This is a genomic window from Myroides sp. LJL116 (assembly GCF_054871685.1).
The window spans coordinates 1-230686 of sequence record NZ_JBTXLR010000003.1 but is presented as its reverse complement, the minus strand read 5'-3'; the positions used below and the strand labels follow the sequence as shown (position 1 = coordinate 230686).

The window sequence follows — 230686 nt, the reverse complement described above, 5'->3', positions numbered from 1 at the left end:
ATTAACATTTTGTATCCTTATAGGTATTAGCAGTCTTATTTTTTATGTAATAAAACAAGGTCTAGTTTTTCGCACTAAACAAAGTTGTTCCTAAACTAGCAGTAATTACACAGCAAACTGATACCCATTGTAAAAGGGTTAATTGCTCATGTAAAAAGATTAGTCCTGAAAAAGCTGCAAATGCAGGTTGAAGACTTGTTAATATACTGAAGGTCTTTGCAGGTAACCTACTCAAAGCCACTAAGTCTAAGGAGAAAGGTAATGCACTAGATAATACTGCAACTGCTAGTCCTAATAATAATGTATTGGTAGTCAGGTTTTTAAGTTCTCCTGTGTAAATAACCACTGGCAATACAATTAAAGTAGCAATAACCATTCCGACAGCTAAAGCATTTTTAGTATCCATTTCCCTAGATACCTTACTTCCCATAACAATATAACAAGCCCAGAAAATACCAGCTAATAAAGCTAATGCTAACCCCACGATATCTACATTGTTTTGTTGCCAAGGTACAATGAGTAAGATTCCAGCACATGCAAATAAAGCCCAAAGGATATCTAGTGGCTTTTTAGAGAAGTATAAAGCTAAGAATAATGGACCAACAAACTCAATGGTCACTCCTAATCCTAGGGGGATTCTTTGAATAGCTAAATAAAAGATCATATTCATCAAAGCAATAGAACCTCCATAGAAGAAACAGTATTTCCATTCTTTTTTTGTAAAAGTGGAAATTTTTGGTCTAATAATAATATTTAGTAAAATGGCAGATAAGCCAATTCTAAGGGTTGTAGTTCCAGTGGCTCCTAAAACAGGAAATAATTTTTTGGCTACGGATGCTCCTCCTTGCACGCATACCATAGAGGTTAATGCGGCGCTAATGGCAGTTGCATTGCTTTGTTTTTTCATTTTTATTTTTTTGATTTTATAGGTTAATGTTCTGTAATGCAGTGTTTTGTAGGTGAGCTTTTTGTCTTAGGAACAATTTATGATGTTTCTTGTGATAAAAGGGCCTTTTAAAGGGTTAAAACTACATAAAAAAAGCTTACAAATGCCTTTTAAAATAGTTTAGAAAACCCAGTAGATTATTTCTTATTTTACTGCTTTTAACCAGGGACAGGAAAATAATTCTCTTATAGAATAGGAGCAAAAATATTTTTTCAATAATATCCCTCCTTATTACGAAACTTTTTAGTTATATTAATGTAGTTGTTTGATAAACTTGGATAATTGCTGGTGTGTATTTATTAAGATAGGATCTGCTATTTTTTTAAAAAATATCATAGAGTAGGGACTATATGGGCTTGGATGTTTATAAAATAAATAAAAAAAGCAGTTTTTTAGACTTAAAAAACTAGGAGGTATAACTCTTTGAGATGTATTTAGTTAACCTTTTTAAAAACTGAGTAAGAAGAGTTTTGAGTAATATATAAACATTAATATGTAGGTTAAGGTATTTAAATTAGTTAATTTTATAGGAAATTGTTGAAAAGAATGAAAAATATATTTTTACTTATGTTTGTGGGTTTTCCTTTTGCTTTTTACGGGCAAAATAACTTAGAACATAGCCAGGATAGTTTATTAACTAAAATAGAAAAGTATAATCTACAGGGCAAAGAGTATTACATAACTCAGCAAGAAGAAGCGGAGTTTGTACAGAAAACCTTTCATTTTCCTAAAGAATTTTCTAGTATTGAAAAGGATATTTCTCTTATTTCTGAGGTAGATACTCTTTTTGCTTCCTATGTCCAAGTAGAAGGGGATAAGGGGAGCGCTATGAAGCTTTACTATGTGCAGGATTCTCGAGTTAAAGGAATACTTCCTAATATAGATACAGATAACGATAGCCTAGTGAACTACCTTTTATACGATGCTGGTATTCCAATTAAGAAGTATAGTGTTACACCTTTTTATGATATAAACTCATGGATAAAAGAAATGGTATTTCAAGACTTTAGTCGCCCTATTCAAGAACAACCTTTAGATATTGATTCCATAAAGCAGAGCTATGAGATAGAGGATCAATTTGCTAGGCATGGTCAGAGGGTTATTACACCTTGCTATAGTGTAGTGGAACAGAAAAACAGGGATAAGGATACTTCCCAAATAGAGTATGTTTTTTTAAGATCACCTGCAGCTAAGGTAGATAATTGGATTGTTATAGCTAAGAAATCTGGAGTTATTTGGGTATATGATATAGTTAGTGATGCTCAGGATAATAGGTTAATTAGTTTACAAAAGGCCAGAATAAATAATATAGGTTTTGACCAGAAAAGAGTAGTTGTTTTTCAAGAGGATAAACAGTTACTTTGGGGAGCTTATTTTGAACCCACTAGAAATTCTAAGTGGAATAAGACTAACCAATTTGAATTTGATTATAATAGGAAATCAGATAAAAAACCTATTACAGCTAGAGTTGTTGTAGATTATGGCCAAGAAGTAAGCACACCTTTTTTCAAGATTGTTTTAGCCTTAGCTCATAATCCTGAGTACTTTAAAATTACAACTTCTCTAAATGATTTAGACTTTAGCCAAATTTGTAAAACCTTTGATTTTTCTATGAAATCGGATTTTAAAAATTCTTACACTTTAAAAGATAATCTATAAAATAGCAAAAGTAAAAAGGATTTATCGGTATGCTTTAGTATAAAGTATGGCTGTGGTAAAATAAAAGCAGAAATACTTAGCTAAAAGCAATAATAATATTTTTTAAATTTGGCTTAATCCTTACCTTTAGCCAAGAAAATTTATACAAAAACCAAATGACTTATTTAGAAAAACTATCGCAATTACGCTCTGTAATGAAAGAGCAAGGGGTAGATGCTTATATTATTCCCTCTTCCGATCCTCATATTAGTGAGTACTTACCAGAACACTATAAATGTATAGCTTTCACAAGTGGATTTACTGGATCTGCTGGAACATTAGCTGTAACTCAAGATTTCGCAGGTTTATGGACAGATTCAAGATATTTTGTTCAAGCCGACAGTCAATTAAAAGACACTGGGTTTTCTTTAGTTAAAGTTAAAGTTCAATATGCACCAGAGTTTGTAGATTGGATAGCTACAGTATTACATAAAGGGGATACAGTTGCTTTTGACGGTAACTTAGCTTCTTTAGGATTGGCTAACTATGTGAAATCTACTTTATTACCTTTAGGGATAAAAGTAGATGGGCATAAAGATTTACTTGACCCTATCTGGAAAGACAGACCTTCTTTGCCTTTAGAGCCTGTATATACATTAGATCAAAGTCAAACAGGAGAGTCAACTACAAGTAAACTTGCTCGTTTGAAAGATGAATTAAAAAAGCGTTCTATTGAGCACCACTTGGTTTCATCTTTAGATGATTTAGCTTGGTTGTTAAACATAAGAGGTACAGACGTAAAATGTAATCCTGTTACTTTAGGATTTGTGTATGTTAATCAAGACAAGACAATTTTATTTATTGATAATAAGAAAATTAGTCAGGAAGTAGCCAATGAGCTAAGTCAACATGGAGTAGAGTTAAAACCATATGATAAGGTAAAGGAATTCTTAAGTGAATTACCTGCTGGTGATAAAATCCTTTTAGACCCAAAAAGAACTTGTTTCTCAGTTTATGACTCTGTGCCTTCTACTATGCAAATTGTAGAGGATATCAATCCAACAACTCATTTTAAATCAGTGAAAAATCCATTAGAGATTGAAAAAACTAGACAAGCAATGATTAACGATGGTATTGCTATGACTAAGTTTTTTATGTGGATAGAGCAAAATGTAGGTAGTGGAAAACTATCGGAGATGAGTATTGCAGATCATTTAGAATCCTTAAGAGCAGAGCAGCCTGGTTTTAAATCAATTAGTTTTGATACTATTGCTGGATATAAAGCTCATGGAGCTTTGCCACACTATAAAGCAGAATTAGATAGTAATTCTACTTTACAAAGTGATGGATTATTATTAGTAGACTCAGGAGGACAGTACTTAAGTGGTACAACAGATATTACAAGAGTTGTTTCTTTAGGGAATATTACTGCAATGGAAAAACAAGATTATACTATTGTATTAAAAGGTATGATTGAGGGATCTATGGCTATATTCTTAAAAGGAATTAGAGGTTATCAAATTGATGCTATCGTAAGAAGACCAATTTGGGCTACTAAGCGTAACTATTTACATGGGACAGGTCATGGTGTTGGGTTTTTTATGAATGTTCATGAAGGACCTCATACATTTAATGGAGCAGCAGTGGATATTGCAATTCAACCAGGGATGATTTCTTCTATTGAACCAGGACTTTATAGAGAAGGTCAATATGGTATTAGAATTGAGAACCTTGTTTTGGCAAGAGACTTAGAAACTACAGAGTTTGGAGATTTTATGGATTTTGAAACTTTGACAATTTGTTATATTGCTACAGATCTAGTGGATAAAACACTTTTAGCGCAAGAGCATATCGATTGGCTAAATAATTATAACGCTTGGGTTTATACCCAATTAGAAGGGCATTTATCTTCAGAGGAGAAACAATGGCTTAAAGAAAAAACTTCTGCTATTTAATTAGATTATAGAAGTGAAAAATAAGAAAAGGGAATAGTTTAGATAACTATTCCCTTTTTTATTATTAGCAAGTTGGCAATGTATTATACCTTATTAAAGGTAGATTAATTTGCATGTTTTGCGTTAAATACTGGTTTAATTCTTCCCAATTGGTAAAACATAATTCTGTGGCTATTTTTTGTAAGTCCATATCGGAAAATAAAATAAGTTCTAAACCCTTTAGCGCTCTTTCCTTTTGCTGTACAGTTGGAATGTCAAAGCCAAAGTGTGTTTTAAAGTAATCGCTAAGTTGACCAGGGGTTGCTTCCCATTTCTCGCAAAGGCTATCTATGCAAGAGCCATGCTCTAAAGCAATTTGATTTTTAAGCTCCTTTAGATTTTTTGGATCTTTATAGGAGTTAATTACACTGTTTTTGCTATTTAGATGCTGTTGTAGGTTAGTTTGTACACTTACCAAATGAAGGGTAATGTGCTCGTTTTTACTGTTTTGATTAATAAATCCGGTTATTAAGAAACTTTCGGTTTTATTGGGGTTGGTATAACAAGTACAATTAAATAAGGTGTAAGAATCTTGTTGAGAAGTAGCTCTAAAGTTATTTAATTGGCTTTGAATATACTCTAATAAGTGAGTTTGTTGGATAGCACTATGGGCATCTAAACCTATATGACGAACAAGCTGATTGTTTTGATCATAACAAAGTGTTGTAGTAAATATTTGCTTAGGGGTTTTGAAGTGTTCCTTTGCCTTAGCATAATTTAGATCAATGATACAATTCAGTATGGTGTTAGACATGGAACTGAAGTAATTGTGGTAAAAATGGTCCCAGGCTATGCTTTGCTTCGGTATTGGCACTTTTTCAAAATGTGCCATAAAGCTATCCACCTTATTACATAAGGTTTCATAGTGTTGAATATTCATAAAGAGTTTTGTTTGGTTAGTTTTCAAGGGACAATGTATATAAAAATTGTCAACTTAGAAAATATTTTTGTTTTCTAAGGCTTCCTTTTAATGCTAATGTAGTGTCTGATAAGAGCTGAAAATTTGACTTTGTGAAATGCATTAGGCGTTTATATTGGAGTTTTTTGAATAATTCTTAGCTATAAGGGGAGTTTATAGGTAATTATTCATCGTGTCTATCTTATAAAATTTTAGTAAAAACAGGAGTACTACAAGCAAAAGCAATTCTTTTTCTTAATAAAGATAACGCTTTGATTGTATTTGTTTAATTATTAGAAACTAAGTGCTTTACTGCCAGGCAAAGCGACTTTCTTAGAAAATATTTTCCTATATTGCTAATCTACTAAAAAACTAAAAAACTATAATTATGCAACAAGTTACACCATATGTACCTAAAAATAAGGTACGTATAGTTACTGCTGCCGCTTTATTTGATGGACATGACGCGGCTATAAATATCATGAGACGTATTATTCAAGCCACTGGATGTGAAGTAATCCATTTGGGACATGATAAGAGTGTGGAGGAGGTAGTAAATACAGCTATACAAGAAGATGCTAATGCAATTGCAATGACATCTTACCAAGGAGGACACAATGAGTACTTTAAATACATGTATGACCTTTTGCAAGAAAAAGGAGCAGGACATATTAAAATCGTTGGAGGCGGAGGTGGAGTAATTCTACCATCTGAGATTAAGGAGTTGATGGATTACGGAGTGACAAAAATATACTCTCCAGATGATGGCCGTGCCATGGGACTTCAAGGGATGATTAATGATATGATCCAAAAGGCAGATTATGGAACTTTGGATTTAGAATTACCAAAAGGAAAAGATGTATATACTTCTTTAGCCGATAAAGATATAACTACTATTTCTCGCCTTATTTCTTTAGCAGAAAATAAAGAAGAAGAGTTTTTAGAGATTTTTAAATTCGATCCAGAAAAACATAAAAACACACCAGTACTTGGTATTACTGGAACAGGAGGAGCAGGAAAGAGTTCCATGGTGGATGAATTAGTGAGACGATTTTTAATTGATTTCCCTACAAAAACGGTAGCTTTAGTTTCCGTAGACCCTTCTAAAAGGAAAACAGGAGGAGCTTTATTAGGAGATAGAATTCGTATGAACTCTATTGATAATCCTCGTGTGTATATGCGTTCTTTAGCTACTAGACAATCCAATTTAGCTTTATCTCGTTATGTAGAAGAAGCACTTCAAGTTCTTCAAGTAGCCAATTACGATTTGATTATTTTGGAAACCTCCGGTATTGGACAAAGTGATACAGAAATATTGGAGCATTCAGATGTTTCCTTATATATTATGACACCAGAATTTGGAGCAGCTACTCAATTAGAGAAAATCGATATGTTAGATTTCGCTGATATAGTTGCTATCAATAAATTCGATAAGCGCGGGGCTTTGGATGCTATTAGAGATGTGAAAAAACAATTCCAACGCAACCATAATCTATGGGATCAAGATCCAAATACTATGCCTGTATTTGGTACAATTGCTTCACAGTTTAATGACCCAGGAACAAATAAGCTTTATAAGGCTATTATCGATAAAATTAAAGAAAAAACAAAAGCAGATCTGAATTCTAGTTTTGAGATTACAGCTCAAATGAGTGAGAAAATATATGTAATTCCACCAAGTAGAACTAGATATTTGTCAGAAATTGCGGAAAACAACCGTTTGTATGACCAAAATGCGCTAAGTCAAAGTGAAGTGGCACAAAAGTTATATGGTATATATAAAGCAATTGAGGCAGTTTGTGGTAAAGAACCTTTAATTGACAAAACAGGAATTGTAGAGTCTAGTGTTCTTTGTAAAAAAGAGGAAGATCTATTATTAGTTGGACTTTTATTGAAGGAATTTGATAAAGTAAAAATGAATTTAGACCCTTATAACTGGATTACTATTGTAGAATGGCCTAAAAAAATAGCTAAATACAAAGATCCTGTGTATACCTTTAAGGTAAGAGATAAGTCTATTAATATTCAAACGCATTCTAAGAGCTTATCTCATTTAGATATTCCAAAAATTGCTCTTCCTAAATATAAAGCTTGGGGAGACATTTTAGAATGGATTCTTCAAGAGAACGTTCCTGGAGAATTCCCTTTTACAGCGGGATTATATCCTTTTAAACGCGAGGGGGAAGACCCTACAAGAATGTTTGCTGGAGAAGGTGGACCTGAGCGTACCAATAGAAGATTCCACTATGTATCTTTAGGTATGCCTGCAAAACGCTTATCTACTGCTTTTGACTCGGTAACTCTTTATGGGAATGACCCAGGAAGTAGACCTGATATATATGGTAAGATTGGAAACGCAGGAGTGTCTATTTGTTGTTTAGATGATGCTAAAAAGCTATACTCAGGTTTTAACCTTGCACATGCTTTAACTTCTGTGTCTATGACCATTAATGGTCCAGCACCTATGTTATTGGGCTTCTTTATGAATGCAGCTATTGATCAACAATGTGAACTATATATTAAGGAGAATAATTTAGAGGCAGAGGTAGAGCAAAAGATAGCAGCTATTTACAAGGCTAAAAATGTTCCTAGACCTCAATATAATGGAGAACTTCCTCAAGGTAATGATGGTCTTGGATTAATGCTTTTAGGAGTAACAGGAGATCAAGTACTTCCTTTAGAAGTTTACCAAAAGATAAAAAGAGATACCTTATCTCAAGTAAGAGGTACGGTGCAAGCAGATATTCTAAAAGAAGATCAAGCTCAAAATACTTGTATTTTCTCTACAGAATTTGCCCTTCGTTTAATGGGAGACGTACAAGAGTATTTCATCCAAAATAATGTAAGGAATTTCTATTCTGTTTCTATCTCAGGTTATCATATTGCTGAGGCAGGAGCTAATCCAATTACTCAGCTAGCCTTCACTTTAGCAAATGGCTTTACCTATGTAGAGTACTATTTAAGTAGAGGAATGGATATTAATGATTTCGGACCAAACCTATCCTTCTTCTTTAGTAATGGAATTGATCCTGAGTATGCTGTGATTGGTCGAGTAGCTAGAAGAATTTGGGCAAAAGCATTAAAGAATAAATATGGGGCTAATGAGCGTGCTCAAATGCTAAAATACCATATTCAAACCTCTGGTAGATCATTACATGCTCAGGAAATTGACTTTAATGATATACGAACTACATTACAAGCTTTATATGCTATTTATGATAACTGTAATTCTTTGCATACAAATGCTTATGATGAAGCTATTACTACCCCTACGGAGGAATCCGTACGTAGAGCAATGGCTATCCAGTTAATTATCAATAAAGAGTTAGGTTTAGCTAAGAATGAAAATCCAATCCAAGGTTCTTTCATTATTGAAGAGTTAACTCAATTAGTAGAACAGGCTGTATTGGAAGAGTTTGATCGTATTACTGAAAGAGGTGGAGTACTAGGTGCTATGGAAACAATGTATCAGCGCTCTAAAATCCAAGAGGAATCTCTGTATTATGAAACTTTAAAACACAATGGAGAATTCCCTATCATTGGGGTGAATACGTTTTTAAGCTCTAAAGGTTCTCCTACTGTTGTACCTGCAGAGGTTATTCGTGCTACAGAACAAGAAAAGGAGTTCCAAATTTTCACTAAAGAAAATTTAAACAAAGCCAACGCCGCGCAAGTGAGTAAACAATTAAAGGAAATTCAAAATATTGCTATAGAAAATGGAAATATTTTTGAAGCCTTAATGGAAGCTACTAAAGTATGTTCCTTAGGACAAATTACTGAAGCCTTATTTGAAGTAGGTGGACAATATAGAAGGAATATGTAATAAAATCTTAAGATAAGTAAGATTTCAGCCCATAAATAATAGATATTATTATTTATGGGCTATTTTTTTATTCTATTGTTAAGGTGTTTTTGTTAAAATTTTTAGTTTTATCAAATAGACTAGGTAAAGAGGAGGGTTTAATTTAACATTTGTGTTAATGATAATGCAGTAGTGATAAAACTATGAGTAGTAGGGGCTTATAGGCTAGGAATATCATAAAACTTATGTATATTGCTAAGGTATTTCAAAGGCAGTTAAAGCTGTTTAAGAAATTATTTTCACAAAGTGATTTTAACAAAGAAACTAACCCTAACCAAAACTATATAAAAAAGCAACTCTTAACCAAGTTGTTTTTTTGAAAGAGACGGCCTTTTTTGTCTCTTTGAAAAATTTAAGCCAGTAGCCCAAAAGCTACTGGCTTTTTTTATTTCTAAACTATACTATATATTGGGTTTGACTAGTATAAAGTTGTTTTTTATCGTGGAACTATAAGGTTGTTTTTTGATAAAATAGTATTGTTTAAATAGTAAGTTTATACTTCTTGCTACTAAATAATAAGTTTATACTTCGTGCTACTAAATAATTTCTTATTTATTAAATATTTTAAATTTTACTTTTAATAGATAGATTAATTAAGTTAAAATTTGTAAATTAGATAAGTAAAAAAAAATTATAAAGTATGACGAGTTCAGTTATTGAAAACATTAGAAGAAATGTTAACCATTGGTACCTACCTGTTTTAGTAGGGGTGTTTTTTATCGTAGCAGGAGTATACATTTTTATGACTCCAGTGGCTTCCTATTTATCTTTAGCTATTTTATTTAGCGTTCTTTTCCTTTGTTCAGGATTTTTAGAGATCTTTTTTGCACTAGCCAACAGTAAGCAATTACGCGGATGGGGTTGGATGCTAGGAGCAGGTATTGTGGATTTTGTAATAGGATGTTACCTAATTAGTTCGCCACCGTTGGCAGCGGAGGTTTTACCTCTATTTGTAGGAATTGTTTTAATGTTTAGATCATTCCGTGGTTTAGGAATTGCTTTTGATATGAAAGCAATGCATACAAAAGGATATGGAAGCTTAATAGTCTTAGCTATTTTGGGATTAATTTTTGCATTCTTTATGATTTCGAATCTACAATTTGGTGCTTTTACAGTAGTGTACTGGACTAGTTTAACTTTTATTTTCTTAGGAATTTTAAGTATGTATTTTGGTTTTGCATTACGTACTCTAAAGAGAAAAGGTGGACAAATCAGCCAAGAACTAGTAGATAAATACCAAGCAATTCAAGAACAGATTAAAAAAGAGGTAGAATAATAGTATTTTAAAGATTAATTTTATCTTAAATCTATACTAGGAAGTAAAAAAAATAGTATTTTTCAGTTTTAAATTAAAAGACTATGAGAAAATTATTGGGAATTACCTTATTTGTAGCTGCTGCAGCTATATTTGGTTCATGTGAAAAAAAGTATGAATATATTGGTGAAGAAACTAGAGTTGGGCTTATCTATTTGGATAGCTTTACAAAAGAATCTAATTTAGTGGTAAGTACAAAAGGTTATAGACACCCTTGGAGAATTGGCGAAGGAGTATCTATTTTTGTTTACTTCTTAGAAGATACTTATGGTAATGGAAAACCAATTTGGACGCCATTACCTGCTAAATATTTTATTGATGTTCAGCAAGGAAATACCACTTCAATAGCAGAAATAGAATATAGTAATGCTCATTCCTTAGAAGAAGTATTTCTAACGGCAAGAAGTTTTCAAGGATTAGACTTATTTAAAAAGGTAGGAAGTGGAAATGATGCTATAAGCTATACAGATAATTTAACTTTTAAAGTAGTTTATCTTTCAGGACCAAATCCAGTGCCGTTTTCTGTAGCAAGTGAAACAAAAGAAGATGGGACTGTTCCTTATGAGGTTTTAGAAAAACAGTATAACCTGCAAAATGCAAAAGTAGCTAGAATGAATCCTAGTAAGTAATAGTAAAACCAGTAGAAATACTGGTTTTTTTTATGCTATAGTTTAGCAAAAGTAAAAAAAGTACTCTCTATAACTTTAGTCTTACTACTAAAAATATAGGGGGTACTTTTTTTTTAGGCCTGTTTTTTGCTTAAAAACACTCAAAAAAGCATTATTTAATTTTTTTTACAAAAAATACAGGGGGGTGTGTTGGTTTTTTTTAGTTTTTTGCTACATTTGCATCATCAAAAAGAGGGGTACCTTTCAAAAAACTAAAATTATGTCAACATTTCGTTTTCGAGCAATTGAAAAAGCAGCTTCTAGAGAAGTTGTAAAAGTAGAGGAACTGGGTAGAAAATCATTAATTTTTGGAGACCATGTTTTTAATGATAAGGCAATGCGTCAATTTTTAACACCAGAGGCTTATCAATCGGTAAAAAATGCTCAATTAGGTATTAAAATCGATAGAAGGCTTGCAGATTACATCGCCTTAGGTATGAAAGAATGGGCAATGAGTAAAGGTGTAACACATTATACGCATTGGTTTCAGCCTTTAACGGGGATAACTGCTGAAAAGCATGATGCCTTTTTCGAAACCCAATTTGATGGGGATCCAGTGGAGAAATTCAATGGTAGTCAATTAGTACAACAAGAGCCAGATGCTTCAAGTTTCCCAAGTGGAGGAATTAGAAACACATTTGAGGCAAGAGGATATACAGCTTGGGATCCAACCTCTCCAGCTTTTATTTTCGGAAGTACTCTTTGTATACCAACTGTATTTATTTCTTATACAGGAGAAGCATTAGATAACAAAACCCCACTTCTTAAAGCTATTACTGCTGTGGATGAAGCAGCAACAGAGGTAGCTAAGTATTTTGATAAAAACGTAAAGAAAATTACTACTACTTTAGGGTGGGAGCAAGAATATTTCTTAGTAGATACTGCATTAGCTTCTTCAAGACCTGATATTCTAATAACAGGAAGAACGCTTTTAGGACATACTGCAGCTAAAGGACAACAGTTAGATGATCACTATTTTGGATCTATTCCTACTAGAGTTTTGAATTATATGCATGATTTGGAGAATCATTGTATTTTATTGGGAATCCCTGTAAAAACAAGACATAATGAGGCTGCTCCTAATCAGTTTGAATTAGCTCCAATATTTGAGGAGACTAACTTAGCAGTGGACCATAACTCTTTACTTATGGATGTAATGAAAAAAGTTGCTGAAAAGCACTCTTTCAAAGTATTATTCCACGAAAAACCATTCAAAGGTGTTAACGGTTCAGGTAAACATAATAACTGGTCACTAGCTACAGATACAGGAGTTAATTTATTAAGTCCTAGTAAAACACCTAAGAGCAATTTACAATTCTTAACCTTTTTTATCAATACCATCAAAGCGGTAAATGATAATGAAGAGTTATTACGCTCGTATATTGCCTCTGCTAGTAATGATCACCGTTTAGGTGCTAATGAAGCTCCACCGGCTATTATGTCTGTATTTATCGGAAGACAATTAACAAAAGTGTTAATGGAATTAAAGGATGTTACAGATGGAAAATTATCACCGGAGGAAAAAACAGATTTAAAATTAAATGTAGTTGGGAAAATTCCTGATTTACTTTTAGATAATACGGATCGTAACCGTACTTCTCCTTTTGCTTTCACTGGTAATAAGTTCGAGTTTAGAGCTGTTGGTTCTACTCAAAACTGTGCTGGTCCTATGACAGCCTTAAATACTATTGTGGCTAAACAACTTAGAGACTTTAAAGTGGAAGTAGATACTTTAGTTGAAAAAGAAGGACTTAAAAAGGATGAGGCTATTTTCAATGTATTAAGAGAATATATTAAAGATAGTGAAAGAATCCTTTTTGAGGGAGACGGATACAGTCAAGAATGGGAAGAGGAAGCTGCAAAACGTGGGTTAAGTAATAATAAAGCTACTCCAGAGGCTCTACAAGTTAGAATTGCTCCAGCGTCTTTAGATGTGTTTGAAAAAATGGGTGTAATGAGTAAGATCGAAATGGAATCTCGTTACGAAATTGAATTAGAAGAATACATTAAAAAGATTCAAATTGAAGCTAGAGTACTAGGGGATATGGCTAGAAATCACGTTATTCCAACAGCCATTAAATACCAAAACATTGTCATTGAGAATGTGAAAGGTTTAAAAGAAATATTCCAAGGAGATGATTTTAATGATATTGCAGAAGAACAAGTGCAAATTATCAAAAAGATTTCTGAGCATATTTCTCAGATAAATAATAAGGTTACTGAAATGATTAACCAAAGAAAGAAATCGAACTTAATTTCAAATAAATACGATCAAGCTTACAGCTATTGTTATGAAGTTAAGCCTTATTTCGATGTAATTCGCTACCACAGTGACAAATTAGAGTTGCTAGTAGATAACGAGATTTGGACATTAACCAAATACCGTGAATTATTATTTATCAATTAGTTCAAGGATATACACTATCACTATAACAACACACACTTACTTTAAAAAGGTTTCGTCTTTAACAGACGAAACCTTTTTTGCTTTTAGGCTATTGTCTAGCCAAGATGTATTATAGTAGGAAAAAGTTGTTGTACAATTGCTTTGACTCTCTAAGGGGAAGTACCAAAGTATGTACAGCAAACATTTTTACTGCTTTAGGGTTTTATTACAATAGTCTAAACAAAGCACTTTAGCATCTTTAAAAAGCTTTTACCACAATAGTAGTATAGAAGGTTACTTTGGTATTATCTAAAAAAAAAGTGCTAGGACTACTCTTTTATCAAGAGGTCCTAGCACCTAAACCAAACAAATTACTAAAAAAAATATTACTATGCTTTCTTCTTTCTATAGGCTAAATAGAATAAGATAGGTAGAACAGTAAAGGACAGTATCATACAAATGATTAATCCACCTACAATCATAATAGCCAAAGGCTTTTGAATTTCAGAGCCCATACCTGTTGATAGTGCAGCAGGAAGAAGTCCCATAGACCCCATTAAGGCAATCATAATTACTGGTCGTATTCTACTTTTTACCCCTTCTTTAATTGCCTGGGTTAATTCCATTGCGTGTTTTCTATTGTCTTGGATTTGACCAATTAAGACAATTCCATCAATGGTTGCTACTCCAAAGAGTATGATAAAACCAATTCCAGCCGAGATGCCAAATATCGTGCCTGTTACCCAAAGGGAGATAAATCCACCAATAAAAGCAAAGGCTAGAGTGATAGCAGAAATCAAGGTGTCTTTTACATTTCCAAAGTTAAAGTACAGCAGTAATAGGATAAGAACTAAAGAAACAGGTACCACTAAGGTGAGTTGCTTAGCAGCGCGTTCTTTACTCTCGAATTCTCCTGCCCACTGTACTTTATGATTTTTTGGAATAAATACATTTTGAGCAACTTTTTCCTTGGCTTCTTTTATAGTACTTTCTAAATCTCTTCCTTCAATACTAAATCCTACCGCTATATATCTACTGGCATTCTCTCTATAGATGAAAGCAGGTCCACTATGGTAGTCAATAGTAGCAATTTCCTTTAAGGGAACTTGCTTACCATCCAAGGTAGGGATTAGGATCTCACTAATTTTTTCTTGGGAATCTCTGTATTGTTTATCATAGCGAATTACAATGTCAAACATTCTCTCATTCTCATAAAAGGTAGTAGCTGTTTCCCCACCAATAGTCATTGCAATAACTGCCTGAGCATCTGCTGTGGTGACAGCATATTTTGCCATCTTTAATTCATTTAAGGCAATCCTTAGTTCTGGTTGACCGATATTTTTAAATACATTTAAATCGGTAATTCCAGGTACATCTTTAATGCTATTGGCAACTTGGTTGGCATAGTCTTCCAATTCAAATAGATTATCTCCAAATATTTTGACAACCAAAGAACTTTTTACCCCAGCAACATATTCTTCCACATTATCCTGTATAGGTTGACTAAAGCCAAATTTAACTCCAGGATATTTTTCCAGTTTATCTCGCATTTGATCTAACAGCTCTTCTTTAGGAATCTTGTGTTCCCATTGATTCTCTGGTTTTAACTGGGTATGGAACTCAATATTGAAAAAACCTGTTGGATCTGTTCCATCATTTGGACGGCCTGTTTGTGTCAAGACAAATTCTACTTGTTGGAATTCCCTAAGATCTGCTTTCATTTTTTGACTTAGCTCTACCGATTCCGGTAAAGAAACACTACTAGGTAAGGTAGCTCGAATGTAAATGGCTCCTTCGTTTAATTTTGGTAGGAATTCTGCACCATAATAATGGAATTTTACCCCACAGAGCACTAATAGAAGGCTAAAGGCAATTAGAGTTGCTTTTTTTCTCTTGAAACAAAAGTCAAATACCTTATAAATATTACCCCTAAAGAATCTAGATATAAAGTTTTCCCTTTCAGAAATATTCTTTGTCAAAAGTACTTTACACATGGCAGGTACATAGGTCAAACTTAAAATAAGAGAGCCTAGTAAAGCATACCCCAAGGTAAAGGCAAGTGGAGAGAACATTTTTCCTTCTACTTTTTGGAAAGAAAAAATAGGTAAAAGTGCTACAATTAAAATCAGTAAGGCGAAAAAGATATATCCAGCTACGCTTGAGGCGCTTTTTCGAATTGTACCTAACTTACTCATTTTATTAAAGCGTTCCATGCCCACAAGCTTGGCCTTTTTTTCTAAACCGACAAAGACGACTTCTACAATAACTAGGGTACCTTCCAGTAATAGTCCAAAATCCAAAGCTCCCATCGAAATTAAGTTAGCTGGTAATCCTTGGATTCTAAGCATTATAATAGCAAATAAGAATGCTAAGGGGATTACCGAAGCCACTATAAAAGTGGTTCTCCAATTATATAGGAACACAAATACGATAATAGAAACAAGTACAATACCCTCGATAAGGTTTTTGGTTACCGTATGAACTGTATTGTTGACTAAATCTGTACGGTCAATAATAGGCTTAATCTGTACACCTTTTGGTAAGATGCGCTGATTTAAGTCTTCAATTCTTTCTTTTAAATGTGTAATTACCTCACTTGGATTTTCTCCTCTTAGCATGACTACAATTCCTTGGACTACATCCTCTTGGTCTTGGTAGCTTACTTGACCCAATCTTGGTTTTGCGCTAACAATTACTTTAGCTACGTGTTTTACTAATACAGGAGTGGGGCCATTTACTTGGATTAGGATATTTTCAATATCTTCTATATTGTCTAGTAGTCCAACACCGCGAACTACGTAAGCTTGGTCTGCTCTTTGAATGATGTCTCCACCTACATTTATGTTGCTGTTTTCTACTGCCTCAAATACATCTAAAGGGCTAAGATCATAGTTTTGTAGTTCAGTGGGATTAATTTGTATTTCATACATTTTTTGTTCCCCTCCAAAGCTAACTACATCTGCTACTCCAGGCACAGAGAGTAATTCACGCTCAATTACCCAATCCTGTATAGAGGTAACTTCTTTAATAGGTAGATCCGATTCTATAATATATCTAAAGATCTCTCCAGTAGCCCCTGAGGGAGCCTCTATTTCATAATCTGCATCTTTAGGTAAATCTACACCCATCATACGATTATTGGCATATTGTTGGGCGTAAAAATCATCTACATTATCCTCAAATATTACCGATACAACAGAAAGTCCAAAAAGGGAGGTAGAACGCAGTTCGGCTTTTTTTGGAATGGTATTCATTTGTTTGGTAATAGGAAGAGTTATAAACTTTTCCATTTCCTCGGCACTTCTTCCAGGCCATTGTGTGATAATTCTTACCCTAGTATTGGTAACATCAGGGAAAGCCTCAATAGGAGTTTTAATATAGGAGTATATACCTGCAAAGAGTAGAAGTGCGACTCCAAAAAAGATAAATATGGTGTTTTTAAGAGAAAATGCTACTATGTTTTTTACGAATTTCTGCATCGTTTATAGCTTTAAAATGGATTGTTTAATTGCTCATATACCAATAAGGCATTATTGGTTATAATTTGCTCTCCTTGTTCTATACCTGTATTAGTGTAAGTGAATTGGGAATTCCTAGCAATTGGATCAATTCTTCTTACTTCTTGATTACATCTGTCATTGAACACAACTATGTAATTTTGGTTATTGTCAAATACAATAGCGCTATTTGGAATGGCCACCGCCTTTTGTGAAGGGGAATCTAATTCTACAATAATATCTGCAATCATTCCAGGTCGCAATTTAAAGTCTTGATTATCCATGATGATTTGTGCTTTTAAAACGCGCTGTTCACTATCCAATGTTTGGCTAATATTGTCGATTTTTGCTTCAAAGAACTCATTTGGGTATGCAGAGGTATTCACTAGTACTTTTTGCCCTTTTTTTACATGTTGTATATTGGCTGTATAAACATTGGCCATTACCCAGACCTCACTAAGGTCAGCCACTGTAAACAATGGATCCTCGCTACCCGATACACTACTGCCTTTAGTTATAGTATTCTCTACTATATATCCAGAGATAGGAGATTTAATTTCAAAGGCCCCGTGGTTTTTACCACTTGGGTTATGTCTTTGGAGATTTTTTTGTAAAGCTGCAATTTTAGAATCTATAATTTCTAATTCTGCTTGAGCTTCTAAATACTCTGTATTAGAAGCAAGTCCATCTTCAAATAAGCTCTTTGTAGTTTGCAATTGCCTTTGGATGACCTGTTTTTCTGCAGTGGAGCTTTGTAACTCTTGTAGTAAATCGTTTAAGTCAGTACTACTAATAAGAGCTAAGGTTTGATTCTTACTGACAAAGTCACCAAGGGAAAAGTAGGTTTGCTGTATAACTCCTTCAATCAAACTGTGATAAGGTACTGTTTTTTGCTGGTTATACATGATTTGACCAGTTAAAGTAATGCTTTGTACAATGGGAAGCACCTCTACTTTTTGTATTTGTAAATCTTGTTGAATTTCCGGGTCAATACAATAGGTTTTATCTAAAGTATGTGCATTGGTTGGAGTCTTTTGACAGCTTGCCAAAAGGGTAATAAAACATAAACAAGAAAGGGTATATTTCAGCATGATGTAAGAAAATTTCATTTATAATTCAGTTCCTATTGAATATTGTAAAGTTTCAAATTGATCTACAATTTGTTTTTTTGTATCGAGAATTAGTGATTTATTGTCCAAATAAGCCTCTATAAAGTCTAAGTATTGGATTAGACTGACATTTTTGTTTTTAAAATTTTCTTGATACACTACCATTAATCGGTCCAATTCAGGTTCGTAGTCCTTGTCCATTTCAAGGAGTAATTCTAGACTTTTATTGTAGTTCTTATAAGCCTGAACGATATCATTGGCAATAGAATTTTGCACTTGTTGTTTTTGTAGCGTATTCTTTTGTATTTCTAACTTAGCCTCGGCAATATTTCCTTTATTTCTATCAAATACAGGTAGGTCAAAAGAAACTCCAAAACCCACAAAGTTTCTCATTATATTTCCCCCTCTGTCATAATCTACCCCTAAGGTAATATCGGGAGTGTTCTGTGCTTTGAAAATCTCTAATTGCTTTAAAGACTGTAGTTCTTGGTTTTTCTGTATTTGGACATCAGCCCTGTTTTCTTGTGCTTTAATTATCCAGTCTTCTAAAAATAGTTCAGAGACCTGGAAAGTGGGTAGCTCTAATGCATCACTGATATATAAATGAATGTCCTGACCGATGTTTAAAAAGTTTTTTAACTCTTTTAAAGATTCCTGTTCATCACTACAAAGCTCTGTGTATTGTTTTTGAAATTGAAGTTGGGCGGCTTGTAAGCGGATATAATCCACCTGGCTTATATTACCTAAATCAAGTTGCTTTTTGAAGCCTTGTAATAAGGTTTTAGTATATTGAATCTGCTCCTTGTAAAGCTTAATTTGCTCTTGAGTACTTTGAAGCTCGGTTAAAAGTGTTCTAAGGTCCAGTTTACTTTGGGCCAATATGGCACTAAACTCTTGTTCTTTTTGCTCTACAGTTAAACGTTGGAGTTCAATGTTTTTTCTGCGTTTTCCCGCAGTTTGAATTTGCTGTTCTAAGTGCATGGAAATTTGCTGGGCTTGACCCCAATTTCCCCAAATTATAGGTTGGGTTTCAATATCTGTAGTTTTCCACAAATTCACCTCAGAAATTTCAAAGGTTGGATTTGGCCAAAGTTTACTCTGAATAACTTGGGCCTGAGCTTGCGAAATTTCAAGCCTTTGAGCAAGTAAGTCAATATTTTGCTCCATAAACATGGCCTCTATCTGTTGTTTAGATAGGTATTTTGGAGTACTCTCAGCAAAAGTGGTTAAGCAAAATAGCCCACATCCTAAAAACAATAATTGTCTAAGCATAAAACATATTTCTTTTGTTTTACAAACCTACGTTCTTAAGGTTATAACCAGCTTCGAAGTGGATTAACTTTACATTAAAGCTACATTAGAGTTAGATTAGAAACTTAGAGATAAACAGATTTGTTAGTTATTTATACTTTTTAGTGCTAATTAAAATAAGCTACTGTTAATTTACAATTATTAATTGTTATAATGTTCGTATGATATAAGATATTTTTTTTAGTTGACTTGCCTTAAAGGAGAATTCGGTAGGGTAGTGGTAAAAAAAAACGCCTCATTACTAAGTAATGAGGCGTTTTGTAAGATGTAAATCTTATTTAGTTTTTCTTAAAGCGTAGAACAACCATATCATCTGCATTAGATAATACTAATTCACCGTCTACTTCTTTATATTGAGTAACTGCATTTAAATTGCTAGTAAATAAGTTTTCTTCAACACCATCACAGAATCTTCTAGTCATAGCTACTTTATCAAAGCTAAGTTGTCCGTTATCTGCTTTGAACTCTCCATTGAAAACATTACATCCAGTGTTTCCATTGATGTTAGTAGTGTCAAAGTTTAATGTTGGAAGACCCATAGGGAATCTATCCTCAATTGTTTTCATACTTCTATCTAAAGGTTGGATAAAAGATAAAACCCATTGTGTTCCTTCTAAATTAATAATTTTCTCCGTTGGAGCTTGTTTTTCATGTTCGTGTTTAAAACTCATAAGTAAAACATCTCCTGAGAAAAATTGTAATTTATGATCTTGTACTTTAAAACTTGTAATTTCACTTAAAGCTTTTTTAAATGCAAAATCACTCACACCTTGACAAGCCATCATTGTAGATCCTAAATGCTCTCCAATAGATAGTCCGCTTACTCCACTTACTTGGTAAGCTCCGAAGATATTATTACAACCATCGTTACCATTTAAAGTGTTTTTTTCTGTGTCAAAATTTAAAGAAGGAGTTTTTCCAGGAAACAAATCTTTTAATGATTTACCTTCTGTAAAAGAATCACTCATAGATTCTAAAACCCATTTTCCTTGTAGTTCATTGTGAATAGCTAAGTCTTGAGTTTGATTTTCCATAGTGTTAGTAGATGCTGTTTTACAACTAATTACCGATAAAGATAAAAAAGCTGCAAGAAGGATTAAATTTCTTTTCATTTCTTGAATTTTTTATGTTAAGCCAAATATACAGAAAACAAGTGGCATCAATATGTTAATGTTTCCTCAAAAAAGTAGAATTAGGTGCTTATTTTTCCTAAATATATAAGTAATACATTGGTTAGCAATAGATAAGCTTCTGCGTAAATAAGTGCTAGAAATATAGATCTATAATCCTAAATCCTTGTAGATATGCAGAGATAATTGATTAATTTTTACAAAGTGATCATTTTTGTCATTTTCGTATACGTAGTAAAATTAATAAAATATGTTAAATTATGTTATTTATTAGAATTAAATGTATTTTTTATTGGAAAACGCATATATTTGTAGTAATCTAATTGTTTTTCATAAATTCTTTGTAAACACTGAAATACAAAATATTGCTACTTAGTTGAAGTAGCAAGTGAGTTTTGGCACAGAAATACCATTAGACTACAACCTATTATGACTTAAAAACTAATTAGAATGTTAGACACTTCAACAATATTGCAAAAGATCAAAAAGATGGTGGGGGTTAAAACAGATTTAGAACTTTCTAAATTGCTAAATGTTAAGCCTAATACTATTTCATCTTGGAAAAAAAGAAATAGTCTTCAATATGAAACCATTATTGAGTTGTGTGAGAAGTATGATGTTGATTTAAATCAATTATTTAAGGACTCACCTATTAGTAGTTCTACTACTGATCAAAATAAAGGAAAAGTCAAGATGATTGGGGTAGACCAGCATTTGGAGTACTTTATACATCCTGAGGCTGTTTTGCAAGATGCAGCTAGTTATGTGTTTCCAACTACAGAGCAAGTAGATGTAGCTTTTCAAGTTGCCTCCGAGAGTATGTACCCAACTATTAGAACTTCTTGTTATGTTTTGGTAAAGCAGGTGGATTTAGATCAAATTCAACCCCATAAGATTTATTTATATGTGGCTGATGGAAAAGGTATTTTTCTTAGTAGATTCACAAGGCTAACAGAGCACAATGTTTTATTATTTACCAATGACAATGAAAATATGGGTATTAATAAAGTGGATGCTCAAAATATACGCGAAATATACGAAGTCAAAGCCTTATTTTGTCCTAGCTTAAAACATATTGGAGATTTATAAGTTTTAAAGTCCCGAGTTAATCCTTTTTTGTTTTGTATTTTTGTTCTTTATTTTAATATACCTTTTCAATATGCAATGGATTAAACAAAAGTGCTGGGCAAATGTATTAGATAGTCAAAGAGAGCAGCCTTATTTCAAGGATTTACAGAGTTTTGTCAAAGAGCAATATTCCGAGAAATGCGTCTATCCTAAAGAAGAAAATATTTATAATGCATTAGAACTTACTCCTTTTGATAAAGTTAAAGTAGTTATTCTTGGGCAGGATCCTTACCATGGAGAGTTTCAAGCTAATGGACTTAGTTTTTCGGTAAATAAAGGAGTGAAGATTCCACCTAGTTTAGTGAATATTTATAAGGAATTGGAAAGTGACTTAGGTATTAGAAATGTTTTAAATGGGGATCTGAGTTCTTGGGCCTCTCAAGGTGTTTTGTTGTTAAATGCAACACTGACTGTAGAGCAGAAAAAACCAGGATCACACCAAAATAAAGGGTGGGAGATTTTAACCGATTATATAATAGAACAATTATCCTTACAAAAACAAGGTATAGTGTTTGTTCTTTGGGGAAGTTATGCTCAGAAAAAGGGTAGGAATATTGATACAAAGAAACACTTGGTGATCCAAAGTGCACATCCTTCTCCTTTATCGGTATATAGAGGTTTTTATGGTAGTAAGCCTTTTTCTAAAATTAACACCTATTTACAAGAAAATGCACAAACACCTATAGATTGGAGTATACCTTCTAGGTAAATTGTAAAAAATAAACCGCATGAAATACTACATTATGTTTGGTTTGAGATATAAATAAAAAAGAATGCCTGAAATAATTTTCAGGCATTCTTTTTTTATAGAATGGTAGTAAAATCTACTACATTTTTCTTCTTTTCATTTCTTTAGTGATCAAGTCTAACTCTCTGTTGGTTTGACCCTCTACAGATGTGTTCTCTTGAGCTCTACGAATTAAGTAAGGAATAACATCTCTTACAGGACCAAAAGGAAGGTATTTTGCAACGTTGTAATTTAACTTAGCTAAGTTAAAACTAATATTGTCACTCATTCCGTATAATTGTCCGAAGAACAATCTTTTATCTTGGTGAGAAATGTTCTTTTCTTGCATTAAATCCATAATTAAATAAGAACTATCTTCATTATGTGTTCCTGCAAATAAAGCCATTGTATCAATATTGTCAATCATAAAACGGATACCCGAGTCATAGTTAACATCTGTTGCTGGTTTGTCTACACAAATAGGAGATTTGTATCCTTTTTCAGCAGCTCTTTCTCTTTCGATTTCCATGTATGCTCCACGAACAACTTTCATTCCAATATGGAATCCTTCTTCTTTAGCAATTTTGTGAAGATCTTTTAACCATTGTAAACGATCCCAACGGTACATTTGAGCTGTGTTATAGATGATTGCTTTTTCTTTGTTATACTTACGCATCATGTCTAAACATACATCATCAGCAGCATCTTGCATCCAGCTGTGTTCAGCATCGATTAATAAAAGTACATCATTATCATGTGCATACTTACATGCCATGTTGAAACGGTATAAAATACGTTCCCATTCTGCCTGCTCAGTAGCAGTAAACTCTTTGCCTTCTCCTTTTTTCACAAACATGTCAAAACGACCAAACCCAGTAGGTTTGAAAACTGCAAAAGGAATAGCCTCTGGGCGTTCTTTAGCAAATTTAATTGTTTTCAAAGTCATGTTTAAAGCTGCATCAAATTGCTCTTCTGTTTCTTTTCCTTCTACAGAATAATCTAAAACAGATGCAACCTTTCCTTTAGAATACATTGTATCTACTACAGATAAACAATCCTCTTCGCTTACTCCTCCACAAAAGTGGTCAAAAACAGTTGCGCGAATTAAACCTGTAACAGGTAAATGAGTTTTAATAGCAAAATTAGCTAAAGAAGATCCAATCTTTACTAAAGCTGGTTTGCTAATCATTTTGAAAAGAAAGTGAGCTCTTCTTAATTCCTTATTGTTCTTTAAGGCGAAAGCTACCTCGGTGTTGTTAAATAATTTCTCCATTATTATAAGTAAAATCAGGATGCAAATATAATTACTCTTTTTATAATATCTTAAAAGATTTATAGATAATATTAAATTTTGTCTGTAATGCCTAGGTTGGCCTTAAATAAAGGAACAAAGTATTGTATAGTCCTTAGTAATCTCGTTTAAAAAGTAAAAAGACTGCATAAACGTTTTTTATTAAAAGAAGATTTAGCTTTTTTTTTGGTGAAAATTATATTATTTTAAGGAATTAGATGTTATTTGTGAAAAAAATATACTCGGACATCTACTTAGTAGGGCTTAATAAGCTACAAATGGCTAGTGAAATTAATAAAATAAGAGTGTATTTTTAAATTATTATAGCTTACTTTGTTATTGTAAACAATCAAAAAAAGAAATGGACATCATAAAAGCAGACAATTATGATATTGCTATTGGAATAGAGGCGTACTCATTTTTAGGAGAGCATATCAATAAGAAGAATTACACCAAGTTATTTATTTTATGTGATAGCAATTCCAATGAATATTGTATGGGGCATTTTTTAGCCCATCTTCCTGTAGAAGTTGAATTTGAGATAATAGAAATTGAACCTGGAGAAGAAAATAAAATCTTGGAAACTGCCCAAGGAGTTATTCAAAGTATGTTAGAGTTAGGAGGGGATAGAAATAGCGCTATGATAACCTTAGGTGGAGGAGTAATTACCGACATAGGTGGGTTTATTGCCTCTATTTATATGAGAGGAATAGATTGTTATAATATACCAACTACATTATTATCTATGGTTGATGCTTCTGTTGGAGGTAAAACAGGGGTAGATTGTGATGGAGTTAAAAACTGTATTGGTACATTTTCTAATCCTAAAATGGTAGTAGTGGATGTTACTTATCTAGAAACTTTACCAGGTGTAGAAATTCGAAGTGGTTATGCCGAAATGCTAAAGCATGGTTTAATATTAGATCCGCAGTACTATGATTTCTTAAAAGATAGTGGTAATATTGATTTGTCTCTTTTAGAGCCTTTAGTATGTAGATCTATTGAAATTAAAACAAAAGTGGTATTAGAGGACCCAAAGGAGAAGAATCTTAGAAAAGTGTTGAACTATGGTCATACTGTAGGTCATGCAATAGAGAGCTATTTTCTATCCAATGAGCATAAGCAAACTCTGTTACATGGAGAAGCCATTGCTATAGGTATGATAATAGAGGCTTACTTATCTAAAGAGTTATTAGAATTGCCAGAGGAAGATTATTTAGACATAAAGCATTATTTAGAGAAGATTTTTGGCAAAGTAGAAATCACTCAAGAGGATGTCGGTAATATTTTAGAATGGCTTAAATTCGATAAGAAAAATTCTCACGGTAAAATTAGATGCGTTTTATTAGCACAAATAGGTGAGCCAGTCTTTGATGTTGAGGTGGAAAAAGACCTGATTGTCAAAGGCTTTGAAGCCTATAGGGAAGAAATAGGAAAATAATGATCATTTTCTTTTTTCATTTGTTTATTTTATTACATTTGCCACGTGAAAAAGGACGTTTTATATATTCAATTTTGCCCTTACGTATGTGAGGCATTAGAGCCTTTTGCAAAGATGCAGAAAGCTAATTTTGTATATACTATTATTAAATATTTTAAGCAAGCCTTGAACTCCTTTCGCTTTCAACATAGGCTTTCTATAATGTTTGCTAATATTAGAGTTTGAAAAATGGTTTTTTATAGCCTTTTATAACTTATATTTATTAACTATTTTTAAAATTGATATTTCAGATGAACACTAAATATGTCGATTTAATAAATCAAACTTTTTATTTCCCACAAGAAGAATTCAAATTAAACAAAGATCATTTAACTTTTCATAATATAGACCTAATGGGGTTAGTTGAAAAGTATGGAAGTCCTTTGAAGTTTACTTATTTACCTAAGATTTCGGATAATATTGGCAAAGCTAAAGATATGTTCCGCAAAGCGATGGAGAAAAATAAGTATAAGGCTAAGTATTACTACTGTTATTGTACTAAAAGTTCTCATTTTTCTTATGTATTAGATGAGGCTTTTAAAAACGATATACACGTAGAGACTTCTTCTGCTTTTGATATAAACATTGTAGAAAAATTACTGGAGACTGGTAAAATTAACCAGGATACTTATGTAATTTGTAATGGATTTAAGCGTGCAGCTTATATAGATAATATAGCTCGTTTAATCAACGAGAAACACGAAAAAACAGTGCCTATTATTGATAATTACGAGGAGTTAGATTTACTTCAAGAACAAATCGATAAGAAATTTAAAATAGGAATTAGAATTGCTTCGGAAGAGGAACCTAAGTTTGAGTTTTATACTTCAAGATTGGGTATTGGTTATAAAAACATTGTTCCTTTTTATAAAAAGCAGATTGCTGATAATCCAAAAGTAGAACTTAAAATGTTACACTTTTTTATCAACACTGGAATTCGCGATACTTCCTATTACTGGAATGAGCTTTTAAAGTGTTTAAAAGTGTATATAGCTTTGAAAAAAGAATGTCCTACTTTGGATAGCTTAAACATTGGAGGTGGTTTTCCAATTAAAAACTCACTTGCCTTTGAGTTTGATTACCAATACATGATTGATGAGATTATTAATCAAATCAAAATTGCTTGTGATGATGCTGGAGTAGCAGTTCCAAATATTTTTACAGAATTTGGTTCATATACTGTTGGAGAAAGTGGAGGAGCTATTTATGAGATCCTTTATCAAAAACAACAAAACGATAGAGAAAAGTGGAATATGATTGATTCTTCTTTTATTACAACTCTACCAGATTCATGGGCGATAAACAAGAAATTTATCATGTTGCCAATTAATCGTTGGAATGATACTTATGAAAGAATCTTGCTTGGTGGTTTAACCTGTGATAGTGATGATTACTATAACTCAGAACAAAACTTAAACGCAATTTATCTTCCTAAGTATAATAAAGAAAAGCCATTGTATATCGGATTTTTCAATACAGGAGCTTATCAAGATACCATTGGTGGGTTCGGAGGGATACACCATTGTTTAATTCCACAACCTAAACACATTTTAATTGATAAAGATGAAAATGGGTTTATAGCAACAGAACTTTTCTCTGAACAACAAACAGCAGAGGATGTGCTTGATATTTTAGGTTATAACAAAAAGTAGTATTTTAAATAAACAAGAAGAAAAAAGGATCGCAAGATCATTTATTAATATATAAAAATTAAGTAAAATGAATAAAGGGCCAATTAGTCAGTTTTTAGTGCACAATTATAGACACTTTAACGCAGCAGCTTTGGTTGATGCAGCTAAAGGATATGAGGCGCATTTAGAAGATGGTGGAAAAATGTTAATCTCTATGGGAGGAGCAATGAGTACTGCTGAATTAGGTATTTCTCTAGCGGAGATGATTCGTCAAGATAAAGTACACTTTATTTCTTGTACAGGTGCAAACTTAGAGGAAGATGTAATGAATCTAGTTGCACACTCTCACTACAAAAGAGTTCCAAACTACCGTGATTTAACTCCAGAGCAAGAGCGTGAATTATTAGACAACCACTATAACCGTGTTACTGATACTTGTATTCCAGAGGAAGAAGCTTTCCGTCGTTTACAAAAGCACTTAGAGGATGTTTGGCATGCTGCTGAAGAAAAAGGAGAGCGTTATTTTCCACACGAATTCTTATACCAAGTAGTTAATTCTGGAGTTCTAGAACAATACTACGAAATTGACCCTAAAGACTCTTGGATTGTTGCAGCTGCAGAGAAAAATCTTCCAATTGTTTGTCCAGGATGGGAAGATTCAACTTGTGGTAATATCTTTACTTCTAACGTAATTAAAGGTAACTTAAATGTTCATACTGTAAAATCAGGAATTGAATATATGATTTACTTAACAGAATGGTACCGCGCTAACTCAGGTGGAAAAGGAGTTGGATTCTTCCAAATTGCTGGTGGAATCTCTGGAGATTTCCCAATTTGTGTTGTTCCAATGATGTACCAAGATTTAGAGTGGACAGATGTTCCTTTCTGGGCATATTTCTGTCAAATCTCTGACTCAACTACTTCTTATGGATCTTACTCAGGTGCAGTTCCAAATGAGAAAATTACATGGGGTAAGCTAGATGTTGATACGCCAAAATTTGTAATCGAATCAGATGCAACTATCGTAGCTCCTTTGGTGTTTGCGTATGTTCTTGGTAACTAATACAACAGAGAAATAAAGTGAAATTAGTGTTTAATTTTATTTGATTATTCCTAATTTGCTATTACATTTGAAAAGAAATAAAGCAATAAGAGAATGAAAAGAGTAATTGTTGATTACGCAAAATTAACTAACGAAATTTTAGCACTTTTAGTGGATAGATTTCCTGATGGATATGATGATTCTGATATAATTAGATTCAAAAATCAAAAGAATGAAACAATTGAAGCTGTTGAAGTTCGTACAGAGGATACTATATATCTGGTAAAAGTAAGTACTAAATTAGCCGACCGTATCGAGAACTTTGATGATGAAGAAGAAGACTATGCTGATCCAGCAGATGATTCTTTAGACGCATTGAAAGACTTGGAAATCGCCGACGAAGAAGATTAATATAATCTCTATAGAAAAAAACCACTCTTTATGAGTGGTTTTTTTATTAATCTTAATGCGTAAAAGGCTAATTCTAGTTTTATTTTCGATATATTTGCCAACGTTTAAAAAGACTGAAATAATTGAAAATATGAAAGCAGGTATTGTAGGATTACCCAATGTAGGTAAGTCAACCTTATTTAATTGTTTATCTAACGCAAAGGCGCAAAGTGCAAACTTTCCTTTCTGTACAATTGAACCAAATATTGGTGTGGTGAACGTACCAGATCCAAGATTGTTGAAATTAGAGGAGTTAGTTAATCCAGAGCGCGTTTTGCCAGCTACTGTAGATATCGTTGATATTGCAGGGTTAGTAAAAGGAGCAAGTAAAGGAGAAGGACTAGGAAATCAATTTTTAGGGAATATCCGCGAGTGTAATGCAATTATTCATGTGTTACGTTGTTTTGATAATGACAATATTGTTCACGTGGATGGGAATGTAAACCCAATTAGAGATAAGGAGACTATCGATATTGAGTTACAATTAAAGGATTTAGATACGGTTGAAAAACGCCTAGAAAAGGTTAAAAAGGCCGCTAAAACTGGTAATAAGGAAGCTCAAGTGGAAGCAGCTCTTTTAGAGCGTATTCGCGAGACTTTATTACAAGGTAAATCTGCACGTGTTATTGAGCCAAATAATCAAGATGAGGCGGAGCTTTTAGAAGATTTTCAATTAATTACTGCTAAGCCTGTTTTATATGTTTGTAACGTAGATGAATCTGCTGCTGTAAATGGTAATGCATATGTAGAGCAAGTTAGAGAATTAGTTAAGGACGAACATGCTGAGGTAATTGTTTTAGCTGTAGGAACAGAGGCAGACATTACAGAGTTAGAAAGCTATGAAGAGCGTCAAATGTTCTTAGAAGATATAGGTTTGTCAGAACCAGGAGTTTCTAAATTAATTCGTTCTGCTTACAAATTATTAAACCTACAAACTTATTTCACAGCAGGTGTGAAAGAAGTTAGAGCTTGGACTATTAAAGTTGGAGATACTGCTCCACAAGCAGCTGGTGTAATTCACTCAGATTTCGAGAAAGGATTTATTCGTGCAGAGGTTATCGCTTACCAAGATTTCGTGGACTATGGTTCAGAATCTAAAGTAAAAGAAGCTGGAAAATTAAGAGTGGAAGGAAAAGAATATATTGTAAAAGATGGGGATGTAATGCACTTCCGTTTTAACGTATAAGTCTTTTTACTTGTAGATATATACAAAACGACTCCTCAATAATTAATGATATTATTGGGGAGTTTTTTTTTAGGTATTTGTTTTTAATATTCCATAGATACTACTTTAACTAGTCTTAGGTAGTTTGGTTTTATTGAAAACATTATTGTATTTTAGTCCTTAGAGCCTTGTGTATAAAGAGGGCTAAAGCAAAAGCAAGGCAATGATACTAGCCTTGTAAGCGGGTTGTATTTGAATCTTTAATATTATTTTACTATGTTAGCCAAGAGTGTAGGTATGAAAGTGTTTTTACTTTTCAAGCAGTCCATTATGGACTTTATGTCAGATAATGCAATGAAGTTTAGCGCTGCTTTATCCTATTATACCATCTTTGCTTTTCCACCATTGCTCATTATAATTATTTCGGCAAGTAGTGTCTTTTTTGAACAACAAGAAGTAGCTGATTTTTTTTATGGCCAATTAAGTGACCTAGTTGGAGATAATACCGCTTTTGAGTTAAGGGGAGTAATGGAGAATTTAGCCATTACTAGATCCGGTATCCTGCCTACTATAATAAGTATTGCTATGCTTCTTTTTAGTGCCTCAGGGGTATTTGCTGAGATTCAAAGCTCCATTAATTATATGTGGGGATTTGCGGCTGCACCTCATAAGAGTATGGCTCAATTTATTCGAAATCGCATTATATCTTTTTCTATGATTGCCTCTGTGGGTTTTTTGCTTTTAGTTAGTCTTTTGGTTAATTCATTAATTAGTCTTTTGTCTAATTTTTTAAAGGAGTTTATAGATCACGATATTTTGTTTTTAGTAGAACTATTAAACAACGTGGTGGTCTTTGGTATAATTACCTTTTTATTTGCCCTTATATTCAAAGCTTTACCTAATGGAAGAATTCGTTGGAAGGATACTTTAATTGGTTCGGGTTTTACCGCCATTTTGTTTATGGTGGGTAAATTTGCCATAGGATTTTATTTAGGAAGTAGTGCAACTTCTTCTTTATACGGAGCTGCGGGGTCATTAATTGTAATGCTCATTTGGGTGTATTATTCGGCCATGATTTTATATTTTGGCGCCGAGTTTACAAAGAACTATGCCCTTTTGTTCGGAAAAAAGATAATGCCAGGAGCTGATTCTGTGGAAATTCGCAAAAATGTTATTAAAAATTGATTGAATTACAATCCTTTAGTTTTTATTGTTGATTCCAAGACTTTAACCATTTTTATTTTAAGCTAAATAATAGTAATTTAGCGCAAATTCCTTACTTTTTTATGCAAGATCAAAATCAATATACCGAAGATAATATTCGTTCATTAGATTGGAAAGAACACATTCGTATGCGCCCGGGAATGTATATCGGGAAGCTAGGTGATGGGTCTTCTCCTGATGATGGTATTTATATTTTACTAAAAGAAGTCATCGATAATAGTATTGATGAGTTTGTCATGGGTAGTGGTAAGACTATCGAAGTTACTTTAAAAGATAAAGTTGTGACTGTAAGAGACTACGGTAGGGGAATTCCTTTAGGGAAGGTGGTAGATGTTGTCTCTAAAATGAATACGGGAGGAAAGTACGATTCTCGTGCCTTTAAAAAATCTGTAGGTTTAAATGGGGTTGGTACAAAGGCGGTGAATGCTTTGAGCTCTTTCTTTAAGGTAGAAGCCATTAGAGATAACCAAATTAAGACAGCAGAGTTTTCTACAGGTAATTTAGTTCATGAGCAACCAGTGGAAGAAACCTCAAAGAGAAAAGGAACTAAGGTTTCTTTTATTGCTGATGAAACTATATTTAAAAATTATAAATATAGAAAGGAATACATTGAGCGTATGCTCAAAAACTACTGTTACTTAAATAAGGGACTAACCATTTACTTTAACGGAGAAAAATTTTATTCCGATAATGGATTACAAGACTTATTAAGTGAAAACATTGATCCTAGCGACCAAGTATATCCAATTATACATCTTTTAGGTGCCGATATTGAGATCGCTATGACACATAGTAAAACACAATATTCAGAAGAATATTATTCTTTTGTCAATGGGCAAAACACTACTCAAGGAGGAACGCATTTAGCAGCTTTTAGAGAAGGAGTTGTTCGTACTATCAAAGAGTTTTACAATAAAAATTTCGACGCCTCTGACGTGCGAAAAAGTATAGTAGCTGCTATATCTGTTAAGGTAGAGGAACCAGTATTTGAGTCTCAAACTAAAACAAAGTTGGGTTCAACGGATATGGGACCTGATATGCCAACAGTTAGAACGTATATCAATGATTTTATAAAGACCCAATTAGATAATTACTTACACAAGAATCCTGAGATTGCAGATATTTTACTACGTAAAATACTTCAAGCAGAAAAGGAGAGAAAGGAATTATCTGGTATTCGAAAATTAGCCAAAGAAAGAGCTAAGAAAGCTAGCTTACACAATCGTAAATTAAGGGATTGTAGGGTGCATTTTACCGATATAAAGAACCCTAGATATTTAGAGAGTACTTTGTTTATTACCGAGGGAGACTCGGCCTCCGGATCTATTACTAAAAGTAGGGATGTGAACACACAAGCGGTGTTCTCTCTTAGAGGTAAGCCTTTGAACTCTTTTGGTATGACAAAGAAAATTGTATATGAGAATGAGGAATTTAACCTTCTTCAAGCTGCTTTAAATATAGAGGACGATTTTGAGAATTTAAGATATAATAATATTGTAATTGCAACCGATGCCGATGTGGATGGAATGCACATTCGATTATTATTGATTACCTTTTTCCTACAATTTTTCCCAGAATTAATCAAAGAGGGGCATTTGTATATTTTGCAAACTCCCTTATTTAGAGTAAGAAATAAAAAACAGACTATCTATTGTTATAGTGATCAAGAAAGAGTGGAGGCTATTGAGAAGTTAAAGCCAAAGCCTGAAATTACTCGATTTAAAGGACTTGGGGAGATTTCTCCCGATGAATTTAAATATTTCATTGCCGAGGACATTCGTTTAGATCCTGTAATGTTAGACAAGAGCATTTCTATTGAGAAGATGTTGGAGTTTTACATGGGTAAAAACACCCCTGATAGACAAGAGTTTATCATTGATAATTTGAAAGTTGAACTTGATGTTGTAGAACAATAGATTATGAGCCACCAAGATAATTTAGATCCAGATTTAAATAAAGATAATTCCTTAACACCTGAAGAGTTTATTCAAGAGGAGGTAGAGCTACAACCTGAGGAGACTATAACTAAAGTAACTGGTATGTATAAAGACTGGTTCTTGGATTATGCTTCTTATGTAATTTTAGAGAGAGCTGTACCTGCTATTGAAGACGGATTCAAACCTGTACAGCGCCGAATTATGCACTCTATGCGTGAATTAGATGACGGTAGATACAATAAGGTAGCCAATATTGTTGGACATACCATGCAGTATCACCCTCACGGAGATGCTAGTATTGGAGATGCTATGGTACAGATAGGGCAGAAAGAATTATTAATCGATATGCAGGGGAACTGGGGAAATATTTTAACCGGGGACGGTGCAGCTGCATCTCGTTATATTGAAGCAAGATTAAGTAAATTTGCTTTGGAGGTTTTATATTCTCCAAAGATTACTACTTGGCAGTCCTCTTATGATGGTAGGAGAAATGAGCCAGTAAATTTACCAGTGAAGTTTCCCCTATTATTGGCACAAGGTGGAGAGGGTATCGCAGTTGGATTATCCACTAAGATATTACCTCACAACTTCAATGAGCTTATTGATGCTTCTATTAAAATATTAAAAGGAAAGCCCTTTAGTATATATCCTGACTTCCCAACAGCTGGAATAGCTGATGTTTCTAATTACAATGATGGAGCAAGGGGAGGAAGAGTACGCGTTAGAGCAAGAATAGCACCTTTGGATAAAAACACATTGGTTATTACAGAAATACCATTTTCAACTACTACAACTAGTTTGATTGATAGTATTTTAAAGGCCAATGACAAAGGAAAGATTAAAATTAAAAAGATCGAAGATAATACTGCCGCAGAAGTGGAAATTTTAATCCATTTACCTAGTGGTACTTCTCCTGATAAAACCATTGACGCATTATATGCTTTCACAGCTTGTGAAACCTCTATTGCACCATTGGGATGTGTAATTGAAGACAATAAGCCTTTATTTACAGGAGTAAGCCATATGCTTAAAACTTCTACCCACAGTACAGTAGAGCTTTTGAGAAGGGAATTAGAAATCGAGCTTTTTGAACTAGAAGAAAAATGGCATTTCCTATCCTTAGAAAGAATCTTTATAGAAAATAGAATCTACCGTTTAATAGAAGAGCAAAGCACTTGGGAAGGTGTTTTAAAGGCTATCGAACAGGGACTTCTACCATTTATAGAACATTTAAAAAGAGAAGTTTCTCAAGAAGATATTGTACGATTAACAGAGATTCGTATTAAACGTATCTCTAGATTTGATATAGATAAGGCCGTTGAAAATATCTTAGCTTTAGAAGGTGAGATTGAACAAGTTAAACACCACCTTGCTAATTTAATAGAATTTGCCATCAATTATTTTACAAGCTTAAAACAAAAATATGGCAAAGGAAAAGAAAGACAAACAGAATTAAAGAGTTTTGATACCATTGAAGCTACAAAAGTAGTGCTTAGAAACTCTAAATTATATGTAAATAAAGAAGAAGGTTTCTTTGGAACGGGATTAAGAAGGGATGAGTATGTTTGTGACTGTTCCGATATTGATGATATTATTGTCTTTTTACGTGATGGATCCGTTGTAGTTTCCAAAGTGGAGGATAAGAAATTCGTTGGGAAAGATATTATCCACATTGGTATTTGGGATAAGAACGATAATAGAACCATTTATAACTTAATCTATCGTGATGGTAAATCAGGATCAAGTTATATAAAACGATTTAATGTTAAGGGAGTAACTAGAGATAAGGTATATTCTTTAACCCAAGGAAAACCGGGGTCTCAAGTACTTTACTTCTCGGCTAATCCAAATGGAGAGGCAGAGATAATTACCATTATTTTACGCCAACTTTCCAATGTGAAAAAACTTAAGTTTGATGTAGATTTTGCCCAGTTATTAATTAAAGGTAGAGCAGCTAAAGGTAATTTAGTTACTAAGTATGCCATTAAGAAAATAGAGTTAAAGGAAAAGGGAATTTCTACTTTAAGACCTAGAAAAATATGGTTCGATTCTTCAGTAAGTCGCTTAAACGTGGATGGAAGAGGAGACCTATTAGGAGAGTTTAAACCAGAGGATCGTCTATTGGTTATTACTCAGTCAGGAAAAGTGAAAACTATTATTCCTGAATTAACGACACATTTCGAACAAGACATGATTGTCTTGGAGAAGTTTATAGCCAATAAGCCTATATCGGCAGTATATTTTGACGGTGAAAAACAAAGATATTACGTTAAGCGATTTTTTGTAGAAAACGAAAATAGAGAAGATAGCTTTATTACTGACCATGAAAAGTCTGTATTAGAGGTGGTTTGTACCGATTATAGACCTCACATTGAAGTTGTGTTTTCTAAAGTGAAAGGAGTGCAAAAAGAATCTTTACAAATCAACTTAGAAGAGTTCATTACTGTAAAGGGAATAAAAGCTTTAGGTAATCAATTAACCACTGATAAGATCAAACAGATTAATATCCTGGAGCCTTTTCCTTATGAGCCAGAACCAGAGGCTGTAAGTGAACAAGAACAGGATACAGAGCAAATAGAGGATGTGGATCCAGATGTGAGTATAGACCCAGATGGCCAGGCTAGCTTACTGCTTTAATTCTTATATCCATATAGCATGAGAAAATCTTTAAAAAGAGCTTTGTTTTTACTAGGAATTAGTAGTTGTATTTTCGGTTTAAGGGCTAGCGCTCAAAATACCGCAGATAATCTATTTGATAACCAAGAAAATAAGTATTCTCTATCGGAGCGTTGGGAATTGGGGAAAGATAGTCAAAAAAACACTTTTACAATCACCCCTTATAAGCCTATTTATATTCTTCCAGGTAGATGGAGCAATAGACCTAATGATAAACCAACGAGTCTAAACCCGGAGAACAATAGTAAGACAGCTTTGCCTTATCAGCCTTGGGAGTTAAAGTTTCAGTTGAGTTTTAAAACTAAAGTAGCTCAGGGCTTAATTTTTGGTAAAGGAGACATATGGTTAGCTTTTACGCAGACAGCTAATTGGCAGGCTTATAACGAGCCTATTTCAAGGCCTTTTAGAGAGCTTAATTACGAACCAGAGATTATTTTCAACTATCCTATTAATTGGAGTATTGGAAACTTTAATATTGTTATGGCTGGTGTTGGATTTAATCACCAAAGTAATGGTAAGAGTCTACCAGAGTCTAGAAGTTGGAATAGAGTTATTTTCCAACTTGGAATGGAATATGAGAACTGGAGCTTTGTTGCAAAGCCTTGGTTTAGATTAAAGGAAAAGAAGCAAAATGACGATAATCCTAAAATTTCTGACTATATAGGTAGAGCAGAGCTTTTAAGTGTTTATAGTTTTAAAGGAAATGTGCTTAGTTTGATGATACGTAGTAATATGCGTTTTAATTCACACTATAAAGGTTATATGGAATTTACATGGGCTTATCCTATTAAAGATAATTTGAAACTATATTTCACTGCTAGTAATGGTTATGGGGATGCTCTTATAGATTACAATTGGAGTCAAACTAATTTAGGCATAGGAATCTCTTTAATAGAGTGGTAAAAATACTACACAAGAGATTAATTTGCTGTGATATAAAAAAAAGACCTTGTTTTACTATTTGTAAAACAAGGTCTTTTTTATTTAGGTGTGTTTTTCTTTTCTAAGTCTTGCTTTTTAGCTGCAATCTTTAAACTAATGCCTAGGTAGACTATAAATATAAAAAAACCAATAAAAGAAAGCCAATTAGCCTGTAAGGACCACATGTCTGTAGTGTCGAAGTTGAAAATACCATAGACAAGAATTGTTAGTACTATGTAGGTAATAATTTTTTGAAATTTCATTAGAGTATATTTTAAATAGTCATGGAAAATAGTTGTCTATCTGGTTTTTGTTCCTGTAATCTAAGATCAAAAGCCATACAGATATTACGTATAAAAGGCCTACCTTTTTGGGTTACACTTATTTTATGTCGCTCTACTTTTACAAGGTCATCTTGGATTAATTCTTGTAAGTTTTCTAAAATAGTATTTACCTTAATATGACAGGCGTCTTTTGTTAAATCTGTTTCTAAGTTACACATTAAATTTAATATATGTTCTCGAATAATTAGATCTTCTTGATTTAAAATATGTCCTTTTACCACAGGAAGTACATTGTTTTCTAATAATGCATAGTATTGCTTTAGGTCTTTTGTATTTTGAGCAAATCCAAACCAGCTATCACTTATTGCCGATACACCTAAACCTATCATTAATTGAGTGGATTGAAGGGTATAGCCCATAAAGTTACGGTGTAATTCACCTTTGCACAAAGCTTTGTATAAGGGGTCTGTTTTCAAAGCAAAATGATCCATTCCAATTTCCATATAGCCATTTTTTATTAAAAGTTCTTTCCCTAATTCATATAGCTGTTGCTTTTGCATGCCCTTTGGAATATCTTGAATATCAAAACCTCTTTGCCCATTTCCTTTGACCCAAGGTACATGAGCATAGGAATAAAAAGCTATTCTATCGGGTAAAAGACTATAGGTTTTCTCCACAGTATCCACAACGTTACTCTTTGCTTGTAATGGTAAACCATAGATTAGATCATGAGAGATAGAAGTGTAGCCTATTTCTTTGGCCCACAAAGTCACTTTTGCAACATCGTGAAAGTTTTGTTTTCTGTGTATAGCTGATTGTATCTTAGGATCATAGTCCTGTACTCCAAAACTCACTCTTTTAAAACCAATGTCATAGAGTTTTTGTAAGTGCTCTTTTGTGGTATTCACTGGGTGACCTTCAAAACTAAATTCATAGTCTGTAGCCTTTGTAGCTGTTTTAAAAATCTCTTGTATTAAATATACTAGATGCTCTGCACTAAAAAAGGTTGGGGTACCACCACCTAAATGAATTTCCTTGATAATTGGTTTTTCTGGCAGTATAGCACAGTATAATTGCCATTCTTTTAAGAGTGCATTTATATAAGGGACTTCTTTGTTGTGCTGGGTGGTAATATATTTATGACATCCACAAAAAGTGCACAGGCTTTCACAAAAAGGCAGATGAATATATAAGCTAATACCTAAATTAGTATTACTTTGCTTAAAGCTAGTTTTACAACTTTCAAGCCAACTAGTATAATGAAAAGAATCTGTATCCCAGTAAGGAACACTGGGATAACTGGTGTATCTTGGTCCTGGAATATTGTATTTTTGTATTAAAGACATCTCCTTATTAGTTATATTTACACCAAAAATAACAGAAGATTATCGTAATTTAAATGATAAATATCATCTAACTAATCTATATAAACATGAAAAACAGAATGAAACAAATTTTACTTGCTATAGTATTGGCTAATTTTAACATATTAGTTAGTTTTGCCCAAAGTCCAAAGGAGGAACATTTATTAGATAAAGCTCATTTTCAACATGCTATCGCGCAAAATGATATTCAATTGGTAGATGTGAGAACTTCAGAAGAATTCCAGCAAGGAAGCATTGATGGGGCCCAAAACATAGATTTCTTACAAAAAGACTTTTTAGACAATATTAGTAACTTAGATAAAGATAAGGCGGTATATATCTTTTGTAAGAGTGGTAAAAGAAGCGCAAATGCCAGAGAAAAATTACTAGAAAATGGGTTTACAAAAGTATACGAACTAGATGGGGGTTTTTTACAGTGGCAAGCTAAATAAGTTAATAAGCTAGGAAATACTGTGGAACACTCTTGTTTTTATCAATATTTTAAGATTTTACTATCTGATAAAAACAAAATATTTACTATTTTTGAAAAAAAACAAACGATATGGATACAGCATCTTTTACAGGATTTATAAAAACTCTGTGTATAATTGTTTTAGTGTACTACGGTTTTAAGTTCGCTATGCGTTATCTATTACCACTACTATTAATTAAAGTAGCAAAAAAGGCTGGTGAGAACTTTCAACAAAAGCAACAACAATACTATCAACAAAATAATTCTTATTCAAGCAATACAACTAACCAAAACTCTACTAATGAAACCAAAGAGGTTTTTAGGAGTAAGAAAGTAGTTGGAGAGTATATAGAATTTGAGGAAATTGATACTAAATAACACTAAATAAAAAACAACAAAAGGGTTACAGTGAGCTGTAATCCTTTTTTTTGTACCATAAAGTTCTCTACAAAGGGAGATTTCTTTGTTTAAAAAAGGGGAATCGCTTTTTTAGTGGGAAAAAATCGCAATACTAATTACTCTCTTGATTATAATTACTTATTTTAGCCTATTATAAAATTTAATGCTAAAAAATAAAATGAGCAGTTATAAGAAGTTTTTACCCCACCTACTAGTTTTAGTGGGATTTGTTTTTATTTCTTTGGGTTATTTTTCTCCTGTTTTAAAAGGGAAGGTAATTTACCAATCCGATATTGTACAGTATACTGGAATGGCCAAAGAGCAAATAGAGTTTAGGGCCAATAATCAAAGTGAGCCTTATTGGACCAATAGCGCTTTTGGTGGGATGCCTACTTATCAATTGGGAGCTAAATATCCCTACAATTTTATCAAAGATATAGATAGTGCTCTACGATTTTTACCCCGTCCAGCGGATTATCTTTTTTTATACTTCATAGGATTTTATGTTTTACTTATTAGTTTAAGAGTAAGTGCTTTACGAGCATTTATTGGAGCTTTAGCCTTTGGTTTTTCTACTTACCTGATTATCATCTTGGGAGTAGGGCATAATGCCAAAGCACATGCTATTGCTTATATGCCCATGGTACTTGCTGGGGTTTTACTCATTTGGCAAAAACGCTTTATAGTAGGAGGTATCTTAACAGGATTTGCAGCAGCTTTAGAAATTAGCGCCAATCACTTTCAGATGACCTATTACTTACTGCTTTTACTCTTAGTAGTTTGTATTTACTACACTGTTATTTATATCAAAGAAAAGAACTATAAATCTCTTTTAAGTGTTTATGGTATTTTAGCACTTACTGCTATTTTAAGTATTGGCGCAAATGCTACTAACTTATTAGCAACGGCCGAATATGCTAAGTTCTCTACAAGAGGAAAGAGTGAATTAACTAGTGTAGATGCTCAAAGTGCTACCTCTGGTTCCTCTCTAAGTTATGATTATATCACCGAGTATAGTTATGGGATATTTGAGAGTTTAAACCTATTAGTACCTCGATTAACAGGAGGAGCTAATAATGAATCTTTATCTACAGACTCTAATGTTGGTGAATTTTTAAAAGGTATAGGAGCAAATAGCCAAGAAGTTGCAGGATTTGTTGAAAATGTACCTACATACTGGGGAGATCAGCCTATAGTTGCTGCTCCGGCTTATATTGGTGCTGTGGTGGCATTTCTATTTGTTTTGGCTTGCTTTGTAGAAAAAAGACGAGTTAAATACGTATTTATCATAGGAGCTTTACTTTCTCTATTATTGTCTTGGGGTAAGAACTTTAGCCTTTTAACGGATTTCTTTATCAATTGGGTGCCTTTATATAATAAGTTCAGAGCAGTATCTTCCATTCAAGTTATTTTAGAAATTTGTATGCCAGCTTTGGCTATTTTAGGACTATATAGTTTTACTACAGTCTCTAAAGAAAAACAAATCAAAGCCTTACTTTATAGTGCTTATATCTTTATAGGTATTTTTGTGTTTTTATTTATTGCACAATCTACTTTGCCTTTTGCAGGTTTAAATGATCCTTATTATACGCAAGCTTATGGCGAAATAGGACCTGGCTTAGTTAGGGCTATCACCCAAGACAGAAAGCAAATGTACCAAGCAGACCTTTTTAGAAGTATATTTTTAATAGGGGCTACTTTTGGGGTGTTATTCTTATTTAGTAAAGGTAAATTAAAACAAACTATTGCCCTGGTAGTTCTAGGAGCTTTAATGGTTTTAGATTTAGTATTAGTTGATAAAAAGTATGTCAATGAGAATAATTTTGTAAACAAATCTCAAATGAGTGCTCCTTTTGGGTTAACTGCTGCAGATAAGCAAATCCTAAGTGACCCAAGTATTTTTAGAGTATATGAGATTGATGCCGGTTTGAATAGTGCTAGAAGTAGCTATTTTCATCAAGCGATCAATGGTTACCATGCTGCAAAACCACGAAGAATACAACAATTGATGGATAATAATTTATTGAGTAACAATATACAAGTACTCAATATGTTCAATGTTAAGTATCTTTTAGCAAGCAATGAAGACCGTCAACTTGTTCATATGCAAAATGACCAGGCAAATGGCAATGCATGGTTTGTAGAAAATATTGATTTTGTGCAAGATGCTAATGCTCAAATTGCAGCTTTACATACTCAAAACACCAAAACAACTGCTACAGTGGATCGTTCTGCATTTAAAGATTTAACTTTACAGGATGCCTATAAGGTAGATTCTATTGGAAGTAATATCGTGTTAATGGATTATGCTCCTAATAAATTAACTTATAAAAGTAACAATCCCAATAATGGAGTAGGGGTTTTCTCTGAAATGTATTATCCTAATGGATGGAGAGCTACTATGGATGGGAAGCCTGTGGAGATTTTTAGTGTGAATTATGTATTAAGAGCTTTGGAAATACCTTCTGGAGAGCATGAAATCATTTTCACTTTCGAGCCACAAGTCATTAAAACTGGAAGTTATATTGCTTTAGTAAGTTTTATTGTAATGGTGATTTTAAGTATAGGAGCAATTCTTTATTCCAAAAAACAACAAAAATAAATGAAACAAAAAGTTTTAATTATTTCTTATTATTGGCCTCCAGCAGGTGGCCCAGGAGTACAACGATGGTTAAAATTTGTCAAGTATTTGCCAGATTTTAATTATCATCCAGTGGTATATATTCCTTCGAATCCTACTTATGCTATGGTAGATAACCATATGGAACAAGATCTAGGAAAGGATGTTACTATAATCAAAAATAAAATTTCTGAACCCTATAAATTGGCTAAATTATTTTGGCCTACACAAAGTAGTACCCTTAGTGCTGGTATGATTCCAAGTATTAGGAAACAGACCAAGACAGATAAGTTTTTATTGGCCATAAGAGGAAACTTTTTTATTCCAGATGCAAGGATAGGATGGGTGGATACCTCTGTTGATTTTTTGAAAGAATATCTGTCAAAGAACCCTGATATTACTAAGGTTATTACAACAGGTCCTCCTCATAGTATGCATCTAATCGGCCTGGCACTAAAACAAGAGCTTAACATCAAGTGGATTGCAGACTTTAGAGATCCATGGACCACCATTGGTTATCATAAAGATCTTAAATTGATGTGGTATGCCAAGCATAAGCATATTAAATTGGAAAGGAAAGTCCTTGAGAATGCCGATCATATTTTGGTTACTAGTCAAGGAACAAAAAGGGAGTTTTCTCAAAAAACTAAACGCCCTATAACTGTAATTACCAATGGATATGATACCATTCACACTGGAAAAGTTGAATTAGACAAAAAGTTTACTCTAGCGCATGTGGGATCTTTTTTATCCGACAGAAATCCTAGAGTCCTTTGGAAGGCTCTTGCTGAATTGTGTAAAGAAAACCCAAGCTTTAAAGAGAGCTTTGAATTGAAATTAATAGGTAAAGTATCCCAAGATATATTTGATACCATTAAAGAGTTTGGTTTAGATACCTCTATGAATTATATGGGCTATTTAAGCCATTTACAAGCTTATAAGCAAATGAAGGCTTCCCAGGTTCTTCTTTTAGTAGAAATCGACTCAGAGAACACTAAATGCATCATTCCTGGTAAGATCTTTGAATACATGGCAAGTGAACGTCCTATTTTAGCTATTGGACCAGAGGAGTCTGATTTTTTTGATATTATCCTCTCTACAAATACAGGAAAAGTTTCCTTGTATAGTGAAAAGGACCAAATAAAGGAGATCCTTTTAGATTATTTTGAAAAATACCAAAATAACCAATTGTATTCTCATGCTATGGGACTACAGTATTATAGCAGAAAGAAATTGACTCAGGCTTTAAGTAAAGTTTTAAATAAGCTTTGAAGTAATAAAGTAAGTGTAGACAATAAAAAAGGGAACAAATTAATTTGTTCCCTTTTTCTATTTTAAACTAATTTTTCTTTTAAGTATTTTCCTGTTTGCGAATCTTTGTTTTGTGCAAGCTGCTCAGGAGTACCGAAACCTACTAAATTTCCACCGTTTTCTCCACCCTCTGGACCAATGTCAATAATATAGTCAGCACATTTAATAAGGTCTAAATTATGCTCAATAACTACAATGGAGTGTCCTTTATCGATTAAAGCATTAAAAGACTTTAAAAGTTTACTTATATCGTGAAAATGTAATCCAGTTGTTGGCTCATCAAATACAAAAAGCATCTTTTCTCTGGTAGTACCAGCTAGTAAAAAGGAAGCTAATTTGATTCTTTGAGCTTCTCCACCACTTAAAGTAGAAGAGGACTGACCTAATTGAACATATCCTAATCCTACATCTTGCAGGGCTTGAAGTTTTTGAGCAATCTTAATTTGTTCATGTTTTTTGAAAAACTCCACACCTTGATCGATGGTCATTCGTAAAATGTCATCGATGTTTTTAGACTCAAAGTTAACTTCTAAAATTTCCTTTTTAAAGCGCTTTCCTTGACAAGTTTCACATGGTAGGTGAACATCTGCCATAAACTGCATCTCAACCGTTACGCTTCCTTCTCCTTTACAAGTTTCACATCTACCTCCATCTACGTTGAAAGAGAAGTGCTTAGGTTGGTAATTACGCAACTTAGATAGCTGTTGTTTGGAATATAGGTCTCTAATATCATCGTAGGCTTTAATATACGTAACAGGGTTACTTCTTGAGCTTCTACCAATTGGATTTTGGTCCACATATTCCACTTGTTTTATTACAGAAAAGTCTCCTTTAATTTCAGTGAATTGCCCAGGTTTGTCTCCAGTTGCACTTAATTTTTTCTGAAGTGCAGGAACCAATATCTTTTTAACCAACGTACTTTTACCACTACCCGATACACCGGTAACAACCGTTAGACATTCTAATGGAAAGGTTACATCAATATTTTTTAGGTTGTTTTCTCTAGCCCCGATTACTTCAATACTATGGGAATAACTACGTCTGTGTTTAGGCAGTTCTATGGACAATTTTCCATTTAAATATTGGGCAGTTAAGGATTCTTGCTCTAATATTTCTTGGTAGGTTCCTTGTGCTACTAGTTCACCACCGTGTGTACCAGCTTCAGGACCAATATCAATGATTTGATCTGCTTCACTCATAATGTCCTGGTCATGCTCTACCACAATTACAGTGTTTCCTAAGGCTTTTAACTCCTTTAACACATCAATTAACTTTTCAGTATCCTTAGGGTGAAGTCCAATACTTGGCTCGTCCAATATATACATAGATCCAACTAGGCTACTACCTAAAGAAGTGGCTAAATTAATACGTTGGGATTCTCCACCACTTAGTGTAGAAGAGTTTCTATTGATAGTTAAGTAATCTAATCCAACATTAGTTAAAAACTCCAAACGGCTATTGATCTCAATTAGTAATCGTTTTGCTATTTGCTTTTCGTAACTGTTTAAAGTTAAGGTCTCAAAAAATGTTTTTAAGTGCTTGATAGGTAAATCCACTAGCTCGCTTATTGTTTTACCCCCAATTTTGACATAATTGGCCTCTTGTCTAAGTCGTTTTCCTTTACAAGTAGGACATTTGGTCTTACCTCTATATCGAGACAGTAAGACGCGGTTTTGTATTTTATAGTTTTTTTGCTCTAATTCTGCAAAAAAATCATTTAAACCTGTAAAGTAAGAATTTCCTTCCCAAAGTAAATCTTGTTGCTCTTTGCTAAGCTCAAAAATTGGCTTATGAATAGGGAAATCAAACTTATAAGCTGTATTGACAAGTTGATCTTTGAATTTACTTAAAGACTCTCCTCTCCAAGGGAAAATAGCATTTTCATAGACAGATAAACCTGTATTTGGGATAACTAATTCTTGATCTATACCAATAATACTTCCATAGCCATCACAACTTGGACATGCTCCATAAGGGTTGTTAAAACTAAAAAGGTGTACATTAGGTTCTAAGAAGGTAATGCCATCTAATTCAAATTTATTACTGAATTCAAATGTTTTATTACTACTAATCTCATGTAGTATACAATTTCCCTTTCCTTCAAAAAAAGCAATTTGAACACTATCTCCTAAACGATCATAAAATTCTTTCTCTTTTGAAATAACCAATCTGTCCACAACTAAGAATATTTCTTTACTTGGGATGCCTTGAATTTGCTCAGGGCTGTTTTCTTGTAAGAATTGGTCTAAACGGTGAGCTTTATTATTGACTAATATACGAGCAAAACCTTGTTGAAGTAGAATGTTTAAATGTTGATCTAATGAGCGGTCATCCTGTAAAAGGACAGGAGCTAAAAGCATCCATTTTGACCCTTCTTGTTGCTTTTCAACAAAATCCAGTACATCAGTTACCGTATCTTTCTTTACTAATTGTCCACTAATTGGAGAATAAGTAAGACCTATACGTGCAAATAAAAGCTTAATATAATCATAGATTTCAGTAGAAGTTCCTACAGTACTTCGCGCATTAGTGGTATTTACTTTTTGTTCAATGGCAATAGCTGGAGCAATTCCTTTGATATATTCTACTTTAGGCTTATCAATACGACCTAAGAATTGTCTAGCATAAGCAGATAAACTCTCCACATACCTTCTTTGTCCTTCTGCATAAAGTGTGTCAAAAGCCAAGGAGGATTTACCCGAACCTGATAATCCTGTTATTACAATTAATTGGTTTCTAGGAATTACAACATCTAAATTTTTTAAATTATGTAATTGAGCTCCTTTTATGATAATATTTTTTTTTGGATCTATTTTGGATAAGTCGATTTTGTTCATAGCGATGAAAAAAGTTGAATAAACAAAGATAATGCTTTCTTTCTGTGTTTTATAACTAAGGGGCCAATACTTTTAAGGCTTAAGCCTATAAGATTGGCTTGTTTTAGTAGTAAAAGTACTAAAAGAGCCCCTTGTAGTTTGCTTTGTTAAAATTATTTAACAAATAAAAGGAAATTAATTTGTTTTTTAACATAATTATATGGAGATTGTGTTAGTTTTTAAATATTAAAATAATGAAACGATAGTGTTTTTGGGGATTTGCGGTAAGATGTATAGGTAATTTTGTAAAAATTACAAGTAAAAAAGAGTAGTTGGGATTTTTTGATAATTTTTGTTTTATTTAACAATTAATCCTATATTTGCCTTATAAACCTAAATATACAAGTGCCTATTCAACAAAATTACTTTTAGTTCAAAAAATATTGCTTCTTAAAAGAAATTGTTATGGGATATATTGATACTCCAGACGCCAAGCTTATTAGTTTATATATAGCTGGTGCAGAAAGTGCGTTAGAAATCTTGATCAAAAGACATCAAGCAAAAATATATGGGTTTATCTTTTCAAAGGTTTCCGATGCAGATCTTGCTGACGACATTTTTCAAGATACTTTTATCAAAGTTATTCATACTCTTAAGGGAGGAAGATATAATGAGGAAGGGAAATTTCTTCCTTGGGTAATTCGCATTGCTCATAATTTGGTAATGGACCATTACAGAAAACAAAAACGTACTACCATTTTAAATGATTCTCCAGAAATGCCTCTATTTGCTTTCTTAAGGGATACAGGGGATTCCATGGAAGGTAGATTAATAAAAGAGCAAATTGAGAAAGATTTGCAATTCTTAATCCAAGAATTACCTAACGATCAAAAACAGGTTATTTTTATGCGCATCTACCAAGACTTAAGTTTCAAAGAGATAGCTGAGCAAACAGATGTAAGTATTAATACTGCACTAGGTCGTATGAGATATGCCTTACTGAACTTGAGAAAATTAATTCAAGATAAAAACATTGTATTAACTGAGCAATAAAAGGATACAAGGTGGCGTTATAAAGCAAACACCTTAAATATCCTTGCATGAAAAACATCTACAAAGACCTCCATGTAAAATTTTCTTTGCCAAGAAAAAAGACTATTGAGAATCTTTTGATTTATTCCAAAAACCTTACAGTACTAGGATTAAACGCAGAAAATTTCACAAAAAATGCACTGACGGAAGAAAATTAATTTTCTCCCAGAAGTTATATAAGCTCTAAATGAACTTCATTTAGAGCTTATATTTTTTATTTCTTTTTTGTTTTAGCTTCTAATTTTTTATAGTAGTCATTCAATACCGTTTTTCTGCCTATTACGCTTGTAATGATATCTAACTCTAAATTCCAGGCTCTAGCCGGGCTGTATTGTCTACCGTACCATACCATTTGTAAATGTAGGTCAATCCATTTATCCTCTGGGAATAGTCTTTTGGCATCTTTTTCACTTTGCTCTACGCTTTTACCATTGGATAAATTCCATCTGTATAACAAACGATGTATATGGGTGTCTACTGGAAAGGCAGGTACTGCAAAGGCTTGTGCCATTACTACAGAGGCAGTTTTATGTCCAACACCTGGAAAAGTTTCCAGAGCTTCTAAATCACAAGGAACCTCTCCTTGGTATTTGTCAATTAGGATTTGAGAAAGACCATGTATGCCTTTACTTTTCATTGGGGAAAGACCACAAGGACGTATGATGTCTTGAATTTCCTCTACACTTAATTTTACCATATCATAGGGATTATCTGCTTTAGCAAATAAAATAGGCGTTATTTTATTTACTCTCTCATCGGTGCATTGAGCAGATAATAACACAGCTATAAGTAGGGTATAAGGATCTTTATGATCTAAAGGCACAGGTATTTCAGGATATAAGGCTTCTAAGGTTTCGATTACAAATTGAACTTTTTGTGCTTTTGTCATTATAAGTTTATTTTCAAGCGAAGATACCCAAAATATATAGTAATTAAAATCTATTTACTTACCTTGTGCTTGGCATTGAGCCCTTGTTTAAGCGACTGTTTTTTTACTAAGAAGACAGCTGTTCTTAAATATTGTGGTCCTTTGTGTTAAAAAGGAACGTATATTGCTATAAAGGTAATATTTTTATTAAAAAGTTAAGTCAATATAGAATGAGTAAATGGAGAGTTTTAGCCTTATGTATAGGGCTTTTGATAGGACAAGCTGGTTTTTCAATGCAAAAGCCTGGAGATCCTATGGAAAAATTTTATAGTTATTTTAAGCAAAGCGATTTTTCAGGATTTTATCAAGATTACTCCGATGATTTACAAGCAGATGTAACACAAGTTCAAAGTGAGAAGTTTATAGAAAATCTTCAGGCTACTTTCGGACAAATCACAAGCTATAGTTCTATTGTATGGAATAATTCACCTACTAAAATGTATGAAGTACAATTTAGTGAAGGAGACACTTTTATATTTGGGTTCAGAGAGAATACAAAAGGGCAGGTGGATTACTTTCAAATTTTCACCCTTCCAAGTATGCAGGGACAGCAAAACTTTTTACAAGCTGATCTGTCTAGCATTGTCTCACAAAGTCTAGATTCTTTGAGTGTAAACACAAAGGTTGCCATTGGGCTAATTGACGGGGATCAAATTAAGAGTTTTCAACTTACTAATAAAAAAGGGCAACTTGTTTTTTCTGAGGATAATGCAGAGATTTTTCCAATTCTAAATCTAAGCGATGTATTTACAAATACATTGTTAGCAAAGGATATGCAAAGCAAAAATATAGGTCTTGGAAAAATGGCAAATGATTATTTTGATTTTCCCTTTAAAGACAATTTAGAATTAAACCTTGTTGCTTTAAGTAATCAAATTACAGGCCTACCAGCTTTACCTGATGCTATTTTTAAGCAAAACAGCCAAGATAAAGATAAAGTGGGGCGTTTTTCAAAAGAGGATTTAGAGCGTTATTTAAAAGATTTTGTACATAGTGATACGGCAAACGCTAAAGTTTATTCTTATTTAAATGGGGCTATCATCGCTCAGGTATTACAAAATTACCATCAAAAAGAATATAGTGAATTACTTCAAGAGTCTATTTTAACTCCCTATGGTATGAACCAGACCTTTGTTGGTGTTCCCAAAAAGAAAAAAAAGCTAGTAGGTAACCTAGATGATAGGGCTTTTCTAGCTTTACAAGAAAAGGATGCTTTTATTCCAAGTGTTGGTCTTTACTCTACGGTAGGGGATTTAAGTAAGTTTATCGCCCAGCAATTCAATAAGAATAATGCTGCTTTAGCTTTTAGCCGTAAACCAACTGCTATTATATCCAGTTCTATTTTATCGAGTATTGCTTGGAAGGTAGAACAGACCTATTACAATGAAAATTATATCTATTTCAACACGGGACTATCTTCTTCCTTTGTCAATATGATGGTTTTTGATCCTATTGCTCAAAAAGGAGTTGTTATATTATCCAATGCACATACAGAACCAGAGCAAGAACAGTTGTTTTCACTTGCCAATGCTTTGATGATGAAATTGCTTTATACTTCCTCTTAAGTAGAAGAGTGCATAAAATAGCATTGTATAAATTAAAAAAGGCTTCAAGATAAATATTATCTTGAAGCCTTTTCTAGCTTTATGCTCTTAGCCCTAAGAAGTTTTTTGTTTTCTTGGGCGCTTTACTCCGTAACTTTTATTAATAATTTTACCTCGTCTTGTTTTAAGATCTCCTTTTCCCATAATTGTATGAATTTAAAATTAAACATGTATACTATAGTGAGGGTTCACTACAATCCAAGCCTAAGAGCTCGATAACAGCAATATACAAAAAATAAAATACTAAATCAAAATTGTTAGTTCTCTATCTGGAATATTTTTAAGCTTATTTATGCTAAATAACAACAAAACAACATTCTTTTAGTCTGCAACAAAGCAATAAGACAATAAAAATAAAGTATATTTACACTAATTCAAAAAATCTAAAAGAATGACTACTTTACAAATAGGGGATAAGGCTCCTGATTTTAAAGCCTTAGATCAAAATGGTGTTGTAAGAGAATTAAGCCAATATAAAGGAAAAAAATTGGTGGTGTTTTTCTATCCAAAAGCTAGTACACCAGGATGTACTGCGGAGGTTTGTAATTTAAGAGACAATTATAGCCAATTGGAAAAACAAGGCTATTCACTTCTAGGAGTAAGTGCAGACTCTGCCGAGAGACAGCAAAAATTCATAGATAAAAACAATCTGCCTTTTGATCTAATTGCAGATGAAGATCACCATGTTTTAAACGCCTTTGGAGTATGGGGACCTAAGAAATTTATGGGTAGAACCTATGATGGTATACACCGTACTACTTTTGTAATCGATCAAAATGGCATTATTACTGATATAATCGCAAAGGTAAAAACCAAAGATCACGCAGCTCAAATTCTACAAGAGCTTTAATTGATCCTAAAACATCTAGGTGCACCCATCTAGATGTTTTAACCATAGTTTATACAGTAAATAGCTAGTAAAAATTCTGTTTTAAATACATTCGCTATAAATATTCAAGTAAATGGAAGCAAAAAACACAGTAAGTACACCTGTTAGTGAACTAGACCATAGCCAAATTCCTAGTGTAGAGTCAGCCTCTTTTTTACAGAGGTCTACTTTACAAGATAATAACCGTTGGGAGGCTTTTTTTAATTATTTCCTTTTAGTTAGCTTTGTTGGCTTTTTTTGCTCAGGGGTAGTTTTCTTTTTTGGTTTTAACTGGCAAGAGCTTGCTATTGGTTATAAATATGGCATTATTTTGTTGGCTATATTCACAGGAGTCTATGTTTATGTATTTACAAAACTAAATGATTTAGTGAAGGATTGTAGCCTTTTAAGTAGTAGTATTTTAATAGGGGTACTCTTTGCAGTATTTGGTCAGTATTACCATCTGCAACCCGATAGTTATTTGCTTTTCACTCTGTGGGCTTTAGCTATTTTACCATGGACGCTATTTAGTGGTTTTGCTCTGCAGTGGGTTCTATTGGGAATTTTGACTAATGTTTCTTTATATCTGTTTGCCGATCAACAAAGTTGGGGTATAGGATGGTTAGATACCCTAAATAGTAGTACTATTATGTGTTTGAGTAATTCTTTGTTTTATGGCCTGTACTATTTGCAAAGTAAAGCATTAAAAAATTCAATGTCTTTTTATGTAGATAATTTGTTGTGCGCTATTATTACTTTAGACGCTTTATATACTCTAAATACAGTGATCTTAGAGGGTTTTAGTAATGGACCTAGGGATTTTGTGGAACTTATAATTGGTTTGGCATGGCTTTGCTTTTTATGTATGTCTTCTTTGAAAAATAAGAGTACCATAAAGTATAGTTTATTTGTAATCGGTGGCTTAATTACTGTTTTTTGTATAGTGGTTAAAGTAGTTGACTTAAGTGATTTAAACTATCTGATCTATGGGGTATACTGGATATTGGCGGCCGTATTTAGCCATAAAATTATTTCTAATCGTATAACAAAGTGGCAAAATGGAAAATAATCAGACTAAGGAGGCATCTTACTTGTCCAAAGAGGATGTAGTAAATCAAAATCTTGACACGGGTAATACTACTAGAAAAGCAGCAAATAATTCTATTTTAAGCCAATTGTTTTATGCAATTGCAGGGCTTATTGGATTCTTGTTTTTAGGATTGTTTATAACTGTCTTAGTATTAGAGGTACAGCCAATAGCTGTGTTTTTGGGGATTATTTCAATAGGGTGTTTTGCCTTGACTTTGTATGTAGAAAGTTTACAAGGGAAAGGATTTTTTTCTCAGAATTCCTTTATGCTTTACTTAGGTGGCTTTTTATACGGGGTTGTAAGTTATTGGTTGTTCTTTGAAGTTTCCTCTAATTTGGATATATGGTGTTTTCCTGTTATTATAATATCTATATTAACATGGGTGTTTGTAAAATCAAGGATGGCATTGTATTTTTCCCTTTTTAGCTTTTACTTGGCTGTTTTCTTCTTGATTATGTTTCATCACCATACTTCTTTGGCGGTAATCTTTTTAATGCTATTAGTATCAGTGGTTTTTTCCCTTAGCTTTTATACCCAAACTATTTATAGGTATCTAGGTAACTTGCAGGAATACTTTTCCATCTTTTATAATACAAGTTTATATTTTGCCTTGGCTTGTAGTTTTGTAATTAGTGTAGACTCTTGGGGGATAGGATTTACTATAGCTCCTTGGTTAAACTACCTTTTAGTTGGTTTTTATATAGCAATTAATCTTCTATCGTTAAAGAAAATATATAGTTATACACAAGGCCTTAGTCTTGGTTTTTTCATCTATTTTGCTATTTTAACTTCTGGGTTAATTCTAGGGTTAAACCATTATGGGTTCTACAATTTTTCAATATGCTATTTGTTTATTTTATGTAGTTACAATCTTAAGTTTAAGATGCAATGGATATTTTGTTCTATTGCAATGGCATTGAATTTAGGGGTGTATTACTATAATTTAGATATTACACTACTTCAAAAAAGCATGCTTTTAATGCTTAGTGGAGTTCTGATGTTAGGATGTTATATCGTTTTCAAAAAATTTAAAACAAACAGATATGAAAAGTAAAACAAGAAAAGTCATTATTGTTTGTACTTTACTTTTAATTGTAGGGGTGTTTTTTTGGGTAGTTAATCAAAAACAGTCTATCATTGACAAAGGAGAATTAGTACTTTTAGAATTAGCACCACAGGATCCACGCTCTTTAATGCAAGGAGATTATATGACTTTGTACTATACATTATACAATGAGATTTCTATGGAAAAACTAGATTTGCCACAAGAGGGCTACCTTGTTTTAGAACTAGACTCTTTAAAGAGAGGAAAGCTGGTTAATTCTAGTGCTCTTTTAGAAAAATCTTCCCCAAGCCAAGTCCTAATTAAGTATAATAAAAACAAATGGGACAGAGTAGTACTACCAGTAGACTACTTTTATTTTCAAGAAACTAAGGCGGATTTATACGAAAATGCCCAATATGCAGCCCTTAAAGTTGATAATAAAGGGAACTGCATAATCGTAGGATTATATGACAAAGAGGTGAAACCTATTCTTTAAAGCGAGCAGATAATAAAGTAGAGAACTATATTTTAATTGAATCTAGTTAAAATTAGTATCTTTGTCCTATGCGATTAAAAACTATTCTTACGGAGGTAAAACCATTTGTAAAGCCTTATAAATACTTGGTTTTAGCTACTTTTTTATTAACTATCATCGGTTCTTTTGTAGTGCAAATTAATGCCTTTGTCATTGGATATATGGTGGATAGTTTAACCTTAGTTATTGAAAAAAGTGAGTCTTTACAATGGGGGTTTAAAGTTCTACTCATTGGAAGTATCATACTTTTAGTGAAAGAAGTTATCAATGCCTTTATTCAATTTGGTCAAAGATTTTTTGGAGAAAAATTACGTATTTTCATTTCCAGAGATATCTCCCAAGAAGTTGTAGAGAAGATTTTGTCTTATAAAATGGCTTTTTATAGCGATCCTAGTAATGATAGTGGTAAGCTGCAAACTAGGATAGATCAAGGTATTAGTAGTATAACTAGATTAATACAAAATTTCTTTATTGATATTCTTCCCTTATTTTTAAATGCTTTTGTTGCACTTGTTATTATGTATAATTCCAATTGGAAAATAGGATTAGTTAGTAGCTTAATTATTCCTATTTACTTTTATATTTCACAATTACAAGCTAGTAAACTAAAAGGGTTTAGAAGAAAAATGAGAAGTTATAGGGAGAATAAAAACAATAGCATTATCTCTTTAATTAACTCTATTGGTGTTATAAAAAGCTTTGTGAGAGAGCCTTTAGAGGCCCAAAGACATAAAAAGATCCAATACGATATGACCCAAAACCAATTGCACACTAGAAAAACAAGTTTTCTATTTGATGCAACTAAGGGATTTGTGGAGCAAATCGGACTAGTTGTTATTGTCTTAATGAGTTGCTATTTTGTTTTAGAAGGACAAATGGGAGTAGGAGCAATTATGTTCCAAGTATTGCTTTTTAATAACGTAACAGCCCCAATTAGACAGCTGCACCGTATTTATGATGATGTGAATGATGCCATGATCTACAGTGAAGGCTTCTTTGATATTTTAAAACAAGATAATCAAAAGGAGCAAAGTGGCTCTTATATTGCCAGTGATATAAAAGGTAGAATTCAATTAAAACAAGTCTACTTTGATTATCCTAATAAAACCCAAGCTCTTAAGGATGTTAATATGGAGATTCTTCCAGGTAAGACCACTGCTTTAGTTGGCTTAAGTGGAGCAGGTAAAAGTACAGTACTTAGCCTTTTAGATAAATTTTATCAGCCTAAATCTGGGGAAATTCTTTTAGATGGAGTGGACTTGGCAAAGTACGATACTAAAGAGCTTCGCAAGCACATTGGAATAGTACAGCAGAAAAACCATATCTTCCAAGGAAGTATTCAAGAGAATATTGCCTATGGTAATCCAAAGGCAAGTTTGGAGCAAGTTATACAAGCTGCTAAAAAAGCCTCTATACATCAGCAAATTATGGAGCTAAACGATGGTTATCAAAGTGATGCAAGAATGCTCTCGGGAGGACAGCAACAACGTATTGCTATAGCTAGATTGTTTTTGAAAGACCCTGCAATCTTGTTTTTAGATGAACCAACTGCAAGTCTAGATGCTATTGCAACTCAGAATATTAAAAACAGTTTAGATGCCATTAGAAAGGATAGAACTGTTATTATTGTTTCCCATAGTATATCTCAAATTATTGATGCAGATCAAATTATTGTTATGCAAAAAGGTAGGGTAGTACAAAGCGGTTTACACCAAGATTTAATTAAACAAACCGACCAGGCTTATTTTGAGATATTCTCTGCTATGGCCAATAGCTTAAACATAGAAAAGATAAGCCAAAGTATGTTATTAGAGACTGTCAAATAAGTATATAAAAAAACATCTTTCCAGTGGAAAGATGTTTTTTTATGTAAAGGTGTTATAGTTAAAAAAAAGAGTCTTAGAATCTGTAGCGTACTGCTAATCCTAAATCAAAATGCAAACCATCACGGTAAGAGTCATTTAAATAGATCTCTGGGCGTAAATCTAAAGCAATTTGTAAAGGAAAATCAAAGTTGTATTCAATTCCAACGTCTCCTGTTAAAAGCACGAAAGTTCCGTTGTCTGAATATCTTTTACCTCCATGGGATTTGCTGTAGTTCCAAGTACCAACTGCGGCACCAGGACCAGCATACCATTTAAAACCTTTGTCAATATTCCAAACCCACTGATAAATACCAGTTAATTTAAAAGCATTAACATCGTGTCTGTCTTTCCAACCAAAGCCTAACTCTAACCTGTTATTAGCATGTAGGTTTCTTTGGTAGGAGATTTCCGTACCTAATCCACTATTGGATCCAAAGCGTAACCCTATAGCATTCTTTGCAGATTTCTGTGCCAAAGCTGAACCGCTTATTCCTAAGCATAAAAGTGCAGCAAAAATGTGTGACTTCTTCATTGTTTTTAACTATTTATTATGGGTCAAAGCTAGGAATAATCTGCCCGCATTAAAAGTTAAAGTTTTAGCCAAAATTTAGTTATCTATCCCATAAAGCAGAAATAGGGTTTGTCTATGTGGAAAAAATAGATATCTTTGCCCTATCTATTATCCAGAATTCCCAATGTACCTATGGTGCCAAGGGGGATAGCAACCTGCAACAACAAGCAAGGTGCTACAAAATGATAAGCCAGAAATGGAAACAACGTTGAATCTCTATTAAAAAAGACAATAACTTTGTTTTCACTGTGGCTTTTTAATTAATTTTTAATTTTTAGTACAGATGTCAGAAAACAAATTCTACTCTTTTATTCCATTTTTTATCTTTGTCGCGATTTTTCTAGGGGCTGGAATCCTTCTAGATGATTTTTATAAATTTCCAACACCAGTTGCCATGTGTTTTGGAATCATTGCTGCATTTATAATGTACTACAAAACTAGTACAGAGAATAAAATCGTTGCTCTAATGCAGGGTTGCGGGGATAGTAGAATTATTACCATGTGTATTATCTATTTGTTAGCTGGTGCTTTTGCAGCGGTTACCTCTGCTATAGGTGGAGTGGATATGATGGTAAATATTGGACTTAGTTTTATTCCAGTGGAGTACTTAGCATTGGGAATATTTGTAATTGCTTGCTTTTTATCGCTTTCTATTGGTACCTCTGTGGGTAGTGTGGTTGCTTTAGGGCCTATCGTGGTTGCTTTAGCACAAAAGACCGATATTTCTATGGGGCTTTTATGCGGTTCATTACTAGGAGGATCTATGTTTGGAGATAACTTATCTATTATTTCAGATACCACTATTACGGCTACTCAAACCATTGGATGTAATATGAAAGATAAGTTTAAAGCAAACTTAAAATACGCTTTACCAGCTGCTTTAATCACTCTTGTGATTCTATTTTTCCTAGGAGACTCGAGTAAAGAAATTATTTTAGACTTGGATCCAGTACATAATTACTGGGTTATTTTGCCTTATATAGCTATTATCGTATTGGCTCTTTTGGGAGTGCAGGTATTTATAGCTTTAGTTCTTGGAATTTTAATGGCTGGAATTATAGGTTTAGTGCAATTAAATTTTGATTTCATAGGGCTTGTTAATCATATTTATCAAGGGTTTACTTCTATGACAGAAATCTTTTTGTTATCTATGTTAACAGGTGGTTTAGCTGCTTTAGTAGAGCAACAAGGTGGAATTAAATGGCTATTGGCTTTAATGCATAAGAAAATCAAAAGTGCTAGAAGTGCTGAATATGGTATCGCTCTTTTAGTGGCTAGTATCAATTTATGTATGGCCAATAATACAGTGGCTATTTTAACAGCAGGTGGCTTATCTAGAGATATCACGGATACTTATAAATTAAATCGTCCTGACGTTGCTTCTATTTTGGATATTTTTGCTTGTGTAATCCAAGGGATTATACCCTATGGCGCTCAGGTTTTAATTCTATTGAGCTTTTCTCAAGGACAATTAGATTATTTGGAATTGCTTTCAAATACATATTATGTAGGTATTTTATTTGTAATTACAAGTCTTTATATGTTGTTTATCAAAAAATATCCTCAAACAAAGTAAAATACTATGTAAGGCAAATACAAAATGTTTATATTTGCTTTTGGTTCAAAAAATAAAATTGAATTTTAAGATGAAATTATTAGAAGGTAAAATAGCTATTGTTACAGGTGCAACAAGAGGTATTGGAAGAGGTATAGCATTGACATTTGCTGAACAAGGTGCAGATGTTGCATTTACTTATAGTTCTTCACAAAGTGCAGCTGTGGAGCTAGAACAAGAATTAATTGCTTTAGGAGTAAAAGCAAAAGGATATCAATCTAATGCAGCTGATTTTGATGCAGCCCAAGAATTAGTAGAGCAAATTCTTAAGGAATTTGGGAATATTGATATTCTTGTAAACAATGCTGGAATTACAAAAGATAACTTACTTATGCGTATGAGTGAGGCTGATTTCGACCAAGTAATTCAAGTGAATTTAAAATCTGTGTTTAATATGACAAAAGCAGTACAACGTACTATGTTGAAAAATAGAAAAGGTTCTATTATTAACATGAGTTCTGTTGTAGGTGTTAAAGGAAATGCAGGACAAGCGAATTACGCAGCATCTAAAGCTGGAGTAATTGGTTTTTCAAAAAGTATTGCTCTTGAGTTAGGATCAAGAAACATTCGTTGTAATGTTATTGCTCCTGGGTTTATTGAAACAGAAATGACTGCAAAACTATCTCCAGAGGTAGTAAAAGGATGGACAGATGCAATTCCACTTAAACGTGGAGGTAGTCCAAAAGATATTGCAGATGCTTGTGTATTCTTAGCAAGTGATATGTCTTTATATATTTCAGGCCAGGTACTAAACGTATGTGGTGGAATGTTAACCTAATATAGGATAAACCATACAGATAGATAGTAAATCTTTTATCTAACCATATATTAAGCGCCTTATTAGTAATTTATTTTACTAATAAGGCGCTTTTTTTTGCTTGAATTTCCCCTTAAAAACGTTGTATCTCAAAGCATTAAACGGATAAAATCTGTAGAAAAATGATGTACAGATAAATAAACTAGGCATAGGTCTTTTTTAAAAGGTAAACCTCAGTAAAACTAGGCTGAATCCTGTTATATTAGGTAAAGTATAGTTTTTAGGTAGGTAAAAGTGACTAAAAGTGTTTTTTTAACGTTAATTCCTATTCTAAAGAACAGAGGAATTTAGGGGTATTGATTAGGAGGCTTTTGATTATTTTACTACATTCAAGTTAGTTATAAAATAAGGGTAATACAATATTTTTCCACCTTATAACACGCCCCCCCTTATAGTATAGCGCTAAAGTAAATCCTAACAATAAAAACTCTCTTATTTATGGAACAAGAATTGCTTTACCGCCTAACCAAAGATTTGTCTATTGAAAGGTGTCATTGTATACAAAAAGATACTTCCCTTCATTTAAGAAGTGAACTAATAGCCAATACTGGTAAAAAACTCTATGGGATAGATTACCATTTAGTTTTAGATCCCAACTATAAAGTGTGTTTTTTTCAACTGAGTTATCTATGCGGCTCCATTAGTAAAGAAGTAGTAGGCCATAGGCTTGCAGAGCATTGGGTTATAGATAACCTACCAAATGTAGCTATTCCATATACTATTGTAATAGATGTTGACTTAAGCTGTTTTACTAAAAATTACATCCTTAAGGCTTGTGATTTGCAAATAGGACAAAGTAAAGCCATAGAGGTGTTAACTATTGAGCCTAGGGATGCTAGTTTTTTTCTAAATAAACATACCTATCATAGAACTAGTCCAACTAGCTATTTAATGCAAGTAAGACCCAATGAGCCTTGGGTTACGATAGAGGTGGATGCAGATGGCTTTATCAAGAAATTCGGAGATAAATACGTACAAATACCACAATAAAAAAAACAGCCTTTAAAAAAAAGGCTGTTTTTTATTTTTCTTATTTATTAAGTTGTTTTTTATTGCTATTGATATATTCAATTTCTTGGGCTTGAATATTCTCACCTTGTAAATCATCTAAAGCAGAAGATTCTGATTCAGGTGTTGGTTTTGTCTTCTTTTTATAAAAAGGAATAAAATAGGTGATAGTATAATTGAATCCTACTCCAATATTCCCGCTGTATTTTTGATTAAAGCCAGGAATAAATAAATTTTCAAAATCCTCGGGTTGTTTTTGAGTTAAAAGACCATTTAATCTCAAAGTGAATCCCATGAAAAAGTTATTAAATACTCTAGTTTGAATTCCCGCAACAAATTCTACCCACTGGGCAGATAACCCATTTTGTTTTCTATCTGGGTAAATCTTTTGGCTTGGGAAGTAAGGGTCTGTAGTATATATTTGGTACCAATTTAGAGTTTGCGAAAAATTGCTGACTCCATATCTGAATCCAATAAATATTTCATCCTCTGCATTTAACCAGTTTTCGTATAAATTGTAATTTGCCCCAACCTTAATAAAGCTTCCTTTTGCAGTAAACCCATAAGTGTGCTTATTTCTTTCCATGCGATCATTTCCAATTTCGGCTGCTAAATACCAATTTTTAGTCAAGCGGTAATCTCCCACTAGCTCAAAACCTTTGTAGGATTTATCATACATAGAACGCGTAAGTCTGAATAAATCTGCTCCTATTCTAAGTCCATAGCGTTGAGGAGCTTCAAAACTTTGCTGCTGTTTTGGCTGATCTATTGGAAGGATTTCCTCCTGGGTTTGTATAATAACTTCTTGAGCACTTAAAATGGAACAAGTCAATAATAAAGAAAGACTAATAAAATATCTTAAAGTGTGCTTGTTGTTGATCGGTAATTTCATTGGTTTGTGTTTGATATTGTTTAATCCAATTGCCTTTAGTATTGTTTTGTTTGCCATTTAACAATGGGGAACTTCCATCTTGATTTAAGAAGAAATGAGAAACATACCCACATGCTTTATTTAAGAAGAAGGTCTCTACTCTATAGGAGAAAGTAAGGGTGTCTTTTCTTACTTCTAATGCTTGCGATGTTCTATCTACGGATTCTAATACCCAAGTGGTTTGTTGTTGGTCTAAACGAAACGGCAGGATAATCTTATTGCTAGTACTTTGAATAACATGATCCACCTCACCAATGGCGTAGGCTTTAACGATTCCGTTGTTTGGAATTTCTTGATCTAAATAATCATAAAATTCCACAATTAAATTAGGTGTTGTTGGCTCGTCTTCAGAGCAAATATCATCTTTTTCACAACCACTAAGCACTAGAGTGCTCACCGTTAAGGTAAAAGCGGCGATTAATAATTTTCTCATGTATATTAATTATCTCCCTATTGGATTTAAAGTGTCAAAAATACTAAAACAAATTCGATATGCCTTAAAAATTTACCTAACAAAAGTCTTAATGTTTGATTGTTTACCTAGCTTATTTTGTTTTAGTGTAAATGAGAATATTTAAATTTGATCCCAATGGAAGAAATTTGTTAAAATCAAGGGCTTATAGTCTTAAAATATACTAGTAATGTATATTTATGTTTTACATTAGGGTGAAATATTAGATGATTTAGTATGTTTTTTATAAAAAAATTGTGGCTGTTGTTTGTGCTACTTCCTTTATTGTCTTTGGCCCAGCGTATTGAAATACCCTATGATGATCAAGCAGGGTGGATGCTTATAAAATTAAAGGTAAATGATCAGGATATGAATTTTATCTTCGATACAGGATGGGATGGGATTGCAATAAGAAAGAGCTTATTGCAAGAGTATCAATCTAGTAGTCAGATAAATGCCGTGGATGCCAATAATGTAGTACAAGAGGTAGAGACTCTAAAGGTGAAAAGCATCAAAGTAGGGAATTATACTTTTTTCAACCTACATTTCACCAATTTAGAGGACTTTCCAATGTTAGAGGATCCAATTTTTGATTGCTATAAGATTGATGGTATTCTAGGGAATTCTATCTACAGGGATAGAGTTTTAGAAATAGATCCTATTGCTAAAAAAATTATTTTACAAGATCCTTCAAAGGAACTAATGGATAAGTTGATAGACGATGGGTTTATGGCCATCAATAATGCCAATAGAACCCAGCAAAATAGAATTGTTTTGCCTATGAACTTAGCAGGAGGTAGGGTGGATATGTTGTTTGATACTGGGGATACCGGTTATCTGTCTCTTGGAGTTAATAAAGAAATAGTGTCTTTTTTATCCGATCAAAAATTCAATAAATATTTAAGTGTGGGAAGTGTGGGAGCTTTCGGTATTGATGATAAACTTGCCCAAAGCTTTATTGCCTCAGATTTACAGGTAGGCTTAGGTTCATTGGTTATGGAAAATCAAGAGGTTACCTTTATGGCTAATAATTTTGTTAGCCAAGTGGGAGTTGAGTTTATAAAGCAATTTCACCTGGTGTATCTTCCTTCTATAAATAGAGTGTACTTGAAAAGGTTAACTCATTTACCAAAGTCTGTTTCAACTTTAGAGCGCATTGGGTTTGGTATTGCTTTCTACAATGGTTATTATACCATTGCTGGTATAGGGGAAGGCCAACAAGATTACCAATTAGGAGATATAGTTTTAGCTATTAATGGAATTCCTTTAGCGGAACTTTGTAATTATAGAATGTATCTTCGGTCTTTAAAGCAAAGGCCTGTCATTACCCTTTTTAGAAATGGTCAAGAATTAGAAATCTAGATGGATTAATGCTATAATAAGTAAAGCGCTTATGAACTCAGGTCCATAAGCGCTTTTTTATATTATATATCTTAAAAAGATTATCTCAATTCTAATAATACAACGTTTTCAACGTGGTGAGTTTGTGGGAACATATCCACAGGTCTTACTTTAACCACTTTGTATTTATGATCCATTAAAGCTAAGTCTCTTGCTTGTGTAGCTGAGTTACAGCTTACATAAACTACTTTTTTAGCTCCAATTTTAAGAATCATTTCTACTACATCTTTATGCATACCATCACGTGGAGGGTCTGTAATAATAACATCTGGATGTCCATGTGTTTGGATAAACTCATCGTTGAATACATTTTTCATGTCTCCTACAAAGAATTCACAGTTCTCAATGTTATTGCGCTGCGCATTTAATTTAGCATCTTCAATTGCTTCAGGAACTGCCTCAACACCAATTACTTTTTTAGCTTGTTTAGAAACGAATTGAGCAATTGTACCAGTACCTGTGTACAAGTCATATACTAATTCATTACCAGTTAAACCAGCGTAATCTCTTGTGATTTTGTATAATTCATAAGCCTGATCAGAGTTGGTTTGGTAGAAAGATTTAGCATTAATACTAAATTTAAGACCTTCCATCTCTTCTAAGATATAATCACGGCCATGGTATAAAATAACCTCCTGGTCATAGATAGTATCATTTGCCTTAGCATTAACTACATATTGTAAAGAGGTAATTTCTGGGAATGTTACCTTAAGGTGATCTAATAATAATTCACGCTTTTCTTTGTCATCCTCAAAGAATTGTACTAATACCATTATTTCATTGGTAGAAGTAGTACGAATCATTAAGGTACGTAATAATCCATATTGATCACGTGGATTAAAGAAAGATAAGTCATTTTGGTTAGCAAATTCGCGCACCTCATTTCTTATTTTATTCGAAGGATCTTGTTGTAAATGACATTTATTGATGTCAAGGATTTTATCCCACATACGTGGAATATGGAATCCTAAAGCATTCGCCTTTCCAATTTCCTGTCCACTTTGAATTTCCTCTGGAGTTAACCATCTTTGGTTAGAGAAAGAAAATTCCATTTTATTTCTATAAAAGAAGGTTTTCTCTGAACCTAAAATAGTTTCAAATTCAGGTAATTCTACCTTAGCAATTCTCTTTAAGTTATTAAAAACCTCTTGGTTTTTGTAAAATAATTGCTGGTTGTAATCCATGTTTTGCCATTTACAACCACCACATGCACCAAAATGCTCACACACTGGCTCAATTCTATGTGGAGAAAGTTTGTGGAATTTGATAGCTTTACCTTCATAAAAAGCTTTTCTCTTTTTTAAAGTTTGCACATCAACCACATCTCCCGGAACTACATTGGTAATAAATATTACCTTGCCATCTGGAGCCTTAGCTACCGAAACGCCTTTTGCACCTGCATCAAGGACTTCTACGTTTTGAAATACGATTCTTTCTGTTCTTTTTCTACTCATGTGGCAAAAATAACCCTAATTTTAGTAAAAACAATAGGGCCAATGTAAAATGATATGCAATTATTTCCCCTATACTATGTTGATTTTCAGTTAAATAAACATGTATTGATGTAATTTAGATTGATTCTAATACTTAAGGGTGTCCAAAAATAAACATCCAAGAGAGAAGCTGCTTTTGCTTTGTCCTATTATGGTGTATAAATAAGTTAAGTTAACAACTGTTTTTTAATTAGTCTTATATAGCCTTATCAAAGAAGAAATTTATGTTTTAGAGTTAAAACTCTAGGCTAGCTTTAGAAGAAATTCAGTATTTTTATTTAACTTGCTTTTAATTAATTAAAAAGCAAAAAATAATGTCACAACAGTTAAATTCACAACAGATAATTGATTTAGAAGACAAACACGGAGCCCATAATTACCACCCTTTACCAGTGGTTTTAGCTAAGGGTGAAGGTGTTTATCTATGGGATGTAGAGGGAAAGAAATATTTTGATTTCTTGTCGGCTTACTCTGCTGTTAACCAAGGACATTGTCATCCTGATATTGTTAAGGCAATGTGTGATCAGGCTCATACTCTTACTCTAACCTCTAGAGCATTTTACAATGATAAATTAGGAGTTTATGAAAAGAAGATAACCGAACTTTTCGGATTTGATAAAGTATTACCAATGAACTCTGGTGCTGAAGCAGTAGAAACTGCTCTTAAGATCGCTCGTAAATGGGGGTATGAGAAAAAAGGTATTGCTCCCTCTAGTGCTAATATTGTGGTATGTGAGAACAACTTCCACGGAAGAACAACTACCATCATATCCTTTTCCAATGATCCAGATGCTAAGAAAGATTTTGGACCATATACCCAAGGATTTATAAGTGTTCCATACAATGATATAGATGCCCTAGAAAAGGTATTTAAAGATAACCATGCAACTATCGCAGGATTCTTAGTGGAGCCAATTCAAGGAGAAGCAGGGGTTTTTGTTCCAGATAATGGGTACTTAGCAAAGGCAAAGCAGTTGTGTGAGAAGTACAATATTCTATTTATTGCTGATGAAGTTCAAACAGGTATTGCCAGAACAGGTAAAATGTTAGCCATTGATCATGAAAATGTCACTGCCGATATACTAATTTTAGGAAAAGCCTTATCAGGTGGAGCATATCCAATATCAGCTGTTTTAGCTAATAATCCAATAATGGAAGTAATTCAACCAGGTCAACATGGATCTACTTTTGGAGGTAACCCTATTGCAGCAGCAGTTGCTCAGGCGGCCTTAGAAGTAGTTATAAAAGAAAACCTAGCTCAAAACGCCTATGATTTAGGGGAATTGTTTAGAAATGAACTAAATGAATATATACAAAACAGTACTATTTGTACTAAAGTTAGAGGAAAAGGTCTGTTAAATGCTATTTTAATTAACGATACTCCAACAAGTGATACTGCATGGAATATTTGTTTGCGCTTAAGAGATCATGGTCTTTTAGCAAAGCCAACCCATGGTAATATAATTCGATTTGCACCTCCACTTGTAATTACAAAACAGGAGTTGTTACAGTGTGTAGAAATTATTAAAAATACTTTAAAAGAGTTTGAGAAATAGATAGTTAGGTTTTTTGGCCTTTAAATAATAGATGGTATTACCTGACAAATACAATAAGGAAAGTGTTTTTTTATACATTAAGAAAACACTTTCTTATTACTTCAAATATGTTAATTAAAGCAAGTAAATCGAATATGGAGATTCTTTAATTATACTGAAGTACTATATGGTATAAAAGAAATTAAATGTGTTTTTTCTTTTTTATAAAGTAGATTATCCGTATTTTCGTAATGCTATTCAAGGTTAATTTTTATTATTTAACAGAAAAGATTGGCCAAAAGTGAGCTAAAGTATAAAATGAGTGGAAAAGCTCTTTTAGTTATTAATCCGTAAAGTAGTTTTAAAAGGTAGAACTTTAGAAATAGAAATCTACAACACGCTTTACTTGTTTAAGGAATGCTTGATTATAATTAAGTCCTTACATGTATAAAACCTAAGAATTTTGTTATACAAATTATTAGGGTATAAGAGATGTGAATGGATTATAAGCAATTAAAATAACTAAAAGTTGAGATTCTTACTCATCAAAGAGCAGTTAGAAGTAGATGAAGAAGTACAGTAAGTTTAATTTTTTTAAACATACTTTTTGTGATTGGCAATTAGTTCAAATGCAAAGTATAACGGGGAAACAGCCTGATTATAAAAGTAAAGCAGGGAGTGAATATTATTTTGAAAAAGAAGGCCTTTATAGGTATTCTAATCATTGGGGGAGAGCAGCCAATTGTAGATGGAGACTTAAAATGGAGCATAAGAACAATAATGGCTATTATTTAGGTTATGCTAAATGGGAAGATTTTTACCCTAATAATGAAAAAGATGATCTCTTTGTAATTATATATGATAAACAAAACGCAAGTGTTGATTTTGCACATAAATCTCAACTACCACAGTTTGAAGGAGTAGTGAGAAATGCTTCAGCCACTAGTAAACGAATAGCTAAAATTAGAGAGATATTACAAAAAGATACATGGTATAAATACATTGACAATTATACCTTTGATCAGGCTCAGGAATTCATCATTGATCAGTTAATAAAGACAAATGAGGACTTTCTAGCTATAAAACGTAAGCTCTTACACAAGTAGGGTTTTGCTTTAAAAAAAAGCTGAATCCCTATTTAAAAATTGTATTTAATTTTAATTTAAATAAACTATGAAAAAGATTACATTATTAGCAGCATTATTAGTAGGAGGAGTTTTTACTATGAACGCACAAACAGTTGAAAAACCAAAATTATCTGAAAAAGTAGGTACTTCACCTATTCAAAAAGGTAACTGGATGGTTGGAGGATCTATCGGATCTTTAGGTTATAGCTTTGAGCAAAAGACATTTAATATTAATGTTTTGCCAACAGCTGGATACTTCATCAGTGACGGTGTTGCTGTAGGTATGCAAATTGGAGCAGGATTCCAAACTGTAAAAGACGCAAAAAACATATGGAATTATACTGTAATGCCATTTGCTAGATATTACTTCCCAGAAGGAGCTAGTGAAACAGGACGTTTCTTTGGACAAGGTTCAATTGGAGTTACAGGTTTTGATCAAAAAGGAAGTGGAAGTGAAACTTCTTTCGCTTTTGGAGTAAATGCTGGATACTCTCACTTTGTTAGTAGAAGTGTTGCTTTAGAGGCATTAGTAGGATACAACTACAGTAAAAGTAACTTAGCTTCTGTAGAGAAGCAAAGTGGATTAGGACTTGCTGTAGGATTCCAAATTTTCTTAGGTAAATAACAGAGTTTAATTGCTTTATAAATAAAAGAGCCAGCTAAATTTAGCTGGCTTTTTTTATTCATAAGATTCCATTAGTATTAAATCGCCTTTTTCATGAGTGATTTTAACCATGCCATCCTTTAATACAGCATTGCTAGTTCCATTTTGGTATCCTAAAATTAAGGTGTTATTATTCAAAGGGTACAGCAGATTTTCACTGTATATTCCGCTAACTTGTGTAATGGGAATTAAAGAAAGTATAGTGTTTTTCTGGTAATATTTTTCAAAGTGTTTTTCTAAAACAAAAATAGTAGAGTAATCATCTAATAGGGTAATTTGAAGATGCTTTTTATAGCGAACTATATTTGCTATATTATTAATGGTGTGATCGGCTCTTTTACCTGTGGCCCAGATTACTCTGATTTTTTCAAAACCTTTGTCTTTAAGATAATCAAAGGCCTTTTCTAAGTCAGTAAAATTCTGATCTAACGCCTTTACAATTTCTAAATTTGGGTATTGTTTTAAATAATGCTCACTTTGGAAGTCTCTGTCGAAATCACCCAAGAGAACATCCGCCTTTATACCCATTTGAGCTACTCTGTGCATGGCAGAATCCAAAACCACTACTAGGTGGGCTTTGCTTAATTCTTGCTTTAGAAGCTCTTGGGAACAACTAGCTCCATTGGCTATAATTAAAGCAGTAGATTCCTTAGGAGTTAAATCACAGTATTTAGACATTTGTAAATTGTTTTAACGGCAAATATAAAAAACTTATTTTTTATAATTTTTCTTTCTTGATTTAAGAATAGCGTTATCTTTGAGCTTTAACTAAAAACAAATGATGATGAATTTAACTCAAGAACAATGGTTAGAAGAACTTCAAAAAGATACTAATGCAGTAATTTTAGACGTTCGTACTCAAGAAGAAGTAGAAGAGAGATCTATTCCAAATGCAATAAATATTGATATTTACAAAGGACAAGGTTTTTTAGATGCTTTAGAGCAATTAGATAAAGATAAATCTTACTATGTGTACTGCAAATCTGGAGGAAGAAGTAATCAAGCTTGTCTTTTAATGGGACAATTAGGTTTTGAGAAAACATTCAATTTACTTGGTGGTATTACAGAATGGGAAGGACCAACTGTATAGTAAAGCTTTAGTCTGTTTAAAATAAATTATAGCAAGCTATAATAAACATATAGGCTCTATAAAAGATATTAAGAATTCTTTTATAGAGTCTTGGTGTTTTTACCAAAAGCTCCCATTTTATAAAAAAGGTAACTCTTCGTTTTCGGTTTATAAAAATCCTATTTCATGAAAAAGATCCACTTTATTGTTAATCCTATCTCAGGGAAAGCAAAACATGCCATAACTCAAGAATATATTGAAGGCTTTTTTGATAAAGAAAAATATCAAATAACCCTAAGTCCAACTTTGTATAAAAAACACGCCATTGAACTAACAAGGCAAGCTATATTAGACAAAGCAGATCTTATTGTAGCTTGTGGTGGGGATGGGACTATTCATGAGGTGGCTACTCAAATGGTAGGAAGTAATATTGAATTTGGTATTATTCCTGTAGGTTCAGGAAATGGATTGGCTTCTAATTTAAATATTTCTAAACAAATAGATGAAGCTATGGCTACCCTTGTTAGATCCAAATCTATTCAGATGGATGTTGGGAGTATCAATGGGGAGTATTTCTTTAGTAATATGGGATTTGGTATAGATGCAACTATAATTGATAAATACGAAAAATCCCAGAAAAGGAAGTTAGCGGCCTATATTAAAGCTGCGCTAGATTCTGCTAAAGAATATAAAGCTGCACAAATAAAAGTAAGCTATAAGGGACAAAGTAAAGTAGTTAATCCACTTTTACTGTTTATTTCCAATTCCAATCAAATGGGATATAATATGAGCCTAACTCCCATGGCTAGTTTGCAAGATGGCTTGCTAGATTACCTGATGGTACCAAAAGTTAATTTCTTAAAACAACTTACCTTCGGACTATATGTGCTTTTAGGAAAAACCCATAAATTTAGAAAAACCGACTATCTGCAACTTGACCATCTTTCCGTAGAGGTTTTGGATCAAAGCCAATGTGGACTGCAGTTGGATGGGGAATATTACGTATTTGCAAGCAATAAATTTGAAATAAGCGTATTAAAGGGTGCTTTAAAAGTAATATGTTAAATTTTTAGAGCTTTTAGGACTAAAGTTTAATTGGAATAGCTAACAAAAGTTATAAAAAAGTGTAACTTTGTAGCTTAGATATAACAACATAAAATAAAAAAATAGTATGAATTCATTTGACGTAGTAGTAATTGGTTCAGGACCTGGTGGATATGTATCAGCAATTCGTTGTGCGCAACTAGGATTTAAAACAGCAATTATTGAAAAGTATTCCACTTTAGGGGGAACTTGTCTTAACGTAGGATGTATTCCATCAAAAGCATTATTAGCATCTTCTCATTTTGTAGAGGAAATGGCTCATTTTGCAGACCATGGAATTGAAATTAAAGGAGAGGTTAACGTAGACTTACAAAAGATGATTGCTCGTAAGCAAGCTGTTGTAGATCAAACATGTGGTGGAGTTAAGTTCTTAATGGACAAAAACAAGATTACTGTTTTTGAAGGAGTTGGATCATTTGAAAATGCGACTACTTTAAATGTTACTCAAAAGGATGGTTCAGTAGAGAAAATTGAAGCTAAGCACACAATTATCGCTACAGGAAGTAAACCTTCTACTTTACCTTTTATTAAGCTTGACAAAGAGCGTATCATTACCTCAACAGAAGCTTTAGAATTAAAACAAGTTCCTGAGCACTTAATTATTATTGGTGGTGGAGTAATTGGTTTAGAGTTAGGTCAAGTTTACTTAAGATTAGGAGCTAAAGTATCTGTAGTAGAATATGCAGATAGAGTGTTACCTACAATGGATTCAGCTGTATCTAAAGAATTAACTAAAGTTCTTAAGAAACAAGGTATGAAATTCTATGTTTCTCATAAAGTTCAAGGTGTTGAAAGAGAAGGAGATGTAGTTAAAGTAACAGCAGAGGATAAAAAAGGACAATTAGTTACTTTAGAAGGAGATTACGCTTTAGTAGCAGTTGGACGTCGTCCATTTACAGAGGGATTAAACCTTGAAGCAGCTGGTATTAAATTAACAGAAAGAGGACAAGTTGAAGTGAATGATCACTTACAAACTACTGCTAGCAACGTATACGCTATTGGTGATGTAGTTCGTGGAGCTATGTTAGCACATAAAGCAGAAGAAGAAGGAGTAATGGTAGCTGAGTACTTAGCTGGACAAAAGCCACACATCAATTATAACTTAATTCCTGGAGTAGTTTATACTTGGCCTGAGGTTGCAGCTGTTGGAAAAACAGAAGAGCAATTAAAAGCAGAAGGAGTAGAGTACAAAGTTGGAAGTTTCCCATTCAAAGCATTAGGACGTGCTAGAGCAAGTGCTGATATCAATGGATTAGTGAAAATTTTAGCTGATAAAACAACAGATGAGGTATTAGGAATCCATATGGTTGGAGCTCGTGCTGCAGATTTAATCGCAGAGGCAGTTACAGCAATGGAATTTAGAGCATCTGCTGAGGATATCTCTAGAATGTCTCACGCTCACCCAACTTTTGCAGAAGCAATCAAAGAAGCTGCTTTAGCAGCAACAGATAATAGAGCATTACACGTATAATTAATATACTGTATAAAGTTTTTAAAAAGCCTAAGATTTTTCTTAGGCTTTTTTTATTTAAGCTCTATCTTAGCTCACAAGAGATGCTAACTGGATTAAACAGATTATATTTAAGGTAAAAAAATAGAATCTAACATTCTATTGGCATTTTTATTTTAGTATTATGTGTAGATTTGTTTTAAACAATAAGAATTTTTATGATCACTTTTAACAACCAAACCAAGCAAGTACAAATCAAAGATAATTACAAGGCTAGATTACAAAGTTCTAGAGTTATGTGTGTAGCTATTTTGCTTTTATCCATTGGTAAGCTAACTATTATTGATTACCAAAACATCAAAGAATTAGATTACTTATTTTTTGTGATTACAGCGGTGTTTTTATATTTAAGCTATAAGAATTTTTTAGTAAATACAAGTATAGATACGATTGATAAATTTGAGATCAAATACGTTAAGATGCCTAAGGTGATGGGCACTAGAGCTATCATTAAATTAAACAATGGCAAGGTAAGAGAGGTTTATGGTTTAAAGACCCCACAAAGTCGCTTAGATTTTAAAAAACTGTTTACCGATGCTAAAATACGCGTGATTTAATATGCATTACTGTGATTTTGTAAATTCTTTAGCTGCGGATTCTAAAGATCCTAATAAGTATTACCACGATTGTCAATACGGTTTTACTTTATCTAGTGATCAAGAACTTTTTGAGCGTCTAATTTGGGAAATAAACCAAGCTGGACTGAATTGGACTACTATTTTGAATAAAAAAGAGCATTTTTTTAAGGCCTATGATGGCTTTGATATTCAAAAAGTAGCTAGTTATGATCAGGATAAAATCGATACTCTTTTACAAGATAAGGGAATCATACGCAATAAGCTCAAAATACAAGCTGCCATATACAATGCTAATCAAATTATAGCCCTTCAAAAACAATATGGTTCTTTTGCTAACTTTTTACAACACCACACTGATTTAGATCTTTCACAATGGATTAAGCTTTTTAAAAAGCATTTTAAATTTGTAGGGCACCAAATTGTTTTGGAGTTTTTACAAAGTACTGGTTATATACAAGGTGCTCATAAGACAGAGTGTGGTATTTATCAGAAAATACTTGATCAAAAAAAATAGTCTTTTTCTATTGTTTCTTAAAGGCTTATATACACAAAGTAAAGCCTTTTTAGTTACCTGTGGTTTTGGTTAAAATAACTATCTTAGTGGTAACCACCTAATTAATATAATCCAATTTTGTATTTATGTCTAAACAAATTGATTTAAGAACTGTTAATGTAATCCATTATATTAGTGCTTTAAGAGAGGGGGGGTCTTTACCGGCTTTAGCTCTTGCAGACGATCACTTTAAATATGTTTTAAAGTTCAGAGGCGCAGGACATGGTGTCAAGGCTTTAATTGCCGAGCTATTAGGAGGTCTTATAGCCCAAAAATTAGCTTTAAAAGTACCAGAACTTGTTTTTGCCAATTTAGATCCAGCTTTTGGTCGTACAGAAGCAGATGAAGAAATCCAAGATTTACTTAAGTTTTCACAAGGTTTAAACCTTGGACTTCACTTTTTATCAGGAGCATTTACCTATGATCCATTAGCTTGGAAGGTAGATGGTCAGTTAGCTAGTGAAATTGTATGGTTGGATGCTTTTATAACAAATGTAGATCGTACGTTTCGCAACACAAATATGCTGATTTGGCATAATGAACTTTGGTTAATTGACCATGGTGCTTCTTTTTACTTTCACCATTCCTTTACCAATTGGGAAAAAAGTGCTTTAACTCCATTTGCTTTAATAAAAGACCATGTTTTATTGCCTTTTGTAACCGATATTGATACAGTGGATCAGAAGTTTAAAAAAATACTGACTCCTAGTTTCTTACAAGAAGTAGTTCAAAGCATTCCTTTAGACTGGCTAATGTGGGAAGATAGTGAGTTAGAGCCAGAACAAATCAGACAGGTTTATTATGATTTTCTAAGTTTAAGGCTAGAGAATTCCGATATTTTTGTTAACCAAATAAAAAAAGCAAAGGATGCAAGTATATGAGTATACAGTGATTCGCTTTGTACCTAGAGTAGAGCGAGAAGAGTTTATCAATATTGGTCTTTTGTTATTTTGTAAATCCAAGAAGACTTTATTGGCCAAGTTTCATTTAAATGACCAAAAGATACAATGTTTTTCAAGTGAAGTAGAACCCGGTGCTTTACAGGCTCACGTTGAGGCATTTCACAAAATAGCCACTGGAGCTAAATGCAATAATCCTATTGCTTATTTAGAAGTATCCGAGCGTTTTAGGTGGTTAAGTGCGGTAAAGAGTTCCGTTTTACAAACTTCTAGGCCTCATGTTGGTCTTAGTGAAGACTTACAAAAAACCTTCGATTTATTATTCGAGGATTTAATCTTATAAAAAAAATCACCAAAAAGATGTCTTTTTGGTGATTTTTTATTTTTATTGACTTGTTTATAATGACTTCTACTGTAGAATCGGATATAATTCTAGCTCAAAAAGCTAGTAAAGCTTTTATTACATGGTAATATCTCCAACTGGGTAGTCCCCAAAATGATGGGATAAACTAATTGTTTTATAGGTAAGTTGAGAATACTTATTGCTAAAAAGGATAATACATACATTATCTTTGGCTAAACGAATATAAGAGGAGGTATTACCTCTCCACCAACCATTGTGATAAGTGTAGCTCTCTTGGTTATCCATTTCTATTAAGCGGAATCCTAAGCCGTAATTTTTCTTTCCTTTTCTCTCATAGCTATATCCTTTAAACATTTGTTGTTTTAAATCTTGGCTTAAAAAGGCATCACTATATAGAGCTGTATCTAATTTTAAGAAGTCTCTAGGGGTTAAATAAATGTTTTTATCCCCATAGGTAGCATCCATATAATCCCATCCCATAATAGCATAATTACTCTTATAGCTTTGGGTTACTTGGTCTTTTTTGTCTAAGTCATCAAATACAAAGCTATTGTTCATTTGTAAGGGATCAAATATGAGTTGTTTCACTGCTAAAGGAAAACTTTTCTTTGTTACCTTCTCTACAATACTAGCTAGAACAACATAATTGGTATTACTATAAGTAAAGCGGGTATCTGGAGTAAAGGCCAAAGGTACTTTGTCTGATTTTATCACTTCTATAACATCGTTATTGGTGATAGGGATAGAAAAATTCCAAATATCTTGATAATAACCATAATAACTTAGCCCACTTCGGTGATTAAGTAAGGTTCTCACTGTGATCTTAGGATTACCAAATCCAGGTATAATGCTCTCTACACTTTGATCTAAAGAGATTTTACCTGCATCTACTAAACGTAAAATACTAACAGCTGTAATAACCTTTCCAACCGAGGCCACATGTATTGGGGTATCTTTATCGATCAGCTCTTGGTTTTTCTTATTGGCAAAGCCCGAATAATTCTCATAGATGATTTGTCCGTTTTTTGCCACTAAAAAGCTTCCTGTATAACCGGATTTTTTAATGTTCTTTAAATAAAACTCCTCTACTTCGGTTTGTTTTTTAGCTATATAATCAGAGCTAAGGGGTTCGAATTCGGGAAGATAAGGGTTTTTCTTTTCTTTTTTGCTTTCTTTTAGCTCTACGCTACTTTGCTCATTGAGTTGTACTTCTTTGTCCTTGCACCCCATAAGGCAGATACTCAAAGCTAAGCTAAAAGCAATTAAATAGGTTTTGTTCATAATAATTAAAAACGCAAAATAGCCCAAAATGTTTGAACTACTTTGCGTTTAAGAAAATTTTATTGAATTTTTAAATTAGTTTTAGTTTGTGGTAAAAGACCATCTTTATGTAAAAGCACAGAAATAGACTTTAACTTCAAATAAGCTAAGCTCATGTAAATATATCCTTGGTGACCTACTTTGTCAGGATTGCTTCCCCAAGAGTTTTTTACTTTGTAGTAGATATTTCCTTGTTTATCTTTTACTTTCCCTACAATATGCATTAAGTGATCATCGTTAGTGTCGTAACTATAGAATTCCTCTAGTCGTAGAGTAGGAGTAATTTGTTTTTCTTGGATTATTTGAGTTAATCCTTTTTCGTTATCCTTAGGATCTAGGGCTACAAATGCAACTCCTTCTTTTGATGAGAATCCTTTTTCAGATACGTCACAGTCTAAAGATAGGGTAAAACCATTGTCTAAGGCATAATCAATATTGTCAATATACTCTTGTAAAGGCATATTGTATAGGCTTCCGTTGCTGAAGTTATCAGGAATATTTAAAATAAAAGGAGCGTAGTTCTGTTGATTTGCAAAAGAAGTAATAGTTAAATAATCATTTGGATTAATTCCCGTCATTGCCAAAAAGCTCATTGGCGTGTATTTAGTACCTTCATAAGTGAACTCTGTTGGGTTGTCTCCCATATAGGTATCTAAGATGAATTCAGAGATTGGTTTCCAATTCATTGAGATAGGACCATTATTCTTAGCATATACGTTGATAAGGCCTTGTAGGGCTTTAAAAAGTTCGCTATGGTTATAGGTATCACTTCCTTGGTAGCCTGAATATACATCTTGAGGCACTAAACCGTAATCTCTCACGCTATTGATTACATCATGGGCTAATCCACCTTCTCCAAATTGCGCTTTACTTTGTCTAGTGATATAGTTCTCTATCTTTTTGGGATAAGTGTTTCGCACGTTGTACATTTCCGATAAATCGATTCGCTTATTGGAAATACGCATTATTTCCGATTCTAAAAAAGAAGAGGTACTAAAACTCCAACACGTACCAGTGTTTCCCTGACTAGTAACTGGATAGGCATCCAAATCGATAATAGTCTTAAAGTCATACTTTTGCGCCATAGCCCCGCTAGCCATAAATAGCAAGGATAAGGAGATAATAATTTTTTTCATAATTTAAAAATGTTTTGGTTTTGCAATATAATGCAAAAAATAGGTTATTTTTACCCTAAATTAAAAAAGATTATGAGTAAGATACAATGGGAGACTGCAATAGAGTTTGAAGACATTACCTATAAGAAGTGTAATGGCGTAGCTCGTATTGCTTTTAACAGACCAGAAGTTCGCAATGCCTTTAGACCAAAGACAACAAGCGAATTATATCGTGCTTTTTATGATGCACAAGAGGACACTAGTATTGGAGTAGTTTTACTTTCTGCAGAAGGACCATCGCCTAAAGATGGAGTATATTCCTTTTGTAGTGGAGGAGATCAAAAAGCTAGAGGTCATCAAGGATATGTAGGAGAGGATGGTATGCACCGTTTGAATATTTTAGAGGTGCAGCGTTTAATCCGTTTTATGCCAAAGGTGGTAATAGCTGTAGTTCCAGGTTGGGCTGTTGGTGGAGGACATAGTCTTCACGTGGTTTGTGATATGACTTTAGCTAGTAAAGAACATGCTATTTTTAAACAAACCGATGCAGATGTAACTAGTTTCGATGGAGGTTATGGATCGGCTTATTTGGCTAAAATGGTAGGTCAGAAAAAAGCTAGAGAAATCTTCTTTTTAGGTAGAAATTACTCTGCTCAAGAGGCCTTTGAAATGGGGATGGTTAATGCGGTAATTGACCATGATAAATTAGAAGATACAGCCTATGAATGGGCTCAGGAAGTACTGGCTAAATCACCAACTTCTATCAAGATGTTGAAGTTCGCAATGAACCTAACAGACGATGGAATGGTAGGGCAACAAGTCTTCGCAGGAGAGGCCACAAGATTGGCTTATATGACAGAAGAAGCTATTGAAGGAAGGAATGCTTTCTTAGAGAAAAGAAAGCCTAATTTCCCGAAAAAATGGATTCCTTAATAGAGAGGAAATTGTTTTTAAAATACGAAAAAAAACCACTGTACAAGGATATTGTACAGTGGTTTTTTTTGGCTTTTAGTGATTGCAATAAAGGACTATTAAAACAGTTTAACTGCTGTTCTATACCCAGGATATTAGGTAGGAGTATAGCCTGGTATATAGCTTTTAGAAGGGGTTTTTTATAAGTTTCTTTAAAGCGTTTTTACATTGCTTAATGGCAAATTATTTTTCGCCAGACTTATTAAAAGAGAGTTTTATTTGGTTTTGCAGCAAAGCTCAATTTGGGACTATTTTATTTTTGTTACTAAAAAAACGCTCCATTGTGCAGAAATAAAAAGTAGAATTCTACAAAGTAAAATCCTTCGTTTTTCTCTTGGGTTCTTCAAAGGATTTTACAAAGTTAAATGGGTGTATTTATAGCTTTTTTTTTACCCTATAAAATGGGAAAAAGGCTCTAGGGTAGGACAGTTGATTGTAAGGAGTATTTGCTTTATTACACTTGGGCCCATGGATTATCCAAAGTAAAAGTGTTGGCCTTTAATGGGGGATTATGTAGAGATATTCGGGGGTATAAATAAAAGTTAGATAAAATATAATGGCCTATATTTTATCTTTAGATATAAATATTAATTTCTTTTATGTTTTTTTAACTAAAGTATTACTTCAAAAAACGCAAAAAGTAATACTTTAGGTAGAGGTATATAACTGCTTGGAAAATAGTTAATTGTATTTATAATAATATAGCCATAACTTTAAGTTATAACTGAATAAGTCTTTATTTTAGTATTTTTAAGAATACGTTAACAGTGATTTTATGCATAAAGTAAAGCTTTAAGTAAGGCTAGCTAACTTTTATTTAGGTGTTTTATGTTTTATGCTTTTACCTAATCATAGCTCTGCTTTTTTAGGTTTAGTTAAGTTTGTTTTTAGGCTATTTATAGAGGGAGAAAAATGGATTGTCTTGGTTTTTTTATCCGTTGTTTTTTTGAGCTGTTAGGATTTTACAAAGGCTAAATTAGAGGTGGTTATAAGGTTCAATCCCTAGCTGTATTTATGTTGTGTTCCTTGTTTTTTTACAGCAAATAATTAAGAGAAAATGATTTTTTTATTGGTTTTTTCCTCCTTGTTATTTCTAATAAATATGATGTTTAAGTCAATATTTTCGGTTAATTTTACCCCTTTATTGATAAGATTTCTCCTTTGGTGTTTTGCCCTAGGAGTGTTAATGTATGTATTATGAAAACTATTAAAGCATGGGTGAGTGCTGCTCGCCTGCGTACTTTACCTTTATCTGTTTCTGGTATTATTGTAGGATCGGCTTTGGCTTATCCTTTATATGGACAAAGAGCGGATTTCTTTTGGATTTTTAGCTTTGCTATTTTAACTACTCTATTACTTCAAATTCTCTCCAATTTTGCAAATGATTATGGAGATGGAGTAAAGGGTACAGACAACCATACAAGGGTTGGGCCAATGCGAGCTTTACAAAGTGGAGCCATTAGTGCCCCGCAGATGAAAAAAGGTATAATCATCACCTCAGCTTTATCTCTTATCAGCGCTTTAATTCTAATTTATATTTCCTTTGGTAAGGACAGTTTTTTTACCTCTGTTTTCTTCTTTGTTCTTGGTGGGGCTTGTGTTGGTGCAGCCATTAAATATACGGTCGGAAAAGGGGCGTATGGATATAGGGGATTAGGAGATTTATTTGTATTTATTTTCTTTGGTTTAGTTAGTGTAATGGGAAGCTTTTACCTGTATGGACAAACCTTGGATTTATGGGTAGTCTTATGCGCTGTGGCTATTGGTAATTTATCCATAGCGGTTTTGAATATTAATAATATGCGAGATTTAGAGCAAGACCGTTTAGTTGGAAAAAATACTCTAGCTGTTAAGTTGGGAATGCAAAATGCAAAAAGGTATCATTATGGGATTGTAGTGTTCTCTATGTTGGCTTTGGTGGCCTATGGTATACACAGAGATTTTTCATTGTACCAATATTTCTTTATTTTAGCCTATATTCCACTTATTAAGCATATGGTGTTTGTTAAAAATAATACACAGGCCTATTTGTTGGATTCTCAGATGAAGATAGTAGCTTTATCTACTTTTGTAATTGCCCTGCTTTTTAGCGTGGCTAATATTCTTTAAAAACTTATTTATTATGAAAATCACCTATTATGGACATGCTTGTTTAGGCATTCAAGTGGACAATATTCACATTGTAGTAGATCCTTTTATTAGTGGTAACCCATTACAGGCTGCTAAAGCAATAGATTTAGAAAAGATTAAAGCCGATTATATTTTAATTACTCACGCTCATGAGGATCACGTATTAGACGTTCTTACATTAGCGGAGCTTAATCCAAATGCTGTTATAGTATCCAATGCTGAAATAGCTGGTTATTATGGCGCAAAAGGTCTTAAAACGCATCCTATGAATCACGGAGGAGCTTGGGAATTTGATTTTGGTAGATTACAATATACCTCAGCGGTGCATTCTAGTTCTTTTGCTGATGGAACCTATGGAGGGGAGCCTGGAGGATTTATTCTAACTCACAACCAAAAAAGCATCTATATTGCAGGAGATACTGCTCTTAGTATGGATATGAAGCTAATTCCAATGTTTACAAAGCTGGATTTGGCGATTTTACCTATTGGAGATAACTTCACTATGGGAATTGAGCAAGGTGTTGTAGCGGCGGATTTTTTACAATGTGATAAGATATTAGGTTACCATTATGATACCTTTGGTTTTATAGTAATAGATCACCAAAAAGCAAAACAAGCCTTTTTAGCTAAAGCAAAAGAATTAATTCTTTTGCCAATTGGAGATTCTTTAAGTGTATAATAAACAAATGAAAGCTTCTTATTTTAAATACGTCTTAGATTTTAAAAGACCCTCTGGAACTTCTAGGGGAATTTTAAAGCAAAAAGAGACTTGGTTTATCGTATTGGAATCCAATGGTAAAAAAGGTATTGGAGAATGTGGTATTCTACGTTCTTTAAGTGTAGAGGATACCCCTTTTTACCAGGATAAATTAAAGTGGGCTTGTGACAATATTCACCTGGGCTTGGACCAGCTTTGGCAAGAGTTAATACAATATCCTTCTATTCAATTTGGTTTAGAACAAGCCTTTTTATCTTTGCAAAGTAATGATCCTTTTATTTTATGGGATAACGCTTTTTCTAATGCAAAGGATAGTATTGCTATTAATGGACTAGTTTGGATGGGAGATCCCTTGTTTATGAAACAGCAAATCGATCAAAAGATACAAGAGGGCTTTAATTGTGTAAAACTAAAGATTGGTGCTATTGATTTTGATAAAGAACTAGAGTTACTTGCATATATTCGATCTTTATACTCTAAAGAGCAGATTGAATTAAGAGTAGATGCCAATGGAGGGTTTACCTATCAAACGGCTCTTGATAAACTAAAGGCTTTGTCTGTGTATGATATTCAAAGTATTGAACAGCCTATAGCTACAAGACAATGGGAGCAAATGAGGGATTTAGTGGAGAAAACTCCCATTCCTATTGCTTTAGATGAAGAGCTAATAGGAGTGTTTACTCTTGAGGAAAAAGCAGAATTACTCGATCGTATTAATCCACAGTATATTATTTTAAAACCAAGCTTAATAGGAGGTTTTAAAGGAAGTATGCAGTGGATAGAACTTGCTAAACAAAGAAATATAGGCTATTGGATTACTTCTGCCTTAGAAAGCAATATAGGGCTTAATGCTATTGCTCAATGGACCTATACTTTAGATATTCCTATAGCTCAAGGTTTAGGTACTGGTGGGTTGTACACCAATAATATTTCCTCTGGCTTAAAAGTGGAAAACGGTGCTTTATGGTATGATCCTAAAGTAAAATGGCAATGCCAGTGGATAGAGTAATTTTTACTTATCCTTATTGCAAGAACACCCAATAACCAAGATAGTTGTTGGGTGTTTTTGTTTTATGCTCTTCTGTATTCATCTGGAGAGATTCCTACATATTTTTTAAAAAAACGAGAAAAGTAAGAGTTATCCTTAAAACTTAATTTATAGGCAACTTCACTTGCCGATAGGTTAGTATTAACCAAAAGGCGTTTACTTTCTAGTAATATGCGATTGCGAATAACCTCTCCTGCTGAGATGCCCTTTACCTTTTGGCAAACAGCATTTAAATAATTGGGTGTTACATACAGCATTTGAGCGTATTCTTTAGGAAAGCGATACTCGTAAAAGTGCTTTTCAATATATACCTCAAATTGCTTGACTAAATTACTAGGTTGCAATAGTCTATTGTCATAGGAGCTAGACTGATTAATTTGTTTTTGACACAATAACAATAGCTCTAATAAGTAAACCTTAATTAAATCGTTATTACCTCCACTTGTAAGCTGAGTCTCATAATACACCTTCTCAAATATATTGGTATAGGTAGATAGGTTATGAGAGACATTTAGTACGCTATGTCCGCCATCTATTTTAAAAAATGCCAATTCCTCTAAAAAATTGTTGTCTTTTAAAAAGGAGTTAAAAAATTCTTGGCTAAAATTAATCACAAATCCCTGTGTATTGTTATTCAGTGTCCACTTGTGTATTTGACCAGGAGCGATAAAAAAGATATCTCCTTTTTGTATTTCATGATTCTTATAATCTATAAAATTAGTTCCCGTGCCCGAGGTCACAAAAAATATTTGATAAAATGTGTGTTTATGTCCTTGTGTTGTTAGTGCTTGTCCTGGAATACTCTGGCGTTGAAGATCTATAATAACACACTGCTTGTCCTGATTGTCTTGATCTACTAAGTCACAATAATTATACTTTTGCATATTACTTCCATTCTTTTAATAGTTATTAATAGAGCAAATCCCTGATTTTGTGGGTTTTGTTATCTAAATATACTATTTTTTTTCAAATGATTTGATTTTTATATAACTTTTTTTGAAAAAATCAATATTTATATAATATATAGGTTTAAAATAATAATGAAAAATAATAATTTTAAATATAATTATAATTTAAAAATATAATATTCACTTTTTTAACATAAATGGCCCGTAGTTATAATATGCTTCTTATTGTAAAAGAAGTTGTGGGGTAGAAAGATAGAAAAAGCCAAAAAAAAAGCAGTAACTATTAAGTTACTGCTTCTGTCCTTATAAATAAGGTTCTATTTCGGTTTTGTAGTTGCTATCTTGAACGGCAGATTTAGCAATTGGGATTAGCCATCTTACTCCTGCAAGTACTTGATGTTGGTTGATATCAGCTAGGTTTGCAACTTGCTTTTTATAAGTTGTTAAGTTATAAGTATAAGCGGCAAAAAGTCTGATGTCTTTAAATAAAGGGTCTTTCTTAAAAGGATAGTATTCAAAGGCACCTTGTAGACTTAGTAAACTAAAGGCTGCATCTTGATCTAAGGCATCTCTTTTGTTGTAAATAGCCTTGATATATGGGTTCCAGTTATCAAAGTGGTATTTTACACTAAGAGCTGCTGCGTTTTCTTTTACATAAGTAGGATCATATAAAGGTCCAGTTAGAGTAGAATTAGGATCAAAGTTAATATTTCTAAAACCGTAGATCCAATCTAGTTCAGCAAACCATCTATCAATGCGCAATTGATTTCCTAAAGTAATCCAGTTGTAATATTTAGAAGAATCATGTTGCATTAGTCCATAACCGTAACGCGTGGTGAATTTGTCTTGGAAGAAACTTCCTTGCCATAAAAACATATACGCATACGCCTTATTAACATATTCTGGAGTTGCATATTGGCTAGATGCACTAGTTACTTGTAGATTAAAACGGTGATTTTTAAACATATATGCTAGGTTTACCCCAGGTGCATATACCTCTAGATTATCTAAAAGGGTGGTGTTGTTGTAAATATCTGCTCCGTTGTAATCAATTTCGAAAGTTCCCCAAGCCGTTATCAACTGTCCTGCAGAAATTGCCCAATTATCATTTATATTATATTCTAAAAAAGCAAATTCTAAAGCTTTAGCATCCGCTGCAGCATTTAAATTATAACGCAAAAATACCTGAAACTTATCTTTTATTTTCGTCGTTAAATATATACGTGTTTTATTTACTTGAAATCCTGATGTGTTGTCATAGTGCGGTCCAAACTTTGTATTTAAGTCATAGCGCGTATCCAAATAAAAATTAAAATCACTAACAACAGGGTTGTCTTTAATGGTTAAAAAAGCGTTTTGCTGTTCTTGAGCAAAACCAGTACAAGCCATCAAAAATATGCTACTTGCCGTTAAAAATTTTCTCATCTCTTATTATTTTATACAAAGATACATTTTGCATTTTAAGTTTATGAGTTTTTTAAAGTTGTTTCTCAAGATTAACATATTATATGCATCTAAATGTTTAAAATTTAATGTAAAATTCTTTAAAGTAGTTTATTATTGAGGTTACTGCAATAAACAACGTTAAATATATTGGATTTTCTATTGACATATTTTGACTAATGTGGAATATAAAATAAATTTTAAGTAAATTTTGTTAGTTTAAGAGTGTAGAAAATGCGAATTTGATTAGGGATAACGCAAAAGGCCACCCATGTTTAACAAAACAATGGGTGGCCTTTGCAAATAAACTAAAAAAGTTTTAACGTTTCTTGTTTCTATTTCTAGAATGCGTAATGGTTGCTTTCTACAAGTTTTTTAGCAATTGTTTCACGTAACTCATCTACATTAGGTAATTCAGGGTATTTCGTGAATCTTCTAAGCCCCATTAGCATGATGCGCTGTTCATCATCCTTGGTAAAGCTACTAATGGCTTGTTTTGCCTGTGAAGAAACAATATCTACCGCATGGTATAAATATAGTTTAGCCATAGCAATTTGTTCTTGTATATTTTGCTCCCCTTTTTCTTTAGCTAATTTCTCTGTACGTAATATAGCGCTCTCTGCCATATAAATTTCAATAATGATATCAGAGGCATTTAGTAAAAGACCTTGGTGCTTTTCTAATTCTGGACCAAATTTTTGAACTGCGCTACCACAAACCATTAAAAATGCTTTTTTAAGCTTTTCAATCATTTCTTTTTCTAAAGCAAATAATTCATCATAATCAGGAGTGTCAAAACTAGGGATACTCATTAAGTCATCTGCAACTGCCATAGCAGGTCCTAAAAGATCTACATGGCCTTTCATTGCTTTTTTAATAAGCATACCAATACTTAACATTCGATTGATTTCGTTGGTACCTTCATATATACGTGCAATTCTAGCATCTCTCCAAGCGCTTTCCATTGGTGTGTCTTCTGAGAAGCCCATTCCTCCAAAGATTTGGATTCCTTCATCGGCTGTGTTTTGAACATCTTCCGATACAGCTACCTTTAAAATAGAACATTCAATAGCAAATTCCTCTACTGCTTTTAATTCTGCTTGTTGTTCTGATTCTCCTTGGGCAATTCTTTGTTCGATTCTAGCTTGAATATCACCTGCAGCTCTATAACAAGCTGATTCTCCTACATAGGCATTGGTTGCCATTTCTGCTAATTTAGTTCTTATAGCACCAAAGCTTGAAATAGGGGTGTTGAACTGTATTCTTTCATTGGCATATTGAATACTTTGGTTAATCAGACGTCTTTGGGAATCCAAACAAGCTGCTGCAAGTTTAATTCTTCCCACGTTTAATGCATTCATTGCTATTTTGAATCCATTTCCTCTTTCTGAAAGCATATTATCTACGCTTACTTTTGTATTATTGAAAAATACTTGACGGGTAGAGGAGGCTCTAATACCAAGTTTATGTTCTTCTTCCCCTAATGTAATACCATTGCTAGGATCATTTTCTACAATAAAACCAGTAATATTCTTGTCGTCTTCAATACGTGCAAATACTATAAAAAGATTACAAAATCCTGCATTGGAAATCCACATCTTTTGTCCAGTAATTTCATAGTATTTTCCATCCTCGGATAAAACTGCTTTTGTTTTCCCACTATTTGCATCCGAACCAGCATCTGGCTCAGTTAAACAGTAGGCCCCAAACCACTCTCCTGAGGCAAGCTTAGGAACGTATTTTTCTTTTTGTGCCTGGTTTCCATATAAAGTAATTGGCATAGTTCCAATTCCAGTATGCGCCCCAAAGGCAGTAGAGAAAGATCCAGTTGCTCCAGAGATGTAGTCACATACTAGCATCGTGGATACAAATCCCATGCCTAATCCACCAAATTCTTCTGGAACAGCCACTCCTAAAAGGCCTAATTCCCCTGCCTTTTGCATACATTCTTTGGTAAAGGCATAATCTTTATTTTCAAATCTAGCTTTATTAGGCCAGATTTGCTTGTCGATAAATTCCTTTACCATATCGCGCATCATTAATTGCTCCTCGGTAAATTGCTCTGGTGTGAAAATAGCCTCACTTGGGGTTTGTTTAATTAAAAACTGACCACCTCTTGTTATATCTGTACTCATTTGTTTACGGTTTTTTGGTTAATTAATAGTTGGTTTGGTTAAATGGTTTTGGTTTATAATATTTCGTAGATACCTGCGGCACCTTGGCCCGTACCCACACACATACTAACAAGGCCGTATTTATTGCCTCTTCTTTTCATTTCATCAAATAGTTGTACCGATAGTTTGGCTCCTGTACATCCTAGTGGGTGTCCAAGGGCAATAGCTCCACCATTTACATTTACTATTTCAGGGTTAATATCTAATTCTCTTATCACAGCTAAGCTTTGAGCTGCAAAGGCTTCGTTTAATTCTATAAGCTCGATGTCCTTTAGGTTTAATCCTGCTTGTTGTAATGCCTTAGGAATAGCCTTAACTGGACCGATTCCCATAATACGCGGTTCTACACCACTTGCTGCATAGCTTACCATTCTAGCAATAGGTTCAATATTTAGTTCTTTGACCATTTGCTCCGACATTACCATAACAAAGCTAGCGCCATCGCTCATTTGAGAAGAGTTACCAGCTGTAACACTACCGTTTAAAGCAAATACTGGACGTAATTTTGCTAAAGCCTCTAAGGAAGTTTCTTTTCTCGGTCCTTGATCCAAGGTAACTTGGTAATCTTTGGATTGCTTTTTGCCTTTCTCATTAACAAAGACCTCATGTATATTAATAGGTACAATTTGCTGGTCAAACTTTCCTTCTTTTTGTGCCTTAAGTGCTTTTTGATGCGATTCAAAAGCAAATCTATCTTGGTCTTCTCTAGAAACTTTAAACTCATTGGCAACTGCCTCAGCCGTTAAGCCCATTCCCCAGTAGTAATCCTCATGGCCTTGTTTGGCTACTTTATAATCAGGCGTAGGTTTATACCCTCCCATAGGGATGAAACTCATACTCTCTGCACCTCCAGCGATAATACACTGGGCCATACCAGATTGTATTTTTGCAACTGCCATTGCAATGGTTTCCAATCCTGAGGCGCAATATCTATTTACTGTAACTCCAGGTACATCATCTACCTTTAGCCCCATTAAAGAAACCAATCTTCCCATGTTTAGTCCTTGTTCGGCTTCGGGCATAGCATTTCCAACCATTACATCATCAATTCGCTTTTTGTCAAATTCAGGTAATTGGCTCATTAGGTATTCAATGGTCTCGGCTGCTAATTCATCAGGCCTTTTAAAGCTAAAGACTCCTTTAGGAGCTTTACCAACAGCCGTTCTATATCCTTTTACTATATATGCAGTATTCATGTCTTACAAATTTTAGTGGTTAAATTAATTTCTAAGTGGTTTACCCGTTTTAAGCATATGCTGGATTCTTTCCAAAGTCTTTCTCTCTCCACAAAGCGAAAGAAAAGCTTCTCTTTCTAAATCCAATAGATATTGCTCACTTACATAAGTGGGTTGAGATAAATCTCCACCAGCCATAACATAGGCTAACTTATTGGCAATTTTTCTATCGTGTTCAGAGATATAGTGACCAGCCATCATACTATCGGTACCCACTAAGAACATTCCAAGGGCTTGTTGGCCTAACACTTTAACGTTATTTGTTCTAATAGGTTGGGTGTATCCGCGTTTAGCCATAAGTAAGGCTTCTTCTTTTGCTTGAGTAATAAGAAGGTTTTTATTAACTACCACAATGTCCTTGTTTTTTTGTAATAAATTAAGATCATAAGCTTCATAGGCTGAGGTAGCCACTTTAGCCATAGCGATAGTTAAGAAATTTTCTTGTAAAACGTTTAATTCTACATCGTTCTTGCGGTATAAGTCAGAAGCGCGAAGACTCATCTCTTTTGAACCCCCACCTCCTGGGATTAAACCAACCCCAAATTCTACTAAACCAATATAAGTCTCAGCCGAAGCTACCACTTTATCGGCATGAAGGCTTAATTCACATCCACCACCAAAACTCATCCCAAAAGGAGCAGCCACAGTAGGTATAGCGCTATAGCGCATGCGCATCATAGTATCTTGGAAGGTTTTAATTGCCAAGTTGAGTTCTTCCCAATCTTGCTCTGCAGCCATCATGAAAATCATCATTAAGTTGGCCCCCACAGAGTAGTTACTTCCTTGGTTGGCAACAACTAATCCTTGGTACTGTTCTTCAGCCAAAGTAATAGCCTTATTTAATCCTTGTAAAACTCCACCACCAATGGTATTCATCTTAGAATGGAATTCTAGGTTAATAATACCATCTCCTAAATCTATAATAGAAGCTTCTTTATTAGACCAAATGGTATTTTGTTTTAGATTTTTTAGAATAATAAAATTCTCCTGCCCTGGTATAGCTTTGTACTCTTTAGTGATTTGATCATAAAAAAGCGCTTTACCATTTTCTACCTTATAAAAGCTTTGGTTGCCATTGGCAATCATTTCCTCTATCCAAGGTGCAATTGTGTAGCCGTGTTTTTTAGCCAATTGTGCTCCTTTTTCCACTCCAAGTAAATCCCAAGTTTGGAAAGGTCCATTTGCCCAAGCATAACCTGTGCGTATGGCATTGTCAATGGCATAAAGATTATCGCTAATCTCCGGTACTCTTTGACTTACATAAGCGAAAAGACTCCCTAAGTGTTTTTGGATAAATTCTCCTGCAGAGCTTTGATCCTGTAGTAGAACTCCGATTTTCGCCTTTGTACCAGATACTTGAGAAGCAGCTTGTAAAACACTTAGATTAGCTCTTTCTAAGGGACGGTATTCTAAGGTGTCTAAATCAAGAGCATATCGAAGGGTTTCTCCCTTGTCATTGATGGTCTTATAATAGAAACCTTTTTTAGTTTTATCTCCTAAGAATTTATTTTTCAATAAAAAGTCTAATACCTTACTGTCCTTTAAGTCGGCAATCATGGTATCATTAGGACAGTTTTGTTTAAGCCCTTTAGTTACATTATATGCAGTGTCTAATCCAACTAAGTCGGCAAGTTTAAAGGTTCCTGTTTTGGGTCTACCTAAGATAGAACCCGTTAGACTATCGGCCTGTTCAATAGTCAGGCCAAGTTCTTGGGCTAATTGCATTACCATTGCCATGGAATATACCCCAATTCTATTTCCGATAAAACCAGGAGTATCCTTACATAATACAGGTGTTTTACCTAAATATAAACTAGCATAGTTTTCAAAGAATTCAATTACTTCTTTATTTGTATTAGGCCCAGGAATAATTTCAAATAACTCTAAATACCTTGGAGGATTAAAAAAGTGAGTTCCACAAAAATGAGCTTGGAAATCCTCACTTCTTCCCTGTGCCATTAAATGGATAGGAATACCAGAGGTATTAGAGGTAATTAATGTACCTGGTTTTCTGTATTTTTCTATTTTTTCAAAAACAGATTGTTTTATATCTAGTCGTTCAACAACTACCTCAATAATCCAATCACAATCCTTTATTAACCCAAGGTCATCTTCCATATTCCCGGTAGTGATTCTTTGGGCAAACTTTTGATCGTAAATAGGAGAGGGTTTAGAACGCAAAGCATTTGCTAAGTGAGTTTGAGCAATACTATCTCTAAAGGCTTTGTCTTGTAGAGTAAGTCCCTTTTTTTGCTGTTCTTCGCTTAGGGAATCCCCGACAATGTCTAAGAGCAATACCTGTAATCCAATATTGGCAAAGTGACAAGCAATAGCTGATCCCATAACTCCAGATCCTATTACAGCAACTTTTTTAATAATTCTTTTCATACTTTATGGTTGGTTTGGTTAATAAATTAATAGCTAAATAAAATTATTCGGATTCAAAAATACCCTTGTCGCTAATGAGCGTATTAATAAGCTCGGCTACTTCAAAAAAATGCTTGATTTTTTCAGGTTCAATTTTTTGACGAATCATTTCATTGAAACGCATTACCTTTTGTTTGGATAATTCTCTTTTCTGTACTCCTAAAGGAGTTAGGCGTATAATAACTCCACGTCCATCATTTGGATTTTTGGACTTTGTAATAAGGCCATGCTCTTCCATTTTTTTTAAGGTTCTAGTAAGGCTTGTTGCTTCCATTCCCATGCTAGGACCTAAAGCTGTAGAGGAGGTTCCCTGTTTATCAATACTCAAAAGGGCAAATGCTAAGGACATACTTGCTCCGTATTTAGAAGCTTCCTCATTATACATTCTAGAAACAGCCCCCCAAGTGGCTCTTAATACATAATCTATTGTTTTATCTTTCATATTGGTTATATGGTCTTAATCAAATATAAAAAAAAAATAGTATGCATGCATACTATTTTCTATTTATTTGTAACTATTTTTATTTTAATTGCTTGGATGATAGATTTTTTGGTACAAATCTTTATACATCTCAAGGATTGGTTTTCTCTTTAATTTTAAAGTAGGGGTAAGCTGACCTGCGTCAATACTCCATACATCTGGTGTTAATTCAAAACGCTTTACTTGTTCCCATTTACCGAATTTCGGATTGATTTGTTCAATTTCTTTAGAAATACGATCAATGACTTGTTGGTTGCTAATTAAATCTTGGTTAGTAGGACCAAGGGGGATTTGTTTGCGTCTAGCCCATTCTCGTACAAATTCAAAATTTGGTTGAATTAAAGCTGCAGGCATTTTCTCTCCCTCTCCAATAACCATGATTTGTTCGATAAATCGAGATTGCTTCATGATGTTTTCTATCATCTGAGGAGCTACATACTTTCCACCAGAGGTTTTGAACATTTCTTTCTTACGATCAGTTATATGTAAAAAGCCCTGTGCATCGATTTCTCCAATATCTCCAGTATGGAAATAACCATCTATAATACTTTCTTGGGTTTTCTCAGGGTCTTTGTAATAGCCAATCATCACATTAGGACCTTTACAAAGGATTTCTCCATCAGGAGCAATCTTTACCTCCACATTGTCAATAGGTTTACCTGTGGTGCCAAATTTAAAACCTCTATTGGTGATCTGTTGTACTGCAATAACAGGTGAGGTTTCTGTTAAACCATATCCTTCTAATACAGCAAAACCAGCAGCGTTAAATACCCTAGCTAATCTTTGTTGTAAAGCAGCACTTCCTGATACAATCACTTTCATATGTCCTCCTAGAGCTTGTTGCCATTTTGAGAAAACTAATTTTCTAGCGATTGCTAATTGAAAATTATACCAAAGTCCTCTATCATAAGGTTCGTATTTAAAACCTACTTCTAAAGCCCAAAAGAAAATCTTTTTAGAAATGCCATGTAAAGCGCTTCCTTTAGTGAAAATCTTATCGTAAACTTTTTCAAGTAGCCTTGGAACAACTGTCATTACATTAGGCTGTACCTCTTGTAAGTTTTCTCCCATTTTATCAATGCTTTCGGCAAAGTAAATAGATACCCCAGAATATTGGTATAAATAAATAATCATTCGCTCGAAAACGTGGCAAATAGGTAAAAAGCTTAAACCTCTATAGTGGTCCTCTCTAGTAAAGGGAACCCTAGGATAACTACCAATGGCATTTTGTAAAATATTGTTATGCGATAACATTACTCCCTTGGGTCTACCTGTGGTACCAGAGGTGTATATTAAAGTAGCCAAATGATCCGGTGTTATGGAATCCATAATACTTTTTACCTGGTCTTGGTTAGATTCATCCTGGCCTAAGGCTAGTAATTCATCAAAATTCTTACATCCCTGTATATTGTCAAAACTATAAATCTCTTTTATATTTGGCAATTGGTCTTTCACAGAAATTAACTTATTGTAAATCTCTATATCCGACACAAAACAATAGGTAGAGTCAGAATGATTTAGAATATATTGGTAATCTTCGGCCGATATAGTAGGGTAGATGGGTACGTTTTGTGCACCAATTTGCAATATCCCAATGTCAAGTATATGCCATTTGGTCTGGTTATTGCTAGAAATCACAGCAATTTTCTCGTCCCTTTGTACACCAAGTCTCAGCAATGCTCTTGAAATGCTATTAGCTTGATTGATGTATTGTTGAGTTGAGGTTTTATTCCATATACCATTTACTTTTGTAACTAAAGAGTCTTCCAGGGGGAAATTTTCTAATTGAAAATACGGAATATCAAAAAGTCTTGTAGGATTTGTCATGTTTATGTAATTAGTTTATGCAAAATATGAAAAATAATCTATATAAACTATAGAGCATTAAAAAATGTATTAGTCTAAAGTTTTAACTAAATTTGTACATTCTAAAAAATAAACCAATCTACATTATGTTATCAAATCGTTACCGATTAAATGAAATGCTTGTATTTTTTTACAGGCTGTTTTTAGCATTTTTCTTCTATTTTGTCGCAAGGGTATTATTTTACCTATATAATGCCGACCTTTTACAAGTAGACTCCATAGGGGAGTTTTTAACCTTAGCTTACCATGGAATTACCTTTGATAGAATGGCTATCTTTTATGTGAATAGTTTATTTATCTTACTTTCTATTCTTCCCTTTTTTGTACAAACCAAAAAAGGTTTCCAGAAATTCTTATTTTGGATTTATTTTATTCCTAATCTTTTGGCTTATGCCACTAACTTTATAGACTTTATTTACTACCGTTTTATCTATGCTAGAACCACTATTGCTGTTTTGGATAGCTTAGAGCACGAAACCAATAAAGTTACTTTATTTTGGAATTTTACCACTGCTTATTATGACGTGTTATTGTGGTTTTTAGGATTGTCTGTATTATGGGTTTTCCTCTATAAAAAAGTGCGATTTACACGTGTAATTAAAGTAGAATACAAAAAATCCTATTGGATTAGTAGTCTTGTTATCTTTGTAGGAGTTATGATAGGATTTGTAGCAGGGGTAAGAGGGGATTTGAAAAAAACTACTCGTCCTTTGAATATAATTGATGCAAATAGGCATGTGCAAAAGCCTGAGCATGCGGATATTGTCCTTAATACACCCTTTGCTATATTACGTACCATAGGTAAGACTAGTTTTAAGAAAGTGGATTACCTTGAGCAAGAGGATTTGCAAAAGCATATTAGCTCTTATAAGCAGTATACTACCAATGAACCAAGTACTCCAAATGTTGTTTTATTTATTTTGGAGAGTTTCTCTAGAGAATATATAGGAGCTTTTAATGAAGATCAAAACATTGAAAATTTTGTAAGTTATACTCCTTTTGTGGATTCTTTGGCTCAAAATAGTTTGATATACCCAAATGCATTTGCCAATGGTTATAAGTCTATTCATGGAATGTCGTCTGTTATTGCAGGTATACCTTCTTTTAAAGACGCTTTTACTTCTTCGCCTTTTCCTAAGCAAAAAATAGAATCACTAGTTTCTACATTACAAAGCAAAGGCTATGATACTTCTTTTTTCCATGGAGCACCTAATGGATCTATGGGCTTTTTAGGGTTTTCTAATATTTTAGGCTTTGATCACTACTATGGGCTAAATGAATTTAATAATCCAAGTGAGTTTGATGGAACATGGGGGATTTGGGATGAACCTTTCTTCCAATATATGGCCGATGAATTATCTGAGAAAAAGCAACCATTCTTTGCTACACTATTCTCCGTTTCTTCTCATGAACCTTTTAATATACCACAAAAGTACCAGGGGAAATTCAATAAAGGAAATCAGCAGATTCACCAAACTATTGGGTATACGGACTTTGCACTTCAAGAATTTTTTAGAAAGAATCAAAATGAGCCTTGGTTTAAAAATACTATTTTCATTATAACAGCAGATCATACCAATCAGGTGGATTATCCGGAGTATTTAAAGCCTGTAAATAGAACTGCTGTGCCTATCTTAATTTATAGTCCAAGTCAAGATTTAAAGGGGGTAGACAAACGTCTAGCTCAGCAAATAGACATCTATCCTACTGTATTGGATTTAATAGGGTACCAAGAAACATTTAGAAGTTGGGGTAGGAGCCTTATTAATGATACCATTGTAGAACCATTTACTATTAATTATAGTTTTAATGAGTATACTTTTCAGCAAGGAGATTACATATGTCGTTTTAACGGTAAAGAAGTAACTGGTTTTTACCACATTGATGACAAAGGTTTAGAAAATAATTTAATTGGACAGAAAAATCCTCAAATGCAAGAACTGGAATTAAATACCAAAGCATTTATTCAAGATTATTTCCAGAAAATTATTGATAAACAATTAGATTAAAAAAAAAGCATCGCTATGTTAGTTAAACAAAGCGATGCTTTTTTTTTACTGGAACTTCTAAATATTATTCTCTGATTTTATTATCTATTAAAAGTTGTTCAGCACGCTGAGCATCCTTTTGCTCTACTAGAACATTAACAGCATTATCTGCTGAGACAAAACCTGCTGTAATAGAAGATTCAATATCGTTGCGAATGATATAAGGTATATTGTTTTGCTCTAAAATTTCTTTTACTGCTAAAACCATAATTTCACTACCTGAGTATAATATGACGTGATTCATAATAGATGTTTTTATTTTAATCTAAGATAGATGTTTTTTTTGACTTCCAAAACTTATCTTAAATTAGATGTTAATATTATATACTGTTACTTAGAGCTAGGTTAAATACCCAAGCTAAAGAGTAGACAATAGCAAAATGGGATTAGAACTACTCTAATCCCATTTGTTTTTTTATTCACTATGATTTCTAAAAACTAACTCATTGTTAAAGGCATCTAGTAAGATGATACTGTCGGATTTTACATTCCCAGCTAAAATCTCTTTAGATAATTTATTAAGCACTTCTTTTTGAACTACCCTTTTAACTGGTCTAGCTCCAAATTCAGGCTCATAACCCTTATCGGCTAAGAACTCTTTAGCCTCAATGGTTGCTTCCATAATGATGTTTTGTGACTTTAACATATTTATTACACCTTTTAATTGTAAATCAACTATTTGTAAAATGTTGTCTTTGTTTAAAGGAGTAAACATCACTACCTCATCAATACGGTTTAAGAACTCTGGTCTTACGCTTTGTTTTAAGACATTAAGAACCTCTATTTTAGCTTCTTCTGCAGCTGTTTCAACATCTAGAGTATCTTCGAACTTTTCTTGGATAATATGACTACCTATATTGGAGGTCATAATAATGATAGTGTTTTTAAAATCAGCTAACCTTCCTTTATTATCTGTTAAACGTCCTTCATCTAGTACTTGTAACAGAATATTGAAGGTATCTGGGTGAGCCTTTTCGATCTCATCCAATAGGACCACAGAATATGGTTTTCTTCTTACTGATTCTGTCAATTGTCCACCTTCATCATAACCTACGTATCCCGGAGGCGCTCCAACTAATCTACTTACACTATGGCGCTCGCTATATTCACTCATATCAATACGAGTCATTGCGTTTTCATCGTCAAATAGATAAGAGGCTAGGGCTTTGGCTAATTCGGTTTTCCCCACACCTGTAGTTCCTAAAAATAAGAAGGAACCAATTGGTTTTTTAGGATCTTGTAAACCAGCTCTACTTCTTCGTACCGCATCACTTATGGCTTGAATAGCCTCGTGTTGACCAACTACCTTTTTGTGTAATTCATCCTCTAAATGAAGTAGTTTTTCTCTTTCTCCTTGTAGCATTTTAGTTACAGGAACTCCTGTCCATTTTGCTACAACTTCAGCAATATCCTCACTAGTTACTTCTTCTTTAATTAAAGAGGTACCATTATTACTTTGGTCTAAAGCTTCTTGGGCTTCTACTAGTGCTTCTTGAGAATCTTTGATTTTACCGTAACGCAGCTCGGCTACTTTACCATAATCTCCCTCTCTTTCGGCTTTTTCTGCCTCGGCTTTATACTGTTCAATTTCTTGTTTAATGTTTTGAACGCGGTCTACTACCTCTTTTTCACTTTGCCATTTGGTAAAAAGATCGTTTCTTTCTTCTTTTAAATTAGCAAGTTCTAAGCCAAGAGATTTTAACTTATCTTCATCATCTTCACGCTTAATGGCTTCTATTTCAATTTCCAACTGCATTACCTTTCTGTCTAAAACATCTAGTTCTTCAGGTTTAGAGTTGATTTCCATACGTAATTTAGCTGCAGCCTCATCCATTAAGTCAATGGCTTTGTCTGGTAAATAACGATTGGTAATATATCTTTCCGATAAGTTTACCGCAGCAAGAATCGCCTCATCTTTAATTCTTACTTTATGATGGGCTTCATACTTTTCTTTAATACCTCTTAAAATTGAAATAGCACTCTCTGTATCTGGTTCGTCAACAATTACCTTTTGGAAACGTCTTTCTAGGGCTTTATCTTTTTCAAAATATTTTTGGTATTCATCTAAAGTTGTAGCTCCAATAGAGCGAAGTTCTCCTCTAGCTAAAGCAGGCTTTAAGATATTGGCAGCATCCATTGCTCCATCTCCACCACCAGCACCTACTAGGGTATGTATTTCATCAATAAAAAGAATAATATTTCCCTCTGCTGAGGTAACCTCTTTTACTACTGACTTTAATCTTTCTTCAAATTCACCTTTATATTTAGCCCCAGCAATTAAAGCTCCCATGTCTAAGGCAAAAATCTGTTTGTCTTTTAAGTTTTCTGGAACGTCATGTTGCACAATACGATGTGCTAACCCTTCTGCAATAGCTGTTTTACCAACTCCTGGCTCTCCAATTAACATTGGGTTATTTTTTGTTCTTCTACTTAAGATCTGAAGTACTCGTCTGATTTCTTCATCTCTACCAATAACTGGATCTAACTTTCCTTCATTAGCAAGTTTAGTTAAGTTATTAGCATATTTATTTAATGAATTATAAGTGTCTTCTGCAGAGGCAGAGGTAACTCTTTCTCCATTTCTGATTTCTTGGATGGCTGCTTGTAAATTGCTAAGACTAACTCCTTGATCTTTTAAAATTTGAGCTACTTTACATTTGGATTGGAAAATAGCTAAAATAAGGTGCTCAATAGATACAAATTCATCTTTCATCTCAAGAGCAATAGCTTGAGCTTGATTCATTGTACTGGTAGCTTCCCTAGAAAGAGTAATTTGTCCTCCTGAAACTTTTGGAAAACTTTGTATAGTTGCCTCTAAAACACTTTTAAAGGTTTCTATATTAATGTTTAATTTCTTTAATATAAATGGAGTAACATTCTCATCTACTTCCATTATTGCTTTGAAAATGTGTTCATTCTCAATTTGCTGTTGTCCGAGACCTTGGACAATCACTTGGGCACGTTGTAAGGCCTCTTGTGATTTTATGGTAAAATTATTTAAATTCATTTTCTTGTTTTTTTTGGTTAATAATAGTTATACAAATAATATTCCATAGTTAAATGTAAGACATTTTGTCCATTTTTTATGTTAATTATTTAGTTTAATAAGACATAATGGCTTATTTTAGCTTTTTATTAATGAATTTTATTTAAGAATTGTCATATGAATTGGATTTTTATAAAACACAACCAGCAAATCGATGAGCTTATTTCGTTTTCAGAGCAAAAAGCGGTTATAATCTTTAAAAATTCACCACGTTGCTATATCAGTAAATTTGCTTTAAAAAATTTTGAACGCGTATTTACAAATCCTACCCATACCAATTGTTATATGGTAGATGTAGTGGCTAATAGAGAAGAATCTCAAGGCATAGCTCAAATGTTTGGTATAGAACACGAATCTCCTCAGATTTTAATTATCTATAAAGGAGAAGTAGTATATAATAACTCCCATGAAGGTATAGATCCTGGGCAAGTAGAAAAACTATTACTTAGGATCTAAAAAAAAAACATACAGTAATTGAGTAAGTGCCCAATTACTGTATGTTTTGGTAAGTTATATCTATACTTGAGACAATTCGCTTATTTGTCTTAAAGTCATCGGAGTGTAAAATCTCCATGATTTCATTTGCAAGCAGGGTAGATTTAGACAAATCTTCTTGTACATCACTTTGGTTTGCAGAAATAGTTATTCCATCACAATCTATTTGATTTTTAGCATTAGAACTACTCTCAAAAATCTTGGTTAATCCAACAGCGAAAGAGTTGTCGTTGTAAAACTCTATTTCCTTTATTATAAATTCCTTTTCTTGGGGATTGACCTGCAAAGAAAAGAATACACTTTGAAAATCTTCTTGGTCTTTTTGTTCTAGCACATAGGTAATTAATTCCTTTAGTAAAAGTTCTAATTCTACTTGGCTTTGGGCTGAGGTTAAATCCTTATTACTATAGTGAGCTTTGAGTACTTTACCTTTATTTGTTTGCATTAAGGTAGAGACTTTAGCATCTAGCATTGGTAAATGGGAAAAACTGGGTATTGCACTTAATAGAGTAGCGCATAAAAGTATTTTTTTCATTTTTTTTTGCTTTAAAGGTTGTAGTTACCCTAAATTACAAAAAAAACAAGTATCCTTTACATGTATATAAAAAAAAGAGACTGAAATTAGTCTCTTTTTTTAAAGTTTAAACTAGTAAGTCCATTATTGGAAAACTATATTTTTAAACCTAACAGGTGTTGGCAATTAACGAAGGCTAGTGTTTCTAGCACAACATCCTATCTTTTTAATTTTTTAGATCAGATTGTCTTTATCTAGACTTTCTCCTTTTGTGTTAAGACAAATGTAGGTGGATAAAAGGGTACTTACTGTAACTTAAGTTACATTTCAATACATTATATTAAGTAGTTAATTAGAAATAGTCTAGTATATAGTGCTCATAAGTATACTACTACTACTACTACTACTACTACCTCTTAGAATAGGGAAGTAGTTAGGATATATCCAAATGCACAGGATAAATTAAATATAGCTTTAGTAAGAAAATAAACTTTATGCTAAGTGTAAAAATAATGTCTAGCCAAAGTTAAAACAGAGCTTTATAGTATGGGTTTTTACCCTAAATTAAGAGATCGCAGCTACTTTGGATAGGCAAAGTTTTACAAGCAGTCTTCTTTAAAGGTTTTTATAGATAAGGAATTTGCCAAGGGCAATAGCAACAAATGGACTTTAAAATAATAGTAGCTGATCTTTTTTAAATTAGCTCTATGTAGTTATTATATGTTTAAACACAAAACTAATACAAGGTTTAGGTTTTCTTTAAAGATGATTCTGTTTTTATGATTTTGATTTAAACAATATATATTACTCTTATATATTTGCGAGAATAATGATAAATATATTAATAGTAATTTAAATGTATTTTTTTTTGTTTATATGCTTTAATAAACTATTTTTACTAAGCTATTTAAAAGATTATCTATCATGAAAATTAGATTAAAAAATGTTTTTTTTTCTTTGGGATTAGGTATTATTACATTGAGTTGTAAACAACCTCCTGTTGAGTTAGAGCAGCATATTTTAACTCCCATGTTTGACAAACAAGTCAGTATTGATTCTCTACTTTTACAAACTAAGACAATAATAGATGCGAGTTCCACTAGTGAAACCGATACAATTGCAAAAGCTACTCAGGTAAAATGAGAAGTTTTGAAATTAGTATGTTTATTTTTTGAGAATCTTAAAGATATCGGAATAAAAATAAGCCCCAAAATGTATATTTTATACAGTTTGGGGCTTTTTTTATATAAGTGTTTTAATCTTATTTTTTAAACGGATCACAAGGTAGAAGCATATTGCTTACTTGGCCAAAGCCAACTCTTACTTGATCGTTTTGACAATATCCTTTAAAAGTGATGGTGTCATAATCTTGAATAAAGGTTCTTGTGATTCCACCTTTTAATTCTAAGGGCTTAGTTCCAGCCCAAGTTAATTCTAATAACGAGCCATAACTAGATGGTTCACTCCCTGAAATGGTTCCTGAGCCCATTAAATCTCCAGAATTTATTGGACAACCATTAATGGTATGATGGGCTAATTGCTGGTTCATGGTCCAGTATAAGTATTTGAAATTACTTTGTGCAATTAGGTTATCTTCTTTGTCCTTTGGAGTTAAGTATACTTCTAGGTGAATGTCAAAGGCATTATCTGTACTTTGTTGTAAGTATTCCAAGGGAGTAGGCTCTTGTTTTGGACTAGCTACTCTAAAGGGTTCTAGTGCATCTAAAGTAACTACCCAAGGAGAAATTGCTGTAGCAAAGTTTTTTGATAAGAATGGACCTAAAGGTACATATTCCCATGTTTGAATATCTCTAGCACTCCAATCGTTTAATAAAACCATACCAAAAATATGATCTTGAGCATTATCCACAGTAATGCGTTCTCCAAAATTATTGGCATCAGCAGTAATAAAGGCAGTTTCTAATTCAAAGTCAATTCGCATTGAAGGTCCGAAAACTGGTGTTTTTGCATCTTTGGGTAATGTTTGTCCTATTGGGCGTTTAATATTTACTCCACTTGGAATAACACTTGAACTTCTTCCATGGTATCCCACAGGAATGTGCAACCAATTGGGTAGTAGAGCATTCTCAGGGTCTCTAAACATTCTACCTACGTTAGTGGCGTGTTCTTTACTGGAATAAAAGTCTGTATAATCTCCAATAAACACAGGTAGTTGCATTTCTACTTCATCTATGTTAAAAACAATTGCTTCTCTGTGTTTTGTATTGTTTTGTAAGGTAGGATTGTTAATGTCAAAGATATCTGCAACCGCATTGCGTACTGTTCTCCAAGTTTTTTTTCCACTAGAAATAAAATCGTTCAAAGTGTCTTGTAAAAATACATCATCTGTTAAATCAATGCCTTTAAAGTAACCCAACATCTGTAAGGCACTTAAGTCTATGGCATAATTTCCTATACGAGTACCTATGGTTATTACGTCATCTTTTGTGATAAAAACCCCAAATGGAATATTTTGAATTGAAAAATCACAGTCTTTCGCGTAATTCAACCAAGATTTCCTAGTAGGATCATTTGCGCTAATTATCATAATTTTTTTATTTAGTGTGTTAATACTACCAAATATATAATTAAGCAGGAATATAACAAACGTTTTTTGTACATTTGGTTTTAATTAAAAGAAAAACACATTAAATAATGAGAAAAGACACAGAAATTTTTGAACTTATTCTTGATGAGCAAGATAGACAAATTCATGGTATTGAATTAATCGCATCGGAAAACTTTGTTAGTGATGAGACAATGGAAGCTGCGGGTTCTTGTTTAACTAATAAATATGCTGAGGGGTATCCAAATAAAAGATATTACGGTGGATGTGAAGTAGTAGACGTTGTAGAGCAAATCGCTATTGATCGTGCAAAAGCTTTATTCGGAGCAGAGTACGTAAACGTTCAACCTCACTCAGGTTCACAAGCTAATACAGCTGTTTATGCTACATGCTTAAAACCAGGTGATAAAATTTTAGGTTTTGATTTATCTCACGGAGGACACTTAACACATGGTTCACCAGTAAACTTCTCTGGAAAACTTTACAATCCAGTATTCTACGGAGTAGAGAAAGAAACAGGACTATTAAACTACGATAAAATCCAAGAAATCGCTACTAAAGAGCAACCAAAAATGATTATTGCTGGTGCTTCTGCTTTCTCTAGAGATATCGATTTTAAACGTTTTAGAGAGATTGCTGATAGCGTTGGTGCATTATTAATGGCAGATATTTCTCACCCTGCAGGGCTTATTGCAAAAGGTTTATTAAATGACCCAGTTCCTCACTGTCATATCATTACTACTACTACACATAAAACTTTAAGAGGACCACGTGGAGGAATGATTATGATGGGGAAAGATTTCCCTAACCCATTTGGAATTAAAACTCCTAAAGGAGAAACAAGAATGATGTCTTCTTTATTAGATAGCTCTGTTTTCCCTGGAAACCAAGGAGGACCTTTAATGCATATTATCGCTGCTAAAGCAGTAGCTTTTGGAGAGGCATTAACAGATGAGTTCTTCCATTATACTTTACAAGTTCAAAAGAACGCTAAAGCAATGGCTGAAGCTTTTGTAAAAAGAGGATATGATATTATCTCTGGAGGTACAGATAACCACATGATGTTAATTGACTTAAGAAACAAAGGAATTTCTGGTAAACAAGCAGAAGAGGCTTTAGGACTTGCTGAAATTACAGTGAATAAAAACATGGTTCCTTTTGATGATAAATCTCCATTTGTTACTTCAGGAATCCGTATCGGAACTCCGGCTATTACAACAAGAGGTCTTAAAGAAGAAGATATGGAAGTAATTGTTGAGTTAATCGACAAAGTACTTATGAACAAAGACAATGAAGAAGTTGTAGCTCAAGTAAAAGAACAAATCAACGAAATGATGGCTGAAAAACCAATGTTCGTGATGTAGTATTACACTAGTTTTATACACTTAATAAAATGCAGAAGTAAACTTATTTACTTCTGCATTTTTTATTTCATAAGTTAAGTTGGCCTTAGGTTTAAGCATAGAAATAAAAAAATCATCTAAAAAGGAGTGAAATTGTTATAAATCCTTGGAAAGCCTTGTAAAATGGACGTATAAATTTTAATGGCTTCTCTTTTTTTGATAACTTTACCCTTGTTAATTAGAACAGAAGATGATAAAATATATTTGTTTTTGTATGCTTGTATTGGCTAGTGTTTTTTTTGTGGGCTGTCAGCAAAATAAACTAGAGCAAGAGCAATCTGCTATAGAAACATCCAATAAACCTTCAATTAAGAAGGAGATACCAACCCTTAAAGAGTTTTACTTTGATTCCTATGTAGTTATTGATTACTTTACAATTGAACAAGATAGCATTTTACCCCTTGAGGCATCTGCTGTAGATTTGGATTTTGTAGTAGATCAGTATCTTATAAAAAGCTTGGTCGTAGATCAAAACTATTTAACTATAGTGCGTTCAGACAACCAAAGGGATACCTATATAGTGGAAAGGGTAGGGGATCAGCTATTTATAAGTGATAATGGGCAAAAGAACCTTTTGTGCATTATAAAAGATAATGGGCAGAAAATAGTATTATATACTTCTTTCTTTGATTTGTTTGGACGCCATAAATTAGCAAAGACAAAAGCTTTATTTAGCGAATTCTCTTATGGCATTTTACCAGGAGAGAATTTATTAGAAGAATATAGTTTTTTAGAGCATAAAACAGGAAATCTAACTCATTTTAGCTACCTTTTTATTGCAAAGAAATAAATAGGCATTTTGTAAAACTGATAGTCGGTTAAGTATTATGCTCTTTTATATTATGTAGAGGCCTTATTCAATAATACACTGAAAGTTTACATTGTTTTGACTATCTTGAATCAGATAATGATTAGGATGGTCAAAAGTATTTCTATCAATAGAATAAGGTTCTTTAAACAAGAGCTCCTTATGAAAAATCATATCCACTACTTTAGTGGTATTTAAGGCCATATCATTTTGGTGTAAGGCATTGATGATCCATTCTAGGTATTTAGTGTTAGTAACGTGATCTAACATGTCTAAATCAGAGTACTTTACAGTATCTTTTTGTAGTGATTGTAAATCTTGTTGTTTATTAAATCGGGTAAATTGACCTTCTATGGCTTTTTTATCCGGAAATTTTTCGAAATGTTCATGACCTAATTGCATTACCTCAGGTCTTCTTGTAACTGTATTGATAATCACCCACAACGAACTAGCACTTGCGATAAGTTTATCTTGGGCGTAAACTGCAAAGTTACGAATGGAACGGAAGCCTTCTAAGCGTTCTATCCAGGTATGAATACATATTTGCTCTTGCCAATGAGGTAAGTCTTTGATTTCAAGCCTAAACTTATTTAAAACCCAAGCTTGTTTACTCTTTTGTAAATCCCAATAACTAATTCCCCCCGATACGGCATGATTGGAAGAGGCTATTTGCATTAATCTACAAAGATCAACTAGTTTTATTTGGCCATTAGGTTGACAGTCAAAATAATCAACTGTAAAGTTTTCTATATAAATGGATTCGAAGTTAGCACAAATGGGCATAGTTTTATTTTAGGGATTCTTCAATAGTTGTGAAAATTTGGTTTTTTGGAGTTTGATAATCAAACCAATGTACCTCTGGTGTTCGCTTAAACCAGGTAATTTGACGTTTTGCAAAACGCCTAGTATTGGTTTTAATATCCTCAATTGCTTTATTCAAATCGCATTGTCCCTCAAGAAAATTAAAAATCTCTCTGTATCCCACTGTTTGTAAAGCGTTATTAGACCTGTATTCAAATAAGTCACTGGCTTCTTTTAATAAGCCCTCTTGCATCATTTTATCCACACGTAGATTTATGCGATCATACATAATTTGTCTGTCTGCACTTAAACCAATAATAATAGGGGTGAAGTTTCTCTTACCTTGTTTTTTATTCAAAAAGCTAGAGTAGGGCTGATTAGTCCCCAAACATATCTCTAAAGCGCGTATTACTCTTTGGGGATTATCTAAGGCTACTTTTTGGTAGTGAATAGGATCTAATTGCTTTAGTTTCTCTTGTAAAAAAGGCAAACCTTTGTCTATAAGTTCTTGATTAAGACTTTCTCGGATACTTGGATCTATATCTGGAAAATCATCCAATCCTTCTAGGACAGCATTTACATATAATCCTGATCCTCCAACCATTACTTGAATAGGGTTTTTCTTAAAAAGTACTTCTAAGGTTTCTAAAGCTTCTCTTTCGAAATCACCAACGCTATAGCTTTGATCTATGGATTTGTTTTGAATAAAATGGTGTGGAGCCTGGGATAACTCCTCTGGGCTTGGTACGGCAGTACCAATGCGCATTTCTTTATAAAATTGTCTGCTATCACAGGAAACTATTTCACACTTAAAGTGTTTAGCTATGTCAATTGCTAAAGCAGTTTTACCAATTGCAGTAGGACCAATTACTACAATCAGGTAATTATTATTTTTTGTATACATCTGTTAATTTTTGTCCGCAATTATAGCAATAATTAGCGTCGTCATCATAAATTGTAGTGGTACATGAAGGACAGTTTCTTCTATTTCTTGCATCTAGTCGATTGCGTTTAATATTGGAAAATTCCGCCGTTACTATACCTGTTGGAACAGCAATGATTCCATATCCCATAATCATAATTAAAGAGGCAATCATTTGTCCTTGAATAGTTTGAGGAGCAATATCTCCATACCCAACTGTAGTTAAGGTAACAATACACCAATAGATACTACGAGGAATATTGGTAAAACCATTTTCTTTACCTTCTATTACATACATAAGAGCTCCCAAAATAATAGACATAACAAGTATAAAGTATACAAAAACGATAATTTTTGTTCTACTTGCTTTTATGGCTAGTTTTAAGTGAGACTCTTGTCCTATATAAGGAACAAGATTTAGAATCTGGAATAAACGCAGTAAACGCAACGCTCTTACTACGGTAAGTATTTGTACATCAGCAATGAAAAAGGATAAATACATAGGTAAAATAGAGACAAAGTCTACAATACCGTAAAAACTAAAAATATAATTTAAAGGTTTTTTATTGGAAATAATACGCAAAACATATTCTATGGTAAAAAACACTGTAATTACCCATTCTAGAAACTTCAAAGCGGTGTGATGCTTCATATCCACACTTTGAACCGATTCTAGCATAACTAAGAAAACACTCAAAAGAATAACTCCTAAGAGTGCCACATCAAATAATTTGCCCGCAATAGTATTGGAGCCATAGATGATAATATATATCTTTTGCTTAAGTATATCCCATTTATTTTTCAGTTTCTTTCTCAATCTACCTGGTATTAAAAGCGAATTATTTTGTATCCTATTTTCTTGTTCAAGTAGTTTAGTACGATATTTCTATTGTTTCTATGAAATGAAATTGGCACTAAAATACTTTGTAGTCTTTCCAATGAAGTGATTTGGTAGTTTAAATCGTAGTAGCAATAACCACTTACTTTACCATTTTGTATAATCACGCCACTTTTTTCCTCTAATTTACGACCTTTACTACTAATTAAACAAACTCCTTTATCGATTTGGAAAGGAGCGAGTATTTCTTGGATTTTTTGATTATATTCTACGAAATCCACAGTAAAATCATCGCTGAAATTCTCTGAGGTTACTTTTTTGGATTTCTTTTCATATAAACATTCTGTATAGAAGTCAAATTCTTTCTCAGAAGTTATCTTTTCAATAAATTTCTTAGCCTCTGAACTACTTGTAAATGCCATTACATTTTTCTTTCTTCCATCTGTCTTTTCAATACTAAAATAGAAGTATCCTTTTAAGTTAGTTTTTAAATACAAAGAGTAGGCTAAAACAGTTTTCTTACTATTTTTATTGAAAATGGGCTTATTAATAGCAATTTCTTCTGCTTGTTTTAATAAAGCAATTAATTCATTACCTGTTTTTTCAAAAGTTACGGTGTAAGTAAGTTGTTGGATCTTTTTATCCAAAATAGAGTTATTAGAGAAGTGTTGTTGCACTTTTTTTCTAATGTTTCTACTCTTGCCAATATAGATGATATTACCATTCTCATCGTGTATATAAAAAATACCAACTTGAGTAGGTAGGGTATCAATGATATCTAAAAATTTTGGACTCAATCCACCTTTGATATCCGTTTTTATTAAAGAAGTTAAGATTTGCTTTTGAGCATCTTTAGATAAAAGGAGTTGAAATAACTTTACTGTAGCTAAGGCATCTCCACTTGCTCTATGTCTATCAGCTATAGGAATACCTAAGGAACGCACTAATTTACCTAAAGAATACGAGGGCATATCTGGTAAAAGTTTTTGAGAAAGCTCCACTGTACATAATGTATTTCTTTGGAAATCAAAACCTAAGCGTCTAAACTCTGTTCGAATAACCCTATAGTCAAACTCCGAATTATGTGCTACTATAATACAGCCCTCTGTAATTTCTAGAATTCGCTTAGCTACCTCATAAAACTTAGGAGCCAAACGCAACATAGCATTATTTATTCCCGTTAGTTTCACAACAAAGGGTTGGATGTCGATTTCTGGATTAACCAAGCTAATAAATTGATCAACGACTTTTTCTCCGTCAAATTTATAGATGGCGATTTCTGTAATTCCCTCTTGGTTATATTGACCTCCTGTAGTCTCTATATCTAAAATTGCGTACAATAGTGTAAAATATTAATTAATAATTTCGATTACCAAAAATGCTACTTCCAATGCGTACCATATTGCTACCACATTCTATAGCTAAAGCAAAATCATTACTCATTCCCATAGATAATGTATCTAAACTTATATTGTGTTGGTTAGTATATTGCTCTTTTGTTTGCTCAAAAATGGTATGTAAATTCTCAAATTCTTTGCGCACTTGAGCCGTATCTTGAGTAAAGCTAGCCATACCCATTAACCCTTTAATTTGTATGTTTTCCATTTCTTTGAATTCCTGGGAATCAAGAATTTCAAAAAGCTCTGCTTTATCTAAACCAAATTTAGTGTCTTCACTTGCAATAAACATTTGTAACAAACAAGGTATTACTCTATTGTTTGCCTTGGCTTGTTTGTTGATTTCTTTCAATAAACGAAAGCTATCCACGCCGTGTATCAAACTAACAAAGCTAGCCATGTACTTTACTTTATTTCGCTGCACATGACCAATCATATGCCACTGAATATCTTTGGGTAAGTCCTCGTATTTTTGTGTCATTTCTTGGATTTTATTTTCCCCGAAAATACGTTGACCACCTTGATAAGCTTCTAAAATTAACTCGTTTGGCTTGGTTTTAGAAACTGCAACTAAAGTTACATTTTGTGGTAATTCACTTTTTATTTTATTTAAATTCTCAACAACATTCATCCTTTATATCTTTAAATTTCGTAAATAAATAGACCATTCATGAATTTTGGCTCAATATAGGTACTCTTAGGTGGCATAATCAAATTGTTATCCGCTACTTTTTTGATTTCCTCTACATTGGTAGGGTAAAGCATAAAACCAACTTCATATTCTCCTTGATCAACCACTTCTTTTATTGCAACAATGGATTGATTCCCTGGAACATAATCAATTCTTGCGTCATTTCTTAGATCATCCAAACCTAATATAGGATGAAGTACTTCATCGTATAAGATTTGAGCGTCTAATTGTTGTAGGATATCTTGGGTTTGTTTTACTTCTTTTAAACGCAAAGAATAAAAGTCCCCATCAAGATACATTCCAAATTCCATTTTTTTGGTAGGCTTCCAAAGTTGTTGTTCTTTGTTTACTACAAAAAACTTCTCCTCTAAAAGTGCCAAAAACTCTTCTTTCGTATGATTGTTTAAATCGTGTATAATACGATTAAACTCATAAATTTTTATATTACTTTCTGCAATTAAAAAAGTCATTACAGAGTTTTTTAATCCTTTGCTATTAGTAGGGTCTTGTTGGTGAAGTAAATCAGCCGATGCAAATCGGTGATGTCCATCTGCTATATACATTTGGTTAACTTGTTCGAACTCCTTACATAGCCAGTCAATCTGCTGTTGGTTTTCTACCTTCCAAATAGTATGTCTTTCTCTTGTTACAGTAGTAAAGTCATAAATAGGTAGGTTCTCTTTTTGTTCACTTAGCCAATTATTTACAGATTCTCTATCTGGATACATCATTAATACAGGCTCTGTATTAAATTTTCCAAAGTCTAAATATTCTTTAAATAATTCTACTCTATATTCTAAAGTATCTTCGTGTTTTTTAATGATATCTTCCTTGTAGTCTTCTAAAGAACAACCAGCGATAATTCCCGTAAATTGACAGGATTTTGTTTTTATTTGATATACGTAAAAGATAGGTTTATCTTCTTTTAGTAGAATGCCTTCCTTTTTAAAGTCATTGAGTTTAGCCGAGACCATTTTAAACCTCTTATCACTTGTTACCTTTTGTGGGTTAACATATGCTGGATTTAAAACATGTAAAAAAGAAAAAGGATTAAAATCCAATAGATAGGCTAATTCTACAGCTGAATAATCCTCAAAGGATCTACAGCTAACAAGGCTAACTTTATCTTTTGTAGGGCGTAAACCCTGAAATGGTATTATTTTCGCCATTATTATGGAGTCAAAATCATAAAGACAACTGGCCTAAACCAGTTGTCTTTACTTTATATTATTTTATTTATTACTAAACATTGCTGCAACTTTTTCAGCTTTTTTACTTTCGGAGTAGTCATAAAAACCTTCACCAGATTTAACTCCTAGTTTTCCTGCCATTACCATGTTCACTAATAATGGACAAGGCGCATATTTTGGATTTTTAAATCCATCATACATTACATTTAAAATAGATAGACATACATCTAAACCAATAAAGTCAGCTAATTGTAATGGTCCCATTGGATGAGCCATCCCAAATTTCATTACTGTATCAATTTCTTCTACTCCAGCAACACCATTGTAAAGTGTCTCTATAGCTTCGTTAATCATTGGCATTAAAATGCGGTTGGCTACAAACCCAGGGTAATCGTTTACCTCTGTAGGTGTTTTATCCAAAGCTAATGAAAGATCCATAATAGCTTTAGTTACTTTATCAGAAGTGTTATATCCACGGATAATCTCAACAAGCTTCATAATAGGCACTGGGTTCATAAAATGCATTCCGATTACTCTTTCTGGGTTTTTAACCACAGAAGCGATTTGTGTAATAGAAATAGATGAAGTGTTAGAAGCTAAAATAATATCCTCTGAGCAAACTTGGCTTAATTCCTTAAAAATATTAAGCTTAAGAGCAACATTTTCTGTAGCAGCCTCAATTACTAAGTCAGCGTTAACTACACCGTCTTTAATTTCAGTATAGGTAATAATATTTTCCAAAGTAGCCTTTTTGTCCATTTCTGTGATGGTTCCTTTGGCAATCATACGATCTAGGTTTTTAACTATAGTAGCCATTCCTCTTTCGATCGATTTTTCATTAATATCTATTAATAAAACTGTGTAACCTTTTTGGGCGAAAGTATGAGCGATTCCATTACCCATAGTTCCAGCTCCGATAACTGCAATATTTTTCATTTTTGTTTTTAGTTAGTTAATTTTTTTATTGGTCAAATGCTTCAATTATTTGGTAGGCTAGGCGTAAAGCTTTTGTTCCATCTTGCAAAGTCACTACAGGATCATAGTTTCCTATAATTGCATCGTGGAAAGTTTCTAGCTCGTCTAAAATAGCATTATTTTGTTTTACTTGAGGATTATCGTAATAAATTTGTTTTTTTACCCCTTCTGCATTTTGTAAAATTAAATCAAAGTCTCCAGGTACTTCAGGAGCTTCTTTCATTTTTACAACCTCACAGGTTTTCTCTAAGTAGTCAACAGAGATATAAGCATCTTTTTGGAAAAAGCGTGTTTTTCTCATGTTCTTCATTGAAATACGGGAAGAAGTTACATTAGCCACGCATCCGTTTTCGAATTCAATTCTGGCATTTGCAATATCTGGGGATTCGCTTAAAATAGCTACACCACTAGCGCTCACTTTTTTCACAGGTGATTTTACCACACTTAAGATAGCGTCTAAGTCGTGAATCATTAAATCTAATACCACTGGAACATCTGTTCCTCTTGGATTAAACTCTGCTAGTCTATGTGTCTCAATAAACATTGGATTTTCAATTTTTGACACAATTGCTTGAAAAGCAGGGTTAAACCTTTCTACGTGGCCAACTTGTCCTTTAACGTTGTGCTTTTGGCTAAGAGAAATTAATTCTTCTGCCTCTTCAACTGTAGTAGTAATAGGTTTTTCTAAAAAAACATGTTTTCCAGCCTGAATTGCTTGCTTGGCACAATCAAAGTGGGATAGAGTAGGAGTGACAATGTCCACTACATCTACTGCATTAATTAAGTCTGTAATAGAATCGAACTTTTTATAGCCAAATTCTTGTGCTACTTTATTAGCATTATCTTCAAAAGGGTCATAGAACCCAACTAAATCGTATTTTTCAGATTGGTTAAGCAAACGCAAATGGATCTTACCTAAATGGCCTGCTCCCAATACACCAACTCTAAGCATATAAAATATATTTACAACAAAAATATAACTTATTTATAAATTGGGTTGCTTATAGGGGATAAATATTCAGGCTAAAGTCTTAAAAATGCCAATAAGACCTACATTATAGCCTCTAGGTGGCAAGTTTCTTTTTCTCTTTGAAGTAATTGGATGTTTTAGAGCTGTTGTTTTGTTTTGCAATTGCAACATTTATATATATTACTGTATGGGGCTATGTGTGGTAGTTCGGAACTACAATGCGGGTTTGTATAACATATTATCGCATTTTCTCTAGGAGACCAATAGTGTCCGTAGAGTGGTTTTTATATAGAATTAATTGTGTATTTTTGTGTTTTAACCAATTTTCATGCCAGTGAGGGATACTGTAAAACATCAGGGACTTAGAAATCAATTAGTTCAGCTTCTTGAGCAAAAAGGAATTTATGATCAAGAGGTTTTAAATGCCATAAGAAGGGTGCCACGACATCTTTTTTTAGATTCTAGTTTTGAAAACTTTGCTTATCAAGATAAAGCTTTCCCTATTGGTGCAGATCAAACTATTTCTCAACCCTTTACAGTAGCCTTTCAAAGTCAATTGTTACAAGTTAAGAAGTCGCAGAAAATATTAGAAATTGGCACCGGTAGTGGTTACCAAACTGCTGTATTAGTGGCAATGGGTGCTAATGTATACAGTATTGAGAGGCAACATGAGTTATATCGTAAAACGAGTCAATTATTGCCCTTATTAGGGATTAGACCTAAACTACTTACTTATGCTGATGGGTATAAAGGATTGCCTTCTTATGCGCCTTTTGATTCCATTATTGTCACTGCTGGCGCTCCTAATATACCTCAAGCTCTAATGGGGCAGTTAAAAATAGGAGGTAGGCTTATTATTCCTTTAGGAGAAGATAGTCAAACTATGATTGAATTGGTGCGCAAAAATGAAATAGAGTTTGAAAGATTTGAACACGGGGAGTTCAAATTTGTTCCAATGCTTAAAGATAAAAACTAAAAATTTGCAGTACAGCTGTTGTTTTTCAAGTTCGCAATAGGTAACTATCTATTGCGAATTTTTTTATTGTACTTAAAACAAGAGGTGAGAATCCCCATATAGGTCGTATATAAAAGCAGCCCGCATTTTGCGGGCTGCTTTTATATGAAATGAATCTTTGGATTAAAGAAGGAAGATCTATCTTTAAAAAGCTTTTTTAAGCCTATCTAGATCTCTTTGCGTATCCCTTTCTTTCATCGTTTCTCTCTTGTCGTAGTTTTTCTTTCCTCTACATAAAGCTATTTCAAGTTTAGCTAAACCTCTTTCATTTAAAAAAAGGCGTAAAGGCACAATAGTTAAACCTTTGTTTTGAACGTCTTTTAAAAGCTTCTTTAACTCTTTTTTGTTTAAAAGAAGTTTTCTTTCGGTTTTTGCTTTGTGGTTAAAGTGTCTACTTTGAGCATATTCTTCGATTTGAGTATTGATAGCAAATAATTCGTGTCCTTGAAATTCACAAAAACTCTCTGCTATATTTGCCTTTCCTAAGCGAATAGATTTGATTTCAGTACCTGTTAAAACCATTCCGGCTGTATAGCGATCAATTATTTCGTAATCAAACCTAGCTCTTTTATTTTGTATATTGATGTTCTTCTGCATAAGGTGCAAAATAATTATATTAAAATTCTTTTCTCTAGCAAACAAAAAAAGTTGCTACTACAAAGTAACAACTCTTTTGTTTAATCTTAAAATATATCTTATAAAAAGAAGTACCCTAAAGATACCATCCAAGCATGCGGTTTGGTTTTAGCTTCTTTAGATACGTTTTTAAAGCCTCCATCGTAGCTTACATCCACAGTAAAGCTTAAAATATCTAACCCTAAACCAACTCTATATCCTAAGTTGTCTTTATTGAAATCATCAAATACTCCTGTGATATCTTTTGTCTTAAAGTTGTCCCCAATTGTATTGGTATATACTCCACCTGCAAATCCGCGTAAGTGTAAAGCAGGCAATTTGATAAATCTATATCCAATTAAAAGTGGCACTTCTAGATTCTTCATTGTAGATGTCTCTTGGCTTCTTTCTCCTTGGAATTTAAAATTCTTTTCCGTGTACATTAACTCTGTCTGTAAATAGGTTCTTTTGATATTTACACGCAACATAGCACCAGCTCCCCATCCTGTAGCAGATTTATTATTATAGTCCTTGATAGAAGAGGACATTTCATTAAAGTTGGCACCTGCTTTTATACCAATATGTACTGGAGAAGCGGATTGAGCTAAAATGCTACTTGAGAAAAATAAGGCAACAACTAAAATGAAGCTATAAAGAAAATTCTTTTTCATAATGTGAAAATGTTTAAGTTATAATAATTTTAAAAAGACCATTAGATAACAGTAGAGTAAAAATAATCTAAAAAATAATACAATCTTCTTTTTTAGAAGTATACTTCTGTGGACTTATTGGTGTTTTTTACTTTTGGATTCTTGGATAGATTAGATGCAAAAAGCATACCTGTTTTTAATAAAATAAAAAATAATGCTTAAAAAAAAAGCTTCCTAATAAAATTAGAAAGCTTTTTGTGGGGAGAGCAGGATTCGAACCTGCGAAGGTTTCCCAACGGATTTACAGTCCGTCCTCGTTGGCCGCTTGAGTATCTCCCCAGTACGGCTACCTTTTAAAGTGTATTGTTGTTCTATAAAAAACTAAGTGGGGAGAGCAGGATTCGAACCTGCGAAGGTTTCCCAACGGATTTACAGTCCGTCCTCGTTGGCCGCTTGAGTATCTCCCCATATTGGTTTTTTTATTATACTTAAATTAAACTTCTAAACAATTAGTGGGGAGAGCAGGATTCGAACCTGCGAAGGTTTCCCAACGGATTTACAGTCCGTCCTCGTTGGCCGCTTGAGTATCTCCCCATAGGTATTGTTTAAAATAAAATGCCCTCTTATTAAAAAGAGTAGTGGGGAGAGCAGGATTCGAACCTGCGAAGGTTTCCCAACGGATTTACAGTCCGTCCTCGTTGGCCGCTTGAGTATCTCCCCATGTGGCATTTTATTTAAGTATTGTCAGAATTTTATAGAACATTTTTTGTGGGGAGAGCAGGATTCGAACCTGCGAAGGTTTCCCAACGGATTTACAGTCCGTCCTCGTTGGCCGCTTGAGTATCTCCCCTGAAGCACTCGGCTTGTTTGTTGATTTCAACGGTGCAAATATAGCGCTGTTTATCTAATGTGCAAGGGTTATCTTGATTTTTTTTTAACTTTATTTTCTCCCGTAACACTAACTGTTTGGTTATAATTGCGGTACGGGAGAAATTTTTTTTTAAAATTTATTGATCGTTTGACGGATTGCAACTAAATTCTTCATTAAATCTTCAAAATGGTCTAAGTGTAGCATGTTGGCTCCATCACTTTTTGCATTGGCTGGATCGAAATGTGTCTCTAAGAATAGACCATCTACTCCAACAGCTATACCAGCTTTGGCAATTGTTCCAATTAAATCAGGTCTTCCACCAGTAACTCCTGAACTTTGGTTAGGTTGTTGTAAAGAGTGAGTAATATCTAAAACAGTAGTAGCAAATTCTTGCATCTCTGGAATTCCACGATAGTCTACAATCATATCTTGGTATCCAAACATAGTTCCTCTATCGGTTACCATTACATTTTGGTTATTGCAATCTAGTACTTTTTGCACAGCATGCTTCATACTAGCAGGGCTCATAAATTGTCCTTTTTTAAGGTTTACAATTTTACCTGTATTAGCAGCAGCTACAACTAAATCCGTTTGACGAACTAAAAAGGCTGGAATTTGTAAGATATCTACATATTGTGCTGCCATTTGAGCATCGCTATTCTCGTGTATGTCTGTCACGGTAGGTACGCCGAACTCCTTTCCTACTTTTTGTAGAATTTTAAGTGCTTTCTCATCTCCAATACCAGTGAAGCTGTCAATTCTAGAGCGGTTAGCTTTTTTAAAGGAACCTTTAAAAATAAAAGGGATTTTTAAGTCATCGGTTACTTGTACCAATTTTTCACAAATACGCATTGCCATTTCTTCTGATTCTATGGCACATGGTCCAGCTAATAAGAAAAAATTATCTGCCTCTGTATTTTTTATTAAGGGAATGTTATTAATATTCATATGTCAATCTATTTTTTGTTTCTTTTTTTGTTCTTTTTTACTTTAACTACTTCTGGTTTTTTAGAAGCAGAGTTTTGAAGGCTTGCCGAATCCTTTGTTTGGATGAAGTAAGAAATAATAGCAACAATAACTACACCAAAAGATAAATTATTGGTTACTCCATTTCTTAAGAATAAATCAAAGGAAGAGTTTTTTATGGTTTCCTCTAAAGGCATGTTAGTTTGACTTTGTAAAGCCGTACGTAAAGTCGACATAAAATCAGGGGTCACCTGATTAAATGTAATGTATTGTATGATTGGAAAGAAGAATGTAATCATTATACACATTACAAGCCCACTAAAGAATGCTTTTTGCCAAGTAATTACTCCTTGATAGTACTCGTATTTCTTTTGTCGGATACCTAAATAATAAATTAGGATCAAGACTAGATTAAATAATACATCAAAACCAACCACGTAACGTATCTTATCTTCGTGGTGAAAGCCCATGTATTTCACTATAAACATCCATATTAAAGCCGATAGAGTTGCTATGGCTGCCCATTTGAATTCAATAGAGTATTTCCTCATTATATTGTATTATAAATAATAGTCAAAAGTAAAGGTTTTATTTTAGAAGTTAAAATATACTTTATTTTGATTTTTTTTCTTAAATTTAGTTCTACAGATATATTCTGTGCAAAAAATTCAACCTAAAATTCAGTAATTTTTAAAACTCACACTCAAAAATTATTTATTATGAAAAAATTAGTTTTGATAAGGCATGCTAAATCTTCTTGGGATACCATTATGATTGACAAAGAGCGCCCATTATCTAAAAGGGGAATTATGGATGCTCATAAAGTCTCAACTATTTTAAACGATCAATTACCTGATAAATATATTATTTGGTCTAGTATTGCAAAAAGAGCTACAGAAACAGCCGTGATTTTCGGACAAAACATGGACTTAAATTTAGAATGTATTATTTTAAAGCCGGAAATATATACTTTTGAGTCTAAGGTCTTGGAAAAAGCAATCAAAAGTTGCCCAAATAGCCATGATACGCTAATTCTTTTCGGACATAATAACGCTATAACGAAATTTGTTAATAAATTTGGTAACCTATTTTATAATAATATTCCAACTTGTGGTGTTGTAATTATAGATTTCGATACCGATAACTGGGAAGACATAGAAAATGGGACTATAGAATTAACCATATTTCCAAGAGATATAAATAATAATGAGCAACAAAACACCTAAGTTTACATATATAGATAGAGAAAAAAGCTGGCTGTCTTTCAATGAAAGGGTTCTGCAGGAAGCTGCCGATTCTACGGTTCCTTTATTAGAACGTTTGCGTTTTATTGGTATTTTTTCCAATAATTTAGATGAATTTTTTAGGGTTCGTTATGCCACCATTCGTCGAATGACATTAAGTGGGGAAAGCAATAGACGTTTAGGTAGTGGTATGGTGGTTATTGACCTATTATCCGATATCACTAAAAGGGTAATCGAATTGCAAAATGAGAGCTTGCGTATTTTACATGAAGTAGAATCAAAATTAGAGCAGGAAAACATCTTCATTGTCAATGAGAAAGAAATAAATGAGGAACAACAGGCATTTGTCAAGGATTTCTTCTTGCATGTGGTGTCTCCTGATTTAGTGACAATTATACTGAGTAACCTAGCTGAATTCCCTCTTTTAAGGGATACACACGGTTATTTAGTGGTTAAATTACTTTTAGATAAGAATTTGGTAAAAAAGCATGCTACAGGTAAAAATAAGAAACTTCTTCCACCTATTATGTATGCGATTATCGAAATACCAAATACCATTAATCGCTTTGTCGAATTACCAGGTAAAGAGGGCAAGAAGTATATCATAATGCTAGATGATATTATTCGTTTTAATTTAGATTCTATCTTTAATATTTTCGATTATAAAGCTGAAGCAGCTCATATGCTTAAAGTAACAAGGGATGCCGAGTTAGATTTTGACACCGATTTACACAAGAGTTTTATAGAGAAAATTTCTAGTGGAGTAAAAGATAGAAGAGAAGGATCTGTAGTTCGCTTTGTATATGATACAGAGATGGAATTAGATACGCTTCGTTTTTTATTGGAAAATATTGAGATTGAATTAAACGACAGTATTATTCCAGGCGGTAGATACCACAATAGAAGGGACTATATGAAGTTCCCTAATATGGGTAGAAGTGATCTTGTTTATCCTGCTTTAGTTCCTTTAGCAGTTCCTGGTTTGAGTTTAGAAGATAGTATCTTGCAGCAATTGCAAAAGAAAGACTATTTAGTTTCTACTCCTTATCAAAGTTTTGCTTATTTGGTTCGTTTTTTACGTGAAGCTGCGTTAGATCCGCAAGTATTATCTATAAAAATAACCTTATATCGACTTGCGAAAAACTCCCAAATTATTAGTTCTTTAATTAATGCAGTTAAAAACGGAAAGAAAGTTATCGCACAAATCGAATTACAAGCTAGATTTGACGAGGCCAGTAATATTTATTATTCTGAATTAATGCAAAGTGAAGGTGTGCAGTTAATTTTTGGAGTAAAGGGTCTAAAGGTACACAGTAAAATTTGCGTTATAGAGCGATTAGAGCATAAGAAGGTAAAAAGGTATGGTTTCATATCTACAGGAAACTTCAATGAAAGTACCGCTAAGGTGTATACCGATGTAACCCTATTAACGGCCGATAGTGGTATATTAAAAGATGTCTCTAAGGTTTTTGACTTTTTACAGGTGAATTATAGAGTATTGAAATATAAGCATTTACTAGTTTCACCTCATTATACAAGAAAGAGTTTTAATAAATTAATAGATAGGGAAATTTTACATGCCAATCAAGGTAAGCAAGCATATATTCGATTGAAAATGAATAGCTTGTCCGACCTTAAATTAATTGATAAGTTATATCAAGCTAGTAATGCAGGTGTGAAAGTTCAATTAATTGTACGAGGAATTTGTTCCTTAATTCCCGGTGTAGTGGGAATGAGTGAAAATATCGAAGTAATCAGCATTGTAGATAGGTTTTTAGAACATTCTCGTATCTATATTTTTGGAAATCAAGGCAATCCAGATATTTTTATATCATCGGCCGATTTTATGACTAGAAATCTAGATGAAAGAGTGGAGGTTACCTGTCCAATTTACGATCCTGAGATTAGGCAAGAACTAATAGATACCTTCAATATAGGATGGAACGGTAACTATAAAACCCGAATGATTACTCAAGAGAGTTCTAATTGTTATCGTCCAATAAAAGGAAAGGAAATATTTCATTCTCAAAAAGAAATGTATAACTACTACAAGGACAAATTGTCCAATAATAAATAATATGCTTAAAATAAGAAAGTTTGCAGCCATTGATATAGGCTCCAACGCCATGCGTTTACTTATCGTAAATATTATAGAAGAGAAAGGCAAACCAACTCTTTTTAATAAAAGCTCGCTAGTTAGGGTACCTATTCGTTTAGGACAAGATGCCTTTACTAAAGGAGTGATAAGTGAAGAATCAAAAACGCGTATGACAGATGCCATGAAAGCCTTTTATTTACTAATGAAGGTAAATAAAGTAGAAAGGTTTATGGCTTGTGCTACTAGTGCAATGAGAGAATCGGAAAATGGACAGGAAATCGTTGACCACATTTACAAAGAATCCAACATTAGAATTAGTGTAATCGATGGTAAAAAAGAAGCCATGATTATTGCTGCCTCCGATTTAAAGTATTTTATAAACAGTGATAAACCAGTTATGTATGTGGATGTAGGTGGGGGAAGTACAGAATTAACCCTATTTAATCACGGCCAATTAGTAGCATCTGAGTCTTTTACTAATGGTACAGTACGACTTATTAATGATATGGTAACCCATCAAGTATGGATGGATATGGAAAAGTGGATCAAAGATCAAGTAAAAGATCTAGAGCAAATCACTGTTGTGGGTTCAGGTGGTAACATCAATAAGATATTTAAGCTATCTGGAAAACTACAGCAAAAACCACTTACTTATAGTTATTTAAATCAACAATTTAATCTCCTTGGAGAGATGTCTTATGAGCAAAGGATTGCTAATTTGGGTCTTAACCCGGATAGAGCCGATGTTATTATACCTGCTTTAAGAATTTACAGAAATGCGATGAAATGGAGTGGAGCCAAACATATTTACGTTCCAAAAATTGGAGTTTCTGATGGTATAGTTAAGGCAATTTATTACGATCAAATTGCCTTAAATTATCAGGAAATGGAGTATTAGAATTTCTCTATAGCTCCAAGACCAAATAGAGCAAAATCATATCGAACTGGATCTAATGGGTCCAGTTCTCTTAATGCAGCATCTAATTCACTTAAGGCTTTTGCATCGTTTACTTTTCGATGTAATAAACCAAGTTTACGCGCTACATTTCCAGAATGTACATCTAAGGGACAGGAAAGATTAGCAGGTGATATACTTTGCCATAAGCCAAAATCTACCCCGTTATTATCGGTTCGAACCATCCATCTTAAAAACATATTGATGCGTTTAGCAGCAGAATTTTTCATTGGATCAGAAATGTGTTTTTGCGTTCTAGGCAAATGTTCGATTTCAAAAAAGATCTTCTTAAATTCAGAAATACTAAGTTGAAGATCCTCTGGATGTTGACTAAATACACCTTCTAATCCGCCTTTAGTAGTATAGATGTGTTGCAAGGCTCTAAAGAAAGTTTTTAAGTCTTCTTTATTAAAAGTCCTGTGAACAAAATCGGGTACATCCTCAAGATTTTCCTTTGTATGGCTCATTATAAAGTCATAAGGAGAGTTGCCCATAATATCCATTATTCTTTGGGCATTTTTAATAATCATTTTACGATTACCCCAAGCTATGGTCGCACTTAAAAACCCTGCTATCTCAATATCTTCCTTTAAGGTAAATCCATGGGCAATACCAATGGGATCATCTTGTATGAAATCAGGAGTATTAAAAAGCTCCGCTTTTTGATCTAAAAAATCTTTTAACTCTAGTTTTGTCATTCGTACTTGTTTACACTAATAATTTACCATCTTTCATTACTAATTTGCGATCAGCCATATTAGCTAATTGCTCATTGTGAGTGACAATAACAAAGGTTTGCCCAAGTTTATCTCTTAATTGGAAAAATAACTCATGTAGATTTTGTGCAGTAGTAGTATCTAAATTTCCAGAAGGCTCATCTGCAAAAATAACCTCAGGTTTATTGATTAGGGCTCTTGCAACTGCTACTCTTTGCTGCTCACCTCCAGATAATTCAGAAGGAAAGTGGTTTTTTCGGTGTGTTAAGGATAGAAAACTTAATAGTTCTTTGGCATCTTTAACCACTTCACTTTGAGATTTACCTGCAATTAATCCAGGTAAACAAACATTCTCAAGGGCGGTAAATTCAGGTAATAACTGATGAAATTGAAAAATAAATCCTAAGTTTAAGTTTCTAAATTTAGAGAGTTCTTTATCATTTAACTGTAATACATCCACATTGTTTATTGTTAAGGAACTGTTTGTTTCCCTTTCAGGACGGTCCAAAGTTCCTAGAATTTGAAGCAAAGTAGTTTTTCCAGCTCCACTTGCCCCAACTATGGAAACAACTTCACCTTTTTTAATATGTAAATCAACTCCTTTTAGAACTTCTAAATCCTGGTATTTTTTATGAATATTTACTGCTTTTATCATTTGTAATTTCCGTTTATTATCACAAAGAAACGATTTTAATATTGATAAAAGACCTTATTGGTAAACTATTTATCTATTAAAATGAGTAACTTTACCTAGTATATAAATTTAACCTAGAACTTTAAAATCAATGAATACAGATAATTTACAAACTGCTATTTTCGCAGGAGGATGCTTTTGGTGTACAGAAGCTATTTTTAAGCATTTAAAAGGAGTATATGAGATTCTACCTGGGTATACTGCAGGAAGTATCGCTAATCCAACCTACGAGCAAGTGTGTCAGGGAGATACTGGGCATGCTGAGGCAGTAGAGATCAAATATAATCCAAGTGAAATAAATTATACCCAATTATTGGAAGTGTTTTTTGCCACTCATAATCCAACTACTTTAAATAGACAAGGAGAAGATATAGGTACCCAATACAGAAGTGAGATATTTTATACCACAGAGGAACAAAAGAAGATTGCCAAGGAATATATTTCTATTTTAGAACAGGAAAAAGTTTTCCCTGATCCTATTGTCACAAAATTAAGTCCTGCATCTGTTTTTTACGTTGCAGAAGATTACCATAAAAATTACTTTGAATTAAAAGGGGGAGAGAATCCATATTGCCAGATGGTAGTTAAACCTAAAATAGAAAAATTCTTAGTTAAATATGCTTCAAAATTAAAATAGAAAGGGATGATTGGCCCAAATAGAATAAAATATAGACAACTTTTTTTTAGTGTCGTACTAGATTTAATAGGATACTTAAGCTATAGCATACCAGCTTTAGGAGAGTTTTCCGATCTTATTTGGGCGCCTATTTCTTCCTATTTACTAGCTAGAATGTATCCTGGTAAGGTAGGGAAGGTGGGGGCTATAGTTAACTTTATAGAAGAGATAAGCCCAGGATTGGATCTTATCCCAACTTTTACTCTTACTTGGATTTACACATATGTTTATAAAAAATAAATAAACTTGTATTATTCATAAATTTATCTTAAATTTAGTAGACTTCTTCTATAGCATATGGGAGAGATTTCGTTAGTACTATAACCCTAAATTTAAATATTTTGTTTATGAGAAAAATTCTAACACTATTAATCGCCTCTTTAGCCTTGCTAGGATGTAAAGATAATAAGAACAGTAAAATTTTAGGAGATCAAAAGGCTGGAGAGTCTTTAACAGGATGGTACTATTACCATTTAAGTAAAAGTCAATTTGATTCTATTCCTAGTTTACTAAGCGCGGATGATTTTAACGAACAACAGAAAAATCAGCTTGTGAGCGCTATTAAAGACCGACAAGATCAAAATGGACCTATTAAGTCTTTTAATTTAAAGAAATGGGACCAAACCGACAGTAATAAAAAAGAGAAAACTAAAGATTTCGTTTTCGAATATGAAGTAAATTACGAGAAGAAAAGTGTTGTTGAAAAGATTTACCTAGAAAAGAAAGGTAACATCTTAAAAATTTCTTCCATAGACTTTGATTAATGTAATATATAATTGTTTTTTAGGGTTAATAGAAATATCTATTAACCCTTTTTTTTTATTGTAAAAATTCAGAAATACACTCTTGCATCTGCTCTACAGAAGCTACATGTACATCTGGATGAGCCTTTAGCCAAAGTGCATTACTTTGTACTAAATCTGTCTCAAAGCTTTTGAAAGAATCATCATTAAGTAAGGCTATTACTTCCTTGTCGCTTTGGTATGGTTTTTCTAAAAACTTAGCAAGTTTGATTTTGCTAAAAGCTTTTATTCTTCTTTGCTGTTTTTCAAAATAATCTAAATATTCACTATTCTGCATGGCAACAAGTCCACTGTGAATAATCTCTATTAAATCTTGATCCCATTTTGTTTGATGTACAAAACTTGCTAAACCTTCATTTTGTAAGATAGTGTAAAAGAAGTCTACGCAATAACTAGCAAAAGCATCTGGATGTAGCTCGTTGTCATCTACTTGGTTTTCACGTAAGAAATTAATGACAGAAATATTTGAAGCAACAGTATCCTTACTTTGTCCATTGAAGCCATTTTCAGATAGTAAGATATAGGGAAATTCTCTCATGATTTAAGTATTAAAAAAGGCTATTCTTTTTTAAAAAAATAGCCTTGGTTATTAAGATTTTTGTTCTTTATTAAAGTATACTAAGTAATAATACATTTGCTTTTCTTCATCCCAACCTTTTTCAACAAATTTGTCTGCACTATCAGGATTGATAAAATCTAGTTTAATTTGAATATTAGTATCCAAGTTAATAACATTTTTGATCTTTTTTCTTGCATCAGAAACTGCATTATTAGCAATAGGGAAGGAGGTGGTATCTTCAATAGAGTATTTCTCTCCTTTGTCTACTTTATAGTTTTTAAACTCGCTAATTAAGTCAGGATTGTCAATTACTTCGTTTAAGAAATTAGTTTCTTCAAACTCGTCATTTTTTGCAAAGTAGTTTACAGAACGATTCATAAACATTACTTCTTCTTTCTTGTCCTCTGCAGGTAAAACTACTTCTTTAGCAAAGTCTTGACAGAATTTCAAGTACTTCTTTGTCATAAAGGCCTCATCTTGGAAGATATCCACAGATAGGAAGTGTTCTAACCAATAACGAGCATCGTATTTGTTGCTATCTACGGTTAGAATTTTATAACCTTCTTCTTTTTTGTAATTAAAGATGATACATCCTTTATCTAACTTATTTAAGTTAATCCCTTGTTGTAGGATCATTTCTAAGTTAGTGCTGTTTTCTTGAAATTGTAAAAAGTCTGTTTTGATTTCACTTTTAAATACCCCAATAGCATCAACAACATTATTATCAATGGATACATTTGTAAAGTAACAAACGTAAACCTCTCCATTTTTAATGTGTGGATGGTTAGATTGCTCAAATAAATGCTTAGTGATCTTTTTTGAAACTTCATGCATATTCTCAGTAGATGGAGCATTAAATACTTGCTCTACTAAATTGTGCATTTCGTTAAACTCTAAATCAACATCATGAGCAAATTGGTAGTAATTCTCTTCCTTCTCACGAAATGGTTTGAAGAAATACTCTTTTAATAAAGGAGCAATTTCATCATTTAATTTGTAAGGATCCTGTGATAGGAAGTAGGCTTCATTTCTACTTTTATTACCTACACGGTGGATAGAAAGGGTTTCAATATGGGCATTAAATAAATTAATCATAGCAATACTCGTAAAAATAAGGCCAAGGCCTTTTATGAATTAAAATTATTGAATTTCAACTATTAGTTCCAGTTATCTTCTGGATAGTCAAAATCTTCAAAACTATCATCTCCATCAAAGATATCATAATCATCTGAATCTAAGTCATCTTCATAGTCTCCATAGATATCATCAGAAGACATAGGGTCTGTTGTAAAGTTTTTAGCTGGCATGGAATCTGGTAATTCTCCATGAGAGAAAAGTAAATCTGGATATACTCCCGATGGCTCCTCTTGCTCAATAGCTCCTAATTCTACAAAGAAAGTCCACATGTTCATAAAATCATATACATAGATGATTTTAGTTTGTTCTTTGTCTAAAACTTGGTTAATCTTAGTGGAAGCCATAGATAAAGAAGCATCATCATCTCCCATGTCAAATAGGGAAATTTCCTGATCAGCTTGTTCCCACTGGTCATCACAAAGGTAGAAAGACGCTGCTTCCATACCATCAAATCCAAATGCATTAACAATAGCATTGTGAAAATCTTCTAATGTATCCTCTTCTAAAATTGCTATATCTCTAAAGATATCTTCTTCTGTATCAAGGATTACTCTGAATTTATATACCATATTATTGTCTCGATTAAACCGCAAATTTAAACTTATTATTTGTTTAAAGACAATATTTACAGTGGTTTTTATGGGCTTTTTTATTTAGTGGTTTAAAAGGATTGAGCATCAGTTTTTTAAGGCTTTTTTTTGTCAGTCAAATCCTTAAAATATAACTAGATGCTGGTCTGTTTTTATACAGACTAATTTTGTTTGTCAAGGTAGTATAATGTACATTGCATCGATTTGTTATAGCTTAGTTAAAGTATAATGTTGGATTTATTTTTCATTTTGTGTTATGTCCTTATTTTTAAGGTAAGTAGGGATTTTTGTTGGATAGTCAAGTGGTGATAATAGTGTTAAGTATAACTAAAAAAGGCAAAAAGTACAATTGGGTATGCTTATTCGACAATTGGGTACTTCCTTTTTTTTTGACAACTAAAAACGATGCAAATTTGTACTAATCAAAATCCAACTATTATGAAAATTATCCTAATTATAGCAATTAACTTATGTGAACTAGGCTTTACATTAGTGGAACAGATTTGGAACGTCCCAAATATCGAATTGACACAAAGTATACTTAACAAAGAAAATATAGATCAGAACCATGAACAGCAACATGAAAACCAAAACGCTAATAGTTAATCTATTGATTATCATGCTAATTCTTTATATCTTTTTTAAGAAGATATTAAAATTAGTAGACTTAAACCTATTTTTATTTTTTGGATACATTAGCTATTACATTTGTATTTTGTTAACTGTAAACCTATTAGTGGCTAAAAAATATAAGCAAGAGGTTGTACAATATATCCAAAAAGATAGGACAAATATTGTTTTGGCAACTCTAGTAATTAGCTTAGCTAATTTTTTTCTAATATTTATTCTCTCTAGTTTTCTAAAGCTTTTTGATTTATATGTTTTCGGGTATGCAAGCTGGAATAATGTTGGGAATAATTTTTTCGGACCTATTTTCAACTTTAGCTTCTCTTTGTCTTTGCTTTATGCTTTATACATTTATGTGAGTTTGAACAATCTATCGAGTATACAAAAGGTAGAAAAGCAAAAAGAAATAGTTGTTAATGTATCTGCTCAATATGAGAGCCTTAAAAACCAGCTAGATCCGCACTTTTTATTTAATAGCCTAAATGTATTAAGCTCTCTTATAGAGGAGGATCAAGATAAGGCAGTGGAATTCACTCATTCTCTATCAAAGACTTATCGTTATATATTAGAACAAAAGGATAAGGATTTGGTTCCTTTAGAACAAGAATTGGAGTTTGCTAAAGTCTATATTGATCTATTGCAAATGAGGTTTGAAGACACCCTTATTTTTGAATTGCCGCAAAACATTGAACAACAAGGAGCTAAAGTTGTGCCTTTATCTTTACAATTACTTTTAGAAAATGCCATTAAGCATAATAAAGCTACAGAACAAGAGCCTATTACTATCCGTATAATGGAAAAGAGTAATGGTTATTTAGTGGTGGAGAACAATCTAAATAAGAAGAAAATTCTAGAGCAAAGACAAGGAATAGGATTAGATAATATTAAAAGAAGATATAGTTATTTAAGTTCTAAACCCGTGAAGGTAGAGCAAAACGAGGAGTTCTTCACTGTGAGTATTCCAATTTTAACTAAAGTCTATGAGCAAATGAAAATTATTGATCAAGAAAAAACCGAACCAGAATTAATTCTAGAAGCAAAGAAAAAGGTTGAAAAGATAAAGGCATTTTACAGTCATCTAACTGTGTTTATTATGACAAACTTGTTCTTAGTAGGATTAAACCTATTAACTTCTCCTGAATTTTTATGGAGCTTGATAGTTATGTTCTTTTGGGCTATTATTCTTGTGGCTCAGTTTATGAAAGTCAATAATTATTCTTTCTTTTTAGGTGATAACTGGGAGGAGAAGCAAATCGATCAATACATTAAAGAGAACCAAAGCAAAGGTAATAAAGAGTAAAATTAGTATGTCATGCAAATAAAACGAATTGTAATAATTGAAGATGAGAAGCCAGCTGCTCGATCCTTAGATAGAAAGCTAAAGGCTATGGGGTATCAAGTAGATACGTATTTATCCACTGTAGAGGAATCTATCGACTATTTTACTAATAATACCCATCCTGACTTAATTTTTTTAGATATTCAATTAAGTGATGGATTATCCTTTGAGATTTTTGAACACGTACATGTCAATAGCGCTATCATTTTTACTACTGCTTATGATCAGTATGCTTTAAAAGCTTTTAAATTAAATAGTATTGACTATTTACTTAAACCAATCGGGCAAAGTGAACTTAGTTTTGCTTTGAATAAATTTATATCTAATTCCTCTCCTATATTAGACTTAAGTGAGCAATTACAAGTCTTCCAACAATTAATGAATAAAGCAGGAGGTTCATCGTACAAAGAAAGGTTCTCGGTTAAAATAGGCCAACAGATCAAAGTTGTCGAATTAGAGCAGATAAGTTGTTTTTTTAGTGAAAATAAAGCTACCTATATTAAAACTGTAGAGGGAAGAGACTATCTTTTAGATCAGTCACTAGAAGTGGTGGAAAAAAACCTGGATCCCAAAAGTTTTTTCCGAATCAATCGTAAATATATCGTCAACATAAAGAGTATTTCCGATATATATAGTTATTCTAATTCTCGTTTAAAAATAAATTTGCAGCACTTTCAAAGTGAGGACCTCGTGGTAAGTAGGGAGAAAGTAAGTGATTTTAAACTTTGGTTAGAATAAAAATTAGCAATAGATTAGTTAAGTTAACGTAAAAGAGCAGTTGTTTGTCTATAAAACTTCTGCTCTTTAGCTGTTTTTAAGGATATTATTAGAAAATGAATTTCTTTTTATTAAAGAGTAGGTGAATGTTTTGTGAAAAAACGATGAAATTATTTTTAATTCATTATTTTAGCTAATTAAAATGTTTTTAAAACTACACTATTACTAAAGTCTAATAGGGTAGTTTTAGAAAAAGATTAAAATGTTTTTAATAAACTAAACAAAAAAACAAATGAAAAAAGTTAGTATTTTATTAATCTCTTGTATTGCACTTTTTAGCTGTTCTAAAAGTAATACTATAGAGATAAAATCCTCAGATGATTCTTTAAATGACAAAAAGATTGAGGTTATTACTATGGTAGAAGGAACACCTGAACCAGTAGTAGTTGCAAGTGGAGTAGTAAAAGATGGAAAATTGAGCATCGAGAATCCATTTACAGATATTGAAGAGGCTTACTTAAGAGTAGAAAACCAACAAAATATTGGAGTATTCTTTATTGGGGAACCGGGGCAAATCACTATATCAATGAATCCTGCTGATCCAAAACTTAACGTTGTTGGGGGGACAAAAAGTAATACCCAAGTACAAGATTTTCAAAATGCTGTAAATCCAAAAGTGGAGGCAATAATGAACTTTAGTACTGAAAATGGAATGAAGCTGATGACTTTGTCACAAAGTGAAGATCCAAGTGCTATGCAAGAATTACAGGAGTTAGATAAACAACAAAATCAGTTAATGGAAGATATGAATTCTACTATTACAGATTTTAAAGCTAATAATCCGCAGTCTCCTATTACAATGATCTTACTTGCTCAAGATGCTAGTGATCCTTCTAAAGACATCGATGCTACATTAGAAACATTTAATGCTTTCCCTGAAAATATTAAAAGCTCTAAAGTAGGTCAAAAAACAAAGAAAATATTAGATCAAGCTAAAGAAAAATCTTCAAAAGGATTACAAGTAGGTCAAAAGTTACCAAACTTTAAAGCTCAAACTCCAACAGGAGAAGAAATTACTCTAGAGCAGTTTACTAATGGTAAAAAATTAATATTGGTAGATGTTTGGGCTGCTTGGTGTGGACCTTGTCGTCAAGAGAATCCTAATGTAGTAAGAACTTACAACCAATTTAAAGACCAAGGTTTTGATATCATAGGATATTCATTAGATAAAACACAAGATGCATGGTTAAATGCTATTGAGAAAGATCAATTAACATGGACACAAGTTTCTAACCTTTTATTCTGGGAAGATCCAATTGTTGCAGATTACGGAATTGAGGGAATCCCTGCTAATTACTTAATCGATGGAAACGGAGTGATTATTGCTCAGAACCTTAGAGGACCAGCGTTAGCTGAAAAAGTACAAGAAGTATTAAATCAATAATATATAAGAAAAGTTCTACATAACGTAGAACTTTTTTTTATTCTGTAATTATCGTTTTAAAAAAAGAAACCGCAAAAAGAATATTCTTTTTGCGGTTTTTATTTATAAAAAACAATACATGTGGAAATACAATAATTAGAAATTCGGCTGTAAGCTATACTTCTTATAGAAAGTATCAATAACTTCTACAACTTCGTCTGCTGAATCTACGATTTTAATTAAATCTAAGTCTTTCTCTGAGATATTATTGTGTCCGTGCAATAAAGTAGTTTTGATCCAGTCCATTAAACCACTCCAAAATTCTGTACCAACTAAGATAATTGGAAATTTGGCAATTTTCTTGGTCTGAATTAAGGTAATAGCCTCAAAAAGTTCGTCAAGAGTTCCAAATCCTCCAGGCATTACAACAAAACCTTGAGAGTATTTAACAAACATTACTTTTCTTACGAAAAAGTAGTCAAACTCTAAGTTTTTATCAGCGTCAATATAAGGGTTAAAGTGCTGTTCAAATGGAAGGTCAATATTTAAACCCACCGAGACACCTTGTCCTAAATGAGCTCCTTTATTTCCTGCCTCCATAATACCAGGTCCTCCACCGGTAATAACACCATAACCTGCTTTGCTTATTTTATATGCTATCTCTTCAGTTAATTTATAGTATGGATCATCTGTTTTTGTTCTTGCTGAACCAAAAATAGAAACACAAGGACCTAAACGTCCTATTTTCTCGTATCCATTAACAAACTCAGACATTATTTTAAAAATAGCCCAAGAATCATTTATTTTAATTTCTGCCCAGGTTTTTTGTTTGAATTTTTCTTTAATCTTCGCATCGTCATTTTCAAAAGTTTCTTTCATAATTTAATTCTTTTTTAATTCCTTTTCAAGAAAATACCCTGTAAAGCTATCTTTATTTTTGATGATTTGCTCCGGTGTTCCACTAGCTACGATTTGTCCGCCATTTTTACCACCTTCTGGTCCAACATCAATAATGTAGTCGGCTAATTTAATTACATCTAAATTATGTTCAATAATTAAGACGGTATTTCCTTTTTCTACTAGTTTAGTGATAACTTCCATCAGTACTCTGATATCTTCAAAGTGTAAACCAGTTGTAGGCTCATCCAAAATATAGAAAGTATTTCCTGTATCTTTTTTGGACAATTCACTAGCTAGCTTAATTCTTTGGGCTTCTCCACCAGATAGGGTAGTACTTTGCTGCCCTAAAGTTAAATATCCTAAACCAACTTCATTTATCGTTTTCAATTTACGGTAAATTTTTGGAATATTTTCAAAAAACTCACAAGCTTCTTCTACAGTCATATTTAAAATGTCCGATATAGATTTTCCTTTATATCGAATTTCTAAAGTTTCTCTGTTAAAACGCTTGCCTTGGCAAATTTCACATTCTACATATACATCAGGTAGAAAGCCCATTTCAATGGTTCTTACACCACTTCCTTCACAAGAGTCACAACGACCACCTTTTACGTTAAAGCTAAATCTACCTGGTTTATATCCTCTTATAGAGGCCTCTGTAGTTTGAGCAAATAAGCTTCTAATATCAGAGAAAACCTCCGTATAGGTAGCAGGGTTAGAACGCGGGGTTCTTCCAATAGGGCTTTGGTCAATTGCAATAACTTTATCAATGTTTTCTAAACCACTTATTTTTTTATAAGGTTGGGGTTTGGCAACTGCATTAAAAAAGTGAGTGTTTAAAATAGGATAAAGTGTACCATTAATTAAAGTAGACTTCCCTGAGCCTGAAACTCCTGTTACACAAGTTAAAGTACCAAGAGGAACCTCTATAGAAGCATTTTTCAGATTATTACCTGTTGCTCCTTCTAGGGATAAAAATTTACCATTTCCTTTTCTTCTCTTTTTAGGTACAGGGATTTCTAATTCTCCATGAATGTATTTAGCCGTTAAAGTGTCTTCCTTTAAAAGCTCCTCTGGAGTACCTTTACTAATAATCTGTCCTCCATTTTTACCAGCAAAAGGACCTATATCAATCACATAATCCGCTCTTTGAATCATATCTTTATCATGCTCTACTACAAGCACTGAGTTTCCAATATCTCTTAATGATTCTAAAGACTTAATTAAGCGTTCGTTATCTCTTTGGTGTAATCCAATACTAGGTTCATCTAAAATATATAAAACACCTACAAGTTGGGATCCAATTTGGGTGGCTAAGCGAATTCGTTGGGCTTCACCACCGGAAAGTGTTCTAGAACTTCTATTTAAAGATAAATAAGTTAAACCTACGTCTTGTAAGAAGTTTAATCTAGTTTTAATTTCCTTTATAACCTCATTGGCAATTTGCTTTTGCTTTTTAGTTAGTTTGGTTTCAATAGTGGAAAACCATTCAATTAATGTAGCTACATCCATTTGAATTAATTCTCCTATATTTTTCTTAGCTATCTTAAAATATAGTGCTTCTTTTTTTAAGCGGGTACCATCACATTGTGGACAAATAATTTCATCCATAAATTCCTTAGCCCATCTTTTTATTGTAGCACTGTCATTTTCATCATATTGGTTTTGTATAAAGTTTACAACTCCTTCAAAATCAATTTTATAGTTTTTAGTAATCCCTGCAACTTTACTGACAACGGAAAAACTCTCTTGTCCACCATATAAAATAATATCCATAGCCTCTTTAGAGATCTTAGAAATGGGGTCACTTAGAGTAAAACCATATTTTTGACCTATGGTTTCTAACTGAGTAAAGATCCAAGTCTTTTTCATTTCTCCTAATGGAGCAAGACCTCCTTTTTGAATGCTTATAGAATCATCAGGGATAATCTTGGACATATTAATTTCATTAATTGTACCAAGTCCATTACATTTATCACAAGCCCCTTTTGGAGAGTTAAATGAAAAGTTGTTAGGTTCTGGTTTAGGATATGAAATACCTGTTGTAGGACACATTAAATGTCTAGAGAAAAACCTTGCCTGTGGGTTGTCTTGTTCAATCACCATGATAATATCCTCCCCATAATGCATTGCAACTTTAATACTTTGTGCAATTCGTTGAAGGGTTAATTCGGTATTATCTACAGCAATACGATCAATTACTATTTCGATATCATGGTTTTTGTAACGATCCACCTTCATTCCAGAAACAATATCTTTTATTTCTCCATCTACTCGTACTTTTAAAAAGCCTTGTTTGGCGATATGCTCAAAAAGTTCTCTATAATGCCCCTTTCTTGAACGTACCACAGGAGCTAAGATATTAATCCTCTTTCCCTGGAAGTCTTTGACAATTAAATCTTGGATTTGCTCATCAGAGTAGCTTACCATTTTTTCTCCTGTATTATAGCTATATGCATCCGATGCTCTAGCATATAAAAGTCGTAAAAAATCGTAAATTTCCGTAATGGTCCCAACGGTGGAACGCGGTGATTTATTAGTTGTTTTTTGTTCAATGGCAATCACGGGAGATAAACCATCAATTTTATCTACATCTGGACGTTCTAACCCCCCTAGAAATTGTCTAGCGTAAGCTGAGAAGGTTTCAATATATCTTCTTTGCCCTTCGGCATATATAGTATCAAAAGCTAAGGAAGATTTCCCAGAGCCAGATAGACCTGTTATAACAACAAGTTTCTCTCGAGGTATACTAACATCTATATTTTTTAAGTTATGGACTCTAGCTCCAATTACTTCTATGGTATCTTCAGTATTATGCATATTTTTTCACAAAGAAACAAAGATAAAGAATTCAAACTATTTAAAGAAGTAATAAGCATTTTACTAAAGGACAACTTTAGCAATATTTAAACATTTTAATAAAGAAATTCTTAACTTTCTATAGACTAGGGTGCAAAATACTTTAGTACTTTTGCATTTTTAAATAACAACACAACAATGAAGGAATTTTTCGAAAAGTATTTCGACCTAAAGAAAAATAATACCACCATTTCAAAAGAGTTCCTCGCAGGGGTAATTACTTTTTTGACCATGTCGTATATTCTAGTAGTTAACCCTATGATTTTATCGGAGGCAGGTATGGATAAAAATGCACTATTTACCACAACCGCTCTAACAGCAATAATTGCTACTTTATTCATGGGATTGTACGCTAAACTACCTATTGCACAAGCCCCAGGAATGGGCCTTAATAGTTTTTTTACCTATACAGTAGTGTTAACCCTAGGGTATAGCTGGCAATTTGCGTTAACGGCTGTTTTTATTGAAGGTTTATTATTCTTATTATTAACTTTTTTCAATGTAAGAGAGTTAATTGTCAAAAGCATTCCCAAGGTATTAAAAGATGCTATTCCAGTAGGAATTGGTATGTTTATTACCTTAATTGGTCTAAAAAGTGCCGGAATAGTAGTTAGTGATCCTAATACATTAGTACGCCTTGGAGACTTTTCCAATCACTCGGTTTGGATTGCTTTTTTTGGATTAATAATCAGCGGTATTTTATTTATTCGCAACATAAATGGGGCAATCTTGTTTGGGATTTTAAGTGCTACAGTATTGGGTATTGTTTTAGGAGATGTAAACTTGCCTTCTACTATTGTAGATATTCCACCTTCGATTGAGCCTATTTTTGGTAAAGCTTTAGAGCCAATGTTTACCAAAGAAGGATGGGATCAAATCCTTTCATTAGATATGGTAATTATTGTCTTTACCTTTTTGTTTGTAAACTTATTTGATACTATTGGTACTTTGATAGGTGTTGTTTCTAAAACAAATATAGCAGACAAAGACGGTAACTTCCCTCAGATGAAAAAAGCGCTTTTTACCGATGCTATTGGTACTACTTTTGGAGCAGTATTAGGAACAAGTTCGGTAACTTCTTACGTGGAAAGTGCCTCAGGAGTAGCAAGTGGTGGTCGTACGGGCTTAACAGCTGTGTCTGTGGCTTTAATGTTCGCTTTATCCTTGTTTTTCGCCCCAGTGTTTTTGATTATTCCACCAGCTGCTACCGCTCCAGCTTTAATTGTAGTTGGACTATTTATGATTTCAAGTGTGAGTAATATAAACTTCACTAATTTTAGTGATGGGCTTCCAGCTTTTTTAACTATTATTTTCATGCCCTTCACCTATAGTATTGCAGAGGGGATTGTGTTTGGAATTTTAAGCTATACTATATTTAAATTATTCTCCAAAGAATATAAACAAATAACCTTAACAGTGTATTTGTTATTCGCCTTATTTTTGTTTAAAATAATTTTAGAAAACTGGGGGAATTAACCCTAAAAAAAAGAAGATTTTTTGTTAAAAAAGGTCTTCTTTTTTTCTTTAAAAACCACTATCTTGTATATTAGTTTTAAAAGAAAAAAAAATGTCTACAAAAATAAAAATCTCAATTGTTGGCCTAGGTGGAGTAGGCGGATTCTATGGCGGACTATTAGCCAATACTTACCAAAACTCTTCAGATGTAGAAGTGTGTTTTTTGTCTAGAAATCAAAATCTACAGACTATCAAAAAGCAAGGTTTAAAGGTAGAAGATGCTGACAAAACCATTATTGCTAAACCAGCTTTAATTAGTGATGATGCCAAGGAAATAGGTGTAAGTGATTATATTATTTTAGCTACTAAGACCTATGATTTACAACAGGCTATCCTTCAAATAAAGCCTATGGTAGGACCAAATACGGTTATCCTTCCTCTTTTAAACGGAACCCAAAGTTATATTGAGTTAAAATTAGCTTTCCCAAATGCATTAGTATTACAGGGATGTACCTATATCTTAACGCGTTTATCCCAGCCTGGTGTAGTACAAAACCCTAGTGGGAAACAGTATATTTATTTTGGATTGCAAAACGCAACTGATCCTAGAATGGGTAAATTAGAGCAGCTTTTTAAAAAGGCAGGAATTCTTTGTACTCTAACCCAGAATATCAATACTGAAATTTGGAAAAAATACATTTTAGTATCTGCTTCTGCAATGGCAACTACTTATTATAATGCAAGTTTTAATGAAATTATAGCTAAATACCCAGGGCAAATAAAAGAACTTCTTCAAGAGGCTATAAGCGTGGCACAAGGGCTAAATATTAGTATTCCTAAGGGCTTAGCAGAGACCATTATGGAGAATTTTAATAATAATCCTGCTGGATCAACTACTTCTATGCACAGTGATTTTTTAGCGCATAAAACAATTACAGAATTAGATACTATGGGTGGATATATTGTTAGACAGGCAGATGCCTTAGGTATAGCAGTTCCTTTATATACTAAAATGTACATCAAACTTCTTTCCAACCAAGATTTACCTTATAATTAAAAAGACCATTATAGAAGAGTTTTTTAAGCTTTATTGTCCTTAAAACCTTATCTTGTGTGTTTATCTATATTTTCAAAAAATATAGGCCAGAATAATGAAGCACATAAAGCTTAAAAAACTCAATAAATGGAATTAATAAAACAGAGTCTTGTAATAGATAAGACTCAAGGTAAAATTCTTAGTGATTTCACTTATCCCAAAGGTCAAAAGAACTTGCCTTTGGTTATCTTTGCACATGGGTATAAAGGTTTTAAAGATTGGGGAGCTTGGCATATAGCCATGGATACTATTGCAAAAGCAGGTGCTTTTGTGGTAAAGTTTAATTTCTCAAAAAATGGAACTTCCATTGAAAATCCTACCGAATTTGTGGATTTAGAGGCTTTCGCAACTAATACCTATTCTTTAGAGCAAGAAGATCTAAAAGATGTTATAAATGCTTATAAAACCCATGCTCTAGTGGATTCTACAGATATCAGTATTATAGGTCATAGTAGAGCAGGAGGTAATGTAGTTTTACAGGGCTGTTATAATCCAGATGTTACTAAAGTTATTATATGGGCAGGAGTTGCGGATTTTAAAAAGCGCTTTCCGCAAAGACAACGTTTTGACTCTTGGAAAGAAAGAGGAGTTTTCTATGTTAAGAATCTACGTACTAATCAAGAGTTACCCCATTATTTTACATATTGGGAAGATTTTGAAACCAATTTTGAAGCATTAAATATTCAAAAGGCTGCACAAAATCTAAAGAAACCTACCTTAATAGTTCATGGTACTTTAGATCAAGCTGTAGATGTTAAAGAAGCAGACCTTTTACATTTGTGGATTACTAGCTCAAGTTTGATTAAAATAGAAGATGCAGATCACGTTTTTGGGGCAAAGCATCCTTATTTAAATAAAGTATTGTCGCGTGATTTAAACCTTGTGGTAGAAAAGACAATAGATTTTATATTAGATAAAAACCCTGCGGTAGAGAGTCTTGTAATAAAAGCAGATTAATCCTAGTTAAATAGAGTACATACATAGGTACAGAATAAAAAAAGCTTTATTGACATTGTCAATAAAGCTTTTTTTATTCTACCTATTTTACAGTGTTTAAGCTGTAAAGAAAGGAATTATCTTGCTATTTTTCGCATAGTTAGTTTTCGTTACTTTTACCACAGTGGTAACATTTACGTGCCTCTAGAACTAATTGGAATTGTACTCCGAATAATAAAGAAGCCAATACTAAGTGAGCTGCTTGCGTTCCAAAAGGGAAGTGGAAATAGCTCATAAGTACTCCTGATATTACCTCTAAAGTCAATAATACTAGTACCCAATTCATTTTATTAAATCCTAGGCTTAATCTTCTATTTAAATAAAATAAATAAAAGTTAATAAATAAGATTAAAAATGAGAAGCTTCTATGGATAAAAAAGTCTACTCTAGGATTGTTTAACCATAAGTATTCGTTAGTTATCCCAGCGCGAACCTGTTCATCAATAAATTCGCGAACTTGCGTACCTAAAACTACTTGTACTAAAGTACAAATAAGTGCAATAGTTAGTAAGAATCTGAATTTACCATCATACTTTTTAATCTCTGTTTTGTTTTGAGCTCCTCTAATAATAGCTATTATCAATGCTACAATCACGAGGGCCATTACCATATGAGTAGTAATCTTAAATGGATTGAGCTCTGAGTAAACTACTGTAGCTCCTAACCAAGCTTGGAAGCCCATTAAAAAAACAACTAACCAAGAGGCTAAAACCAAGGATTTTTTAGTTCTCCAATAGCCAAAGGAACTAACTGCCATTGCAACACAAGCAAACCCTGCTAAGGCACCACACAATCTATTGATGTATTCAATCCAAGTATGTTGTGCATTGAATTGTGCATAAGCGTGTTTGGTGTATTTTTCCCAATTATCTATATCAATAGAGCTACCTGTAGTAAGGTTAGTTTTTGCCTTATACAGACTCTCTTGGTAAATAATCATTTGTCCTTTTTCATATTCCCTATCACTTTGCCATTGAATCTCTTCAATTTCAGTAGGAGGAATATAAAAACCAAAACATTTCGGCCAATCCGGACATCCCATTCCTGAACCAGTCATTCGTACCGCAGCACCAGCAAAAATTACTAGATAGACTAATACTAAAGAAAGTTTTGAAAGAGATAAGAAATATTTCTTCATTTTTATATGTTATTATTTATTAACTACTTCAAGACCCATTTTGGTAGCTTTAGATACCATATATTGGTAAGCTGCATCGTATTCATTAGCGATAACACCTTCCAATATAGCTTCTTTAATCGACTCTTTAATCGAGCCAATTTCTCTACAAGGTCCAAGGCCAAAAGTTTCCATAATTTCTTCTCCGCTAATTGGTGGTTGAAAGTTTCTAATTTGATCTCTTTCTTCTACCTCAACAATTTTTTCACGAACAAGTTTAAAGTTATTATGGTATTTTTTGAATTTATTTGCATTCTTTGTGGTAATATCCGCCTCACATAAAATCATTAAATCTTCTACATTTTCTCCAGCATCAAAAACTAGGCGTCGAACAGCTGAATCGGTAACTTCTTTTTGAGAAAGAACCACAGGTCTTGAACTCATGGTTACCATCTTTTGAACGAATTTCATTTTTTGGTTCAAAGGCATATGAAGTCTAGTGAAAATGGTTTTAACCATTTTACCTCCTAAAAACTCATGTCCATGGAAGGTCCATCCATTTCTTTTGCTAAATCTTTTAGTTGGAGCCTTACCAATATCGTGTAATAAAGCTGCCCATCTTAGCCAAAGGTCTTCTGTATTTCTACTAATGTTATCTACTACCTCTAAAGTGTGGTAAAAGTTATTTTTATGGGTATGTCCTTCAATTTCCTCTACTTGATTTAAGGCAACTAATTCTGGTAGAATCAAATGTAATAATCCAGTTTTGTATAATAATAAAAATCCTATAGATGGGGTAGGAGTTTGTAATATCTTATTTAATTCCTCTACAATTCTTTCGCCTGAAATAATTTCTAACCTTGAATGATTTCTAGTAATTGCTTCTAAAGATTCCTCTTCAATGCGGAAATTAAGTTGAGTGGCAAAGCGAATTGCTCTCATCATGCGCAATGGGTCATCTGAATAAGTGATATCAGGATCTAAAGGCGTGCGAATTATCTTATTTTCTAAATCTTTTTGCCCATCAAAAGGATCTAATAAGTGTCCAAAGTTTTCTTTGTTCAAAGAAAGCGCTAGAGCATTTATTGTAAAGTCTCTTCTGTTTTGATCATCTTGTAGGCTACCATCTTCTACAACAGGTTTTCTACTATCAAAATGATAAGACTCTTTTCTAGCTCCTACAAACTCTACATCAATATCCATATACCTAAGCATAGCAGTACCGTAGTTTTTAAATACTTGTACTTTTGGATGATTGGGTAATAAGCGAGAAACTTCTAAGGCTAGCTCTATACCACTGCCTATGGCAACAATATCAATGTCTTTTTTAGAATCTCTTTGTAATAAAAAATCTCTAACAAACCCACCAATAACATAACTATCTACTTTTAAATTACGAGCTGCTTGACTAACAATCTCAAAAATAGGATGTTCTAGGGCTTGTGTATATATTGGGGTCTTATTCATAGTGTATAAAGTAAAATACCAAGGACTTATTTTCTAAGTATTGTTACTTGATTGTTTTGTTTTAATTTAATAACTGTGGAAGGTGTTCCTGGTTTAGTTTCTTCTTGTCTTAATTTTACAATGTAATCCACACCTTCAATAATATCTAAAGAAATTTCATAGAAGTTTCTTGGAGAAGGATAACCGCTAATATTAGCAGAGGTAGAAACTAAAGGAGATTTCATTCTTTCAATTAACTTATAGCAAAAAGGATCTTTTATTATCCTAACACCTAAAGAATTGTCACTTGAAATAACTTCTTTTGCAACATGTTGTGGGTTATCTAAAACTAAAGTAGTTGGTTTCTCACTGTAGTCTATAATATCCCAGGCAACCTCAGGAATTTGAGGGAAAATACGATGCATTAATCGATCACCGTTTACCAAAACAATCATGCTTTTGGTTTCCATTCGTTTTTTTAATTCATAAATCTTTTTAACTGCTTGTGCATTATTAGCATCGCAGCCTATGCCCCAAATCGTATCGGTTGGATATAAAATGATACCACCATCTTTAATAACTTGATAGGCATTATGAACTTCTTGTTGGATATCTTCCATTATCTTTCTAATTATATTTTTCGTAACTTTATTCTACGAGGGTCTAAAATTACTAAAAAATCCTATAATCACGGTGATTTATCTAGCTTTAAAGTTGACCATAGTCCAAAAAACACTAGAATTATAAATAATTTAAGACATCAAAGTTAATTTTACTTTAAAATTAAGAGCTTTATATTTGCCGAAGTATAACTTTGCAAGTGAATGAGCAAAATGAGAAACAAACAATTCGATAAGCAAGCAACCTTAAAAATGTTTAAAGACATTTCGAAAGATACTTTAATGCAGACCCTAGGCATAGAATTTATAGATGCAGGTCCAGATTTTTTAGTTGCAACTATGCCGGTTAATTCCAAGGTACATCAACCAATGGGCTTATTACATGGAGGAGCAAGTGTAGCTCTTGCTGAAAGTCTAGGTAGTGGTGCTTCGCTAATGTTAATTGATACTAACACCCAAGAGGTAAGGGGTATTGAGATTTCGGCCAACCATGTTAAAAGTAAAAGAGCTGGAAGAGTAATTGGAAAGGCTACACTATTACATCGTGGAAGGACTATACATTTATGGGAGATAAGGATAACCGATGATAATAATGAGTTAATTTCTATTTGTAAAATAACTAATATTGTAATGAATAAAGCATAATATGGATTTATTTGAATCTTTAGAAAAACAATATGCAGAAAATTTACCTTTTGTAATCTATAAGAAGGCGAATTCTACTAAAGCTATTGGGATTTTTCAAGAAAACAACCATATCTACCCTGTACATACATTTGAGGAAAGTGGCTTTGTATTTGCTCCTTTTCATAAAGGGCAAAGGTTTTATATTCCTTTAAATAAATCAATTGTAAAAGAATTAGAATTAGATTTCTCTCAAGATTTAGGCAACAATAAAAATAATGTTATACTTCATGATCAAGGTCAGTTAAATTTTGAGAATTTAGTAGAGGCTTGCGTGGAGGCAATTAAAAAAGGAGAGTTTTTAAAAGTAGTTCCATCAAGAAAACAAAGTGTTCAAATTAAAGTAGGCTGCTTAAGTGATTTATTTAAAAGATTATCTAAAGCTTATCCTACTGCGTTTTGTTCTTTAATGTACCATCCTGAAATAGGATTATGGTGTGGAGCTACTCCAGAGAGTCTATTATCTATTGATAATTGTACTCTACATACCATGTCTTTAGCAGGTACACAGGTAAATTTAGGACAGCAGCAGGTTATATGGCCAGAGAAAGAAAAACAAGAACAGCAATTTGTAACGGATTTTATTATAGAGGCATTACGCCCTTTTGCCAATCAGGTACAAAGTTCTACGCCTTATACAAAGAAAGCAGCTAGAGTAATGCATATTTGTACAGATATAGAGGCTCAACTTAAAGAAAAGGATTTAAAAGCTATTATTGAAGCTTTACATCCTACACCGGCAGTATGTGGTTTACCTAAGAAACCAGCACTTGACTTTCTTTTAAATAAAGAGGGGTATGATAGAGAATATTACGCAGGATATTTAGGGGAGTTAAATGTAGATTTTTATAAAGAAAAAGTTACTACAGATTTATATGTCAATTTACGTTGTATGTCTATTAAAGAGGATACTGTAAATTTATATATAGGCTGTGGGGTTACTAAAGATAGTAATCCTACTTTAGAGTTCTTAGAGACAGTTAACAAAAGTAGTACAATGAAGAAAATTTTAAATTAAAAGTAATGACATTAGATATATTAGCCTTTGGAGCACATCCAGATGATGTAGAATTAGGATGTGGAGCAACTATAGCAAAAGAAATCGCTCATGGAAAAAAAGTGGGTATTATTGATTTAACTCAAGGAGAACTTGGAACAAGAGGTACAGCCATTACTCGTAAAGAAGAGGCTACTAACGCTGCAAAGATACTTGGAGTTGAAATAAGAGAGAATCTTGGCTTTGCAGATGGTTTCTTTATTAATGATAAGGAGCATCAGCTTAAAATCATCCAAATGATTCGAAAATATAGACCAGAGATTGTTTTATGCAATGCAATTGACGATAGACATATTGATCATGCTAAAGGTAGTGATGTTGTCTCAGATGCATGCTTTTTATCTGGGTTAACAAAAATAGAAACAACTTTAGATGGAGAGCAACAAAAAGCTTACCGACCAAAGGTGGTTTATCACTATATTCAATGGAAAAACATCGAACCGGATTTTGTAGTTGATGTTACTGGATATATGGATAAGAAATTGGAATCTGTTTTAGCATATAAAACGCAGTTTTTTGATGAGAATTCAAAAGAACCTGCCACTCCAATTACCTCAAAAAACTTTATTCAAAGCGTTACTTACCGCGCTCAGGACCTAGGAAGGCTAATAAATAAAGATTTTGCAGAAGGTTTTACAACGGAAAGGTACGTAGCAGTCAATACATTAGCAGATTTGATATAAAATAGTTTAATTTTTTATTGAAAAAAGCTTGGCAAGTATAGAAAAAACGCTAAATTTGCAACCGTTAAACAATAACACGGTGGTTATAGCTCAGCTGGTTAGAGCGTCGGATTGTGGTTCCGAAGGTCGTGGGTTCGAAACCCATTAATCACCCTAAATATCTTAAGATATAACAATACATTACCTGGTGGTTATAGCTCAGCTGGTTAGAGCGTCGGATTGTGGTTCCGAAGGTCGTGGGTTCGAAACCCATTAATCACCCTAAGTATCTTAAGATATAACAATACATTACCTGGTGGTTATAGCTCAGCTGGTTAGAGCGTCGGATTGTGGTTCCGAAGGTCGTGGGTTCGAAACCCATTAATCACCCTAAATATCTTAAGATATAACAATACATTACCTGGTGGTTATAGCTCAGCTGGTTAGAGCGTCGGATTGTGGTTCCGAAGGTCGTGGGTTCGAAACCCATTAATCACCCTAAACGGGAATTCTTTCTAGAGTTCCCGTTTTTTTATTTATATAACTACTTAAAATCAAGTTGTTATAAGTCTTGTGCAACTAGGACCGTTTTACTTTATTTGAGTATATAGTGGCTTAAGTCATAAAAGAAGCGATAACAGAAAGAATTTTAGTAGTTGTTTTATAGATAGAAATATCTTTTTGAAAGCTTTTATAATTAAAAAATCAATTTTACTAAGCAAAGGCTATTTCTACAATTAATAAACAAAACATCTCCGTACCATTGCTTAGATGTTTGGGGTTAACCTAAATACAGTAAGATAAGAAAGAGTAGTAGAGGGAAAGCCTATAATTGTTTTAAGTAGGTTTTTTAAAGGTTTTTAATATAAGTAAAGTATATACTTATATTAAAATAGTTAGACTCTTAAATAGCTTTAAAAACAGCCTAATCTACTTTTGTACTTATAGCCTTAGGATTTTCTTTTATTACAATAGTATCTAGAGTAGTGGATTATTCTATATTATTAACTATGTCAGTATTTATTTACTTCTATAGATTGTAGTAACAGTAGATAGGGATCTACAGGTGTTATTATACAGCTTTATTAAGCGATAGCAGACTTTTTATAGTAATAATAAATAAACCAAGTAGTCAAGTAATATTTGCTACTTGGTTTATTTAAATAGATTAGGAAATTACATAGGACTTAAGCCTAATAGGGAAAGTAGTTCCAAATCTTCAGATGTTTTTGGGTTTGGTGTAACTAGTAATTTTTCATTTTCTCCTGTAAATATTGAATTAGCACCAGCTAAAAAACATAGAGCCTGCTCTGTTTGGTTCATTTCAAGTCTACCAGCGCTTAAGCGAACCATAGTCTTTGGCATTATTATTCTTGTGGTTGCAATCATTCTTACCATATCCCAAATGGGAACTTTAGGGTAATTCTCCATTGGAGTTCCCTTTACTCTAGATAAAGCGTTAATAGGTACAGATTCTGGGTGTTTTTCTAAATTAGCTAAAGTACATAACATAGAAATTCTATCTTCAGTGGTTTCGCCAAGGCCAATAATACCACCTGAACATACTGTTATTCCAGCTTTTCTAACATTTTCAATAGTTTGTAAACGATCATCAAATTTCCTAGTAGATATAATCTCTTGGTAATGTTCAGCAGAAGTGTCAATATTATGGTTATAAGCCATTAGCCCAGCTTTTTGCAATTTATCTGCCTGGGATTCACTAAGCATTCCCAAGGTACAACAGACCTCTAAACCTAATTCATTTACTCCTTTGACCATTTCTAGTACTTTGTCAAAATCTCTGTTATCTCTAACTTCTCTCCAAGCTGCTGCCATACAAAAACGACTCGAACCATTTTGTTTGGCTTTTTTAGCATAATCTATCACTTTTTGATAAGGTAGTAGAGCTTGTACTTTAATATCTGTGTGATATCTTGCTGCTTGTCCGCAATAGGAACAATCCTCAACACATCCGCCTGTTTTTATAGAAAGCAGGGTACTTAATTGGATTTTTGAAGGATCATGGTTTTGTCGATGTACCTCACTTGCTTTTACAATTAGCTCCAATAAAGGCATGGTATAAAGCCCTTGAATTTCATGGAAATCCCACTTTTTACACGTTGTAGTTGTCATAAAATGAAAAAAATTACTGTTTGTTTTGTATTAAAAATTGGAGTCTACCCAAAGCCTTCCTAGTATTTATGTAAATACTAGCTACAATAGGGTAAATAATCTTTATAGAACTAAGTCAAAAAAGATATTGCTCCTTTTTTTATTTTTTGAACATTCATTGTTCAATCCTTATCTTTGATGCCAAAACTCGTACCTTTTAGTTTAAAGAGAGGGTGCCAGAATTAATATTATGCCTAGTCCAGTTAGATTTTCCTACCAAACCTTTATTACTCTTGATAAAAAATCAAGTCAACCTATTTATTTACAGATAGCCCAAGAATTGGGTATTGCTATTCAAAGAGGGATTTTGACATGTAGGCAAAAACTTCCAGGATCAAGAGTTTTAGCCCAAGATTTAGGTGTACATAGAAATACCATTACAAGGGCTTATGAAGAATTACAAGAGCAAGGCTGGATAGAAATTAAGCAAAAAAGTGGAGCTTTTGTAATTAGTTTACAAGAAAGAAATTCTATTAAACACTCCAAAAACACTGCTGTTACTCAAGGCTTTCTTCATAAATCTGGTTTTAGTTTTACTAGTTCTAACCTACTTAGTGACCCTTTCGAATACACAAATTCTCCTTTGGTTTTTAATCATGGTTCTCCTGATGTGAGCTTAGCACAGATCAAAGAGCTAGTGGATTTGTATTCCATGAATATGAAGCGAAAAAGTAACCAGAAAAAAATGGGGTATTATCAAGAAAGAGGAAGTGAGTACTTTAAAAGACAATTATCCAATTATCTAAACCTTACTAGAGCCTTACATATTAATAAGCATAATTTACTTATTAGTAGAAGTATGGAAATGAGTCTATACCTTTTATGTCAAGTACTTATTAAGCCTTTAGACAGTATAGTTGTAGGAGAACTAAGCTATTTCGCAGCTAATATGATATTCCAAAAGGTCGGAGGTAAAATTCTAAAAGTGAAGGTAGATAACTATGGGATCTGCACTAAGGACTTAAGGAAAATTTGCCAAAACAATTCTATTAGAGCTATATATACAATGCCTCAAGGACATTATCCTACTACTTGTAGTATGAGTAAAACAAGGCAGTTAGAACTTATTGCATTAGCACAAGAATTTGATTTTATTATTTTTGAAGACGCCTCAGATTATGATTTTAGTTACTCTACTAACAATAGTTTATCCTTAATAAAACAAGATCCAAATGCTAGAGTAGTCTACATAGGTTCTTTTGGAAGAAGTTTAGCTCCTGGTTTTCGAGCTAGTTTTATTGTTGGACCACAGGATCTTATTGTAGAATTAGAGAATTACGCCGGTTTAATTGACCGTCAAGGCGATGTACTTATGGAATTAGCCCTTGGAGAGATGATTGAAGAGGGAAGTGCAGTGCGTCACTTAAATAAAAGTATTCAAGTTTATAAAAAGCGTAGAGACAATTTAGCTTTATTGTTAGATACTTACTTAAAAGAATATTTTAAGTATGATTTGCCTAATTCGGGGTTAGCCATTTGGGCACAAGCAAAAAAGCCTATTAACCTTCTAAAGCTAAGTAATTTAGTACACGCTAAAGGTTTATTTATTCCAAAAAATATTTTATATCAAGATAAATTTACTACAGGAATTAGAATTGGATTCGGACATTTAGAAAGTAATCAAATGCAAACAGCTATACAGATAATAGCTAATGTTTTAGTAGAGAATCCTGATTTAGTAGACAAGTAAAGATAGATAAAAAAGAAAACTCTTTTGAGTTTGCATACAAGAAGTTAGCAATACTCAAAAGAGTTTTAGGACCTATATTAGTTTCTGAACTTAAAATTAATTCAATCTATTATTTTAAAACAAATAGTAGTAATAGATTGAGTACTATGCATTTTAAGGATAAAAATAAAAAGGAATCTAGTGTAACAGTACGATTTATAAGACTTATTACCACAAGGGTAGGTAAAATAAACAAGGCCATTACCATTGGTATAAATAATGAATTATATACCATTTTTGCTAGTCCATCTGTATAAATATCTAATACATAAGCAGCTCGTAATATCCAGAGTATTAAATTAATAAAGCATAAAATGAATAGAGTAATGTCTACTGCTTTTAAAAATTTAATTTTCTTTTTCTTCTGTAATTCTAGGTCTTTCATTTGCATTTGCTAATTCCCATGCTGTTGCAAAAACAAGCTGAGCTCTTTTTGTTAATAAATCCATGTCAATTCTTTCATAAGTATCTCTTGGTGTATGGTAATCATCATGAGCTCCATTATAGAAGAATACTGCTGGTATACCATGTTTTGCAAAGCTATAATGATCAGAACGGTAATAAATTCTTTGTGGGTCGTTATCATCATTAAATTTATAGTCAAGATCAATTCCAACAGAAGACTCATTTGATTTAATTACAATATCATGTAAATCTTGGCTAATTTTATCAGCGCCAACTACAAAAACGTAATCATCTGCTTTAGTATATTCGTGACTTCTTCTACCAATCATATCAATATTGATATTCGAAATGGTATTTTCTAGAGGGACAATTGGATTCTCTACATAAAATCTAGAACCATATAGACCAAACTCTTCTCCAGTTAAGTGTATAAATAAAATAGATCTTTTAGGAGTAATACCTTGATCTGCTAGATCTTTAAATACTCTAGCTACCTCCATAACTGCAACAGTACCAGAACCATTGTCATCTGCACCATAGTGGTACTCTCCTTTATCTAATCCCATATGGTCATAATGCGCGGAGATAATTAAAACTTCCTCTGGCTTTTCACTTCCTGGTATAAAAGCCCATACGTTTTCACTGTCTTTTAAGTTTGCTTTTGACTTCATGAAGCTTGCAGGAACATCTTGAAAATAACTATCTGCATTTGCGGGGGCAGAGATATTGTTATTTTGGTAATGTTTTTGCAGATAGGCAGCTGCTCTTTTTTGGCCAACTTCGCCAGTCCTACGTCCTTCTAAATGTTCAGAGGTAATTACTTTTAAGTACTTGCTAATAGAATCTTGATTGACATTTTGCCAATAAGCAGTACTGTTTTCATGGGGTTGATGTGCTTTTTTGGTAGCTGTACAAGCAGACAAAATAATAGCTGCAGAGCATAAACCAAAAATTAAATTTCTTTTAATCACAATTAATTAGGTTTTAGTTAGTCCGTAAATATAAACACTTTCTTAAATCTTACCTAGTATTTTAAAATTGGTTGTAGAACCTTATCTTTGTTAAAATATAAAAAAGTAATGAGTAAAGTTGTTTTCATAACTGGTGGTTCATCTGGAATAGGTAAATGTGTAGGTGAATATTTAACCCAGAAGGGATTTACAGTATATGGTACTAGCCGAAATCCTAATAAAGTAACACAAAGTAAATTTGCATTAGTAGCTTTAGATGTTAGAGATCCACAAAGTGTAAAAAGTGCCATTGAAGAGGTGCTAGAAAAGGAAGGGCGTATAGATGTCCTTATTAACAATGCAGGAGTAGGAATAACCGGAGCAATTGAAGAGGTTAGTCAAGAAGAAATTTTAAATAATTTTCAAACCAATGTATTTGGTCCCATTGACGTTATAAAAGCTGTTTTACCTTCTATGAGAGCCCAAAAAAGTGGTCTTATTATCAATGTAACTTCAATTGCTGGCTACATGGGTTTACCATTTAGGGGAATTTATTGTGCCTCTAAAAGTGCTCTAGAAATGGTTACTGAATCCTTGAGAATGGAGCTTAAACCTTACAAAGTTCAATTAACAAATGTGGCTCCTGGAGATTTTGCTACTAATATTGCTCAGGGAAGATATCACGCTCCAGTATTAGAGGATTCTCCTTATAAAGAAGCTTATCAAATGTCCTTAGAAATGGCTAATGCCCATGTAGATTCGGGAAGCGATCCAATTGAGATGGCAAAGAAAATACACCAAATCATAGAGACAAAGAAGCCAAAAGTACGTTATCAAGTAGGAGAGCCCTTACAAAAGTTATCGCTTTTTCTAAGAAAAATTCTTCCTAGTAAACTCTACGAGAAACTATTAATGAATCATTACAAAATCAAAGAATAAAATATAAAGTAAAATATTTATTAAACACAGATTTATGTTGTAATTTTACCCAACAACATAACATATATAAGAAATATATTACTATGAAATTTTTTATTGACACAGCTAACTTAGAGCAAATTAAAGAAGCAGAGGCACTTGGTGTTTTAGATGGTGTTACAACCAATCCTTCTTTAATGGCTAAGGAAGGCATTACGGGAGCACAAAACATCTTAGATCATTACAAAGCAATTTGTGAGATTGTTGACGGAGACGTTAGTGCAGAGGTTATTTCTATTGACTACCAAGGAATGGTGGAAGAAGGGGAAAAATTAGCAAGTTTAAACCCACAAATTGTCGTTAAATTACCAATGACAAAAGATGGTGTAAAAGCTTGTAAATACTTCTCTTCTAAAGGGATAAAAACAAATGTTACTTTAGTTTTCTCTGCTGGACAAGCTTTATTAGCTGCTAAAGCAGGAGCTACTTATGTATCTCCTTTTATAGGAAGATTAGATGATATTTGTACTGATGGATTAGTTCTTATTGAAGAAATTCGTCAAATTTATGATAATTATAATTATCCAACACAGATCTTAGCGGCTTCAGTACGTCATACAATGCATATTGTAGATTGTGCTAAAATCGGTGCGGATGTTATGACTGGTCCTTTAAGTGCTATCACAGGTTTATTAAAACACCCATTAACAGACTTAGGTCTTGCACAATTTTTAAAGGATTACGAAAAAGGAAATAAATAAACTTTATTTATACAACTTACTTACAAACTACAAACTAAGAAAAGGCAGACCATTTATGGACTGCCTTTTTGATTTAAATACATTCATTTCTAGGTAGTCTATGCTTAGTATAATTTTTTCAGATCTATATCCCTTAGCATATTTAATAATAATGTATCTTTAGATATCATCTAATTATAAATGGATTAATGATGGAAAATTCTTCTTTTTGGAAAACGAAAATAACTAGTCTTTTAAATATTCAATACCCTATAATTCAGGCTCCTATGTTTGGTGTGACTACACCTGAGATGGTAGCCAAAGCGAGTAATTCTGGAGCTTTAGGCAGTTTAGCTTTAGGAGATCTTCCAGCTGAAAAATGCAGGGAATTAATTCTAAAAACTAGGGAATTAACGCAAAAACCGTTTGCTGTCAACTTGTTTTTACACCAACTGCCTCCTTTAAATAAAGCATTAGAGCAAAGTTACAATAAGACTAAAACTTACCTAGAAGAAAAGGTAAAACAAAAAGGTCTTCAAGTAGTATTTCCATCTTATGACTCACTTTACTTTACTAATTACAAAGATCAAGTCGATACTATTATTGCTTTAGACTGCAAAATTCTTAGTTTTACTTTTGGTACTTTAGATAAGGATTCGATAGAAAAATTAAAGAAAAACGATGTAATTCTTATAGGAACTTGTACTTCTTTACAAGAGGCATGCTTACTTGAAGATAGCCAAATAGATATAATTTGTGTACAATCCAATGAGGCTGGTGGACATCAAGGAACTTTTTTAAAAGATAAGAGTTCTCAAATAGGAGGATTGGCGTTATTGAATAATATTTTTCAAACTGTGAAAGTTCCAATAATATATGCTGGTGGACTATGTAATGCACAAACAATTGTTGCAGTAAAAATACTTGGAGCTCAGGGTTTTAGTTTGGGAACTTATTTTTTAGGAGCTTTAGAAAGTGCTTTAAATAATTTTGAAAAGCAGGTTTTAATGAACGCCACTCAAGATGATCTTGTTCTTACTAGTAGCTTCTCAGGTAGATATGCCAGAGGTATAGGTACTTGTTTTACAGCAGAGATGGAAGAAAGTGGTTTGATTTTACCTTATCCATTACAAAATAAACTTACTTCTCCTTTACGTATGGAGGCTAAAAAACAAAAGAAAGATGAATTTTTGAGTCTGTGGGCTGGTCAAAGTTTGGCAATAATTAGTCAAGAATCTACCGAAACTTTAATTCTTAATTTAGTTAAACAAGTAAATGCGTATTTAGATATAATAAAAAAGCAGTAATATATAATATTACTGCTTTTTCTATCTCTATTCCGTTATTCTTTTTTAGGTTTTGCTAAATAGTCAAAAAAGTAGTTAGCAATTTTTGTATTAAGATGTTCTCTATCTTTTCCATATACATTATGTTCATGAGTAGGGTATAGGAAATAATCTACTTGTTTATTTGCTTTAATACATGCTTCAATAAATTCCATAGAATGCTGTTGTAATACAACAGGGTCTTGAGCACCATGAATAATTAAAAGTTTATTTTCTAGTTTGTGTGCTTGGCTTACTAGATTATTTTTTTCATAACCTTCTGGATTCTCCATTGGTGTGTCCATATATCTTTCACCGTACATAATTTCATAGTATTTCCAATCCATTACAGGACCACCTGCAACGGCTACTTGGAAAACTTCTGGATAATTTAATACTAGAGAAGTTGCCATAAACCCTCCGAAGCTCCAACCATATACTCCAATCTTATCTTGATCAACAAAAGGTAAATTCTTCAAATACTCTATTCCTTTTAATTGATCTGCCATTTCTGCTTTACCCAATTCTTTATGGATTACATGCTCAAAATCCCTACCTCTATTTTTACTTCCTCTATTATCCACAGTAAAAACAATATATCCATTTTGTGCCATATATTGTAAAAATAAGTTAGAACCTCCTAACCATGAGTTTGTTACTAGTTGCGCATGAGGTCCACCATAAACGTAAACAAGTACTGGATATTTCTTAGAAGGATTAAAATTACTTGGGTAAATAATTCTTGCATTCAATGTAGTTGTAGAATCACCGGCCTTGATTTCTAATAAATCCATCTTAGGCATATCTATTTTTCCTAAGAAAGGATTTTGAACATTTTCAAGCTCAACTTCTTTATTAGTTGCTGTATTTACAATACTGATTCTATTTGGAGTTTCAATATTGTTAAACTCATCAATAAAATAAGACTTATCTTGGTTAAGTAAGATCTTATGTGTTCCCGAACTTGGAGTTAGGGCAGTAGTGACTCCTTTATTAATATCTACACTAAAAAGATTTTTATCCAGACCTTTATTTGTGATTCCAATATAGTAAGCGGTATTTCCCGTTTTATCAAATCCTAAAAATTGATCTACAATAATATCTTGATGACCAAGATTTTTCTCTAACTTTCCATCTGTGTTATATAGATACATTTGTCTATATCCTTGATGTTCTGAAAAGTGAATAAACTTTTTAGAGTCTTTAGGTAAAAAGATTAATCCCTGAGAAGGTTCCACATATGTTGTAGCCTTCTGTTCAAAAAGAGTTTTCTCCAATTCACCTGTAGCTGCGTTATACTGGTTTAACTTTAGACTATTTTGTTGGCGATTCAAAATTCCTACATAAACGTAGTTCCCAGATGGATCCCAGGTAACCATAGTTAAAAATTGATCTTCATAACCAGTATTAAGAATCGTCTTTTCCTTGGTATAAACGTCATATATAACTAAAGATACTCTTTCGTTTGGCATTCCTGCCATAGGATATTTCAGAGGTTCACTTTTTGCTATACGTTGTTGCCAATCCACTAGGGGATAATCAAATACAAAACTTTGATCATTTTTATAAAATAATAATTGATCTTGTTTTGGACTCCACCACATTCCTTTCTCTACACCAAACTCATTACGGTGAGTAAATGGACTTCCATTAACTACATCTTTATTAGGATCATTAGTAACAATAATATCTTCCCCTTTATTAGTAGTTATAATAATATTGTTGTCTTTTAACCAAGCTATAAAATTTCCATCTCTTGAAATAATTTCATTTTCCCCTTTACTATTAAATGTAAAGCGGTTAATTATTTTATTAGTTTTAAGATTTAATTGAATAACGTGTTTAAACTTTTTATCCTCTTGTATAACAGAAAAAAGTATTTCGTTTTCGTTTACCCATTGTAAATCCGAAGGCAGTCTTTTCAAGTTAAAATTAGTGAACTTCAATTGAGAATTAAGTATATTCTCCAATTCTGAAGCACTCATTAAAAACTGATCTTCCCATTTGTTGTCTTTAGACTTTAAAAATATCGTATCTCTATTATTGGATAAAACAGTAAAAGAATTATTGTCTTTCCATTTAGGTGAGGATAAAGTTGAGATTGCAAAATCATCAAATTGTCCAAAAGTAGCCTCCCCAATAGTAAATCCACGTTGAGAATACATAATAGAACTACCTAGTAACATAGCTACTAGAAATGTCTTTTTCATAATTGTATTTTATTAATTATTTCAAACTTTCTGTTGACAGTGTAAATTTTCACGATTATATAACAAAAAGCAGACCAAGTTACAAAAAAACAATTTTAATCAGAAATACATCTACAGTATTCTGTTCGAAAATATATAATAATAAAAGTAGCTACTATATACAAGCTGGCCTATCTGTTTAAGATACAATTGGTTATGCGATTTTAAGGAGATAGGTACTTAGTAGATCTAAAGGAGATAGTAAAAGCAGGGGAGCATAACCTTTTTAGAAAGCAATCCATATTTAAATGTAACTACATGTATAATAATCAGTTACAATCCTATTATGTAAAATTAAGTGTACATTTCTATATGCTTGGAAATTTCGCATATTTCCTAGGGAGTATCGATTATTTTAAAATATGAGAAATTTGAGCTAGCACTTGACTAGACGGTAGGCCATCTTTTTTACTAAATAGATTCGGACTCGTTACTAGCTTAACTAAAAGATATTTATATATAAACTAAGAATAGAAAAAATCTTTTAACTGAACTTAAAAAAACTTACTTTTTGAAAATTTAGATGGAAATCAATTTTCGCATATATACCTAAGAGAAAATATGATTTTCAAATACGAGAAATTTAGAAAAGGCAAATATTCTAAAATTTACGTCGAATTCATTTTTCGCATATATGCCTAAGAGAAAATATAATTTTCAAATACGAGAAATTGACAATAGTCAAACATTCTAGAATTTACCTGGAAAATAATTTTCGCATATATACCTAAGAGAAAATATGATTTTCAAATACGAGAAATTTAGAAAAGGCAAATATTCTAAAATTTACGTCGAATTCATTTTTCGCATATATGCCTAAGTGCAAATATTTTTTTCAAATACGAGAAATTTAGAAAAGTCAAACATTCTAGAATTTACTGGAAATTAATTTTCCCATATATACTCAGTAGAAAAGATATTTTGAAAATATAAGAATTTTGATCCTTACAATCTGCCGGGTAGAATTATTATAAAACTTTGCTTCTCTAGAAAGAACAGCTGCTAGAGGAAGGATAGGGGAGGGCTACTACTTTATTAATAATTAATTCTACTAGTATTTTTACAATGTACTAGATGATTTGGCTCAGGATTATTTTACCTAAGAGATATTGGAGTTGGCTAAAAAAAATACGAGGTTAAATAGAATTATTTAACCTCGTACTGTTTTATGCTAAAAAGAATATTTATAAAAAATATTAACTATTCTTTTTTTTACCATTATTAAATTTTATACCTGCTAAAGGAGATTTAGGATCTTTTGATTTAAAACTTTTTGGCTTATCTTCTGTTTTCTTAAAAGTACTTGTTTTACTTTTTGTATATGGAGATTTTTTAAAAGAACCTTCTTTTGAATAAGAATTCTCTTTAGAATAAGATTCTTTCTTTGATGAATCCTTTCCAATTTTCTCTCTATTAACTTGTAAAACTTTCATAGGATCTTTTGGCTCCTCTTTAGTCCCTCTCAAATATATCACCAATCCATTCAAGAAATTTCTTAGAATTTGGTCCATACATTCCACATATTTAGGGTGGTCAGAACTTCTAAAGAAGTTACCAACTTCACCTTTGGAAATACGGAAATTTACTAACTCTAAAATTTCTACGATTTGGTCATCTCTTAATTGAAGAGCAACACGTAACTTTTTAAAAATATCGTTATTTGTCATTTTCTCTAATTTGTAGTAAAGGTAAATAAAATAATTATAGCTTTTCTTTTAATAGCTTAATTTCATCTCTTAATCTAGCAGCATTTATAAAGTCTAGGTCTTTTGCTGCAGTTTCCATCTCTTTACGTTTTGTTCTTATGAGTTTTTCTATATCCGCTTTACTTTTGAATTTAATTTCAGCCTCCGTTAATTTTAAACTTTCGGCTTTAACTAATTCATCATAACTTGGCTTAACTAAGTCATTAGTAATTGCTTTGTTAATAGCAGTAGGGGTTATATTGTGTTTCTCATTATAAGCATTTTGCTTACTTCTTCTATAGGTGGTTTCATCTATAGTTTTCTGCATACTAGCGGTAATTTTATCTCCATACATAATAGCTTTACCATTTACGTTTCTAGCTGCACGTCCAACTGTTTGTGTTAAAGAGCGATGACTACGTAAAAATCCTTCTTTATCTGCATCCAAGATAGCAACAAGAGAAACTTCAGGTAAATCTAAACCTTCACGTAATAAGTTTACTCCAATTAAAACATCGAAAAGACCTTTTCTAAGATCTTGCATAATTTCAACCCTTTCTAAAGTATCAATATCTGAATGTACATATCTACACCTAATACCAACTCTAGTAAAATATTTAGCTAGTTCTTCTGCCATTCTCTTGGTTAAAGTAGTAACTAAAATTCTTTCATCTACTTTTACTCTTTGATGAATTTCTTCGATTAAATCATCTATTTGATTTTCAGTAGGTCTAACTTCAATAATAGGATCTAATAATCCTGTAGGACGAATTAACTGTTCAACATAAACACCTTCGGATTTTTGTAATTCATAATCAGCAGGAGTAGCAGAAACATAAAGTACCTGATTTTGCATCATTTCAAATTCCTCAAATTTTAAAGGACGGTTATCCAAAGCAGCTGGTAATCTAAAACCATATTCTACAAGATTTTCTTTACGAGATCTATCTCCACCATACATAGCATGTACTTGAGAAATAGTAACGTGAGATTCATCAATAACCATTAAGTAATCATCTGGAAAATAATCTAATAAACAGAATGGACGACTACCTGGTTCACGGCCATCTAAGTAACGAGAGTAATTTTCAATTCCAGAACAATATCCTAATTCACGGATCATTTCCAAATCAAAATTAGTTCTTTCTTCTAAGCGTTTTGCTTCTAAGGGTTTACCAATTTCTTGGAAATAATCTACCTGCTTAACCATATCTTGTTGTATTTCCCAAATAGCTTTTTGTAAAACATCTGGAGAAGTAACAAACATATTAGCAGGGTAAATATTTAATTGGGTATATTTTTCCATCACTTGAGAAGTGGTTGGGTCGAAAACTTCTATGTCTTCAATTTCATCACCAAAAAAATGAATTCGAAATGGGTTATCTGCATAACTAGGGAAAACTTCAATAGTATCTCCTTTAATTCTAAAGGTACCAGGAGTAAATTCCGCTTCAGTACGAGAATATAAACTTTGTACTAAACGGTGTAATACCTTAGTACGACTAATAACTTGATCGAGTTCTAAAGAAATAACATTTTTTTGGAACTCCGTTGGGTTTCCAATACCATAAAGACAAGAAACAGAAGCAACTACAAGAATATCTCTTCTACCAGAAAGTAAGGCAGAAGTAGTACTAAGTCGCATCTTTTCCAATTCTTCGTTTATAGACAAATCCTTTTCTATATACTGACCTGTTACTGGAATAAAAGCTTCTGGCTGATAATAATCATAGTAAGAAACAAAATATTCTACCGCGTTATTTGGAAAGAAGTTTTTAAATTCTGTATATAGTTGAGCAGCTAAAGTTTTGTTATGAGCTAAAACTAGGGTAGGACGTTGTACTTGCTGAATAACATTTGCAGCAGTAAAGGTTTTACCTGAACCAGTAACACCAACTAGAGTTTGGTATTTTTCACCGTCTAAAATTCCTTCGCTTAATTTCCTAATTGCTTCCGGCTGATCACCGGTTGGCTTATAATCCGATTTTATTTCAAATTTCATAATATAGTATTACTCAAAAGCAAAGTTAGCTATTATAAAATAAAAAAGCGCAAGATTACTCTTGCGCTTTCTATATTTAATACTGATGTATTATAATTAGTTGATTGTGAAAACAACTTTTCTTGCAATCTTACGAGCTTGCGCTGAATTTTTGTTTACATCATTATCAATTCCTTTACCAACAGCAGAAACTCTTGATGCATCAACTCCAGAGTTGATTAACATTTGCTTAACTGCGTTAGCACGTTGAGTTGATAATTTATCATTGTAAGAAGCGTTTCCGATAGCGTCAGCATATCCTAAAACTTCAACTTTCGCTGATGGGTTGTTTTTAAGGTAAGTAACGATAAAGTTGATTCCTTCTACTGTGCTTGGCTCAGTTTTGTTGAAATCAAAGTAAGCAGCAACGTATCCTTTGTTGATTAATTCTTTAATCATCTGAGCGTCATCTCCTTGAACACTGTTTCCAATGTTTCCGTATTTATCTTCTACGAATCTTTCGATGTTGTCAGCAATACCATTGTTGTTTAAGTCAATGTTACGTCCTCTAGAGTCAACTAAAGCACCAGCTGGTGTGTTAGGCTCTAAATCTAAGTAATCAGCAACTCCATCTCCGTCAGTATCAACTAACATAGTTTCGATGTTTGAAACTCTTTGGTTTAATGCATTGATTTCTTCGTTTTCTTTAGCAGCGTCACTGTACCAGTCTGCATGTTGAGCATGTTTACCTAAGTAAATAGATACCCCAACAGACGCGTTGAACATTGTTCCTTGGAAAGTAGATCTGTGAGTTTGAGACATCCCATCAAAATTCATATTTTGTTGAAGATTTTGAATCACAGTAAAGTCAGCGTTTAAAGCTACTCTGCTAGCAACTTTAATTTGACCTGTTAACCCAGCCATTAAATGACCCATGTTATCGTTTCCGCTGAAGTTATTTCCGTGTAACCAAGAGTATCCCCCCCCTGCGTGTGCTTGAACGTTGATTGTTTGCGTCCAGTTCTCAAAGTTTAAGATACGTCCTAAGTTTACAACCCCTTCTAAACTTGTTCTGTAGTACTCTGTGTGTGCGTTTGTTGAATTATTAGTCCATTTTTTTAAGTTGTCATAACCAAAAGATGCTTTAACACCAAATTTGTTATTTAAACTATAACGAACTCCACCATCTAAGTGTAAGTTTTTGAAAGTTTCTGCAGAAGTTCCTCCAGAAATCGCTCTTGCTGGTTTTGCAAAACCACCGTTGAAGTCAAGTGACCATCTATTGTAGTTTTTTTCTTGAGCCACTGCAGACCCAACAACTAACAAAGATGCCAATAAAGGTAATGTTAATTTTTTCATAGTTGTAATTTTAATTTCCACTAACTGATAATTAATATTGTTTTTTACTAATCGCTTTATAAAGGCAAATATAATGTAAAGTTTTTAAAAATCTCTAATATTGAAACAAATTATATAAAAAACTCCCTAAAAATTTTATTATTTAATCTCATAACTCTCGTAAATAACATAGATATTAATACAATATTGAGTAAAAACATGATTTTAATAAATAATTCTTATCTAATTTAGTAAATTTTAATTAAAAGAAAAAATTAAACTTATGTTATTTTTCTAACTTTATTTAGCCCGTATATACTAAAAACGTGTTATTTAAGTCATTTTTGGAAGTTAAATAATGCGTTTCTAGTTAGAATAATTCTAAAAAAGCCTTGAAAACGCCTATTTTTCGCATACGTTACCTTAATTAAAGGGAATATTTTTCAATATATTATAAAGGATAAATTATAAAAGGGGAGTGGTTAACATTTTTTTTACCAGGTATATAAAACAAAAAAGTCTTTCTAAACAGAAAGACTTTTAATATTATTTTAAATCAGGATGATTCTTAAGTAATTTTGCCTCCATTACAAAAGTTGCAAATGGTAGAAGGGAAGCTATAAGTACTAAAACGTAGGTTTTAAAGCTCCAACGTTCTGAAGGTTTAAGTACAGTTGCCAACACTACATATAGAATAAACAAAATTCCGTGAGCCCAACCAACATATTTAACGGTAAGTGGAGAGTCTAAAAAGTATTTCAGAGGCATTCCTACAAATAGTAATAATAACAGGGAGATACCTTCTAAAGTAGCTATTAGTTTAAAAAATTTAATCATTTTGAGTTTATTTATTTTTGCGCTAAAATACTACAATAATGTAGGATACAAAAAAAAGGAGAGTCGTTTTATGAAAATGACTCTCCTTTTTTTATATACTTAAACAGACTACTAAAAAGCTTGTAATTTGCTATTATAATCTCTTAAATCTGCTAGATTATGCTTATTATTAATATCCTTGAAAAGAGATATTAAGTACTGTAAGCTTTCAAGATCAGTTGAAGTAATCTCTTCTTGGATAACTTCTTCTGATTCTTCAATAGGTTCGTCCGTAGGAATAGCGATTAAAAATGCATTGTTATTCTCTATGTGCTCGTAAGTTAGTCTAATTGCTTTTACTAGAACTGGTTTTTCTTCTAAAAGAGCGAACTCTCTTAATTTTTTTAGATTAGCAACAATGTTGTCTACAACAAGACCATCAGAAATTAAATCCGATTGGATCTGTTTAATAAGTTTTAATGCGTTAGCGTTTTCCACGGTATAAATCTTTTAATACAAAATTATTTATGCAAAAGTAAACTTTTTCTTATTATATAGAGTCTAAAAAGATACTTTTTTAATAAATATTTATTTTTTAAACTTTAAATAGAGTTTTTGATAGCATATTTAGAAGAATTGGTAAAGGAAATGATAATAGATATCTATAAAAGGAAGCGTTTTTACATCTTTAGTAGATGTTATATCAATGTGATACGGGAAATTAAAAATATACCAATAAAAAACTATACAGAGTTTAACTGTTCAAGTAATAAATGCAAAGCTTTAGATCTAAATCTTAAATAAAAGAAATAAAGGCATAGTAGTTTTAAAAAAGTCTAAGTTTAATTCAAGCATGGAAAAAAATTACTTACAAAGGTTTAGACTATTTAATTTAAAAAAGTATTAGATATAACAAAAACATCTATTAAATGATAACTGATCCTAAATATGTAGAAACTGCCAAATACTATAACTTTAAATTTAATTTATGTACAAAAGTATTATAATGTATATTATGTAAAATAGAGTTTTTAAATACACACCTATTGGTGTGTTTTTGTCTTTTAAGCACAGATTTCAGATCTAAATCTCAAAATCTCTGTTTTCTGTAATTTTCATATTTGGGTTTCTTTTATTTATTTCTTTAAATACGCTAAGCTTATATGGTATATAATTGATATAAAAATCTTCATTATTATTATATACTTGTATATAGATAAAAAATTTACCTTTGGGACAATTATAAAATATTATGCTGTATCTATTACTAAGTATTCTTGGAAGCGTTTTTGTAGGAGTTTTATTTAAATTCAGTAAACAACAAAATACCAATATCTTTTATATGGTATTGATCAACTATATAATAACAAGCGCACTTTCTTATTTTATATTTAAAGTCGATATTTCCCATATGCCACAGGATTTCCCTTTTATAACCACGCTACTTTTAGGATTACTATTACCTAGTATATTTATAGTACAATACTACTCTATTGTACATGCTGGTATTATTAGAACGGATGTTGCCCAAAGAATGTCTTTGTTTATACCTATTATAGCTGCTATATTTCTATTTAAAGAAGATATTAGTCCTGGCAAATATGCCACTCTAGCATTAGGGCTAATAGCAGTTTATTTAATCTTGAGTAAAAGCAGTGGCCAAAGTGCTCTAAAGGACACAAAACAAGCGATTTACTTTCCAGTAATTGTTTTCGTTGGCTTTGGAGTAATAGATATACTTTTTAAGCAATTAGCTCTGTATTCTAGTATACCTTATACAAGTAGCTTATTTTTTGTATTTGGATTCTCTCTTTTTATAACTCTATTGTATTACGCCTGTATGGTAGTAATTGGGAAGAAAGATTTATTTTTTATAAATAAACCAACTATGGCCTATGGACTAGTATTAGGAGGATTGAATTTTATAAATATTCTGTTCTATATGAAGGCACATCAAGAATTCGCCTCTAATCCTACAACAGTCTTTGCAGGAATGAACTTCGGTGTGATTCTTTTAGGAACTTTAATTGGGTATTTTTTCTTTAAAGAAAAACTGAGCTGGAAAAATGTTGTCGGTATCCTTATCGCTATGGTAGCAATTAGCTTGATTCTTTTTGTTTTTTAATAAGTAAAACCTGGCTCAAAGCACTTTTGGAGTCCTTCTACCCCCTCTCCCACCGTTTTTTAGCGTTATATATTTTACATAATATACATTATAATCTTAACAAATCAGCACTACTTTCGTGTAGATTTTGAAAATAAATCAATAATTAGATGGTTTGTCAGTCTTATTAATTATTAAAATTCAATTTATATGTCTTTTTTAGTTAGATTTCACAACTATTTCTTTAGATAAAACTATTATAATCAAATAGATATGATTTATAATTAAAAAATTTGAAAAACAATACTTTCATTACATTAAATATTGACTTAATTTAAATTATAGAATTCAAGTTGACATTCTTAGTATTTAGTTTATAACTAATAACTGCTTAAGTCATATAAACCCTTATAAACAGCATCCAATTATGACTAAGATCTACACTGTTATAACTAATTTTATATTAAAGCCTTACTTATTAATCTGCTACAAGCATTAATATTTGTCCGTATTATATATTACTAGGTTTTCTTAGGGCGTTAATACCTTGTTATCCTGAAGTTTGCTAAAATATTTACACAAAACTAAGCTCTAGGATATGGATTTTAAGGTTTACCTAAATGTAAAACAGCTTTTAGAGCAAAGCACCCTAAAAGCTGTAAAATTATATTACCAATAAAATATTGGGTCTTCTTCATTTTGTAAAATAAATAAGCGGAAATCCTCATATATGTCTGCGTTTCCAATAGCATGAGCATCTCTTACTTTTTTATTCAAAGTTAATTTGTGGACTATACCAGAATAAGTAGCAACATATAACTGGTTTTTATCTACAGATAAGCTCATTCCTGAAATGGTAGAACCTAAGAAGTGCTTCCATAAATGTTTTCCATTAGTGTCTATTGCTCTAATATAACCATAAGCATCCCCTAAAATGTAGTAGTTATTTAATGCCACCCCTTGGTAAACACGCATTTCCTGATCTAATACAATACATTTATCCGTTTGCTCATATGGATCTAAATCTAGTCCAGGTAAATCTTCTGTATTTACTCCAACGGTTTCTCCATTATAAAAATGACAGGAATTGGTAATTAATTGAGTATTATCTGCGCTAAACAAACAAAAATGAGGGTAAGAACTAAGTGGACCTATATCCCCAACTTTGCTATATCCATTATGGGTATCTAAAACTAAGAAGTTACTATCTTGGCTAGCAACCACCACATATGAATTATCTAGAGAAAGGCACGCATTCTCCATGTCAATTAGTAGGGGCTCATCCTCAGTATCTCCTAAAGTTAATAAATTTTGTTTTTGCTTGTCAAGAACATAAATTCCAGAATTACTAGCTATAAGTACTCTAAGACCATCATTAAAAGGAATTACTTTACTAATACCTATATCGTGTAGTTCTCCTAATTCAAAACGATGAATAACATCTCCATCAAAAGCCTTTTTAGTAAGAATATAGTCGTTATAAACGATAGCGAAAATGTCATTTTGAAGTGACTTTCCAAAACTCTTAATTTCTGGGTCTAAGGCAACAACTTTAGTACCAGTTGCAAGATATGCTTGTCTTTCTTGATGAGCAGTACCTTGCATAAAAGCAATTACATCAAAATCAACAGCTATTATATCCCCTATATAACATCCTTTGTCTTTTAAATAAGGTTCTAATGCATGAGTTGAAGGAGCAAATTCTTCCCTAAACTTTTCAACTGTATTTTCCTTATTGGCTTTTTTTAGTAATTCTACAACATCGAAAGCTAAATCAAACCTAGTTTCTAGAGGTTCTTCTAGGTCCTTATCAGAGAGATTTTCCCAACCTAGCCTATCCCCTTTTTCTACAAAAGCATTTATCTTGTTTGCATATTCTTTTCCTTGTTGATCCCACTTTTCTTGGAGTGTTTCCTTATTCATAGTTTTATATTTTTAATTATCATCGTTGGTTTGAAACTGATTTAAGCTTTGCCAATATTTATCTTTAAAGATATAGTAGCTTACAGTGAAGCGATCTTGGTAATTAGGTATCCATTTATCTAAAAAACGCGAAACTTCCCTAAATTCTTTACATGGTAAAAAAATACTACAACTTCCGTCCGAAACTTTGCGTGCGGCATTTAAATACCCTTCATGGTCTTTTAAGTTTAAGGCCAAAGAATCCTCCATATCATAAATAAGCTGATAGTCTTCTTTATTAGGTAGACCATTTTCAATAGGATCAAAGTCTATCACTACTTCCACCATCCAAGGGTGAGAAGCCTTTGCATCCCAAGAAAGTAAAGTTTTATTTACTACCGCTAAGATTACAGCTCCTTCTGGATTTGTTCCCTGTAAAGAAGAGTACATATCTTTATCTGTATTGTAGCGGGTACCTTGGTATTTCTCTACAAATTCACTTTCTCTATATTGTAAATATCCCTTTAGTTTATCCATCGGAATTAATTCGTGATCTGCTTGATCAAAACTACATACTTGTAAATTATCAATAAGAGAAACGCTCTTTAATTCCCCTAAATAATTATCTATAAATAAACTTACTCCATTTAGTATGTTATCATGATCTTCCTCTTTAAAATCCGAATATGCCACTACAATACTTACGTAATCAGGGAAATCCGGATAAATTGGTGAAAAGAAAGCCATCTTTTCCGCCTCAAAGACATACCCATGAATATCAATACCTAAATCATTCACATCAATCTCCGGTTTTAAAGCGGTAAAGCGCCAATTCTCTAATTCAGGAGCAGCTTTAATTAAATCCTCAATAAAAGTTATATTATTTACATATCCATCGGCTGTTAATATAAGTTCGGCTTGCTTTTCACTGTACATTCCTGTGAAATAGAAGATATCCTGTCTTAACTCAGCTAATTTTTCTGCTAATTGAGATAGAAACTCCTCTTCTATTTTATCTCTGTCTTTAGAGTTTACAATCTGCCAGAAATTATTTTGATTTTCAAGGAACCAATCCCAAAACTGTTTTGAATCTGATTCTGCCTTTGAATTTTGCTCTTTCATACTAGTTTTTTATATTTTAAAGATTGTCATTAACAATCATTTGTTACACGTATTTCTCCAACTAATTTTATGGTATAATCCTCTTTAACCTTTTGGCTTAAAAAAAGTAAGTAATTATCACTTTCATAAAAGTCTGTAGCATTGATTAGAAGATCTAAGCCCTTGTCTTGATTAATATCGCCAGCCCATATTACATAAGGAAGAATTGACTCTATTTGCTGAGCTTGAAAAAGGACAACTGTTTCTTTATTAGGTAAAATAAGCGTTAAGCTATAATCCGTAATATTATTATTTAACCATGTCATTGGATCTTGGTTTTCAATAAACTCACTCGGGTATTGTTCCCCCTGATAGTCCATTACAACTCCACTAGCCTCTAGTATATATTGCCCTTGGCTTGTCTCTATACTATATCTTTGTCCTGGCAACAAAGAAATACTCTGTGCGAGAGTAGTAGGCTCTAAGGATCTTTGAGCAAAGTCAGTAAAAAAAACTGCGCTTTGTTTTGTCTTAGACCCAATAAGTAGAGCATCCTCCCCTACGCAATCATCAAAGGTATAGGTTAAGGTGAAATCAGCTTTTGTAGTAAACCATTTCCCACTAACACTATCTCTGGAAAGTTCATACCAATTATCTGTGTCTAATCCCTGTGGGTATCCTTGACTCTCCTTTCTATAATAGGTTGGTATTAATAATTTAACCTGTTCTACTACTTCATTAGGACTTTGTTGTATGGAATTGTTTTCTAAAGCAGAAGTCTCTTCTACCCTAGCAACTGTATCATTAACCTGAATTATTTCAGTTTTATCCGATTTGCTAGCATTACTTTGGCAGCCTATAACACATACTATACAAAATAAAACTAGTAGTGTAACCCTCTTGATTTTTACCATGAGCTCAATATTATGACAATTATTATTCTATGTGAAGACTCCATTTTACATCCATAAGCGAAATCTTGATAGGGCAATATTATACTATTTTTTAGTTTTTTAGAATTATTAAAACCTAAAACCAGACCTAAAGGACTAAAAATACCTGAAAACAACTAGGTCTTTACCCACTTTAAGAACTTAAATTTACCTTAACTTAGCTAAAGTTACTTTATAAAGTTATAAATAATAAAAGAAAACAGGAGTTGTTTTTTACTAGAAAAACATAATTTTTACAAACACTTTAAAAATGAAAGATCTAAAAGTAATTATAGCTTTATTTTTTATTACAACATCTGCCTTGGCTCAAGTACAAAAAAGCCAAAAGTGGACTATATTCTACAACCAGGACTCCACCAAAGTTGGCTATAAAGGTGCAAATGGAACTATAGAAGTAGAACCTATAGAAACTATTATAGCTCCGCCCTATTATTTTGATAATATTATTGCCGTAATACAACTTGAGCAAGATAAAATTAAAAGCTATTACCTAAGTAAATCAGGTAAAGAGATAGCTAGAGATAGTCTCTATTATTTTGATAATCAACCAGATTGTGAAAGGGAAGGATTTATACGTTTTAAAGATCCTATATCTCAGAAAGTAGGACTAATTAATGCCTTAGGTCAAGTAGTTATTCCAGCCCAATATGATGAGCTATCTAAGGTGAATAACCATTTATTAGTTGGATTATTAAATGCAAAAAGAGTTGTCTATAATAAAGAAAACTCTACAGGTGATTCCCACTTTTATTTCAAAGGAGGTAAAAGAGTATTAATAGACACCACTAACACTATTTTAATTGAGAATTTTGATAGTCAAAACAAGCTTAATCTTTTTACTCTACAAATAAGTGATTCCCCAACACAGCAAAGTAATCGAATAAGTTTTGAGGCTAAGGATAATAGCTATTATAGTTTTATAGATGATCAAAAGGACTTCTCTATTTGGCTTAAAGAGGATTTACTAAAAAATCTGAACAAACAAAAACTGCTTAGTTCTAGTTTTGATTCTATTGTTTGGCAATCTAATAAGGGCTGGAAAACAACTGATAAACAAGAATTTATAGATAATAACTATCAGGCGATTAAAGAATGCCTGCTCCAACTCACTAATGAGAAAAACACCTATGCTATTTATAGAGATGGTTTGAATCCCTATCTTTTTGATCCAAATACCTATAGAGAGTACTTTGATAATTGTCAAGACTCAAAACAAGATGAGTTCCCTACTTTTAGTCTAGTTATTAATATGGAGGAGAATTCTAAACTAACCCAAAATTTCTTTGAATTTCTTTTAACTAAAGAAGGATATAAATTAATAACAGTCACCATTAGAAATAGGCAGCTATTATAGTTTATAAACATTAAAAGTACTACATAAAAAGACCGCCAAAGTATGAGCTGGCGGTCTTTTCTTTTTTAAATTTTATTTTCTACAATTGTTTCAATCACCTCTGGGTTAATTAAAGTAGATACATCTCCAAATTCTTTTTGTTCGCCTTGAGCAATGGAACGCAATATTCTACGCATAATCTTTCCACTTCTAGTTTTTGGCAAACTATCCACAAACTGAATCTTATCTAACTTAGCAATTGGCCCGATGTGGCTGGAAATCATATTGTTGATTTCTTTTTTAAGGTTTTCCCTATCTCTATATTCTCCTTCTAATTTTAAAGTAATAAAACCATAAAGCGCATTCCCTTTGACATCATGAGGATAACCAACAACAGCAGATTCTGCTACAGCTGGGTGCTCATTGATAGCATCTTCAATTGGAGCACTTCCTAAGTTATGTCCTGATACAATAACTACATCATCTGCTCTTCCTGTAATACGGTAATACCCCACTTCATCTCTTAATGCACCATCTCCTGTAAAATACATTCCTGGAAATTGAGAGAAATAAGTATCCTGATAACGCTTATGATCTCCCCAAATGGTTCTTGCCATGGATGGCCATGGAAATTTAACGCATAATGATCCATCTACTTGGTTATCACTAATTTCATTTCTTTTTTCATCCATTAAAACCGTTTGTATACCAGGTAATGGCAAAGTAGCATAGGTTGGTTTAGTTGGAGTTAGAAAAGCTAAAGGGGAAATTAAGATACTTCCCGTTTCAGTTTGCCACCATGTATCTACAATAGGACATCTTTTCTTTCCAACATGATCATTATACCAGTGCCAAGCTTCTTCGTTAATTGGTTCACCAACAGATCCTATTACGCGTAGTGAAGATAAATCATGACTATTTACATAACTATAATCCTCTGTCATTAAAGAGCGTATAGCAGTTGGAGCAGTATAAAATTGGGTTACTTTATATTTATCAATTACATCCCAAAAGCGGCTTGGGGATGGATAGGTTGGTACACCTTCAAACATAATAGTAGTTCCTCCATTTAATAAAGGACCATATAGAATGTAGGAGTGCCCAGTAATCCAACCGCAATCTGCAGTACACCAAAACACGTCGTTTTCTTTGTGATCAAATACATTTTTAAATGAATAGGCGGTTTGTACCATGTATCCAGCTGTAGTATGTACCATTCCCTTTGGAGTTCCTGTAGATCCTGAGGTGTACAAGATAAATAAAGGATCCTCTGAATCCATAACCGTAGCTACATTATTATCAGAGGCCTTTTCTAAAAGTTCCTCTAGCCATAAGTCTCTACCAGGTTTCATCTCTACAGGACTGTTAGTGCGTTTTACAACTAACACCTTATCTACTTCAGGGCAAGATTCTAAAGCTTGGTCTACAATTGTTTTTAAATCAATTTGCTTACTTCCTCTAAAGCTACCATCACTTGTAATAACCACCTTAGCTCCACAATCATTCACTCTTTTGGCAATTGCCGAAGAAGAGAAACCTGCAAATATTACACTATGCACTGCTCCAATCCTAGCACATGCAAGCATACTAACAGCTAGTTCAGGAATCATTGGTAAATAAATACAAACCCTATCCCCTTTTTTTACGCCCAAATCTTTTAAGACGTTAGCCATTTTACATACTCTTTGATATAGATCTTGGTAAGTAATAATTTGCTCTGGTTCACTAGGATTATTCGGTTCGAAGATAATGGCAGGTTTGTCGCCTTTTTTAGAAAGATGTCTATCTATACAATTCTTTACAATATTTAATTTTCCATTTACAAACCATTTAAAATGGGACTCATCAGTATCAAAGGAAAAGGTCTTATCCCAACCTTGGTACCAGACGAAGTTTTCCTGGGCAATTTTATCCCAGAACTTCCTTGGTTCACGAACGGATTTCTTATAATGTTTAAAGTACTGTTCTAGATTTTCAATTTTATAATAACTCATAATTTAAAAACACTTTTTGGTTGATTGGTTAATGTTGGTCCTTAAATATAACATAAAGCCTATAAAATACAAAAGGAGATACTGCTTTTTATGTAAAAAAACAGTATCTCCTTTATATTTATCTAACTTTAAACTTATAAAGTCACTATTAATTGCTTTGCTTGCTCGAACTCAGTAACAATTTCGTTGATAATATTCTCCACAGAATCTACCTTATCGATCATAGAAGAAATTTGTCCTACTTCTAATTCACCTTGCTGTAAATCTCCTTCAAACATTCCTCTTTTTGCTCTAGCTCTCCCTAAGTAGTCTTTTAATTTCTCTACGTCTGGACCGTTTTGGTAAATTTCCTGCAGGCCTTGGTAGAATTCATTTTTAATAAGACGCACTGGAGCTAACTCTTTTAAGCTAAGTGCTGTATCTCCTTCTTGAAGTGTAGTTACTAGGTTTTTAAAATCAGCGTGAGCAGAACTTTCCAAAGAAGCCACAAAACGCGTACCCATTTGAACTCCCTGAGCTCCTAATACCATTGCAGCTAACATCGTTTTTCCTGTTCCAATACCTCCAGCTGCTATAACTGGAATATCTACTGTTTTACAAACATTAGGAATAAGAGTAAGTGTGGTAGTTTCCTCACGCCCGTTATGTCCACCTGCTTCAAAACCTTCTGCAACTACTGCATCTACACCAGCTTCTTGTGCTTTCAAAGCAAATTTAGCCGAGCTAACTACGTGAACTACGGTAATACCATGATTCTTTAAAATCTTAGTCCATGTTTTAGGATTCCCTGCAGAGGTAAACACTATTTTAACACCTTCGGAGATTACTATATCCATAATTTGCTCCAAATTTGGATAAAGCATTGGAATATTTACTCCAAAAGGTTTATCGGTTGCTTGTTTACATTTTCTAATATGTTCTAATAGAACATCTGGGTACATAGACCCTGCTCCAATTAGTCCAAGACCACCTGCGTTACTTACTGCACTTGCTAATTTGTATCCACTATTCCAAATCATCCCACCTTGGATAATTGGGTGTTGAATACCAAAGAGTTCACAAATTTTATTCATATTTTATTTTTGGTTGTTTATACTTTGGAAATCACTCCTGAGCCAATTAATTGCTCATCGATATGCCAAGATACAAACTGACCTTCGGTAATTGCAGATTGAGGTTGCTCAAATTCTACATACATCCCGCTTTCTACTTTATGTAGAGTAGCTTTTTGTAAAGCTTGACGATATCTAATTCTTGCTAATATAGACATTGTTTGCCCCGCTTCCAAAGCTAAATCTTCTCTAATCCAATGAATTTCGGATTCTTTTACAAATAATACACTATGAAATAGTCCAGGGTGTTGATTTCCTTGACCAGTATAGATAATATTTTCCTTAACATCTGTTGCAATAACAAATAAAGGTTCTACAGTCCCTCCAACATTTAAACCTTTTCTTTGTCCTGTTGTAAAGAAATGGGCTCCATAATGATCCCCTACTTTTTTACCCATAGATGGTTCATAAACAAAAGCTTTAGCTCTTAGATGTAACTGCTCTTCTAAACTAAGGTTTTCAAAATCCTTATTTTGTTCAAAAACATTTGCGTTTTTAGGAATCTCATAAATAAAACCATCTTTAGGTTTTAACTGTTGTTGCAAGAATTCTGGCAATCTAACTTTACCAATGAAACATAACCCTTGAGAGTCTTTTTTATCTGCTGTTATAAGATCCATTTGTGCAGCAATTTCTCTTACCTCTGGCTTTAAAAGCTCCCCTACTGGAAATAAGGCTTTACTTAATTGCTCTTGAGATAATTGACATAAGAAATAAGACTGATCTTTATTTGGATCTACCCCCGCTAGCAACTTATACACCGTTTGCTCGTTACCATCTGCATCAATAATTGTTTCTGCCTCTTTTCTGCAATAATGTCCAGTTGCTACATAATCCGCTCCTAAACTCAATGCTATTTTCATAAATACATCAAATTTAATTTCGCGGTTACAAAGCACATCAGGATTAGGAGTACGACCATTTTCGTATTCCTTAAACATATAATCTACAATCTTATCTTTATACTGTTCACTTAAGTCAACAGTTTGAAATGGTATACCTAATTTTTCGGCTACAATTAAAGCATCATTGCTATCTTCTAACCATGGACATTCATTAGAAATGGTCACAGAATCGTCGTGCCAATTTTTCATGAATAACCCAATAACTTCATATCCTTGTTCTTTCAGTAAGTAAGCGGCTACACTTGAGTCTACACCACCTGAAAGACCTACTACTACTCTTTTCATAAATATTTTTATCTATAAAATAAGCTGCAAAAATACGCAATTAAAAAAACAATACATACTGTTTTGATAAAGCTTTAACCAAGAAGAATACTCACTTGTTTTATTCCTATGACTACCATTCAAAAATCAGAACCACCTTATGGCTCTTAAGTTCTTTAAATCCTACCTCATTTAGAGTTTGAATTACTTATCTAACAACTAGATATAAGGTTACTTTAAGTATAATATTTTACTAGCAGAATAGCGGCTTGTACATTTATAAATGAAAAAAGCCCTTGAAGTAATTTACTTCAAGGGCTTTTTATTTATTTAATAAAGACTAGGTAAGATTATTTCTTTCCTTGTTCTTTTAATCTTTGTTGTTCTTGGGCTTGCTCCATCATCTCTTGCATTTTGCGTTGGAATCTACCTTTTGGACGTTTTTTAGTTTTGTTCTCTTCGATGATAGCTTTAATCTTATCTTCTTTTACAATGTGGTTTTTAATTACATACATAATTCCAATTGTAATAGAGTTAGATACGAAGTAGTATAAACTCAGTCCTGATGCGTAGTTGTTGAAGAAGAATAACATCATCACTGGAGAGATGTAAATCATAATCTTCATTAATTTACCCATATCAGGCATTCCTTCTTGTTGAGGCGCTGACATTTGTTGATCCCCTGTTGTCATCTTCATATAGATGAAGATTGCTATAGAAGCTAAAATTGGGAATAAACTAATATGGTTACCGTAGAATGGAATTGTAAAAGGTAAAGAAATTACCGAATCATAAGACGATAAGTCATCTGCCCAAAGGAAGCTCTTCTGACGTAAAGCAAATACAGAAGGGAAGAATTGAAATAAAGAATAGAAAATCGGAATTTGCAACACTGCTGGAATACATCCTGCCATAGGGTTAACCCCTGCTTTAGAATATAAATTCATTGTCTCTTGTTGCTTTTTCATCGGATCATTCTTAAACTTCTCGTTTAATTCTGTAATCTCTGGACGAATAGCTTTCATCTTAGCTTGAGAAACGTAACTCTTATACGTCAATGGAGAAATCAATAAACGTACAATAATCGTTAAAACGATAATCGCTACTCCATAAGATGGAATAAATGATGTTAAGAATCCGAAGATTGGAATAAATAAGAAACGGTTTAACCATCCAAATATTCCCCAACCTAATGGCATAATCTCATCTAAGTTACGATCGTATGAACTTAAGATTTTGTAATCCGATGGACCAAAATAGAAATTCATATCATAATTCAATTCTCCGTTGCTATAAGCTAAAGGAAACTCTGCATTGAATTCTTTTGTAAACTGAGCATCATCTGATTCATCTGAAGCTAGATTAATAAAAGAAACTTTAGCATCTGCAAAGTTTTTGTCTGTTAAAAGAATTGAAGTAAAGAAGTGTTGTTTAAATGCAATATAACTAACATCTTTAACTGTTTTATCTTCTCTAGAACCACCAGCACCTAAATCATTATCCTTACCATTTTCGTATTCATAATATAAATTAGTATAACGATTCTCGTAAGAAATACTCTTTTCGTTACGGTATCCTTTTAACCACCAATCTACTTTAGGAGCTTTATTTAAATCTACAATTTTATTAAGTCCAACACTACGAATAGAAAAATCTAACATGTAGTTGTTTGGCTTTAATACATAGCGATATTCTAAGTACTGCGTCTCAGAAGCTTTTAAACGCATAGAAAGAACTTGATTCTCTCCTTCTTTGCTTAACTCTGGTTCGAAATATAAATCAGAGGTGTTAAAAACTCTATTATCGTTTGTGTATAGCTCTAAATTAAGACTAGAATTATGGTCTTTAATTAGTTCAACTAATTGACCAGAGTTTTTACTAAAACGTTCAAAGTCGTTAACTGTTACGTTAGATAAATATCCACCTTTGTTAGCAACATGTAAAGTAAGTAAATCACTCTTTAATTCTGTAGTTTCATCTTGTGCAGATGGCAACATAGCACTGTAAGCAAATGAACCTAATGCAGCACGTAAAGCTTCCGAAGCTAAAGAGTCGTTTGCTTGAATGGTGCCTAAAGCTTGTTCAATACTCTTAGTTTGGTTTTCCTTTACTAATTCTTTTTGTGCTAATTCAGCATCTTGTTTCATAGCATCTTGCTCTTTGTTCATGTTATTCAACATCAACCATATAAGCAATCCGGCAATAATAATAAAGCCTACAATACTGTTACGATCTAATTTTTTTTCTTCCATTACTTCTTTTGTAATTGATCAAATGATTTTGAAATTATTCTATATATAAGAGCCTTTTAAAATAAATTAATTGCTTAATTTATTTTGAATGGCAGCTTGTACAAAATTTACAAATAGAGGATGCGGGTTTGCAACTGTACTCTTGTATTCAGGGTGAAATTGAACCCCTACAAAGAATGGGTGCTTCTCTAGCTCCACTATTTCCACTAAACCAGTTTCAGGATTTTTTCCAGAGGTAATTAAACCACCTTTAACGAAATCTTCTAAATATTGGTTATTGAATTCATATCTATGACGGTGACGCTCATTGATTAAATCTTTATTATAGATTTGGTGTGCCTTTGTATTTGGCTCAATTTGACAATCCCATCCACCTAGACGCATTGTACCTCCTTTGTTTGTAATTTCTTTTTGTCCTTCCATAAAAGTAATTACAGGATATTGGGTACTCTCGTTTACTTCCGTAGTATTAGCCCCTTTAAAACCTAACACATTACGTGCAAACTCAATAACAGCCATTTGCATTCCTAAACAAATTCCTAAAAATGGAATATTGTTCTCTCTTGCATATTTTACTGTTTCTATTTTTCCTTCTATTCCTCTTGAACCAAAACCAGGTGCAACTAAAACAGCGTCTAAGTTATGTAACTTATCTGCTACGTTGTTTGCAGTAATAGCATCAGATTGAATAGAAATAATATTTACTTTACATTCATTTTGTGCTCCACCGTGTACTAAAGCCTCTAAAATAGATTTGTAAGAATCTTGTAATTCTACATATTTACCTACAAGTCCAATATTCACAATGTGCTTTGGATTCTTTAAACGGTGTAAAAATGCATTCCATGAAGTTAAATCCGGTGTTGTTTTCTCTGGTAAATCTAATTTTTTAAGAGCTACCTTATCTAAACCTTCTTCTAACATTAAGTTAGGAACTTCATAGATAGTTGAAGCATCAATACTTTGAATAACAGCCTCTGGCTTAACGTTACAGAATTGAGCTAATTTTTGACGAATTTCCGTAGTTAAATCATGCTCTGTTCTACATACTAATATATCTGCTTTGATTCCACTTTCCATTAATGTTTTAACAGAGTGCTGAGTTGGCTTAGTTTTAAGCTCACCTGCAGCTGCTAAGAATGGAACAAGAGTCAAATGTACAACAATTGCATTGTTATCTCCTAATTCCCATAAAAGTTGACGTACAGACTCGATATAAGGAAGAGATTCAATATCCCCTACTGTTCCACCGATTTCTGTAATAACAATATCGTATTCACCAGACTTACCTAAAAGCTGCATACGCTCTTTAATCTCATTAGTGATATGAGGAACTACTTGAACGGTTTTACCTAAAAACTCTCCTCTTCTCTCTTTTTCAATAACAGACAAATAAACGCGACCAGTTGTAACGTTATTTGCTTGAGAAGTAGGAACGTTTAAAAAACGCTCATAGTGACCCAAATCTAAATCCGTCTCAGCTCCATCATTTGTTACGAAACACTCTCCATGCTCATAAGGGTTTAGAGTACCTGGATCCACGTTAATATAAGGATCAAATTTTTGAATAGTTGTCGAGTACCCTCTAGCTTGTAGTAATTTAGCTAAAGATGCTGCGATGATTCCTTTTCCTAAAGAAGAGGTTACCCCTCCTGTGACGAATATATACTTAGTTTGTTTCATTAGTTGTTTATTTGTTGTGTCATTAAGAATAAAACGTGGCAAAACTACAACTTTTCGCTCTATTGTTCTAATTTTAGTTTATCTAAAAAACAGATTAAATTTTATTTTAAAGAAATATTAGCAATCTAAAACATTTACGTTAGTCATTATTAAGAGTTTAGCATATAGCCATTGCTAGGCTATAAAAAGTTCGAATTATTTAATGAAATGTTAAAAAAAAATATTACTTTTAATTTTTTAAATGTAATTATACTTATAATCCTTATTAAAAAACTTTTATGTTCCAATCATTTTTTCAACATTCCCTTACCTCATTTATGACAATATTCCCTGTCTTAAATCCAATTGGGGTGGCTTTTATCGTTAATTCCTTCTTTGGAAACTTAACAGAAGCAGAGCGAAATTACTGTACAAAACGATTAGTATACTTTAGTTTTATACTCTGTGTTATCTCCTTGTTACTAGGTCAATTAATTTTAATGGTATTTCATTTATCTATTCCCATTGTACAAGTAGGTGGTGGATTTTTAATTTGTAAAACAGCAATGGACTTACTAAATGACAAAAAAGCTAGTGATAAAAGTAGTACGGCAGTAGATGATCAAGAATCTATGAGAAGTAAATTATTCTATCCTCTTACCTTTCCAATAGTAGTAGATGCAGGAACTATCTCGGTTATTTTTGCTTTAGCAGCCAGTTCTTACAGTAAGCAATTTGAAGCTACAGTAGAAAACTTTGGTGCTATCCTAGTTGGAATTATACTTTGTTGTGCGCTTTTTTATGTTTTTACCTATTCTGCTTTTAATATTACACAAAGAATTGGGGCAACAGGAGCAAACGTTATTAATAAGATGTGTGCGTTTTTCACTTTTTGTGTAGGATTAAACGTAATTTACGAAGGAATCATGGCTTTAATTAAGACTCATACAGCTTAAATCCAAGACCATACCACATAAATATAGGAGTTTTACTCCACACTAAATAAAGTAGCCATAAAGAGTTAAGCAAAATTTAATTCTCTTTATGGCTATTTTTTTAGAACAATTTGCATTTTAGTCGATATAAATAAGAATTATATTTTTGAGCAATTAGCAATACATTTACATATATCATAAAAATCGTTGGTTTTTACCCTTTCTAAATGCAGTATTACTTAGTAATTAAGTATTTTTATTGCATTTAATTTAATTTTGAAAAGAATATACTTACCTTTGCAGCAAATTAAATAACCAATGAAAGAAAACTCAAACAACACAAAGGTTAAAAGAGCATTAAAAGCCAGACACCTCTCCATGATTGCTATTGGAGGATGTATTGGTACTGGTCTATTTATGGCTAGTGGAGAAGCGATTCGTTCTGCAGGTCCAGGTGGTGCACTTTTAGCATATGCAGCAATCGGTATAATGGTATATTTTTTAATGACCTCTTTAGGAGAAATGGCTACTTATTTACCAGTATCCGGATCCTTTAGTACATATGCCGCGCGATTTGTAGATCCTTCCTTTGGTTTTGCTCTTGGGTGGAACTATTGGTTTAACTGGGTTATTACCGTAGCAGTAGACGTTTCTATCGCCGCAATTGTAATATCCTATTGGGCACCTTTAGCCTTTATACCTACATGGGGATGGAGTTTAATCTTCTTTGCCATTATAGTTGGCTTAAATATGCTCTCTGTTAAAGCTTACGGAGAATCAGAATATTGGTTTGCCTTAATTAAGGTTGTTACCGTAGTTATCTTCCTTATCGTTGGGCTTTTAACCATATTTGGAATATTAGGATCAGAATATATAGGATTTGAGAATTTTACAATAGGAGATGCCCCTATTTTAGGAGATGGATTCTCTTCTCGTTTTCTAAGTGTATTAGGAGTGTTTTTAATTGCTGGATTCTCTTTCCAAGGAACAGAGTTAATCGGAATTACAGCAGGTGAGAGCGAAAATCCTGAAAAAAATATTCCAAAGGCAATCAAACAAGTATTTTGGAGAATATTGATATTTTACATCTTAGCTATATTTGTAATTGGATTAATCATACCTTATACGAGTCCTGATTTATTAGGAGCAGACGTACATGAAATTGCGAAGAGCCCTTTTACATTAGTATTTGAAAAAGCACATTGGGCTTTCGCAGCAGCACTTATGAATGCGGTAATTCTAACTTCAATCTTATCTGCAGGAAACTCAGGGATGTACGCCTCAACTCGTATGTTATATGCTATGGGAAAACAAGGTATGGCTTTCAAATCTTTTGAAAAAACCAACAAACAAGGAGTTCCAGTACTAGCACTAGCAGCAACAGCATTAGTAGTATTTTTAATTTTCTTACTTCAAGCAAATTTTGAAAACGCTGTAGACTACGTTTTAGCTGCCTCAGGATTGACTGGATTTATAGCCTGGCTTGGAATTGCACTTAGCCACTATAGATTCCGTAGAGCTTATGTTGCACAAAACAAAGACGTTAATAAATTAGTATACAAAGCAAAATGGTTCCCTTTTGGACCAATACTAGCCTTAGTACTGTGTATTTTAGTTATAATAGGACAAGACTCTCAATTAATTTTTGAGGGTGTAGTAGATGTAAGAGCCATGTTAATTACCTATATGGGAATACCATTCTTTTTATTCTTCTACATCTATCATAAGATTAAATTTAAAACAAAGCTAATTCCATTAAAAGAGGTTGATTTATCTCAAAATGAGGATTAGAATACCTCCAAAAACTATGATTAAACAAAAAGTGCTCCTTGATTTATTTTCAAGGAGCACTTTTATTTTATAATAAACTTATTCTTTTGTCTTTACTTTTTCCCAATACTCTTCCATTTGTTCGGGGCTTATATCACCTATGGAATGATTATCCTTTTGGGCTAACTCTTCCATAGCACCAAAGCGTCTAATAAACTTCTTATTGGCCAATTCTAAAGCGTTTTGAGCGTCTATACCTATATGCCGAGCATAATTTACCATTGTAAATAAGATATCTCCAAATTCAGCCTCCATATTAGCCTTATGCCCGTTTTGTTGTTCTATATTGAACTCATTGAGCTCCTCTTCTATTTTTAACCATACTCCATCTGTATTGGGCCAATCAAAACCTACCCCACTAGCCTTTTGCTGTATCCTAGAGGCTTTAATTAAGGCTGGAAGTCCTTTAGGAACTCCTGAAAGAACAGATTTATTTCCTTCCTTAAGTTTTAGTTTTTCCCAATTTTGCTCCACTTGCTCGCTAGACTCTACATCTATATCACCATAGATATGAGGATGTCTAAAAACTAATTTATCACTAATAGAATCTGCTACATCTTTAATATCAAAAGCATCCGATTCACTTGCTATTTTAGCATAAAACATAATATGCATTAATACATCACCTAGTTCTTTTTTAAGCTCCTGGGGATCCTTGTCATCTATAGCATCGGCTAGTTCATAAACTTCTTCGATAGTTAAGTTCTTTAAGCTCTGCCAGGTTTGCTTTTTATCCCAAGGACACTTCTGTCTTAGCTCATCTAAAATATCCAATAGTCTTCCAATGGAAGCTAATTTTTCTTGTTTACTATGCATGTTTTTTTTTCAAAGAGTTATAAAAATACAAAAAGCCTAGTTACTAAAAGTATCTAGGCTTGAAAATCTTCTTATATCAAGATTAAATCAGATTATTGAGCTGTTGCTTCTTCTTTGAATGCAGCTTCAATCATTCCTCTTTTTTGAAGAATGTTGTACCAGTTTAAAACTTTTTTGATATCAGAGGCATACACTCTTTCTTCGTCAAATTCTGGTAAAATTTCTCTAAAATAAGTAACCAATGTAGGGTTGTCTTCTTTATGAGAAATAGCCTCTCCGTTGTTTTCTTTTTTTGCAATGTTTTTGAACACTTCAAATAACTTCACTTCGTCACTATATGTATAGATTGAAATTTCTGATAATAAACTTACGTTGTTTCTTAATCCAACTGTGCTCTTCTTACCATCAGCCAAAGATTCTGCAACGAATCCTGTACGAGTCTGCACTAATAACTCATATAAACCTGGTTTTCCTGAAATAGCTAATACTTTTTCTAAACTCATTTTTTCTAAATTTTCACATTAAGAGTTACAAATATCTTAATTTGTAATTAATAAACAACTTATTTATCTACCTTTTTTCTTTGAGAATTTCATTTTATACTCTGTAAAGATTTTTCCTTCCAAAATATTTGTCAACTTCTTTGAAATAAGTTTCTTTTTTAATGTAGATAATTTGTCGGTAAATAAAACACCTTCAATATGATCGTATTCATGTTGAATAACTCTAGCTGCCAATCCGTCAAAGCTTTCTGTATGCTTTACGAAATTTTCATCGTAGTATTCAATAGTAATCTTCTCTTTTCTTTTTACATTTTCGTGTACATCAGGAATACTTAAACAACCTTCATTAAAACTCCACTCTTCACCTTCTTCTTTTAGAATCTTAGCGTTGATAAAAGTCTTTTTAAAGTTCTTTAAAAACTCGATTTCCTCGGCTGTGTTATCCTCCATCTCAGCAAATGGCGCTGCATCGATTACAAATAAACGAATTGCTAGGCCAACTTGAGGCGCAGCCAAACCAACTCCACTAGCAGAATACATAGTCTCATACATATTGCTAATTAATTGATCTAAATTGGGATAGTCTGGGGTAATTTCCTGAGCTACTTGTCTTAAAACAGGGTCTCCGTACCCAACTATTGATAATATCATAATTTTATATTTTCACAAAATTTCAGATTGCAAAATTAGTGAAAAATAAACGAATAATTAATACTTCAAATTATTTTTCGAATTTAATTTGTTTTATATTGCTAGAGAAAATATAAATTCTCACCCCTAGTATTACCTACCTTAATTATGATGCTCAATAAAGCAATTAAGTTTACAGATGACTCCCATTTAGCGGGCGCCCTTAAGATCACTCTTTGTGGAGTTATTCCATTTCTAATATTTATGCCTTATCAAGAGTTTAATTGGGCCTTTGCAATGGCAGTAGGCGCCCTTTTAACAGCTCCTGTAGATATTCCCAGTAATATCAAAGATAAAATAGGTGGTTTACTTGTTGGAGCCTTTACAGTTCCAGCTGTTACCCTTGTATTATCTCTAACTTTAGGGCATTGGTTTTTTTATCCAGTATTTGCTTTTGTGTTTTTCTCCTTAAGCATGATTGCTGTTTATGGACACAGGGCAAACCTACTTTCCTTTAGTGGCTTATTAGCAGCGAGTTTAGGTCTTGCTTACGCTTATGAGGGACAACAGTTATGGATGCACGTATTGATGCTTTTATTAGGAGGCTTATTATATCTAGTGGTAGCTATTATTTTTTATTATGCCCGTCCAAGAAGGTATGGAGTTTTACTAACCTCCGATTGCATGGAGTTAACTTCTAAATATCTGAGATATAGAGCTAATTTGTGGAGTCCCGATGCGGATGTAACTCAGATTACTGCCGAGCAACTTAATATTCAAATCCAATTAAATGAAGTACACGAGAACTTAAGAGAATTTGTAGTTAGAAACAAAGCCAATACTGGAAACTCCTCTAATAACAGAAGACTTTTAGTGGCTTTTACAGCTTTAGTAGAAATCTTGGAGATAGCTGTTTCTAGTTCTTTTGATCACAAACGACTACAAGAACTTTTTAAAAGTGACCCTTCGATTATTAAAAACTATCAAAAACTAGCCTATGGCCTAGCCGATACTATTCAAACTATTGGAGAGTCATTGAACATGGGACTTAAATATGAGATACAAAGGGATTTATTATCGCAATTAGAATCCTTAGAGAAACAATTATCCGTGTTTTCGCATAAGGATACCTCTAAAGACAAACTAGAGGCTATTTTAATGTTTACCAATGTGCTTCATTATGCCCAAGAGCAAATCGATAAGATTATCATATTAGAGAGAACCTTAGTAGAAAAAGTCTTTACAAAAGATGTAGAAACAAATTTTAAGGATTTAGAGAAATTCTTAACCCCTGTTCACTACCAATGGCAAACTCTTGTAGAGAACTTAAACTTCAACTCCACTATCTTTCGTCATGCTACAAGACTTACTCTAACGGTTTTAGCTGGACTTATAATAAGTGAGGTTTTTAATTTACTTAATGGTTATTGGATACTATTAACCATTGTGGTTATTATGCGTCCTGGTTATGGTTTAACCAAACAGCGCTCTTTTGAAAGGGTAATTGGTACAGTAGCAGGAGGTTTAATAGCTTTTGGTTTACTTTATTTGATTCAAGAAAATGTACAAGTACTAGCCTATTTAGTTGTACTCTCCATGATCCTAGGTTATTGGTTTTCCCATACAGACTATAAAGTAGGTGTTACTTTTGTAACCATTTATGTAGTATTGATTTATGGTATTCTATCTCCAAATTTCATGGATTTATTAGTCTACCGAATTATAGATACTTTCATAGGAGCTTTACTAGCCTTTGGAGCCAATTATCTTCTATGGCCCTCGTGGGAATTCCTAAAAGTAAACGTGCATTTAGCAAATAGTGTGAAAGCCAATAGAGAATATGTAAAAGAAATATCTATACTTTATAATGAAAAAGGACAAGCTACTTTACCCTATAAACTAGCTAGGAAATATGCTTTTATCGAAACGGGGAACCTAATGGCTTCCTTCCAACGTATGATACAAGAACCTAAGAGTAAACAAACTCTACGTCCTGAGATTTATGAGCTTGCGGTTTTGAATCATACTTTCTTATCCACTGCTGCTTCCATTGGAGTATATGTACAATCTAGTGAGACTACAAAAGCTTCTGATGCCTTTAATACAGTAACCAATTATATTGATCAAAATTTAAAGCTATCCATTGATTTACTAGAGCAAGAAACTATTCCAACAGAATTAATTTCAGCTAAAAGCAAAGAAGACTACTCCATTAGTATTAACTATTTACAGCAGTTAAGAAAAAAGGAATTAGAGAGAACTTGTGTAGATCAAGAACAGCTTTCTGAATTGATGAAAGAATCAATCTTAGTAATTGAACAATTAAGTTGGCTAGCACAATTATCAGAGAAGATCCTTAAGGCTACAACTATACTTACTCAGAAAAAAAAGGAACATAAAGCATCTAGATCCTATATCTATAGTAGATATACGAAATTCAGTAGGAATTAATATAAAAAAGTGGCGTTTTACTATTGTAAAACGCCACTTTTCTTTTTAAAGTTTTAATCCCTATTCCTTACCTTGAGCGTAATCCTCTAGGTGGTTATATTTATCGGTTAATTTTCCCTGTTTGGTAATAGTAGCCTTTTCTAAAATACCATCTTTATCTTCATTGAAAAACGCAGGTAAAATCTGCTCAATAAAAACATCGCCAAAAGCCTGGGAAGAATCCTCAGGAAGAGCGCATGGTAAATTATCAATAGCCATAACTGTAATAGCAGCTGGATGTTCTAAATCCACTTCCGCATTCTCCCTAGGGTGGTAACCATAGAAAGGTTCCTCTATTGTGGTAGTGCGAATAGTAGCTTCAATTGGCCCTTGATCCACATCACAAGACACATCTCCAATTACTTTAATTTGATTTTTAGCAGAGTTCAGCATTTCTTTACTTAGAATCACTGGAGAACCTTTTTGAAAAAAGTGACCAGTAATTAAAATGTCGGCAACTTGTGCAAAACGCTCAAAATCACTTTCATATAAATCTGGGTTCTTATAAAAATCTTCTTTACTACCTTGCGTATTATCTTTTCGCTTATAATATTGTCCAGCATCTATTTGGGTGTAAACTGGACAGTCGTATTTATTAGAAAGAAACTTATCATAAGGTACTTTCTTTATTTTAGCTCCATCTAATACTTCCATTATTCCTTTAGCAACGTTACTAGTCCCTGTAACTACTATTTTGATAGGTGGAAAAAATTGCTTTTTCAAACGATAAATTAAATCATCTTTGGTTTTAAGAGTCTGTGGCGCAGCCAAAGTAAATAACTCATATTTTAAACCAAAAGCTCTAAGGGTATTATATGCCCCTACAATACCAGCGTATCTACCAAATCCAATGATTCTCTTATTTTGCTGGTTTACGAATGTTTCGTGATCCATTAATGTAATATTCTCTCTTAAGCAGGCCTGTAAAAGCCCGCGATTATGTATTTGCTTCTTTATAGTGTGCGAAAATAGGACATAGGTTTTATTTGGCAAGAGAAATTCAACAGGAATTTCCTTTAATCCTACAATAATATCACATTGTTGCAAATCCTGGCTCACTTGTATCCCTAAATCACTATAGGAATTATCGTCAAAAACCCTAACATCGGAAGATTCAACAATAATTTCTAGCCCCTTAAACTGCTCCATAGCTCTAATAATTTGCTCTGGAGTTAGCGCTACTCTTCGATCTGGTGGCGTTTTTCTTTCTTTAATAATTCCTAATTTCATAATGAATGATTTATTTGGTTAAAGTATAGGCCTGATTATCAAATATAAGCTAATTTGCTGGCGAAAACAAGATTTTTACTAGAGCTAAAATTTTGCTATGAATAAAAATTATCTTACTTTCGCAGCTATTACTACGAATTATTCTAATGGGGTCGATCGGTTTTGACAGCGAGTGGAATTAGTTAGTAAGCACGTCGAGCGTTGTTATGTAGCTCGTAAATATCATGTAACAAACTTTTTACACGGCGAAGAAAACTACGCTTTAGCTGCTTAATCTGAATTACAGTAAGATTTGCTTTTAGTTCTCACTAGGTGAGAAAGCTAAATTCCCTTAAAGAGCCTTTGTTTGCGGCGCTTTGTTGAAGGGAACCGTAATGTAAACATAGATTTGTTTTAGTCTTGACGACAGATCGAAACTTAAGAGACTAAGCTTTTAGTGGCTGTTTTTTGCCTAGCTAAAAGTCGAAAATTAAATAAAAAACTAAGCGTGTAGAAAGCTATCTGATTGCTTGTTTGGACCCGAGTTCGATTCTCGGCGGCTCCACAGAAAATAAAACAACCCCTTGATACCAAGGGGTTGTTTTATTTTAAAGCTTTTTTCGTATAGTTTTATCTTTCAAGAGCTTTTTGCAAAAGAACCATTCCAACATTTCCCAGGGAATGCTTTTTCTTGAAAGGTCAACATTTTGTCTATATAACTATAAGACTCTATTTATATTATTTTCTCTCAATCACATTTCTTTATAAAGTCTCGTATAGCCGTAGTGCGGGATTAGAAACACTTTATTTTCAGTTTAATAATATGTTTATTAATATACAGTTAATGCAAATTTAGCACAATAGCCTGAATTACGCTTATTCTATGTTATGCAAGCGATTTAATAACTTGTTTTGCGTTAGAAATAATTTCAATTTGTCTTTATCTTTCACTGATATTGTCACTTTTTTTCCGTTCTGCTTCTCTATAAATAGACCATATTCTGAATTTGTAATGTAACCCCAACCATATTTTCTAGAATAACGGATTCCCCAACCCAAAAAATCACTCAGTGTGGACAATTTAACAAGTTCGATTGTTTTTACGTCCTCCCAAGCTATTTTGTGTGATGTAAAAGGGGTGAATTTATAAACAATAGAATTGTCATTAATTTTCAAAACAAGCTTTGTAAATGCTAGGAAAACACCGATAAATAAAATACCTATGGCAAAATAAATTAAAGACTTATCCTCTTTATTGTTTAAGGAGTATAATAAGAATACAATAAATTGCACTATAAATATTGCTAAAATGAATTTTGGCATTCCTGTTTTTTCATTAAATGACTTCATATTTTAGTTCTTTAAATATTGATTTTATTGATACATAATTTTCGTAAAAACAGATTGTTAATTCCAGATATCTAGGTTAATCTCATTCAAAGCTGTATTCTTCTAAATTATTATCTCTAATATACTTAGATTCCCAATCATCATAATTTAGAGGAATTTCTATACTAATACCATTATTCCAATATTGATCACCATATATTGAGGTAGCTAAAGAACTTACAACTTTTATAAATACTACCGTTGGTTACGTATTGAGAAACATGGAAAGAACTAAACTGTTTAAAGACCCTATAATGATACAACGATTAGCTAAACTGGATAATATGCAATCCGAAAATAAAACTATATCCTACACGTACTCGATGATTTTATAAAATTCGTGAAGCTTAAAAATATAGCTGGGCTGTAAAGCAATAAAAAAACCGCTTCGATTCAAACGAGTTTTGTTGTTTCTAAACATCTTTGTAAATAGAATGCCCCTCATCTATAAAATTAACACCTTTCAATCCCGCATCCTCACAATGCTTTTTAAACTCTTCAGTGATTATAATATATGATTCGTGTTCTTCCATCCGCACAATACTCCTTGACCCTAATGAGTTTGGAATAATAAAAAGTTTCATTATTTTTAGTGTGCCATAAGATGTGTTTTCTGTGACACTCCTTTTTTCATCTAAACAGGGAAGTATATTTAGAATATTTATGGCGAAGAAATGATTATTCTTATTGCCTTTGGAATCTATAATTTCGGCATTAAAAAAATCAATTTCGCTATTTTCCAAATTTGAAAATAATTCTTTAAACTTTTGGCTTACTAATGGAGGACCAATGGTTGGCAACAAGTCGTAAGAATCAATATAACTATCTATCTTATCTACTTCATATCGCAGTACATCATCAGTCTCAATTTTTGTACCCTCTGTAAGGTCATATTGAGAGATGACATTTTGATCATCACTATACACAAAGGATATATCCCTTTTATAAAAATCAGAAAATTGAAAATACATATTACTTTTTTTTAATGACATCCTATTTTTTCTTGCCTTAGCCCTTGAGGTGTTTTTCCTCTTAGGTTATCAATTGCATCAGCGTACTGTTGTTGAGTCCATTTGTTCTTTTTACCTGTACGGGCTATTGCGTCTAACTCTGCTTGTATGTAACATAATCATTATTCCAACCATGACGAATACTTCTTACTGGATGTACTCCTGCATCTTCTCTTAATATGAAAACATTTTCAATATAAGACAAATCAGTTAAACATACTGATACACTATCATCAGAATCTACCCAATAAAAAGAATATATTCTCTTTAAAAATGATCAAATGGGTTTCCATACTCTTTTAATTTATTAAATAAATTTTCACCATTTGTTTTAATACCATCTCTATACTCCTCAGGCAATTTCTTTTCATATTTGGTTAGCCACAGGTTATATAATTCTTCCCATTTAGCAATTTGACTTTTTTTAATCAAAAGATTGGCATCTATACGATATCGCTCACACAGAAAAACAAGTATTTCAATTTCTGCCAATATTGCTAATCCAACATCACTGTCCTTTTTATAAATATCACATATTTTTTCTAATCTATTTCTTACTTTTTTAAATAATCTACCCCTTCAATAACTGCTGTATCATTTTCATAAACTTTACATCCAAAAATCCTTGTTTTCATATTTTTTTATTTTTCATATTCTTTTTTAACTCCTTTAGGCTTGACATATATCCTGTCAACGAAATCAATCAAAGGGTCTGTACTTTTTTTCTTCCCACCAACTGTCCAACGATCGCCTATTCTACCCTACACCTGTTTACATTTAATAATCCTGCTTTTGCTAATTGATCTTCAATTGACAATGATTTCATTTGATCTGATGTAAGTCTCTCATTAATTCTATTTCGTATTGATGCTCCCTCCATAGACCTTGCTTGATCATGATTTAAACCTTCAGCTAAAGTCTCCATATGGGCAAAAACTTTCACTCTTTCATGTTCTGATAAGCGATCTAAAGCAGTCCTACTTGTTATACCATAATACACAACATTGCCATTCTTGTCTAATAATTGATATACAAGTTCATCCAACCCAAACACATCCAAGCATCCCATAGGATCTCCTGCATACCTATATAGTGTAGGGTTACTACCTGCAAGACCGATTGTGTCTTGGCTGATGTAGTCCCCTTTTCTAAATCGTACTAACGCAAGCGGTTGTAGGCTAAGCCTGTTTAACTCCTCTTTTATATTTTTAAAATAAGGAGTCGTTGAATGCTAAAGCATTTCACTATCATAGCTCTGTTCCTTATAAAGATAGACAAAAACAAAAAAACAGTAGTAAATTATCTCTACTACTGTTTTACAATAAATATACTCTTTTGAATATTCCTTCAATTTTTTCACCACTATTTAAAGAACAATACCTCTTCTTCCCAATCCCTTAAAAAAATCTTATAATCCCATTGCTCTAGATCTATTCAAAGTCATCTTATCTTTTGAACCAGTAGAATAAATATTATCTACATCTGTATAAATCTTGTATAATAACTTTTCAAAAGTATGTCCATTTGGAGGTAAAGAAGTAGATAAATCACAATTTTCAAATGAAACAAATTCTTTAAAAAAGCAATTAGAAAAATCTACATTTTTCAAGCATGCTTTAGGGTCAGGATTAGAATCATAAATCCCATTAAAACTAATATCCTCCAATGTACCAGTAAACTTACAATTCTCAAAAGTACTATCATTAAATCTAACTCCTTTTATTTTCATATCTAAAAATTGGCAACCTTTAAAGATTGATGAAAACAGAGGTATTTTAATATTACATTTTTTAAAAATACAATTATTCAATAAAACTTTATTGCTAATAACATTTGTCCCATGAAACTTTACACTTTCAAAATGACAATCTTCAAAATATCCATTCTCATAATTCTTAACATCATCAAAAATAGTTCGAAAGAACAAACATCTTATAAATTTCACATTATACAAATGTGCACCATTAAAATTAGTTTTTGAAAAATCACATCCTTCAAAAGTAATGTTTTCTATTCTACTATTTTTTTCAAAATCTATTCCTACAAATTTTTTTTCCATGTATAATGATTTTAATCCCAATATTGTTTTGCATTAGCATTATATCTATCTGGACCAAACTTTCCTCTAGCAGTTACTGAGAGACCTAATCTAGCGTCATTTTCAACTTTTTGTTTAAAAATTGTATCTATTTGAGTTCCCATATACTTTTGTCTCTTTGACTCTGCTCTATTATTTGACCTTTCTATAGACATGACCTGTTTTTCTGTTAAGATAGCTTCTTGTCTTGCAGCATCAGCATGTGCTTGTAACTTTTTTTAACTTCTGCTTCATAACTACTGCTACTCTACCCAAACACATCCAACCATCCTGTAGGATCTCCTACATATCCATATAGCGTAGGGTTACCTCCTGCAAGACCTAGCGGGTCTTGACTGATAAAGTTCTCTTGTTCTGGATCGTAATAACGAAAACGGTTGTAAGCATGTCCTGTCTCGCGATCGTAGCTCTATCCTTGATAAAGGTAATCAAAAACAAAAAACCAGTAGCAAATCATCTCTTCTACTGCTTTTTACAATTATTCATCATCTACTAGGACATAATACAATCTATCAAAAAAATCTTCAAGACTGGTTTCTATTAACCATAAGTTTTGATATTTTGCCTCCTCAGGCATCACTTCTCCTGTTTCTTCTAAATAATCATTTACATCAAATTCACATTCATGATTTAAAAAATAAGCCCTCCCATAATCATGATCTTGTAAACTAACAAGAATCTTATTTTCTATACCATCTGCACCGGTTGACACTTCTCATCGTAATGAATTACCATATCACCTTCTGAGTTATATACATACTCAGTCAAACATACCTCTGACAAATTCTCATGCGATGCTCCTATCCAAATCTTTCTAATTCACTCTTCTGCATCGATCTCTACTCTATACACGCTACTTACAGAGCCTTTGATCTCTTGTAGATGTCCTTTACTATCATAGGTAAAGCCAATGGTAAAACGCTTTTTATTGCTAATAACAGGGAGTAGATGGGGATCTTGCTTATTCTTATACGACTGGTACTAAACAAGTATAACTGTTCTTGTTGGTTCCTTATATGGTAATTCCCATCCTCGCGATAGCATAGCCATACTTTTTCTCAGTGGTGGTATTACTTCAATATCATAACACAGACCTTAATAACACTATTTTACATTACCTTCCATCTATAACTTATTAAGTTAAAACTTCAAAATGCCATTCTTTAGGATAATCTTTCTTAATCATATTAAATAATAAAACAAAATTATTAGAATGTTCATTTGTCAAAATTGAATAAAAATAACTATGACATAAACAACAAACTTTTTCTTTAGGTGAAACAATAGAATAAAAAGAGTCCGATTCATATTCTACTTCATACCATGTCCAGCCATATTCTTTTTTTATCAAATCACCAAATAATGATCCAAATTTATAAGCTAAATCCTCAATATCAAACGTGTTTTCTTTACGTTGTTCTTCTACGATTTTTTTCATTCTCTTTAATACCTCTAAACTTGAAACATTAGATTCTGCATCTAATATTTTTAAAGCCTCTAATGATAAAGTACATATTTCTTTATTTTCATTATCATTAATTATTCTATAATTTTTAAAATCACTCATACCTTTTATTTTTATTTAACCCATTTTATTATAATTATTTTTACTGCGAGGAACATTTCCTTCTCTAATTTGTGCTTTTAATTGTCGATTCAATTTTCTCATTTCCTAACTTATTTTTTTTCACTATATTTGTAGCACAGAGGGACAGGGTAAGGCCTCCCATTGTGCCGAAGCATTCTTAAAATATTAAGGATGCTTTTTTTATTTTAAGTTGATAATATCCTAAAACACAATCGACATTGGAATACTCTGTGCTATTAATAATAAAACAATAGTAAATATATAGATATTTTAGTTATCTCTGTTTTTTAGAACCAAGTATATATGCATACAAAAAGGTATACTATAAAAGTAATTACTCTTATAGTATACCTCTTTTTTCTAGTTAGTTAAAACTTAATAAACCTCCTTATCTAATAAATAAAAACACAAGTTAAAAACTGTTATTTCAGATAGTTTGAGTCAAACCAAACATCCTCATACCCATTGGAATCAATTATAAATCCCCAGCCCTCTGGTAAACCTAAATAGTTAATTATAGTAGTATTCTTATCTAATAAATGCCCTGCACAAACAGGCTTGTAAAAATCATCTGCATAGGAATACTCTCCAGACCAAATAAACCAACCATTTGTGTTTCCTTTTTTAAAATTTCGTATTCCATAAATGGGAGTTAAACTTAAATCATCGGCCAATCCCATAATCGAACTCTCCGATGTACTAACCCAATTGGCACCATATTTTGCGCAAATCTCTTTTTGTTTCTTCTCGAAATCTTTCCAATTCATCCCTATCTATTTTACTGTTCCTCTATATCCTACTACTATATCTCTACTTTGGAAATCCTCACAGCAATAAAGCTCTTGTTGCAAAGCATCTGGCTCATCTAAATTTAGATACTCTTGTTTTGTTACTATTTTTAAATACGCTTGCTTTTGGTTTTTAAAGCACAACATCGGTCCTATTACGCCTTGTCCATATACAGAGTAATCTGCAAACAAACAACCATAGCAATTTTTGAAACGATATCGCCCTTTAAAAGCATGTTGTAATTCATCAAATACCAACTCTAAGAAATCACCCGCCGCCTCAAATAACTCATCGTGTATAGAAAACGAAATTTGCGTGCGATCTACTCCCTCTCTTTGAGTGTAAAAACATTTAGCTTCTACTGAAAATTCTTCTTTAAGCTTTGTATCTATCAAATTTAGTGGCAATTCAAAGCGTAAGATATAATTTACAAGTTCTAGGTACTCTTGTTGCCCGTTTTTGTATACTTCTAAATCAAAAATATTTAAATCACTGGAATTGTAGATATTATGTGACTTCAATTCTAAACTTCCAAAATCACTACCTTCGAATAAGACCTTGCCAACCTGCAGGTAAAACTGTTTAAAATCATTAGTAATAATAGCCTCATAACTTCCCCATTTAGTAGTAAGTATCCCTTTGTAAACTTGCATAGTATATCATTAAGTATATTCTAAAGAGATTACTGCTTTTTTCAGGTCTTTGTTATAAAACAAATACACGCTATCTGCACCATAGCACTGAAACAAATAGCCAGTAAAGCGCCCTACATAATTAAAAACATTACCATCCTTATCTTCTGGTAAATGTATTAAATTAGTGTTTTCAAAGCTTTTCATTTCTTCCAAACTCACTTTGTACTCTTGCATAAATTCTTGCTCTTCCTTACTCTGAAAGGCAATATCATCCAATACTCCAAAAAATTCTGGGTAATCATATTGGGTGTCTTTTTGCACTTTGCTTTCTAAAGCCTCAAGTGTACTTACTTTTGAATCATAATTACCCGGAGGTAATGGATAAATATGTTGGTGCTTTTGGTAATAGCTTTTTATCACCTCAAATGTATCTTTATTTAACTCGTATGCTCCTTCCACGGTGTTGAATTGTTCTTCTAACAGTTTTTTTTGCATACGATCCAGCGTAGCGTTAATTAATCCAGAGTCTTTAGAGCTGGTTAGAAATTTAAACTTAGATAATATTGCGTTTGCTAAACTTTCTGTTACTTGTTCTCCCATAGCTACAAACCAAGCATCTAAATCCTGCGAAGTATGTAAACTAGGCAATGCTTCCCTAAATTTTACAAATACCTCCATGAAGTTTATCTTGGGCTTTTGTGTATTGCTTTCTATAACAAAGTAATCCCAACTAGCATCAAACTGATACTTATCCCCTACTACATTAAAACCTAGCATGTCTTCTTTACAAAATTCAGTATGGAACTCATAGGTTTCTTGTCCCACACAGCCATCGTAAATTTCATTGACAGAAACAAAGTGAACCCACTGATCCTCATTTGGATCAATCGCTTTTAAATTTAAAGAGCAAATCGGTAAAAAATGCTTCTCATATTGCTTCATATCCCCTATGAATACATCCTGGTGGCTGGGAAACAATCTAATATATTGTGGATCTAAATTCATCCTTTTTGTTTTAATTTTTTGGTTTGGTATAATCAAATTCTTTATTGAGGTACTCAAAATCAATTTCACGTTTTAACAGAGCTTCAACTTCATCATAGGTCAATAAGCCCTGAGCCTCCCAACTAGAGCCATTAGGTATTGTATAGGTGTATTCTACAAGATCTTTTTCATATACCTCCTGTAAGATTCTAACCTGTTTCTCATTCAAATAAGGCGCATGAGTGCGCAATTGATTCTGCAAATTTACTTTAAAGTCCAAGGGGTTTTCTTCATAAAACATAGAGTACTCATCTATATCACACACTGCTTCTAGTAGCTGTCGAAATATAAAATCTTGTAGATTTTTTGCCATTACTACTGCTGTACTCTCATCATGAGGCAGAAAAGTAATTGGAATATCAAAACCATCTTGTAAATCATACTCAAATACATAGAGATCACCTGCTCCATTTTGGGCAAATGGTACAAACTTATACCCTTTATGAATATCATAGACTTCACAATTCTTAATCTCGGCAATGCCCTGTTTGTAAACAATAGGGTCCCAAATTTCTATATCTACTGCAAACAATAATAGAGGTGGATTTTGTTTTAAGGTGGGAAAAACAGTTTCATACCAGTTGGATTGTTGTTCCCCCCAATTTAACATCCCGCTTGTATATAATTGATGATACAAAGAAGGATAGCTAATGTGCAATTCTTCTTCTAATGTTGATAGTTGTTTCATAGGTAGTTGTATTAAGTATTTCTTTCTAAACAAATATAATTTTGTTGCTTGGTATCATAGTAAATATCCACAAATGGTTCGTTTTGTAGTCCTACTTGGTATAAAAACTCTAGCTCTTTATTCCATTGCAGAGGAGTATCTTCTTCTGGCCAAATAATCGCCCAGCCACCACTATAAGCATAAGCTTCTTGCGAGCTATAAAGAGGATGATTATCCATCCAAAAATCGATGTAATCTTCATTGTATATACCCTGTAAATCAAATAAGTCATTAGCATCTGTCTTTTGAGTTTCTAGCCACTTTGCAATATCCTTGTCTGCGAAATGCATCAGGTGTTCGAAATTTGGATATACCTTTTTTTCTACACCTTTTAGCGGTATATACTCCTGTAGGTCTACATCTTCTAAGTCTATTTGTTCAAAAATATACTCGCCATGCTGATTTTCAATTAAGCCCATCCATTTATTGTAATGTAAAACTATAAATCTAAGTGCTTTTTCTTCATTTACATAGGCTACCACTTGCTCTTCGGAGTTTGCTTCCACAAATAAAATAGTATTTTTTATAAGTAACTCTGCTTTTTCTTTTAATTGACTAATTTTCATTACTGCTGGTATCTATTAATACTTAATCCATTCCAAAACTCGGAGAAACTAGGCGCAACTTTTACAAACAAAACCTTTTTTAATTCATCCCTTACCAAGTCATATTCTGGAGTGTCTAGGTCTGTTTTAGCATCTATAGCATATTTATCATAAATAGCCTTTATACGTTTTTCAAAAAAATCACCAAAGAACTGAGCTGGATGCGTTGCTTTATTGTGTAAATAGTAAATACTACCATAATCCTCTTGGTATAATGACATAGCTAATACATCCCCCGAACCTTCATAATTGCAAAGTCCTATGGAAATCATTTGCTTAGGTAAAATATCATATTCATCCCTTGAATAATGATTAGATGGTATAAGGGAATAAATGTCCCAATTTTCTATTTGATCTTCTAAAGGTCTCATCTGTTGTTCTAACCATACTGTATATAACATAATTAAACTAGGGGTATCTATACTACCATCTTTATATACTAGAGGGGTTTCAAAGTTTACTGTCTCTTGGTAAGCATCAGAAGTATCCTCCAGGTCATTAGGGTATATAATCCCACCATTATATTCCAGTAAAAAACGCTTATAATCTTCTGGTAATGGTGCAAAATTAAATTCCTCTTGTAATTGCTGCTCAAATCTACTAAGCCATTGTGCGTTTAATTTAGGAAATGACTGCTTTACCTGTATTTTAGTAGTTTCCATAGTATTATTTTTATTCTTATCTATTTCAGTACAAGCCTTTAAGCACTGTTTATTTTAATTATCTTTTTATTTCTTCCAAGTTTTCATCCAATTCAAATATTCACTTAGATAAGGTTCTTCATTTAACAAAGAAATCATTGCTGCCAACTCTACTTTATCCATTTCATAATCTGTAACTGAAAACATCAAAAAAACATCATACCCCAACACAGCTTTAAAAAAACCTTCTTTTTTTAGCTTGTCTAATACTGCTATACATACCCTATATAAAGAGCTTTGAAATACTCCAAAGAGAACTTCATCTTGGTCCTCTTCGTATTTTTCATCTTCCACTTCATCATACAACATACTACATATACTACTAAATGCTTTCTCTGCACCTTTGGCTTCATATTTCCACTCCGCAGGTTCATATTTATAATATATCTGCTCTCTCTGTGGTTTTGTCTGTAAGTACTCTACTGTGTTTGTACTAGGACATACTGTCATTGCTCCCTCATCGCTATACAAAGCAAAAGCATAAATCTGCTCTTGTTTATGCTTTGTTACAAGTTCTATAAAAGCACTTCTAGTAGCATCTTCGATACTACTAGCTAATTTTTCAAAATCGAACTCCATGATTTTATCCCTTTATATTTTTATATGAACAAATATCTTCCTTCATAGGGTTAGACACTTTGTATATTTAGATTAGCCTTTTCTATTAGTCTATTTCATAAGGATAGCACTCACTTAGACCTGGCTGTATATTATCTAAGGCCTGGTTAAAAGCAACTAAACCACCTGTAATATCTTCTCCTTGTTCTATATAGTGCTCAACTTGAGCGCATATACTAGCCATAGCTATCCACTTTTCAAAAGTAATATGCATTGGCTGCATGTTAAATTCTAGGTCATGGTCATAAAAAAACACCTTCCCTTTCTCATTCATAAACCAACGATCCCCTTGTCCTGATCCTGCAAAACACCAATAATTTATTAGCCCGAATTCCTTATTTTCGTTTGTTGCTTCTACTGCCCCATACAAAATGCAGTCAGCAGCTAAAACTGTAGTTGTAATCTGTGTAACTACCTTTAAATACTCCGATGTAAAGGGAAAAGTAATTCCTTTATTGAAATTCTGTTTGCATGGATTATTACTAATCAACTCTTTCACAAATACTTGAAGAGGTTTTGATTCAAAATTCATATCTCGTGACTTATAGTTTCAAAACTAAGGGATTTTATATTTTAAAAAAATAGTGGTTTATAGGGAGATTAAGCCTTAGTTAGTAGGACTACTACCAAAATATAAATTCTACAAATTCAGAGCCAATGAGCTATTCAACATTTTTTAATTAACCAGCTATTTAATCAGGACCCTAATTATTCTTATTTATATGCTTTACTACCAAATAAATACTTAAAAGAAGGATAATCCTTTAAGTCAGGATACTTTTGCCTGTGATAACAATCCCAATAACTTGCCACTTGACTTCGAATACGTCTAGTATATGACTTATTTTGTAGTAGAAAACTGTCTACCCAAGCCTTTTGTTGTTTTGTGCTGTGTTTGCAAATTATCTCACATATTTCTACAACATATTCTCCTAAGAGCTGTACCAAATAAGGAATACACTCCTTAGGGTATAAGTGCATCAACCTTTGGATAGCACAACTCCTTATAAAGCCATTGTGATGTCTTGTAAAAAGTACAAGCATCGTAAAATCAGATACACTTACCACTTGTTGTTCAGTTACTTGTGGGTAAACTCGATACTTAAAGCAGTAGGTTTCACCTTCCCATATACTTACAATCTGGTACATTTTTAACTTTATAAATTTATTTTAAAAAAGGAATCACTACTTGATAAAGGTAGTAGTAGATTATAAAAACACCTTTTTACAATAACCTATACTCCTATGAGTAAAGTTTTTGTAAAAATTTAAACCTCATTAAGGTTACTAACTATTTCAACACTTACCTCTAAACTTTGCAAAACTGCAGCATCTTCTTGTATATAACTCAGGTAAGACTGGTTAAACAGAATCCGCTCTGCATTACACATGGCTAAAGCTTCAGGGCCTGATAACTGAAATCTAGCTTTTAACAGTTTAACTACTTTCATTCTATTTGGTCCAATATCCGTAATATAGAGTTTAGCTTGTGCTTCTTCTTGCTCTTTTTGGTTTGCTTTATCTTCAAATACAAACTGATCCTGCATCCATTGATGTAAACTAAGAGCTAATACTTTCAAGTCAGCTTCTATTAAAGTACCATAAGAGCTAAGATATACCTTAGGATCTTTCTGGTCTTTAGCTATTACTGCTACTTGTGTACCAGAATCATCGGCAATGGGGATATAGTTAGGTAAATAGGTTGCAAACTCATAGGTATTATATCGCTCTATTACGGCACCCTCAGTAGTAAAAACACGAACATCCTCTTGGGAAGTGTAACCTTGATAAGCGGCTATAAAAAGATACCAATGTTCTGGTAGTTTCATTTATAATTGGATTAAGAGAGAAGTCCACAATATTTTTGCAACAACTCTACATTTAACGCATCAGCATTTTACTGCTGCTTTTTCTTGTAATACCATCAAATACTTAGAGCTACGTGCATTTACATTACTACTATCTATATTATTGACAGATTATTACTATTAAAATTCTTATTGTAAAATACTATATATTTTCTTCACTCCTTTGTCTTAAATAACTTACGATATCTTCTCGTGTTGCAATTCCTTTTTTGAAAGGTACTGCTTTGCCAAAAGCAGGCTGATAAAAGCAAACAAACTCTTGATTGACATACTTTAATCGCACTGCTGCTTCTGCATAGCCATCTTCGAAATCCCCATTCCAAACCTCTGCCAATACTTGTTGACAAAATTCGGCTTGTATGGCCAATACATCGATATCTAGCGGATTAAATTTTAACACATAGCGCTTTTGACCAATATGTAAGTCATCTATACAAGTAGTGGTAAGTTTTTGTAAAGGGTGGTTCACAGGTAAAGGTCTTCCTACTAGACTACTAGGGGCTTGTTCAAACCAAAATCCTTTGGCAAGAACTTCTACAAATTCATCATGAAAGGCAAATAGATAATGTGAATAATCACTTAGCATCTCTTCAACGGAGTTTCCCCATTCATAACTATCACCATAGTATTTTTTCTCATAGGCATAACGCTCTTGTAACCACTTAGAGTTTTTCACTTTAAAAACCCACACCACTTCATCAATCTGCTGCATTGATTCCTGGAAAGCATAGGGTAGTATTTCCCCTCTACATACTTTTATAGCATCGAGTTTATCCAGTACAATTCTACCAAACTCCTGGTCTTCTGTTTCAAAGTTAAGGGAAGTAAATTCGGTACCATAGATCACTACAGGACTCAAAACTAAATCTGCTATAACGGGTATTTTAATAGGCTCTAGAAATTCCATCACATTAATTTTTACTAATTTTATAAATTCCAAGATAAGCCCTTAGAATCCATAGTAAAATTAATGCTTTACACCAATACATACTATCGCTATTTTCAGCTATATTCTTTCTACTAAATGTACCTATTACCTGAATTATAGCGAATTTCTACTATTAAAGCTCTAATATTCAAAAAAGTATTTAATCACCATCTCATTATAGCTATATAATTATTTCCTTTGATAATAAGGCTAGAAGTTTAATTATTTGTATCTTTAAGAGAGTTCCTATTGGAAATAATATTGAGTATTATGAGAAGATTCTTCTTCTTTTTTTGCGTTTTTATCCTATTTGTCACATTCACAAGTTGCAAGGAACATATACTGCAAGGTTGTATAGAAAGTATAACCTTACTACCACCCCAATTAAATTCCTTTGGGGACTTTTCATTAGCATTGCTTTTTTTTGTAGTTGTAAGTCTTATTATAGACATAATTGCTAATTTCTTTAGATATAAAAATACCCTATTAGGCACAATGACTGCTTGGTTAATTATTGTATTTACTAGAGATTATGGTTTTTTACTTGTTTTAGCATTATTTGTTATAGGATATATATTACAAATAGCAATAACTATTCTAATTGTCGTTACACTTAAAATTTTCCGGTAAGAACTATAATTTCTTAGTATTAAATTAGAATCGCTATGGTTCGATAAAACTTTAACAAAACACAATAAAATTCAACATCCTAATACTTAGTATTTTGTGTTTAATATTTACTCATTTTCACGCAAAATCGTCAAAAAAGCCATAATTGATACAAAACAAGATAATCTATAATCTAATCTTTTTGTGGGTTCTCTATAAAATGCAGCATATTAGCGTAATATAACAAATAGATTTTTCAGAAGCTCACTAAATTAGAGAAAAAACAATTTCGTTTTAAGTTCTTCCCATTTAGTTTTTGCTCTAATAATGTTACTTTTAGGTATTTAACTCTTGCTAGATTAAGTGTATTTAAAAAGGGTTCAAGACACTATAAGTTACCTCCTAATCATTTAACACCTACGCCTATTTAATTAGTATTCAATAATATATCAATATAAAAACATATTTAAACAACTGGATAAAACGTGTATTTAAAAAGAATTTAATATTAATATTACCATCACAATGCATATTATAAAGCACTTAGTTTCTTAGGTTTTTTTATTAAATGTTTCCTACTTAGTAGTGGAGGTAAATCCGCTTTATTTTCTTTGATAAAAGTATAGCCTTCTTCCCTGTTCAGCTCCAAACTTTTAAGGATTTTTCTTTATATAACTACGTAGTATTACCAATAGAAAAGCTAGGTTGTTAAGGCTTAAAGAACCTCTAATAACTACTTTTTTATCCCAAATGTTAGCCACATACATAAGGGGCTATAATGCATCAACTACCTTTTCAATAGCATTGCTAGCATGCATATTCCAAACTTTCATTACGATAACACTTATATTTAATAAAAAACAGGTGAAAAATTAGTAGAAAGTTGATTCTAATTAAATCCCAAATAATTTCACACTATAACTATTGCTCTTAGTTATTTTATAAGTCTTAATTCACATTATATTAGTATATTATACTTGATCAAACTATATAAATACACTTTAGTTCAAATAAGGGGAAGCTGAAAACCAAGAGTAAGCAAAACTTAAATCAATTTAATATGGCTAATTTTTTTTGCGAGTATTGCGGAACCAACCGCTCAAGTGTTTCCAACTTAACAAGTAGCACATGTGCTAGACATCCACAAGGTTCTAATAAAGGTAGACACAAACTTTATGAAGGAAGTGAGAAGGCTCAATACACATGTAAGTATTGCGGCACAAACCGTTCGTCTATCTCAAATTTAACATCCAGTACTTGTGCTAGACATCCACTAGGTTCTAATAAAGGCAAGCATAGCCCAGCATTGTAAAGTTGATTTTATATAGAAAGGTAACTTTTAAGTTGCCTTTCTATATATACTTTACTTATATAATATAGTTTACAGTCTTCTATGAAGATACCGAATCTTCAACTTAAACCGAATCTAACTACCTAATCGTTGGATACTTATAAAAATACCCTACTAAATATATTTTGTTAATTTATTAAAAATATTTGTTATATTTACCGCAGTATTGATTTTATCAAGGATTAGTTCTTTTTAGATATAATCCGCTTTTAAAATGTATTTTATCCGTTTTTTTAATGAACAAGCTAAGCACCCCATAACAGATCAATTTACCTAAACCTTACTTTATGACTCAAAAGCAAAAATATTATAGTGAGCTTCTGAACCCATCGAATACTTTCTTTTTATTGGATAGCCATAACTGATAATTATGGTTGACATTATATTATGCTAGTTTAAAATTCTTTTTGCATAATAATCTCTTATTTTATGTACTTAGTCGTGTACATACACCTTAGTTTATCCTAAAATCTCCTTATCTACCCTGCTTATATAAGTAAAAAGCACCTTAGATTGATGGGGTACTAATAAAACCCTTGTGTACACTAATAAAATTGAGTTTTTATTAGGATAAAGACTATTTACAACAAATAAACTCGTAAGTAAAAACTATCTTTGACACGTCAATTAATAACTAAAAAGAAACATGAAATTCTCCCTAACTACTACGATACAATTTATACTAATTTCTTTTGCAATCCTATTGACAGCTTGCACAAAAAACAAAGATGAAAAGATACATCCAGAAGATCAAAAAATCATAGATTTTCTTGCCGCACATGATCGTTTCGAAGCTGATGAACACCAAAAACAATTGGCCGATTCTATAGGTAAACACTTAGTGGAAAGAAAAAACAATAAATCCAACAGAGAATTACTTCGAAAATACATCATACGTACATTTCCCGGTAAGGACGATTATTATTATTACATACTTAAACAAAAAGCTGAAAAAAGTGGAGACTTAGTTCATTTAGGTAATGCCCACGAGCTTCTTGCTAAGTACTATGATATAACTACTATCAGAGAAAAAGATAGTACTTTAATTAATTCTACCAAAGCCGAGATGTATTATCGCCAAAGTAATGATACATTAAACCTACTAGGGGTATTGATATTTAAAAGTATCACTTTGTTAAATGATGATCTTAATTCCGAAGCACAAACCTCTTTACTAGAGGCATTATCCTATAATGGATTAAACCATAATATTAAAACTAAGTTTACTTTGAATTTGATGTTAGGTAATGCATTGACGGGCCTGGGACAATATCAGGAAGCAAAATCAAAAATACAACAGGCCTTAGTGGATATAGATTCTAAAGAAATGGAAGCATTTCATCCTGAAAAACTACGTACTGCACTACGTATAACAGCAAAACTAGCTTTAATAAGAAATTACACCCTTTTAAAAGAGTATGATCTGGCAAAGAAAACTGCCTTAGAAACAATCGAAAAAGACGTGGATTTTACTGATGTAGCCTATGGAATTCAGATAAATTATGCAAGTCTACTTCAACTTTTAAGTGAAGCAAAAATATTAAGCAATGACTTTGATGGAGTAGAACAGGATTTAAATACAGCAATAAAGTCATTTGAAGATGCCAATTTTCCTGACTATAGTGATCAAACCAAAACAATTTTAGCAGATTATTACTTTCGTGTAAATAATCCTACACAGGCTTTGAGTATTCTTGAAGAAGTAGTAGAGAATAGTAGAAAGAACAAATTTTTATCCCAAGAAAAAGATGCCTTATTTTTACTTCTAAGTAAAACAAACATCCCTTCAAACGATCATTTCTTGCGCTATTTAGAGGTTAGTAATCTTATTAATGATCATGCTACAAATATCAGTAACACCTTTGCAAGAATCAGATTTGAATCGGATCAATTAGTAGTGAAAAACGAAGAATTAGAAGCACAAAAGAAAATTATCCTTAATACAGCCGTTGCTTCCATCCTTTTAATATTACTTGGGTTTATGACTTATTTTTTTAGACAAAAATCTAAACAGTTAAGAATTGTCAAACTTTTACAAAAAGATACAGAAAAATACTATAATTCTATTTTAGCAATGAAGCAAGAACTTGCTCTTGCCCAGAGCGTAGAGAGAAAAAAGCTTTCTCAAGATTTGCATGACGGGGTATTAAATAAAGTCTTTGTAACAAGATTCCTTTTAATGCAACTAACCAAAGAAGACCTAGATAGTAAAAGAGATATTATTGTAGATGAAATAACAAATATTGAGAAGTTTTTAAGGGATGCTTCCCACCTACTTTCTAATGAGAATGAATTTAAAACTAACTCTTTCGATACTCTTTTACAAGAATTAGTAGATCTTCAAAATAGAACTGAAAATATTGATTTTACACTATCCATAGACCCAACGATTGACTTGGAAGAACTTGGTACAAAAACCAAAATCCATTTATATAGAATCTTACAAGAAACCTTGCAAAACGCACAAAAATACTCCAATGCTAAAAATTGTTGGATTACCTTTAAAAGCATCGATGAAAATAACATTGAACTAAATGTCCAAGATAATGGAGTCGGATTTAATGTAAAAGATAACTTTAAAGGAATAGGACTAAATAATATCAAGGAAAGGGCTCGTATTATAAAAGCTAAGCTTTCTATTGCAAGCCAACCCAATAAAGGAACTATAATTACTTTAGTTTTTAAAAAGTCAATCAAAGAGTGATTATATTGTTTAAATGCATTATGACCATAACCATAAGACTACTTACTACTCTGTGTGATATAGTAAAGAAGAGAGAATGTTTTGTCAAGAAAGCTTAGTATTAAAGAGCCTATTAGTGACAATACGGCCATAATTTTCAAGTAATAACAAACAGAAAAACATTTTTATCCTCCGTTAAAAGAGTTTACAGTACAAAGGATTTACTTCCTAGATTAATTAAAATTATATAAACATAATTTTCCAAGAGGATTATCACTTTAGACTTGCTCCCCTTTAGAAGACATTTTTGCAAAAGTGCACAGAATTGCTAATACTACAGGCTGTACGATTCTACTAAAATTAGTGGAACTAAAGTTGGTGTTTAACTTATAATATAGATAAGAATACATCAGTAGAACTATCTTTGACTCGTCAGTTAAAAATAAAAAATAAATATGAAATTCTTCCTAATTACTACGATACAACTTATACTAATTTATTTTGTGATCCTATTGACATCTTGTACAAAAAACCAGGAGAAAAACCTAGCTCTAGCTGATAAGCAGACCTTAGATTTTCTTCTTAATTATAGCCGTTTTGAGGCAGATGATCACCAAAAGCAACAAGCCGATTCGATTGGTAAATTATTAATTTCAAAACCAAATAATCACTCCAATAGGGAATTACTTCGAAAGTATATCATCCAGGTAATGCCTGATAAGGAATATTTTTATAGTCTTAAAAATAAAGCTGAGCAAGATAATGATTTAACTCACTTAGGTAATGCACATGAACTTCTTGCTAAATATTATGATAGAATATTTATAAAGGACAGTACTTTATATAATTATACTAAATCAGAAATGTATTACCGACAAAATAACGATACGACAAATCTATTAAATGTATTGATATTTAAAAGCTTCACCTTAATTAACGACCGCTTTTATTCCGAGGCAGAAACCTCTATACTAGAGGCTATATCCTATAATGGACTAAACAAAAGTATTAAAGATAAATTTACCTTAACGTTAATCTTAGGTACTACATTAACAGGCCTTGGACAATATCAAGAAGCAAACACAAAAATACAAGAGGCCTTAGTAGACCTAGATTCTGAAGAAATGTTAAGATACTACAGACCAGAAAATCTACGCGCACTGCGCATTATGACAAAGCAATCCTTAATAAAAAACTATATTGCTTTACAAGATTATGAAATGGCTAAGAAAATTGCCATAGAAACAATAGAAAAGGATGTTGATTTAACTAATCTAAATTACAGAGCAGATTTAACCTACGCAACTTTACTTCAGGTTTACAGCCAAGCTAGAATTTTATCTAATGAATTAGATGAGGTAGAACAAGACCTACATACAAGTATTGAAATTTATGAAAAATCAAAAGTTTGGGATGAACTAAACCAGGTGAAAATATTATTAGCCGATTACTACTTTCGGCTAAATAAAAATGCTGAAGCATTAAACATAATAGACATAGTATTAAGGCATTCTAAAAGCCATAATCTCCTTTTTCAAGAAAAAGAGGCGCTATATTTGCTCTTAAGTAACACTACAATACCGCTTCATGATCATTTTCAACGCTATGTAGAAGTTAGTGAACTAATTAATAATGAAGCTACTAACATAAGCAATACCTTTGCAAGAATAAAATTTGAATCCGATAGCTTAATGCTAAAAAATGAAAAATTAGAAGCTCAAAAGAAAATTATAATTAATATCTCTATTGGAGCGATTCTCTTGATTTCCCTTGGATTTATGATCCACTTCTTTAGACAAAAATCCAAACAATTAAGAATAGTACAGCTATTACAAAAAGACACTGAAAAGTACTATGACTCTATTTTAGCCATGAAACAAGAACTCTCTCTTACAAAAAGTGTAGAGAGAAAAAAACTTGCCCAAGATTTACATGATGGGGTATTAAACAAAGTCTTTGTAACAAGATTTCTTTTAATGCAATTAACCAAAGAGGATTTAGAAAGTAAAAGAAATATTATTGTAAATGAAATAACTAATATTGAAACGTTTTTAAGAGAGGCTTCTCACTTACTTTCTAGACATAACGACTTTAAAACTAACTCCTTTGATACTTTATTACAAGATTTAATAGATCTACAAAATAGAAATAAAAATATTGATTTTTCATTATCTATAGATCCTAGCATTAATTTGGAAAAATTTGGTACAAATACCAAAATTCACCTGTATAGAATATTACAGGAAACCCTTCAAAACACCCAAAAATATTCCAATGCTAATAAATGCTCGATTACTTTAAAGCAAATAGGGCTCAATAATATTGAGCTTTGTGTCCAAGATAATGGAATTGGATTTAATGTAGAAGATAATTTCCAGGGAATTGGATTAAATAACATCAAGGAAAGAGCTCAAATCATAAAAGCTAAACTTTCCATTACAAGTAAACCCAATAAAGGAACTATTATTACTTTAGTATTTAAAGAATGAGAAAAACTAAAGTGATGGCCCTAGCTATAGATAGATTTACTAGAAAAAATCTCACTATTTAATTATTAAGTTAAAAGAGCTAACAACTCTCTTACTAATTTACAGGTCGATAAATTAGGGGACTAAAATAACCCGTACTTCAATTATAAAACCTAATACTACAACATATTATCAGTTAATGGTATATAATATTCTCTTACAATACATTATCTCACATCATACAAACATTATATTGTAAGAAAAAATTACTGTATTTTAAAATTGATTAAGAGATTTACTAAATATTACAACTACCTAACATTAATAACTATTTGATTATGGACAAAACAATTCTAATCTTGGAAGATCTAACAGGCTTAGTACTTCAGATATTTGCAGGCCTAGTATTAATTATAGCTATTTATTTCGCCGCTAGGCTATTTCTAAAGAAATATAAATAATTCATTTATATAAACAGGCATAATAAAATAATTAATGCCTGTTTTTTTTTAATTCTAATACAAAAATTAAACTACATATGTAGTTGGCTCAACAAAAGTGCTTTCCATGGATTCTATCATGAATAAATCAATCATTAACCCTTGTAATATCTATACCTACACTAACCTATTCAAGGAATTATCTGCAATACAATTAATCCTTCAGGTTTTAGTATATTATAACACTAATACAACTTTACTTATATAGCTAATACTACAAGATATTTAGAGTATTTTATTTCACTTATAGAGCCCCATATATAGATCTTATTTTAAAGAATACTTTAGTTTAAATGTCATTTAAGAAATTATCCCCATCTGCATCAAATTCATTTATTACATTACCTTCTAAGTCAATTGTAATAATTTTTATAAATCGAGGTGAACCATAATTGAATATCTTAAAAACTAATCCCCCATCATAACCATAAAAGTCCCCGTAAGAATAAATAGATTCACTTGGAGTAAATGTCCAAACTACTTCACCTGTATTTGTATCTATTTTTTGAACAAATCTCGCTGACTTAGGATTCGCATTAGGTAATGCAGTTATATATAAGCTATTACTATCTTGATAAACTATTTTAGCATCAAAATATAATCTTTCTGGGGTTAAGTCAACAAACTTCCTAATACGTGAATGGTTAAATAGTTTCTTTTCCATTTTTAACCTACCAGAGTAATTTTCGGAAATATCTGGAAATATAGGGATTTCGTCCCATTTAACATTATTACTATAAGGAAGTCTTGTAGGGTAACCAACATTGTTAGTATACCAATATTTTATAAGTTGTATTTTCTCCTGTGGATATTTAGTACTTTTTTGGCTAAAAACATAATGAGGTGTTTCTGTAGCATCGGCAAGTAAAACGCCTGTATCATATGTGTCGGTTCGTAATTCTTTAAAGCTGGAATATAATTTATCTGCTAAAGGGTAGTAGTAATATTCTTTCCCATTATTGGTCATTATAATGAATCCATCTCCTTCTACTTCAATCACAAAATTAAGTGTTGCTATACCTGAACTAAATTCAGGCTTATTTCCAAACATTGTTTCAGTAATATCCTCTAGAGTATTATTATACTCATCAACGCGATAAACAACACCAGTATTTTCAAAACTGATATAAAGAACTCCATTACTGAATCTACGCACTTCAAGATAATTATCAGAATCCACCCCCTTGAGAGAAACTTCATTGAGTACTTGCCCTTTTATAGGATCATAAAAACGCATAAAGTCCATACTCTCTTGCTGATCTTCACCAGAAAATGTCCTCTTAGTTCTCAATATTACAATAGGGTTTTGATTCTCCTTAGAGGTATAAACTAAATAATCTTCAATTCTTTCGCGATAATTTCTTTCTCTAGAATCACCCTTTGTATCATATATGTAACTAGATCTAGATTTATCAATAAAAACTGTAGTTATGATTAAAGGTGTTACTATAAGTAATAAAGCTATGGCAGCGATTATAATAAAAACTGTTTTTCGTTTTGGTGCATTGTTAGTTGAACCTTGTGCAGATTGGTCCTGGTAATGGTGTTTGACATTTATATTAACATCGTCATTATCGATATAATACTCCGCATTACAATGATCACATAGGTAGTGGTCTTCCTTTACAAGTTGTTTTTTTACACTCCCACATTGAGGGCATTGGATTACTTTTAGCTGTTTGGCCATAATTAGGTTTTATAGTGAAATTCTATGTGAAAGTATAGAAATATCTAGATATAAGTAGTTACGTTATTAACTACCAAAAATAGCAAAAAAACTTCTATACTAAGACCTTGTAATAGGAATAAATAATTCTTTTTTATTGGAAAACACTACAAATCCCAGAATAAAAGATAAAAAAACTATTTTACTTAATTCAGTAGATAAATTATTAGCCTATATAGAGTAAAGAACATAGTTTTTATACTACTAGCCTTAAAATAAATTGCCTTTATGTAGCTTACTAATAATCAAGTATGCTACTTAAAGGCAATAATATTGGTAAATATTTTTTTAAATTTCTTTTTTATATAATTCGCTTTTAGTTAAGAGCTATACCTGAGATTCCTTCTTTCTTTGCATATTGTCCACTGATAAGAACACTATACTACCTAAAACGGGAACCACCAAAATATAATCGCGAAATTGAAATGTACTAAAATTCAAATTGAAATGTACATTTTTTTAAAAAATATAAAAGCTGTTTAAAAAGACTTTAAACAGCTTTTACCAATCATAATGTTTTTGCATTAAGAACAGCTTCTTCAGGAGTACGTCCTATCTCATCTCCAAAGGAACCTTGTATTGTACCATCAAGTAATTCAATTGTAACATTTACTGCGAAACCTCGATACATTTCATCACTACGCCATAATAATTTACATGGCTGAGCAATATTCATTTTGTATGAAATAAAATACTGCTCCCCAATAATTAAATCAAAAGGCTTCCTTTCTGATAAATCTAAAGGCCTAACACTCTTACTTACCCTGATTTCATGTCTTTTAAGTCTAGTCATAGATGTACTTTTAACTAATCTAAACATACGTTTTATTTGTTTTATAACCAATTTTTAAAACAAAGTCAAACTATCCTTTGGGTTACTTAGATCATAATTAGCTGTCAACACCTCAATCTTTTTCTTCCCTGGTTTACTTGTAGTATTAGCTACGCTCACGCGTTGCTCAATACTCATAGTATACCAACCACAATCTTTAGTGTATTTCTTTAGTACTTCACTTGGGTAACTACTCATCAAAAATTTACCCTCAGCTCTTTTAAGAGTCTCTAATAAGCTTACGAAGTCTCTCTCACTATATCCGTCATAATGCCCGCAATCGCTATTAAAATAAGGAGGATCGCAATAAATAAACGCATCCTTATAATCTCGTGAGTTGATGATACGCAATGCATCAGTGTTTTCTATTTGTACATTCTGTATTCGTATAGCTAAGTCTTCTGTAAATGACTCCCTTTTATTAGTTATCTTTTGACTTGTAGTACCTTTTATTTTATCATATCCCCAAGAACCATCAAGCATTGAGCTAAATGATTGCGCAGATAATACCCATATAGCCCAAGCACGCTTTATCTTTGTAAACATGTGAGGATTTTCATACACAACTGTTGCATCACGATGTAATGAACGACTATGTAAGCTTATACGTACCATTTTCTCTAGTTCAACAAACTCATTTTGTACACATTCGTAAAAATTAATCAACTCCCTATTGTAATCATTAATTACTTCTACCTCTGAAGGCTTTTTACTCCAGAATATAGCACCTCCACCTACAAAAGGCTCTATATATGTTGTATGTTTTGGTATTAAGGGTAAAATTTTAGATACTAAATTCTGTTTACCACCATAATATGAAATAGGTGTTTTTATATCTTGTTTCATCTTGTTTTATAATATACCTTTGCAGTTCTCACGATTACAACAAAACACATAAACGCCAACAATAGAAGACTTATGTCCTCCAATGTTGGCGTTTTGTGCTAAATTATAATCGTGAGAAAATTTTAATTTATTGGAGGACTTTTATCCTCTTATTTCTTAGATAGTTAAATCTATATCTTCAAGTATTTTAGTTATTTGTAAATGTAAATCTCTTAATAAATTAGTATTGTCCTGATTGTATGAATAGACATTTATAGACATCTGAGAAGTCTCTACATAATACCCACCTGAAGCGAATTCCAATTCGTCCTTTTTCAAGGAAAATCCTATATAAACAGGAAGTTTTCCTGTAATATTAGAGTATTCAAATGTATGAGTATAATCTTCATGCACTCCTTCTAATATTGTTTTAATTTCTTGTTGTTTTATAATTAAGTCCATTGTTATTTTTTTATTAATATTCCTGTAAATCTTTGATATACCAAGTGTTCATTGCTTGACAATATATCAATGTACACCTAGTTGCATATTTGCTAAATCCCAAATATGAACCTGCATTAGCATTCCATCCTTCATGTCCATATACCTTTGAGTTTCCTCCGTATACATCCCAATAACCATTACCAGCCATCATGAATGTATACAGCCTCCCATGCCATCTATTTATTCCTGTAGGTAAATATAGTTTACATGTAATCCGTGAGGTAACAACATTAATAAACATGGATTCCATACCCGCAGAATATGATTGTAGGTTTGATTTTGTAACCAAACTAATTGCATTACCATGTATTCCTCCTCCTTGTAATTCTATAGCATTAGCTTGATTTATTGGATTTGCAGTAGGTGGAGATACTTGAATATGCATACCGCTTCGATTCGCAATATTTGGATTTGGGTCGATTCTTTTTACAATCATTCCGTAAGAATTAGCTCCTCCTGAAGCAGTTGTTCGCTCACCTAGACTTAACTTTACATGATTGTTATTATCATAATGAACTGCTACACCTGTTGGATAGTCGCTACGAGGAACATTAACCTGTATATGCTCCTCGTTTATCTTAGTATGCCATTGAGCATCTAGACCAATTTGTAATTCTCCTCCAGCTTTGACATTCCCATTTCTTAAAATCTGAAAATTTTGTCCTTTATCATTATAACCAGCTCCCGAATAAAACACTACATCTGTTGCAGAAGTAGCTGCACCATTAATACCAGCATAGCTTCCGATGCTTACTAATCCTTTAAATGTACCCTTAGTAGCGTGTATTTCTCCATCTATATAGGCTTTAGTAGAATACAACCCTCCTGTTGTATCTACTCTAAATGGGGCTGTTTTTCTATTTTCAAAACTTAACCCTGCCCAAAATGCAATGTTACTTGATTGACCTGAGTCCCTAACTCCTGTTATACCTGCAGTATCTACATTACCTTGACCTACTCGTAATGTACCGGTTGCAATAGAGTTACCATCGATTGTTGTAGACAAAAAATCAAATCGACGATCTGGGATAGACATGTCAAAAATAGTTGCGTATGCTATATCAACTATCACAGGAGTTGATACTGTTCCTATAGGACTGCCACTAATACTCATAAAACCAAATGAGCTAAAACTGCCACTAGAACCACATTGCAACTTATAAATATAAGTCTCATACTTACCTGTACCTTCTCTAGCTGTCAACCATTTATGAATAGCACCATCTCCAACTGCATTTTGATTATTATTTATTGCATAGCCTTTTGGTATTTTCGCAATCATTTTATATACAAATACTGCATTTGCTCTAGAGATAGTACTAATAACCCACCCTCCTAAAGATGGACTTGCTGATCCTTTGTTTTCACACCTCATAATATGTGTACTTTGAGTTGGAGCATCTGAAGGTTTTACTATTCTAGATAAACTAACAGTTCCATTATTTAAATTATTATAAATTGACATTCTGTTAGTTCCTTGTCTAAAATCGGCATCTCCATATAATATCACACCATCTCCAAGTGGCTCTCCATTTGCCCCATCAACTCCTTTTGGACCAGTTGCTCCAGTAGCCCCCATATCACCTTTTGGACCAGTTGCTCCTTTATCTCCAGTTGCTCCTTTATCTCCAGTTGCTCCTTTATCTCCAGTTGCTCCTTTATCACCCTTAGGTCCAGTTGCACCAGTGTCGCCTTTAATTTGAGACCAATTATACAATGATGGATTTGTAGAATCTGCTTGAGTAAAGTCTGTATATGTACCAATATGTGTTTTACCTATACTTACGGTTGTAGAAAACCCAGCTGTTCCATTAGCATTGGTTGCCCATGCGGTATGGAAATAAGGAGTTTTACCATCAGCTCCCTTTGCACCAGGTGTCCCATTCGCTCCATTCGCTCCTTTAATTAACGACCATTTATACTTACTTGGATCAGTAGAGTCTGTTGCTATAAAATCCACATACATTCCTATATATGTTTTAGATCCTGGCACTTGTGACAAACCTCCTCCCGTTGATGTATCGGCATAAGCTATGTGTGTATAGGAAGTTTTTCCATCCACACCTTTAACTCCAGCAATACCTTGATCTCCTTTTATTCCTTGTAAGCCTTGAACACCCCTTTCTCCATTATCTCCTTTTGGTCCAGTTGCACCTGTATCACCTTTAAATAGCATCGCATCCGACCAATTACTATCTCCTTTTTTCTGTCTCATAAATTTATCCCCATCTCGATAAACAATATGCCAGGAAGTACCATTCTCAGAATACTCAATATAAATTTCTTGATCTTTAATTGAATTTTCAATTTCCTCAAGCGCAGGTGAATTACTTGAGAAGGTAATTTTTCCTTTAATTTCTCCAGTATCTAAATCAAAGTATGTGTTTCCATCTTGAGAGCTAATTCTACCTGTGGTAATTTCACGACCATTGATTGTAGTAAATCCATTTGAAAGCCTCAGTTTTCTGTAACCTTCTGTAACGCTTGATAAATAACCAGCTTCAAAATAAAAGAAGGCAGGATCTTCATCTACTTTTAATGCTGTTGGAGATACAAATACAGATGCATTTTGTCCAATCTTTTGTGCCTTGATATAAATGAAATTAAAGCCTTGAGTGATACCATTAAAAGAAGCTGCAGGAATATTCCAAGTTCGCGGCTTATCTTCTATAGTATAATGAGTAATTTGCCCTTTAGTATTCTTAAGAGTTGTATTATTATTTTCAACCATTAGAGTTAGATCCTCTAAAGTAAATTGTTGCTCTCTAGCTCCAACAGACAACATCTTAGTTTCGATGGACAAAGGCTTTATTTTACCTGGATCAAAGTATCCCTCATTATCAAATACATTTTCTTCGATTTCTTGAGAAAACTCATAGTTTCGTTTAATACCAAGATTAAAGTCTCTTTGGATATCTTTTAATTCTTGCTCTTTTTTGTTCTTGTCGATATAATCCCTAATAATACTTTGTTGTTGAATTTCTTCAGCAATGGAGAACTCCACTACAAATGGATTTTGTAAGTCTTTAGATATCGAAACCACTCTAATATGATCATCGAGTCCAAAATCAGAATCAATAAACTTAATAGTATTACCAAGTTGTAAATCTATATTCTGCTCTTCAAAGTATATTGGATCTCCTTGCACTTCGTATTGTAATCGAGGTATACTGTTTTGATCTAAATACTCAATAGCTTTCTCCTTTAACTCAAGTTCAGCCTTTTTTATATATAATTCAGGCATTACGATATCTGTAATTACATACTCATCACCAAGTGCAGGTTTTAATAAGTTGTTTGGTAACTCATAAGCTTTCTCATCTTTATGCTTAAGCAGTACAAACTCCTTTTTACTATGGTTATAGCCACCCTTGGCAATTTCAAATGTATATCCTGCTAATTGTCCTGTATTAAAAGTAACTTTTGCAGAAGTACCTGGTAACAAAATTGGCTGCTCTTCTCCATGTATTGTAGTCTTACCGTTTAGGTCAAAATCCATTGTATTGTCTACAAACTTTAAAACATCGTTAGAGAATACTTGAGTTACCTTTCCTTTCCTACGAGGATAGATATCATCGTAAGTCATTGCATATTCAATAACTCCAAACTTGTTCACATTTTTTTCTAAGAAAGGCACATCCATTTTTAGTTTAGAGGAACCATATTTATATTGAGCTGGAATGTTTCTAGACGAACCTTGAGCATATAATTTAGTAATGACATTAGATGAGTCAATGGTTGTTCTATTAATAGATCTTAATCCTTTACTTTGTCCATATTTCAATGATAAACCACTAACTTCTTGTTTTTTAGTTAAGTGAATAGTCTTATTACCATCAATCCAGTACTCTGTTTCGAATTCCTCGGCGCACATGGATAATGCAGATAATACATTATGGGAACTAAAGCTAATATTTTTAGGCTCTAATTCTTCTGCTTGGCCAACCTTCCAAGTTCCACCGTCTTTATTAGCATTTAAAACAAGGTGTTTTAAGATAGTCAATGGATCTCCCATTATGGCATGTTCCAATTCTGTTAGTTCATTGTTACTGTTTAACCCAAAAACTAAAAGCTTGTTTAAATCGTATTTAAAAGACTCAAAAGCCAAGTCATAAACATAATTAATGGTAGATACTTTTTGAACATTAGGTTCTTGATTTAGAACATAAGTAGTTCCATAGACTCTAACAGTATCTCCAATATGAAATGCAACATAATTAGGAAGAGTAAAATTCATCTGTACAACTTCTTCTCCCATAATTGTAGAGTTCAAAGAACCAGTAGGAGATACTGTTGCAACTTCTATGTTATTTCTTTTGATTGTATAATTCATTTTACTTGTAGTATTAATTCAAAGTTCACAAAAACCCTTTCTACGTTTTTTAATCTTTTTCTTAGTTTTTGAAAATTAGAAGTTCGTTTATAAAACACATCATAGGTCATACTATGATCATAAATAAACAGCTTTTGATATCCTGGCTTAGTCAACTCCTTAAAAAAGGCATTATAATTACTCCAAAAAATAGTATCATTATTAGCAAGAAAAGCACATTTCAACACAACTTCTTTATCTTTAAAAAAGACTTTGTTTATTTGATATTCTATACCATTTTGATCCTGCCAATCATTAGCTAATAACTCTTTTCTTTCAGGGTACTCCAAAAGATTTTGAGTACCTGTTTGAATCCTAAGTCCAAATGCTGTTTTTAAGGATCTAGTGTTTAAGGTGTCCATATACCTGCTGATTTTAATATTCCATCTTTGTTTTTAGGCTTAATAGTAATTAGTGTTTCTACAGCCTTGGCAGTTCTATCTGTATTAACTGCAGTTGCCCTGGTGTTGATTTCAATCTTCATTTGTAATTCAACCTGTTTGGATAACACTTCCAAATGACTCATGAACCCTTTATTTAAAATTGAATTAGTCTCAAGCTGAGCTAACCTCCAACCACCCATTTGCCCTGCTAATAGATCTGCTTGAGTTTCACTCATTCCTTTTATAGCTCCTTTCAAAGAATTACTTGATTCGGAACCAGGAGTAGTAAAGTCTATTCCTGTTTTATTTAAAGCGTCAAGAGTTTTTTGAGTATCATTTACAATATCCATATACATTTCACGGATCTTATCAGCATCTGTTTCGCTCAATTCTCCATCCTCCATCATTTCAGCCATTTCTTTTTGAAGGTCTTTGATACCTTCTGCCATTGAGTCTGTAAGCATTCCTTGAAGTATAGCATTCCTAAGCATCTCCTCAATATCTTCGGAAAAGTCTTCAAAATCCTTTTTACCTTCTAAAACACCTTTGCGAATTGTATCTGCTATTCCATTAACTGTACTACCAGTCATAGCTTCATAATAAGCTTGCTGAGTTTCCTCAATAGCTCCTTGGACATCTTTAAGCTCCTCCTTTAGCTTTTTCAGTTCTTCAAACCAAACAAGTGTATCACCTTCGAGTTTGTTTTCACTATAAAGCTTTTCAAGATCATCATAATCCAACCCCATTAAATCACCCCATGTTGTTTTGGTTGTAGATCTCCAAAAGCTTTTAGACCTCCAACGATCAACTATATAACTTCCATTGTTTTGAAGGTTCTCAAGTTGTTCATTGATTTGTTTTTCTATTTCAGGAATTTGCTTCTGCAGCTCATCTAATTCCTTTTGATAGTTACTAGCCTCAAACCCTGATCGGTTAATACTATCAAATCTTCGTTGACGCAAAAGAGCTTGATACTCTAACTCACCACGGTACACATCCATTTGCCATTTTCTAAACTCCTGATATGCTCTTTTTTGCTGAGCTACAATACCACCCCATATTTGAGCAATTGCACCTGCCACTTCTAGACCCGCTCCAATAGCTTCCATTGTTGAATTGCCACCTGCAGCTCCAGAATCCTTTATTCCTTTTCCAAGATCAGAAACTGTTTTACTTACTAGTTCAACTATCCTTAAACCTTCACCTAATATTCCAAACAACTGGGACATTTCGGGATTGATATCTGATAACCCGTTAGAGATATTTATAAATTGATCTCCTATAAAACCTAAGTCTTGCCCAATGGCTCCAATACGATCTAAACTTAATGAAGCGAGGCGATTTTCTAGCAAACCTATTTCAACATCTATTTCTGCCACATTTTTCACAAACTCCTTAATTGCATCTCCATTTTTATCAGTCAAAGACTTTTTATCATCTTTAAGCTGATTTATTCTAGCTCTTGTTTGTTCTAATTGGCTATCTATAATTGCTGTTGCGCCAACTCCAATATTTCGACCGTTTTGTGCGAAAGGGAGTTTATTAGTTAAGTCTTTGATTATCTCATTTACCGCTTGTCGTTGCTCTTGAGATATGTTCTTGTTCGCTTCTAAGAACTTTGTAAGCTCTTTTATTTGCTTTTCAATTTGACTCCTAGTGGCAGTACTAATAACATCCAAAGCCCTGGTGTAATCTCCTGAGTTATTTAATAGATCAGTTGCTAATGCATCAAACTCTTTTCGCATTTCTTTTGATAAACTACCTTGTCTTTGCTTAAGCTCTTCTCCAGCATACTTAGATTGAAGGCCTAGATTCATTTTAGCATATTTCTCTTTAATAGCAAGAATATGTTGCTCAGTGGTTGCTGTTAGATTATAAAGTTCTGCATAACCTTCCCTTTCAATTTCAGCTTTATTATCTGTATACTCAATAAGCATTTGTGTAAGCATTGCATATCTGCTTTTTTGCTCTTCACTCATGTCTTTTACGTTGATTTTATCAAGTTCACTGTTTAATAAATCAATGTATTCTTGTTGGGTATTTATTAAATGAGAATATGTCTCTTTTGCATAACTTTCGCTAGTCTTGGCTTTATATGATTCATAAGACTCATAGTCTTTTTTAGCCTCTTCTAGTTGCTTTTTTAAACTATCTGTATCACTTGCATACTTAACTATTGACACTTCTTGTTGCTCTAGAGAATCTATTCGCTCTAGATCCTTTAATTCTAGTTTAGCTTTTATAGCCTCATCTCTAAGTTTAGAATATCGCTGTTCTATTTCAAGTAATGTTTTTTGCAATCCATTAAGTCTATTTTTAGCTAAAGTATCTTCAGCATTTTGAATAGCAGATAGAGCTTTTATCTTATCCTCAAAAGCTTTGGTGTTAACTTTATCTAAGTTCTTGTCATCAGGCTTTACTCTATACTTTTCAGCTAGCTCGGATGCTTTCTTTTGTAAGTCAAATGAAGCTTCAAGCATACCATTATCAGATACTTGTTGTTTTCTAAAATCTTTAAGGTTATCCTGAATAACATTACTATAACTTGATATAGCTACTAAGAACTCAGCTTCTGTAGGTAATCCTATAATACCTAGAATCTCTGTTTCAGATATATCTCTTTTAGTTTCACCTATATCAATACCTAATCCCTTCCAAATACTTTCAAATCCTTTATTTGACATATCCTGAAGTTTCTCATACCAAGTTAAATCACCTGTTGATAAGGCCATGATTTGTTCTAGTAACTTCTTTTGTTTTTCTAAAGAAATCATATAAGATGCTTCAGCCTGACTTTTTACATTCAGGTATTCAATATAGTTATCTACATTAGCAATAATCTTATTTTCAAGTTCCACATAATCTTTTACTGAACCAAGGGTAGAACCGAACTCTGAATTATAGTCATTCACTGCCTTTTTCTTATCTTGATCAGATAAAGCAACTTGCTCATTGGTTTTAGCAAGAAGTTGTAATTTGGCAATTTTATCCCCATACATTTGATTAGCTTTTTTACCAATCTCTTGGTTCCTAACAAGCTCATCAGAAGACAAACCTATTGATTTACTGATTTTATCCCAATTGGCTATTAATTCACCTATTAAAACGATTGCTACACCAATACCTGATGCTAGAAGTGCTACTTTGAATCCTTTTAAAGCCCCAGTTGACTCCCCAACAGCTTTAGCGTACAATCCTTTTAAATATGTAAGTGTTTTTGTAGCAATCGAATCTTTTCTAGCTAATTCTAATTGTATGGTCTGTAGGCCTTGTAATAAGGATAGTGTAGATGTAATCTTAACTAAGGTAAGCTCTAAGTTTTTTTGTTCATTACCAAACAAAGCACTGGCACTTTGAGCTAAGGCATAACCACTTGCAATTCCTTTAGTAGCACGAATCAAAGTGTCCAAATTACTTGATGCTGATGCAGAAAATCGAACTTCTTCATTTACTGTTGATAAAGCCCCAGCTAATTGCTTTGCTTCAGCTGACAATTCACGATATTGGCTTGTATTCTCTTTACCTTGTATGCGTAAATTTGCCATTTGTTGCACTAGGTCTGCAAGTTGTCCTTTTAAACCTTTAACGCTTTCAACGGCTTCTGTTGTAATAGCATTTCCTAATTCATCAAAACCTGTTTTACCTGCTGAGTTAAACTGTTTAATCCTATTTTCTAGATCTTCAATATTTCTATTAAGCGTAACTATGTTTTTTGCATCAGTTTCAGTTGACAATTGGTCTTTAAACACTATTAAAGCATCTGTCATTTGACTTATTGAATTACCAGTAGCATCATATTTCTCTACATTTCTACCAAGTAGTTGATTAGCTGAATTGATATCCTCTTGGATGGATAATAAAGCATCATTATCTCCTAAACTATTTAATCGTGCATTAACAAAATCAATAACAATCTCTAATTGTTCAAATTCATTATCTACTTTATTAATTCTATCGGATAGCAGCTCTAACTCTTCTGAAGAAGCAAAAGAAGGAGTGAATGTTTTATCTGAGATACTGTCTATTAAGCGTCCAGCTTCTTCTAACTTAACAGTGTTTATCGTAATTGATTCTTTAGCGTTTGCTTTACTTATTAAGTTTTCAAGAGACTGTGTTAACTCTTTTATTTTGAATTCATAAACACTAATCTGTGTTGGATCAGTCGCTGATTGCATCATTTCTTTAAGGCCACTTATAGAGTTAGTATAAGTATCATACGCACGTTGCTGCTCTTTAGTTAGCTTAACATTAAGAGCCATAGCGTTACTAGCCTCAAGTTGAGTATTAATATAGTCCCTAAAGTTATTTTCAGCTCTTAATACTGTGTTATCAATCCCTTCTAAACCTTTTTGTACTTGACTTGCTTGCTCAAGTAATTCGGGTGAATTAATAATAAATTCTAACTCTATTGGCTCTTCGTTCATAACTAAAATTTTACATACCAAACCACGATGCTAATTCTTCATCGGATTCAAATTCTTTTACTTGTTTTATACTTTTTTTGACTTTAGGCGCATCTGCCAACATAATAGTAAGTTCTATTAGGGTGCATTGAAGAATTTCTTTTTTTGACCAACCTGTTTTTTCAGCAAAAAGGTAGATTAGTCCAAAGACGCTATGGAAGCTTTCACTTGTTAACTCGTCTTCTGATCTTGACTCAGATTCATCGGAGTTGTAATCTTCATCGCTCTGATTGATCTGATAGTACTCATAAAATCCTCTATGCCTGAATAAAGAATTGAGATCTTTAATAAATAACTAACTTCTTTGGAGCTTAATCTAGTCCGTATGATATAGCTAAGTATAGGAGATAACCAGTATAGATAATCTTTATCCAACATTGCATAAGCAACTATCCTAGATACCTTCTTTCGATGTTTTAATAGTAAATCATAAGCCTGAGCTACAGTTAATTCTTTCGATGGATCAATATCCATTAAACTAAATAGTCTACTTATTTTTAGAAGCGTTGATAACTTCAAGTCTTTTATCTCCAAGTTTATTTTACGTACAATAAACAAAGTGATTACCTGTAAAAAAAGAGGTGCAGGTATTGGTACCTTAACACCTCTTTTAAGTAATATATTTGCTGCTTTTAATTCCTGATCCATATTATGGAGTTTTAGTTCCAATCAAAACAGGAGACTTACCAGCACCAGGAGACATTGGCTTTAACGTTACCTCTAATAGAGCCATGCCATCATGAATAAACTTTGCATTATATTTAGTCGTTACTCTACATTTAGGAAAATGGAATGGCATACCCGTATTTGTGATTAGTTCGATAGCTAAATAAATGCTTTCAGTATTAGTACTTTCTGCGTACTGCCCATTAACTATAGTACCACCTTTTAGCTTAACTAATGTTTCAGGAGAATAATCAAAAGTTGAAAATTTTATTTGTTTTGCTCCTTTTTGGACGAAGATCTCGATAGGATCCTCTTCCTGATCACAATACTCTTCAGTAATTTGAGGATCATCCTCTGTAAATTCAACGGAGTTCTTATAAGTTCTACACAATTCTTCTAATTGTTCTGGCATCGATCCATCCGCTGTCACTTCTCCAGCATTCAAGACCTTTAATCCGTATGTTCTTTTTTCAGACATTTTAAATACTCTTTAAATTATGTTTAATGATTTTACTTTTCTTCAGCCTCAATAGTTTCTGAGTCCTGTGAACTACCATCTCCTGGACTAGATTGCTCTTCATCAGTTGATGTGTTCGTGCCTTCTTCAGTAGCTTCTTTATGATTCTCTATTTCAGATTCCTTTTCCACAATAGCTTGCCTCAATTTCTCTAGGCCCATATTGTAGCGAGGCTTATTATTATAGAGCTTTTCATATTTTTCAGACAACTGTATTCGCTCATTATCTACTTCCTTAGATTCTACCTTAATAGCATCGTTTGTTTTTCTTTGATAGAAGTACACCGATTTATTCTTTTGTAAATTAGAATGAGAAATTGCTCTTTCTTTATCCGTGAAACCTTGACCATCTGTTGTCAAGTGAATTGCATCAAGATTATGAATACGCATCATTTCTTGTGCTTTGTCTTCTAGTTCTTCTCTTGTTTTCATCTTTAAAAATTAAGTACGTTGTAGTTAAGCCCTACACCGATATAGGGTTGAGTTACGAGTTGATTATTATTAATAGCTACTGCATAACCTGTCGATACTCCTATGCCAAACCTTCGTTGTGACTTTTCTTGTAGTGTGAAAGAATTAAGTCCTTTTATTGTGACTCGTGGATCATCTGAGTATATATCTATATAACTCTCTTTAGGACCTAAAATCCATGTCCTTTTACTATATCTTGCTACGTTTAGTTTAACTTTGTAGTTTAGATCTAGTAGTTGCTCTTGAGGCTTGTATAACAGAGATAAATACTTGTCTTGATAAGTTACAGTACCATCTTCTTGGTTCACGAGCTTTAGGGTAGCATCCAGTTCTGCATTTACTTTTGTTACCTGTTTTATCTGAGATATAGATATTTGTAAAGCCGTAGCCAAAGAATCTGCATATTGACTAGTTATTGCTAGTCGCTTTTCTAATTCTGTATCCTTTATTTTCTTTTCGATGAAAACAGTATGTTTAATGCTATCTCTGATGTACTCTTTTACCACTTCATTTTTACCTGAAGAAGTAAGAAGTTCTTTGTATTGCACTTGTCGCACTTTATTCTCATTATATTGCTTAAGCGCAAATACACAGAGTGTGATTGATATACAAGTCAGTACTATAATTATCAAGTTTTTCATTTTAATATCTTGTTAACGTATTGTAAGGTTTTATACCTATATAAACTATCTGTGACAGTCTGTTGTTCTTCTAACTTGATTGCTTTTTCTTTATAGAAAATCATATTTTCATAAAGCAAGATTCGATCTTGTCGTTCTTGAAGAATAAGGCTGTATAATTGCTTTCTTTCTGCTTCACAATCATCGACACTTTCCTCTCGTTTATAAAATACACTGATCAGCATACCTCCGAATAACACTAATAATCCTATCAAAAATGCAATCATAACAGCCTTAGGATATTTTTGGATTTCTTCTATAGAAAAAGGCTTGGGTAATTCAGGAGTTGGTTTCATGCTATAAATTGATTTCTTTAAGCCAGTCTGTTACTTCAAAGGATGGACATTCTTTTGTCCATTCATTAGGAGTGATGATCCCATCCCCATTTAGATCGGGGCTAAGGTCCCTATGTCCAACTATTTTAGCATTTGGGAATAACTGTTTTGCTTTTCTAACTTCTTGTTCTAAAGCTGTCTTTTGCGCTTGTGTTCTATTATCTAAACCTCCTTGGCCTCCAATATAACTAATGTGATAAGCTCTCGAATTAAACCCTTGGACACCATTAGTTATCTTATCAGGAGTAGCGAGTGTAACTACATTACCATTAGCCTCTATTAGTTTATGGTATCCTGGAGACTTCCAACCAAGTGTGTTCCTCCAAAAGTTTTTGATAACTTCTACACTTTGAGTTTGTGGTGCACCTGTACAATGCACCACAATTAAGTCAACCTGCCTCATTAAACACTCATTGCTTGCATTAACACACCAACTCCCTCATAACCTTTACGTCTTGCACGTCCACCACAACGAACCAAGAAGGAATAAATATCCCCGTAGTATGTTGGGTCTCCAATATTTTCAAAAGCTTCAGTAGTTCCTATTGCTTTCTCAAGAGTTAGAGAGTTCCAGAATAAGCATCCTTCAGAGTCGTTAGCCTCGTTAACCGAACCGAATGCTTTAAATGTTTTGTCTTCTCCTAAAATATATACGCTTGAACGTTCTAAGATTTGCCACCCTTGAACCTTATATATTACCCCAGCTCTTCTCTCAGCTTCTGATGTAGCTTGCATGTAAGTTGCAGTAGTAGGAGAATCAGCAGGAAACATTTGTGCGACAGCATCTGGAGTAAGAAGTGCAAACATCTTACCTTCTGTCCAAGCTTTTTGCTTCATCATGAAAGTCTTCATAGTTTGAAGATCCTTCAAAGAATAAGCTTTTCGCTTACCAGTTGCTCCAGACAAAGTTGCGTCTACTATAATAGAAGAATCTGTAAGGATAATATTGCTTTTTGGCAGCTCTTTACTATCTCCAACAGGTGATACGACAAAATTTGTTAACATCCCTTCTGCTACCTCTTCACTTAAGTTGGCTACATCTTGATCTAAAATACTTCTGCGTTTTTCGTATGATAACTCCTTAGTATCAGCATTAGAGATTCTAACAGGATCTGTAGTATACTCATCGATTTGATAGAGAACTTCTGAATCTTTTCTTTCTTGTACTTGTGCAGGTAGAGAGCTTCTGTTTTTCACTACTTTACTTGGCGCACCTGCTTGTGGTAGATGTACAATTCTACCATTAATAATATTGTCAGAAGACACATCACTTACGTGGTTAAGAAAAGAATTGTCTTCTAATAACTTCTCCTGTATCGTCTCTGCCCATACTTCAACTTGTAATCCCATCTTGTATTGTATTTAATTATTGATTAGGTTCTTTTCCAAAATGCATTTTAAAACGCTCTTTAAAATACTCTGGGTGATCTGATTTAAGAGTCATTAAATACCCTCCTTTATCCAATTCACTCCAACTCATTTTATCAAATGAGGATAATGTAGCTTGTTTTGTCTCTAGCTTATCAGCAATGTTCTTACGTTTTGGTAATGCCTTTAATAACTTTGTACCTTGGGCAAACCCTGAAGTAGCTACCATTTCCTCAATTGGTTTACGTCCTTGTTCATCAAGTCTACCATCCTTGACTGCGGATTCAAGCTCTTGATCGAACTCAGCCTTAAGTTGAAGCTCTTTCTCTTGAACTAATTTTTCGTTTGCTGATTTTAAGGCAATTACTTCTTGTCCTTTAGCTGTTAGTTTTAACTCTAAATCTTTTACTGCGCCTAAGACATCTGTTTCGGACGCGCTATCACTTAATTGTAGGTGTTTAATTACTTCCTTCATTACTTGTGGTTTATTTATGGTTCTATTTTGTGCAGATAAACACAACTCATTTATTTGTTCTTTACTCAGTGCTTTTCCTTTTTGATCATATAGAACTATAGTATTAGCATTGGATGGAACTGCTACGAAACTAATCTCCTTTAATTCACATTTAATCAAGACTAATTCCCCATCTATCAGGACAAAGTCTTCATCTCTAAAGTCGAATCCCATCGAGGTTCCTACAATAACTCCAGCGTTAATCTTTCGGATTACCTCTAACCCATCTTTATCTTGAGTGTCAAATTCAGGAGTACCTGTGAACAGGTGTCCTTTGAATTTTAAGTCCTTCCAAAGCCCTAATACATCTTTTGTATTATTCTTATGATCATTTAAGCAAATAGGATTACCCATGAATCTTTCTAGGGATATTCCTGTATTAAGGATTTTAAACCCATAATTATTTATTTTATTCTCGTCATTTAAGACATACGGCTTGCTCATCTCTTTTGTCTTTTCCCTTGTTTGTTGATGCAAATATTTAGCGAAAAAAACACTCTCAAAAGTTGGCAATCTATGATACCCTAAATCCAAGGGTATCATACTCTGAATATTGGGGTATCATACTTTATCAGCTTTCACACACCTACTTATTACAGCACTTTTGTAAAAAAATAAGAGAGTATGGCAAGAATGACAAAAGAGGAACAGGAGAAAAAAAAGGAACATGCAAAGCTGTTGTACATCAAAGAAAACATCGATTCCCAAAAGGAAATTGCTGATCGCGTTGGAGTCTCTGAACGCACAATTTCTAGATGGATAGATCAAGAAGCTTGGAGAAAGCTTAAAAGAAATATTCTTCTTACTAGAGAAGAACAGATGATCAACCTAATGGATGAACTCGCAGAGATAAACGAATCAATTAAGAACAAGAAAGAAGGAGCACGTTTCGCAGATCACAAAGAAGCTCAGGTTCGTCGGCAGCTAGTTAAGGATATCAAAGACCTTGAAACAAAAGCAATGCTTCCAGAGATTATCAATTCACTTACACAGTTCTTAGACTTTGTAAGAAGGCAAGATATTGATGATACTAAGCTGTTAGCAGGTTATGTTGATCACTTTATTAAAGAAAAACTTAGAGGATGATACCAGTAACTAGAATGCAGTCAAGAGAAGATAAGGTCGCACTAGACTTCTGGACCGAATATTACAAGTCTTTACAAAATACAGAAGTTGTAGACTCATCTGAACCTGAAGAAGAAAAAAGAAAGCGTATTAATCGCCTTGAAGCTGACCCTGAAGAGTGGTTTAAATACTATTTCGAAAAGTATTGCACTGCTGAACCAATGCCATTCCATAAGAAATCAACCAAAAGAGTTATAGGTAATCCTGAATGGTACGAAGTACGTCCTTGGTCTAGGGAGATGTCTAAAAGTGGACGAACAATGCTTGAGATGCTATATCTGCATTGCACAGGTAAAAAGCGATTCACGTTCATGATTTCCGCAACTAAAGATGCAGCTGAGAGATTATTAAAACCTTATAAATTGGCTTTTGAAAAAAACCCTAGGCTAAGAAATGATTACGGTGACCAGGTATCTTATGGTAGTTGGACATCAAGCGATTTTACAACAAAAATGGGTTCAAGGTTTATTGCTGTAGGTGCAGGACAAGCCCCACGTGGTGCAAGGGAGGAAGAGTTAAGACCTGACTCTATTATTATGGATGACTTTGATACAGATGAGGAATGTCGCAACCCTGATTTGATTGATAATAAATGGAAGTGGTTTGAACAAGCTGTGTATGGTACCAGGTCTATTTCTAATCCAATGTTAGTTATTTTCAATGGAAACATAATAGCAGAAAACTGCTGTATTAAAAAAGCCATGGAAGTAGCTGACTTCTTTGAAATAGTTAACATCAGGGATAAAGATGGGAAAAGTAGTTGGCCCACAAAAAATACTGAAGAAATGATTGACAGGGCTCTTTCCAAAATATCTAAAGAAAGTGCCCAAAAGGAATACTACAACAACCCAATAATTATGGGTAAGGTGTTTGAAAAACTAAGGTATGGTAAAATGCGCCCCATCAAAGATTACAAGTGGTTAATCGCATATACAGATCCAAGTTACAAGAAAAATGGAGATACAAAAGCTACTGCCCTCATTGGTAAATGGAAAGATGAATATCATGTTTTAAGAATGTATTGTGGACATGTGAGTACTGCACAAATGCTAGATTGGCAATATGATATTCTAAACTATGTAAACGATAGGGTTCCTGTGTATTTTATTATTGAGTGGCCATGGATTGATGACATGTTAAAACAAGAAATTAAACTAGCTAATAAAAGACATGGCATCACCCTAGCACTAAAAGCAGATGATCGTAAAAAACCAGAGAAATACTATCGAATAGAAGCAAACCTAGAGCCTTTAAACCGAAATGGCAAGCTAATATTTAACGAAGCCATTAAAGACACTGATGGGATGAAAGAAACGGAATTTCAATTTCTAGCCTTATCACCTAAATCAAGAGCTCATGATGATGCCCCTGATGGAGTTGAAGGTGGTGTTTGGAGTGCTAACAATAAAGCAAAGCAAAGTGTAGGTCCTCCTAAAATTTACAAACCAGCACAGAACCAAAAACGATATTAAAATGTATAAAGAATATTTAACTATTGAAGAGTTTAAAACTCATGCCAGAAGTGAAGAAATAAATGCCATAATTCTTGGAGATGAAACAATAGCATTAGCATCCATTGATATTGCTATTGAATTTGTTTCGAGTAAACTGATGAAGCAATATGATACAGATAAGATATTTTCAGAAATAGGAAACAAGCGAAACCCTTTAGTTCTTAAGGTTGTTAAGGATATTGCCCTTTGGGAACTTATTGGTTTAAGTAATCCTTCGATTGACTATAATGACAAGAAATTTAGATACGAAGAATCTGTTTCCTGGTTAACTGCAGTATATAAAGGGATGCCTACCAAATTACCTAGAATTGAAGAGCCTGAAGATAGATCAAGTTCTTTTTCTTGGAATTCAAATCCTAAACGAACTAATCATTACTAATTATGGCACGTACATTAAAGAATAAAAGGAACAAACTATACGGTAAAAGTTTAAAAATAAGTCAAACATTAATAGTAAAACCCCCTCAAAGGAATATTACTGGTATTGATCGATGGAAAAGCGCAATGCAACAGGCAGACAGAGGCAGAAGAGCAAATCTAATCGAATTATATGATAACCTATTAATTGATACTGTTCTTTCAGATGCAGTAGGTAAAAGGATTCGAGCAATCACTAATAGTGATATTGTATTTCAAAAAAATGGTAAAGAGATTGAACCGATAATGGACTTAATCGACACGCCAGCATTTGAAGAACTATTAGAAGAGTGTATGAAGACTAAGTTCTATGGCAAGTCAATCATTGAGCTTGATTTCACAACAGGATTTAAAATTACTTCTATCGATAGAAGACACCTAAACACTGAAACAAAACAAATACTAGTTAATCAATACGATACTAATGGTGTTAGTTACTCTGAGCACAATGATTTCATCTTAAATCTAGGAAAGGATAATGACTTAGGTATATTTCTAAACACTGCCCCACATGCTATTTTTAAGAGAAATGGTGGAGCAGACTACGCTCAATTTTGTGAGTTATTTGGAATACCAATGCTTGCAGGGTTATACGACCCAAACGACGAGGCGGGTCGTCAAGAAATGGAAAATGCCTTTGCAAATCGTGGTTCTGGAGGCTCAGTTGTTATGAGTAAAGAATCAGACATCAAAACAATTGGAAACTCACAGTCAGGAAATGTAGATATACATGACCGTTTCTTAAAGAGATGTGATGAACAGATACTAATTGGTATTGTTGGGCAAACAATGACAACCCTTGATGGTTCATCCTATTCTCAAGGGAAAGTTCATGCCGATGTAGAGAATGAAATAAATAAAGCAGATAGAAGATTTATTCAAAGAATCTTAAATTTTGAATTATTACCAAGATTAGCAAAAAGAGGGTACCCTGTGGAAGGTGGCTGGTTCTCGTTTCCTGAAAAAGAAAAAGCTCTATCAAAAAAAGAACAACTAGAAATTGCTATTGAAGTTGACAATAGAACTGAATATGGTATAGATGAAAAGTATTGGTATGAAAATTTTGGACTTCCTAAAGGTAGTCTTAAAAAGGAAAAAGCTCCTAAAGTTCTTATTGAAAAAGAAGAGCAAGAAACTGATACAGAAGAAATATCCAAAACTTCGAAAAAAACGAATAAACAAACCCTTAGTTCTAAAAAGATAAACTATAGTTTTTGGAGAAAAGTGGTTGATTTTTTTCAGCGAGCTCCTCGATAGAACTCAAACTATACGAGGAGCTTGATTGGAAAGCTCTTAATGAGAAATACAGTAATACTTGTACACATTCGCATACCCTATCTGCTAAGGAACCTGATTGGGCTGATAAATTAGCAGCTCAGTGGATGGATGTCGTAACAGGGGTATATAAGGCAAAGGGAGTTGAAAAAGATTATATCTCTAAGCCTGTTGTTCAGGCACAAGGAAAGGAGTTCTCTAAAGCAATTGATACCGAGTTCGGACTGATTGATTTTAATTCCCCTGATTATGTACTTCGAGAGACATTGAAGAAGAATACATGGGATTTCTCTATAGCTAAGAACTATAACGATAACATCAAGTTAAATAATCTATTATTAAATCCTGATGGATCTTTACGTTCATGGAATGACTTTAAACATGAAGCTCAAAAGGTTGTGGGAGACTCTATAAAGTATTTAAAAACGGAATATGACACTATAGTTGCTTCTGCTCAGATGTCTCGTATATGGCAAGATTTACAGCGTACAAAGGATATATTTCCCTTTGTGCAGATAATTGTGGTGAAAGATGGTCGCACGTCAGATACTTGTGAGTCACTTGCTGATGTGATATTTAATGTTGATGATCCATCACTTATGTATTACTGGCCTCCTAATCATTTTAATTGTAGAACTACAATTAAAAAGTTGCGTTATGGTGTACCTACTGCAAAGTATGATCTGCCGGATATACCTGAAGAGTTTAGAAACAACGTAGGAGTTACAGGACAAGTATTTACTGCTGAGAATAGTTATATATCAAATACACCTAAAGAAGTATTACTGCTTTCAGATTCTTTTTATAAAGCACAAAATGAATATGACAAGTACAATACTCCTGAGTATTACGATGTAGAGTTGAGTACTTCCAATGGAGTAAAAGCTATTCATAAAGGACACACATTTGACCCTAGAACAGGTCATTATGAAAAAGAGATTCAAAATATTCTTTATGAGAAAGGCAATAGAATTATACTGACAGATGAAAGCTCTGATGTACCAGGAAAGAAAGTTGATGGAATACTAAATGAACAGACTTTTGACATTAGTAGTATTTTAGGTGAAGGAAAAAACACTATTAAAAGAGCATTCCAGCATAGTGAAGCTAAAAAAGCAGAAGTAGCTATTATTCATTTCCCTATTACATCTAATTATTCTAAAAGTAGAGTAATACAAGGTATACGGATGTATCAAGGACAAACCAAATATCGTTTTAAAGCAATTATTATTGTTGTAGATGGAAATTACTTCTACATATAAAAAAAGCACTCTAAAATTAATTAGAATGCTTTGGCACAATGGGAGGCCTTACCCTGTCCCTCTGTGGTACAAATATACAAATTATTTAAACACCTTTTAAAAAATATTTAAATGGCTAAAAAATCAGCAGATCAGTTTGCTAAAATTCAAAATCGACTTGCTAGTACTTTGAGATCCTTACCTGAAATAATAGGTAATGAAGTTGTTAATTTCTCTTTGAATAGTTTTGAACAAGAAGCCTGGAGTGGAGATAGTCAAGAAGTATGGCCAAAAAGAAAGAATCCAACTAAATGGGGGATAAAAAGTGATACAGATAGAGCATTATTAGTTAAAACAGGAAAGCTTAAAAGATCCATACGAATCACAAGGCTAATAGAAAACCGCGTATTTGTAGGAGCTGGTGGTCCTGATATACCTTATGCTAAAGCTCATAACTATGGATTCAAGGGCTCAGTTAATCAAAAAGTTAGATCTTACAAAAGGAAGGTTCAAGGAAAAACAATTGATATTAAAGAACATAGTAGAACAATTAATCAAAATATTCCTAAAAGACAATTTATAGGAGGCGAAAAGGATTCACCTTATTTAAAAGCAAGACTTAGACGAGTAGCAATCGCTGAACTAAGAAAGATATTCAAATAACAATGGAAAAATTATATTTAAAACTTCAGGAGCTCCTATCACAAGTAGGCATAGAATATATTGATCTAGATATGGGACAACTAAATGAAGAGGTCCCACCATTAACTTATCCCGCTTGCCTTATCGACATATCATTACCAGATTGTAGCGATATACATTTAGACATACAATCAGTAAAGGCATTATTTACTATAAAAGTAATAACAAAAGCTTTAGGAGAAACAAATTCATTGACTCCGATTGGAGTTAGAGAAAAATCACTTGATTATTTGCGTCTTCAAGATAAAGTATATGAAAAACTACAGGGATACAATGATGAAAGTTTTTATTCTTTTAGTCGAAAGAGTGTTCAACCATCTAGTATTAGAAAAGGTTTAAAGATATCTGTCCTGACCTTTGAGACATCTTACCATGATTATACTGCCAGTTCATAGAGGGATAAGTATCCCTGAGGTCATTCACGGTAATGGATTTTAGTTCTATAGCTGTAATTTGATCTGATTGCTGGGCAAGTAAATCTGCTATTCTTGACTGTGATATAAAAAACTCTGACTCTAGCAGTTCTAACACTCTAGAGAATTTAAGATCATTAAGAGTAGAATAGAAGTAGAAGCGAGCAACCAATTGTTGGTTTCGCCTCTGTATTAGACCCTCATTTCGGCCCTTCTTCACATTATGTACTAACATACTACTCATAGCACAAAAATAACAAACCCCGACATGTTAAACAAGTCGGGGTTTGTTATTAAAAATCACTATCAGATTGTTTATACATAGATTGTATAAAGCTGTCTTGATACATTTTTAAATCATTAAAAGCTTCAATAGAGCCTGAATCAACATTGTCGAGCATTGATGGAACTAGAGGTATTCTTATAGAAGTTAAGAAGCTCTTTTCAAGATCACTAAAAATAAGTCTATATTTTCCATCTTTCACTATTATTTTTCCAATAAAATAAACAGTCACTACTCCATGTCTATTGTAAATTTTCTTTTTCCTTATTTCTTCTATAACTACATAGCTTTCCGATTTAGCACTAAAAAGGATTTCTCCACTAGATTCATCCTTACTTAAAATTTCTGTGTTTGCATCTCTATTTTTAGACACTACCCAATCTAATGCATTACTATACAATATCTCTTTGTCATGAATAGTTTTTACTATTGTATCTAGCTTATACATTCCAGAAATTTCATCTCTTGTTAGTTTTTGGCTATAAGATTTTATACTGAATAGCACTAAACTAAAGAAAAAAAATAGTCTCATTAATTACTGTTTATTGTTATTGAAATATCTCTTTGTATTTTTTCAGGATTATCAAATAAAACATTTTGGTCGATTTCTCGATGCTTTTCTTCAATGAAATATATTATGTTTTTTAAATCCCTTCTTAAATCATATAAATCAATTGAAATTTTTTTATGATCATTTTTTATTTTTTCAATTGTAGTAAGAGTAAGGCCAATGATATTATATTTATTATAAAAACTATCAATACTTTTATTAAGCACAGGAGACCATTGATATGATTTTCCAGAAATAAAACCTGTAGTTATGATAACTAAATGTCCAACTAATTTATCTTCCTCATTAAAATAGACACCTTGTTCATTTGCTTTACAGAAACTTAAACTCCCAAAATACTGTCCATTGATTTTATTAAATTCTTCTATTCTTTCTTCCAAATGATGAAATGTGTTCCTAATTGATCTAGGGCTTCTATTTAATTCCGACTCTTGATTATAATAAGCAACAGATATCTTATCCAGTAAGCTATATATTTTATCGGCATAATCAATAATATTCCATGCGAAACTTAGTAAAACAGAGTGATCTTGATAGGTATCTTCTTCTAATTTTTTCTTTATATTTTCATGTATAGAGTCATAATTAAAATCTATCACTTTATAATATGAGATTATCAATGAAATTTCTTCTAAGTAATAATAATCCAACTTAGAGTTTCTATAAAATAAGCAAGATTCAGAGTTTAATAACATAATTAGTCTATAAATTTAATTAAATCAAAAGGAACCTCTATTATAAATCCTTCATTATCTTCTATTAATCCGAAAGAAATATCGCTACCTATCTTGTCTTTTTTAATAATCCACTGATGAAAAAAACCCTCAAATATTGATCCTTTATTTGAGTATTCTATTTTACGTAATGTATTCATATAATAAAAAATATAAGTTATTTCTCAAAAATAAACATAAAATCCTTGACAAGGTTATAAAAGCAAAAAAGAGTTAACCACATAAGCAGCTAACTCTTATTTATTAATACTCATTCTCGAAGTACCTGCCATTAATATAACGGCTCAAATGAGCTTTACCAATCTTCTTTGAAGCTAAATACTCCTCGTATGGCTTAAGCCCCTGAAAACACTTTAAAATATCAATTTCTGAAAGCTTATTATAAGCTTTTATTGCATCTTGTTTTGAAACTTTATATCCATACATTTCCCATAAAGCCTCAAAACTCAAATCTGCTGGAGCTTTTTCAACTTTAAACTTCTTTCTCATTTTAAGGTCTTGTACCCAGTTCTTCTTTAAACTATCCTCAGTCTCTGGAAAACGTGAACTATATAACCATGTGATTTGGGCTTCATTAAGTAATTGATTCTTTTCGAAAGCTACTAAGACACCATTCAAATCGTACTTAAATATAAACTCAAGGCCAATATCTAACCCTTTTACCTTATATATTGTTAGCATAACTTTTGATCTAATTGATTAACAACTTTGTTTAAAAGGGTAAAATGCAGGTGGTTTTCCGTTTCTACATATGGTATTATAACAAGCAATAATTCTTTGAATGCATATGCCTGGTAATATTTTAATTTTACTGAATGATTCTTTTTTGCATTGAACAGATCTGACTGCCTAGATATCTTCTTAAACATGTTGTCAAACCTATCAGTTAACTCATATCCAATAGTCACCCATACTTTTGATAAGCCACTTTCTACCTTTAATTGGTTTACATTAGAAAACCATCTAGATAGGGCCCATAATGTATCGTTATTTATCTTTAGTTTAATATCCATAATTAAGATTGTTTATTCCTTTTTCTTAAATCTTCCTTTACTAAATCATCTATAGTTACTCCTAGATAATCACTGATCTTTACTAAGAGCCATAAAGGAGGTTCTGATGCCCCTTCTTCATATTTAGCATATCGTACACGGGTAATATCTAATTTTTCTGCGAGTTCCTTTTGTGATAATTCGAGTCTATACCTCTCACATCGTAAATTAAAAGCTAACCTCATGTCTCAACTATTCTATTTATAACACTACCGCATTGATCACATACAACTATTACCTGTTCAACGGTACAAGCTCTTTCCAAGACTACTCCATATTTCACTCCTGTATGCTTACAATTTTTCTTATTTACTAATCTAATTTGAAGACATCGTATAACTAGAACCGCTATAATAAATAAGATAATAAACACCCCTATAGAGAAGGAGATCCAGTGTAATATATTTTGAACTACTTCCATTTCTTTTGTACCATTTTTTCTAAAGCCGATATTACTCTACTAAGCTCTAATTGATTCATTTTTTTCAAAGGCTTCTGAACTGGACTTCTATCACTTTTAAGCCATTGACCTAATTTATTAATATCAGCTACATCTCTACCTTTTACTTCTGTAACCATACCAAGCTGTCTTAATAGACTTAATATATACTTATGTTTAGAGTTGTTATTATCGAAGTACCCCCAACTATTATCGGCATTAGCTTTAACACTTTTTGCTCCTTGAGCTACAAGTATTTTATTTGCTTGATCAAAAGACAAGTCATTTAGACTTGTCTTATTATTATCTGAAGTAGCCCATTGGACTAGCTCCTCTTTTATATTCACATCGAACTTACAGTTCTTACGAATAGCTCTCTTCTGTTCTTTTGTTGCTGTCATAACTTTCAAAATAATTTTCTAATGGACACTTGATTGGAATTGGAATACTAACTTTGTAATGCTTTATTTCACCATGGAATGTCATTAATAAAAAATCCTCAGGATGATCATCTACGTCTTCTTCATTTTCTTTATCAATGGATTCATTTTGTTCCTGAATAGTATGGTAAACACATATTGCACAATAAATTTCATCCCCTTTATAAGACTTCATTAATACTTTATACTCACACTCGTTACAATCCTTAATAACTTTAGCTATTTTTATTACACTCATACCTAAGAATTTTTAATAGAATCATAAAAGTGTAATGCTTTAGATATTTTTGTAGCTGTTTCTTTAGCATGTTGTTTAGCTTTTATTGGTTCTCCAAGAGCTATAAACACAACTGAAACAGGTGTTTTATTCATATCATTTTTCTTAATTAAATATGCCCCGTAACCTGTCCAGCTTATTGGATCATATTCAACTATATACTTTTTCTTTGCCATACCTATCTAATTGAAAAACTAAACTCCATTCTTTTTTCTATTCCTGGTTCAAACTCTACCATTTTATAGCCTCTGGCATACATGCTAGTTCTAATATCTACTATAGCATTTTCAATGATATCCATTCCCTCATTAAAGAGGGGTGATTTAGCAACATCCCTTTTCTCATTTAACTTACGCACTAGTTTAGGATTATAATTACCCTGAACATCTGTCTTTAAAAATGTATTTAAGAAAGACATCATTATTTGCTCATTTTCATCATCACTTGCCAAAGAGCTCATATATTCTTTAATCTTGACTATCCCTTCAGACTCAGTTCCATCGAAAGAAGGTTTAATATTCCAACCTATTTTAATAGATGCAGATCCATCTTTCTTAGTAAAAGTATGTGAATCCTGGTCTCTTTTCTTATTCCCATAAGTTTCAACTCTAGAGTCGATAATAGAGTTTGCATCATTAAATAAATGAATAATTGCATCATTTGAAAGTGATTGAATATTTACAAATTTATCTATATGAGTATCTACAATTCCTTCTGTTAAATCAGCAAGTATAGCAATGTTGTTTTTTCTCTGTTCAGCTTCTTTTAATTGTTTTTCTAATAATTGACGCTCTAATTCTTTGATTTCTGATAGACTTAAGTCTGTTAATTTTATCTGTTGCATATCTGTTTTTTTAAATGTGTTATTACTAATTGTTGGATTGGATCTACATATTGTAATCGGTAAATAAGAATACACAATTTTTGGCAATTAGAAATGCAGCATTTTTGGCAACAAGACTGCACAACTTTTGCAAGAATAATTACATAGTTCATCTTTTGGGGCTTACGCCCCAAAAGAAAATATAATCTTTGTTTTAAACCAAAAAGACAAAGAAAATATGAACCAATATTATTCTAAAATTATTATGTACAAAGAAGTTCATCAAATGAAACGAGAAGGATTTTCCATCCGTT

At 32.8% G+C, this 230686-nt stretch carries 201 protein-coding genes, 9 tRNA genes, 1 other RNA gene, 2 pseudogenes and 1 riboswitch; of the genes and pseudogenes, 91 read left to right on the top strand and 122 right to left on the bottom strand.

What is annotated here, in order from left to right; all coding sequences use genetic code 11:
- Positions 1–61: 61 nt before the first annotated feature.
- Complete coding sequence (locus ACYSNM_RS04435; RefSeq protein WP_461755795.1) at positions 62–907, bottom strand: EamA family transporter; 846 nt, start codon at positions 905–907, stop codon at positions 62–64.
- A gap of 585 nt (positions 908–1492) precedes the next feature.
- Between ACYSNM_RS04435 and ACYSNM_RS04430 the strand changes: the two genes are divergently transcribed.
- Complete coding sequence (locus ACYSNM_RS04430; RefSeq protein ID WP_461755794.1) at positions 1493–2605, top strand: hypothetical protein; 1113 nt, start codon at positions 1493–1495, stop codon at positions 2603–2605.
- Positions 2606–2760: 155 nt separating this feature from the next.
- Entirely contained in the window at positions 2761–4539 is a 1779-nt protein-coding gene (locus ACYSNM_RS04425) for an aminopeptidase P family protein (RefSeq protein WP_461755793.1), read from the top strand.
- Positions 4540–4603: 64 nt separating this feature from the next.
- Here ACYSNM_RS04425 and ACYSNM_RS04420 read toward each other — a convergent pair whose 3' ends face one another.
- The gene (locus ACYSNM_RS04420) at positions 4604–5458 is read right to left on the bottom strand and encodes a hypothetical protein (protein WP_461755792.1); all 855 of its coding nucleotides are present in this window, start codon (positions 5456–5458) and stop codon (positions 4604–4606) included.
- A 406-nt stretch (positions 5459–5864) separates the two neighbouring features.
- Here ACYSNM_RS04420 and ACYSNM_RS04415 point away from each other — a divergent pair, with 406 nt between their 5' ends.
- The 4 genes from ACYSNM_RS04415 (at position 5865) to ACYSNM_RS04400 (ending at position 13728) form a co-directional block, all read left to right on the top strand.
- On the top strand, positions 5865–9299 hold the full coding sequence (locus ACYSNM_RS04415) for a methylmalonyl-CoA mutase family protein (protein ID WP_461755791.1): 3435 nt from the start codon (positions 5865–5867) through the stop codon (positions 9297–9299).
- A gap of 679 nt (positions 9300–9978) precedes the next feature.
- Positions 9979–10614 (top strand): HdeD family acid-resistance protein, encoded by a 636-nt coding sequence (locus tag ACYSNM_RS04410; RefSeq protein WP_461753856.1) that lies wholly within the window; start codon positions 9979–9981, stop codon positions 10612–10614.
- Positions 10615–10697: 83 nt separating this feature from the next.
- The gene (locus ACYSNM_RS04405; protein WP_461755790.1) at positions 10698–11282 is read left to right on the top strand and encodes a hypothetical protein; all 585 of its coding nucleotides are present in this window, start codon (positions 10698–10700) and stop codon (positions 11280–11282) included.
- 259 nt (positions 11283–11541) lie between these two features.
- On the top strand, positions 11542–13728 hold the full coding sequence (locus tag ACYSNM_RS04400; RefSeq protein WP_461755789.1) for a glutamine synthetase III family protein: 2187 nt from the start codon (positions 11542–11544) through the stop codon (positions 13726–13728).
- Positions 13729–14096: 368 nt separating this feature from the next.
- On the opposite strand, the gene ACYSNM_RS04395 is transcribed toward ACYSNM_RS04400, so the two are convergent.
- From ACYSNM_RS04395 to ACYSNM_RS04380, 4 genes are all read right to left on the bottom strand, one after another.
- Entirely contained in the window at positions 14097–17186 is a 3090-nt protein-coding gene (locus tag ACYSNM_RS04395) for an efflux RND transporter permease subunit (RefSeq protein ID WP_461755788.1), read from the bottom strand.
- 11 nt (positions 17187–17197) lie between these two features.
- Positions 17198–18295, bottom strand: a complete 1098-nt coding sequence (locus ACYSNM_RS04390) for an efflux RND transporter periplasmic adaptor subunit (RefSeq protein ID WP_461755787.1) — start codon at positions 18293–18295, stop codon at positions 17198–17200.
- A gap of 18 nt (positions 18296–18313) precedes the next feature.
- Positions 18314–19585: a TolC family protein gene (locus ACYSNM_RS04385; RefSeq protein WP_461755786.1), complete on the bottom strand. Its 1272-nt coding sequence runs from the start codon at positions 19583–19585 to the stop codon at positions 18314–18316.
- 317 nt (positions 19586–19902) lie between these two features.
- A complete protein-coding gene (locus tag ACYSNM_RS04380; RefSeq protein ID WP_461755785.1) occupies positions 19903–20736 on the bottom strand; it encodes an META domain-containing protein in 834 nt (277 codons plus the stop codon).
- A 468-nt stretch (positions 20737–21204) separates the two neighbouring features.
- Here ACYSNM_RS04380 and ACYSNM_RS04375 point away from each other — a divergent pair, with 468 nt between their 5' ends.
- A complete protein-coding gene (locus ACYSNM_RS04375; protein WP_461755784.1) occupies positions 21205–21843 on the top strand; it encodes a helix-turn-helix domain-containing protein in 639 nt (212 codons plus the stop codon).
- Between the two features lie 70 nt (positions 21844–21913).
- Complete coding sequence (locus ACYSNM_RS04370) at positions 21914–22591, top strand: uracil-DNA glycosylase (RefSeq protein ID WP_461755783.1); 678 nt, start codon at positions 21914–21916, stop codon at positions 22589–22591.
- Positions 22592–22709: 118 nt separating this feature from the next.
- Here the strand turns inward: ACYSNM_RS04370 and ACYSNM_RS04365 are convergent, their stop codons facing one another.
- Positions 22710–23882: a proline dehydrogenase family protein gene (locus tag ACYSNM_RS04365; protein WP_461755782.1), complete on the bottom strand. Its 1173-nt coding sequence runs from the start codon at positions 23880–23882 to the stop codon at positions 22710–22712.
- A gap of 379 nt (positions 23883–24261) precedes the next feature.
- Here ACYSNM_RS04365 and aroB point away from each other — a divergent pair, with 379 nt between their 5' ends.
- The 9 genes and pseudogenes from aroB to ACYSNM_RS04320 all read left to right on the top strand — a co-directional run bounded on the left by aroB (position 24262) and on the right by ACYSNM_RS04320 (position 36408).
- Positions 24262–25341, top strand: coding sequence for a 3-dehydroquinate synthase (gene aroB / locus ACYSNM_RS04360; RefSeq protein ID WP_461755781.1), 1080 nt, complete (start codon positions 24262–24264; stop codon positions 25339–25341).
- A gap of 290 nt (positions 25342–25631) precedes the next feature.
- Positions 25632–27032, top strand: a complete 1401-nt coding sequence (locus tag ACYSNM_RS04355; protein ID WP_461755780.1) for a type III PLP-dependent enzyme domain-containing protein — start codon at positions 25632–25634, stop codon at positions 27030–27032.
- A 67-nt stretch (positions 27033–27099) separates the two neighbouring features.
- Positions 27100–28074 (top strand): deoxyhypusine synthase family protein, encoded by a 975-nt coding sequence (locus ACYSNM_RS04350; RefSeq protein WP_461753868.1) that lies wholly within the window; start codon positions 27100–27102, stop codon positions 28072–28074.
- Positions 28075–28167: 93 nt separating this feature from the next.
- A pseudogene (locus tag ACYSNM_RS04345) lies at positions 28168–28461 on the top strand (hypothetical protein); the annotation flags it as partial.
- Positions 28462–28594: 133 nt separating this feature from the next.
- A complete protein-coding gene (gene ychF, locus ACYSNM_RS04340; RefSeq protein ID WP_461755779.1) occupies positions 28595–29689 on the top strand; it encodes a redox-regulated ATPase YchF in 1095 nt (364 codons plus the stop codon).
- A gap of 255 nt (positions 29690–29944) precedes the next feature.
- Positions 29945–30853 carry a YihY/virulence factor BrkB family protein gene (locus ACYSNM_RS04335; protein ID WP_461755778.1) on the top strand — a complete coding sequence of 303 codons (909 nt, stop codon included), beginning with the start codon at positions 29945–29947 and terminating at the stop codon, positions 30851–30853.
- A 101-nt stretch (positions 30854–30954) separates the two neighbouring features.
- A complete protein-coding gene (locus tag ACYSNM_RS04330) occupies positions 30955–32808 on the top strand; it encodes a DNA topoisomerase IV subunit B (RefSeq protein ID WP_461755777.1) in 1854 nt (617 codons plus the stop codon).
- A gap of 3 nt (positions 32809–32811) precedes the next feature.
- Positions 32812–35466, top strand: coding sequence for a DNA gyrase/topoisomerase IV subunit A (locus ACYSNM_RS04325; protein ID WP_461755776.1), 2655 nt, complete (start codon positions 32812–32814; stop codon positions 35464–35466).
- Positions 35467–35484: 18 nt separating this feature from the next.
- On the top strand, positions 35485–36408 hold the full coding sequence (locus ACYSNM_RS04320; protein WP_461755775.1) for a phospholipase A: 924 nt from the start codon (positions 35485–35487) through the stop codon (positions 36406–36408).
- A gap of 77 nt (positions 36409–36485) precedes the next feature.
- Here ACYSNM_RS04320 and ACYSNM_RS04315 read toward each other — a convergent pair whose 3' ends face one another.
- Together ACYSNM_RS04315 and hemN are read right to left on the bottom strand one after the other, a co-directional pair.
- Positions 36486–36689, bottom strand: coding sequence for a hypothetical protein (locus ACYSNM_RS04315; protein ID WP_461755774.1), 204 nt, complete (start codon positions 36687–36689; stop codon positions 36486–36488).
- Positions 36690–36700: 11 nt separating this feature from the next.
- Positions 36701–38056 carry an oxygen-independent coproporphyrinogen III oxidase gene (gene hemN, locus ACYSNM_RS04310; RefSeq protein WP_461755773.1) on the bottom strand — a complete coding sequence of 452 codons (1356 nt, stop codon included), beginning with the start codon at positions 38054–38056 and terminating at the stop codon, positions 36701–36703.
- Positions 38057–38154: 98 nt separating this feature from the next.
- On the opposite strand from hemN, the gene ACYSNM_RS04305 reads away from it, so the two are divergent.
- The 4 genes from ACYSNM_RS04305 to ACYSNM_RS04290 all read left to right on the top strand — a co-directional run bounded on the left by ACYSNM_RS04305 (position 38155) and on the right by ACYSNM_RS04290 (position 42837).
- Positions 38155–38526, top strand: a complete 372-nt coding sequence (locus ACYSNM_RS04305) for a rhodanese-like domain-containing protein (protein WP_461755772.1) — start codon at positions 38155–38157, stop codon at positions 38524–38526.
- A gap of 110 nt (positions 38527–38636) precedes the next feature.
- Positions 38637–38924 (top strand): DUF4834 family protein, encoded by a 288-nt coding sequence (locus ACYSNM_RS04300; protein WP_461755771.1) that lies wholly within the window; start codon positions 38637–38639, stop codon positions 38922–38924.
- A gap of 199 nt (positions 38925–39123) precedes the next feature.
- Positions 39124–41547: a YfhO family protein gene (locus ACYSNM_RS04295; protein WP_461755770.1), complete on the top strand. Its 2424-nt coding sequence runs from the start codon at positions 39124–39126 to the stop codon at positions 41545–41547.
- Entirely contained in the window at positions 41548–42837 is a 1290-nt protein-coding gene (locus tag ACYSNM_RS04290) for a glycosyltransferase family 4 protein (protein ID WP_461755769.1), read from the top strand.
- 62 nt (positions 42838–42899) lie between these two features.
- Here ACYSNM_RS04290 and uvrA (ACYSNM_RS04285) read toward each other — a convergent pair whose 3' ends face one another.
- Positions 42900–45713 carry an excinuclease ABC subunit UvrA gene (gene uvrA / locus ACYSNM_RS04285; RefSeq protein WP_461755768.1) on the bottom strand — a complete coding sequence of 938 codons (2814 nt, stop codon included), beginning with the start codon at positions 45711–45713 and terminating at the stop codon, positions 42900–42902.
- A gap of 444 nt (positions 45714–46157) precedes the next feature.
- Between uvrA (ACYSNM_RS04285) and ACYSNM_RS04280 the strand changes: the two genes are divergently transcribed.
- On the top strand, positions 46158–46745 hold the full coding sequence (locus ACYSNM_RS04280) for an RNA polymerase sigma factor (protein ID WP_461755767.1): 588 nt from the start codon (positions 46158–46160) through the stop codon (positions 46743–46745).
- Positions 46746–46998: 253 nt separating this feature from the next.
- On the opposite strand, the gene ACYSNM_RS04275 is transcribed toward ACYSNM_RS04280, so the two are convergent.
- Complete coding sequence (locus ACYSNM_RS04275) at positions 46999–47673, bottom strand: endonuclease III domain-containing protein (RefSeq protein ID WP_461755766.1); 675 nt, start codon at positions 47671–47673, stop codon at positions 46999–47001.
- 209 nt (positions 47674–47882) lie between these two features.
- Here ACYSNM_RS04275 and ACYSNM_RS04270 point away from each other — a divergent pair, with 209 nt between their 5' ends.
- Positions 47883–49277, top strand: coding sequence for a serine hydrolase (locus tag ACYSNM_RS04270; RefSeq protein WP_461755765.1), 1395 nt, complete (start codon positions 47883–47885; stop codon positions 49275–49277).
- A 93-nt stretch (positions 49278–49370) separates the two neighbouring features.
- Here ACYSNM_RS04270 and ACYSNM_RS04265 read toward each other — a convergent pair whose 3' ends face one another.
- Complete coding sequence (locus ACYSNM_RS04265; protein ID WP_461753884.1) at positions 49371–49460, bottom strand: 30S ribosomal protein THX; 90 nt, start codon at positions 49458–49460, stop codon at positions 49371–49373.
- A gap of 247 nt (positions 49461–49707) precedes the next feature.
- Between ACYSNM_RS04265 and bcp the strand changes: the two genes are divergently transcribed.
- From bcp to ACYSNM_RS04240, 5 genes are all read left to right on the top strand, one after another.
- Positions 49708–50166 (top strand): thioredoxin-dependent thiol peroxidase, encoded by a 459-nt coding sequence (gene bcp, locus ACYSNM_RS04260; RefSeq protein WP_461755764.1) that lies wholly within the window; start codon positions 49708–49710, stop codon positions 50164–50166.
- Positions 50167–50278: 112 nt separating this feature from the next.
- Positions 50279–51253: a DUF2157 domain-containing protein gene (locus ACYSNM_RS04255; RefSeq protein ID WP_461755763.1), complete on the top strand. Its 975-nt coding sequence runs from the start codon at positions 50279–50281 to the stop codon at positions 51251–51253.
- A complete protein-coding gene (locus ACYSNM_RS04250; RefSeq protein WP_461755762.1) occupies positions 51243–52328 on the top strand; it encodes a DUF4401 domain-containing protein in 1086 nt (361 codons plus the stop codon). Before ACYSNM_RS04255 ends, ACYSNM_RS04250 begins: the two co-directional genes overlap by 11 nt.
- Complete coding sequence (locus tag ACYSNM_RS04245) at positions 52318–52815, top strand: GDYXXLXY domain-containing protein (protein ID WP_461755761.1); 498 nt, start codon at positions 52318–52320, stop codon at positions 52813–52815. The genes ACYSNM_RS04250 and ACYSNM_RS04245 overlap by 11 nt, the downstream gene beginning before the upstream one ends.
- 68 nt (positions 52816–52883) lie before the next feature.
- Positions 52884–54680, top strand: a complete 1797-nt coding sequence (locus tag ACYSNM_RS04240; protein ID WP_461755760.1) for an ABC transporter ATP-binding protein — start codon at positions 52884–52886, stop codon at positions 54678–54680.
- A 73-nt stretch (positions 54681–54753) separates the two neighbouring features.
- Here ACYSNM_RS04240 and ACYSNM_RS04235 read toward each other — a convergent pair whose 3' ends face one another.
- Positions 54754–55251 (bottom strand): hypothetical protein, encoded by a 498-nt coding sequence (locus ACYSNM_RS04235; RefSeq protein ID WP_461755759.1) that lies wholly within the window; start codon positions 55249–55251, stop codon positions 54754–54756.
- A gap of 142 nt (positions 55252–55393) precedes the next feature.
- Positions 55394–55506, top strand: a riboswitch (SAM-I-IV-variant riboswitch).
- A gap of 67 nt (positions 55507–55573) precedes the next feature.
- Between ACYSNM_RS04235 and ACYSNM_RS04230 the strand changes: the two genes are divergently transcribed.
- The 3 genes from ACYSNM_RS04230 to ACYSNM_RS04220 all read left to right on the top strand — a co-directional run bounded on the left by ACYSNM_RS04230 (position 55574) and on the right by ACYSNM_RS04220 (position 58712).
- Entirely contained in the window at positions 55574–56866 is a 1293-nt protein-coding gene (locus ACYSNM_RS04230; protein WP_461755758.1) for a Na+/H+ antiporter NhaC family protein, read from the top strand.
- 70 nt (positions 56867–56936) lie between these two features.
- Positions 56937–57683, top strand: coding sequence for a 3-oxoacyl-[acyl-carrier-protein] reductase (gene fabG, locus ACYSNM_RS04225; protein WP_461755757.1), 747 nt, complete (start codon positions 56937–56939; stop codon positions 57681–57683).
- A 477-nt stretch (positions 57684–58160) separates the two neighbouring features.
- Positions 58161–58712, top strand: coding sequence for a putative glycolipid-binding domain-containing protein (locus tag ACYSNM_RS04220; RefSeq protein ID WP_461755756.1), 552 nt, complete (start codon positions 58161–58163; stop codon positions 58710–58712).
- Between the two features lie 40 nt (positions 58713–58752).
- Here ACYSNM_RS04220 and ACYSNM_RS04215 read toward each other — a convergent pair whose 3' ends face one another.
- Together ACYSNM_RS04215 and ACYSNM_RS04210 are read right to left on the bottom strand one after the other, a co-directional pair.
- Positions 58753–59622, bottom strand: a complete 870-nt coding sequence (locus ACYSNM_RS04215; RefSeq protein WP_461755755.1) for a DUF6048 family protein — start codon at positions 59620–59622, stop codon at positions 58753–58755.
- Positions 59576–60094, bottom strand: coding sequence for a DUF6452 family protein (locus ACYSNM_RS04210; RefSeq protein ID WP_461755754.1), 519 nt, complete (start codon positions 60092–60094; stop codon positions 59576–59578). The genes ACYSNM_RS04215 and ACYSNM_RS04210 overlap by 47 nt, the downstream gene beginning before the upstream one ends.
- 255 nt (positions 60095–60349) lie before the next feature.
- On the opposite strand from ACYSNM_RS04210, the gene ACYSNM_RS04205 reads away from it, so the two are divergent.
- Complete coding sequence (locus tag ACYSNM_RS04205; protein WP_461755753.1) at positions 60350–61474, top strand: retropepsin-like aspartic protease; 1125 nt, start codon at positions 60350–60352, stop codon at positions 61472–61474.
- An 80-nt stretch (positions 61475–61554) separates the two neighbouring features.
- Here the strand turns inward: ACYSNM_RS04205 and rlmD are convergent, their stop codons facing one another.
- On the bottom strand, positions 61555–62967 hold the full coding sequence (rlmD, locus tag ACYSNM_RS04200) for a 23S rRNA (uracil(1939)-C(5))-methyltransferase RlmD (protein ID WP_461755752.1): 1413 nt from the start codon (positions 62965–62967) through the stop codon (positions 61555–61557).
- A 353-nt stretch (positions 62968–63320) separates the two neighbouring features.
- Between rlmD and rocD the strand changes: the two genes are divergently transcribed.
- The 3 genes from rocD (at position 63321) to ACYSNM_RS04185 (ending at position 66293) form a co-directional block, all read left to right on the top strand.
- The gene (rocD, locus tag ACYSNM_RS04195) at positions 63321–64562 is read left to right on the top strand and encodes an ornithine--oxo-acid transaminase (RefSeq protein ID WP_461755751.1); all 1242 of its coding nucleotides are present in this window, start codon (positions 63321–63323) and stop codon (positions 64560–64562) included.
- A gap of 545 nt (positions 64563–65107) precedes the next feature.
- Positions 65108–65647: a hypothetical protein gene (locus tag ACYSNM_RS04190; protein ID WP_461755750.1), complete on the top strand. Its 540-nt coding sequence runs from the start codon at positions 65108–65110 to the stop codon at positions 65645–65647.
- Between the two features lie 67 nt (positions 65648–65714).
- Complete coding sequence (locus tag ACYSNM_RS04185) at positions 65715–66293, top strand: hypothetical protein (RefSeq protein WP_461755749.1); 579 nt, start codon at positions 65715–65717, stop codon at positions 66291–66293.
- A 54-nt stretch (positions 66294–66347) separates the two neighbouring features.
- Here the strand turns inward: ACYSNM_RS04185 and ACYSNM_RS04180 are convergent, their stop codons facing one another.
- On the bottom strand, positions 66348–67010 hold the full coding sequence (locus ACYSNM_RS04180) for a thiamine diphosphokinase (RefSeq protein ID WP_461755748.1): 663 nt from the start codon (positions 67008–67010) through the stop codon (positions 66348–66350).
- 103 nt (positions 67011–67113) lie between these two features.
- On the opposite strand from ACYSNM_RS04180, the gene ACYSNM_RS04175 reads away from it, so the two are divergent.
- The 7 genes from ACYSNM_RS04175 to ACYSNM_RS04145 all read left to right on the top strand — a co-directional run bounded on the left by ACYSNM_RS04175 (position 67114) and on the right by ACYSNM_RS04145 (position 72388).
- On the top strand, positions 67114–67422 hold the full coding sequence (locus ACYSNM_RS04175) for a rhodanese-like domain-containing protein (protein WP_461755816.1): 309 nt from the start codon (positions 67114–67116) through the stop codon (positions 67420–67422).
- A gap of 165 nt (positions 67423–67587) precedes the next feature.
- Positions 67588–68466 (top strand): diacylglycerol/lipid kinase family protein, encoded by an 879-nt coding sequence (locus ACYSNM_RS04170; RefSeq protein WP_461755747.1) that lies wholly within the window; start codon positions 67588–67590, stop codon positions 68464–68466.
- A gap of 106 nt (positions 68467–68572) precedes the next feature.
- Positions 68573–69976 carry a dihydrolipoyl dehydrogenase gene (lpdA, locus tag ACYSNM_RS04165; protein ID WP_461755746.1) on the top strand — a complete coding sequence of 468 codons (1404 nt, stop codon included), beginning with the start codon at positions 68573–68575 and terminating at the stop codon, positions 69974–69976.
- Between the two features lie 197 nt (positions 69977–70173).
- On the top strand, positions 70174–70572 hold the full coding sequence (locus ACYSNM_RS04160; protein WP_461755745.1) for a hypothetical protein: 399 nt from the start codon (positions 70174–70176) through the stop codon (positions 70570–70572).
- Between the two features lies 1 nt (position 70573).
- Positions 70574–71107 (top strand): DNA-3-methyladenine glycosylase I, encoded by a 534-nt coding sequence (locus ACYSNM_RS04155; protein ID WP_461755744.1) that lies wholly within the window; start codon positions 70574–70576, stop codon positions 71105–71107.
- A gap of 125 nt (positions 71108–71232) precedes the next feature.
- Positions 71233–72027, top strand: coding sequence for a HipA family kinase (locus tag ACYSNM_RS04150; RefSeq protein ID WP_461755743.1), 795 nt, complete (start codon positions 71233–71235; stop codon positions 72025–72027).
- Positions 72014–72388 carry a DUF3037 domain-containing protein gene (locus ACYSNM_RS04145; RefSeq protein ID WP_461755742.1) on the top strand — a complete coding sequence of 125 codons (375 nt, stop codon included), beginning with the start codon at positions 72014–72016 and terminating at the stop codon, positions 72386–72388. The genes ACYSNM_RS04150 and ACYSNM_RS04145 overlap by 14 nt, the downstream gene beginning before the upstream one ends.
- 117 nt (positions 72389–72505) lie before the next feature.
- Here ACYSNM_RS04145 and ACYSNM_RS04140 read toward each other — a convergent pair whose 3' ends face one another.
- Positions 72506–73690, bottom strand: coding sequence for a serine hydrolase domain-containing protein (locus ACYSNM_RS04140; RefSeq protein ID WP_461755741.1), 1185 nt, complete (start codon positions 73688–73690; stop codon positions 72506–72508).
- Between the two features lie 59 nt (positions 73691–73749).
- Positions 73750–74865, bottom strand: coding sequence for a C1 family peptidase (locus tag ACYSNM_RS04135; RefSeq protein ID WP_461755740.1), 1116 nt, complete (start codon positions 74863–74865; stop codon positions 73750–73752).
- Between the two features lie 72 nt (positions 74866–74937).
- On the opposite strand from ACYSNM_RS04135, the gene ACYSNM_RS04130 reads away from it, so the two are divergent.
- The 4 genes from ACYSNM_RS04130 (at position 74938) to ACYSNM_RS04115 (ending at position 79673) form a co-directional block, all read left to right on the top strand.
- On the top strand, positions 74938–75777 hold the full coding sequence (locus ACYSNM_RS04130) for a 1,4-dihydroxy-2-naphthoyl-CoA synthase (RefSeq protein WP_461754156.1): 840 nt from the start codon (positions 74938–74940) through the stop codon (positions 75775–75777).
- Positions 75778–77013: 1236 nt separating this feature from the next.
- The gene (menA, locus tag ACYSNM_RS04125) at positions 77014–77925 is read left to right on the top strand and encodes a 1,4-dihydroxy-2-naphthoate octaprenyltransferase (RefSeq protein ID WP_461755739.1); all 912 of its coding nucleotides are present in this window, start codon (positions 77014–77016) and stop codon (positions 77923–77925) included.
- Positions 77926–77938: 13 nt separating this feature from the next.
- On the top strand, positions 77939–78625 hold the full coding sequence (locus tag ACYSNM_RS04120) for a metal-dependent hydrolase (RefSeq protein WP_461755738.1): 687 nt from the start codon (positions 77939–77941) through the stop codon (positions 78623–78625).
- 7 nt (positions 78626–78632) lie between these two features.
- On the top strand, positions 78633–79673 hold the full coding sequence (locus tag ACYSNM_RS04115; RefSeq protein ID WP_461755737.1) for an o-succinylbenzoate synthase: 1041 nt from the start codon (positions 78633–78635) through the stop codon (positions 79671–79673).
- A gap of 62 nt (positions 79674–79735) precedes the next feature.
- Here ACYSNM_RS04115 and ACYSNM_RS04110 read toward each other — a convergent pair whose 3' ends face one another.
- The 7 genes from ACYSNM_RS04110 to ACYSNM_RS04080 all read right to left on the bottom strand — a co-directional run bounded on the left by ACYSNM_RS04110 (position 79736) and on the right by ACYSNM_RS04080 (position 90207).
- A complete protein-coding gene (locus tag ACYSNM_RS04110; protein WP_461755736.1) occupies positions 79736–80596 on the bottom strand; it encodes a helix-turn-helix domain-containing protein in 861 nt (286 codons plus the stop codon).
- Positions 80597–80923: 327 nt separating this feature from the next.
- Positions 80924–82045 carry a porin gene (locus tag ACYSNM_RS04105; RefSeq protein ID WP_461755735.1) on the bottom strand — a complete coding sequence of 374 codons (1122 nt, stop codon included), beginning with the start codon at positions 82043–82045 and terminating at the stop codon, positions 80924–80926.
- Between the two features lie 359 nt (positions 82046–82404).
- Complete coding sequence (locus tag ACYSNM_RS04100) at positions 82405–84198, bottom strand: acyl-CoA dehydrogenase family protein (RefSeq protein ID WP_461755734.1); 1794 nt, start codon at positions 84196–84198, stop codon at positions 82405–82407.
- Positions 84199–84251: 53 nt separating this feature from the next.
- Positions 84252–85433, bottom strand: a complete 1182-nt coding sequence (locus ACYSNM_RS04095) for an acetyl-CoA C-acyltransferase (protein WP_461755733.1) — start codon at positions 85431–85433, stop codon at positions 84252–84254.
- 24 nt (positions 85434–85457) lie between these two features.
- Positions 85458–87860: a 3-hydroxyacyl-CoA dehydrogenase/enoyl-CoA hydratase family protein gene (locus ACYSNM_RS04090; protein WP_461755732.1), complete on the bottom strand. Its 2403-nt coding sequence runs from the start codon at positions 87858–87860 to the stop codon at positions 85458–85460.
- A 43-nt stretch (positions 87861–87903) separates the two neighbouring features.
- Positions 87904–88341, bottom strand: a complete 438-nt coding sequence (locus ACYSNM_RS04085; RefSeq protein WP_461755731.1) for a MarR family winged helix-turn-helix transcriptional regulator — start codon at positions 88339–88341, stop codon at positions 87904–87906.
- A gap of 84 nt (positions 88342–88425) precedes the next feature.
- A complete protein-coding gene (locus tag ACYSNM_RS04080; RefSeq protein ID WP_461755730.1) occupies positions 88426–90207 on the bottom strand; it encodes an AMP-dependent synthetase/ligase in 1782 nt (593 codons plus the stop codon).
- A gap of 125 nt (positions 90208–90332) precedes the next feature.
- On the opposite strand from ACYSNM_RS04080, the gene ACYSNM_RS04075 reads away from it, so the two are divergent.
- The gene (locus ACYSNM_RS04075; protein ID WP_461755729.1) at positions 90333–92255 is read left to right on the top strand and encodes an LTA synthase family protein; all 1923 of its coding nucleotides are present in this window, start codon (positions 90333–90335) and stop codon (positions 92253–92255) included.
- Between the two features lie 64 nt (positions 92256–92319).
- Here ACYSNM_RS04075 and ACYSNM_RS04070 read toward each other — a convergent pair whose 3' ends face one another.
- Positions 92320–92538 carry a putative signal transducing protein gene (locus ACYSNM_RS04070; RefSeq protein WP_461754144.1) on the bottom strand — a complete coding sequence of 73 codons (219 nt, stop codon included), beginning with the start codon at positions 92536–92538 and terminating at the stop codon, positions 92320–92322.
- Positions 92539–92709: 171 nt separating this feature from the next.
- Complete coding sequence (gene clpB / locus ACYSNM_RS04065) at positions 92710–95301, bottom strand: ATP-dependent chaperone ClpB (protein WP_461755728.1); 2592 nt, start codon at positions 95299–95301, stop codon at positions 92710–92712.
- Between the two features lie 156 nt (positions 95302–95457).
- Here clpB and ytxJ point away from each other — a divergent pair, with 156 nt between their 5' ends.
- On the top strand, positions 95458–95796 hold the full coding sequence (gene ytxJ / locus ACYSNM_RS04060; RefSeq protein ID WP_461755727.1) for a bacillithiol system redox-active protein YtxJ: 339 nt from the start codon (positions 95458–95460) through the stop codon (positions 95794–95796).
- Between the two features lie 34 nt (positions 95797–95830).
- On the opposite strand, the gene ACYSNM_RS04055 is transcribed toward ytxJ, so the two are convergent.
- A complete protein-coding gene (locus ACYSNM_RS04055) occupies positions 95831–96370 on the bottom strand; it encodes a hypothetical protein (RefSeq protein WP_461755726.1) in 540 nt (179 codons plus the stop codon).
- A 903-nt stretch (positions 96371–97273) separates the two neighbouring features.
- Between ACYSNM_RS04055 and ACYSNM_RS04050 the strand changes: the two genes are divergently transcribed.
- A complete protein-coding gene (locus tag ACYSNM_RS04050) occupies positions 97274–97492 on the top strand; it encodes a hypothetical protein (RefSeq protein ID WP_461755725.1) in 219 nt (72 codons plus the stop codon).
- Positions 97493–97610: 118 nt separating this feature from the next.
- Here the strand turns inward: ACYSNM_RS04050 and fahA are convergent, their stop codons facing one another.
- Positions 97611–98897, bottom strand: a complete 1287-nt coding sequence (gene fahA, locus ACYSNM_RS04045; RefSeq protein ID WP_461755724.1) for a fumarylacetoacetase — start codon at positions 98895–98897, stop codon at positions 97611–97613.
- A gap of 107 nt (positions 98898–99004) precedes the next feature.
- On the opposite strand from fahA, the gene glyA reads away from it, so the two are divergent.
- A complete protein-coding gene (gene glyA / locus ACYSNM_RS04040; RefSeq protein ID WP_461755723.1) occupies positions 99005–100279 on the top strand; it encodes a serine hydroxymethyltransferase in 1275 nt (424 codons plus the stop codon).
- Positions 100280–100508: 229 nt separating this feature from the next.
- Positions 100509–101108, top strand: a complete 600-nt coding sequence (locus ACYSNM_RS04035; RefSeq protein ID WP_461755722.1) for a hypothetical protein — start codon at positions 100509–100511, stop codon at positions 101106–101108.
- A 63-nt stretch (positions 101109–101171) separates the two neighbouring features.
- On the opposite strand, the gene ACYSNM_RS04030 is transcribed toward ACYSNM_RS04035, so the two are convergent.
- The 8 genes from ACYSNM_RS04030 to ACYSNM_RS03995 all read right to left on the bottom strand — a co-directional run bounded on the left by ACYSNM_RS04030 (position 101172) and on the right by ACYSNM_RS03995 (position 108892).
- The gene (locus ACYSNM_RS04030; protein ID WP_461755721.1) at positions 101172–101909 is read right to left on the bottom strand and encodes an acyl-[acyl-carrier-protein] thioesterase; all 738 of its coding nucleotides are present in this window, start codon (positions 101907–101909) and stop codon (positions 101172–101174) included.
- Between the two features lie 4 nt (positions 101910–101913).
- Positions 101914–102831, bottom strand: coding sequence for a tRNA (adenosine(37)-N6)-dimethylallyltransferase MiaA (gene miaA, locus ACYSNM_RS04025; protein WP_461755720.1), 918 nt, complete (start codon positions 102829–102831; stop codon positions 101914–101916).
- Complete coding sequence (locus ACYSNM_RS04020) at positions 102815–103666, bottom strand: ion transporter (protein ID WP_461755719.1); 852 nt, start codon at positions 103664–103666, stop codon at positions 102815–102817. The genes miaA and ACYSNM_RS04020 overlap by 17 nt, the downstream gene beginning before the upstream one ends.
- A gap of 11 nt (positions 103667–103677) precedes the next feature.
- Complete coding sequence (locus ACYSNM_RS04015; RefSeq protein WP_461755718.1) at positions 103678–105027, bottom strand: exonuclease domain-containing protein; 1350 nt, start codon at positions 105025–105027, stop codon at positions 103678–103680.
- Between the two features lie 16 nt (positions 105028–105043).
- Positions 105044–105715, bottom strand: coding sequence for a YggS family pyridoxal phosphate-dependent enzyme (locus ACYSNM_RS04010; protein WP_461755717.1), 672 nt, complete (start codon positions 105713–105715; stop codon positions 105044–105046).
- An 11-nt stretch (positions 105716–105726) separates the two neighbouring features.
- On the bottom strand, positions 105727–106944 hold the full coding sequence (locus tag ACYSNM_RS04005) for a DUF1015 domain-containing protein (protein ID WP_461755716.1): 1218 nt from the start codon (positions 106942–106944) through the stop codon (positions 105727–105729).
- A gap of 63 nt (positions 106945–107007) precedes the next feature.
- On the bottom strand, positions 107008–107901 hold the full coding sequence (locus ACYSNM_RS04000; RefSeq protein ID WP_461755715.1) for a 3-hydroxyacyl-CoA dehydrogenase family protein: 894 nt from the start codon (positions 107899–107901) through the stop codon (positions 107008–107010).
- Between the two features lie 25 nt (positions 107902–107926).
- Positions 107927–108892, bottom strand: coding sequence for a Gfo/Idh/MocA family oxidoreductase (locus tag ACYSNM_RS03995; RefSeq protein ID WP_461755714.1), 966 nt, complete (start codon positions 108890–108892; stop codon positions 107927–107929).
- Between the two features lie 352 nt (positions 108893–109244).
- On the opposite strand from ACYSNM_RS03995, the gene ACYSNM_RS03990 reads away from it, so the two are divergent.
- Positions 109245–109886 (top strand): protein-L-isoaspartate(D-aspartate) O-methyltransferase, encoded by a 642-nt coding sequence (locus ACYSNM_RS03990; RefSeq protein ID WP_461755815.1) that lies wholly within the window; start codon positions 109245–109247, stop codon positions 109884–109886.
- A gap of 183 nt (positions 109887–110069) precedes the next feature.
- Here ACYSNM_RS03990 and smpB read toward each other — a convergent pair whose 3' ends face one another.
- From smpB to ACYSNM_RS03945, 9 genes are all read right to left on the bottom strand, one after another.
- Positions 110070–110522, bottom strand: a complete 453-nt coding sequence (gene smpB / locus ACYSNM_RS03985) for an SsrA-binding protein SmpB (protein ID WP_461754591.1) — start codon at positions 110520–110522, stop codon at positions 110070–110072.
- 98 nt (positions 110523–110620) lie between these two features.
- Positions 110621–111211: a porin family protein gene (locus ACYSNM_RS03980; RefSeq protein ID WP_461755713.1), complete on the bottom strand. Its 591-nt coding sequence runs from the start codon at positions 111209–111211 to the stop codon at positions 110621–110623.
- Between the two features lie 237 nt (positions 111212–111448).
- A tRNA-Tyr gene (locus tag ACYSNM_RS03975) sits at positions 111449–111529 on the bottom strand.
- A 47-nt stretch (positions 111530–111576) separates the two neighbouring features.
- Positions 111577–111657: transfer RNA gene (locus ACYSNM_RS03970), tRNA-Tyr, on the bottom strand.
- Positions 111658–111703: 46 nt separating this feature from the next.
- A tRNA-Tyr gene (locus ACYSNM_RS03965) sits at positions 111704–111784 on the bottom strand.
- Positions 111785–111829: 45 nt separating this feature from the next.
- Positions 111830–111910 (bottom strand) — tRNA-Tyr (locus ACYSNM_RS03960).
- 49 nt (positions 111911–111959) lie between these two features.
- Positions 111960–112040 (bottom strand) — tRNA-Tyr (locus ACYSNM_RS03955).
- Between the two features lie 150 nt (positions 112041–112190).
- Positions 112191–113009, bottom strand: a complete 819-nt coding sequence (kdsA, locus tag ACYSNM_RS03950; RefSeq protein WP_461755712.1) for a 3-deoxy-8-phosphooctulonate synthase — start codon at positions 113007–113009, stop codon at positions 112191–112193.
- A gap of 8 nt (positions 113010–113017) precedes the next feature.
- Positions 113018–113578, bottom strand: a complete 561-nt coding sequence (locus tag ACYSNM_RS03945; protein WP_461755711.1) for a DUF4199 domain-containing protein — start codon at positions 113576–113578, stop codon at positions 113018–113020.
- 168 nt (positions 113579–113746) lie between these two features.
- Here ACYSNM_RS03945 and ACYSNM_RS03940 point away from each other — a divergent pair, with 168 nt between their 5' ends.
- Genes ACYSNM_RS03940 through ACYSNM_RS03930 form a run of 3 tightly spaced genes read left to right on the top strand, consistent with a single transcriptional unit; the run spans position 113747 to position 117267 of the window.
- The gene (locus ACYSNM_RS03940; protein ID WP_461755710.1) at positions 113747–114253 is read left to right on the top strand and encodes a SixA phosphatase family protein; all 507 of its coding nucleotides are present in this window, start codon (positions 113747–113749) and stop codon (positions 114251–114253) included.
- Positions 114234–116348, top strand: coding sequence for a polyphosphate kinase 1 (gene ppk1, locus ACYSNM_RS03935; protein WP_461755709.1), 2115 nt, complete (start codon positions 114234–114236; stop codon positions 116346–116348). Before ACYSNM_RS03940 ends, ppk1 begins: the two co-directional genes overlap by 20 nt.
- Position 116349: 1 nt before the next feature.
- Positions 116350–117267 carry a Ppx/GppA phosphatase family protein gene (locus ACYSNM_RS03930; RefSeq protein WP_461755708.1) on the top strand — a complete coding sequence of 306 codons (918 nt, stop codon included), beginning with the start codon at positions 116350–116352 and terminating at the stop codon, positions 117265–117267.
- On the opposite strand, the gene ACYSNM_RS03925 is transcribed toward ACYSNM_RS03930, so the two are convergent.
- Both ACYSNM_RS03925 and ACYSNM_RS03920 read right to left on the bottom strand, forming a co-directional pair.
- On the bottom strand, positions 117264–118022 hold the full coding sequence (locus tag ACYSNM_RS03925) for a TIGR02757 family protein (RefSeq protein ID WP_461755707.1): 759 nt from the start codon (positions 118020–118022) through the stop codon (positions 117264–117266). The genes ACYSNM_RS03930 and ACYSNM_RS03925 overlap by 4 nt on opposite strands.
- Positions 118023–118032: 10 nt before the next feature.
- Positions 118033–118695: an ABC transporter ATP-binding protein gene (locus tag ACYSNM_RS03920; protein ID WP_461755706.1), complete on the bottom strand. Its 663-nt coding sequence runs from the start codon at positions 118693–118695 to the stop codon at positions 118033–118035.
- Between the two features lie 130 nt (positions 118696–118825).
- On the opposite strand from ACYSNM_RS03920, the gene msrA reads away from it, so the two are divergent.
- From msrA to ACYSNM_RS03905, 3 genes are all read left to right on the top strand, one after another.
- Complete coding sequence (msrA, locus tag ACYSNM_RS03915) at positions 118826–119371, top strand: peptide-methionine (S)-S-oxide reductase MsrA (protein WP_461755705.1); 546 nt, start codon at positions 118826–118828, stop codon at positions 119369–119371.
- Positions 119372–119377: 6 nt separating this feature from the next.
- Entirely contained in the window at positions 119378–119650 is a 273-nt protein-coding gene (locus ACYSNM_RS03910) for a hypothetical protein (RefSeq protein ID WP_461755704.1), read from the top strand.
- 107 nt (positions 119651–119757) lie between these two features.
- Positions 119758–120174: a hypothetical protein gene (locus ACYSNM_RS03905; protein WP_461754602.1), complete on the top strand. Its 417-nt coding sequence runs from the start codon at positions 119758–119760 to the stop codon at positions 120172–120174.
- 55 nt (positions 120175–120229) lie between these two features.
- Here the strand turns inward: ACYSNM_RS03905 and ACYSNM_RS03900 are convergent, their stop codons facing one another.
- From ACYSNM_RS03900 to ACYSNM_RS03890, 3 genes are all read right to left on the bottom strand, one after another.
- On the bottom strand, positions 120230–120751 hold the full coding sequence (locus ACYSNM_RS03900) for a DMP19 family protein (RefSeq protein WP_461755703.1): 522 nt from the start codon (positions 120749–120751) through the stop codon (positions 120230–120232).
- 51 nt (positions 120752–120802) lie between these two features.
- Positions 120803–121867: a nucleoid-associated protein gene (locus ACYSNM_RS03895; RefSeq protein WP_461755702.1), complete on the bottom strand. Its 1065-nt coding sequence runs from the start codon at positions 121865–121867 to the stop codon at positions 120803–120805.
- Positions 121868–121929: 62 nt separating this feature from the next.
- The gene (locus ACYSNM_RS03890; RefSeq protein ID WP_461755701.1) at positions 121930–122478 is read right to left on the bottom strand and encodes an IS1096 element passenger TnpR family protein; all 549 of its coding nucleotides are present in this window, start codon (positions 122476–122478) and stop codon (positions 121930–121932) included.
- Positions 122479–122937: 459 nt separating this feature from the next.
- On the opposite strand from ACYSNM_RS03890, the gene ACYSNM_RS03885 reads away from it, so the two are divergent.
- From ACYSNM_RS03885 to ACYSNM_RS03870, 4 genes are all read left to right on the top strand, one after another.
- The gene (locus ACYSNM_RS03885; RefSeq protein WP_461755700.1) at positions 122938–123105 is read left to right on the top strand and encodes a hypothetical protein; all 168 of its coding nucleotides are present in this window, start codon (positions 122938–122940) and stop codon (positions 123103–123105) included.
- Between the two features lie 130 nt (positions 123106–123235).
- Entirely contained in the window at positions 123236–124426 is a 1191-nt protein-coding gene (locus ACYSNM_RS03880; protein WP_461755699.1) for a histidine kinase, read from the top strand.
- Positions 124427–124438: 12 nt separating this feature from the next.
- Positions 124439–125203, top strand: a complete 765-nt coding sequence (locus tag ACYSNM_RS03875; RefSeq protein ID WP_461755698.1) for a LytR/AlgR family response regulator transcription factor — start codon at positions 124439–124441, stop codon at positions 125201–125203.
- A gap of 271 nt (positions 125204–125474) precedes the next feature.
- Entirely contained in the window at positions 125475–126626 is a 1152-nt protein-coding gene (locus ACYSNM_RS03870; RefSeq protein ID WP_461755697.1) for a redoxin domain-containing protein, read from the top strand.
- Between the two features lie 135 nt (positions 126627–126761).
- Here the strand turns inward: ACYSNM_RS03870 and ACYSNM_RS03865 are convergent, their stop codons facing one another.
- The gene (locus ACYSNM_RS03865; RefSeq protein WP_461755696.1) at positions 126762–127484 is read right to left on the bottom strand and encodes an LOG family protein; all 723 of its coding nucleotides are present in this window, start codon (positions 127482–127484) and stop codon (positions 126762–126764) included.
- A 3-nt stretch (positions 127485–127487) separates the two neighbouring features.
- On the bottom strand, positions 127488–130325 hold the full coding sequence (gene uvrA / locus ACYSNM_RS03860; protein ID WP_461755695.1) for an excinuclease ABC subunit UvrA: 2838 nt from the start codon (positions 130323–130325) through the stop codon (positions 127488–127490).
- Between the two features lie 177 nt (positions 130326–130502).
- Here uvrA (ACYSNM_RS03860) and ACYSNM_RS03855 point away from each other — a divergent pair, with 177 nt between their 5' ends.
- The 3 genes from ACYSNM_RS03855 to ACYSNM_RS03845 all read left to right on the top strand — a co-directional run bounded on the left by ACYSNM_RS03855 (position 130503) and on the right by ACYSNM_RS03845 (position 133872).
- On the top strand, positions 130503–131840 hold the full coding sequence (locus ACYSNM_RS03855; protein WP_461755694.1) for an NCS2 family permease: 1338 nt from the start codon (positions 130503–130505) through the stop codon (positions 131838–131840).
- Positions 131841–131931: 91 nt separating this feature from the next.
- Positions 131932–132876, top strand: a complete 945-nt coding sequence (locus ACYSNM_RS03850) for a ketopantoate reductase family protein (RefSeq protein WP_461755693.1) — start codon at positions 131932–131934, stop codon at positions 132874–132876.
- Between the two features lie 126 nt (positions 132877–133002).
- Positions 133003–133872 (top strand): alpha/beta hydrolase family protein, encoded by an 870-nt coding sequence (locus tag ACYSNM_RS03845; protein WP_461755692.1) that lies wholly within the window; start codon positions 133003–133005, stop codon positions 133870–133872.
- A gap of 139 nt (positions 133873–134011) precedes the next feature.
- Here the strand turns inward: ACYSNM_RS03845 and ACYSNM_RS03840 are convergent, their stop codons facing one another.
- Genes ACYSNM_RS03840 through ACYSNM_RS03830 form a run of 3 tightly spaced genes read right to left on the bottom strand, consistent with a single transcriptional unit; the run spans position 134012 to position 137094 of the window.
- Positions 134012–135049, bottom strand: a complete 1038-nt coding sequence (locus ACYSNM_RS03840) for a COX15/CtaA family protein (protein WP_461755691.1) — start codon at positions 135047–135049, stop codon at positions 134012–134014.
- Between the two features lie 12 nt (positions 135050–135061).
- Positions 135062–136495 (bottom strand): CCA tRNA nucleotidyltransferase, encoded by a 1434-nt coding sequence (locus ACYSNM_RS03835; protein WP_461755690.1) that lies wholly within the window; start codon positions 136493–136495, stop codon positions 135062–135064.
- 26 nt (positions 136496–136521) lie between these two features.
- Positions 136522–137094: an L-threonylcarbamoyladenylate synthase gene (locus tag ACYSNM_RS03830; RefSeq protein WP_461755689.1), complete on the bottom strand. Its 573-nt coding sequence runs from the start codon at positions 137092–137094 to the stop codon at positions 136522–136524.
- Between the two features lie 204 nt (positions 137095–137298).
- Between ACYSNM_RS03830 and ACYSNM_RS03825 the strand changes: the two genes are divergently transcribed.
- From ACYSNM_RS03825 to ACYSNM_RS03795, 7 genes are all read left to right on the top strand, one after another.
- Positions 137299–137739 carry a PaaI family thioesterase gene (locus tag ACYSNM_RS03825; protein ID WP_461755688.1) on the top strand — a complete coding sequence of 147 codons (441 nt, stop codon included), beginning with the start codon at positions 137299–137301 and terminating at the stop codon, positions 137737–137739.
- A 1-nt stretch (position 137740) separates the two neighbouring features.
- Positions 137741–138796 (top strand): chorismate-binding protein, encoded by a 1056-nt coding sequence (locus tag ACYSNM_RS03820; RefSeq protein ID WP_461755687.1) that lies wholly within the window; start codon positions 137741–137743, stop codon positions 138794–138796.
- A gap of 5 nt (positions 138797–138801) precedes the next feature.
- Entirely contained in the window at positions 138802–139518 is a 717-nt protein-coding gene (bshB1, locus tag ACYSNM_RS03815; protein ID WP_461755686.1) for a bacillithiol biosynthesis deacetylase BshB1, read from the top strand.
- Positions 139519–139597: 79 nt separating this feature from the next.
- A tRNA-His gene (locus ACYSNM_RS03810) sits at positions 139598–139671 on the top strand.
- Between the two features lie 34 nt (positions 139672–139705).
- A tRNA-His gene (locus tag ACYSNM_RS03805) sits at positions 139706–139779 on the top strand.
- A gap of 34 nt (positions 139780–139813) precedes the next feature.
- Positions 139814–139887, top strand: a tRNA-His gene (locus ACYSNM_RS03800).
- A 34-nt stretch (positions 139888–139921) separates the two neighbouring features.
- A tRNA-His gene (locus ACYSNM_RS03795) sits at positions 139922–139995 on the top strand.
- Between the two features lie 678 nt (positions 139996–140673).
- On the opposite strand, the gene bioB is transcribed toward ACYSNM_RS03795, so the two are convergent.
- Positions 140674–141630, bottom strand: a complete 957-nt coding sequence (gene bioB / locus ACYSNM_RS03790) for a biotin synthase BioB (RefSeq protein WP_461755685.1) — start codon at positions 141628–141630, stop codon at positions 140674–140676.
- A gap of 229 nt (positions 141631–141859) precedes the next feature.
- Here bioB and ACYSNM_RS03785 point away from each other — a divergent pair, with 229 nt between their 5' ends.
- On the top strand, positions 141860–143359 hold the full coding sequence (locus tag ACYSNM_RS03785; RefSeq protein ID WP_461755684.1) for an aminotransferase-like domain-containing protein: 1500 nt from the start codon (positions 141860–141862) through the stop codon (positions 143357–143359).
- A 386-nt stretch (positions 143360–143745) separates the two neighbouring features.
- Here ACYSNM_RS03785 and ACYSNM_RS03780 read toward each other — a convergent pair whose 3' ends face one another.
- A complete protein-coding gene (locus ACYSNM_RS03780) occupies positions 143746–144774 on the bottom strand; it encodes a M28 family metallopeptidase (RefSeq protein ID WP_461755683.1) in 1029 nt (342 codons plus the stop codon).
- Positions 144775–144882: 108 nt separating this feature from the next.
- On the opposite strand from ACYSNM_RS03780, the gene ACYSNM_RS03775 reads away from it, so the two are divergent.
- The 3 genes from ACYSNM_RS03775 (at position 144883) to ACYSNM_RS03765 (ending at position 147718) form a co-directional block, all read left to right on the top strand.
- Positions 144883–145692 (top strand): SDR family oxidoreductase, encoded by an 810-nt coding sequence (locus ACYSNM_RS03775; RefSeq protein ID WP_461755682.1) that lies wholly within the window; start codon positions 144883–144885, stop codon positions 145690–145692.
- 83 nt (positions 145693–145775) lie between these two features.
- The gene (gene fsa / locus ACYSNM_RS03770) at positions 145776–146432 is read left to right on the top strand and encodes a fructose-6-phosphate aldolase (RefSeq protein ID WP_461755681.1); all 657 of its coding nucleotides are present in this window, start codon (positions 145776–145778) and stop codon (positions 146430–146432) included.
- A 188-nt stretch (positions 146433–146620) separates the two neighbouring features.
- Complete coding sequence (locus ACYSNM_RS03765; protein WP_461755680.1) at positions 146621–147718, top strand: NAD(P)H-dependent flavin oxidoreductase; 1098 nt, start codon at positions 146621–146623, stop codon at positions 147716–147718.
- A 35-nt stretch (positions 147719–147753) separates the two neighbouring features.
- On the opposite strand, the gene ACYSNM_RS03760 is transcribed toward ACYSNM_RS03765, so the two are convergent.
- The 6 genes from ACYSNM_RS03760 to ACYSNM_RS03735 form a co-directional block, all read right to left on the bottom strand.
- Positions 147754–149946, bottom strand: a complete 2193-nt coding sequence (locus ACYSNM_RS03760) for a S9 family peptidase (RefSeq protein WP_461755679.1) — start codon at positions 149944–149946, stop codon at positions 147754–147756.
- Between the two features lie 1235 nt (positions 149947–151181).
- Positions 151182–151652: a DUF1456 family protein gene (locus tag ACYSNM_RS03755; protein WP_461755678.1), complete on the bottom strand. Its 471-nt coding sequence runs from the start codon at positions 151650–151652 to the stop codon at positions 151182–151184.
- A 34-nt stretch (positions 151653–151686) separates the two neighbouring features.
- On the bottom strand, positions 151687–153672 hold the full coding sequence (uvrB, locus tag ACYSNM_RS03750; RefSeq protein ID WP_461755677.1) for an excinuclease ABC subunit UvrB: 1986 nt from the start codon (positions 153670–153672) through the stop codon (positions 151687–151689).
- A gap of 96 nt (positions 153673–153768) precedes the next feature.
- Positions 153769–155010, bottom strand: a complete 1242-nt coding sequence (locus ACYSNM_RS03745) for an OmpA family protein (RefSeq protein WP_461755676.1) — start codon at positions 155008–155010, stop codon at positions 153769–153771.
- A gap of 525 nt (positions 155011–155535) precedes the next feature.
- Positions 155536–155826 carry a DUF3817 domain-containing protein gene (locus tag ACYSNM_RS03740; RefSeq protein ID WP_461754787.1) on the bottom strand — a complete coding sequence of 97 codons (291 nt, stop codon included), beginning with the start codon at positions 155824–155826 and terminating at the stop codon, positions 155536–155538.
- Positions 155827–155937: 111 nt separating this feature from the next.
- On the bottom strand, positions 155938–156303 hold the full coding sequence (locus tag ACYSNM_RS03735; protein WP_461755675.1) for a hypothetical protein: 366 nt from the start codon (positions 156301–156303) through the stop codon (positions 155938–155940).
- Positions 156304–157057: 754 nt separating this feature from the next.
- Between ACYSNM_RS03735 and ACYSNM_RS03730 the strand changes: the two genes are divergently transcribed.
- On the top strand, positions 157058–157930 hold the full coding sequence (locus tag ACYSNM_RS03730; protein WP_461755674.1) for an EamA/RhaT family transporter: 873 nt from the start codon (positions 157058–157060) through the stop codon (positions 157928–157930).
- A 648-nt stretch (positions 157931–158578) separates the two neighbouring features.
- On the opposite strand, the gene ACYSNM_RS03725 is transcribed toward ACYSNM_RS03730, so the two are convergent.
- From ACYSNM_RS03725 to ACYSNM_RS03715, 3 genes are read right to left on the bottom strand one after another with little or no spacing between them, the layout of a single operon-like run.
- The gene (locus ACYSNM_RS03725; RefSeq protein ID WP_461755673.1) at positions 158579–159832 is read right to left on the bottom strand and encodes a hypothetical protein; all 1254 of its coding nucleotides are present in this window, start codon (positions 159830–159832) and stop codon (positions 158579–158581) included.
- 12 nt (positions 159833–159844) lie between these two features.
- The gene (locus ACYSNM_RS03720) at positions 159845–160933 is read right to left on the bottom strand and encodes a DUF695 domain-containing protein (RefSeq protein WP_461755672.1); all 1089 of its coding nucleotides are present in this window, start codon (positions 160931–160933) and stop codon (positions 159845–159847) included.
- A gap of 29 nt (positions 160934–160962) precedes the next feature.
- Positions 160963–161826 carry a hypothetical protein gene (locus ACYSNM_RS03715; protein ID WP_461755671.1) on the bottom strand — a complete coding sequence of 288 codons (864 nt, stop codon included), beginning with the start codon at positions 161824–161826 and terminating at the stop codon, positions 160963–160965.
- 289 nt (positions 161827–162115) lie between these two features.
- On the opposite strand from ACYSNM_RS03715, the gene ACYSNM_RS03710 reads away from it, so the two are divergent.
- Positions 162116–163219 (top strand): hypothetical protein, encoded by a 1104-nt coding sequence (locus ACYSNM_RS03710; protein ID WP_461755670.1) that lies wholly within the window; start codon positions 162116–162118, stop codon positions 163217–163219.
- A 65-nt stretch (positions 163220–163284) separates the two neighbouring features.
- Here the strand turns inward: ACYSNM_RS03710 and acs are convergent, their stop codons facing one another.
- From acs to ACYSNM_RS03685, 5 genes are all read right to left on the bottom strand, one after another.
- Entirely contained in the window at positions 163285–165192 is a 1908-nt protein-coding gene (gene acs / locus ACYSNM_RS03705; protein WP_461755669.1) for an acetate--CoA ligase, read from the bottom strand.
- Between the two features lie 134 nt (positions 165193–165326).
- On the bottom strand, positions 165327–166265 hold the full coding sequence (locus ACYSNM_RS03700) for an NAD(P)H-dependent flavin oxidoreductase (RefSeq protein WP_461755668.1): 939 nt from the start codon (positions 166263–166265) through the stop codon (positions 165327–165329).
- A gap of 17 nt (positions 166266–166282) precedes the next feature.
- On the bottom strand, positions 166283–167494 hold the full coding sequence (mnmA, locus tag ACYSNM_RS03695; protein ID WP_461755667.1) for a tRNA 2-thiouridine(34) synthase MnmA: 1212 nt from the start codon (positions 167492–167494) through the stop codon (positions 166283–166285).
- Between the two features lie 329 nt (positions 167495–167823).
- Positions 167824–169725 (bottom strand): membrane protein insertase YidC, encoded by a 1902-nt coding sequence (yidC, locus tag ACYSNM_RS03690; protein ID WP_461755666.1) that lies wholly within the window; start codon positions 169723–169725, stop codon positions 167824–167826.
- Positions 169726–169791: 66 nt separating this feature from the next.
- Positions 169792–171408 carry a CTP synthase gene (locus tag ACYSNM_RS03685; protein ID WP_461755665.1) on the bottom strand — a complete coding sequence of 539 codons (1617 nt, stop codon included), beginning with the start codon at positions 171406–171408 and terminating at the stop codon, positions 169792–169794.
- 278 nt (positions 171409–171686) lie between these two features.
- On the opposite strand from ACYSNM_RS03685, the gene ACYSNM_RS03680 reads away from it, so the two are divergent.
- Both ACYSNM_RS03680 and ACYSNM_RS03675 read left to right on the top strand, forming a co-directional pair.
- Positions 171687–172343 carry a MarC family protein gene (locus ACYSNM_RS03680; protein WP_461755664.1) on the top strand — a complete coding sequence of 219 codons (657 nt, stop codon included), beginning with the start codon at positions 171687–171689 and terminating at the stop codon, positions 172341–172343.
- A gap of 297 nt (positions 172344–172640) precedes the next feature.
- Entirely contained in the window at positions 172641–174113 is a 1473-nt protein-coding gene (locus ACYSNM_RS03675) for an amino acid permease (protein ID WP_461755663.1), read from the top strand.
- A gap of 78 nt (positions 174114–174191) precedes the next feature.
- On the opposite strand, the gene mazG is transcribed toward ACYSNM_RS03675, so the two are convergent.
- The 3 genes from mazG to def all read right to left on the bottom strand — a co-directional run bounded on the left by mazG (position 174192) and on the right by def (position 176122).
- Positions 174192–174968: a nucleoside triphosphate pyrophosphohydrolase gene (gene mazG, locus ACYSNM_RS03670; protein WP_461755662.1), complete on the bottom strand. Its 777-nt coding sequence runs from the start codon at positions 174966–174968 to the stop codon at positions 174192–174194.
- A 92-nt stretch (positions 174969–175060) separates the two neighbouring features.
- Positions 175061–175471, bottom strand: coding sequence for a DUF5606 family protein (locus tag ACYSNM_RS03665; RefSeq protein WP_461754808.1), 411 nt, complete (start codon positions 175469–175471; stop codon positions 175061–175063).
- 63 nt (positions 175472–175534) lie between these two features.
- A complete protein-coding gene (def, locus tag ACYSNM_RS03660; protein WP_461755661.1) occupies positions 175535–176122 on the bottom strand; it encodes a peptide deformylase in 588 nt (195 codons plus the stop codon).
- Positions 176123–176269: 147 nt separating this feature from the next.
- On the opposite strand from def, the gene ACYSNM_RS03655 reads away from it, so the two are divergent.
- On the top strand, positions 176270–178552 hold the full coding sequence (locus ACYSNM_RS03655) for an FUSC family protein (protein ID WP_461755660.1): 2283 nt from the start codon (positions 176270–176272) through the stop codon (positions 178550–178552).
- A 60-nt stretch (positions 178553–178612) separates the two neighbouring features.
- On the opposite strand, the gene ACYSNM_RS03650 is transcribed toward ACYSNM_RS03655, so the two are convergent.
- Complete coding sequence (locus ACYSNM_RS03650) at positions 178613–179821, bottom strand: NAD(P)-dependent oxidoreductase (RefSeq protein ID WP_461755659.1); 1209 nt, start codon at positions 179819–179821, stop codon at positions 178613–178615.
- 148 nt (positions 179822–179969) lie between these two features.
- Here ACYSNM_RS03650 and ssrA point away from each other — a divergent pair.
- Positions 179970–180368: a transfer-messenger RNA gene (gene ssrA, locus ACYSNM_RS03645) on the top strand.
- Positions 180369–180676: 308 nt separating this feature from the next.
- On the opposite strand, the gene ACYSNM_RS03640 is transcribed toward ssrA, so the two are convergent.
- From ACYSNM_RS03640 to ACYSNM_RS03545, 20 genes and pseudogenes are all read right to left on the bottom strand, one after another.
- Positions 180677–181150 (bottom strand): hypothetical protein, encoded by a 474-nt coding sequence (locus ACYSNM_RS03640; RefSeq protein ID WP_461755658.1) that lies wholly within the window; start codon positions 181148–181150, stop codon positions 180677–180679.
- A gap of 452 nt (positions 181151–181602) precedes the next feature.
- The gene (locus ACYSNM_RS03635) at positions 181603–182160 is read right to left on the bottom strand and encodes an imm11 family protein (RefSeq protein WP_461755657.1); all 558 of its coding nucleotides are present in this window, start codon (positions 182158–182160) and stop codon (positions 181603–181605) included.
- A 306-nt stretch (positions 182161–182466) separates the two neighbouring features.
- Positions 182467–182691, bottom strand: a complete 225-nt coding sequence (locus tag ACYSNM_RS03630; protein WP_461755656.1) for a hypothetical protein — start codon at positions 182689–182691, stop codon at positions 182467–182469.
- Positions 182692–182950: 259 nt separating this feature from the next.
- On the bottom strand, positions 182951–183268 hold the full coding sequence (locus ACYSNM_RS03625) for a hypothetical protein (protein WP_461755655.1): 318 nt from the start codon (positions 183266–183268) through the stop codon (positions 182951–182953).
- A 339-nt stretch (positions 183269–183607) separates the two neighbouring features.
- Complete coding sequence (locus ACYSNM_RS03620) at positions 183608–184258, bottom strand: pentapeptide repeat-containing protein (RefSeq protein WP_461755654.1); 651 nt, start codon at positions 184256–184258, stop codon at positions 183608–183610.
- 11 nt (positions 184259–184269) lie between these two features.
- Positions 184270–184452 carry a hypothetical protein gene (locus ACYSNM_RS03615; RefSeq protein WP_461755653.1) on the bottom strand — a complete coding sequence of 61 codons (183 nt, stop codon included), beginning with the start codon at positions 184450–184452 and terminating at the stop codon, positions 184270–184272.
- A gap of 92 nt (positions 184453–184544) precedes the next feature.
- Positions 184545–184691 (bottom strand): annotated as a pseudogene (locus tag ACYSNM_RS03610) (RHS repeat-associated core domain-containing protein); the annotation flags it as partial.
- 84 nt (positions 184692–184775) lie between these two features.
- Positions 184776–185009, bottom strand: a complete 234-nt coding sequence (locus ACYSNM_RS03605; RefSeq protein ID WP_461755652.1) for a hypothetical protein — start codon at positions 185007–185009, stop codon at positions 184776–184778.
- Between the two features lie 423 nt (positions 185010–185432).
- A complete protein-coding gene (locus ACYSNM_RS03600; protein WP_461755651.1) occupies positions 185433–185864 on the bottom strand; it encodes a hypothetical protein in 432 nt (143 codons plus the stop codon).
- A gap of 443 nt (positions 185865–186307) precedes the next feature.
- Positions 186308–186652 carry an immunity protein Imm33 domain-containing protein gene (locus tag ACYSNM_RS03595; RefSeq protein WP_461755650.1) on the bottom strand — a complete coding sequence of 115 codons (345 nt, stop codon included), beginning with the start codon at positions 186650–186652 and terminating at the stop codon, positions 186308–186310.
- Between the two features lie 6 nt (positions 186653–186658).
- Complete coding sequence (locus ACYSNM_RS03590; protein WP_461755649.1) at positions 186659–187327, bottom strand: DUF6304 family protein; 669 nt, start codon at positions 187325–187327, stop codon at positions 186659–186661.
- Positions 187328–187336: 9 nt separating this feature from the next.
- The gene (locus tag ACYSNM_RS03585; RefSeq protein WP_461755648.1) at positions 187337–188314 is read right to left on the bottom strand and encodes a hypothetical protein; all 978 of its coding nucleotides are present in this window, start codon (positions 188312–188314) and stop codon (positions 187337–187339) included.
- Positions 188315–188324: 10 nt separating this feature from the next.
- A complete protein-coding gene (locus ACYSNM_RS03580; protein ID WP_461755647.1) occupies positions 188325–189041 on the bottom strand; it encodes an SMI1/KNR4 family protein in 717 nt (238 codons plus the stop codon).
- An 11-nt stretch (positions 189042–189052) separates the two neighbouring features.
- A complete protein-coding gene (locus ACYSNM_RS03575) occupies positions 189053–189646 on the bottom strand; it encodes a hypothetical protein (RefSeq protein WP_461755646.1) in 594 nt (197 codons plus the stop codon).
- Positions 189646–190347 (bottom strand): SMI1/KNR4 family protein, encoded by a 702-nt coding sequence (locus ACYSNM_RS03570; protein WP_461755645.1) that lies wholly within the window; start codon positions 190345–190347, stop codon positions 189646–189648. The genes ACYSNM_RS03575 and ACYSNM_RS03570 overlap by 1 nt, the downstream gene beginning before the upstream one ends.
- 66 nt (positions 190348–190413) lie before the next feature.
- A complete protein-coding gene (locus ACYSNM_RS03565) occupies positions 190414–190965 on the bottom strand; it encodes a DUF4303 domain-containing protein (protein ID WP_461755644.1) in 552 nt (183 codons plus the stop codon).
- Between the two features lie 85 nt (positions 190966–191050).
- On the bottom strand, positions 191051–191536 hold the full coding sequence (locus tag ACYSNM_RS03560; protein WP_461755643.1) for a hypothetical protein: 486 nt from the start codon (positions 191534–191536) through the stop codon (positions 191051–191053).
- Between the two features lie 182 nt (positions 191537–191718).
- Positions 191719–192153, bottom strand: a complete 435-nt coding sequence (locus tag ACYSNM_RS03555; RefSeq protein WP_461755642.1) for a hypothetical protein — start codon at positions 192151–192153, stop codon at positions 191719–191721.
- 119 nt (positions 192154–192272) lie between these two features.
- Positions 192273–192833: a hypothetical protein gene (locus ACYSNM_RS03550; protein ID WP_461755641.1), complete on the bottom strand. Its 561-nt coding sequence runs from the start codon at positions 192831–192833 to the stop codon at positions 192273–192275.
- A gap of 181 nt (positions 192834–193014) precedes the next feature.
- Complete coding sequence (locus ACYSNM_RS03545; RefSeq protein ID WP_461755640.1) at positions 193015–193779, bottom strand: hypothetical protein; 765 nt, start codon at positions 193777–193779, stop codon at positions 193015–193017.
- 2627 nt (positions 193780–196406) lie between these two features.
- Here ACYSNM_RS03545 and ACYSNM_RS03540 point away from each other — a divergent pair.
- Complete coding sequence (locus ACYSNM_RS03540) at positions 196407–198464, top strand: ATP-binding protein (RefSeq protein ID WP_461755639.1); 2058 nt, start codon at positions 196407–196409, stop codon at positions 198462–198464.
- 434 nt (positions 198465–198898) lie between these two features.
- On the top strand, positions 198899–200932 hold the full coding sequence (locus tag ACYSNM_RS03535; protein ID WP_461755638.1) for a sensor histidine kinase: 2034 nt from the start codon (positions 198899–198901) through the stop codon (positions 200930–200932).
- A gap of 768 nt (positions 200933–201700) precedes the next feature.
- Here ACYSNM_RS03535 and ACYSNM_RS03530 read toward each other — a convergent pair.
- From ACYSNM_RS03530 to ACYSNM_RS03460, 15 genes are all read right to left on the bottom strand, one after another.
- Positions 201701–203098 (bottom strand): hypothetical protein, encoded by a 1398-nt coding sequence (locus ACYSNM_RS03530; RefSeq protein WP_461755637.1) that lies wholly within the window; start codon positions 203096–203098, stop codon positions 201701–201703.
- A gap of 547 nt (positions 203099–203645) precedes the next feature.
- Positions 203646–203930, bottom strand: coding sequence for a hypothetical protein (locus tag ACYSNM_RS03525; RefSeq protein WP_461755636.1), 285 nt, complete (start codon positions 203928–203930; stop codon positions 203646–203648).
- 54 nt (positions 203931–203984) lie between these two features.
- Positions 203985–204815, bottom strand: coding sequence for a DNA adenine methylase (locus ACYSNM_RS03520; protein ID WP_461755635.1), 831 nt, complete (start codon positions 204813–204815; stop codon positions 203985–203987).
- Positions 204816–204971: 156 nt separating this feature from the next.
- Positions 204972–205256 (bottom strand): hypothetical protein, encoded by a 285-nt coding sequence (locus tag ACYSNM_RS03515; protein WP_461755634.1) that lies wholly within the window; start codon positions 205254–205256, stop codon positions 204972–204974.
- 13 nt (positions 205257–205269) lie between these two features.
- Complete coding sequence (locus ACYSNM_RS03510; RefSeq protein WP_461755633.1) at positions 205270–209631, bottom strand: phage tail protein; 4362 nt, start codon at positions 209629–209631, stop codon at positions 205270–205272.
- Positions 209628–210032: a hypothetical protein gene (locus tag ACYSNM_RS03505; protein ID WP_461755632.1), complete on the bottom strand. Its 405-nt coding sequence runs from the start codon at positions 210030–210032 to the stop codon at positions 209628–209630. The genes ACYSNM_RS03510 and ACYSNM_RS03505 overlap by 4 nt, the downstream gene beginning before the upstream one ends.
- Positions 210020–214477 (bottom strand): phage tail tape measure protein, encoded by a 4458-nt coding sequence (locus tag ACYSNM_RS03500; RefSeq protein WP_461755631.1) that lies wholly within the window; start codon positions 214475–214477, stop codon positions 210020–210022. The genes ACYSNM_RS03505 and ACYSNM_RS03500 overlap by 13 nt, the downstream gene beginning before the upstream one ends.
- 210 nt (positions 214478–214687) lie before the next feature.
- Positions 214688–215164, bottom strand: a complete 477-nt coding sequence (locus tag ACYSNM_RS03495) for a hypothetical protein (RefSeq protein ID WP_461753150.1) — start codon at positions 215162–215164, stop codon at positions 214688–214690.
- A 1-nt stretch (position 215165) separates the two neighbouring features.
- The gene (locus ACYSNM_RS03490) at positions 215166–215660 is read right to left on the bottom strand and encodes a hypothetical protein (RefSeq protein ID WP_461753151.1); all 495 of its coding nucleotides are present in this window, start codon (positions 215658–215660) and stop codon (positions 215166–215168) included.
- Between the two features lie 32 nt (positions 215661–215692).
- The gene (locus ACYSNM_RS03485) at positions 215693–216130 is read right to left on the bottom strand and encodes a hypothetical protein (protein WP_461755630.1); all 438 of its coding nucleotides are present in this window, start codon (positions 216128–216130) and stop codon (positions 215693–215695) included.
- A gap of 2 nt (positions 216131–216132) precedes the next feature.
- Positions 216133–216810 carry a DUF6808 domain-containing protein gene (locus ACYSNM_RS03480; RefSeq protein WP_461755629.1) on the bottom strand — a complete coding sequence of 226 codons (678 nt, stop codon included), beginning with the start codon at positions 216808–216810 and terminating at the stop codon, positions 216133–216135.
- Positions 216807–217145, bottom strand: coding sequence for a hypothetical protein (locus tag ACYSNM_RS03475; protein WP_461755628.1), 339 nt, complete (start codon positions 217143–217145; stop codon positions 216807–216809). Before ACYSNM_RS03475 ends, ACYSNM_RS03480 begins: the two co-directional genes overlap by 4 nt.
- Before the next feature lies 1 nt (position 217146).
- Entirely contained in the window at positions 217147–217587 is a 441-nt protein-coding gene (locus ACYSNM_RS03470; protein WP_461753155.1) for an N-acetylmuramoyl-L-alanine amidase, read from the bottom strand.
- A complete protein-coding gene (locus ACYSNM_RS03465) occupies positions 217587–218534 on the bottom strand; it encodes a hypothetical protein (protein ID WP_461753156.1) in 948 nt (315 codons plus the stop codon). The genes ACYSNM_RS03470 and ACYSNM_RS03465 overlap by 1 nt, the downstream gene beginning before the upstream one ends.
- Before the next feature lie 16 nt (positions 218535–218550).
- Positions 218551–219510 (bottom strand): HK97 family phage prohead protease, encoded by a 960-nt coding sequence (locus ACYSNM_RS03460; RefSeq protein WP_461755627.1) that lies wholly within the window; start codon positions 219508–219510, stop codon positions 218551–218553.
- A gap of 180 nt (positions 219511–219690) precedes the next feature.
- Here ACYSNM_RS03460 and ACYSNM_RS03455 point away from each other — a divergent pair, with 180 nt between their 5' ends.
- From ACYSNM_RS03455 to ACYSNM_RS03425, 7 genes are all read left to right on the top strand, one after another.
- A complete protein-coding gene (locus ACYSNM_RS03455) occupies positions 219691–220152 on the top strand; it encodes a helix-turn-helix domain-containing protein (protein ID WP_461753158.1) in 462 nt (153 codons plus the stop codon).
- The gene (locus ACYSNM_RS03450) at positions 220149–221663 is read left to right on the top strand and encodes a hypothetical protein (protein WP_461755626.1); all 1515 of its coding nucleotides are present in this window, start codon (positions 220149–220151) and stop codon (positions 221661–221663) included. The genes ACYSNM_RS03455 and ACYSNM_RS03450 overlap by 4 nt, the downstream gene beginning before the upstream one ends.
- A gap of 1 nt (position 221664) precedes the next feature.
- Complete coding sequence (locus tag ACYSNM_RS03445) at positions 221665–222084, top strand: hypothetical protein (protein WP_461755625.1); 420 nt, start codon at positions 221665–221667, stop codon at positions 222082–222084.
- Between the two features lie 2 nt (positions 222085–222086).
- Positions 222087–223379, top strand: coding sequence for a phage portal protein family protein (locus tag ACYSNM_RS03440; RefSeq protein ID WP_461755624.1), 1293 nt, complete (start codon positions 222087–222089; stop codon positions 223377–223379).
- Between the two features lie 125 nt (positions 223380–223504).
- Entirely contained in the window at positions 223505–224659 is a 1155-nt protein-coding gene (locus tag ACYSNM_RS03435) for a minor capsid protein (RefSeq protein WP_461755623.1), read from the top strand.
- A 111-nt stretch (positions 224660–224770) separates the two neighbouring features.
- The gene (locus ACYSNM_RS03430) at positions 224771–225301 is read left to right on the top strand and encodes a hypothetical protein (protein ID WP_461755622.1); all 531 of its coding nucleotides are present in this window, start codon (positions 224771–224773) and stop codon (positions 225299–225301) included.
- Positions 225302–225372: 71 nt separating this feature from the next.
- Complete coding sequence (locus ACYSNM_RS03425) at positions 225373–225735, top strand: hypothetical protein (RefSeq protein ID WP_461755621.1); 363 nt, start codon at positions 225373–225375, stop codon at positions 225733–225735.
- 311 nt (positions 225736–226046) lie between these two features.
- Here the strand turns inward: ACYSNM_RS03425 and ACYSNM_RS03420 are convergent, their stop codons facing one another.
- The 10 genes from ACYSNM_RS03420 to ACYSNM_RS03375 form a co-directional block, all read right to left on the bottom strand.
- Complete coding sequence (locus ACYSNM_RS03420; RefSeq protein WP_461755620.1) at positions 226047–226568, bottom strand: hypothetical protein; 522 nt, start codon at positions 226566–226568, stop codon at positions 226047–226049.
- The gene (locus ACYSNM_RS03415) at positions 226568–227206 is read right to left on the bottom strand and encodes a hypothetical protein (RefSeq protein WP_461755619.1); all 639 of its coding nucleotides are present in this window, start codon (positions 227204–227206) and stop codon (positions 226568–226570) included. Before ACYSNM_RS03415 ends, ACYSNM_RS03420 begins: the two co-directional genes overlap by 1 nt.
- Before the next feature lie 98 nt (positions 227207–227304).
- Positions 227305–227481: a hypothetical protein gene (locus ACYSNM_RS03410; protein ID WP_461755618.1), complete on the bottom strand. Its 177-nt coding sequence runs from the start codon at positions 227479–227481 to the stop codon at positions 227305–227307.
- Positions 227482–227584: 103 nt separating this feature from the next.
- Positions 227585–228022, bottom strand: a complete 438-nt coding sequence (locus ACYSNM_RS03405; RefSeq protein ID WP_461755617.1) for a hypothetical protein — start codon at positions 228020–228022, stop codon at positions 227585–227587.
- The gene (locus ACYSNM_RS03400) at positions 228016–228354 is read right to left on the bottom strand and encodes a hypothetical protein (protein ID WP_461755616.1); all 339 of its coding nucleotides are present in this window, start codon (positions 228352–228354) and stop codon (positions 228016–228018) included. Before ACYSNM_RS03400 ends, ACYSNM_RS03405 begins: the two co-directional genes overlap by 7 nt.
- Positions 228355–228356: 2 nt before the next feature.
- A complete protein-coding gene (locus ACYSNM_RS03395) occupies positions 228357–228578 on the bottom strand; it encodes a helix-turn-helix transcriptional regulator (RefSeq protein WP_461755615.1) in 222 nt (73 codons plus the stop codon).
- 226 nt (positions 228579–228804) lie between these two features.
- Positions 228805–229233, bottom strand: coding sequence for a hypothetical protein (locus tag ACYSNM_RS03390; protein WP_461755614.1), 429 nt, complete (start codon positions 229231–229233; stop codon positions 228805–228807).
- Positions 229196–229510, bottom strand: coding sequence for a hypothetical protein (locus tag ACYSNM_RS03385; protein WP_461755613.1), 315 nt, complete (start codon positions 229508–229510; stop codon positions 229196–229198). Before ACYSNM_RS03385 ends, ACYSNM_RS03390 begins: the two co-directional genes overlap by 38 nt.
- 2 nt (positions 229511–229512) lie before the next feature.
- Entirely contained in the window at positions 229513–229725 is a 213-nt protein-coding gene (locus ACYSNM_RS03380; RefSeq protein WP_461755612.1) for a hypothetical protein, read from the bottom strand.
- 2 nt (positions 229726–229727) lie between these two features.
- Positions 229728–230393, bottom strand: a complete 666-nt coding sequence (locus ACYSNM_RS03375; protein WP_461755611.1) for a hypothetical protein — start codon at positions 230391–230393, stop codon at positions 229728–229730.
- Between the last annotated feature and the right edge of the window lie 293 nt (positions 230394–230686).

Bases quoted from the DNA above. Each gene is read 5' to 3' on its own strand.
- ACYSNM_RS04135 (WP_461755740.1), bottom strand. From the start codon at position 74,865: ATGAAAAAAATTATTATCTCCTTATCCTTGCTATTTATGGCTAGCGGG.
- ppk1 (WP_461755709.1), top strand. From the start codon at position 114,234: ATGAGCAACAAAACACCTAAGTTTACATATATAGATAGAGAAAAAAGC.
- ACYSNM_RS03400 (WP_461755616.1), bottom strand. From the start codon at position 228,354: ATGGATATTAAACTAAAGATAAATAACGATACATTATGGGCCCTATCT.
- miaA (WP_461755720.1), bottom strand. From the start codon at position 102,831: ATGTATACAAAAAATAATAATTACCTGATTGTAGTAATTGGTCCTACT.
- ACYSNM_RS03845 (WP_461755692.1), top strand. From the start codon at position 133,003: ATGGAATTAATAAAACAGAGTCTTGTAATAGATAAGACTCAAGGTAAA.
- fsa (WP_461755681.1), top strand. From the start codon at position 145,776: ATGAAATTTTTTATTGACACAGCTAACTTAGAGCAAATTAAAGAAGCA.
- yidC (WP_461755666.1), bottom strand. From the start codon at position 169,725: ATGGAAGAAAAAAAATTAGATCGTAACAGTATTGTAGGCTTTATTATT.
- ACYSNM_RS03500 (WP_461755631.1), bottom strand. From the start codon at position 214,477: ATGAACGAAGAGCCAATAGAGTTAGAATTTATTATTAATTCACCCGAA.
- ACYSNM_RS03570 (WP_461755645.1), bottom strand. From the start codon at position 190,347: ATGGAAACTACTAAAATACAGGTAAAGCAGTCATTTCCTAAATTAAAC.
- ACYSNM_RS04300 (WP_461755771.1), top strand. From the start codon at position 38,637: ATGGATACAGCATCTTTTACAGGATTTATAAAAACTCTGTGTATAATT.
- ACYSNM_RS03755 (WP_461755678.1), bottom strand. From the start codon at position 151,652: ATGACAAATAACGATATTTTTAAAAAGTTACGTGTTGCTCTTCAATTA.
- ACYSNM_RS03555 (WP_461755642.1), bottom strand. From the start codon at position 192,153: ATGTACCAGATTGTAAGTATATGGGAAGGTGAAACCTACTGCTTTAAG.
- ACYSNM_RS04275 (WP_461755766.1), bottom strand. From the start codon at position 47,673: ATGACAAAAGCACAAAAAGTTCAATTTGTAATCGAAACCTTAGAAGCC.
- ACYSNM_RS04005 (WP_461755716.1), bottom strand. From the start codon at position 106,944: ATGGCGAAAATAATACCATTTCAGGGTTTACGCCCTACAAAAGATAAA.
- ACYSNM_RS03830 (WP_461755689.1), bottom strand. From the start codon at position 137,094: ATGGAAGATATCCAACAAGAAGTTCATAATGCCTATCAAGTTATTAAA.
- bshB1 (WP_461755686.1), top strand. From the start codon at position 138,802: ATGACATTAGATATATTAGCCTTTGGAGCACATCCAGATGATGTAGAA.
- ACYSNM_RS03545 (WP_461755640.1), bottom strand. From the start codon at position 193,779: ATGGAATTTCTAGAGCCTATTAAAATACCCGTTATAGCAGATTTAGTT.
- ACYSNM_RS03895 (WP_461755702.1), bottom strand. From the start codon at position 121,867: ATGATTAATTTATTTAATGCCCATATTGAAACCCTTTCTATCCACCGT.
- kdsA (WP_461755712.1), bottom strand. From the start codon at position 113,009: ATGAATATTAATAACATTCCCTTAATAAAAAATACAGAGGCAGATAAT.
- ACYSNM_RS03765 (WP_461755680.1), top strand. From the start codon at position 146,621: ATGATGGAAAATTCTTCTTTTTGGAAAACGAAAATAACTAGTCTTTTA.
- ACYSNM_RS04250 (WP_461755762.1), top strand. From the start codon at position 51,243: ATGGAAAATAATCAGACTAAGGAGGCATCTTACTTGTCCAAAGAGGAT.
- ACYSNM_RS03730 (WP_461755674.1), top strand. From the start codon at position 157,058: ATGCTGTATCTATTACTAAGTATTCTTGGAAGCGTTTTTGTAGGAGTT.
- ACYSNM_RS03715 (WP_461755671.1), bottom strand. From the start codon at position 161,826: ATGGTAAAAATCAAGAGGGTTACACTACTAGTTTTATTTTGTATAGTA.
- ychF (WP_461755779.1), top strand. From the start codon at position 28,595: ATGAAAGCAGGTATTGTAGGATTACCCAATGTAGGTAAGTCAACCTTA.
- ACYSNM_RS03625 (WP_461755655.1), bottom strand. From the start codon at position 183,268: ATGGGATGCTTGGATGTGTTTGGGTTGGATGAACTTGTATATCAATTA.
- ACYSNM_RS04140 (WP_461755741.1), bottom strand. From the start codon at position 73,690: ATGAACAAAACCTATTTAATTGCTTTTAGCTTAGCTTTGAGTATCTGC.
- ACYSNM_RS03430 (WP_461755622.1), top strand. From the start codon at position 224,771: ATGGCTAAAAAATCAGCAGATCAGTTTGCTAAAATTCAAAATCGACTT.
- ACYSNM_RS03920 (WP_461755706.1), bottom strand. From the start codon at position 118,695: ATGATAAAAGCAGTAAATATTCATAAAAAATACCAGGATTTAGAAGTT.
- ACYSNM_RS04120 (WP_461755738.1), top strand. From the start codon at position 77,939: ATGAAAATCACCTATTATGGACATGCTTGTTTAGGCATTCAAGTGGAC.
- ACYSNM_RS04255 (WP_461755763.1), top strand. From the start codon at position 50,279: ATGGAAGCAAAAAACACAGTAAGTACACCTGTTAGTGAACTAGACCAT.
- ACYSNM_RS04315 (WP_461755774.1), bottom strand. From the start codon at position 36,689: ATGAAATTTCAAAAAATTATTACCTACATAGTACTAACAATTCTTGTC.
- aroB (WP_461755781.1), top strand. From the start codon at position 24,262: ATGGACATCATAAAAGCAGACAATTATGATATTGCTATTGGAATAGAG.
- ACYSNM_RS04205 (WP_461755753.1), top strand. From the start codon at position 60,350: ATGTTTTTTATAAAAAAATTGTGGCTGTTGTTTGTGCTACTTCCTTTA.
- ACYSNM_RS04410 (WP_461753856.1), top strand. From the start codon at position 9,979: ATGACGAGTTCAGTTATTGAAAACATTAGAAGAAATGTTAACCATTGG.
- ACYSNM_RS04030 (WP_461755721.1), bottom strand. From the start codon at position 101,909: ATGCCCATTTGTGCTAACTTCGAATCCATTTATATAGAAAACTTTACA.
- ACYSNM_RS03530 (WP_461755637.1), bottom strand. From the start codon at position 203,098: ATGGCCAAACAGCTAAAAGTAATCCAATGCCCTCAATGTGGGAGTGTA.
- fahA (WP_461755724.1), bottom strand. From the start codon at position 98,897: ATGATAATTAGCGCAAATGATCCTACTAGGAAATCTTGGTTGAATTAC.
- ACYSNM_RS03725 (WP_461755673.1), bottom strand. From the start codon at position 159,832: ATGAATAAGGAAACACTCCAAGAAAAGTGGGATCAACAAGGAAAAGAA.
- hemN (WP_461755773.1), bottom strand. From the start codon at position 38,056: ATGTCTTTAATACAAAAATACAATATTCCAGGACCAAGATACACCAGT.
- ACYSNM_RS04235 (WP_461755759.1), bottom strand. From the start codon at position 55,251: ATGAAGAAGTCACACATTTTTGCTGCACTTTTATGCTTAGGAATAAGC.
- bcp (WP_461755764.1), top strand. From the start codon at position 49,708: ATGACTACTTTACAAATAGGGGATAAGGCTCCTGATTTTAAAGCCTTA.
- ACYSNM_RS03685 (WP_461755665.1), bottom strand. From the start codon at position 171,408: ATGAAACAAACTAAGTATATATTCGTCACAGGAGGGGTAACCTCTTCT.
- ACYSNM_RS04270 (WP_461755765.1), top strand. From the start codon at position 47,883: ATGAGTAAATGGAGAGTTTTAGCCTTATGTATAGGGCTTTTGATAGGA.
- ACYSNM_RS04160 (WP_461755745.1), top strand. From the start codon at position 70,174: ATGATCACTTTTAACAACCAAACCAAGCAAGTACAAATCAAAGATAAT.
- ACYSNM_RS03450 (WP_461755626.1), top strand. From the start codon at position 220,149: ATGATACCAGTAACTAGAATGCAGTCAAGAGAAGATAAGGTCGCACTA.
- uvrB (WP_461755677.1), bottom strand. From the start codon at position 153,672: ATGAAATTTGAAATAAAATCGGATTATAAGCCAACCGGTGATCAGCCG.
- ACYSNM_RS03520 (WP_461755635.1), bottom strand. From the start codon at position 204,815: ATGAAACAAGATATAAAAACACCTATTTCATATTATGGTGGTAAACAG.
- ACYSNM_RS03910 (WP_461755704.1), top strand. From the start codon at position 119,378: ATGATTGGCCCAAATAGAATAAAATATAGACAACTTTTTTTTAGTGTC.
- ACYSNM_RS04010 (WP_461755717.1), bottom strand. From the start codon at position 105,715: ATGAATGTTGTTGAGAATTTAAATAAAATAAAAAGTGAATTACCACAA.
- ACYSNM_RS03445 (WP_461755625.1), top strand. From the start codon at position 221,665: ATGTATAAAGAATATTTAACTATTGAAGAGTTTAAAACTCATGCCAGA.
- ACYSNM_RS03900 (WP_461755703.1), bottom strand. From the start codon at position 120,751: ATGAGAGAATTTCCCTATATCTTACTATCTGAAAATGGCTTCAATGGA.
- ACYSNM_RS04000 (WP_461755715.1), bottom strand. From the start codon at position 107,901: ATGAAAAATATTGCAGTTATCGGAGCTGGAACTATGGGTAATGGAATC.
- ACYSNM_RS03855 (WP_461755694.1), top strand. From the start codon at position 130,503: ATGAAGGAATTTTTCGAAAAGTATTTCGACCTAAAGAAAAATAATACC.
- ACYSNM_RS04145 (WP_461755742.1), top strand. From the start codon at position 72,014: ATGCAAGTATATGAGTATACAGTGATTCGCTTTGTACCTAGAGTAGAG.
- ACYSNM_RS04380 (WP_461755785.1), bottom strand. From the start codon at position 20,736: ATGAAAAGAAATTTAATCCTTCTTGCAGCTTTTTTATCTTTATCGGTA.
- ACYSNM_RS03440 (WP_461755624.1), top strand. From the start codon at position 222,087: ATGGCACGTACATTAAAGAATAAAAGGAACAAACTATACGGTAAAAGT.
- ACYSNM_RS04075 (WP_461755729.1), top strand. From the start codon at position 90,333: ATGTTATCAAATCGTTACCGATTAAATGAAATGCTTGTATTTTTTTAC.
- ACYSNM_RS04185 (WP_461755749.1), top strand. From the start codon at position 65,715: ATGAAAAAGATTACATTATTAGCAGCATTATTAGTAGGAGGAGTTTTT.
- acs (WP_461755669.1), bottom strand. From the start codon at position 165,192: ATGAGTTATTATAAAATTGAAAATCTAGAACAGTACTTTAAACATTAT.
- ACYSNM_RS03435 (WP_461755623.1), top strand. From the start codon at position 223,505: ATGGATGTCGTAACAGGGGTATATAAGGCAAAGGGAGTTGAAAAAGAT.
- bioB (WP_461755685.1), bottom strand. From the start codon at position 141,630: ATGACAACTACAACGTGTAAAAAGTGGGATTTCCATGAAATTCAAGGG.
- ACYSNM_RS04130 (WP_461754156.1), top strand. From the start codon at position 74,938: ATGAGTAAGATACAATGGGAGACTGCAATAGAGTTTGAAGACATTACC.
- ytxJ (WP_461755727.1), top strand. From the start codon at position 95,458: ATGAATTGGATTTTTATAAAACACAACCAGCAAATCGATGAGCTTATT.
- ACYSNM_RS03535 (WP_461755638.1), top strand. From the start codon at position 198,899: ATGAAATTCTTCCTAATTACTACGATACAACTTATACTAATTTATTTT.
- ACYSNM_RS04400 (WP_461755789.1), top strand. From the start codon at position 11,542: ATGTCAACATTTCGTTTTCGAGCAATTGAAAAAGCAGCTTCTAGAGAA.
- ACYSNM_RS03460 (WP_461755627.1), bottom strand. From the start codon at position 219,510: ATGAGCAAGCCGTATGTCTTAAATGACGAGAATAAAATAAATAATTAT.
- ACYSNM_RS04295 (WP_461755770.1), top strand. From the start codon at position 39,124: ATGAGCAGTTATAAGAAGTTTTTACCCCACCTACTAGTTTTAGTGGGA.
- ACYSNM_RS04425 (WP_461755793.1), top strand. From the start codon at position 2,761: ATGACTTATTTAGAAAAACTATCGCAATTACGCTCTGTAATGAAAGAG.
- ACYSNM_RS03710 (WP_461755670.1), top strand. From the start codon at position 162,116: ATGAAAGATCTAAAAGTAATTATAGCTTTATTTTTTATTACAACATCT.
- ACYSNM_RS04100 (WP_461755734.1), bottom strand. From the start codon at position 84,198: ATGAGTACAGATATAACAAGAGGTGGTCAGTTTTTAATTAAACAAACC.
- ACYSNM_RS03740 (WP_461754787.1), bottom strand. From the start codon at position 155,826: ATGATTAAATTTTTTAAACTAATAGCTACTTTAGAAGGTATCTCCCTG.
- ACYSNM_RS04435 (WP_461755795.1), bottom strand. From the start codon at position 907: ATGAAAAAACAAAGCAATGCAACTGCCATTAGCGCCGCATTAACCTCT.
- ACYSNM_RS04050 (WP_461755725.1), top strand. From the start codon at position 97,274: ATGAAAATTAGATTAAAAAATGTTTTTTTTTCTTTGGGATTAGGTATT.
- ACYSNM_RS03850 (WP_461755693.1), top strand. From the start codon at position 131,932: ATGTCTACAAAAATAAAAATCTCAATTGTTGGCCTAGGTGGAGTAGGC.
- ACYSNM_RS03425 (WP_461755621.1), top strand. From the start codon at position 225,373: ATGGGACAACTAAATGAAGAGGTCCCACCATTAACTTATCCCGCTTGC.
- ACYSNM_RS04320 (WP_461755775.1), top strand. From the start codon at position 35,485: ATGAGAAAATCTTTAAAAAGAGCTTTGTTTTTACTAGGAATTAGTAGT.
- ACYSNM_RS04415 (WP_461755791.1), top strand. From the start codon at position 5,865: ATGCAACAAGTTACACCATATGTACCTAAAAATAAGGTACGTATAGTT.
- ACYSNM_RS03480 (WP_461755629.1), bottom strand. From the start codon at position 216,810: ATGAAAAACTTGATAATTATAGTACTGACTTGTATATCAATCACACTC.
- ACYSNM_RS04105 (WP_461755735.1), bottom strand. From the start codon at position 82,045: ATGAGAAAATTTTTAACGGCAAGTAGCATATTTTTGATGGCTTGTACT.
- ACYSNM_RS04390 (WP_461755787.1), bottom strand. From the start codon at position 18,295: ATGCTGAAATATACCCTTTCTTGTTTATGTTTTATTACCCTTTTGGCA.
- ACYSNM_RS04170 (WP_461755747.1), top strand. From the start codon at position 67,588: ATGAAAAAGATCCACTTTATTGTTAATCCTATCTCAGGGAAAGCAAAA.
- ACYSNM_RS03820 (WP_461755687.1), top strand. From the start codon at position 137,741: ATGGATTTATTTGAATCTTTAGAAAAACAATATGCAGAAAATTTACCT.
- ACYSNM_RS03940 (WP_461755710.1), top strand. From the start codon at position 113,747: ATGAAAAAATTAGTTTTGATAAGGCATGCTAAATCTTCTTGGGATACC.
- ACYSNM_RS04330 (WP_461755777.1), top strand. From the start codon at position 30,955: ATGCAAGATCAAAATCAATATACCGAAGATAATATTCGTTCATTAGAT.
- ACYSNM_RS03465 (WP_461753156.1), bottom strand. From the start codon at position 218,534: ATGGGATTACAAGTTGAAGTATGGGCAGAGACGATACAGGAGAAGTTA.
- ACYSNM_RS03890 (WP_461755701.1), bottom strand. From the start codon at position 122,478: ATGGTATATAAATTCAGAGTAATCCTTGATACAGAAGAAGATATCTTT.
- ACYSNM_RS04325 (WP_461755776.1), top strand. From the start codon at position 32,812: ATGAGCCACCAAGATAATTTAGATCCAGATTTAAATAAAGATAATTCC.
- ACYSNM_RS04180 (WP_461755748.1), bottom strand. From the start codon at position 67,010: ATGTCTAAATACTGTGATTTAACTCCTAAGGAATCTACTGCTTTAATT.
- ACYSNM_RS03385 (WP_461755613.1), bottom strand. From the start codon at position 229,510: ATGAGTGTAATAAAAATAGCTAAAGTTATTAAGGATTGTAACGAGTGT.
- ACYSNM_RS04350 (WP_461753868.1), top strand. From the start codon at position 27,100: ATGAATAAAGGGCCAATTAGTCAGTTTTTAGTGCACAATTATAGACAC.
- ACYSNM_RS03885 (WP_461755700.1), top strand. From the start codon at position 122,938: ATGAAAATTATCCTAATTATAGCAATTAACTTATGTGAACTAGGCTTT.
- ACYSNM_RS04090 (WP_461755732.1), bottom strand. From the start codon at position 87,860: ATGAAAAGAATTATTAAAAAAGTTGCTGTAATAGGATCTGGAGTTATG.
- ACYSNM_RS04080 (WP_461755730.1), bottom strand. From the start codon at position 90,207: ATGACAAATCCTACAAGACTTTTTGATATTCCGTATTTTCAATTAGAA.
- rlmD (WP_461755752.1), bottom strand. From the start codon at position 62,967: ATGAGTAGAAAAAGAACAGAAAGAATCGTATTTCAAAACGTAGAAGTC.
- ACYSNM_RS03600 (WP_461755651.1), bottom strand. From the start codon at position 185,864: ATGAGTGATTTTAAAAATTATAGAATAATTAATGATAATGAAAATAAA.
- ACYSNM_RS04230 (WP_461755758.1), top strand. From the start codon at position 55,574: ATGTCAGAAAACAAATTCTACTCTTTTATTCCATTTTTTATCTTTGTC.
- ACYSNM_RS03655 (WP_461755660.1), top strand. From the start codon at position 176,270: ATGATGCTCAATAAAGCAATTAAGTTTACAGATGACTCCCATTTAGCG.
- ACYSNM_RS03515 (WP_461755634.1), bottom strand. From the start codon at position 205,256: ATGGACTTAATTATAAAACAACAAGAAATTAAAACAATATTAGAAGGA.
- ACYSNM_RS03490 (WP_461753151.1), bottom strand. From the start codon at position 215,660: ATGTCTGAAAAAAGAACATACGGATTAAAGGTCTTGAATGCTGGAGAA.
- ACYSNM_RS03865 (WP_461755696.1), bottom strand. From the start codon at position 127,484: ATGAAAGAAACTTTTGAAAATGACGATGCGAAGATTAAAGAAAAATTC.
- ACYSNM_RS03410 (WP_461755618.1), bottom strand. From the start codon at position 227,481: ATGAATACATTACGTAAAATAGAATACTCAAATAAAGGATCAATATTT.
- ACYSNM_RS03825 (WP_461755688.1), top strand. From the start codon at position 137,299: ATGAGCAAAATGAGAAACAAACAATTCGATAAGCAAGCAACCTTAAAA.
- ACYSNM_RS03680 (WP_461755664.1), top strand. From the start codon at position 171,687: ATGTTCCAATCATTTTTTCAACATTCCCTTACCTCATTTATGACAATA.
- ACYSNM_RS04355 (WP_461755780.1), top strand. From the start codon at position 25,632: ATGAACACTAAATATGTCGATTTAATAAATCAAACTTTTTATTTCCCA.
- ACYSNM_RS03930 (WP_461755708.1), top strand. From the start codon at position 116,350: ATGCTTAAAATAAGAAAGTTTGCAGCCATTGATATAGGCTCCAACGCC.
- def (WP_461755661.1), bottom strand. From the start codon at position 176,122: ATGATATTATCAATAGTTGGGTACGGAGACCCTGTTTTAAGACAAGTA.
- ACYSNM_RS04385 (WP_461755786.1), bottom strand. From the start codon at position 19,585: ATGCTTAGACAATTATTGTTTTTAGGATGTGGGCTATTTTGCTTAACC.
- ACYSNM_RS04085 (WP_461755731.1), bottom strand. From the start codon at position 88,341: ATGAAAGATAAAACAATAGATTATGTATTAAGAGCCACTTGGGGGGCT.
- ACYSNM_RS04215 (WP_461755755.1), bottom strand. From the start codon at position 59,622: ATGAAATTACCGATCAACAACAAGCACACTTTAAGATATTTTATTAGT.
- ACYSNM_RS04190 (WP_461755750.1), top strand. From the start codon at position 65,108: ATGAAGAAGTACAGTAAGTTTAATTTTTTTAAACATACTTTTTGTGAT.
- ACYSNM_RS04115 (WP_461755737.1), top strand. From the start codon at position 78,633: ATGAAAGCTTCTTATTTTAAATACGTCTTAGATTTTAAAAGACCCTCT.
- ACYSNM_RS04365 (WP_461755782.1), bottom strand. From the start codon at position 23,882: ATGGAGAAATTATTTAACAACACCGAGGTAGCTTTCGCCTTAAAGAAC.
- ACYSNM_RS03925 (WP_461755707.1), bottom strand. From the start codon at position 118,022: ATGACAAAACTAGAGTTAAAAGATTTTTTAGATCAAAAAGCGGAGCTT.
- ACYSNM_RS03640 (WP_461755658.1), bottom strand. From the start codon at position 181,150: ATGAAGTCATTTAATGAAAAAACAGGAATGCCAAAATTCATTTTAGCA.
- ACYSNM_RS03525 (WP_461755636.1), bottom strand. From the start codon at position 203,930: ATGACTAGACTTAAAAGACATGAAATCAGGGTAAGTAAGAGTGTTAGG.
- ACYSNM_RS04095 (WP_461755733.1), bottom strand. From the start codon at position 85,433: ATGAATACTGCATATATAGTAAAAGGATATAGAACGGCTGTTGGTAAA.
- ACYSNM_RS03945 (WP_461755711.1), bottom strand. From the start codon at position 113,578: ATGAGGAAATACTCTATTGAATTCAAATGGGCAGCCATAGCAACTCTA.
- clpB (WP_461755728.1), bottom strand. From the start codon at position 95,301: ATGAATTTAAATAATTTTACCATAAAATCACAAGAGGCCTTACAACGT.
- ACYSNM_RS03650 (WP_461755659.1), bottom strand. From the start codon at position 179,821: ATGAAATTAGGAATTATTAAAGAAAGAAAAACGCCACCAGATCGAAGA.
- ACYSNM_RS03835 (WP_461755690.1), bottom strand. From the start codon at position 136,495: ATGAATAAGACCCCAATATATACACAAGCCCTAGAACATCCTATTTTT.
- ACYSNM_RS03475 (WP_461755628.1), bottom strand. From the start codon at position 217,145: ATGAAACCAACTCCTGAATTACCCAAGCCTTTTTCTATAGAAGAAATC.
- ACYSNM_RS03870 (WP_461755697.1), top strand. From the start codon at position 125,475: ATGAAAAAAGTTAGTATTTTATTAATCTCTTGTATTGCACTTTTTAGC.
- ACYSNM_RS03620 (WP_461755654.1), bottom strand. From the start codon at position 184,258: ATGGAAAAAAAATTTGTAGGAATAGATTTTGAAAAAAATAGTAGAATA.
- ACYSNM_RS03505 (WP_461755632.1), bottom strand. From the start codon at position 210,032: ATGGACACCTTAAACACTAGATCCTTAAAAACAGCATTTGGACTTAGG.
- ACYSNM_RS03420 (WP_461755620.1), bottom strand. From the start codon at position 226,568: ATGAGACTATTTTTTTTCTTTAGTTTAGTGCTATTCAGTATAAAATCT.
- ACYSNM_RS03590 (WP_461755649.1), bottom strand. From the start codon at position 187,327: ATGCAAGTTTACAAAGGGATACTTACTACTAAATGGGGAAGTTATGAG.
- ACYSNM_RS03485 (WP_461755630.1), bottom strand. From the start codon at position 216,130: ATGAAAACAAGAGAAGAACTAGAAGACAAAGCACAAGAAATGATGCGT.
- ACYSNM_RS03560 (WP_461755643.1), bottom strand. From the start codon at position 191,536: ATGAATTTTGAATCAAAACCTCTTCAAGTATTTGTGAAAGAGTTGATT.
- ACYSNM_RS03565 (WP_461755644.1), bottom strand. From the start codon at position 190,965: ATGGAGTTCGATTTTGAAAAATTAGCTAGTAGTATCGAAGATGCTACT.
- mnmA (WP_461755667.1), bottom strand. From the start codon at position 167,494: ATGAAAAGAGTAGTAGTAGGTCTTTCAGGTGGTGTAGACTCAAGTGTA.
- ACYSNM_RS03665 (WP_461754808.1), bottom strand. From the start codon at position 175,471: ATGAGTTTAGAAAAAGTATTAGCTATTTCAGGAAAACCAGGTTTATAT.
- ACYSNM_RS04375 (WP_461755784.1), top strand. From the start codon at position 21,205: ATGTTAGACACTTCAACAATATTGCAAAAGATCAAAAAGATGGTGGGG.
- ACYSNM_RS03375 (WP_461755611.1), bottom strand. From the start codon at position 230,393: ATGCAACAGATAAAATTAACAGACTTAAGTCTATCAGAAATCAAAGAA.
- ACYSNM_RS03905 (WP_461754602.1), top strand. From the start codon at position 119,758: ATGAGAAAAATTCTAACACTATTAATCGCCTCTTTAGCCTTGCTAGGA.
- ACYSNM_RS03700 (WP_461755668.1), bottom strand. From the start codon at position 166,265: ATGAATAAAATTTGTGAACTCTTTGGTATTCAACACCCAATTATCCAA.
- ACYSNM_RS03585 (WP_461755648.1), bottom strand. From the start codon at position 188,314: ATGAATTTAGATCCACAATATATTAGATTGTTTCCCAGCCACCAGGAT.
- ACYSNM_RS04220 (WP_461755756.1), top strand. From the start codon at position 58,161: ATGGAACAAGAATTGCTTTACCGCCTAACCAAAGATTTGTCTATTGAA.
- msrA (WP_461755705.1), top strand. From the start codon at position 118,826: ATGAATACAGATAATTTACAAACTGCTATTTTCGCAGGAGGATGCTTT.
- ACYSNM_RS04175 (WP_461755816.1), top strand. From the start codon at position 67,114: ATGATGAATTTAACTCAAGAACAATGGTTAGAAGAACTTCAAAAAGAT.
- uvrA (WP_461755768.1), bottom strand. From the start codon at position 45,713: ATGAACAAAATCGACTTATCCAAAATAGATCCAAAAAAAAATATTATC.
- rocD (WP_461755751.1), top strand. From the start codon at position 63,321: ATGTCACAACAGTTAAATTCACAACAGATAATTGATTTAGAAGACAAA.
- ACYSNM_RS04110 (WP_461755736.1), bottom strand. From the start codon at position 80,596: ATGCAAAAGTATAATTATTGTGACTTAGTAGATCAAGACAATCAGGAC.
- glyA (WP_461755723.1), top strand. From the start codon at position 99,005: ATGAGAAAAGACACAGAAATTTTTGAACTTATTCTTGATGAGCAAGAT.
- ACYSNM_RS03580 (WP_461755647.1), bottom strand. From the start codon at position 189,041: ATGAAACAACTATCAACATTAGAAGAAGAATTGCACATTAGCTATCCT.
- ACYSNM_RS04150 (WP_461755743.1), top strand. From the start codon at position 71,233: ATGTCTAAACAAATTGATTTAAGAACTGTTAATGTAATCCATTATATT.
- ACYSNM_RS03575 (WP_461755646.1), bottom strand. From the start codon at position 189,646: ATGAAAATTAGTCAATTAAAAGAAAAAGCAGAGTTACTTATAAAAAAT.
- ACYSNM_RS03980 (WP_461755713.1), bottom strand. From the start codon at position 111,211: ATGAAAAAGAATTTTCTTTATAGCTTCATTTTAGTTGTTGCCTTATTT.
- ACYSNM_RS03470 (WP_461753155.1), bottom strand. From the start codon at position 217,587: ATGAGGCAGGTTGACTTAATTGTGGTGCATTGTACAGGTGCACCACAA.
- ACYSNM_RS04035 (WP_461755722.1), top strand. From the start codon at position 100,509: ATGATAAAATATATTTGTTTTTGTATGCTTGTATTGGCTAGTGTTTTT.
- ACYSNM_RS03540 (WP_461755639.1), top strand. From the start codon at position 196,407: ATGAAATTCTCCCTAACTACTACGATACAATTTATACTAATTTCTTTT.
- ACYSNM_RS04155 (WP_461755744.1), top strand. From the start codon at position 70,574: ATGCATTACTGTGATTTTGTAAATTCTTTAGCTGCGGATTCTAAAGAT.
- uvrA (WP_461755695.1), bottom strand. From the start codon at position 130,325: ATGCATAATACTGAAGATACCATAGAAGTAATTGGAGCTAGAGTCCAT.
- ACYSNM_RS04430 (WP_461755794.1), top strand. From the start codon at position 1,493: ATGAAAAATATATTTTTACTTATGTTTGTGGGTTTTCCTTTTGCTTTT.
- ACYSNM_RS03875 (WP_461755698.1), top strand. From the start codon at position 124,439: ATGCAAATAAAACGAATTGTAATAATTGAAGATGAGAAGCCAGCTGCT.
- lpdA (WP_461755746.1), top strand. From the start codon at position 68,573: ATGAATTCATTTGACGTAGTAGTAATTGGTTCAGGACCTGGTGGATAT.
- ACYSNM_RS04335 (WP_461755778.1), top strand. From the start codon at position 29,945: ATGTTAGCCAAGAGTGTAGGTATGAAAGTGTTTTTACTTTTCAAGCAG.
- ACYSNM_RS03390 (WP_461755614.1), bottom strand. From the start codon at position 229,233: ATGACAGCAACAAAAGAACAGAAGAGAGCTATTCGTAAGAACTGTAAG.
- ACYSNM_RS03455 (WP_461753158.1), top strand. From the start codon at position 219,691: ATGGCAAGAATGACAAAAGAGGAACAGGAGAAAAAAAAGGAACATGCA.
- ACYSNM_RS03785 (WP_461755684.1), top strand. From the start codon at position 141,860: ATGCCTAGTCCAGTTAGATTTTCCTACCAAACCTTTATTACTCTTGAT.
- ACYSNM_RS03615 (WP_461755653.1), bottom strand. From the start codon at position 184,452: ATGTCTATAGAAAGGTCAAATAATAGAGCAGAGTCAAAGAGACAAAAG.
- ACYSNM_RS04370 (WP_461755783.1), top strand. From the start codon at position 21,914: ATGCAATGGATTAAACAAAAGTGCTGGGCAAATGTATTAGATAGTCAA.
- ACYSNM_RS03635 (WP_461755657.1), bottom strand. From the start codon at position 182,160: ATGTATTTTCAATTTTCTGATTTTTATAAAAGGGATATATCCTTTGTG.
- ACYSNM_RS03550 (WP_461755641.1), bottom strand. From the start codon at position 192,833: ATGAAACTACCAGAACATTGGTATCTTTTTATAGCCGCTTATCAAGGT.
- menA (WP_461755739.1), top strand. From the start codon at position 77,014: ATGAAAACTATTAAAGCATGGGTGAGTGCTGCTCGCCTGCGTACTTTA.
- ACYSNM_RS04245 (WP_461755761.1), top strand. From the start codon at position 52,318: ATGAAAAGTAAAACAAGAAAAGTCATTATTGTTTGTACTTTACTTTTA.
- ACYSNM_RS04210 (WP_461755754.1), bottom strand. From the start codon at position 60,094: ATGAGAAAATTATTAATCGCCGCTTTTACCTTAACGGTGAGCACTCTA.
- ACYSNM_RS03395 (WP_461755615.1), bottom strand. From the start codon at position 228,578: ATGAGGTTAGCTTTTAATTTACGATGTGAGAGGTATAGACTCGAATTA.
- ACYSNM_RS04055 (WP_461755726.1), bottom strand. From the start codon at position 96,370: ATGAAAAAAATACTTTTATGCGCTACTCTATTAAGTGCAATACCCAGT.
- ACYSNM_RS03775 (WP_461755682.1), top strand. From the start codon at position 144,883: ATGAGTAAAGTTGTTTTCATAACTGGTGGTTCATCTGGAATAGGTAAA.
- ACYSNM_RS04240 (WP_461755760.1), top strand. From the start codon at position 52,884: ATGCGATTAAAAACTATTCTTACGGAGGTAAAACCATTTGTAAAGCCT.
- ACYSNM_RS04405 (WP_461755790.1), top strand. From the start codon at position 10,698: ATGAGAAAATTATTGGGAATTACCTTATTTGTAGCTGCTGCAGCTATA.
- ACYSNM_RS03595 (WP_461755650.1), bottom strand. From the start codon at position 186,652: ATGAATTGGAAAGATTTCGAGAAGAAACAAAAAGAGATTTGCGCAAAA.
- smpB (WP_461754591.1), bottom strand. From the start codon at position 110,522: ATGCAGAAGAACATCAATATACAAAATAAAAGAGCTAGGTTTGATTAC.
- ACYSNM_RS04280 (WP_461755767.1), top strand. From the start codon at position 46,158: ATGGGATATATTGATACTCCAGACGCCAAGCTTATTAGTTTATATATA.
- ACYSNM_RS03995 (WP_461755714.1), bottom strand. From the start codon at position 108,892: ATGCTTAGAGTTGGTGTATTGGGAGCAGGCCATTTAGGTAAGATCCAT.
- ACYSNM_RS04420 (WP_461755792.1), bottom strand. From the start codon at position 5,458: ATGAATATTCAACACTATGAAACCTTATGTAATAAGGTGGATAGCTTT.
- ACYSNM_RS03405 (WP_461755617.1), bottom strand. From the start codon at position 228,022: ATGCTAACAATATATAAGGTAAAAGGGTTAGATATTGGCCTTGAGTTT.
- ACYSNM_RS03745 (WP_461755676.1), bottom strand. From the start codon at position 155,010: ATGAAAAAATTAACATTACCTTTATTGGCATCTTTGTTAGTTGTTGGG.
- ACYSNM_RS04395 (WP_461755788.1), bottom strand. From the start codon at position 17,186: ATGCAGAAATTCGTAAAAAACATAGTAGCATTTTCTCTTAAAAACACC.
- ACYSNM_RS03495 (WP_461753150.1), bottom strand. From the start codon at position 215,164: ATGGATCAGGAATTAAAAGCAGCAAATATATTACTTAAAAGAGGTGTT.
- ACYSNM_RS03380 (WP_461755612.1), bottom strand. From the start codon at position 229,725: ATGGCAAAGAAAAAGTATATAGTTGAATATGATCCAATAAGCTGGACA.
- ACYSNM_RS04070 (WP_461754144.1), bottom strand. From the start codon at position 92,538: ATGAATCACGTCATATTATACTCAGGTAGTGAAATTATGGTTTTAGCA.
- ACYSNM_RS04290 (WP_461755769.1), top strand. From the start codon at position 41,548: ATGAAACAAAAAGTTTTAATTATTTCTTATTATTGGCCTCCAGCAGGT.
- ACYSNM_RS04305 (WP_461755772.1), top strand. From the start codon at position 38,155: ATGAAACAAATTTTACTTGCTATAGTATTGGCTAATTTTAACATATTA.
- ACYSNM_RS03840 (WP_461755691.1), bottom strand. From the start codon at position 135,049: ATGAAGAAATATTTCTTATCTCTTTCAAAACTTTCTTTAGTATTAGTC.
- ACYSNM_RS03675 (WP_461755663.1), top strand. From the start codon at position 172,641: ATGAAAGAAAACTCAAACAACACAAAGGTTAAAAGAGCATTAAAAGCC.
- ACYSNM_RS03510 (WP_461755633.1), bottom strand. From the start codon at position 209,631: ATGAATTATACAATCAAAAGAAATAACATAGAAGTTGCAACAGTATCT.
- ACYSNM_RS03760 (WP_461755679.1), bottom strand. From the start codon at position 149,946: ATGAAAAAGACATTTCTAGTAGCTATGTTACTAGGTAGTTCTATTATG.
- fabG (WP_461755757.1), top strand. From the start codon at position 56,937: ATGAAATTATTAGAAGGTAAAATAGCTATTGTTACAGGTGCAACAAGA.
- mazG (WP_461755662.1), bottom strand. From the start codon at position 174,968: ATGCATAGTAAACAAGAAAAATTAGCTTCCATTGGAAGACTATTGGAT.
- ACYSNM_RS03720 (WP_461755672.1), bottom strand. From the start codon at position 160,933: ATGAAAGAGCAAAATTCAAAGGCAGAATCAGATTCAAAACAGTTTTGG.
- ACYSNM_RS04265 (WP_461753884.1), bottom strand. From the start codon at position 49,460: ATGGGAAAAGGAGATCTTAAAACAAGACGAGGTAAAATTATTAATAAA.